We start from the raw sequence: 230,686 nt of genomic DNA, 5'->3' as shown, positions 1-230,686 counted from the left end.
CGAAGACTTCGTCCAGCAGGATCGGCCGGGGTGCCAGGGGCACGGCCTCGTAATGGGCGGCGACGGCGGCAAACAGCGGCAGGTGCAGTGCGATGGCCTTCTCTCCGCCCGAGAGTGCACCGTGCAACTTCTTGGTCAGCGGCTGCCAGCCGGTTCCGTTCGCCCGGTCGAGGCGGACGGTGAAGCGATGCCAGGCGGTGTAGTCGAGCACCTCGCCGAGCTGCTCCTCCCAGCTCGCGGCCGTGTCACTGCCCTTGGCCTCCTCGATACGGGCCCGGAAGAAGGCGTGCAGGGCTTCCCGGTCGGTCGCGTCGACCCGGCCGGGGTCCTTGAGCAGCAGCTGACGGGCGGTGCGGGTGCCGTCCGGGAGATCCGGACGGACGTCCCAGACAAGCTGGACGGCGACATTGGAGGCGGTACGGACCCGCTCCAGGTGCCTGTTCATGCGGTCGACGAGTTCGCCTGCCTGACGGATGCGGGCCGCGAGGTGACGGCGGATGTCACCAGTGAGGATCTGGTCGAAAAGACGCCGCTCGGCGGTGGTGATGTCGTCACGGCTGCGGTCGCGCTCCTGGGTGAGCGTGGTGAGCATGCCCGTCGCCCCCACGCGTACGCCGTCCAGGGTGGCAGTGAAGAGCTGGATGTCGTCGTCGGGCTCCAGGTCCAGGTCGGCACGGGCGCCGAGTCTCTGACGGGCCTCGTGGACCGCTTCGGAGAGACGAGTCGCGGCGTCACCCAGATTGCGAGGGGCGTGCGGGATGCCGGGCCACTTCGCAGCGGTGGCACGGGCGGCCTCCAGGGTGGCTCTGGTGCCGTCACCGGCGTCGAGTTGCGGTGCGATGCCGGCGTCCTCGGCCAGCCCGACCAGGCACAGATGCCGGAACCGGTGGGCCGCGGCGTCCCGGGTTCCGACGGCCTGTTCCCGCCGTTCGGCGTCCTGGCCGCTGGTGGCCCGCAGTCCTCCGATACGGCCTTCCAGGCGCAGCAGAAGATCGGCCGCCCTGCGGGCCTCCTCACGGCAGCGCCGCAGTTCGGCGCGTGCCGCGGCGACACGTGCGACGATCTGCCGGTAGTCCTCACCGACGGTCGCCTCCACCGCCTCCAGACGGGCCTTCAGACCCGCTGCCTCCGCTTCGGTGGCAGCCGCCGCCTCGGCCTGTTCCTCGGCGGTCCGGCGCGATCGGTCTGCCAGCGCGGTCAGTTGGCGGGCCCTGTCGGCGGCGACGGTCGCGGTGAGGCATGCGTCCACCCAGCTGTCGGCGGTATCCCGGAACTTGTCGACGTCGACGGAGAGTTCACGCAACCGGTCCCGGTCGGTGGGCAGTCCGTGTTCCGCAGCCCGGCGGCTGAGCGTGCGCAGGGCGCCCGCCACCTCGGTCTCACACCGGACCAGGTGCGCGGCCGCGTCACGCACGGCGTCGTCCCGGGCAGCCGCCCTCTCCTCGGCTCGGTCCCAGTCGCGCCGACGGGCATCGAGGTCCCTGTGGTCGGGTCGGGCAATACGGTCGGCGTCCAGCAAGGCACGACGGGCAGCGAGGCCCTTCAGCCGGTCGTCGACCATGGCGAGGGAGGCGTTCATCTCGCCGATGTGCTCAGTCAGTTCACTGATCTTGCGCTGCCGGGCCCGCTGCCGCGCCAGGGCACCGATGTAAGCGGGTTCCGGCTTGCTCCAAGTACCGGTGGCCAGCGCGAGACGCCAGGCGCCGTCGGCGGAGACGGCCGCGGAGTGACCACCTGGCAGCGCCGCGCCGTACGCGACACCGGCGAGGATGCGGGTCACGGTGTCGGCCGGGACAGGGATGTCTTCCTCGGGCCTCAGCACCTCCAGCAGACTGGGCCCCTGGACGGTCACGGCCAGGGCGGCCTCGGCGCGGGTGTCATGCCCGGGCAGAGTGATCCCGTCGTACGGGCTGACCCAGGCGTCCAGTAGGCCCGATGCCTCCAGCGCCGCTTCCACTGCGGCCTGAACAGGGAGCGGGACATCCTCACGGAAAGCGACCAGCCGCCACAGCGGTGCTCCCGCCGTCGCCGAGCGGACGGTGGTGCGGGTGGGCGGAGGCGGAGGCGGGAGGTCTGTCTCGCCACTGAGCCGTCGTACCTCCTCCTCAAGTCGGTTCCGCTCGTCCTGCACTCCCTGACGCGCGGCTCGGGCGGTGGCCTCCGCCGTTGCGATCTCCTGTTCCAGCGGGCGTGCGGCGGCTTCGACAAGGGCCCTCACGTCGGCTTCCGCCGCCGCTCTGGCCGCCAGTTCTCCAGGGTCGGCGATGCGCAGTTCCGTGCAGCCCTCGGCCCACGCAAGGAGCCGTTCCGCCTGCGTGGCAAGGGCGTCGTCCCAGGCGCCGGATGCCTCGTCGCGCCGGGCGATCGCTTCCGCGAGTCGGGTACGGGCCTCGTCCAACAGGTCTTCGCCGGCGCCCCGGTCGCGTACCGCGCGATCGTGCGCGTCAATCGCCTCGGTGATCAGGGCGACCTGCTGCCGTCGGGCAGTGACCGCGCCCCGCAGGAGCCGACGGGCCTGTCGGGCCCCGTGCTCGCCCACCGTTCGTCCCACGCCTTCGGAGGGACGACCTCCCCCTTCGCGCGCCATGCCGTCGGGGAGCGTCACCGTGGGATCCGCGTCGAGGAAGACGTTCACCTCGTGGTGGATGGATTCCATGCCCGCCGCCCGGGCCGACCGACGTGTTTCCTCTCCGGCTTCACGCGCGTGCTCGTCGAGTGCCCGGGCCTGCCCCGCCGCCTCGTCCGCGTGCCTCCTGTCCTTCTCCGCCCCGATCTGAGCGGTCTGGGCGGTGGCGCGCTGTCGCCCGGCGGCGGCTACCGCGTCTTCTGCGCGGCGGCGCAGCCGGTCGAGTTCCTCGCCCTGCTTGTACGTGTCGCTCTCACGCAGACCTTCGACGGTCTCTTCCAGAGCGTGTGCTCGCAGTTCCTGTTCTTCGCGCCGGACCTGGGCCGACTCACGCTCCGTCAGCGCCTGTTCGAGTTCCTCGGCGCTCTGCCGGGCGGCACGGGTGAGGTCGTCCATCTCGGTGGTCGCCGAGATCAGCGCGGCCGAGCCGGCCCGCAGAACCCGTCGAGCGTAGGCGCGCTGCCGGGATGCGACGGTCTCGGCTGCCGTCACCTCGTCGTTGAGCCGCTTGAGGTGTTCGCGCTGACGGTCCAGCCGCTCGAACCCCTCGGCGAGTTCGGCAATCTCTCCCTCGCCCAGTGGGGGTAGCGCTCGTGACAGCAAAGTGGACAGCAGGGACGGGTCGAGCCGTTCGGACAGTTTGGGCTGGCGCAGCTGGAGCAGGGCGGACAACAGCGACTCATAGCGCTGCGCACCCATGCCCTCGAAGAGTTCACGCCGGACAGCGGTGCGATGGTCAGTGGCCGAGGCGTGCACATCGCCGCGGTCGCGCAGGGCTTCGACGAGGGCAGCACGGGTCAGGGGCTGCCCCGACTCGTTGACGAGGAGCACACCGTCGGTGTGGGCGATCCTGGAGCCGGTGGTGAAGTAGTCGGCGTGCACCCCGCTGGTGTGCACGCTCGCCTGCAGACGAGCACCGCAGCCGAACCATCGCTTCGTTCCGTCGTCGCCGACGCGGTGGAACTCCATCCACACGTATCCGACGCGGGTCTTGCCGGAGGCGCCTTCGCCGAGCAGGTTCCAGTGCATGGTTCGTTCCGAACCGCCGAACGTGGAGAGGCGGTTGGGCCGGAGGCTGGCGTCGAAGAGGAAGGGAAGCAGAAGCTCCAGGGCCTTGGACTTGCCCGAGCCGTTCTGGCCGCGCAGCAGCAGGCGCCCCTGGTGGAAGGTGAAGGTCTCGTCGTAGTAGCGCCAGACGTTGAGGATGCCCGCGCGGTGCGGCTGCCACCGGTTGCGGGCGGCGTCCTCCCCTTGCCTCGGCGGCCCGGCCGGTTCGGCCGCCTCCTCCGGCCGTCGCGCGAGGGGAAGCTCTGTCACGCTCACTGCTTGTCTCCTTCTGCGACACGGTCGCCGGAAGCCATGGTGCTCGCTGTCTCGTGCGAGCTCACGCCCGATTCCGGTCCGGACCGATCCTCCGGATCCGAACTCGTCGTCTCTGTCAGGCGGTAGCGGTACGCAGCCGGGCACGCGACGACACGGTCCCCTGCTCGGCGGGCGAGGCCGACGTCGCGCAGTACGCGTACGGCGTCCTCGGACAGCCGGGCCGCGCCGTCCTCGGACTGGTACGCCTTGGCCCAGCGCGGGAAGCGGCGCAGCAGGTCCGCTCCGGCCTCGGTGAGCTGTTCGGGCAGCATTCCGGCAGGCGCTGCGCAGAGCGGCTCCAGAAGGAGTAGCGCGGCAACTCGGGCAGTGGACGTGTCGTCGGGAAAGCGGACATCGGTGGCGAGCTCGTCCGGGTCCACGAGCAGGAAGCCTTCGGCTCGTTCCTCCAGGAGGAAGCCTGCCTGCTCGACCGAACGGCGCAGGATCTGGCGTCCGGTCAGGGAGGTGAGGTATGCCAACTCGTCGTCGGCGAGGTCCGCCCGGTACAGCACGGGGTCGTCGAACAGGCGACGCAGGACCGAGTGACGCAGCCTCAGGTTGCGTTGTGCGTCCGTGGTGGCGGTTTCGCTGTGTGCCTCGTCGGCCGTCCCGTCGACGACCACGCCGCCGTAGCGTCGCTCCCGCACAAGGCCGGTGAGGAGTTCCTCGAACCGCGCGGGCACCTCGTCCGGTGGTACGGCGAGTCGGGAGGCGCCGACGGGCGTGGCGGGCAGCCGCATCAGCAGGGTGGTGTCCACGCGGTAGAGGACCTTTGCCTCTGCGGACTCGACGTACGCCTCGGTCGTGCCGTCCACGGCGCGCAGTACGTCGTACGACTCCAGCAGCTTCAGGACGTCGACGAATGCCGTCCGCTCCGGCTTGTGTACCGGGTCGAACGCGGCCAGCGCCCGATCGGCCGCCGTGGCCTGCACGACACGGGCGGCGAGCATGCCGATGGTTGTCATCGGCATCGACAGCAACTCGGCCGCGGTCACGCACAGCAGAACGTAGCGTCGGCGGTCGAACGGGGCCCGGCCGGAGCGCGACCTGCGGGCCGGTCGGGAGCCGTCCGGGTTCGCACGGACTTTGGTGAGGCGGGCGTACCCGCGGCGGGGCTCCACGACCAGGTTCCAGCCGCACGTGTAGTCGAACCACTGAGCCAGCGGCTCGCGACGGCGTCGTACCAGTTCGAAGCCGGCCGGCTCGGCAGCCACGGTCAGTAGGGGGCGGGCCAGGAGGAGTCGGACGGCACGCGCAACCTCCTCCCGTTCCGCAGCGGCCAGTTGGTTGGCCAGCGTGCTCATCCCGCCGCCTCCTTCCGCGCGGCGCGGGCGGCCGGGAAGGCGTTCGCTCCGCCTGCCGCCATGATGTGGAGGACGTAGTCCGGACCGGTCAGTGAACCCTTCGCGGTGTGCAGAACGGCGGTGCGCTCATCGGGAGGCGGCGAGAGCACGATCTCCACCCGGCCGTCTCCCGTCGTGGCACGCCGCAGACCGGCCGTGTCCGGCCGGGTGGACAGAGCCCGGCCCAGCAGGTCGAGCAGACGGTCGAAGACAGCGGGATCCAGCGCGCCGAAGGAGGACAGGCGCACGGGTCCGTCCGTCTCCAGTTCCTGCCAGGCGCGCGCGAGTTCCGCTCGCTCCGCTCGGGCCCGCTCGGCGCGCTCCGCCCTGACGGTCGCGACATCTCGCACCTTGGCCGTACGGGTGAAGCGCTCCGTCCGTCCGCTGGTCCGCAGCAGCGCCGACACCTCCACCGGCGGGGCTTCGGACCAGGAGAGGGACGACGGGATCAACTCCGGGTCGGGGTGGGCGAGGTGAGCGTGGCGGGCCGGGCCGAGGCCGAAGGAGGTCGACCACAGCCGGTGCAGGTCCTCTTCCGCGGGGGCCGCCGCGAACCAGCGCGCCAGTTCCCGGAAGTCCTGCACAGCGCTGGAGGAGCGGCGCCGCGACTCGTTGATCCGTTCCAGAACCTGCAGGAGGGAGACGATGGCCCGTCGGGCGATGTCGTGCAGTTGCTCGATCCGGGGCCGCGCCCCGTCGTCCGGAAGGAACCATGCCCGCAGGCCCGCCCAGCGAGCCCGTCTGCTCTCCAGCCAGCCGGCCGCAGGATCCTCACTCGCCACCGGCGGCAGCTCGGCGCCGCGCAGGGCTCGCTCTCGCAGCACGGCCGTCCCCCGCTCCTCCACCCGGGCCACGGCGGCGGCGACCATCCCCCCACGCCGGTCGAGGTTGACCAGGAACTCCTGTAGATAGGCGACGGTGGCGGCCTTGACCTCATGGAAGACTTCCAGATCCGCGCCCTCTGCGCGCAGGAGCCGCTGCAGTTCGCCGTTGAACGCCTTGGTGTTCTCCACCAGGGCCTCCAGATGCCCCTCCAGCTCCCGCAGCGTGCTGAAGATCCGGCGGTCGGCCGAGGCGGGCTCGTCGGACAGCAGGCACAGCTCGTCCAGCCTGTCGGCGATCGCCTCCAGCACGGCCGTCTGCAGCGCCCCCGTGGAGGCAAGAACCTCAAGCGCGTGCCGAACTCCGGCGAGAGCCGCCTCACCCCGTCGGGTCAGCGAGTACTGAAGGTTGCGCCGCTCGTATTCCTCGGCCGTGCGGTAGTTCTCCGCGTGGTTGTGCACCACGTCCAGGAGCTCCCACTGCACGAGTTTCCTGAGCGCGTCATGCAGTTCCTCATCCTCGACCGCCGCCGCCCAGCCCACCCCGCGTAGCCGCTCGCGCACCGCGTCGAGCCCCAGGGCCGTCTCCAGGTGCTCGCCGGCCACGCCGAAGGCGTCCAGCACCGCCCCGTACAAATCAGACCTCTCCACCGTCGTGAACCGGAACATCTCCGGTGGAACCCTGCGCATGCCTGTCGCCCCCTCCCCCACCGCCTCGGCGGCATCCGGATCTCCACGGTAGAGGGCGGCTCCGACATTCACAGGCGAGTCCCCGAACAGCGGATTCATCCGACGAGAATCGGGCGGTCTCGTGGCCTGGACTGCTAAAGAGTGCGGTCAGACTTGGCGGGCGAGCAGCGTCCGCGAGTGGTTCCGGCGTCGCCTGTCGGAGCGCATGGGCCTGTACCGCACTGTCCTCCACGAGGGTCTGAGCGAGGACTTGCCCCGCTACCTCAATCAGGACCTGCTCGTCCAGATCTGGCCAGTGCTGCGCGCCCTCGTCGGACGCACTGTCCGCCGTATGGGAGGACGCGTTCCCCGAGCTCGCCACCCGTACCCGGGCAGCCGTGTGACGGACATGCCGGAGCTGCACGCACGGCTGCTCGCGGATGTGATCGCGCTCGGTTCCGCGTACCCCTTGGTTCTCACCGGTGGGTACGCCGTACGGGCGCACAACCTCGTCAACCGCCCGAGCCAGGACCTCGATGTCGCCACTGAGAACCCGGCCCCCCATGGCCGACATCGCGACCACGCTCCGTGCCGGTCTGGAAGCTCGTGGGTGGAAGGGGCACGCGCTGGAGACCGCCCACTGTCTGCCCGCTTCACCGTGACCGACCCGGCCACCGGGCAGGAGTGCGAAGTCGACATCCTCAAGGAGATCTGCTGGCGGCCGGTCGCCCAGAGCTCGTACGGGCCTGTCCTCGCCGAGGAGGACGTGACCGGGACCAAGGTCCGCGCCCTCGCCGACCGCGGAGCGCCTCGCGACCTGATCGACGTTTTCGCAGCTTCCCGGCGATGGACCAATGGCGAGCTAATGGGGTCGATGACACCACCATCACTGCTCTACGCGCTTGGGCCGTGGAATGGGCCGACGACCTCGCTGCTCGTCTCCTCGAAGAGGGCGATGATCCGGACCACCACTGATGACGCCCAGATGAGAGACAGGGGCGAGGGCCCGGCGCGACATCACCTCGCGGATCCGGACGACCGTCCCGGCGGACATCACCGGGCGGTCAGCCGGAGTGCTGGTCGAGTCGGGCTGTTCAGGCGCGAACCGGAACGGGCGCCGGCTTCACCCGGGCGACGGTCATGACGTACAGGAGCAGACCCGTGGTGGTGAGGACGAAGCCGGCCCACACGGTGGACAGGGTTCCCCAGCCGGCGTCGAGGGCGACCGCGCCGCCGATCGCGCCAAGACAGTTGGCCAGGTTGAGGGCGGCCAGGTTGAGCGTTCCCATCAGGGTCGGGGCGTCCGGTGCGAACGCGGTCAACCGGACCTGGATGGTGGGGATGGCGAACATCATGGTCGCGCCGACGCCGAACAGGCAGGGCAGCAGAACCACCAGGTCGCCGCCTGCCACACCGATCAGCACCAGGAACGCCAGGGCACCGCCGTAGCCCAGGATCAGACCCCGGTTCTCGTACCGGTCGGCGACACGTCCGCCGACGTGGTTGCCGAGCGCCATGCCGAGGCCGAAGACGGCGAGCGCGATCGGGATGAGCGAGGCGTCCCGCAGCGCCGCGTCGGTGACGAACGGGCCGATGAACGTGTAGACGGCGAAGATGCTGGAGATGCCGAGCGCAGCGACGGTGACCATCAGCCAGACGCCCCGCCGCCGGAGGGCGCCCAGTTCGCCCGCCAGGGAGCTGCCGCGCAGGTCGTCGGTGCGCGGCAGCCAGGCCATCAGGGCAGCTCCGGCGAGCAGGCCGACGGCGACCACGGTCCCGTACAGAGCGCGCCATCCGGCGTGCTGGCCGATGAAGGTGCCGAGCGGCGACCCGGCGATGGTGGCGACGGTGAGTCCTCCCATCACGGTGGCGAACGCCTTGCCGCCCCTGCCCGGCCCGTACACGTACGCGGCGACGACGGCCCCGGCGCCGAAGAACGCGCCCTGCACGCTGCCCGCGACGAACCTGAAGACGACGAACAGTGTGATGTCCGGCGCCAGGGCGGAGAGCCCGTTGCCGACCAGGAACAGCCCGATCAGGCCGAGCAGCAGAGTGCGCCGGTTGACCCGGGCGGCGAGCAGGGTGATCGCCGGAGAGCCGATCATCACCCCGAGGGCATACGCGGTGATCGCGTAGGTCGCGAAGGGGACGGAGACCTCCAGATCGGCCGCGAACAGCTGGATGATGCCGTTGCTGCCGAACTCGCCGGCGCCGATCGCGAAGGTGCCCAACGCCAGTGCGAACAACGTCAGTTTCGGATGCTTGATGGGCGACTTCGCGTGGGTGTGCCGCTGCTCCTCGGCAGTGCACTGGCTGTCGTAGGCGCGCTGATGCATCGTCTCGTCTCTCGTCCTTGGCAGGAGGGTCAGTTGGTCGGCGTACGGGCCGGTGCGGGACGGAGATCAGGCGTGGGGGGTCGGTCGTCGCCTCCCCGGAGGCCGTCGTCGCCCTCCCGGAGGCCGTGGCGGGCGTAGAAGCGCCGCAGGGGCGCCGGTGCCCACCAGTTCGCGTCTGCGAGCAGGCGCATCGTGGCCGGTACCAGCGGTGCGCGGACGATCGTCGCGTCCACCAGGACGGCGATGAGCATCGCCACCCCGATCAGTTTGATGCTCGCCGCGACCACACTGCCGATGACGACGACCAGGTTCACGAGCAGCACCGGTACGGAGATCGTCTCGGCGAAGGCGATGTCCGCCGCGACCCGCTCGCGGATGTCGCGGTCGACCGTGGTGGCGCCGCCGACCTGAGTCCGCAGGCCGGGCGCGGCCGGTTCGTCCTCGATCTCGTCCAGTCCTTCGCCGCGCTGCGCCTCGTCGTCGGCCAGGGTCAGCACCGCGTAGGTGGCGTGCCGGTCGTGGCTGACCAGGGCCGGGCTGCCGGCGCTCCAATAGGTGACGGGCCGGGTCACCACGTCGTGGGGAAGCGCTTGGAGCGTCTCCGTGCCGGCTCGCCGGAACGCCGGATCGTCAACTGTCGCGCTGGGGCTGGTGTACAGGACCACCGCGTCGTCGCCGGTCCGGCCCGGCGTCACCTCGGCACGTGCGGCCGCGCGCGAGCTCTGGCCGGCCGGGTCGTCGAACCCTCCGGTGGTCAGCGAGCCGAAGACCCCCGTGCCCCAGATGCCGCCGAGCGCCAGGAAGGCCGCGGCCAGGCCGATCACCCACCACCGTCGGCTGACCATCGTCCGCCCCACCTCTCGAACATCGCCGTCCCCTCCTGGCTTCGTCGGCTCGGTGGTGTCAGCGCGCGGCGCGCTTGATGAGGGCGGCCGTCGCCGAGGGCCGCGCGATCATCGCGACATGCGAGGTGTCGGCCTCGAAGGTGTGTGCGCCGGCCCGGCGCGCCATGAACCGCTGCGCCGCCGGGGGCAGCACCTGGTCGTCGCGGCCCACGAGGTACCAGGACGGAACGGTCTTCCAGGCCGGGGCTCCGGACGGCTCCCCGAGGGTGCGCACGTCCGCCGGCCGCTGGCCGGCCCACATCAGCTCGGTGGTCGCCTTCGGCAGATCCCCGGCGAACACGTCGTGGAAGAACTCCTTCTTGATGTAGCCGTCCACGAAGCCCTCACCGTAGGGACGGAAGTCCAGCGCCTCCTCGCTGAGCCTGCTTCCCGGGTACTTCGTCTGCAGGCCCAGCAACGTCTCACCCTGATCGGGCACGAACGCGGCCACGTAGACCAGCGCCTTCACGTTCGGGTTGCCGGTCGCGGCGTTCGTGACGACGATCCCGCCATAGGAGTGCGCGACGAGGACGATCGGGCCGCTGAGGGTCGCGAGGATGCCGGCCAGATAGGCGGAGTCGGAGGCCACGCCGCGCAGCGGGTTGGGCGGTGCGATGACCGGATAGCCGTCGCGGATGAGCCGGGAGGCGACCCCGTTCCAGCCGGAGGCGTCGGCGAACGCGCCGTGCACGAGTACCACGGTGGGCTTCTGGCCGCTGCCACTGCCGCTTCCGGTGTGGGCCTGCGCGGCGGGCGCGTCGAGCGCGGCGCCCACCACGACCGCGGCGGATCCGGCCAACAGCCCCCGGCGAGTTGTCGTCATCGATATGTGCCCTTCGGTATCCGGTGTTCTCCGTGGTGATCGCGGATCAGCGTAAAACCGGACACTTGACGAGCGCTGAACAGAAATCTGACGCCCTCCCGGGGCTGCTTCACCATCAATTCCGTTGTTGTCAAGCAGATCGAACCCCGCGCAGTCGGAATACGCGTCGGTGGAATATCCGTCGGCGAAATCAGGCGGCTGCGGAAGGAATTCCGCGAACAGCTTCAGGCCCCTGCGAGACCTTCACCCCACTGCTTTGTCCTGGGCGACGGTTCGCGGCGCCGCAGTGTGGGCGTGCTCGTCCAGGGTGTACCGGCGTTGCAGCGCGATGGCGAGCGTCATGAGCACGGCCGGCAGCAGGGTGAAGCCGTAGCGAACGGCCGCCAGCGCGCCTGAGGACTGCGTGGTGTGCTCGCCCGCGCTACTGGCCACGAACCCGCCCGCAGCCAGGCAGGCCGAGTACACGTACGGCCCCAACGCGCCGCCGGTGGCCTCGGCGGCGGTCCACACGCCGGTGTAACTGCCCGCGCTGGCGGTACCGGCCGACCCGGCGGCGGCTATGACGTCGGGCACCATCGACAGCGGCAGCAGTTGCATCGCGGCGAACGCGACGCCCAGCGTCGCCACGGCCGCCAGCAGCAGGGGCAGGCCGGCCGCGGCGCCCAGGGCCAGCACCAACGAGCCGGCCACGAACGCGACTTGGGCGACGAGCAGGCTGCGCTGCTTGCCGAGACGCCGGGCCACCAGTACCCACAGGGGCGTGGTCAGGACCGCCGGCGCCATGAACGCCGCGATGAGCACGGTTGTGAGCGCGGAGCGGCCCAGCTCGTACTCGGCGAAGTACGGCATGGCGGCCAGTACCAGGTTCATCGTGATCGCGACGGTCAGATACGACGCGGTCAGCGCACGGAACTGCCGGTCGCGCAGCGCCACCAGCAACCCGCCCCGGTGCCCCGGCTCGGCCGGGGTGCCGGGCGCGGCCCGGTTGAGACGGGCGACGCCGGTGATGCCGACCAGCATCGCCGCAAGCATGACCGCGCCGAGCAGCAGGGCCATTCTCGTGTAATCGCCGACGCCCGGATCGTCGCCGGCGACCAGCGGCGCGGCCACGCCTGCGAGCAGGACACTCACGATGATCACGACACTGCGGTAGCCCATGAGGCGGGTCCGCTCGTGGTAGCCGATGCCCAGGTCAGCCGGTGTGGCGAGGTAGGAAACCTGGTAGCACGAGTAGAGCAGGTTGCCGGCGGCCAGCGCCACCGCGACCCAGATCGCGGCGCTTGTCCCGTGCAGGTCCTTCGGCACGGCGAACAGGGCCACGAAGGCGAGCACCACGACGCAGCCGGCCAGCATCAGTCTCCGGCGGTGGCCGGTGCCGGCCAGGTTGGCATCGGAGAGCCGGCCCACCCACGGGTGCGTCACGATGTCGGCGACATTCGGCAGCAGGAGCGCGAGACCGGCCGTGTACGGCGGCACGGCCAGGACGTCGGTCAGGAAGTACAGCAGGAAGATGCCCGGCACGGTGACCCAGATGCCCATGCCGACCGAACCGGCGGCGAACGGGACGAGTGCGCGCAGGGGGAGCCGAACGTTGGTCATGAGCCGCCTTCCGGAAAATCCACCACAGGGGACTGTCGTTGCTCGCGTGCGTCCTCAGAAGGCCAGGGCCAGCCGGCGTACGGCCTCCCGCAGTTCCTCCGGAGTGCGGTCGCTGTAGGACAACCGCAGGTGCCGGGCCGAAGACCGCCCCCGGGGGTCCGCCGCGTCCGCCGCGAAGAACTCGCCCGGCTGGTAGACCACGCCGTGGGCGGCCGCCCGCCGGAACAGCGCCGCGGGGTCCACGGCGTCGTCGGTGAGCCGCGGCCAGAGGAACAGCCCGCCTTCGGGGGCCACGATGTCGAGGGCGCCCGGGAGTTGTTCCCGCAGGGCGTCGATCAGCACGCCGGCGCGTTCCTGGTAGAGCGCGGTGGCGCTGCGCACGACCCCGTCGAACCATTGGGCGTCGTCGGTGAGCAGCCGTTCGATGATCGCCTGGGTCACCGAGGATGTGTGTACGTCGAGGCGGTTGCGCAGCCGGGTCACCGGGTCCACGAGGTGGTCCGGCAGCACCAGCCAGCCCACGCGCCAGCCGGGGCCGAGGGTCTTGGTGAAGGAGTTGACGTGGATCACCCGGTCCGACTGGTTGAAGACCGCGACGCCCTGGTCCTGGCCGCCGAAGCGCAGTTCGCGGTACGGATTGTCGACGATCACGTAGAAGCCGTACCGCTCGGCGAGCTCGATCAGTGCCTGCCGCTTCGGCGCCGAGAGACTGACCTGGGCGGGGTTGTGGAAGTCGGGCACGGTGTAGGCCGCGGCGATCCGGGCGCCGGTGGCGAGCCGACGGGCGAGGTGTTCGACGTCGAAGCCGTCGGCCACGACCGGTACCGGCAGGATCCGTGTCGTCGACACCTCCAGGGCCCACAGGAAACCCGGGAACACCGGATCGTCCACCGCGACGGTGGCACCGCGCTCGACGACGGTCAGCACCGCCAGTGCGAGGCCGTGCATGCCACCGTTCGTCACCACGATCCGGCTCGGGTCGACGCCCTCCCGTTGCGCGATCCAGTCGCACAGAGCGGCGGATCCGCGCGCCGGCGCATACTGCAGGCTCGCCATCGCCGCGTCGGGGGTCTGCCACAGCTGCGCCGATGCCTTGCCGATCGCCTCGACCGGCAGGGCCGCGGGCGCGGGGATGCCACCCAGCAGGCGAATCGTTCCGGGGGCGGGGGCGGCAAGGCTGGCGTCGACGAAGCCCTTCGGCGCCGAGAGCCCACGGGCCAGGGCCGTCAGCCCGCCCTGTTCCTCATCAGGGCCTGCGGTCATGCATTGCCTCCAAGTCCTGAGAGAGTTGTTCGGCGCGTCGCGCGAACAGGTGCGCCTCGCATTTGGTGGATTGCGTGCAGGCGCGTTCGGCGGCGGCCCGGACAGCGGTAAGCGGTGCACCGCGGGCCTGCAGCAGGCGCGCCCTCAGCAGCAGCAGGAGCCCTTCGGCGTAACGCTGGCCGAAGTCCCATATGGCCCGGTCGGCTCGGTCGAGAGCGGCTTCGGCCCGATCGGGCGATCCGGCTGCCAGCCACATCTCGGCGATCAGTGCGTAGTGGTAGGCGATGCCCCATTGCGGCGGATCGAGCATGTGGGCGGCCAGGAGTTCCTCGGCCTCGGTCGCGGCGCCGGCCGGATCCTCACCGGTGAGGGCGCGTGCCCAGCACCAGAACTGCCGGATGTAGAGGTCGATGTTGGCGCGGAGACGCACGAAGCCGGCGGCGGCCCACCGCTCGCCGGCTCGCCGTGCCGCTTCGGCGTCCCCGGCCATGGAAGTGATCATGGTCGTGTAGTAGACCCAGACCGAGGCCGCGTACGGGTCCCCCGGGGTGTCCCAGGTGTCGACGAAAGCCAGCGCCGCGTCGACATCACCGTGCAGCGCGGTCATGACCGCCCGCCAGCCGGGCCCTTCCCCGGGAATGCTGCCGTCCCGTCGGAGCGGCGTCTCCTCGTCCGGGGCGACGGTGCCGCCGACAGCGGCGACATCCTCCTTGACGAAGGACCGGTACGCCTCGCCGATGTTGCCGATGTCCCACTGATGCAGGCCCCAGGCGCTCCGGCCGTAGCGTCGGACGGCCGGATCGGAGGACACCTGAGCGAGCTCGTGCAGTCGGCGGGCCAACTCCCCGCGGCACTTCTCGATGGATGTGTAGGCACCCATCATGCGGATGAAGAGGAAGTCTGCGGCTTCCGCCTCCCGGCCGAGGGTGCTGGCCAGGTATTCGGCCCGCTCCAGCAGATCGAATGTCGAGGCGTCGTACCCCGCCTGTCGTCTGACGACGATGGCGAGCAGCGTGAGGGCGGAGAACTCCAGCTCCATGAGTCCGGAAGCCCGGGTGACCTGTATCGCGGAGCGCAGCTGTCGATTGGCGGACTCGAAGGCGAGTTTGGCTGCCGCGCGGCGCCCGGCGCGGATCAGCGCCTCCGCGACGCGCACGGGCTCGGCGAGGGGGCCGGCGGCCCACAGGTGGTACGCGAGGCGTTCGGCGACGTCCTCGTCGTCGGCATGGATCTGTTCGAGCGCGTCCGCGACGCGCAGATGCAGCTGGGTGACCTGCCCTTTCGTCGCGGTCTCGGAGACCGACTCACGCACCAGGTCGTGCGCGAAGCGGAGCGAGGACGGGTCCTGCGGCCCGGGTTCGAGCAGCCCGAGAGTATGCAGCGGTTCCAGGCGGTGGAGGCAGTCCGCGACGTCCACACCGGTGGCGCGGGACAGCAGTCTGAGGTCGACGTCGCGGCCGATGAGCGCGGCCACGTGCAGCAGATCGCGGGCGCGGTCGTCGAGCCCGGCCATCCGGTCGCGGACCACGTCATGGACGGTGGACGGGACCCTGGCCGAGGCGGACGTGTCGCCGTCACCGATCGCGCCGTTCCCGCTGAGGAGCCGGGACAGTTCGCGGACGAAGAACGGATTGCCGGAGGTACGGGCGTGGATGGCGCGGGCGACGGCGTCGCCGGGATCCTGGCCGGCCTCGTGGCGGACGAGTTCGGCCACGTCGGCCGGACCGAGCGGACCGAGCCGGAACCTCCGGTGACCGGGCAGTCGGCTGACAGCGGCCAGCACCCGGGAGAGGTCCGGGCTGAGTGTGGGTGCGCGGTCACGTAACGCGCCGATGATCGCGGCGCCCTGGGGCAGCCGTCCCGTCACGTGCTGCAACAACTGCAGGGAGGTGACGTCGGCCCATTGGAGATCGTCGAGTATCAGGAGTGTCGGCCGCCGTGCCGAGGCTTGTCCGACGAGGGCGACGACCTGTTCGAACAGTCGGAACTGGGCGTTGCCGTCAGGAAGTTCCCGGGTTGCGTCGTCCCGCGCCGCAAGGAGGCTTCCCAGCCCTCCGGTGAGCCACTGCTCGCTCGCCGGAGCGGGCAGACTGTGGACGACCTGGCTCAGCGCCTGCTCCCATGGCCACATCGCCGGTGTCCCGTCGCCCTCCAGGCAGGAGCCCCAGACGGTGAGGGCACCCAGTCGGCCCGCCACGGCGGCGGCCTCCTCCAGCAGCCGGGTCTTGCCTGCGCCCGGTTCGCCTTCGACCACACCGATCGCTGTGTCGCCGGCGAGTGCGCGCTCCACGATGCGCCGCAGCGTGGCGAGTTCCTCGGTCCGGCCGATCAAGGCGGCCGCCGTGGTCCGCCCGACCTCCTCGTCCGCCTCCCGCACCGGCGGCGGCGCCGGGGACTGCGTGAGAATCCGCCGCTGTGCGTCCTCCAACGCCGGACCCGGGTCGATGCCGAGTTCCTCGGAGAGCCGGTCTCGGACCTGACGAAACACCTTCAGCGCCTCCGCCTGGCGGCCGGCAGCGCCGAGAACGCCGACGAGACCGGCCAGCACGGGTTCGTTGAACGGTGCCATCGATGCGGCCAGTCGCAGAGCCGCGAGCACCCGCTCCGGCTGGCCCATCGACACGGCGAGCTCCGCCGCCGCCGTGCACGCGTCGTAGAACTCGTTGTCGAGTGCGGCGAAGACAGTCGTGATGTTCGTCCCGTCGGCGATGCCGTCGCCCGCCGGGCCGTGCCAGAGCCCGAGCGCTCCGACGTAGTGATCGAGGGCCGCCTCGTGATCGTGCCGAGTCAGCGCGGCCCTGGCGGCATCGACGAGTTCACGGAAGACGACGAGGTCCAGGGTGGCGGGTCCGACGGCGAACAGGTACGAATTGCCGCGACGGTGGAGGAACGAGCCGGCTTCGCGGGCGGGCAGCAGAGGTTCGAGCAGCCGTCGCAACGCGCCGACGTACTTCTGGAGAATGTTCACAGCCGACGCGGGGACGTCCTCGGCCCAGATCAGGTCGACCAACTCGCTCGTACTGATCGGCTTGCCCGCGCGGGCGAGCAGGATCGCGAGCAGGTACGACTGCTGCCGAGGCCCGGGGTCCAGTTCGACACCGTCCCGCCAGATCCGCAACGGACCCAGAATCTGCAGACGCAGTTGTCCGCCGGAGGAAGCCATGCCCACCCCTACCCCTACTCACGGCCCGACCACGTTCGACTGCGGCATATTCATTTTACGGTCGCTCTGCGGCCTGGGTCCATGCGCCGAGGCGACCGGTGAGCGGTGCTGTCGTGGCGGCACGAGGTTCCCGATCGGCCGGCTGGCGGCCTCGCTCACCGGCGGCCGACGCATGAACGCGGATTACCGGCTCGCCGCCCGCCCGTCCTACTGACCGATCACCAAGTCCCCGGTGGGCAGTGTCTGGCAGGCCAGCCGCCAGCCCGCCGCCAACTCGTCGGTGGAGAACATCCCCCGGTCGTCGGTCTCGTAGACGCCGGAGACCACCCGCACCCGACAGGTACCGCAAGCGCCTTCGCCGCACGACTGGGGCAACGCGACGCCGACGGCGTTGGCGGCGTCGAGGACCGACTGTCCGGGGCTGCACGGGAACGCCGGAGTGCCGTCCACCGTGCCGATCACGAACTCGGTGACACCGGCCGCCACGGCGGCGACGGCGATGGCGTGCGCCTTCTCCCGGCGGGTCTCCTCGCTCCGGCCGGACACGAACGCCTCGCTGTGGACGGCCTCTCGCGGCACCCCGAGTTCTGCCAGGCGGCCGATCAGATCCTGCATCATGGGCGCCGGCCCGCACAGGTGCACGCGGGTCGTCGGGCCCGCGTGGGGCAGTAACTCGTCGAAGCCTATCCGCCGTTGCCGGTCGGTCGCGAAGACCGATACCTCCAGCCCCGGCAGCCGGAACCGCAGCGCTTCGATCTCCGGCCCGAACAACGCCTCGTCCTCGGTCCGGTAGCTCGCCAGCAGGACGATCCGTCCCGTGTGGCCGGCGTCGGCGGCCGCGAGCAGGACGCTCATCAGCGGGGTGATCCCGACGCCCCCGGCGATGAGCAGGAGGGCGTCCGCCTCCGTGCCCGGCTCCCAGGTGAACGCCCCGTGCGGGCCGCTCACCCGCAACGCCGACCCCACCTCCACCTCCTCATGCAGGAACCCCGAGCCCAGCCCGTCCGGCTCGTGCTTCACGGCGATCTCGACGAACCCGCTCTCCCCGGGACTGCTGCAGATCGAGTACGACCGTTCGATCGGCTCGACGGCGACGGGCAGCTCGACCTTCATGTACTGCCCGGCGGCGAACGAGAACGGCATCGCGCCCCCGTCCAGGGGCTCGAAGCGGAACCGCCGGACCGTCGGGGTCAGCACCTCGATGCCGGCCACGCGCAGATACCCCTCCCAGGGCGTGGCCGGATCCCGGGTCACCCCGCCGGCGCGGATGGCCCGCCACATCGTCCCGAGCTGCCGCGGCTTCAGGACCGCGTTCGCCGCCATCAGCCCGCCCGCCAGCGCCCCCACCACACCGGACCCCCAGGCGTCCTGCCCGGCGACGAACAGCCCCTTGACCGGCGTACGGCATCCCGCCCTCGCTGAACGCAACCGCTGCGGGGTCGCCGCGAGTCCGTAGAAGGATCCCCGCACGCTGTGCTGATAGGTCTCGAACGACAGCGGCGTCGCCAGTTCGGCGAAAGCGATCGTCTCCCGGAACCCGGGCCAGCGTTCCTCCAGGCGGGCGATCAGCCGACCGGTCAGCTCGTCCTTGAACTTCCGGTAGCTGTCCGGCCGTTCGTTCTCGGGGATCCCGCGCCACTGGTCGACCACCTTCGGATCGACGAGTTCCAGCAGCTCCACCGTGTGGAACCGGGCGGCGGGGTTGTTGAGCGAGGCGAACGAGACGTACAGCGTGCCTTCCCCCGGAGGGCGATGGATGCTGCCGTTCTCGTCGAGGTCCGGCATGAACCAGTGGTTCTCGCCGCGCAGCCCGAACTCGGCCGGTGACCGGTCCAGTCCGAGAAACAGCATGACCGCCGACCGTTCCTCGGGCAGATCCGCCAGTTCGTGACTCTTCCCGATCAGGGCGTACGTGTTACGCACCCCGGCCGCCGAAACGACGGTGTCCGTCCGCACCCGGTACCGGCGGCCGGTGGCGGTGTCCTCGATGTCGACACCGACCACCCTGCCCCTCTCGACAACGACCTCATGAACCCTCTGCCGGGAGCGCAGCACCACGCCGTACCGCGCGAGGATCTCCAGAACGACCCGGTTGAGCTCTTGCGGGCCGCCCACGGGATGTGCGGTGCCGTCCATGAAGAAGGTCAGCGGGACCGCAGCGTGATAGCCGAAGGCGCTCGATTCCGGCGGAGTGCCGTAGAGCCCCCAGCGCGCGGCCAGCACGGCCCGCAGCTGCGGATCACGGAAACCGCGGGCGACCTGGTCCCGCAACGACCGGTACACCGAGGGGAAGAGCCGCTCGACGACGGGCGCACCCGCCTTTCGCAGCCCTGCGGGAAACGACGCGAAGACATTGCGCACGGTCAGCCCGGCCATGGCCCAGCGCGTGGTGCGGAAGAACCGGTCGATCGCGTCGGACTCGGCAGGGAACCGTTCCTTCAGACGCGCACGGAACCGTTCCTTCGTGGCGGGGACGGCGAAGTCGAACCCCGGGAAGTGCAGTGCGTCGTACTCGTCCGGCAGCGGCGAGAGCTGCGCCCGCCCCTCCGTCATGAACCCGAGGAACGGGCCGGCGCTCGCGCTCATGTAGTGCAGCCCGGTGCCGAACCGGTATCGCCCGGCGCGGGAGAACTCGTGCGTCATCCCGCCGAGCGTGTAGTGCTGTTCGAGGACGAGAACACGCTTCCCGCCGAACTGCGCGATCGTGCGCGCCGCCGCGAGACCGCCCATACCCGACCCGATCACCACCACATCGGCTTCCTCGTCCCACACCATCGGCAACCCCCCGGTCATCTGTCCCCCTCTGTTCTCCGAGGCGCTCAGATTGGCCGAACCGGCTTGACGTCGACTGAATGATCAGTGAAGCCCACCCGGAACCAGGTCCCGGTCTCATTCAATTCCCGTCCAGTGCGACGCCATAGCTTTGCGTCGAGCGTGAGGGTCCGGAGAACAAGTGGCCGTCATCCGAAGGAGAGGTTGGTCCATGGTGAGCGGGAAACCGACGATCGTGCTCGTACACGGAGCCTTTGCCGACAGCAGCGGCTTCAACGCCGTCACCAAACGGCTTGTCGCAGACGGCTATTCAGTGATCGCCGCGCCGAATCCCCTTCGAGGGCTCGCCTTTGACGCGGCCGGCGTCAAGGCGCTGCTGGACAGCATCGAGGGACCGATCGTGCTGGTCGGGCACTCCTACGGCGGTGCGGTCATCTCCACCGCCGCCGAGGGAAACGCGAACGTGAAGGCGCTGGTCTACCTGGCGGCGTTCGTGCCGGAGACGGGCGAGAGCGCGCAGGCGCTGGTCGAGAAGTTCCCGGGCAGCACCGTGGGAGAGTCCCTCAAGCCTGTGCCGCTGCCCGACGGACAGGTCGACCTCTACATCGACCCCAAGGTCTTCCATCCTCACTTCGCGGCCGACGTGTCGGCGGCGGAAGCCGCCCTCTACTCGATCACGCAACGTCCGGCCACCGGCGCCGCCCTGGGCGAGCCCGCCACCGGTCCGCAGGCCTGGCACACGATCCCGGCCTACAACCTGATCAGCGGCGCCGACCGGATCATTCCTCCGGCGACACAAGAGTTCATGGCCCAGCGCTCCGGCGCGAAAACCCAGGTGGTCGAGGGTGCTTCGCACATGGTGTTCGTCTCCCGGCCGGGTGCGACGGTGGCCCTCATCGAGACAGCCGTGCAGGACACACAGGAGGCGTGATGCACAAAAACGAAAAGGCCATGAGGTGGGGCCTGCGGATCCACCTGTTCTGGTACGTCATCGCCAATGTGGCCCAAGTGGTGCTGTGGGGAATTCTCACACCCGATCATTTCTTCTGGCCCTTGTGGTCGATTCTGGGGTGGGGCATCGGGCTAGTGATCCACTTCTGGGTGATTCGTGCAAAATCCCGACCGCTCGTCCGGCCGTGAAACAGAGGAGATCCATGTCCGAGAAAGTAGTTCCGGGCCGTCAGACCTCCGCCGCCGAAGGCGATGTCGTCGTCTTCCACATAGGGCTACGGATCAACCGCCTGCGAGCACTCTCCAGCTGGCTGCCGGCATTCATGTCGATGCCGCGCATGCTGCGCGAGCTGTCACAGGAAAAGAGCAGCGGGCTTCTCGGCTACAAGGTGCTTTACGGCAGCCTCCGGGACTTCTACGTCGTCCAGTACTGGACGGACAAGGAGCGGCTCCTCGCCTACGCCCACCAACAGGACAAGGAACACCGGCCCGCATGGACGGAGTTCAACCGACGAGCACGCGCCGGGAAGGGCCATGTGGGCATCTGGCACGAGACGTTCATCGTCCCGGCGGGCTCCTACGAATCGGTGTACGTCGACATGCCCGCCTACGGCCTCGGCGCCGCGACAGGTGTCGTACCGGTCGGCCGACGCGGCGACACGGCGGCCCAGCGTCTGCGGGCGGCAGAGAGGTAGGCGCCCGGCCACCGACCGCAGAACCTGAAACGGTCCGCCGACCCCGTCGACGGACCGTCATGCAAGATCGAGGCTGGTCCAGACCCCGCAGGCACCCGACGGAACATCAGCCCGTGCTTCATGGGCCCGATCCTGGGGCGCGGGTTCACCGAGAAGGTCGTGCAGACGGTCAACTCGACCCAGCCGGAGCTGATCGCCGTGGTCGGCGACCTGGTCGATGGGTCGGTGGACGACCTCCGCTCGGCGGCCGAGCCGATCAGCGGGCCGCGGGCGCGTCACGGGGCGTTCTTCGTGGCAACCACGAGTACTTCTCCGGCGCGGAGGAGTGGCTGGAGCATGTGCAGGAACCGGGGCTGAGGCTGCTGGCGAACCAGCGCGTGGAACTCGCGGCGTTCGATCTGGCCTGCGTCAACGACGTGACCAGCGAGGAGCACGACGACGACCCCGACCTCGCGGCCGGTCACACCCACGGCGGCCTGCTCTGGCCGATGAACTACGTGGCCGAGCTGGCCAACCCGACGGTCGCCGGGCTGGAACGGTACGGGGACACTCAGCTGTATGTGCCCCGAGGCGCGGGCGCGTGGGGCCCACCGACCCGGGTCGGGGCCCGTTCGGACGTGACAGTAGTGGAGCTGGCGTCGGGGCGAGCATGAGACGCGGCTCGGGGAAGGAGCGTAGTGCGGTCCTGGTCGGCCAGGAGCCGAGCCAACTCGGCTTCGTCGCCGACGACCAGCCGCAGGCTGCTTCCCGGGAGGTCCAGCCCGACGCAGCTCTGGAGGAAGCTGATGACCTTCCAGAAGCTCTCGTGGACATCTCCGTGGCCGGCGTGTTCGCAGCCTTGGCTTTGCCCTTCTTCCACAGTCTGATCCTGGGCGAAAGGACGCCGTCCTTGTTGATGAGGGTGACGTGGCACAGCGTGGCCACCTGCGGCCGGTCGTCGAGGAGGAATTCGGTGATCAGACGACCTCGGCGGGTGTCGTAGAAGTAGGGAAGTCCGGTGCCGCGGATCTCAAGGTCCGAGAAGTCCTGCCGTGTGACGTCGAACTCCGGGTTCAGCAGACCGATCCGGAGACGCCGAGCGATGGGCGGATCGGGCTCGGCCGTCTGGTTCCTCCAGTCCGGTGGGACGGTCGGCAGGTGCCCTATGTCGCCTTCGGCCACGAGGGACTGAACATCTTCGCACTGGGCCCTGGCGAGCACGGATTCCGGCCGCTGCCAGATCGCGTCGGTGACCGCTGCTGTGAACGCGGGCAGCAACGCGCGGTCCACCTCAGGGCGGTCGCGCGGAGCAGGTCGCGGGCCACCTCCTCGCCGTCGCGGTCAAGGAGGCAAGCGCAGACGCCACCATGTCCGTCAGCCCCAGACAGACATGCAGTCAGGGCGGACGGACCTCCGTCACCACGCGGCTGGCGCTCGACAGAACCGGCGTGCTGCACGCCGTGCTGATCTGGCTGACCTGCGCTCCAGCACGTGCCATTCGCCGGCCAACGCTGGGGGCCAATGAGCGTCACGAGCGTCATTTCAGCGTCAGGATATCGCCCGTAACGCCCACACCGCGCACGCATAAAACCCCAGGTCAGGAGCCCTTACCGACCGGTTCAAGGATCGCCACGCACTCCACATGATGAGTCATCGGAAACAAATCGAACGCCCGAAGCGTCCGCACCCGATACCCGCCCTCCTGGAAATACCCCAAGTCCCGCGCCAAAGCAGCCGGATCGCAAGCCACGTAAGCAATCCGCCGTGCCCCCAGCGTCGCCAGATGCTGGACCGTCTTCTTCCCGGCCCCCGCCCGCGGCGGATCCAGGACGATGAGGTCCACCTCGGTGATCCCGGTGCGCGGGAGCACGGACTCGACCTTGCCCTGTTCGATGCGGACGCGGTCGAAGCCGGCCAGGTTGTGCCGCGCGTCCTCGACCGCCCGCTTGCCGGACTCGATGCCGAGGACCGCGCCCTTGTCGCCGAGGCGGTCGGCGAGGGCGCCGGCGAAGAGGCCGACGCCGCAGTACAGGTCGAGCGCCATCTCGCCCTTGCGCGGGAGCAGCCCCTGCATGACCGCCTTCATCAGCGTGTCGGCGGCCATCGGGTGGACCTGCCAGAAGCCGCCGCTGCCGACCCGGTAGGTGCGGTCGTCGGCGCGCTCGCGGACGAAGCCGCGGCCGTGGACGCGGTGGATGCCGCCGTCGTGCTCCTCGACCCGCATGACGGAGACGGGCCGGTTCAGCTCGACCAGGGGCAGCCGGGCGCCCGGTTTCGGCTCCAGGATCACCATGCGGTCCTGGGAGCCCGTCGCCGCGATCGCCTCGACGGAGGCCATGCCGGACCAGTCGCGCTCCTCGATACCCAGCTCGCTGACGCCCGGTGCCGCGATCATGCAGTGCTCGATGGGCTCGACCTCGTGCGAGCGGTGGCGGCGCAGACCGGCGTTGCCATCGGCGTCCACCGCGTACTGCACCCTCGTACGCCACTGCGGCACCTCGCCGGAGGGCAGCTTGTCGCCCTCGGCGGGCATCACCGTGCCGTCCCAGCCGGCCTCCTCCGGGGTCAGCCCGGCGAGCCGCTTCAGCTGCTCGGCGATCACCTCGCCCTTGAGGCGGCGCTGGGCGCCCGGCTTGGCGTGCTGCCAGTCGCAGCCGCCGCAGCGGCCGGGCCCGGCGTAGGGGCAGGGCGCCTCGACCCGGTCCTTCGACGCCTCCAGGACGGTCACCGCGTCGGCGCGCAGGAACCGCGCCCCCTCCTCGCCCTCCGTCACGCGTGCCACGACCCGCTCACCGGGCAGCGTGTGCCGGACGAACAGCACCTGGCCCTCGGACGTACGGGCGATGCAGTGCCCGCCATGGGCGACGGGGCCGACCTCGACCTCGTACTCCTCCCCCACCAGCGAATTCTTCGGTTCTGCCTGCATGGTGGGGTGACTCCAGGGTCATAGCGCGGAAAGGGTTGGACAACAGCCCACCAGTCTACGTCTGCTTCGACGACTCCTTCGCCCGCTCCTGGGCCGGACCACGCCGCACCGCACCCGGCGCGTTCCAGTCCTGCCGCTTGCGGGCACGGATCTTGGCCGCCTCCGAGGACTGCAGCTGGTACGGCACCGAGGTCACCATCACGCCCGGCGTGAACAGCAGCCGGCCCTTGAGCCGCAACGCGCTCTGGTTGTGCAGCAGGTGCTCGTACCAGTGGCCGACCACGTACTCGGGGATGATCACGGACACCGCGTCCCGCGGCGACTCCTTCCGCAGCCCCTTCACATAGTCGATGATCGGCCGCGTGATCTCGCGGTAGGGCGAGTCGAGCACCTTCAGCGGTACGTCGATACCGCGCCGCTCCCACTCGGCGCGCAGCGCCTTGGTCTCGGCGGGGTCGACGTTGACGCTCAGAGCCTCCAAGGTGTCCGAGCGCATCAGCTTCGCGTAGGCGAGGGCCCGCAGCGCCGGGCGGTGGATCTTGGAGATCAGGACGACCGAGTGGACACGGGACGGCCGGATGCTGTCGTCACTGGGCCCCTCGGGGGCCGCGAGCTCCTCGGACACCCGGTCGTAGTGCTTACGGATCGCGGTCATCGTCGCGTAGAAGATCACCATGCCGAGCAGCGCGACCCAGGCGCCGTGCGTGAACTTGGTGACGAGGACCACGACCAGGACGAGCCCGGTGAAGAAGGCGCCGAAGGCGTTGATGGCGCGGGAGCGCATCATGTGGCGGCGCTTGGCCGGGTCCTTCTCCGTGGCCAGATGGCGGTTCCAGTGCCGGACCATGCCGGTCTGGCTGAGCGTGAAGGACACGAACACGCCGACGATGTACAGCTGGATGAGACGCGTCGAGTCGGCGCCGTAGATCCAGACGAGGAGTCCGGCCGCGCCGGCGAGCAGCACGATGCCGTTGGAGAAGGCGAGCCGGTCGCCGCGGGTGTGCAACTGGCGGGGCAGATAGCGGTCCTGGGCGAGGATCGAGCCGAGCAGCGGGAAGCCGTTGTACGCGGTGTTCGCGGCGAGGAACAGCACCAGCGCGGTGGCCGCGGCGAGCACGATGAACATGAAGCTGCCGTCACCGAACACGGCCTCGGCGACCTGGGAGATCACCGGGTTCTGGACGTAGCCGGAACCGACCTCGACCCCGTTCTTCAGCAGGTCCTGCGCCGGGTTCTCGGCCATGCGGACGTCCGTCGCCATGGCCAGGCCGATGATGCCGCAGAACATGGTGACGGCGAGCAGGCCCATCGCCGCGAGCGTGGTCGCCGCGTTCTTCGACTTGGGCTTGCGGAAGGCCGGCACGCCGTTGGAGATCGCCTCGACACCGGTGAGTGCGGCACAGCCGGAGGAGAAGGCCCGCAGCATCAGGAAGACGAGCGCGAAGCCCGCCAGCCCCTGGTGTTCGGCCTTGATCTCGTACGACGCCGTCGGCGCCCGCATGGTGTCGTCGAGGACGAATCCGCGGAACGCGCCCCACGCGATCATGATGAAGACGCCCGCGACGAACACGTACGTCGGAATCGCGAAGAGCGAGCCGGACTCCTTGACCCCGCGCAGGTTCATCAGGGTGAGCAGCACGATCACGGCGATCGCGCAGAGCACCTTGTTCTCGACCACGAAGGGGACGGCGGAGCCGAGGTTCTCGATGCCGGAGGCGATCGACACGGCGACGGTGAGGACGTAGTCGACGAGCAGCGCGCTCGCCACCGTCAACCCCGCCTTCGGGCCGAGGTTGGTGTTGGCCACCTCGTAGTCGCCGCCGCCACTCGGGTAGGCATGGACGTTCTGTCGGTAGGAGGCGACCACCGTGAACATCAGCACGACGACCGCGACCGCGATCCAGGGGCTGAAGTGGTAGGCCGACACGCCCGCGATGGAGAGGACCAGCAGTACCTCGCCGGGCGCGTAGGCGACGGAGGACAGCGGGTCGGAGGCGAAGACGGGGAGTGCGATGCGCTTCGGCAGGAGCGTTTCTCCGAGCCGGTCACTACGCAGCGCCCGCCCGATCAGAATCCGTTTGGGCACGTCGGTCAGTTTGGACACAACAGAGGATCGTAGGGCTTCGAACTGGCAGCCGCCCACCGGGCTTGCGGCATCTGCCTCCCGAGTGAAATCACGAGTGAAATCGGAGGCGGGCGCGCTGCGGATTCCGTGGCGGCGGCGGTCGACGTGTCTATATGACAAATCCCGTCTGTCGCCGCCCTTCGGAGGTCCCATGCACGCGACCGCAGAGCTGATCGGCGCCGCCGCCGCACTCGTCGGCCTCGGAATCCTGACCGTCCTGAGTGTCTGGAGCATCACCCGACGCTGATCACGCTCACCCGTGCACAGGGGTCCCCCCGCGGACCGCGCGTGTGTAGCTTGGGCGACGGTCTGAGACCCTGTTCAGGCCAAGTCGGCAACTCTCGACACCACTCGGCAAAGAATCTTCACACCGGAAGGACGGTCGTGCACATCGTCATCATGGGCTGCGGCAGAGTGGGCTCCGCTCTCGCCCAGACCCTGGAGCAACAGGGGCACACGGTCGCCGTGATCGACCAGGACCCCACCGCCTTCCGACGACTGGGCTCCGGGTTCGGCGGCCGTCGTGTCACCGGGGTCGGCTTCGATCAGGACACCCTGCGCGAGGCGGGCATCGAGGAGGCCGGCGCCTTCGCCGCCGTCTCCAGCGGTGACAACTCGAACATCATCGCGGCCCGCGTGGCCCGCGAGATGTTCGGGATCGAGAACGTCGCGGCCCGTATCTACGACCCCCGCCGCGCCGAGGTCTACCAGCGCCTGGGCATCCCGACGGTCGCCACGGTCCGCTGGACCGCCGACCAGATGCTGCGCCGGCTGCTGCCCTCCGGCTCCGAGCCCCTGTGGCGCGACCCCACCGGTGGGGTCCAGCTGGCCGAGGTGCACGCCTCCTCGGCCTGGGTCGGCCAGAAGATCAGCCGGCTCCAGGAGGACACCGGGGTGCGTGTCGCGTTCCTCACCCGCCTGGGCGAGGCGATGCTGCCCACCTCCCAGACGGTGTTGCAGGAAGGCGACCTGGTCCACGTGATGATGCGCACGGACGAGGTCGAGAAGGTCGAGGCGTCCTTCGCCGAAGGCCCCGAGAAGGAGGCCGGTCACTGATGAGGGTCGCCATTGCCGGTGCCGGTGCCGTAGGTCGCTCGATCGCGGGCGAACTGCTGGAGAACGGCCACGAGATCCTGCTGATCGACAAGGCGCCGACCGCCATCTCGGTCGAGCGCGTCCCGCAGGCGGAGTGGCTCCTCGCCGACGCCTGCGAGATCACGTCCCTGGACGAGGCCGCGCTCCAGCGCTGCAACGTCGTGATCGCCGCGACGGGCGACGACAAGGTCAACCTGGTCGTCTCCCTCCTCGCAAAGACGGAGTACGGCGTCCCGCGCGTCGTCGCCCGCGTGAACAACCCCAAGAACGAGTGGCTCTTCAACGAGTCCTGGGGCGTGGACGTGGCCGTGTCCACCCCGCGCCTGATGTCGGCCCTCGTCGAGGAGGCGGTGAGCGTCGGCGACCTGGTCCGCCTCCTCCGCTTCAGCCACGGCGACGCCAACCTCGTAGAACTGACCCTGCCCGAGGAGTCGGCCCTGGCCGGCACCCGGGTCGGCGACGTCGAATGGCCCGAGGACACGTCCCTGGTCACCATCATCCGCGGCAACCGCGTCCTCACCCCGTCCCGCGACGACTCCCTGGAGGCCGGCGACGAACTCCTGTTCGTGGCGGCCCCGGCGCGCGAGGAACAGCTGGAGGACCTGCTGTCGGTGCGGCGTGAGGAGACGGCGGGCTGATCCCTTCGGGGGTTACGACGGCGGAGGGCGCCCTGAGTTCTCAGGGCGCCCTCCGCCGTCGTAGGACTGGCTGCTACATCTCGCGGCGGTGACGACCGGCCGTGGCCTCGCCGTGCTCGCCCGCGAGGGCGGCCTTCCGCTCCTCCTCGGCCTTTTCCGCCGCCTCCATCTCCGCGAAGACGTCGATCGGGGCCGGGGCCTTCGCCAGGAAGACCCAGGTCAGCCAGACCGCGAGCAGGAACGGCGGGATCTTCAGGGCGACCAGGACCCAGCCGAACTGGGCGGTGTCGGCCCACCAGTACAGCGGGAAGAGGATCGCGCACTTGGCGAGCAGGATCAGACCCCAGGCCCAACTGGCCTTGGCGTACGCCTTCTTGCGCCCCGGGTTGCGCTTGCGCCAGGAGAGGTTCTCCTTGAAGACCGGCCCGAGAATCAGCCCCAGCAGCGGGACACCGGCCAGCGTCGTGATGATGTAAGCGAGCGCCAGGCCCAGTGTGTAGAGCATGCCGGGCAGGTAGAAATCCTTGGCGTTGCCCGTCATCATCGCGAAGACCACACCGAAGGCGACGCCGAAGACACCGCTGAAGGCGTGCTTGACGGTGTCCTTCGTCACCAGCCGGACCACGACCAGCACCACGGACACGACGAGGGCTGCGATGGCCGACAGGTGCAGGTCTTTGTTGATCGTGTAGATGGTGACGAAGAGCAGACCGGGCAGCACCGTCTCGACCATGCCGCGCACGCCGCCGAACGCCTCGAACAGGGCAGCCTCGGTCACCGCCCGGGCATCCTGCGCGGCGGCTGCACTGGCTGCACTGTCTTCGGTGGCTTCGGTCTCCGCGGTCGGCTTGTCGAGCGACGTCACCGGCTACTCCCGTCCGAGGGGTCTGAGTTCGTATTTCGGGTTGAACAGCACCCGGCGGCCCCGGCTCATCGAGATCCGGCCCGATGCGATCAGCTTGCGTCCGGGCTCGATCCCGACGATGGAGCGCCGGCCGAGCCACACCACGTCCAGGGCGGCCGAGCCGTCGAAGAGCTCGGCCTCCAGGGCCGGGACTCCCGCCCGCGGCCGCAGAGTGACCGTGCGCAAGGTACCAGTAACCGTCACTATCTGTCGGTCCTGGCAGTCACCGATGGGCATACAGCCCGTGATGTCGGTGTCCTCGCGCAGCTCCTCGGACTCGAGCTCCTCCTGGGACGAGGAGAGCCGGTCGAAGAGGCGCCGGAACCGGCCCGCCGACTTGTCGGATCGAGGAACAGCACTCATGTCCAAAGCGTACCGGGGCACGCTGACAGCTACGTACCCGTGGTACCCGTGCTCCTACCGTTCGAACCGGTACCCCATCCCCGGCTCCGTGACGAAGTGCCGCGGATGCGACGGATCGGCCTCCAGCTTCCGGCGCAGCTGGGCCATGTACACCCGCAGGTAGTTCGTCTCCGTCCCGTACGAGGGCCCCCACACCTCCTGAAGCAGCTGCTTCTGGCTGACGAGACGGCCCGTGTTACGCACCAGCACCTCCAGCAGATGCCACTCCGTGGGGGTCAGACGTACGTCCTTCCCCTCGCGGTTGACCTTCTTGGCGGCCAGGTCGACGGTGAAGTCGTCGGTCTCCACCATCACGTCGTCCTCGCCGCCCCCGGTGGGCTCGGCGCGCCGGACGGCGGCCCGGAGCCTGGCCAGCAGTTCGTCCATGCCGAAGGGCTTGGTGACGTAGTCGTCGGCGCCCGCGTCGAGCGCCTCGACCTTCTCGTCGGAGGAGTGGCGGGCGGACAGCACCAGGATCGGCACCCGGGTCCAGCCGCGCAGCCCGCGGATCACGTCGACGCCGTCCATGTCGGGCAGGCCCAGGTCCAGGACCACCACGTCCGGGTGGCGGGCGGCGGCGAGCTGAAGGGCGGTGGTGCCGTCGTGCGCGGCGTCGACCTCGTACTTGCGCGCCTTGAGGTTGATCACGAGGGCGCGCACGATCTGCGGCTCGTCGTCGATCACGAGCACCCGGGTCATGAGGCCTGCCTTTCTGGCTGTGCGGGGGTGTTCTCGGGCTGGGCGGCGGGTGCCGACCGCGCGGTCCACGCCTCCTCGACCTCGGGTCGCCGGCCCGCCGCGCGGAGGGTGAGGACCATGGTGAGCCCGCCGCCGGGAGTGTCCTCGGCGTTGAGGGTGCCGCCCATCGCCTCGACGAAGCCCCGGGCGACCGCGAGGCCGAGGCCGACGCCCGCTCCGCGCGGGGCGTCACCGTAGCGCTGGAAGGGCTCGAAGATGCGGTCCCTGGCCTCCTCCGGGACGCCCGGCCCGCGGTCGACCACCCGCACCTCCACCCGGTCGGCCATGGCGCTGGCGGCCACCAGCGCGGGCTCGTCGGGCGGGCTGTACTTCACGGCGTTCTCGACGAGGTTGGCCACCGAGCGCTCCAGCAGCCCGGGGTCGACGGCGACCATGGGCAGCGTCTCCGGAATGTCGAGCTCCACGCTGTCCTCGGGCACCCCGCCGAGCGCCATCGGCACGACCTCGTCCAGGTCGATCTCCCTGATCAGCGGGGTGACCGTGCCGGTCTGGAGGCGGGACATGTCGAGGAGGTTCCCGACGAGGTGGTCGAGCCGGTCGGCGCCGTCCTCGATGCCCTCAAGGAGCTCGGCCTGGTCCTCCTCGGACCACTCGACGTCGTCGGACCGCAGGGAGGTGACGGCGGCCTTGATGCCGGCCAGTGGGGTACGGAGGTCATGGCTGACGGCGGCCAGCAGCGCGGTCCGGATCCGGTTGCCCTCGGCCAGCTCCTTGGCCTGGTCGGCCTCGTGCTGCAGGCGCTGGCGGTCGAGCACGACAGCGGCCTGAGCGGCGAAGGCCGCCAGCACCCGCTGGTCGGAGGCGGGCAGCACCCGTCCGGTCAGCGCGAGGGCCATGTGGTCGCCGACCGGCATGTCGACGTCCGCGTCCTCGGGCCGGTCCACCGGGCGTCCCAGCCCCACCCGCCCGGCGCAGGTCCACGGCTCCACGTCGCTCTCCCGCTCCAGCAGCGCCACCGACTCCATGCCGAAGGTCTCCCGCACCCGCTCCAGCAACGCCTCCAGACTGGTCTCACCCCGCAGCACGCTGCCCGCCAGGACGGACAGGATCTCCGACTCGGCCCGCAGCCGCGCCGCCTGCTGGGTGCGCCGGGCGGCCAGATCGACCACGGACGCCACCGACACGGCCACCCCCACGAAGATCACGATGGCGACGATGTTCTTCGGGTCGGCGATCGTGAGCCGGTGCAGCGGGGGCGTGTAGTAGTAGTTCAGCAGCAGCGAACCGAAGGCCGCCGAGGCGAGCGCCGGGAGCAGTCCGCCCAGCAGGGCCGCCGCCACCGTCACCGTCAGGAACAGCAGCATGTCGTTGGCGAGGCCGAGGTCGACGGTGTTCAGCAGCACCGCCAGGAGGGCGGGGCCGAGCACACCGACCAGCCAGCCCGAGACGATCCGGGCCCGCCCGAGCCTCGCTCCCCGGGACACCGGCAGCCCGCGCCCCTTGGCGACCTCGTCGTGCGTGACGATGTGCACGTCCAGGTCGGACCCGGACTCGCGGGCGACCGTCGCGCCGACGCCGGGCCCGAACATGTACTGCCAGGCCTTGCGGCGCGAGGAGCCGAGGACGATCTGGGTGGCGTTGACGCCGCGCGCGAAGTCCAGCAGCGCGGCGGGGATGTCGTCGCCGACGACGTGGTGGAAGGTGCCGCCCAGATCCTCGACGAGGGTGCGCTGCACCGCCAGTTCCTTGGGAGAGGCGGAGGTCAGGCCGTCACTGCGGGAGATGTAGACGGCGAGCACCTCACCGCCGGCGCCCTTCTCCGCGAGGCGCGCGGCCCGCCGGATCAGCGTCCGGCCTTCCGGACCGCCGGTCAGCCCGACCACGATCCGCTCGCGCGAGCCCCAGATCTTCGAGACGCGGTGCTCGTTGCGGTACTCGGTCAGGTATTCGTCGACCCGGTCCGCCACCCACAGCAGGGCGAGCTCCCGCAGCGCGGTCAGGTTGCCCGGCCGGAAGTAGTTCGACAGGGCCGCGTCGACCTTGTCGGACTTGTAGACGTTGCCGTGCGCCATCCGCCGCCGCAGCGCCTGCGGCGACATGTCGACAAGCTCTATCTGGTCGGCTCGCCGCACGACCTCGTCCGGCACGGTCTCCCGCTGCCGCACACCCGTGATGGACTCCACCACGTCACCCAGCGACTCCAGGTGCTGGATGTTGACGGTCGAGGTCACGTCGATCCCGGCGGCGAGCAGCTCCTCCACGTCCTGCCAGCGCTTCTCGTTGCGCGAGCCGGGCACATTGGTGTGCGCCAGCTCGTCCACCAGGGCCACCTGAGGCTTGCGCACGAGTACGGCGTCGACGTCCATCTCGGTGAAGACACTGCCCCGGTAAGTCAGCTCACGGCGCCGCACCTGCTCCAGACCATGAAGCATCACCTCGGTCCGCGCCCGGTCGTGATGCTCCACGAAGGCCACGACACAGTCGGTGCCCCGCTCCACACGCCGGTGCGCCTCGGACAGCATCGCGTACGTCTTGCCGACGCCCGGTGCCGCACCGAGATAGATCCGAAGCTTGCCGCGTCCCATGGCCCCCATTGTCTTCCACGTCACTGCTGCGTACGCAGCGTCGACATTACGGCCCAGGATGTCGACAAATCGGACGAAGAACGGGGCAGCGGACCTCTTTGACACAACCCTGACGCGCCGCCACACGCCAGACGAGCCGGGCACCGGCATCCGCCACCGGCGCCCGGCTCTACGACGGCTCAGCCGGCGTTGTCCCCGTGGGTGAGCGTCTCCCAGGCGACGAAGAGGTTGTTGGTGCCGGCCGGCCGGTTCTGCTGGGTCAGGTTCTGGGTGTTGGTCATGGCGATGCCCAGCCGGTTGTGCAGGGCGTTGTAGCCGACCTCGGTGATGGGCCCGAGCCCCAGGTTCAGCGACCCGCCGCACAGCCAGCTGGGCACAGCCGTACCGAGCTGGTATTTGGCCTGGAACCCGAGCGCCTGCCGCAGCCGCTCGCCGACGTCGGTGCCGTACAGGTCCGTCCCCTGGATCCGGCTGGTCTCGGCGACATGCGATATCGCGGAGATGCCGTACCCGGTGTGGGTGAAGTCGCGGCAGGTCTCCTGGGTGAGCCCGGTGACGAAGGTGGACTGGCCCTGCCAGTAGGCGACGATCTTGGCCGTGGTGTCGAGGTTCTGGCTGGGCACGGTCTTCGGCACGGAGCCGTCGGAGGACAGGTAGACGAAGGCGGCGGTACGGGTGCGGAACTTCGCCATGGCCTTGTCGTACGACGTCTTGTCCTCCAGGAAGACGGAGATACCGACGGCGGCCTCCATCATCGACAGCTCCCAGTTCCCGTTGGAGTTGGAGCCGTTGATGATCTCGGGCAGATAGACGTCCCGGAGCATGGTCGCGAAGCGGCCGGAGTTCGCCCAGATGCCGGTGTACGTGTACTTGATGATCTCGGCGGCCTTGGGCCAGGAGGAGCCCGCCCAGCCGGTCTGCAGGGGCGCGTTGCTGTTGGTGTGGTCCTTGATGGTCGCCGACCAGGCGTCCATCAACTCGATGGCCTTCTTGGCGTACCGCTCGTCACGGGTGACGTACCAGGCCAGGGCGTCGGTGTACGCGGCGATCGCGTCCTCGCGCTCGTCGGTGCAGCCGTAGTTGGGATTGGAGTAGGACCCGCACTCGACGGTCGCGCGGGGTGCCGGGGTGCGGCTCAGGCTGGCGTACTTGCTCGCCATCATCTGGTCGTAGGCGCCCTTCCAGGGCTGGGCGCCGGCGAGGACCTTGGTGCGGGCGAAGTCCAACTGCCCCTGGGAGACGGTGACTCCGGGATGGACGAAGGTGGCGGGTGCGGCGTCGGCGCGCTGTGCGGCCGGCTGCGCGACGAGACCGCCCAGGACAAGGGCGGTGACGATCGCGAGGAGGGGGGTACGACGCATGGCAGCTCCGTTCTCATACATGAACACGGGGCGCCCTCATGAATTAGGCGTTGAGCCGAGACCGTAGGTACAGACCAATGTGCCGTCAAGGGCCTACGTAAGAAACGGGCATGAAAAAGGGCCGCATCCCCACAGGGATACGGCCCTTCTCGCGTCTGACTACCCGGCTAGCGGACCTCGGTGATCTCCGGTCCGCGCTGCAGCTGACCCATGCCGCCGGAGAAGCGGGAGCCCTCCTGGTCCTCCTGCTGAACGCCCTCGGGGACCATCTGCGCGTCGTTCGGCAGCTTCAGGACGATCGGGTCACGGGGGGCCATCGGGCCCTCGCCGCGGACCACGACCGTGTCCCGGAAGATCTGCTCCAGCAGACCGGCCGCCTGCGGCTGCACCGCACCCTGCCCGGAGATCACCCCGCGCAGGAACCAGCGCGGGCCGTCCACACCGACGAACCGCACGACCTGGAAACCGCCCGTGCCGTCCGGCAGCTGCACTGGCACCTGCGCCCGCAGCTCCCAGCCCAGCGGCCCCTCGACCTCGTCGACGATGCCGCCCTGCTGGGTGATGCCGCTGGCGATCTCCTCGCGGACCTCGCCCCAGATGCCCTCGCGCTTGGGGGCGGCGAAGGCCTGGAGCTGGATGGCGCTGTCCTTGAGGACCACGGTCGCGGCGACGATCGCGTCGCCCGCGACCTCGACCCGCAGCTCCATGCCGTCGACTCCCGGCACGAACACACCGCCCAGGTCCACCCGGCCCTCGGCCGGGTCATGGACCTCCGTGCTGTCCCAGGGCCCGTCGGGACGCGGCTCGGGTTCGAGCTTCACCCGCTCGACCTCGCCCGCCTCAGTGTCGACACCGTCGACGACCTGCTCGGCCTCGCTCGCCGCGTCCTCGGCGGCAGTGCCCTTCTTGCGACGTCCGAACACGTCACTGTCCTTCCCGGTCGGATACGACCGAAGCGTATCGATTCCCACCCGCTGTGCCGCCCACGGCGGCATGACCGCCGGTGGACCCGAAGCCCCCCGCGGCCCGCGCCGAGTCGGGAAGCTCCGCGACCTCCTGGAAGCGGACCTTCTCGACCTGCTGGACGACCAGTTGGGCGATCCGGTCGAAGCGCTCGAACCGCACACACTCGCGCGGGTCGAGATTCACCACGATCACCTTGATCTCCCCACGGTACCCGGCATCAACCGTCCCCGGGGCATTCACGAGAGCGACACCGCAGCGGGCTGCGAGACCAGATCGGGGGTGCACGAAGGCCGCGTACCCCTCCGGGAGCGCGACAGACACCCCCGTGGGCAGCACGGCCCGCTCACCCGGCTTCAGCTCGCACCCCTCGGTGGTCCGCAGATCGGCTCCCGCGTCACCGGGTTGCGCGTACGACGGAAGCGGTACGTCGGGGTCGACGCGCCGGATCAGCACGTTCAGGGGCTCACGGCTCACGGGTTCACCTCGAAGGCGCGGGTGCGCCGCACCTGGTCCGGGTCGCTCATGGCCGCCTGGATCTCCTCCGGGCGGCCGTTGTCGATGAAGTGGTCGACCTTCACCTGGATGAAGAGGGCGTCGGCGCGGACGGCGACGGGCCCGTCGGGGCCGCCGATGCGTCCGGTGGCGGTCGAGTAGATCTTCCGCCCGGCCACCGCCGTCACCTCCGCCTCCAGGTACAGCACGGTGCCGACGGGCACGGGCCGTACGAAGTCGGTCTCCAGGCGTCCGGTCACGGCGACGGTGCGCAGCAGCCAGTTCAGCGAGCCGAGGGACTCGTCCAGCGCGGTCGCGAGCACACCGCCGTGCGCGAGGCCGGGAGCACCCTGGTGGGCGGGCTGCACGGTGAATTCGGCGGTGATGGTGACCCCCTGGCCGGCCCGCGCCTCCAGGTGCAGCCCGTGGGGCTGCTCGCCGCCGCAGCCGAAACACTGGTCATAATGGGCACCGAGAAGCTCACCCGGCGCGGGAGCGTCAGGGTGCCGCACAGGTTTCACCGCGTCGGCGGGAGGCTCAAGAGCTGCGGAAGTACCACTCACAGCCGCAGACCTTACCCGCGCGTCCGCACCATCCGGACACCGTGCCAAGCTTGGCTCCATGCAGCTCTCCGCCTCCCCCTACGAAGAACGCCTCACCGCCCCCCGCTCCTGGTGGCTGATCAGCTTCCTCGTCGGGGTCTCCATGGCCCTGGTCCTGCTGCCGTTCGGCACGCTGCCGATGCTCGGCGGCCTGGCCGGCGGCACCGCGGCCGCGGCGGTCGTCGCCAGTTCCTACGGCTCGATCCGCATCCGGGTCGTGGGCGACTCGCTGATCGCGGGCGAGGCGAAGATCCCGCTGTCGGCGCTGGGCGAGTCGGAGATCCTCGACCCCGAGGAGGCGCGCGCCTGGCGCACGTACAAGGCCGACACCCGCGCCTTCCTGCTGCTGCGCGCCTACATCCCCAGGGCCCTGCGCGTGGAGGTCACGGACCCGTCCGACCCGACGCCGTACCTGTATCTGTCGACACGGGACCCGGAAGGCCTGGCCCAGGCACTGAAGACGGCCCGGTCGGCCGACTAGCGGCCGAGTTCCTTGGGGATCTCCCCCATCCGCAGCGGGTCCGGCGGAGTCTCCAGGGGCGGGAGTTCGGGCAGCGCGTCCCACGGGACCTGCGTCTTTCTCAGGTCCTTGCGGATGCGCTCGGCGAGCTTCCTGGTGTCTCTGCGGTTCATGACCGCCCCGACCGCGGCTCCCACCATGAACGGCATCAGGTTCGGCAGGTCGCGGACCATCCGCTTCATGATCTGCTGGCGCAGCTCGCGCTTCATGGGCCCGTTCAGCGCCGTAGTCATCGTCGACGGCTTCGACACGTCGATTCCGCGCTCCCCCGACCAGGAGTTCAGATACGCGGTGCTGCGCTGCTTGAGGCTGCCCGGCGGCCGTACGCCGTAGACCTCGTGGAGCTCGGCGATCAGCTTCAGCTCGATCGCCGCGACGCCGGTGATCTCGGCGGCCAGTTCCGTCGGCATCGCGGGCGGCACCGGCAGCATCGCCGCCGCGCCGATCCCGGCACCGACCGTGGACGTCGCGTTCGCGGCGCCCGTCACAAGTTTGTCGGCGAGCTCCTCGGGCCCAAGGCCCGGGAACTGCCTGCGAAGCGCCTCGAGGTCCCGTACGGGGATTCTCGGGGCGATCTCGATGATCCGGTCGGCAAGGTACGCGAGGCCCGCCCTGGCCCGGCTGCCGCCCTTACGGACGCCTTCCCTGGCCTTGTCCCGGATCACCGCGGCCCGACGCCGCGCGACGGGCGTGGGAACCTCCGCCGGAACCGGGAGGTCAGCCCGGTCGGCCGCCGGTTCGAGCGAGGCTGATCCTGCTTCGGATGAGCCCCGCCCGTCGTCACGCGCGACGTGAGAGCCGTCGGACGGCCCTTCGTCCGCTCCCCCGGCTGGGGAGCGGCGCTTCCAAGGTGGGGTCGAGCCAGTCACGGCCGACCCGTCCTCAGTCGCAGTCGCGGCAGATCGGCTGACCGTTCTTCTCGCGGGCCAGCTGGCTGCGGTGGTGCACCAGGAAGCAGCTCATGCAGGTGAACTCGTCCTGCTGCTTGGGCAGCACCCGGACGGCCAGCTCCTCGTTCGAGAGGTCCGCTCCGGGCAGTTCGAGGCCTTCCGCGGCCTCGAACTCGTCGACGTCCACTGCGGAGGTCGACTTGTCGTTCCTACGCGCCTTGAGCTCTTCAAGGCTGTCCGAGTCGACGTCGTCGTCGGTCTTGCGTGGGGTGTCGTAATCCGTTGCCATGTCGCGCTCTCCCCCTCTGGGTGTCTGCGGTGTCTCCAGCGCACGTAACGCGTGAGAGGCCGGACTTGTGCCCGACCCGAGGCGGAGATTTTGCCTCACATCAAGGTCTGTTACTCAATCGACACCCAACCGGACTCCTCAAGAGTGATCGGCTTGGATGGCGATGGGGACCGTACACGGTCCGAAGGCCGCACCTCAAAGGCGTCTCACCCTGTACTTCCCGTGATCAAGACCCCTGAAAACCCGGATTATCCCGACTTTCCAACAGCAGTCTTGATCACAGAGAGTAGATGGACCGAAAATCGCCCCTGTGATCGATCACACACGAGTCCGTCCGACTGGCGGCCCGAAAATTCCGCGCAAAGCGAACATCCCTGTGTGTCGCCGACATGGTCTCAGACAGGCAGGGTGACACGCATCACGAGCCCACCCCCCTCACGCGGCTGGGCCGAAATATGTCCGCCGTGCGCGCGAGCCACGGACCGGGCGATCGAAAGCCCCAGACCGACGCCCTTGTCACTGCCCGTCCGCTCGGTGCGCAGTCGCCTGAAGGGCTCGAAAAGATTGTCGATCTCGTACGCCGGGACGACCGGGCCCGTGTTCGAGACGACCAGGATCGCCTGGCCGTGCAGGACCTCGGTGGTGACCTCGACCCAGCCGTGCTCCGGCACGTTGTAGCGCACCGCGTTCTGCACCAGGTTGAGCGCGATGCGCTCCAGGAGGACGCCGTTGCCCTGGACGACCGCGAGCTTCTGCTCGCCGCGGATCTTCACGCCCTTGGCCTCCGCCTCGGCATGTACCTGGTCGACGGCCTGCGAGGCGACCTCGGCGAGGTCCACGGGCTTGCGCTCGATGATCTGGTTGTCGCTGCGGGCGAGCAGCAGCAGGCCCTCGACGAGCTGCTCGCTGCGCTCGTTGGTGGCCAGCAGCGTCTTGCCGAGCTGCTGGAGCTCCATGGGCGCGCCCGGATCGGACAGGTGCACTTCGAGCAGTGTGCGGTTGATCGCGAGCGGTGTGCGCAGCTCGTGCGAGGCATTGCCTACGAAGCGCTGCTGGGCCGTATAGGCGCGCTGGAGCCGCTCCAGCATGTCGTCGAAGGTGTCGGCGAGCTCCTTGAGCTCGTCGTCCGGGCCGTCCAGCTCGACCCGGCGGGACAGGTCCGAGCCCGCCACCGCGCGCGCGGTGCGGGTGATCCGGCCCAGCGGCGACAGGACGCGGCCCGCCATGGCGTAGCCGAAGGCGAACGCGATGATCGCGAGGCCGAGCAGGGCCAGCAGGGAACGGCTGAGCAGGTTGTCCAGGGCCGCCTGGCGCTGGCTGTCGATGCACTTGCTGATCGCGGCGTTGAACGTTTCGAGCGGGATGTCGCTCGCGTTGTTGACGAGGGCGCAGTTGTCACTGGCGACCTTGATTTTGTCGCCGCTCACGTCCACGATCTTGAACAGCGGCTGGTTGCCCGTGGTCAACGCCTGCGCGGCGAGCAGGTAGATGATCGACAGCAGCAGGATGCCGGCGATCAGGAACATGCCGCCGTACAGCAGCGTCAGCCTTATGCGGATGGTCGGGCGCAGCCATGGCGGCGCCGGGGCCGGCCTCCTGGGGTCCCAGGTCGGCTTCGGGGGCGCCTGGGCGGGCGCGGGGGTCGATGCCATGGGTTATCAGATCCGGTAGCCCGAGCCGGGGACGGTGACGATCACCGGGGGCTCGCCCAGCTTGCGGCGCAGCGTCATGACGGTCACGCGCACGACGTTGGTGAACGGGTCGGTGTTCTCGTCCCAGGCCTTCTCCAGCAGCTGTTCCGCGGAGACGACCGCGCCCTCGCTGCGCAGCAGCACCTCCAGGACGGCGAACTCCTTCGGCGCGAGCTGGACCTCCTTGCCGTCCCGGAATACCTCGCGGCGGTTGGGGTCGAGCTTGATGCCGGCCCGCTCCAGAACCGGCGGCAGCGGCACGCTCGTACGCCGGCCCAGGGCACGCACGCGTGCCGTCAGCTCGCTGAACGCGAAGGGCTTGGGGAGGTAGTCGTCCGCCCCGATCTCCAGACCCTCCACACGGTCGCTGACGTCGCCGGACGCCGTGAGCATGAGCACGCGCGTGGGCATACCGAGCTCGACGATCTTGCGGCAGACGTCGTCGCCGTGCACGAGCGGGAGGTCGCGGTCGAGGACGACCACGTCGTAGTCGTTGACGCCGATGCGCTCCAGGGCGGCCGCACCGTCGTACACGACGTCGACGGCCATGGCCTCCCGGCGCAGTCCGGTGGCCACCGCATCGGCGAGCAGTTGCTCGTCCTCGACGACGAGTACGCGCACGTCGCTTGTCCTTCCTGTGTCCACCCGCGTAGCGCCGTTTCGGGCGCGCTCGGGCAGGGTCTTCGTGGGTGTGTGACCTCCATCCTGCCCTTTTCAGCCATAAGTCGGCTGTAAGACGGGGGCATCGGCCGTGGAGGACGGGTGCGGGGTCCGGGAATGCCAGATTTTCTCGACGGGTTGAGGTTTCCACGGAAGAGAGCGGGGGGAGGACGGCTTTACACCCCGCGATCACGCTCTGCTTGTGCCGCACCACCATGCGGTACGCCGCGATCCGCTTCCGCAGAGTGGGCGTGGGTGTCCGGCGCCGTCGCCGCCCAGCAGCAGAGGGCAGCGCTGGGCACCTATTGGAGACGTGATCGCCCCTTCCGAACGGCACACCCCCGTGCCATCGACCCACGACCCAGGACGAGGGGGCGCAGCATGGACGCATTCACCGCAGGACTTCTGCAGCGCATAAGGGCGACCGAGACCGACCTGACGCGGGCTCGCGACGAGGGCGACGACTTCCTCGTCGAGGTGGAACAGGCCGAACTCGACGACCTGCGCCGCCTCGCCGCCGAACACGGTGTGGAGGTCGGCGCGACGAGCGTCTGATCAGCAGCACGAATGCACGACAGCGGTCCCCGGCGAATCCAGCGCCGGGGACCGCTGGTTTTGGGGAACACACCTACGGCAAGGGCCCACCAACTTCACTGTCCCAACGCGTCGGCCGCGAGGGGGCCGCAGGGGGCGCACACCGGCACAAAGCGCCCCCGAAGGCGACCGAGCAAATGTTCAGTCATGCCATGCGCCGAAGTCCTCCAAGAGGCGCTGGAGGGGCTCGAAGACTCCCGGAGTACCCGCGACCGTCAGAGCGTGTGCGGGGCGCTCTCCGGGGCGTCCACCGGTCAGGGCGCCCGCTTCCCTGGCGATCAGGTCGCCCGCGGCCAGATCCCAGGGGTGCAGTCCGCGTTCGTAGTAGCCGTCCAGGCGGCCGGAGGCCACGTCGCACAGGTCCACCGCCGCCGAGCCGCTGCGCCGGATGTCACGCAGGAGCGGGATCAGCTTCCGGGCGACGTCGGCCTGGTGGGCGCGGACCTCGGTGACGTAGTTGAAGCCGGTCGAGACCAGGGCCTGGTCCAGGGGCGGGGCCGGGCGGCAGGCGAGCCCGCGCTCCCCCGCCCAGGCGCCGGTGGCCCAGGCTCCGCCGCCGAGGGTCGCGTGGTACGTCTCGCCACGCATCGGGGCCGCCACCACCCCGACGACGGTCTCGCCGTCCTGCTCCGCCGCGATGGACACAGCCCAGGTGGGCAGCCCGTACAGATAGTTGACCGTGCCGTCGAGCGGGTCGATCACCCAGCGGATCCCGCTGGTGCCCTCGGTGGAGGCGCCCTCCTCGCCGAGGAAGCCGTCGTCGGGGCGGTGGCCGGCGATCAGGTCCGTGATCAGCTTCTCCGCCGCGATGTCCATCTCGGTGACGACGTCGATCGGGCTCGACTTGGTGGCCGCGACCGCGAGATCGGCCGGGCGGCCGTCCCGCAGCAGCTCGCCGGCGCGGCGAGCGGCCTCGTGGGCGAGTTTGAGCAGTTCCGAATGCAGGGGGTCGGTCACGGGGCTCCTCACGCGTACGGGCTGTCGGCGCCCGCGGCGGCGGGGCGGGGGGCTCGGGCCGGGCAGCAGCCCACGGGGCAGAGGTCGTGGCTCGCACCGAGCGCGCCCAGGGCGCACGGGGTGATCTGCTCTCCGCTCTCGACGGCGGCCCGCTCCAGGACGAGCTCGCGGATCGCGGCGGCGAACCGCGGGTCGGCGCCCACGGTGGCCGAGCGGCGCAGCGGCAGGCCCAGCTCCTCGCCCTTGGCCTTGGCCTCCGTGTCGAGGTCGTAGAGAACCTCCATGTGGTCGGAGACGAAGCCGATGGGCGCCATGACGACGGCCGGGACGCCGACGCCGTGGAGCTCTTCGAGGTGGTCGCAGATGTCCGGCTCCAGCCAGGGGATGTGCGGGGCCCCGGAGCGGGACTGGTAGACGAGCTGCCAGGGGTGTTCGACCCCCGTCCGCTCGCGTACCGCGTCGGCGATCAGCCGCGCCACGTCCAGGTGCTGTTCGACGTACGCCCCGCCGTCGCCGTGGTCCTCGACCGGGCCTGAGGTGTCCGCGGCGGCGGTCGGGATCGAGTGGGTCGTGAACGCGAGGTGTGCGCCGTCGCGTACGTCCTCGGGCAGGTCGGCGAGCGACCGGAGCACGCCTTCGACCATGGGTTCGACGAAGCCCGGGTGGTTGAAGTAGTGCCGCAGCTTGTCGACCTTGGGCAACGGGAGGCCCTCGGCCTCCAGGGCGGCGAGGGAGTCGGCGAGGTTCTCGCGGTACTGACGGCAGCCCGAGTACGAGGCGTAGGCGCTGGTGGCGAGGACGAGGATGCGGCGGCGGCCGTCCTGGACCATCTCGCGCAGGGTGTCGGTCAGGTACGGCGCCCAGTTGCGGTTGCCCCAGTAGACGGGCAGATCCAGGCCGTGGTCCGCGAAGTCCTTGCGGAGGGCGTCGAGCAGGGCGCGGTTCTGGTCGTTGATCGGGCTGACCCCGCCGAACAGGAAGTAGTGCTGCCCGACTTCCTTGAGGCGTTCCTTGGGGATGCCTCGCCCCCGCGTCACGTTCTCCAGGAACGGGACCACGTCGTCCGGGCCTTCCGGGCCGCCGAACGAGAGCAGGAGCAGGGCGTCGTAGGGGGTGGCATCGAGCACGTCTGGCATGGGTCGATCCTGCCACCCGCCTCTGACAGCCGGGAAACGGCGGGGTGACGAGCACGGGCCCGGGGCGCTGCGGCCGCGGTGCGTTAGGGTGACCTAACTCGTAAGCCGTATGAGCCGCATTCACGCCTTACTGAGCCGCCGCGCGCTTCCCGCGCCCGCACCCGAGCCGTTAACGCCGTACCGGAGACCCCTGTGCCGAGCCCCTACCGCGCCCTGTTCGCCGCCCCCGGCACCAAGGGCTTCTCCGCCGCGGGGTTCCTCGGCCGTATGCCGTTGTCGATGATGGGCATCGGCGTGGTGACGATGGTCTCCCAGCTCACCGGGCGGTACGGGCTCGCGGGCGCGCTGTCGGCCACCATCGCGCTGGCCGCTGCCGCCGCCGGCCCGCAGGTCTCGCGTCTGGTGGACCAGTACGGGCAACGGCGGGTGCTGCGCCCGGCCACGCTCTTCGCGCTCGCCGCGGCGGCCGGGCTGCTCCTCGCCGCGCACTACGGGTGGCCCGACTGGACGCTGTTCGTGTTCAGCGCCGGCATCGGCTGCGTACCGAGCCTCGGCGCGATGATCCGGGCCCGCTGGGCGGCGCTGTACCGGGACACCCCGCAGTTGCACACCGCGTACTCCTTCGAGTCCGTGGTGGACGAGGTGTGCTTCATCTTCGGGCCGATCATCTCCATCGGGCTGTCCACGGCCTGGTTCTCGGAGGCCGGGCCGCTGCTCGCCGCCTGCTTCCTCGCGGTCGGCGTCTTCTGGCTGACCGCGCAGCGCGCCACCGAGCCCGTGCCGCACCCGCGCGCGCAGCAGGGCGGCGGCTCGGCGCTGCGCGCGCCCGGGCTCCAGGTGCTGGTGGCCACGTTCGTGGCGACCGGGGCGATCTTCGGGGCGGTCGACGTGGTCACCGTGGCCTTCGCCGACGAGCAGGGTCACAAGGGCGCCGCGAGCGTCGTGCTCGCGCTCTACGCGGCGGGTTCCTGTGTGGCGGGAGCCGCGTTCGGGCTGTTGCGCTTCCAGGGAGCGCCCGAACGTCGCTGGCTGCTGGGCATATTCATGATGGCGGTGAGTATGATCCCCCTCCTACTGGTCGGAAACTTGCCGTTTCTGGCCGTGGCGCTGTTCGCTGCGGGCCTGTTCATCGCTCCCACGATGATCACGACGATGTCCCTCATCGAAGAGCACGTACCACGCGCGCAACTGACCGAGGGCATGACCTGGGTGAGCACTGGGCTCGCCGTCGGGGTCGCACTCGGTTCCTCCGTGGCCGGCTGGGTGATCGACGCTGCCGGTGCGCGCGCGGGGTACGGGGTTCCGGCGGTGTCCGGAGCCGTCGCGGTCGCGGTCGGTTTCCTCGGGTACCGCCGGCTCAGCAGGCCGGCTCCGGGTCGGGGAGGCTCTGTTGAGCAGCACAACGAGCACGAAGAACGGCACGTGGCGTAACTGGGGCGGCACCGTCGCCGCCCGGCCCGTACGGGAGGTCACGCCCGCCTCCATTGACGAACTGTCCGCGGCCGTACGGCAGGCGGCCGACGACGGTCTGAAGGTGAAGGCGGTCGGCTCCGGGCACTCCTTCACGTCCATCGCCGCCACCGACGGTGTGTTGATCCGCCCTCAACTGTTGACCGGGATCCGCAACATTGATCGTGAGGCCGGCACGGTCACGGTCGAGGCGGGCACCCCGCTCAAGAGACTCAACATGGCTCTCGCGCGCGAGGGCCTGTCGCTCACCAACATGGGCGACATCATGGAGCAGACGGTCTCCGGCGCCACCAGCACCGGCACGCACGGCACGGGCCGCGAGTCGGCCTCGATAGCCGCCCAGATCAAGGGTCTTGAGCTGGTCACCGCCGACGGGTCGGTCCTCAGCTGCTCCGAGAAGGAGAATCCGGAGGTCTTCGCGGCCGCCCGGATCGGACTGGGCGCCCTGGGGATCGTCACGGCGATCACCTTCGCCGTGGAGCCGGTCTTCCTGCTCTCGGCCCGCGAGGAGCCGATGACCTTCGACGAGGTCACCGGCCGCTTCGACGAACTCTGGGCCGAGAACGAGCACTTCGAGTTCTACTGGTTCCCGCACACCGGCAACACCAACACCAAGCGCAACAACCGCAGTGCGGGGCCGGAGCAGCCGGTCGGGCAGTTCAGCGGCTGGTTCGAGGACGAGTTCCTCTCCAACGGCGTCTTCCAGGCCGCCCAGTTGGTCGGCCGGGCGTTGCCCGGCACGGTCCCGACGATCGCCCGGGTCTCCAGCAAGGCTCTGTCCGCGCGGACCTACACCGACATTCCCTACAAGGTCTTCACTTCTCCGCGCCGGGTGCGCTTCGTGGAGATGGAGTACGCCGTCCCGCGCGAGGCCCTGGTCGAGACCCTGCTCGAACTGAAGGCGATGGTCGACCGCTCGGACCTCCGGATCAGTTTCCCGGTCGAGGTCCGCACGGCCCCCGCCGACGACATCACCCTCTCCACGGCCTCCGACCGCGACAGCGCGTACATCGCCGTCCACATGTTCAAGGGCACGCCCTATCAGGCGTACTTCACCGCCGCCGAGCGCATCTTCACCGCGCACGAGGGGCGGCCGCACTGGGGCAAGGTGCACACGCGGGACGCCGAGTACTTCGCCGGGGTCTACCCGCGATTCGGCGAGTTCACCGCGCTGCGGGACCGGCTCGACCCGGACCGGCTGTTCCAGAACGACTACCTGCGGCGGGTGTTGGGGGCGTAGCGGACTCGCCGGGGTGACGGCCGACGGCTTTGGTTCCGCTTCTCACAATTGCGTGAAATGCGCCACTTCCAAGATCCCGAAATGTGGGCGGCCGAAGGCCAAGTCCCACCCATTGCCCGAAGTTGGGTGGCGTGCCAATCCACGCACGTGGCCCAAATGGAGTACTGTTGCGAGCCCTGGGTGCCGGTCTCCCGCCTGGGCGTCCGTGGCCTTCAAGGACCGCCGGGAGGGGGCTAGTTGCACAGGGTGACGGAGTTGGTCACTTAGCGTTGCGAATAGGTAACCGTGCCATAACGGCGTTCGAGGGCCCATGCCCGACACGCCGGGCAACTCGGCAAGGTTGTGGCAGGCTGCACCCGGGCAGGCCACACTCGACTAGCGGAAGCAGCGACGCACGTGACGTCGGCAGGCACCACCCGGGAGGTCCCCATGCCCGAACTGCGTGTCGTGGCCGTCTCCAATGACGGCACACGGCTGGTGCTGAAGGCTGCGGACAGCACGGAGTACACGCTTCCGATTGACGAGCGTCTGCGCGCCGCTGTTCGCGGCGACCGTCCCCGCCTCGGCCAGATCGAGATCGAGGTGGAGAGCCATCTCCGCCCTCGAGACATCCAGGCGCGGATACGCGCGGGTGCGACCGCGGAAGAGGTCGCACAGCTCGCAGGCATCCCCGTCGACCGTGTACGCCGCTTCGAGGGCCCCGTCCTCGCAGAGCGCGCGTTCATGGCCGAGCGGGCTCGGAAGACTCCAGTCCGCCGCCCCGGAGAGAACGCGGGACCGCAGCTGGGCGAGGCCGTCTCCGAACGGCTCACCCTGCGCGGTGCCGACAAGGACACCGTCCAATGGGACTCGTGGCGCCGCGACGACGGCACCTGGGAAGTCCTGCTCGTCTATCTGGTCGCGGGTGAACCGCACTCCGCGAGCTGGACGTACGACCCGCCCCGGCGGCTCGTACAGGCCGTCGACGAGGAGGCGCGCTCGCTGATCGGCGAGTCCGACGACCTCGCCGCGCCCGAGCCCAGCTTCCCCTTCGTCCCCCGCATCGCCCGGCTGCCGCGCGACCGCCCGCTGGACCGAGCCCTGGACCGCCAGGAACGTCCGGTACTGCCGTCGCCGTCTCCCGAGCCCGAGGTGGAGAGCGTCAGCGCGAGCGAGCGCGACTCCCTGACCAGCCTGCTGGAGGCGGTACCGAGTTTCCGGGGCGACATGGTGGTCCCGGAGCGCCCGGCACCGGACCCCGTGGAGGAGCCCGCGCCGGAACCCGAGGCGGAGGAGCCCCCGGCTCCCGCGGCCTCGGCCGGTTCGGCCTACGCGGACGTCCTCATGCCACGCACCGTCGCCAGCCACCGCGACCGCCTCGTCGGCTCCACCGACCGCCAGGCCGAAGCGGACGGCGTCCGCCCCGGCCGAAGAGCGGCGGTCCCGAGCTGGGACGAGATCGTCTTCGGGACACGCAGGAAGAAGCAGGAGTAGTCGGCCGTACGACAGTTGTACGAGGGTGAGGGCCGCGTCACTTGGACGCGGCCCTCTCCGTATGCCCGGGGCTACTGAGGGTCGGGCCCCACGGCGACCGGCCGCTCCGGGTCCGAGGACCACTCCGACCAGGAGCCGACGTAGAGCGCCGCCGGAATTCCCGCGACCGCCAGCGCCAGCACCTCGTGCGCGCCCGACACCCCCGAGCCGCAGTACACGCCGACCTCGACGGAGTCGGCCGCGCCGAGCCTCTTGAAGTGCGCGCTCAGCTCCTCGGCGGGCAGGAACCGTCCGTCGGCACCCACGTTCGCCGTCGTGGGCGCAGACACCGCGCCCGGAATGTGGCCGCCCACCCGGTCGATCGGCTCCACGTCTCCCCGGTACCGCTCCCCCGCCCGCGCGTCGAACAGCACCCCGGACCGGGCCAGCGCCGCGGCCCCGTCCGCGTCGAGAAGTCCCGCGGACCCGGGCACCGGCTCGAAGTCCCCCGCCGTCTGCGCGGGCACCGACGTCTCCAGCGGCCCCTCCCAGGACGGCAACCCGCCGTCGAGGACCCGCACGTCCGGGTGACCCGTCCAGCGCAGCATCCACCACGCACGAGCCGCCGCCCACCCCTGTCCGCCGTCGTACACGACGACCGGCGTCCCGCCCGAGACACCCGCCCGGCGCATCGCGGCGCCGAACTCCGCCGTGTCGGGCAGCGGGTGCCGGCCACGCTTCCCCGACGCACCGGCCAGCTCCCGGTCCAGGTCGACGAAGACCGCGCCGGGAATGTGGCCGGCCTCGTACTCGGCGCGGCCGTCGAAGGGCGGCTCCCCGGCCGCCTTGGCGACGCTGAGCTGCCAGCGGACATCGAGCAGTACGGGCGGGTTCGGGCCCGCGGACTCGCTCGCCAGTTCGGATGCGGTGATGATGGCATTCATGGCCACCATCCTTGCGCACGGGGTGGCCGCATCGCCCAGGTCCGACTACTGTGCTCGCCCGGGCAGGTCCGATCACGAGGCGTACGGGTTCGGGCACATGCTGTACAGCCGATCGACACCCCTCGGCAATCGCACAGAAACGGACGAGAAACCGCACAGCGGGCATCCTCCGGGCATGGGCCGACCCGCGGCGGCGCGCCCGGAGCGCGCGGCATCACGGGTGGTGCGAGCATCGGCACGGGGGTCCGGAGAGCGGAACCGACACGGCCACCGCGAGGGGCCGAGAAGAGAGTGACGATGACCGAGGCACGGGGGTCGGCCGGCCGGAACGGCGAGACGCACGTTCCGCACACGCCCGGCACACCCTGCTGGGTGAGTCTGATGGTGCACGGGTTGGCCGCGACCCAGGAGTTCTACGGTGAGCTGTTCGGTTGGGAATTCCAACCCGGTCCCCAGCAGCTCGGCCCCTACGTCCGGGCACTGCTCGACGGCCAGGAGGTGGCGGGCATCGGCCAACTCCCGCCGGACCGGCACCTGCCCATCGCCTGGACGCCCTACCTCGCTTCCAACGACGTGGACCTGACCGCCGAAACGGTACGGCTGTGCGGCGGCACGGTCGGGGTGGGTCCCCTGGACGCCGCCGAGGCCGGACGCCTCGCGATCTGCTCCGACCCCTCCGGCGCCGTCTTCGGCATCTGGCAGGCCGCGGCCCACCTCGGCACAGCCATCACCGGCGTCCACGGCACCCCCGCCTGGAACGAACTCCTCACCTTCGAAACCACGAGCGTGACCAAGTTCTACGAGACGCTCTTCGGCTACGAGGAGGAGCCGGTGGTCTCCGCCGACTTCGACTACGTCACCCTCCACATCGAAGGCTCCCCGGTCGCCGGCATCCACGGCGTCGGCAACTCGCTGCCCCGCGACCGGGGCCCGCACTGGATGACGTACTTCGAGGTAGCCAACACCGACAACTCCCTCACCGCGGTAACCGACCTGGGCGGCCACGTCCTCACCCCGGCCCAGGACAGCGCCCACGGCCGCGTGGCAACGGTCGCGGACCCGGAGGGCGCGAGGTTCGCCCTGATCGAGAGCCCGCACTGAGCCCTCGGCTCGCCGAGGACGCCGTACGGGCGGACGATGGAGTCATCAGCTGCTCCGAGCCACCAGGAGGAGCGATGCGTGGTCGTACCGCACCGTTGTTGACTTGTCTGCTGGCGGTCCCGGCACTGGCTCTGGCACCTGTGTCGTCCAGCGGGACGGTCGGGGACACACTGAGTCTCACAGGCATTCAAGGCGGGGAAGAGCTGGACGTCACCGTGACGAAGATCGTCAATCGCGCACACGCGGAGGACTCGTCCTTCACCCCGGACCCGGGGAACCATCTCACCGCCGTCCAGTTCCGCTTGGTGAACACGGGCACGGCCGGCTATGCGGACTCTCCATGGACCGGCGCGGCGGTGATCGACCAGCAGGGGCAGCACTTCAGCGCGTCGCTCCTTCACACCACGACAGCTGGTGCGGAGTTCCCCGTCATCGTCACGATCCGTCCCGGTGGCACAGCCCTTGGCTTCATGTCGTTCGAAGTGCCGGACGGCTCCCGCGTCGTCGCCGTCCAGTTCACCATGAACAGCGGCCTCTCCGACGACGTCGGCGAATGGAAGGTCCCCTAGACCGACGTAACCGGCAACACATCCGGCGACAGCGCAGCCGCCCGTGCCGTCGCCGACGTCATTTGGCGTCGGTGATGGCGGCGGCACAGGACTTCATAGCCGATCGCCTCTGCCTGGTTGACGTCGCCGACGACCACTTGGGCACCCTCGACGACCATTTCGCCGCCCACCGTGCGGGCGTTGTGCGTGGCGCGGGCGCCGCACCAGCACAGGGCCTCGACCTGGAGGACCTCTACTCGGTCGGCCAGTTCGACCAGGCGTTGGGAGCCGGGGAAGAGTTTGGAGCGGAAGTCGGTGGTGATGCCGAAGGCGTAGACGTCGAGGCCCAGGTCGTCGACCACGCGGGCGAGTTGGTCGATCTGTTCCGGCGTCAGGAACTGGGCCTCGTCCGCGATGACGTAGTCCGCGCGGCCGCCCTGGGAGAGGTGGTCGACGAGGTAGGCGTAGAGGTCCTGGCCGTCCTCCACCTCCACCGCGTCCGTCACCAGGCCGAGTCGGGAGGACAGCTTGCCCTCGCCCGCGCGGTCGTCGCGAGTGAAGATCACGCCCGCCAGGCCGCGCGCCGAGCGGTTGTGCTCGATCTGGAGGGCCAGCGTCGACTTCCCGCAGTCCATCGTTCCGGAGAAGAACACCAGCTCGGGCATGGGAAGTTGAGCACCTTTCGGCAAGAAACGGGGAAGGGCGGGGCAGGAGACCGTCAGGAGCGTACTTCGAGGAGCGGGACCAGCTGCTCGGCAGGGGTCATCGAACCGTGGTTTCCGACCATCGCCGACTCCTTCGGCTCCCGCTCGGAGGCGACGATCAGGACGTCGTCCCGCGCGGCCGCGACCACGTCACCGATACGCCCGTACACCCGCTCGTCGATGTGCGGGCCGAACCACCCGGCCGCGATCGCCTCGTCCCGCGAAGCCACCCAGAACTGCTCGCCGAGCACCTCGCGCCAGCACGTCAGCACGGAGTTCTCCGCGCCCGACACCGCGTAGACATGGCGGGCGCGCCCCTCGCCGCCCAGCAGGGCGACCCCGGCGCGCAGCTCCCAGTCCTCGTCGAAGTCGATGCGGTGCTGCTCGTCGAAGGGCACGTCGATCATGCCGTGGTCGGCGGTGACATACAGCGCGGTACGCGGCGGCAGCTGCTCCGCGAGGCGCTGGACGAGTCGGTCGACGTACATGAGCTGACCGCGCCAGGTGTCCGAGTCGACGCCGAAACGGTGGCCGGCTCCGTCGAGCTCGGCGTAGTACGTGTAGACCAGGGAGCGGTCACCGGCGGCCAGTTGCTTGGCCGCGAGGTCCATGCGGTCCTCGCCGGTCAGCCGCCCGTGGAACGTTCCTCCACTGAGCGCGACCTTGGTCAGCGGGGTGTTCTCGAAGGCGGGCGACGACACCTGGGCCGCGTGCACGCCCGCGTCGTGGGCCAGCTGGAAGACGGTGGGGTACGGCTGCCAGGGCTTCGGCGCGGTCCACGGCTGCCAGCGCAGCTGGTTCATCAGCTCGCCGGTGGCCGGGTTGCGCACGGTGTAGCCGGGCAGGCCGTGCGCGCCGGGCGGCAGGCCGGTGCCGATGGAGGCGAGGGACGTCGCCGTGGTCGCCGGATAGCCGGCGGTGATCGGCCGGCCCGTGCCCCCGCGCGAGCTGCTGAGCAGCGAGCTCATGAAGGGGGCTTCCTCGGGGTGCGCCCTCAGCTGCTCCCAGCCGAGACCGTCGATCAGGAACACGCAGTTCCGGTCGGCGGGGGTCAGCTCCGAGATGGCGGCGGTCATGCCCGGTACGTCCATGCCGGCGGCCAGCGTGGGCAGCAGATCGGCGAGTGAGCCGATGCCGTACTCGGGGACGGGCGCGGAGCCGATGGCGAGAGGTTCTGGATGATCCCAGGCGGTGGGCTGAACCATCAGCGCGCGACGTCCGCTGTCGCCTCGGAGAGCGACTGGGCGAAGGCGAGAGCCTGGCGCACCGTCTCCGGTCCGTCCCCGGCCTCACTCACGCGCAGACTGAGGTCGTCCGCCGTCGAGTTGCCCGTGTAGCCGTGGTCCGCCTCGCAGTTGGGGTCGCCGCAGGCGGCGGGCTCCAGGTCGATGCGGGAGACGGCGCCCCAGCCGATGGTCAGCACGACCTCGCGGGGCAGCGTGCCCGTGGTGTAGGACTCCGGGTTGGCGACCACCCGGCTCACCACGACCGACGAGATCCGGCCGAGCTTCACGGACTCCGTGGACGTCGTGGCGTACGGCGTCGGGGACGTGTCGTCCGCGGCCTGCTCGTCGGTGTGGCTGACGATGAAGCGGTTGCCGGTGAGGACGAGCACGGTCACGTGCCGCCGCACCTCGTTCTGGTCGAACGTAGTCTCCTGGTGGACCAGGTACGACCGAATGGAGTCGCCGCCCACAGCGGCCTCCACCGCCTCGGCAACGAGGGTCGGGTAGTAACCGCTGCGCTCGATCGCCGCTCGCAGCCCCTGGGTCGACGTACTGGTCTTGGCCATGACGTCCATCCTACGGGGGCCCACTGACTGCGAGGCACCGCTCGCCGCCTGTCAGTAAACCGGCAGCGTCCTCGGCCCGAGGTCGTCGCGGGCGGGCGGGGGCGCAAGCCGCACGGAGGCGCCGAGAACGCTCAGGCCGTGCGGGGCCACGACCACCGGCTCCAGGGTGACCGCGACGACCTCGGGGTGGTCGTCGACCAGCCGGGACAGGCGCAGCAGCAGCTCTTCCAGCGCAGGCGTGTCGACGGGCGTCGAGCCGCGCCAGCCGAAAAGGAGGGGTGCCGTCCGGATCGACCGGATCAGCGAGGTCGCCTCCCGGTCGGTGACCGGAACCAGCCGGTGCGCCGTGTCCCCGAGCAGCTGCGAGGCGGCACCCGCGAGTCCGAAGGAGAGCACGGCCCCCGCCGCCGGGTCGATGACCGCCCGCACGACGGTGTCGACCCCACGCGGCGCCATCCGCTGTACCACCGGACGCAGCTCCTCCGGCTTCCCGAAGAGCTCGGTCAACTCGGCGTACGCCCGCCGCAGTTGCTCCTCGTCCGCCAGATCCAGGCGTACGCCGCCCAGGTCGGCGCGGTGCCTCAGATGCGGGGCGGTGGCCTTGAGGGCCACGGGATAGCCGAGGGTGCGGGCGGCGGCGACGGCGTCATCGGGGGTGGGGGCGGGCAGAGCGCGATGGACGTCGATGCCGTACTTCCCGAGCAGCTCGCACGTCTCCTCCGTGCCGAGCGTCAGCCCCTGCCCGCGCGCGAGCAGGCCGTCGATCAGCTCGGCGGCCCCCTTCTCGTCGATGTCCTCGTACTCGGGCACCTTCCCGGGCTCGGCGGCCTCCCGCCGCCACTGCGCGTACTTGACGGCTTCGCCGAGGGCCCTGACGGCACGCTCGGCGGCGGGGTAGGCGGGGATGAGGCGGGAGCCGGTTCGGGGAGTGTCGGCTGGGGTTGCCGGTCGCTCCGGCACCGCGGTGGGCAGACGATCCGTGGGACGGAACGCCTGTGGTGCGGTACTGGCCGCTGCCGACAACGCCTCCGCGAGCCCCCCAAGCTCCACATGCACAACCAGCACCGGCTTCCCGGGAACCTCCGCCGCGGCCGACCTCAACGCTTCCGCCAACACCCCGTCCCCGGCGGACATGTCCCCGATCGCCGGTATCGCCGTCACCACGACCGCGTCGCACGCGTCATCCGCCAACGCCCGCGACAGCGCAGCCCGGAAGTCCTCCGCGGACGCCCCCGTAGTCAGGTCCAGCGGCGGCAATGGCTGCAAACCCTCGGAGAGACACGCGTCGTACGTCAGCAGCCCCAGCGACTCGGAGTTGCCCAGGATCGCCACCCGCGGCCCCGCCGGAAGCGGCTGCCGCGCGAGCAGCAGGCCCGCGTCCACCAGCTCGGTGATGGTGTCGACCCGGATCACCCCGGCCTGGCGCAGCAGCTCGGAGACGGTGGAGTGCGGCAGCCGGGTCGCCCGCACCGCGTGTCCCTGCGGCGCCGCGCCTCCATGGCGCGCGCCCTGCACCACGACCAGCGGTTTCGCCGCCGCCGTCCGCCGCGCGAGGCGGGTGAACTTGCGCGGGTTGCCGATGGACTCCAGGTACATCAGCACGACGTCCGTGTCGGGATCGTCGTACCAGTACTGGAGTACGTCGTTGCCGGAGACGTCCGCCCGGTTGCCGGACGAGACGAAGGTCGACACGCCCGTGACCCCGGTGACGCCGCCTCCGCGCCGGTGCAGCCGGGACAGCAGGGCGATCCCGATCGCCCCGGACTGGGCGAACAGCCCGATCCGCCCGGGCCGCGGCATCTCGGGGGCGAGTGACGCGTTCAGCCGTACGTCCTCGGCGGTGTTGATGATCCCGAACGCGTTCGGCCCGATGATGCGCATGCCGTACGCGCGCGCGTGGCGCACGAGTTCGCGCTGGCGCTCGCGTCCCTCGGGGCCGCTCTCGGCGTATCCGGCGGAGACCACGACGAGTCCCTGCACGCCGTGCTCCCCGCACTCGGCGACGACCTCGGGGACGTGGTCGGCGGGGACGGCAACGACGGCCAGGTCGACGGTGCCCTCGATGTCCCGCACCGAGCGGTACGCCGGCACCCCGTCGAGCTCCTTCTGTCCTTCCGGGAAGGACTTGTTCACGGCGTACAGGTGGCCGGTGAAGCCCGCGTCCCTGATGTTGTCGAGCACGCCGCGCCCCACGCCGCCGGGCGTGCGTCCGACGCCGACGACCGCGACGGATCCCGGGACGAGCAGCCGTCGTACCGACCGCCCCTCGGCGCGCTGCTCCCGCGCGCGCTGCACGGCGAGCGACCGATCTGTGGGTTCGAGGTCAAACTCCAGGCGTACGACGCCGTCCTCGAAGCTGCGCTTCTGGGTGTACCCGGCGTCCATGAACACCTTGATCATCTTGGTGTTGGCGGGCAGCACCTCGGCGGCGAAGCGGCGGATGCCGCGCTCGCGGGCGACGGCGGCGATGTGTTCCATGAGGGCGGAGGCGACGCCGCGTCCCTGGTGCGCGTCCTGGACGAGGAAGGCGACCTCGGCCTCGTCGGCGGGCGCGGAGGCGGGCATGCCGTCGGCGCCAATCCGGTCATAGCGTACGGTTGCGATGAACTCGCCGCCGATGGTGGCCGCGAGTCCCACCCGGTCCACGAAGTCGTGGTGCGTGAAGCGGTGGACATCCTTGGCGGACAGGCGGGGATACGGCGCGAAGAAGCGGTAGTACTTCGACTCGTCGGAGACCTGCTCGTAGAAGCTGACCAGGCGCTCGGCGTCATCAACGGTGATGGGCCGGATGCGTGCGGTACCACCGTCGCGCAGCACCACGTCGGCTTCCCAGTGGGCGGGGTACTCGTGCCGGTCCGACGAGGTCTGCATGGGCCCCAGAGTACGGCTCGCGTACGACAACGGCGCGAGGCAGTCTGTGGGGAAAGCAAGTCGGGGATGTGGGGCCGAGGCCGCGGTCCTACGTCACTCCCGGGCGGGACGAAGGACCGCTCCGGGCATGCTTCACGATGTGGGAAACTGGTCTAGACAACCCTGAATACCCGAAGGGCAGCATCACATGGCTGAGCGCCGCGTCAACGTCGGCTGGGCCGAGGGCCTCCACGCCCGCCCCGCCTCCATCTTCGTCCGGGCCGCCACGGCCTCCGGTGTCCCCGTGACGATCGCCAAGGCCGACGGCAACCCCGTCAACGCGGCCTCCATGCTGGCCGTTCTGGGCCTCGGCGCCACGGGTGGCGAGGAGATCGTCCTCGCCTCCGACGCCGAGGGCGCGGACGCGGCCCTCGATCGTCTGGCGAAGCTGGTCGCCGAGGGGCTCGAAGAGCTCCCCGAGACCGTCTGAGCGACAACCGCACCGCACGGCGGAGCCGCGTCACCCTTTCCGGGTGGCGCGGCTTTGTTGTTTTTCCAGAATTTACCGCGGGCATACTCGGGAAAATCGCCGCGGGCATGACTTTGACGCGCGACCGGAAATTCCCGGCGCGCGAGAAAAGGGCAGCGGAAATACGCCTCCACCGAATATCCCTTCTTTGTATACGGTGCCCGTGTTAATGCCGCAGGCCAGACATGTTTACGGGATGTTGCGAAGTCCTCACGCGATCCGGGCGATCTCCATTGCCGGGAACCCGCATCCGGTGCACGGTGGCCGCGCGCTCGGCGTGCAGGGCCGTGATCGCCCGCGCGCGGTCGCTGTCGCCGCGCGCGACGGCGTCCACGATCGCCCCGTGCTCCGCCCAGGACTCCACGGGGTTGGCCGGCGCCTCCACCGCGTACATCCAGGCGATCTTGTGCCGCAGCTGGGTCAGCATGGAGGTCAGCGCGGGGCTTCCGGAGGCCTGGGCGAGCGTCTCGTGGAACCAGCCGCCCAGGGAACGCAGATCCTCGCTGTTGCCCCTCCTGGCACGCTCCTGGCCCAGCCTGACCAGACCGCGCAGCACCTTCAGATGGGCCTCGGTGCGCCGCTGGGCGGCCCGGGCGGCGCCGAGCGGCTCCAGGAGCATGCGCATCTCCAGCAGGTCGGAGGCCTCCTGCTCGGTCGGCTCCGCGACGCACGCGCCCGCGTGCCGCCGGGTCACCACGAAGCCCTCGGCCTCCAGCGTGCGGAGGGCTTCCCGGACGGGGACGCGCGAGACGCCGTAGCGGCGCGCGAGGAGTTCCTCGGTGAGCCGGCTGCCGCGCTCGTAGACACCGGCGACGATGTCGTCCCGGATCGCCGTGCATACCGAGTGCGCCGGAATACGCATGACCGACCTCCGCTTTAATCCCCGTGAAACGTCGACGATTGACGTGTGTTCAGTGACTCTATTGCAATGAGCGGGAATTTCCGATGGCGGGCCGGAATCCATGGATATTTTTTGGACAGCGGGGCCCCTGAAACGCCGAAAGCCCCGGCGGGGGGCCGGGGCTTCAGGGGGCGGAGCGGTCGGTCGTCAGACGTTCACGCCGTGCGAGCGGAGGTAGGCGACCGGGTTGATGTCCGAGCCGTACTCCGCGGTCGTACGGGCCTCGAAGTGGAGGTGCGCTCCGGTGACGTTGCCGGTGGCGCCGGAGAGGCCTATCTGCTGGCCCGTGGTCACCTGCTGGCCGACCGAGACGCCGATGGACGACAGGTGCCCGTACTGGGTGTACGTCCCGTCATTCATCTTGATCACGATGTTGTTGCCGTAGGAGCCGCCCCAGCCGGCCTCGACGACGGTGCCGTAGCCGACCGCGCGGACGCTGGTGCCGGTCGCGGCGTGGAAGTCGATGCCGGTGTGGCTGCCGGAGGACCACAGGGAGCCGCCGGCCTGGTAGCCCGTCGAGACGTAGGAGTTCGCGACCGGGGTGACGAAGGTGTTGAGGCGCTTGCGCTCAGCCGCACGGGCGGCGCGCTCTTTGGCCTCGCGCTCTTCCTTGGCCCTGGCGGCGGCCTTCTTGCGCGCGGCCTTCTCGGCCTTCTCGCGCGCGGCAGCGTCCTCGGCGGCCTGCTTCTGGGCGGCGGCCTGGTCGTCGATCTTCTCGGCGACCGAGTCGCCCATGGTGACGACCGGGATCAGACCGGTCTGCTCGACGGTGTTCTCCGCGGCGAGCGCCGGGGCGGCGAGGGTGCCGATGACGCCGGTGGTGGTGAGGGCCGCGATGCCCGCCGCGCGGGCGGTGGTGCGCTTCATCCGGCTGGGAGCGCGATGCTTCCCGGTGGCGCAGGTGAACGCCATGTAGTGGCTGGTCCTTTCCTTCCTTCTCGCCTACCGGGTTAGCTGACGGGTTCGGAGCAGGAAGGTCTCCTACGGACCCCCTCGCTGCACGCGCGGGCGTCCGATTCACCCCAGGGACTGCACAGAGTGGGTCCCCGGCTCCCCTGGCTCGCGCCGTACGGGGACTCGGCGATGGCTGTCCGGTGCCGCGGACGCGGCGCAGTGCCTGACGGACAGCCCGGACGACGCTAAACGGGACATCTTTCAATCCCCAAACGGATCAAGCGATTTGTAGCGCATGCCACAGGGCAGACAGGCAACCTCTCCCTCAATTCGGACATAAAGGGGCCCTGGTGACTCTTCAGTCACCAGGGCCCCTGTACGCGTGTCGGTACGCGCGTGCCGCTGGTCGGCTCTCTACTCGGCCGGAACGACGGTGACTTCGCCGATTCCGAGCGCCTCGACCGGCTCCGCGATCTGCGCCGCGTCACCGACGAGGATCGTCACCAGGCGGTTCACCGGGAAGGCGCTCACGGCCGCCGCCGTGGCCTCCACGGTGCCGGTGGCGGCGAGCTGCCGGTACAGCGTCGCCTGGTAGTCGTCGGGCAGGTACTGCTCGACCTGGTCGGCCAGCGTGCTCGCGACGGCCGCGGCGGTCTCGTACTTGAGCGGCGCCACGCCGACGAGGTTCTGGACGGCGATGTCGCGCTCGGCGTCGGTGAGTCCCTCGGCGGCGAGCGTGCGCAGCACCGTCCAGAGGTCGTCCAGGGCCGGGCCGGTGTTCGGGGTGTCGACGGAGCCGCTGATGGCGAGCATCGCGGCTCCTGTGCCGTCCGGGGCGGCCCTGAGGACCTGCCCGAACGCCCGTACGCCGTAGGTGTAGCCCTTCTCCTCGCGCAGGACGCGGTCCAGGCGGGAGGTGAGGGTGCCGCCCAGGCAGTACGTGCCGAGCACCTGGGCGGGCCACACGCGGTCGTGCCGGTCGGCGCCGACGCGGCCGATGAGCAGCTGCGTCTGGACGGCACCGGGGCGGTCCACGATGACGACGCGGCCGGTGTCGTCGGCGGTCACCGGCGGCACGGGCAGCGGCTCGGCGCTGGAGCCCGTCCAGGAGCCGATCGTGTCGCCGAGCAGCTCGTCGAGGTCGATCCCGGTGAGGTCGCCGACGACCACGGCGGTGGCCGTGGCGGGCCGGACGTGCTTCTCGTAGAAGGCGCGTACCGCCGCCGAGTCGATGTTCCGGACCGTCTCCTCGGTGCCCTGACGCGCGCGTGACATGCGCGCGGTGGCCGGGAACAGCTCCTTGTAGAGCTCCTTGGCCGCGCGGCGGGAGGGGTTGGCCAGCTCGTGCGGGATCTCGTCGAGACGGTTGTCGACGAGCCGCTCGACCTCGCTGTCCGCGAACGCGGGCGCCCTGAGGGCGTCGGCGAGCAGCCCGAGCGCCTTGGCGAGGCGCGAGGCCGGCACTTCGAGGCTCAGCCGTACGCCGGGGTGGTCGGCGTGCGCGTCAAGCGTGGCCCCGCAGCGCTCCAGCTCGGCGGCGAACTCCTCCGCGGTGTGCTTGTCCGTGCCCTCGGAGAAGGCACGCGCCATGATCGTGCCAACGCCGTCCAGACCGGCCGGCTCGGCGTCCAGGGGCGCGTCCAGGAGGACCTCAACGGCGACGACCTGCTGACCGGGGCGGTGGCAGCGCAGCACGGTCAGGCCGTTGTCGAGCGTCCCGCGCTCCGGCGCCGGGAACGCCCACGGCCTTGCCTCGCCGGCCTGCGGCTGGGAGTGGAACTCCATCGTGGCGAGCTCGGTCACTTGGCCGCCTCCTCGTTCTTGTCGCCGGCCTCGACCGTGGCCTCGGCCTCGGGGTCTTCGGGGGGATCCGCGTCCTCGGCCGCCTCTCCGGCGACCGGCTCGTAGACGAGCACCGCGCGGTTGTCCGGGCGCAGGCGCGCCTTGGCGACCTGCTGGACCTCCTCGGCCGTCACGTCGAGGACGCGCTGGACGGCGGTCAGCGCGAGCTGCGGGTCGCCGAACAGGACGGCGAAGCGGCACAGTTCGTCGGCGCGGCCCGCGACCGTGCCGAGCCGGTCCAGCCACTCGCGCTCCAACTGGGCCTGGGCGCGCTCCATTTCCTCGTCCGTGGGGCCCTCCGCGGCGAACCGGGCGAGCTCCTCGTCGATGGCGGTCTCGATGACGGGCACCTCGACGTCACCGGACGTCTTCACGTCCAGCCAGCCCAGGGAGGGCGCCCCGGCCAGCCGCAGCAGGCCGAAGCCGGCGGCAACGGCCGTACGGTCCCGTCGTACGAGCCGGTTGTAGAGGCGGGAGGACTCGCCGCCGCCGAGGACGGTGAGCGCCAGGTCGGCGGCGTCCGCCTCGCGCGTGCCGTCGTTCGGCAGCCGGTAGGCCGCCATCAGGGCGCGCGCGGGGACCTCCTCCTCGATGACCTCGCGGAGCTGCCCGCCCATGACCTCGGGCAGCGAGCCGTCGCGGGGCACGGGCTTGCCGTCGTGCGAGGCGATGGAGCCGAAGTACTTCTCGATCCAGGCGAGCGTCTGCTGCGGGTCGATGTCGCCTACGACCGACAGCACGGCGTTGTTGGGCGCGTAGTACGTGCGGAAGAACGCGCGCGCGTCCTCCAGGGTCGCCGCGTCCAGGTCGGCCATCGAGCCGATCGGGGTGTGGTGGTACGGGTGCCCCTCCGGGTAGGCGAGGGCGGTCAGCCTCTCGAACGCCGTGCCGTAGGGGACGTTGTCGTAGCGCTGGCGGCGTTCGTTCTTGACGACGTCCCGCTGGTTCTCCATGGACTCGTCGTCGAGAGCCGTGAGCAACGAGCCCATGCGGTCGGCCTCCAGCCAGAGGGCGAGCTCCAGCTGATGGGTCGGCATGGTCTCGAAGTAGTTGGTGCGCTCGAAGCTGGTGGTGCCGTTGAGCGAACCACCGGCGCCCTGGACGAGCTCGAAGTGACCGTTGCCCTTCACCTGGCCCGAGCCCTGGAACATCAGGTGCTCGAAGAGGTGAGCAAGTCCTGTACGCCCCTTGACCTCGTGGCGCGAGCCGACGTCGTACCAGAGGCACACCGCGGCGACCGGGGTCAGGTGGTCCTCGGAGAGCACCACGCGCAGCCCGTTGTCCAAGCGGTGCTCGGTCGCTGTGAGGCCGCCGGAGTCTGCCTCGGCTGTGGCCGTGTGACCCATGGGCATGTACGTCCCTTCGCTCGCGAACGCGGTTGGGGAAACCGCGGGTTTTCCTGCCGTCCTGCCACTGTATGCAAGCGCGCGGACCGGCGGCGAAGTTCCCGGACCGCGTACGCCGAGAGCGAGATCGCGTAGCCTGCGGGCAGCCGTGCCGCAGGAGGGCACGGGTGGGCGCGGGCGGCACCTCGCGGCGCCGGACCGAGCGGCCAACGCCGGGCCCTGGTCCTCGTTGTCAGTGCGCCGGTCCACAATGGTCCGGGTCAGATCCCGTTCACGCATCAGCAAGAGTGCGCCCCTAGCAGGCGAACGACCAGAAACAGGAGGAGCCGGCAGCGATGGCCCGCCGCACCACGAAGACCCCGCCGCCCGACGACTCGTTCGAGGAGAGAATCCTCGACATCGACGTCGTCGACGAGATGCAGGGCTCCTTCCTCGAGTACGCGTACTCGGTCATCTACTCCCGCGCGCTGCCGGACGCCCGGGACGGCCTCAAGCCCGTGCACCGCCGCATCGTGTACCAGATGAACGAGATGGGCCTGCGCCCCGACCGCGGCTATGTGAAGTGCGCGCGCGTCGTCGGCGAGGTCATGGGTAAGTTGCACCCGCACGGTGACGCGTCGATCTACGACGCCCTGGTGCGCCTCGCCCAGCCCTTCTCGATGCGCCTGCCCCTGGTCGACGGCCACGGCAACTTCGGCTCACTGGGCAACGACGACCCGCCGGCCGCCATGCGGTACACCGAGTGCCGGATGGCCGACGCGACGAGCCTGATGACGGAGTCGATCGACGAGGACACCGTCGACTTCTCCCCCAACTACGACGGCCAGGAGCAGGAGCCGGCGGCGCTGCCCGCCGCCTTCCCGAACCTGCTGGTGAACGGCGCGTCGGGCATCGCCGTCGGCATGGCCACCAACATGCCGCCGCACAACCTCGGCGAGGTCATCGCCGCCGCCCGCCATCTGATCCGCTACCCGAGCGCGGATCTCGACACCCTGATGCGGCACGTCCCGGGCCCCGACCTGCCCACCGGCGGCCGGATCGTCGGCCTCACCGGGATCCGCGACGCGTACGAGACGGGCCGCGGCACGTTCAAGATCCGGGCCACGGTGTCCGTGGAGGACGTGACCGCCCGCCGCAAGGGCCTGGTCGTCACGGAACTGCCCTTCACGGTCGGTCCGGAGAAGGTGATCGCCAAGATCAAGGATCTGGTCGGCGCGAAGAAGCTCCAGGGCATCGCCGACGTCAAGGACCTCACCGACCGCAACCACGGCCTGCGCCTGGTCATCGAGGTCAAGAACGGCTTCGTGCCGGAAGCGGTCCTGGAGCAGCTCTACAAGCTGACGCCGATGGAGGAGTCCTTCGGCATCAACAACGTGGCGCTGGTGGACGGCCAGCCCCTCACGCTGGGCCTCAAGGAGCTCCTGGAGGTCTATCTCGACCACCGCTTCGAGGTCGTACGGCGGCGCTCGGAGTTCCGCCGCGGCAAGCGGCGCGACCGTCTGCACCTGGTCGAAGGCCTGCTCACGGCGCTGCTGGACATCGACGAGGTCATCCGTCTGATCCGCTCCAGCGACAACTCCGCCCAGGCGAAGGAGCGCCTGATCGAGCGCTTCTCGCTGTCGGAGATCCAGACGCAGTACATCCTGGACACCCCCCTGCGCCGTCTCACCCGGTTCGACCGGATCGAGCTGGAGTCGGAGAAGGAGCGGCTCAACGCGGAGATCGCGGAGCTGACGCGCATCCTGGAGTCGGACTCCGAGCTGCGCAAGCTGGTCTCCTCCGAACTGGCCGCGGTGGCCAAGAAGTTCGGCACCGAGCGGCGTACGGTCCTGCTGGAGTCGGCCGGCGCCCCGGTGACGGCCGTGCCGCTCCAGGTGGCGGACGACCCGTGCCGCGTCCTGCTCTCCTCGACCGGCCTGCTGGCCCGCACGGCGAACGGCGAGCCCTTCCCGGAGGACGCCGACGCCAGGCGCACCAAGCACGACGTGATCGTCTCGGCGGTCCCGGCGACGGCCCGCGGCGAGGTCGGCGCGGTCACCTCGACCGGCCGCCTGCTGCGGATGAACGTCATCGACCTCCCGCAGCTCCCGGACACGGTGTCGGCGCCGAACCTGTCCGGCGGCGTGCCCCTGTCGGAGTTCCTCTCCCTGGAGGACGGCGAGACGTTGATCTGCCTGACGACGCTCGACGAGTCGTCCCCGGGCCTCGCGATCGGCACGGCACAGGGCATCGTCAAGCGTGTGGTCCCCGACTACCCGTCCAACAAGGACGAGTTGGAGGTCATCACCCTCAAGGAGGGTGACCGGATCGTCGGCGCGGTCGAGCTGCGCACGGGCGAGGAGGACCTGGTCTTCATCACCGACGACGCCCAACTGCTGCGCTACCAGGCCTCGCAGGTCCGTCCCCAGGGCCGCCCGGCAGGCGGTATGGCGGGCATCAAGCTGACGGAGGGCGCGAAGGTCATCTCCTTCACCGCGGTCGACCCGGCGGCCGACGCGATCGTCTTCACGGTCGCGGGCTCGCGCGGCACGTTGGACGACTCGGTCCAGACGACAGCGAAGCTGACGCCCTTCGACCAGTACCCGCGCAAGGGCCGCGCCACCGGCGGTGTCCGCTGCCAGCGCTTCCTGAAGGGCGAGGACTGCCTGTCCCTGGCCTGGGCTGGCCCCGTGCCGGCCAAGGCCGCGCAGAAGAACGGCACCCCGGCCGAACTCCCGGAACCCGACCCGCGCCGCGACGGCTCGGGCGTGTCACTGGCGAAGACGGTGTCGGTGGTGGCGGGCCCGGTGTAACCGGTCAGGCCTCCGGGTCCTGTCCCGGTTCCGTACCCGGTTCCTGTACGTAGCGAAGGACGCCCCACATGCCATGCTCGTCGGCGTGTGGGGCGTCGGCCTTGCACGCCTCCAGTTCCTTGCCGAGCGCGGGCGCGTCGACGCCGGAGCCGATGAGGACGAGCTGGGTGAGGCGGGGCTCTCCGCTCACCCAGGGCTCGGGGTAGAAGCGCAGAAACCGGCCGACGGCGTGCACGCCGTAGCGGTTCAGGGCGTCATGGGCGCCGAAATCGACGTAACCCTTGATCCGGTAGAGCCCCTCGGGCCGGCTGTCGAGGAACTCCATCAACCGGCGCGGGGCGAGGGGCACTTCGGAGACGAAGGACAGGGTGTCGTACGCCGAGTGCAGATGACCGGCGTGATCGGGCTCGTGCTCGTCGTGCTCGTCGTCGTGATCGTGCAGGTCGTCGAAGGTCAACTGCCCGATGCGTTCCTCGGACGGCCGGCAGTCGAAGAGGAACTCGGGGTCGATGCGGCCGTAGGAGGCCGGGACAACGGCGGCGCGGTCGACGAGGGAGCGGACGAGAGCGAGCACGCGCTGGGGATCCGGCGCTCTGTCGAGCTTGTTGACCACGACGAGGTCGGCGAGGCCGAGATGCCGGTCGATCTCGGGGTGCTTCGCGCGTGTGTCGTCGAACTCGGCGGCGTCGACGACCTCGACCAGTCCGCCGTACACGATCCCCGGATGCTCGCTGGCGAGCAGCATCCGCACGAGTTCCTCGGGTTCGGCGAGTCCGCTGGCCTCGATGACGATCACGTCGATGCCGGCGGAGGGCTTCGCGAGCCGTTCCAGGTAGAGGTCGAGTTCGCCGGCGTCGACAGCGCAGCACAGACACCCGTTGCCGAGCGAGACGGTCGAGTCGCCGAGTGCGCCCGCGACGGCCATGGCGTCGATCTCGATGGCACCGAAGTCGTTGACGATGGCCCCGATACGGCTGCCTCCGCTGCGGTGGAGGAGGTGGTTGAGCAGGGTGGTTTTGCCGGAGCCCAGGAATCCGGCGAGTACGACGACCGGGATCTGCCGGGGATGCGGGCTCGGCTGACTCACTGTGCGACCTCTCTCACACCGACGCGTGCACCGGCTCACGCACCGGCGTATTTACGGGAAATGAATGCCGCCCCAGGATACGAGCCAGGAGAAACGCCTCTGAGTGAACGATTGTTAGCACCGCCCACTGGGCAAACGTTGGGCATGGCGCCGGATCGCGCGACCCGTGCATACCTCCGTGCGCCTCCTCTCCGCCTCCCTGCCGATCAGAGCCGCTCGGCAACACTGGGAGACGGCAAGCGCCGCCCATCGCTCGCCGGTCCCCTTCAGTCGACCCACAACCGACGACCGGCGGACGGCCGCCTGATTCGGGGGTTGACATGGTCACACAGATTGTTGCTTGGGGGAGGGTGAGGTCCGCAGCCGTCGCGGGCCTCGCGGTCGCGGTCGGCACCGCGACCGCGCTGACCAACCACCTTCGTCGATATGACGAGTTGCGCCGTCGGCTCGACCGCATCGAGCAGGCCGGAGAGTGGCAGCGCCACGCGGATCTGTCCCAGCAGCAGCAGTTGCTGATCGGGCTTCTGATGAAGGCCATGGACGACCCGGACCTGGCCGCCGTACTGGACACCTACGAGACCGAGGTACCGGCGCGGACCCAGCGCCAGTTTCTCTTCGCCAACGCGCTCTACACCAACGCTCTACACGCGTATCGCATCGGGCTCGTCAACATGGAGGAGCTTCGCGGGCACCTCAGGATGATCTGCCGCAACGCGGTCTTCCGGCAGTACTGGGAGGCCACCCAGCATCACCGGGCCAGCCTGGAGGAGGCTTCGGAGGAGGCGCAGATGGGCCGGATGGTGGATCAGCTCGTCCAGGATCTGGACGACGCCGAGGAGTGGTGGGTGGCCGGCGACATCCCGAGCGACGATCAGTAGTCGCCCAGCGGTCGCCGGGAGCCTTCTTCCGCCCCATCCGAAACACAGATTTCACTCTTGGGGTTCGGCCTCTGCCCAAAATCACGCCTCGAAAACCGCTAGGTTTGGGCTGCCCCTCGTCTGGGCACTCCGGGTGCCACCCGCACCTGGAGGACCACTTCGCGCGCCCAGGCGTACCCCTGCCCGATCGGCGCCGATCGCTCCGAGGGACCCCTGTGCTCGGAGCGCTCATCCACTCCGAGTTTCAAGGATTCGTGATCCCCCGGTGAAAATCGTGCGTCGAGTTGGGGCGTCTCCGCGTGAGCGGGGAAGCCTGAGCGGCCAGTCCTGTCCAGACATCTTTGAACTGAGTGACGGCAACTTCGCCGTCATCGGGACAGAGGCCACGAAGGTGCTCGATGACGAGCTGCCGCACGACGCCTCGCGTGCGGACTACGAGCGCATCGTCGTCATCACCCGGGAGACGCTCATCCGGGCCAAGGCGGAGATCCCGGACGCCTAGCCGCACCCCACGCGCCTGCACGGCCTGCCCGCGCCTCACGGTGCGGGCAGGCCGTCGCCGTTTCAGGCCGCCCCCTCCACCGGCACCTCCACCGGCGCCCCCGGCCCCACATACCGCGCCGCAGGCCTGATGATCTTCGGGTCCTCCGCCTGCTCCAGGATGTTGGCACTCCAGCCCACCACCCGCCCGGCCGCGAACGTCGGCGTGAACATCTCGCGTGGCAGTCCGCAGAGCTCCATGACCACGCCCGCGTAGAACTCGACGTTGGTGTGGAGTTCGCGGCCGGGCTTCAACTCGGCCAGGATCGCCTCGACGTGGCGTTCGACCTCGACGGCGAAGTCGACGCGCGGGCCGCCGAAGCGCTGGGCGACCTCGCGGAGCATCCGGGAGCGCGGGTCCTCGGTGCGGTAGACGGCGTGCCCGAAGCCCATGATCCGGTCGCCGGCGAGGACGCGTTCACGGATCCAGGGGTCGATGCGGTCCGAGGTGCCGATCGCATCCAGGGTGTCCAGGGCCCGGCTCGGCGCACCGCCGTGCAGCGGGCCCGACAGCGCCCCCACGGCGCCGACGAGACAGGCCGCCACGTCCGCGCCCGTCGACGTGATGACGCGTGCCGTGAAGGTTGACGCATTGAATCCGTGGTCAATGGTTGAGATCAAGTATTGCTCGATGGCCCGGGCCTGCTGTGGATCCGGCTCCGAACCCGTCAGCATGTAGAGGTAGTTCGCCGCGTACGAGAGATCCTCACGCGGCTCCACCGGGTCGAGCCCCTGCCCCAGCCGGTGCAACGCGGTGAGCAGCGTGGGTACGGCCGCGGCCGCGACGAGGGCGTCCTCGCGGCGCCGGTCCGTGTCGATGTCGTACACGGGGCGGAAGCCCTTAGCCGCTCCCAGCAGCGACAGCGCGGTGCGCATCCCGGCGAGCGGGCCGGAGGGCCCACTGGCCGCCGCGATGGCGGGCAGGGCCGCGCGTACCTCGTCGGGCAGCCGGCGCAGTGCGGCGGTCTCGGCGGCGAAGGCCTCCTGCTGTCGGGCGTCCGGCAGTTCGCCGTGGACCAGGAGATGCCAGACGTCCTCGAAGCTGCGGGTCCGCGCGAGTTCGACGGCGGAGTACTGGCGGTAGTGGTAGAAGCCTTCGAGTCCTCGGACATCACCGATTCGGGTGTCGGTGACGACGACGCCCGCGAGTCCCCGCGGTACGTCGACAAGAGTGGCTGCGGCCCTGTTGATGGACATGTTTCCTCCCTGGACTTGATTCGACTGTCCATGCTTGACTCAACCTCTGTCAATATTGATTGAATCAATATGTTGTCCATACGGATACGGTGACCCTCATGCGCGACCAAGAACCCGCCGAACCCGCCCCCGATCACACCGAGCGCCGGCTGAGCACCAAGGAAGCCGCCGAACTGCTCGGCGTGAAGCCCGAGACCGTGTACGCGTACGTGAGCCGCGGTCAGCTGGGCAGCCGACGTGTGCCCGGTGGCCGGGCCAGCACCTTCGACGCCCAGGAAGTGGAGGCGCTCGCCCGGCGCAACAGGCGGGAGAGCGGCGGGAGTTCGGGCTCCGACGGCGAGCTGTCCGTTCGGACCCGCATCACACTCATCGACCACGACCGGTACTACTTCCGGGGCGTCGACGCGACGGAACTGGCCGCACGGCACTCCTACGAGGAGATCGCCGAGTGGCTGTGGACCGGCGGGCTGCGCCCCGGAATCACGTTCGCCGCGCCCAGGGCGTCCGTCGCCGTCGCCCGCCGCGCCGTCAACGCCCTGCCAGAACACGCCGGGCCCACCGACCGGTTGCGGGTCGCGACGATCGCCGCCGCGGTCGCGGACCCGCTGCGATTCGACCTCTCCGAGGACGCCGTGCTCGGCACCGCGCGCATCCTCATCCCCACGCTCGTCGCCGCCCTCCCGCCGGTGCGGCGCGAGCACACCGATGAGGGCCCGCTGGCCCACCGGCTGTGGGCACGGCTGAGCGGACGCCCCGCCGACGAGGCGTCACTTCATGCGTTGGACACGGCACTCGGGCTGCTCGTCGACCACGACCTGGCCGCCTCGACGCTCGCCGTGCGCGTCGCCGCTTCGGCCCGTGCGCACGCCTACGCGGCCGTCTCCGCCGGGCTCGGCGTGATCGAGGGCCCCCTGCACGGCGCCGCCAGCGGACTCGCCCACCGGCTGCTGCTCGACGTACTCGACCGCGGTACCGCTGGACCCGTGATCGCCGACGAGTTGCGGGCCGGCCGCCGCATTCCGGGACTCGGCCACCGGCTCTACACCGGCGAGGATCCACGCGCGCGTGCGCTGTTCGGCCTCCTGAAGGAGCTCCCCCAAGCCGATCCCGCCCTCGCCGCGGCCCGCGACATCGTGACCACCACCGCCCGGCACGCCCCGCTGCACGCCAACGTCGACCTGGCACTCGCCGTGCTCACCGTGTCCTGCGGCATGCCCTCCACGGCGGGCGAGACCATCTTCGCCGTCGCCCGGACGGCCGGCTGGATCGCCCACGCCCTGGAGGAGTACACGGAACGCCCGCTGCGCATGCGTCCCAGCGGCAACTACGTCGGTGCGCGGCCGCCCCAGCCCCTGCCGGAGTAGGACACAGCCCATCCGGAAGTCGCGCTGCACCAAGTCAGGTTAGGCTCACCTTTGTGAGTACGTGCGCGACCGTATCGCGGGACTTCGACGAGCCCATCTCCGGAACCGCGGCCACGGCGACAACATGGCTGCTGCTGGAACAGCCCGGTCCCTGGGGTGCCAAAGCGCTCACCGCGAGCCACCTGGACCCCGCGCTGGGCCGCGCCCTGGAGGCTGCCGTGCAGGGCACGGGCGTACGTATCGCGCTCATCCGCCGTCCGGGGCGGCACGCCGACCCCCGTACGCCCTCGGTTCGCCATGTGTATGCGGCCCACACCGTTCCCGGAAACGTATGGCTGCAGAGCACCATGACCTCCGACCCGTGGCAGCTGCTCGACCTCGACTTCGCCGCACTGGGCGCGGGTGACCACCACACCTTCGACTCCGCACTCCAGGGCGAGCCCCACACAGGCGAACCGCTCGCACTCGTCTGCACCAACGGTCGACGCGACCGCTGCTGCGCACTCCTCGGCCGCCCCCTCGCGGCCGAGCTCAACGCCTCCGGAGTGGAAGGCGTCTGGGAGGTCACCCATCTGGGTGGTCATCGCTTCTCGCCGACGCTCCTGGTGCTGCCGCACGGATACGCCTACGGCCGCGCCGAGGCCCACGCCGTCAAGGAGATCCTGCTCAGCGTCGAGGAGGGACGGATCGTCGTCGAGGGCTGCCGCGGCCGCTCGGCCTGGGAGCGCCCCGGCCAGGCGGCGGAGCTGGCCGTGCGCACGGCGGCCGGCGAGTACGGGGCGGACGCGCTGCGTGTCGTACGGACGGACGGGGCGGCTCCGCGCTGGGAGGTGACCGTCGCGCACGTCGACGGGCGCCACTGGCGGGTCGTCGTGGCCCAGGGCACGTCCCTGCCGCCCCGCCCGGAGAGCTGCGGAGCCTCGGTGCTGGGCTCGCCCGCGCGGATGGACGTGGTCGCGGTGCGGGAGCTGACGGTCACGAAGCTCGCGAGCTGAGTCTCCGGGCGCCTGGGGCATCCCGACTCTCCCCGGACTTGGTCAGGCGTTTCCCCAAGATCCGGTCAAGAGATCCACGCCACACCCCTACGGCAGCGCCCGCCCGTCCACGTACCGTCGTGGGTATGAGCCCCACTCCCCCCGCACGCCGTCTGCGCCTAGGTCTGCCGCGGCGGGCGTTCTCGCAGGTCCTGCTGATGCAGGTGGCGATCGCCGCGGGAGTCGCGGTGCTCGCGACCGGACTGTTCCTCGCGCCGCTCGGCAAGCAGCTGGACGACCAGGCCATGCGCCGCGCGCTCGCGATCGCGCAGACCACCGCGCAGCAGCCGCAGATCGCCGAGGACATCCTGCACACCGCCCCGGCCACCGACGGTCCCGTGCAGCGGGAGGCGGAGCGGATCCGGAAGGCCACCGGGGCCGAGTACATCGTGGTGATGGACTGGCGGGGAATGCGCTGGTCGCACACGGACACGAAGCAGATCGGCGGATACGTCTCGACCGACCCGGCCGAGGCCCTGGCCGGCAACGAGGTCATGGAGATCGACGAAGGCACCCTGGGCCGCTCCGCGCGCGGAAAGGTGCCGCTGCGCGACGCCGACGGCGAGATCATCGGGGCCGTCTCGGTCGGCATCGCCTACGACAGCGTCCGGGCCCGGCTGATCAACGCGATCCCGGAGCTGCTGGCGTACGCGGGTGGCGCCCTGGCCGTGGGCGCGCTGGCCGCCTGGCTGATCTCCCGCCGGGTCCAGCGGCAGACCCGGGACCTGGCCTTCTCGGACATCTCGGCGCTGCTGGCGGAGCGTGAGGCGATGCTGCACGGCATCCGGGAGGGCGTCGTGGCCCTGGACCGCACCGGCCGCATCCGCCTCCTCAACGACGAGGCACGGCGCCTGCTGGGCATCGGGGACGAGGCCCTCGGCCAGACCCTCGACGAGGCGCTCGGTGAGGGACGTACGGCCGATGTCCTGGCCGGCCGGGTCACCGGCACCGACCTGCTCACGGTCCGCGGACAGCGGGTCCTGGTCGCCAACCGCATGCCCACCGACGACGAGGGCGCCGTCGCCACCCTGCGCGACCGCACCGAGCTGGAGCAGCTCGGCCGCGAGCTCGACTCGACCCGCGGTCTGATCGACGCCCTGCGCGCCCAGGACCATGAGCACGCCAACCGGATGCACACGCTTCTGGGGCTGCTCGAACTGGACATGTACGAGGATGCCGTGGAGTTCGTCGGAGAGGTGGTCGGCGATCACCGGGCCACCGCGGAACAGGTCACCGAGAAGATCCAGGATCCGCTGCTCGCCGCGCTGCTGGTCGGCAAGGCGACCGTCGCCGGCGAGCGCGGAGTGGCCCTGTGGATCTCGGACCGGACCCGGCTCCCGGACCGGCTGGTCGATCCCCGGGGGCTCGTCACGGTCGTCGGCAACCTGGTGGACAACGCGCTCGACGCCGTCGGGGGCACACCGCACGCGCGCGTGGAGGTCGAGTTGCGCGCCGAGGGCCGTACCGCCGTGCTGAGGGTGCGCGACACGGGGCCTGGAATCCCGCCGGAACAGCGTGAGTTGGTCTTCACCGAGGGCTGGTCCACCAAGAAGCCACCGGAGTACGGCAAGCGCGGCATCGGGCTCTCCCTGGTGCGTCGGCTCGCCGAGCGGCAGGGCGGCAGCGCTGCGGTGAGCGAGGCGCTCGGCGGTGGCGCGGAGTTCACGGTCGTCCTGCCCGAGGCGCTGGCCGAGCCGGATCTGGAGCCGGCCGCCACCGTGCCGTCGGGCCCGGTGACCACCGACCCGGGCGCGGAGAACGCTGCGTCAACCCGGGAGAATGCCGTCCCGGCCCCGGTGAACGCCCTCGCGGCCCCGGAGAGCGCCGCCAAGGAGGAGTCGCGATGATCGAGGTCCTGGTCGTGGACGACGACACCCGGGTCGCGCGCGTCAACGCCGCCTACGTCGAGAAGGTGCCGGGCTTCCATGTCGCGGGCGAGGCCCACAACGCGGCCGAGGCGCTACGGCAGCTGGAGTCGCTGCCCCGTCTGGACCTGGTCCTCATGGACCACTACCTGCCCGACGAGACGGGCGTCGCGGTCGTCCAGGAGATGCGCCGGCGCGGCCACCAGACCGACGTGATCATGGTGACGGCGGCCCGGGACGTGGCGACCGTACAGGCGGCGATGCGACAGGGCGCGCTGCAGTACCTGGTCAAGCCGTTCGCCTTCGCGGGCCTGCGCGCCAAGCTGGAGGCGTACGCACAGCTGCGTCGCACGCTCGACGGCGGCGGGGAGGCCGAACAGGCCGAGGTGGACCGCATCTTCGGCGCCCTGTCCACGACGTCGGAGCCCGAGCTGCCCAAAGGGCACTCACCCACCACCGCCGAGCTCGTCCGCCAGTCCCTGATGAACGCCGAAGGCCCCCTGTCGGCCCAGGAGATCGCGGAGCGGACGGGCGTGAGCCGGCAGACCGCCCAGCGCTATCTGAAGCTCCTGGAGCGCACGGGACGGGCCAGGCTGACCCTCAAGTACGGCGACGCGGGCCGCCCGGAACACCGTTACGTGTGGGCGACCCGCGCCTGACAGCTGTAAGCATCCGATCCCTACGGCTGTCAGCCCGCCGCCTTCTCCACGAACTCCGTCGTGTACGTCTTGCTCAGATCCACGTCGGCGTTCTGGATGTTGGGGTTGAACGCCTTGAGCACCTTCTCGACGGTCTCGGGGCCGTTCGCGGGCATCACACCGTCCTCGGTGAACATCGGCAGCGTGCTCTTGATGGCCTCGGTGTAGAGCGCCTTGTCCCCCTGCGAGTAGTCGGCCGGCATCTCGTCGGCGATCTCGGAGGCACTGTGTGTGGACATCCACTTGAGTGTCTTGACGAATGCATTGACCATCTTCTGGACGGTGTCCTTGTGGCCGTTCACCCAGTCCGTCTGCATGTACAGACTGGACGACGGATACGGCCCGCCGAGCGCCTCCTGGGATCCCTCGGGCGTCCTCATGTCGACGAGGATTTGGCCGGCCTTCTTGTCCAGGATCGTCGCGACGGTCGGATCGGTCGTCATGCCGCCGTCGATCGAGCCCTGCTGGAGTGCCGAGATGAAGGTCGGCCCCGCGCCGACGGCGACCGGCGTGAACTCGCTGACCTTCACGCCGTTCTTGACCGCGAGGTACTTGGTGAGGAAGTCGGTCGAGGAGCCTAGGCCGGTGACCCCGAGCTTCTTGCCCTTGAAGTCCTTGGGCGAAGTGATGTCACCCGCCGCCTTGTTGGAGACGATCTCGACCTCGCCGGGCGCGTGCGAGAACTGCACGACGGACTCCACGGCCTTGCCCTTCACCTGGAGGTCGAGGGTGTGGTCGTAGAAGCCGACGGCCCCCTGGACCTGTCCGGAGACGAGCGCCGTCTCGGCCTGGACGCCGGCCGGCTCGCTCAGCATCTCCACGTCGAGGCCCTCGGCGTCGAAGTAACCGAGCCGCTGGGTGAGCATCGCCGGCAGGTAGATGACCTTGTCCAGGCCGCCCACCATGATCTTGACCTTCTCGCCCTTGCCGTCTCCCTTTCCGGAGTCGGCGGAGGCGGTACTGGCCGCGTCATTGGCGCAGGCGGTGAGGGAGGAGAGGGCGAGCAGGCCGGCGGCGGCCAGTGCCGCGTATCTGGCGGTGTTGCGCATGGTGGTTCACGTCCTTGTGAGAGGGCGGTGCGGGGAGGAGGAGGCGGCTGTTCAGCTGTCCGAACCGGACGGCTTCCAGCGGAAGATGCGGCGCTCGGCGAAGGTGAGCAGCCCTTCGGCGACGAGCGCGACGACGGCGAGGATGACCATCGCGGCGTACACACCGGCCGCGTTGAAGGTCCCCTGGGACTGCGCGACGAGCAGGCCGATGCCCTTGGTGGCGCCGATGTACTCGCCGACGATGGCGCCGATGAGGGCGAAGCCGAAGCTGACGTGGAGGCTGGTGAAGATCCACGAGGTGGCGGACGGTATGACGACCTGAAGCGTCACCCTGCGGTCGCTGGCGCCGAGGATCCGGGCGTTGGCGACGAGATTGCGGTCGACCTCCCGGGCGCCCTGGAAGGCGTTGAAGAACACCGGAAAGAAGACGAGCACGACGGCCGACGCGACCTTGGACGCCGGTCCGAGTCCGAACCAGATGACGAAGATCGGGGCAAGGACGATCCTCGGTATCGAGTTGAGCACCTTGATGTATGGACCAAGAACATCGGCGAGATAGGTGATCCGCCCAAGCGCGATCCCGAACACCACACCGCCGGCCACACCGATGACCCAGCCGAGCAGCGCCTCGTACAGCGTGTACCAGATCTGCTCGCCCAAGGATCCGAGCGCGGTCCCGTGAGTCACCCAGGTGTGGATCTGGTCCCAGATCTTCGAGGGCATCGAGAAGTTGAACGGATCGATGACCTCGGCCCTGGACAGCACCTCCCACAGACCGAGGACTGCGACCAGGAGCAGCACGCGCGCGGCCGCGACGACGATCTTGCGTCTGCGGGCGGCCCTGGCCCTGGAGTGGGCGCGGTCGGGGGTCTTGGCCGTGTCGACGACCGGCGTGGTGAGCACCTCAGGCGACATCGGCTGTACCCCTCTCGCGGGTGATACGGACCTCTTCGCCGAGGGACTCCCAGATCTCGCGGTAGATCTCGATGAACCGCGGCTCCAGCCGCACCGATTCGACCTTGCGGGGCCGTGGCAGATCGATGTCGAAGACGTGCTTGACGGTCGCGGGCCCGGCCGTCATCACGACGACCTTGTCGGCCAGCGCGATGGACTCCTCCAGGTCGTGGGTGACGAAGACGACCGAGGCGCCCGTGCCCTCCCACAGCTCCAGCAGCTCGTCCGACATCAGGGCCCTGGTCTGCACGTCGAGCGCCGAGAAGGGCTCGTCCATCAGCAGGATCTCGGGGTCGTTGACGAAGGTCGCGGCGAGCGCCACCCGCTTGCGCTGGCCGCCGGAGAGCTGGTGCGGATAGCGGTCCTCAAAGGCGGTGAGCCCGACCCGGGCCAGCCACTCACGCGCCTTCCGCTTCGCCTCGGCCTTCGGTACGCCGCGGAAGCGCGGGCCCGCCATGACGTTGGACAGGACCGTGCGCCAAGGGAAAGTAGCGTCCTGCTGGAAGACGAACCCGACCTTGTCGCCGACGCCTGCAACCGGCTCCCCGGCGACCAGGACATCGCCTTCGGAGGGCTCCTCCAGACCGCTGACGAGGGTCAGTGTGGTCGACTTGCCGCAGCCAGTCGGACCGACGACGGCCACGAACTCCCCACGCCCTACGGTGAGATCCAGCCCGTTGACGGCCGTGTGCAGGCCCCCCGACGGGGTCCTGAAGATCTTGCTCGCGCCCCGCAGCTCGATGGCGGGGCTGGTGTCTGCGCTCATGGCCGGGGACCGTAGATGTGGCGTGGGCCACTGCGTCAGTCTTCTGGGCGCATGCGGTTCTTTTGCTTGCAAGAGCCTGTTGTGCTCGTTTTGCGCGCGCTACAACAGCTGAGCCGAAACACGGGCTTAACGCTCGCCGTTGAGAGAGAGGCCCGATGATTGACGTCCTGGTCGTGGACGACGACTTCCGTGTCGCCGAAATAAACGCCAAGTACGTGGGCAAGGTTCCCGGATTCCGGGTGGCCGCCCGTGCGCACAGCGCCGCCCAGGCCCTGGCCACCGTGGAACGCGAGACCATCGACCTGGTGCTGCTCGACCACTACCTGCCCGACCGGACAGGCCTCCAACTCGTGCACCACATGCGGGAACAGGGCCACGGCACCGACGTCATCATGATCACCGCCGCCGGCGACGTGACGACCGTACAGGCCGCGATGCGCCTGGGCGCCCTCCACTACCTGGTGAAACCGTTCACCTTCGCGGCCTTGCGCACCCGCCTGGACTCGTACGCCGCCCTGCGCCGCACCGTCGACCGGGTCGGCGGCCTCGGCATCGCCGGCCAGGAGCAGGTCGACCGGATCTTCGGCGCCCTGCGCACCGCACCCGCGCCTTCGTCCCCCGGCCTGCCGAGCGGCCACTCGGAGCCCACCACGGACCTCATCTGCGCGGTCCTGCACGGCGCCGACCACCCGCTGTCGGCCCACGAGGTAGCCGCGGAAACAGGCTTGAGCCGCTCCACGGCCCAGCGCTACCTCCGCCACATGGAACAGGCGGGCCACCTCCGCCTCTCCCTCAAGTACGGCGACACAGGCCGCCCGGAACACCGCTACGCGTGGGTGGCGCCCTAGCGCAGCCCCACCGGGGGGGGAGCCCGGCAGGCCCGTACGGCGTCGAAAGCGCTCCTACGACGATGAAGGCGCCGCTCCTACGCCGCTCCCGCCCCCGTCAGCGACCGCACCTCGGTCTCCGCGTGCTTGGCCTCGTCCGGGATCTCGGCCGAGGTGACCGTGCCCAGCCAGCCCGCGAGGAAGCCCAACGGAATCGACACCAGGCCGGGGTTCTGGAGCGGGAAGTACTGGAAGTCGACGCCCGGGTACAGCGATTCGGGGCTGCCCGACACCACCGGCGACAGCACGACGAGCAACAGCGCGGGAACCAGCCCGCCGTACACGGACCACACGGCACCGCGCGTGGTGAAGCCGCGCCAGAACAGCGAGTAGAGCAGCACCGGCAGATTCGCGGACGCGGCTACGGCGAAGGCGAGACCCACCAGGAAGGCGACATTGAGGTCTCGCGCCAGCAGACCGAGGGCGATCGCCACCACGCCGATACCGACCGCGGCGGCCCGGGCCACGGCCACCTCGCTGCGCGGCTTGGCGTGCCGACGTTTCAGGGACGCGTACAGGTCATGGGCCACGGACGCCGAGGAGGCGAGTGTGATGCCGGCGACCACCGCGAGGATCGTTGCGAAGGCGATGGCGGCGACGATCGCGAACAGAACTGTTCCGCCCGTGGAATCGGCGCCGCCGCCCAGGTTGAGCGCGAGGAGCGGCACGGCCGTGTTCCCGGCCGCGTTCGAACTCCGCACGGCATCCGGCCCGACGAGCGCGGCCGCGCCGAAGCCGAGGACGATCGTCATCAGATAGAAGCCACCAATGAGCCCGATCGACCAGACGACCGAGCGGCGTGCGGCCCGCGCGGTCGGCACGGTGTAGAAGCGGGACAGGATGTGCGGCAGCCCGGCCGTGCCCAGCACCAGTGCCAAGCCCAAGCTGATGAAGTCGAAACGCGCGGTCCAGTCCGCGCCGTACTTCAGCCCGGGCGCCAGAAACGCGTCACCGTGACCGCTGCGCTCGGCCGCTGTGAGCAGCAGTTGGTCGAAGTTGCCGTGAAAACGCACCAGTACGAGCACGGTCAGTGCGATGGTGCCGCTGAGCAGCAGGACCGCCTTGACGATCTGAATCCAGGTGGTGGCCCGCATCCCTCCCAACGAAACGTAGATCACCATGAGTGCGCCGACACCGATGACGGTCCAGGTCTGCGCCGCGTCGCTCGTACCCCCGAGCAGCAGTGCGACCAGGCTGCCTGCACCAACCATCTGTGCCACCAGGTACAGAACGGACACGGTGACCGAGGAAGTTCCCGCCGCGATCCGCACCGGCCGCTCGCTCATGCGCGCCGCGACCACATCGGCGAGCGTGAACCGCCCGCAGTTGCGCACCAGTTCGGCGACGAGGAACAGCACGACCAGCCAGGCCACGAGGAAGCCCACCACATACAGCAGACCGTCGTAGCCGAACAGCGCGATGAGCCCGGTGACGCCCAGGAAGGACGCGGCCGACATGTAGTCCCCCGCGATGGCAAAACCATTCTCCATGGGCGAGAAAAGGCGCCCGCCGGCGTAGAACTCCTCCGCCGAACCGTGCCTCCTGCGGCTCACCCACGTCGTGATCGCCAGCGTGACGGCGACGAACGCGCTGAACAGCAGCAGCGCCAGCGTCTGATGGCTACCGGTCACAGCGCACCGCCTCGGACGCCACGCGTCAGTTCCTGGGTGTCCCAGCGCAGTTCGAGCGCCGCCCGGTCCCTGCGCAGCCGCGCGTGCCGGGAATAGGCCCAGGTGAGCAGGAAGGTGGTGAGGAACTGCCCGAGCCCCGCCAGCATCGCCACGTTCACAGCGCCCGCGACGGGCCGGGCCATCAGCCCGGGCGCGGTCGTGGCGGTCACGATGTAACTCACGTACCAGACGAAGAAGACGGCGACCCCCGGCACCACGAACCTCCGGTACCGGCTGCGCACCTCCTGGAATGCCGCGCTGCGCTGCACTTCGAGATACACGTCGGCCGCGGCCACGGCACCGCCCTCACGCTCCCCCGGTGCGGCCTGTGGGGCGGGAACGGGCACGCCCGCGCCGTCCAACTCGCCCCATCCGGTGGCGAGTGCGTCGTACCAGGGGTCGTCGTACCGCACGTCCCCGGGCACCTCGGCGAGGGCCGGATCATGTACCTCGTGATGCTCGGCCGGACTCTCGTGACCGCCCCCGCCTCCGCGGGGACGACCATTGCTTGACTGCATGCCCAAGGATGGACAGAACGGGAAGATCCCTGACTCTTCTTCCCCGCGCTCTTCACCCCATCAGGTGACTCACCCGGCCGGTGGCCGCACCAGTCCCTTCCCGAACGCGTAACGCACGGCCTGAGCACGGCCCTTGATCCCCACCTTCGAGAACAGGTTGTTGATGTGGGTCTTGACGGTCGCGGTGGAGACATGGAGCTTCTGCGCGATCTCCTGATTGCTGAGTCCCTCGGCGATCAGCACCAGCACCTCGGCCTCCCGCGCGGTGAGTCCGTCCGGCAGCTCGGCGGGCGCCGGTTGTGGCTCGGGCTCCGACAAGCGTTCCAGCAGCCGCCGTTGGATGCCGGGCGACAACCCCGCGTCCCCGGACAGCACACTCTGCACAGCCCGCACGATCTCGTCGCCGCCGGCGTCCTTGGTGAGGTAACCGCGCGCGCCCGCTCTCAGCGCCGGGAACAGCGACTCGTCGTCCCCGAACGTGGTGAGCACCACGACCTGCGTCCCGGGATGTTCCGCGCGGATCCGCCGGGTCGCTTCCACCCCGTCGCACCGGGGCATGCGCAGGTCCATCAGGACGACGTCCGGAGCGAGTTCGGCGACGAGCTCGACGGCCTCGTCCCCGTCCCTCGCGGCCCCGACGACCTCGATCCCGGACAGCAGGCCCAGCAGCATCACGATGCCTTCCCGGACGACCGTCTGATCGTCCGCGACCACCACCCGTGCGGTCCGCTTCCCGGCCTCCTCCGTCATACGGGCACCTTCAACGTCACCACGAACCCTTTCTCGCCCGGTCCGGCCTCCAACGAGCCGCCGAGCAACTCGGCACGCTCCCGCATGCCCAGCAGACCGTATCCGGCCCCCGACCCACTGAGCTCACCCGGTGAACCGCCCGAGTCCCGTACGTCCAGCGTCACTTCGCGCTCTCCGTAGTCCAGGCAGACCTGGACCTTGGCGCCCGGAGCATGCTTGCGGACGTTCGTCAGCGCCTCCTGGGCGACCCTGCGCACGGCCTGCGACGCCTCCGCCGGCAGCGGCCGTCGCTCACCCGTGAAGGTGACATCGGCTCCGTCGGAAGCCCCTACGAGATGGCTCAGGAAGTCCTCCAGCGGGGTCAGTTCGCCGCGCAGCGCGGAGAGTGCCTGCCGGGTCTCGGTGAGCCCGTCGCGGGCCATCCCCCGTGCGGCGACCACCCGTTCCAGGATCTGCTCCCGGTCGGCGCCCCGCTCGATCAGCAGCCGGGCCGCTTCCAGGTGCACGAGCTGGGCCGAGAGGCTGTGCGCCAGCACATCGTGAATCTCTCTCGCGAGCCGGGCCCGCTCCGCCAGAGCCGCCGACTCGGCCTCCGCGGCACGCGCCGCCCGCTCCTGGGCGAGGAGCCGCTGAGTGCTGCCGCGAGCCTCGGCGTCGAGGCGCAGCGTGTAACCGGCCAGTGCGAGGCCCACTCCCGTGACGGTTGTCGTCAGCAGGTTGTCGTCGTTGACGGTCCCGTACCAGCCGAGTGCCATGGCGGCGGCCGGTAGGGCGGCTGCCACAGGAAGCCGCTGCAGGGCCGTGACGGCGCACCCGCACCACACGACGAGGGCAGGCACCCGAAACCCCGCTGCCTGGCCCACGAACGCCATGCCCTGGAGCAGGGTGAGCGACGCCAGCGAGGGCAACAGCCGGTGCTGGAGTGTCGTACGGAAGAACGCCCAGGCGAGCACCGCGGCCACGAGGGTTCCCCCGACGCCCAGGACCACGCCCCAGCCGTGGACGTGGCTGTTCTCGAAGGCGCCCCACAGCAGCAGGCCGAGGACCAGCATCCGCACGGCCCAGGCGAGCAGGCGCCGGGGTGGTGAGATTCCGACGCGCCCGAGTGCCTCACGGGAGGGCCAGCGCGTCCACGCGTTCTCCCTCACACGCGATCCTTCCACGCGGGCCGGGGCATCCCGTCACCGTACGCCGCGGCCGAGCCGACCGTCGGGGCGCAGCGCTGGGCGGCACGCCAAGCCAGGATTCCGGAGCGGACCGACAGAGTGGCGGCGAGGGCGAGCAACAGGGCGGAGCTGTCCTGGCGCACGCCGAGCATCGCACCGAGAGCGAACAGACCGACGCGCAGGGCAATACCGACGCCCCATACCGCCACGCTGGCCTTGGTGCCCTTGCTCCACACGGAGCCGTCCGCTTCCGTCCATATGCGGGTGGTCCATGCCCAGCCGGCTCCGATGGCCAGCCCGACGAGCACTTCGGCGCCGAGGAGCAGCACCGACTCGGTGTGGTGGTGGGGGTCGAGTATTCCGGGCTCGCGCAGTGCCACGACGGTCAGGATCGCGGGCACGAGCCACCAGCGCCTCTCGGTGCCGATCCGGCTTGCGCGGAACTGGCGCACGATCACAAGTGCTACCACGGCCACGATCACCAACGCGTCGACAAGCCCGGACATCAGAGCCTCCGTGAGCGGGAAGGACGATGCCGACAGCGGGTGCTGCCGACGCCTTCGACGCTACGGAAATTCGCAGGTCGGCAGATCGGAGCCAGGGTGGACCCTGGGTGGAACCCCGGCCCCCTCCTGTCTCCACCCGCGGGTGGAGACAGCCAACAACACACGGCACCACCGGCCCCGCTCGCCCCGGCCAGGACCATGCCCAGCCAGGGCGAGCGCAGCGCCTACGCGTCGATGCGCGACCGATCCAGCGTCGCCGCCGAGCTGGCGATGAACTCCTTGCGCGGTGCCACGTCGTTGCCCATCAGCAGGTCGAAGACCTGCTCCGCGGATTCCAGGTCGGAGATGTTGATGCGGCGCAGGGTGCGGTAGCGCGGGTCCATGGTCGTCTCGGCCAGCTGGTCGGCGTCCATCTCGCCCAGACCCTTGTAGCGCTGGATGGAGTCCTTGTACCGGACACCCTTGCTCTGGAACTCCAGGAGCTTCTCGCGAAGCTCACGGTCCGAGTAGGTGTAGACGTACTTGTCCTGGCCCTTCTTCGGCTGGCTCAGCTCGATCCGGTGCAGAGGCGGCACGGCGGCGAAGACCCGGCCCGCCTCGACCATGGGCCGCATGTAGCGCTGGAAGAGCGTCAGCAGCAGGATGCGGATGTGGGCACCGTCGACGTCGGCGTCGACGAGCAGGATGATCTTCCCGTAGCGGGCCGCGTCGATGTCGAAGGTCCGGCCCGAACCCGCTCCTATGACCTGGATGATCGCGCCGCACTCCGCGTTCTTCAGCATGTCCGTCACGGACGCCTTCTGAACATTGAGGATCTTGCCGCGGATCGGCAGCAGCGCCTGGAACTCCGAGTTGCGGGCGAGCTTGGCGGTGCCGAGCGCGGAGTCTCCCTCGACGATGAACAGCTCGCTGCGCTCGACGTCGTCGCTGCGGCAGTCGGCGAGCTTGGCCGGCAGCGACGAGGACTCCAGGGCCGTCTTGCGGCGCTGCGCGTCCTTGTGCTGACGGGCCGCGATGCGCGTCCGGGCGGCGGAGACGGCCTTCTCCATGACGACCCGGGCCTGAGCCGCGGCGTCACGCTTCGTCGAGGTCAGGAACTCCTTGAGCTCCTTGGAGACCACGCTGGTCACAATCCGGCGAGCCGCCGACGTGCCGAGCACCTCCTTGGTCTGCCCCTCGAACTGCGGCTCGGCGAGACGGACGGTGACGACGACGGTGAGGCCTTCGAGGGCGTCGTCCTTGACGATGTCGTCCTCGGCGACGCGCAGCAGCTTCTTGGTGCGCAACACCTCGTTCATCGTTTTCACGACGGCCTGTTCGAAGCCCGAGACATGGGTGCCGCCCTTGGGGGTGGCGATGATGTTCACGAACGACTTGAGGGTCGTGTCGTAGCCGGTGCCCCAGCGCATCGCGACATCGACGCCGAGCTCGCGGGTGACCTCCGTGGGCGTCATCTGACCGTGGTCGTCGAGGACCGGGACCGTCTCCTTGAAGGTGCCCTGGCCGGAGAAGCGGAGGACGTCGCAGACGGGCTTGTCGCTGGCGAGGTACTCGCAGAACTCGCTGATGCCACCGTCGAAGCGGAAGGACTCCTCCCCCTTGCTGCCGCCCTCACCGAGGCCGTACTCGTCGCGGACGACGATGGTCAGGCCTGGTACGAGGAATGCGGTCTGGCGGGCTCGCTGGTGCAGGTGCTCCAGGGAGAGCTTGGCGTCCTTGAGGAAGATCTGACGGTCGGCCCAGTACCGCACGCGCGTGCCGGTGCGGGTCTTGGGGATCCTCTTGGTCTTGCGCAGCCCGCTGTCGGCCTCGAACTTGGCGTCCGGGCCGTTCGCCAGGAAGGCACCCGGCACACCGCGTCGGAAGCTGATCGCGTGCGTGTTGCCGCTGCGGTCCACCTCGACGTCGAGCCGGGCGGACAGGGCGTTCACCACAGAGGCACCGACGCCGTGCAGACCACCGGAGGCGGCATAGGAGCCGCCTCCGAACTTGCCGCCGGCATGCAGCTTGGTCATGACGACCTCGATACCCGAGAGGCCCGTCTTGGGCTCGACGTCGACCGGAATGCCCCGGCCGTTGTCGCGCACCTCCACCGAGGCGTCATCGTGCAGGATGACCTCGATGTGGTCGCAGTAGCCCCCGAGGGCCTCGTCCACGGAGTTGTCGATGATCTCCCAGAGGCAGTGCATCAGACCGCGGCTGTCGGTCGACCCGATGTACATGCCCGGGCGCTTGCGCACGGCTTCGAGCCCCTCAAGGACGAGCAGGTGCCGCGCGGTGTAGTTGGAACCGTCCCGGTCTGCTCCTGCCAGCAGCGCTGTGGACGGCACGGACGTCTCGGCGGTCACGCGGTTCGCTCCTCGCTGAATTTCAGGTGGGACCCTTTTGGGTAAGGGCCCGGCTTCGGTCGCCGCTCAGAGGGTACCGAGGCCTGGTAGAGCCGTTGTAACGCCACCCTCGTCTTGAAGTCACACTAGTCGAGAGTCGTATGGGTGTTCGATCCCTCGATGGAGTGAAGTACATATCACGTTCCCTTCGAGGCATGAACCATTTAGGCTCCGGGCACGTCCTCATGAACAACCGGCAACCCAGCCGGGAGGACCTGACACTGACAGACAGCGCGAACCCGTAAGACACACAGACACGCAATACGGCACATTCGCCGCCAACCGGCAGCAGGCAGCCGCCCGGAAAGATTTTTTTCGAGGAAAAGCCACGAGCGGGAACGTTTTCGGGCTGGTTGGATGTTGACCCTGGTACGACAGCTCGTCGAGCTAGAGAAGAGGCGACGTGACTACTGTTCTGACCCCCGCGAGCCAGCTGACGGCCGCTGATCGCTGCGACCGTTGCGGCGCCCAGGCATACCTGCGCGTCGTCCTGGTCAGCGGCGGAGAACTGCTCTTCTGCGCCCACCACGGCCGCAAGTTCGAGCCGGAACTCAAGAAGATCGCCGCTGAGATACAGGACGAGACGGAGCGGCTGACCTCCGCCCCGGCAACAGCCGCCGCAGAAGAAGAGCGCTGACAACTCGCGTCCACGACGAGCCAGCTCCGGCACAGGCCGGTTCACGGGCGGGTGTCCCTGACCCCAGGGACACCCGCCCGCGCTCGTACCCGACGACCCCGCCCAGGCGCCGCGAGAAGCCTTTCTACGGCCTTCTCGGGCCGCCTGTGCCCCAGTCCAGCGTCCGCATGACGTTGGACACACGCGTGTAGACACCGGGGCTCCCCGGCCGCCCACAGCCACTCCCCCACGACACGAGGCCGATGAGCCGCCCCTGGGCGACCAGCGGTCCGCCACTGTCCCCCTGGCAGGCGTCGGGACCACCCTCGCCCTCTCCGGCACACAGCATGGCGCCGGCGAGGTACGTCCCGTCGGCACCGCCCGGATACGCCTTCTCACAGAGGGCGTCGGAGAGCACATGCACGCGTGCGGCCCGCAAGGCACGCGCGTAGTCGCCGGCGCCGGTGACATCACCCCAGCCGTAGACCATGGCCGGCGTCCCCGGTTCGTACGCCGGGTCGCCCTCGGCGGCCAGCGGGACGACCGACTTCCGGGGCAGTGGCTGAGCGAGGGTGAGCACGGCGAAGTCTCCGGCGTTGCTGGCACCGTCGTAGTCCGGATTGATCCAGGTCTCGCGTACCGGGATCTCCCTGCCCCGGACCGTGAGCAGGTCCGTACGGCCCGAGATGACCTTGAGGTCGTCCGCGCGGTTCGGCGGCACCCCCAGGACGTCCTCGCCAAGACAGTGGGCCGCGGTGAGCACGGTGGTGCGGCCCACGGCCACGCCGCCGCAGAACTGGCCCGCTCGCGTACCCCCGAACCGGTCACGGCTGGACAGCGCCACCGTCCACGGGCTCTCGGACACATCGACCGGGAAACCACCGACGACGATGCTGTCGGCGGCCACAGGGACGGCGGACACCAACGGTATGGCGGCCGCGGCTGCCGCCAGGACCAGCGGCCTGGTCAGCGCCCGGACAAAGGGACGACTCATGCACGCTCCTCACTCAGGGGTGGTCATGGGAAACCCAGAGTGATTCAGCACACCGCGCCCCGCACCCGCGCGCCGTCGCGAAGCCGCGCTCCCCCGGCCTCGCCCGCCAACGCGAAGGCCCGGCTCCCTCGCGGGAGACCGGGCCTTCGATGTCGTACGACTACTGCCTAGTCGAGGTAGTCGCGCAGCACCTGCGAACGGGACGGGTGGCGCAGCTTCGACATCGTCTTGGACTCGATCTGACGGATGCGCTCACGCGTCACGCCGTACACCTTGCCGATCTCGTCGAGGGTCTTCGGCTGACCGTCGGTGAGACCGAAGCGCATCGAGACGACGCCCGCCTCGCGCTCGGACAGGGTGTCGAGGACGGAGTGCAACTGCTCCTGAAGGAGCGTGAAGCTGACCGCGTCGGCCGGGACGACGGCCTCGGAGTCCTCGATGAGGTCACCGAACTCGCTGTCGCCGTCCTCGCCCAGGGGGGTGTGCAGCGAGATGGGCTCGCGGCCGTACTTCTGGACCTCGATGACCTTCTCGGGGGTCATGTCGAGTTCCTTGGCCAGCTCCTCCGGGGTGGGCTCACGGCCCAGGTCCTGGAGCATCTGGCGCTGCACGCGCGCGAGCTTGTTGATGACCTCGACCATGTGCACCGGGATACGGATGGTGCGGGCCTGGTCGGCCATCGCGCGGGTGATCGCCTGACGGATCCACCAGGTGGCGTACGTGGAGAACTTGTAGCCCTTGGTGTAGTCGAACTTCTCGACCGCGCGGATCAGACCGAGGTTGCCCTCCTGGATGAGGTCCAGGAAGAGCATGCCGCGGCCGGTGTAACGCTTGGCCAGGGAGACCACCAGACGGAGGTTGGCCTCCAGAAGGTGGTTCTTGGCGCGGCGCCCGTCCTCGGCGATGATCTCCAGCTCGCGCTTGAGCTTGGGGGCGAGCTTGTCGGCGTTGGCCAGCTTGTCCTCGGCGAACAGGCCCGCCTCGATGCGCTTGGCGAGCTCGACCTCCTGCTCGGCGTTGAGGAGGGGGACCTTGCCGATCTGCTTGAGGTAGTCCTTGACCGGGTCGGCAGTGGCACCGGCCACGGCGACCTGCTGGGCGGGCGCGTCGTCCTCGTCGTCGTCGGAGAGGACGAAGCCCTTGTTCTCGGCCCCCTCCTCTTCCTCATCGCCGGGCTTGACGTCCTCGGTGACCTCGTCCTCGACGGCCTCGGCGTCGTCCTTCTTGGCACTGGTCTTCTTGGCCGGCGCCGCTGTCTTCTTGGCGACGGTCTTCTTCGCGGCCGCCTTCTTGGCGGTCGCCTTCTTGGCAGCGGCCTTCGTGGCGGCGTCGCCCTCGACGGGCGGGTCGGCGACGGGCGCCGCCGGCGTGGCGGTGGCGGTGGCCTTCTTGGCGGTCACCGTCTTCGCCGCGACCGTCTTGGTGGCGGTGCGCTTGGCCGGGCTCTTCGCTGCGACGCTCTTACGGGTGCGCTTGGGCTCCGCGGCACTGACCATCAGCGTCACACCCTCTTCCTCGAGGATCTGGTTGAGGCTGCGCAGTACGTTCTTCCACTGAGTGGCCGGAATCTGGTCAGCTTCGAAGGCCCGACGCACGTCATCGCCGGCGATCTGCCCCTCAGCCTTTCCCCGCTCAATGAGCGCCATGACAGAGACGGACTCGGCGATCTCCGGCGGGAGCGTACGGGATGTGCTGGCCGACACGAACAACCTCTCGGAACGTTGGAAAACGGCTTCCGGCCCCATCCATGATGGACGGGAGCCGACCGCCGGCTCGGGGATGTGGGCCGACGGCGCGGGCGGGGGCCGGGAAGAATCACAGCGCCTTGAACGGCGTCCGTATTCCCTCCGCGGCTGTCACCTCTTAGGTCATCGCGCTGTTCCCACGAGCGTTACGCCCAATCTGCGTGGCCCGAGTCACACCCCGTAAGCGCTCAAAAACGGTCAGACACGGGCAGAGGAGGTCACCCACTGCTCCGACCGGCACCGCTCCAACGGATCCGTCGCCCCGTCACACCGCCGGACCCCGCCGGATCCCGAGGGACCGTGCGGGGTCCGGCGGCGGACGGTCCGCCGGCCGAGCGATGTCGCGAGAAGGGGAGACACCCCCGGCCGCGGCACCCTTGTCGCGGCCTCAGTGCTCGCGCGGCGCGGGCACCACGCGCTCCACCTCAGGGTGGACGACGAGCAGTTGCCGCATGGCCGCCTCGGCCGCCCCTCCGTCGCCCGCGGCGAGCGCGTCGACGACCCGGGCGTGGTGGGCAAGGGACGCCTCGTTCGGCCGGTCGCAGCCCGTGACCGGGCCTCCGGAGACTTGGAAGGCGGCCGACACGATCCCGGAGAGGTGCTCCAGCATGCGGTTGCCCGCGAGCTGGATGAGCAGCGAATGGAACTCCGCGTCGGCGCGGGAGAAGGTGAGCGCGTCCCCCTGTCCCATCGCGTGGCTCATGATCTCGACCATGTCGGACAGCCGCTGCTGGACCTCCTCGCGCCCGTGGCCGGCGGCGAGGCGCGCGGCGAGCGGCTCGATCATCCAGCGCAGCTCGCTCAGCTCGCGCCGCTGGTCGTCACGCTGCGGCCCGAAGGCCCGCCACTCGATGATGTCCGGGTCGAGGAGATTCCAGTCACTGACGGGACGCACGCGCGTGCCGACATTCGGCCGGGCACTGACCAGGCCCTTGGCCTCCAGGACACGGAGCGACTCACGGACGACGGTGCGGGAGACCTCGAATCGCTGGCCGATCTCCTCGGGCACCAACGGGCGGTCGGCGCCCAGGTCGCCCGAGACGATCATCTGACCCAGCTGCTGGACGAGTTGGCCGTGGAGCCCGCGTCCGCGGTTGCCCGCGGCACGTCGGCCCACGCGGCCCAGCTCAGGGTCGGCGCCGTCCCAGGAGGGGATTCCGACACGTTCGGCGACGGGGGCCTCGGTGTAGGGGTAGCGGTCGAGTTCGCCCGGGCCGGCGAGGCCGGAGTCTGCGGAGCGGGCGGCGGTCATCATGGTGTGCGCAAGGGTACTCACGGATCCTTTGTCGGCTCTGTCCTCAACTCCCTTGAGGTCTTTGGTGAAAAGCACACGAAAGGGTGATCGCTCACCCCGTCGCAATTGACGCCTTATCGGAAAGAAATGGGCTTTCTCCGGGGAGTTGTGCGCAGCGCGGAAAGGTAAGGGCTCCGACGGTCGTCATAGGACCCTTCTTCGCAGGGTCGTGAGCAGATACGCACAGAGCAGAGCGGCCAGCGACAACGTCAGTGCACCGCCCACGGGTTGGGCGACCACCCGCGCCGCGGCTGCCAGATAGCGCTCTCCCCCGAACGGCCACTGCATCAGGAACACCTCCCGCGCGCGCTCCGGAAACCCGACCGCAGTCCGCACTGACGGCCCGTCCAGGACCTTGTGCACGAGGGGTACGACGAGGATCGGTACGGCGACCACCGCGGCCAGCCCGGCCGTGGTGGACCGGAAGACACCCGCGGCCAGCACGCCCGCCCAGGAACACCCGACCACGAGGCCGATCCAACTCGCGCTCAGCGACAGCCAGTCCGTGGGAACTTGCGCGAGCTCCCGTCCGTAGACGAGATAGAGCAATTCGGCGTCGCAGCCCACGGTCAGGACGGCCAGGACCAGCGCGGTGGCGCCGGCGACGAGGAGTTTGGCGACGAGCAGCCCCAGTCTGCGGGGGACGGTGCCGCGGTCGGCCGCCAGGGCGGGGTGGCGGAACTCGTCACCGAAGGCGAAAGCCCCGAGCAGCCCGGCGCCGAGCGCCGCGGGCGGCAGCGGCAGTTCCTGCGGCCACGCGGCCAGCAGGCGCGGCTGTGGGGTGTGGCCGATACGGGCCAGGAGTACGGCGGCGAGGGCGGACACGACGAGCACGGCGGCCCCGGTGAGAAACCCGGTGCCGACTCCGGCGGCACGGCGGATTTCGTAGCGGAGCGGACGGAGTGGGCTGGGGGCCGGGCGGACGGAGACGGGGGGTGGGAGAGCGGGCAGGGCGTCGAGCGTGCGGGCTCGGGCGGGACGCGCGGCGCCTGCCGAGGAGTGTGTGCCGGGTGGCTCGTGGGGGCGGGTCATCGAGGTTCGTGCGGTGTCGGGCGCGTACGGAACGGCCGAGGCCGACGGGCGCGATGCCGTGGAGGGGCCCGAGCCGTCGGCGAGTGCGCGTGGGGAGTCGGTGAGTGCCTGTGGCGTGGCTGCGGCTTCCTGCGAGGCGTCAACGGGCGCATCGGATGCCTGCGGCATGTCCGGCCCGGGGAACTCGTCGGCCGGGGGCTGCGGGGTGGCCAAGTGTTCCGGGGGCGTCGCCTCCGCACCGGGCCCCATGTCCCCGATCTCGTCGGCGAGTTGGTGTACGAGAATGCCGTGACGGAACGCCGTCTCGCCGACGTCGGCGCATGTACTGCCGTAGACGGAGAGCCGGTTGCCGTTCTCCCGTACGACTTCGACGGAGCGATGTGCGGTGCGGGCCTCCTTGGTGAGCAGGGCTTCAAGACGGGCCGCGTGCGGGCTGCGGACGGCGACTCGGGGGCGGAGTCGGGTACGGGAGAAGTCCGCGGCATCCAGGTCGGCGGCGAGTCTGCCCTGTTCCAGAGTGACGATCCGGTCGGCCGTGCGTGCGGCTTCCTTGGGGTCGGTCGTGGTGATCAGGACCGTGCCGCCCTGAGTTGCATGCGTCCGCAGCGTCTCGTGCAGCCAACGGCTTTCACGGGCGGAGAGCCCGTCGGCGGGATCGTCGAGGACGAGAGTGTGCGGGTCGGACAGCAGGGCACAGGCCAGGCCGAGGCGGCGGTCCACGCCGCGCGAGAGGGTGCCGAGGCGTTCGTCGCGGAGACTGACGAGCCCGACGACTTCAAGGACTTCGTCGGCCCGTCGGACCGGGACACCCGCGGCGGCGCACAGCATGCGCAGGTGGCCACGGACCGTACGACCCGGATGACCTGGCACGTCGCCCAGGAGCACGCCGACTTCGCGTGACGGATGAGCGATGCGGTGCAGTGGGCGGCCTCTGAAGTAGGTGAGTCCACGGCCCTGTTGAAGTTCGAGCATGAGTCTGAGCAGCGTCGTCTTGCCTGCGCCCGACGCTCCGAGCAGCGCGGTGACGCGACCCGCGCGCGCCTCGAAGGAGACGTCGTCCACGGCGGGCGGAAGCCGCTTGCGCGGGTTGCTGGTCAGTCCGAAGGCCTGGATCACCCAAAGCAAGATAGCGCGCTATGTCCGGTTTTTCGGGCACCACAAGGGCCGTTCCGGAGGCCGTGATCGGCCCGGTCGGACCCGTGTTCGCTCTTCGGTCCCGAGCCCGGTTCACTGCTGGATTCGTGAGCGCGGTGCTTCACCGAGTCCCCGGCCCGGCGTCATACCTCCGGGCGCAGCATCGGGGGGTTGAGCAGAGTGGCGCCGCCCGCGCGGAAGAGCTGGGCGGGCCGGCCGCCCTGGCGTGTGGTCGTACCGCCGGTGGGGACGAGGAAGCCCGGTGTCCCGGTCACCTTGCGGTGGAAGTTGCGCGGGTCGAGCGCCACGCCCCACACCGCCTCATAGACCCGGCGCAGCTCGCCGACGGTGAACTCGGTGGGACAGAACGCCGTGGCGAGCGAAGAGTACTCGATCTTGGAGCGGGCGCGCTCGACCCCGTCCGCCACGATCTGGGCGTGATCGAAGGCCAGTGGCGCCACCGGTTCGCCGTCACGGCCGTATCCACCCTGCTGCAACAACTCCTCCACGGGCGCCCAGCGCGCGTTGCTGGCATCGCCGCCCGCCCGGGGTGCCGGCAGGTCGGGAGCGAGGGCAAGGTGGGCGACGCTGACCACGCGCATCCGAGGGTCGCGCTTGGGGTCGCCGTAGGTCGCGAGCTGTTCCAGATGGGCACCGTTGTCGTGCACGGGGACGGAAGGGTCGTGCGCTTGCAGCCCGGTCTCCTCGGCCAGCTCGCGTGCCGCGGCCTGTGACAGATCCTCGTCGGCCCGTACGAAGCCGCCGGGGAGCGCCCATCGCCCCTGGAACGGTGCCTCGCCCCTGCGGACCGCCAGCGCGCACAGGGCATGGCGGCGCACGGTCAGCACGACCAGGTCCACGGTGACGGCGAAGGGCGGAAAGGCTGACGGGTCGTAGGGCATGCGGCGATCATAGTCGTCTGCCTGACGATAAACACTCCCTTCGTCGGCCGCACAGGTGGCTGATCCAATTCGGTCCGGTATGAGGCTCATGGTCCGTCCCAGGGCATCGCGCGATGCCGTGTCATGAGATCTACCAGCTGGTCCCCCGGCGTCGTCCGGCGCCGCTTCATCCGTGGTCACACTCCCAGTTGCAGTCCGTCGGCCGCCTCCTCGACCATCGCGAGGCCGAGCCGGCTGACCCGGACGGAGAAGGGTGCGCCCGCGACCCGGAGTCCGGTCAGGCCGATCTCACCCAGGGGGGCGCTGCGCATGGGGCGCATTGTGATCGTCCCGGCTGGGGCATCGGGGCGGATTCCCACGATCGTGGTCAGCAGCAGCACCCCCGCCGCCGACGTCGTGGCCGCCGGGCGGCAGGCCGCAGGATGGGGAAGGGGAGCGCTCCCGTCCGTGCGCTGCTCCCCCGCGTACATGTCGGGCAGCCGGTGACCGAAGGTGTCCGCTGCTGCCAGTACTCCTCGCAGCAGCGAGCTCGCCTCTTTCTCGTAGTCGGCGGCGGCCAGGCCCGCCACAGCGACCGCGGTCTCCTGGACCCGTACCGCGCCGCCGCGATGGCCGAACGGGTTGTAGCCCCTTTCCTTCGCGCCCAGCCCACGCAGTCCCCAGCCGGAGTCCATGGCCGCACCGCCGAGCAGCCGGGCGAGTTGCTCGGTCTGCACCTTGTCGAGGAGCCCGGGCGCGTGCTCTCCCCCACCCAGCAGACCGGTGTCGAGGAGATGGACGGCAGCCGAGCCGAGGTGGGGCAGTAGGTGCCCGTCCGGGGCACGGGCAGCCGCCGGCCGACCACCACCCCGGTCCTCGATCCAGAAATCCTCCCGGAACGCGGCCCGCAGTTCCTGCGCCCACTGGCGCAGCCCGCTGCCACCCGGCCTGCCGTAGGTGTCGAGGAGATCGGCGCCGAGCACGGCCGCACGATGGGCATGCGCCTGCGTCTCGCAGCGGACAGGGCCGCCGGGGTGCGGATCGCACAGATATGTACCGTCGCCCGCCGTGGCCCGCAGCCACGCCAGACAGCGCTCGGCCGTCGGCAGCAGCTCCTCCGTCTCGTGTTCCGGAAGGCCCCAGCGGCGGGCCTCTGCCAGGAGCACGGGGAACAGCAGCGTAGCCTCCGCACCCGTGCAACCCGGCGGCAGGTGCGCGCCCGCGTCCCGTCGCGGCCCAGGGATCATGCCGGACTGCGGTCCCGGGCCCGCGAGTTGGGCTCGGGCAAGGGTGCGCAGCGTGCCCGCAGCGAGCCCGGTGCCCAGCGGAAGCGTCATCCTGGCGGCTGCGAGGGCCTCGGCCGGGGCCACGCCACAGCGCCAGGGCACCCCTGCCGCGAGGTGGGTGTCGGTGGGGCGCGCCGGGTCGCGCAGCAGCAGGGCCCTGAGGTCCTCGACGCTTGTCCGCAGGAACGCCTGGACCCGGGGATCGTCGCCCGCCGCCCGTACCGGCGCGAGGGGGCTCGTCGCCGCGCGGCCCGCGGCCCGCAGCGGCCCGGATCCGTCCGGGCACACCCGCAGTTCCACGCTCGTGCTGCTGCCCGGAGCGAGTTCGAACTCCCAGCGCAGGAGTCCCGCCGAGGCCAGCGCGTCGGTGGGCGGCGGTTCGGCCGTGACCGAGGAGTTTCCGGCCGCGCAGGACCAGCGCAGGCCGGAGTCGTGCACGCTGGCCGGCAAGTCGGGTCCGGCATTGCCTGAGGCGATCGCACCCAGTTCGGCCAGGTCCGTGCCGAGAGCCACCTCGACCGGCACACGCAGTGGACGGAGAGCGGCGGAGTGCAGGGTGATCCGCTCCCTGCCGTCCGCGTGACGGATCCGCTCGACGACGACATCCGGATCCGGTCCCGCGCCTGGGGACGCGCGCAGGGTCCCGACGAAGCGCACGCTGTCGGCTGCCGTCATCCTCGCCTGGACGGCAAGCGGTTCGCGCCCGGCCACACGGACCTGGCAGCGGGAGAGCACGCGCCGGCCCGCGCGGTAGAACCCCTCCAGTCCTTGTCCGGTCAGCTGTCCCTGCTCCGTGGAAATCGCAAGGCCCGGGAGCGCGACGCAGATCATGGCGGTGTGCGTGGGAGGCAGGTCGACTGAGCGGCGGAGTGCCGGGGGCGGGCCGAGGGACGCGGAGCTGTGCGGCGGGGCCGGGGAGGAGCGGCGAGTCCCGTCGATCGACGGGGGCGAAGAACAGGCCCGGCCCGTGAGTGGCGACAGGTCGGCTCCCCGGAGGGATGGGGCGGACCGGTTCACGGAAGACGTGTCGGCGGCGGAGGGCGGAGTCGGCTGATGCATGGGCGGCTTCTTCTGCGCCCGGTACGCCGCTGACGTGTGGCGCCGGTTGAGGAGCTCCGGAGGGACAGGGAGGGCGGTGCGGCGGCACGACCCGTCCAGCCGTTCCGCCACTCAGGTGAACGGGGCGGGGTTCCCCCGGGTCACGCCCGGGGCCACGGAAGCCGACCGAATGGCCGCGCTGTGGAGGTAAGGCTCGCCCAGACCGCGCTCCTGACGTCGGTGGCCGTGTGCCCGGCCCCGACCAGAGCCCCCCAGCGGCCACCTGCCGACCACTTAACGCCGACCACAACCCGCCGATCACTGCCCGCCAGCTACCCGACATGAGCCACCGCCCGCCCGTCGCCACCCGCCAACCACCCGATGCCTGCCACAGAAGCGGTGCCGACCGCCGTCGCTCTGCCCACCCCTCATCGCTCACCCGTCCCCCTCCGCGCCCTTGCTCCCCGGGCGCGCGCCTCCCGAGCACGAACCTCGACCGCCCGCGCCTCCCTGCCCCACAGCGTTTCGACGTGTATCGCCGGTCCTCGCTCCACCCGGGCGGGATCCGCGAGGGCGTGTGCCGTCCGCCCCGGGCCGGCGGCCTTCCGCGCCCGAGCGGCGTTTGCGAGCGTCTCCACCCGCTGTGGAACGCACGCGGCGGCGACGGCGGGAGCCGGTGTCCGCAGCCGGGGATGTCGGCTCCGCCTCGGACTGCGGTACAGCGGCGTCCTCTGTGCCGTCGTCCACCGTTTGCTCTCGGCCGTCCCGTTCCGCACGCAGGCACCGGCGGATCGACTCCGGGTCCAGGCCCTCGTTGCAGGCCTGGTGCAGGAGGCGGGCGAAGAGATAGTCGGGGTCCGCACCCAGCGCCATGGCAAGCGCCTCCCGGGCCTCAAGGTCGTCGCCGGTGGACCAGGCGACCCAGCCGACGAGGGTGAGCGGCGCCGCCGCATGTTCGCCGTACGGCCCGACGCAGCGGCGTGACAGGGCCCGCCAGAGACGGAGTGCGGGGCCGGCCGCGTCGCCTTCCATCCACTCGGCGGCACGGTCGCGGGTCGTGCGGTCCTGCAAACCGAGAATCAGCGTGGCCGCCTCGTCGTGTGCGAGCAGTTCGTCGTCGCGGAGATCCGCCGTGAGCGTGCCGGACACGGGCGGTGCCGCGGCGAAGCGGCCCATGATCCGCTCGGCCAGTTCCAGCGTCTGTTCCGCCACGCTCGCGCGGCTCGCGTCGTCGAGAATCCTGGGGACCAGAGCCATACCGGCCGCGTCCAGGGCGACTTCCTGTTGCAGAGCGGCAGCGGTCTCCCAGGGAAGCAACCGGGCCCGCAATTCACGCAGGGTGCCCCGCACTTGGAGGCCGGCGTAGGTGGCAGCGGCGGCGAGCACGGAGGTGCCGGGCAGGCCCATCGGCACTCCTTCGGGCGGACAGCATCCCCCGCCGCCGCAGCAGTACGACCAGAAGCGGCCGTCCGAGATGCACAGCGCCTCGATGACGGGCACGTCGAGCGAACCGCACTCCAGGCGCAGTTTGTGGGCCAGCGGCCGCAGCCGCTCCATGACCTGGCGGCCCGACTCGCCTTTGCCCGGTTCCTGGCAGAGGTAGGCGACCATCTGCTCGGGCTTGCCTCCTCTGCGCTCGCTGCCGGTCACCAGCCCGTGGGCCAACTGCCTGGCCACGGACGCCCAGTCGTCCGCGCCCGCGGGAATGCCCAGCCGGGCCCGGCCGCCGAACCGGCCGTGTCCGTCCCTGTCGTGCAGTGCGACCAGGACGATGCTGTCCTCGGGGCGGTACCCGAGCAGATACGGCAGGGCGTCGGCTAGTTCGGCAGGGGTGCGCAGGGTGACCTGATGTTCGCCGCGGTGACCGTCGTACGCGATGCGGTCGACGTGTTCCGCGGATTCCGTACGCTCGTCGTGCCCACGATGCGCACCAGGTCCGTCATGCCGGTCCCGCTCTCCGGGCCCGCCGCACTCTTCGTACTCGGTGCCGGCGACGTACTCCTCGTGTCCCGTGGGCTCGCCGTACGGACCAGGCCCGTCGTGCGCTTCATGCCCGGCACGCCCTGAGATGTCGCCGTTTTCGAAGGATCCAGTCGTTTCGCTGTGATTCGTCATGCGCTGACGATCTCGCGGATCACGAAATCCCGCTTGCCCCTGTGGATAAGTCCGATCAGGGACACGTCACCCACCCTCGGATCGGAGCGTCACGAACACCGGCCGGGCAACTCTCCCGTCGGGGCGCCCCGTCCGGTGTGACACTTTGGACGCATGGAGCACGCGAGCACAGCCGACCTGCGAGACGCCGCCGACAAGATCCTCGTACGCCTGGTCGGAGATCCCACCGGCCGGGCCAGACTGCGAGAAGACCAGTGGCTGGCGGTGAAGGCGCTGGTGCAGGAGAAGCGTCGTGCTCTGGTCGTCCAGCGCACCGGCTGGGGCAAATCGGCCGTGTACTTCGTCGCCACCGCACTGCTGAGGAACGCGGGCGGCGGGCCAACCGTGATCGTCTCTCCGCTGCTGGCGCTCATGCGCAACCAGGTCGAGGCCGCGGCACGCGCCGGTATCCACGCCCGGACGATCAACTCCGCCAACCCCGAGGAATGGGAGCAGATCCAGGCGGAGGTGGCCGACAGCAAGGTCGATGTGCTGCTGGTCAGCCCCGAGCGCCTCAACAACCCCGACTTCCGCGACAACGTCCTGCCCGCACTCGCCGCCGCCACCGGGCTGTTGGTCGTCGACGAAGCTCACTGCATCTCCGACTGGGGGCACGACTTCCGCCCCGACTACCGCCGGCTGCGCACCATGCTCGCCGACCTGCCGTCGGGCGTGCCCGTCCTGGCGACCACCGCGACGGCCAACGCGCGCGTGACGGCCGACGTGGCCGAACAGCTCGGTACGGGAGGCGAGGGAGACGCGCTGGTCCTGCGCGGCCCGCTGAACCGCGAGAGCCTGAGCCTCGGCGCGCTACAGCTCCCGGACGCCGCGCAGCGGCTCGCCTGGCTCGCGGACCGGCTGCCGGAACTGCCCGGCTCGGGCATCATCTACACCCTCACCGTCGCCGCCGCCCAGGAAGTCACCGCGTTCCTCCAGTCACGCGGATTCGCGGTCACCGCCTACACCGGGCAGACCGAGAACGCGGAGCGCCAGCAGGCCGAGGAGGACCTTCTCGCCAACAAGGTCAAGGCCCTTGTCGCCACGTCGGCTCTGGGCATGGGCTTCGACAAACCCGACCTCGGCTTCGTCGTCCATCTCGGCTCCCCTTCCTCTCCCATCGCCTATTACCAGCAGGTGGGCCGAGCCGGCCGCGGCGTCGAGCATGCCGAAGTCCTGTTGTTGCCTGGCAAGGAAGACCCCGCTATCTGGTCCTACTTCGCCTCACTGGCCTTCCCGCCCGAGGAGTTGGTCCGCCGCACCCTTGATGTCCTGGCCAGGGCGGACCGCCCTCTGTCCGTGCCCGCTCTCGAACCCCTGGTCGAACTTCGCCGCTCCCGGCTCGAGTCGATGCTCAAGGTCCTCGACGTCGACGGCGCGGTCAAGCGGGTCAAGGGCGGCTGGATCTCCACCGGTCGCCCCTGGACGTACGACACCGAGCGTTATGCGTGGGTCGCCCGCCAGCGCGAGCAGGAACAGCAGGCCATGCGCGAGTACGCGGCCACGACCGGCTGCCGGATGGAGTTCCTCCAACGCCAGCTGGACGACGAGACGGCCGCGCCTTGCGGACGCTGCGACAACTGCGCGGGATCCCGCTTCGCCGCCGAGGTCTCCGGTGAGGCGCTCGACGCGGCCCGGGGGGAACTGGGCCGAGCGGGTATCCCGGTCGAGCCGCGCCGGATGTGGCCCACCGGGATGCCCGCCCTGGGCATCGAGCTCAAGGGCCGCATCCCGCAGGGCGAGCAGGCCCTCACGGGGCGCGCACTCGGGCGGCTGTCGGACATCGGCTGGGGAAACCGGCTGCGCCCGCTGCTCGCAGACCAGACAGCGGACGGACCCGCTCCCGACGACGTCGTACAGGCCATGGTCAAGGTGCTCACCGAATGGGCCAGGAGCCGCGACGGCTGGGCTTCCCAGGAGCCGGACGCACCGGCCCGGCCCGTCGGGATCGTGACGCTTCCCTCGCGTCGCAGGCACCGCCTTGTGCAGTCCCTCGCGGAGAGCGTCGCCCGGGTAGGTCGCCTCCCCGTACTCGGCTCGATCGGGTACGCGTCCGCCGACGGCCACAGCCTGCCGCGCTCCAACAGCGCCCAACGGCTCCGCTCGCTGCAGGAGACCCTTGTCGTGCCACCGGACCTGGAGGAGGCGCTGAGCGCCGCGCAGGGTCCCGTACTCCTCGTGGACGACTGGACGGATACCGGCTGGACCCTCGCGGTCGCGACCCGCATGCTCCGCCGCGCAGGTGCACCGGCGGTGTTGCCTCTCGTCCTGGCCGTGCAGGGCTGATCACGCGTGAAGGCACCGAATCGTGCCCCCCACGCGTGCGCGTGCCGCTTCGGACAGCTCGACCGGAACCGTGCCGAGCGGCACCCGGGACCGCGCACCTCTGGACCATTCAGACGTCACAGGAGTACGAACGTGTCGTGCACGGTGACCTCACGCGTCATGGGATGACGCACTGGGTAGGGATATAAGCCACACACCACCAGATATCGGTCGGTGGCCCCAATTGCTCGTTGCCGCATCCCAGTTCGACAGCAAGAATTGAGGTCCGCTCCCCGCACGGCTCGTCCGTGGTCCGGTAGGGCTCCGCTGCGGTGTGCGCTCCCCCGAATCCGACCCCGCCCGCAGTGTGGGCGCGTAGCCGAAGGGAGGACCGTGACCTTCGGATTCGCTCCGTCCCCCGCGGCGTCCACGTCGACGTCTGCCCACCTGTCCGCCGCATCCGCCAACCCCCTGGCCCGCATGCTCGAACCGGCGGAGTGGGCTGCCGCCGGAATCCCTCTGCTGCGCAACCCACGGGAAGTCGTCAGCGGGCTCCACTCCCGGCACCGGCCCGGGCCGGCGACCGCGATCGTGGCCGTTCTCGATCCGGACGAACGACTGTGCGCGAGCGCCTCGTTCATCCGCCGCCCGGCCCTGGCCGACGGCTGGATGTTCCGCAACGCACTGCTCGCCCAACTCCGCCGTGTCATCCCGCACGACCTGCGCCGCCGTAGCCCGGTACGCACCGCCGTGCTGCTCTACTGCCGCGACGGAGACGCCCGTTGGACGGAGGAGGACGGCGCGTGGATGTGGGGCCTGCGTGACGCCTGCACGCTGCACGGGCTGCGCTGCGGGGCCTACATCACGCTGACCCGCGACGGGTGGCAGGTGCTGGGCGAGGGCCGCGGCGGACGCCGCCCCAGCGCGGACTCGTCACCGGAGCCCTTCGCCCTGTCCGAGGCACCGCCTCCGCCGCCACGCACCGGCGGTGCCGCATCAGACGTCCTGCGCCGCGTGGCGGCCCGCTGAGGGACACCATCGGGGCACTCCGGCCCGCCGACGGCCCGACCCTCACATGCGGAAGTTAGGGATACGGCCCACCGGACGAGTCCGTACGACGGCCAGGGCAGCCCTGCGAACGCAGGGACTGCCGCACGGCGCTTCATCCCGGGCGATGTCGGCACACACTCCCGGGCCCGGTAAGCGGACACGGATACAAGGGCACGCGTCCGCCGGATGTCCGGCTCATCGGCGCGCGCCGAACCCGCCACCGTGCAGGTGCCGCCGAAACGGCGCCCTCGTCACCCCCGGGTCGCCCCGGTCGTACCGGAACCGGCTCAGACGCCCGCACCCAGCACCGAGTTGATCTGCTGCGGGTCGCCGCAGACGATCAACAGGGCGCCGGCCCGGCCGAGGGCCAGGGGCAGTGTGGCGGCGGCAACGGCGTCAGGACCGCCGTTGACGGCGACCACGACAACGGGACGGGAGGCGGCTCGGCCCGCGACGGCGGCGTCGGTGTAGAAGACGTCGTCGCCCGAGTCGTGCTGTGCCCAGTAGGAGGCTTCCCCGAAGGACAGCTCGTGGGCGGCCCACGGGTGCGGTTCGCCGGTGGTGATCACCAGCACGTCACCCGGAGCGCGCCCCGACTCGAGGAGCAGGTCGACAGCTTCCTCCGCGGCATCGAGCGCACCCTCGACCGAGGCCGGGATCAACTGGATCTGCGGGGTCGCCGGCGCCGGAGCGGAGGCGGTAGGGGCGGCCGGGCCGGACGGCCCGGGTTTGGCCGGTCCCGCGTCACGCGCGGTGCGTTGCAGCGGCGGCGTCGGCCGAAGGGGGCCGGGCCGACCGGGACGCGACGGAGCCGCGGGGCGGGGGCCGGGTACGGGGCGGGGGGTCGGCGCGATACGGCCGCTGGCCGGAGTGGCGCGGGGACCCTGGGCACTCTCGTGAATCTGAGGCTCCTCGGGAAGGAGAGGCATGAGCTGATGTTTATCAAACGTTGGTACGGCTCGCGCCAGCGGGTGGCACATCAGTGCGAGCGGAACCGTCAGAAGTCGAAGCCGAGCTGACCCTCGATCTCCGGAACGCTTCCATCCGCCCAGCTGCGGGCCTTCTTGAGGTGCCGCCACTGGGGCAGCGCATCAAGATACGCCCACGACAACCGGTGGTACGGGGTGGGGCCCCGCTCCTCCAGTGCGGCCTTGTGCACGGGGGACGGATACCCGGCGTTGGCCGCAAAACCGAAGTCTGCATGGTCGATACCCAGTTCGGCCATCATTTTGTCGCGCTGAACCTTGGCGATCACCGAAGCCGCCGCGACGGCCACGCACGACTGGTCACCCTTGATCACCGTTCGCACTCGCCAGGGCGACCCCAGGTAGTCGTGCTTCCCGTCGAGGATGACCGCGTCCGGGCGAACCGGCAAGGCCTCCAGGGCACGGACCGCCGCAAGGCGCAGCGCCGCGGTCATCCCAAGGTCGTCGATCTCCTCCGGGGAGGCATGCCCGAGGGCGTACGACGTCACCCACTTCCGCAGTATCTCGGCAAGGTCGGTACGCCGCTTGACGCTGAGGAGTTTGGAGTCGGTGAGGCCTTCGGGAGCTCGGCGCAGTCCGGTGACCGCCGCGCAGACGGTGACGGGGCCGGCCCAAGCGCCTCGCCCCACCTCGTCGACACCGGCAATGACCTTCGCTCCGGTCGTGGCGCGGAGGGAGCGCTCGACGGTGTGAGTAGGTGGTTCGTACGGCATGGCGCCCTTAGCCTACGCCGCCCGGAACCCCCTGCGACACCCCGGTTTCCCCGAGCGCCCTCAAGCCCCCCGCGACCCCGCTTCAGGCACCGCTGGGCCGCAGCAGCGGAACCATCAACTGGTCGATCATCTCCTCAAGATCAGGATCAGACCATTCGCTTGCGCACATCTTTGAGCGGTACATCATCATCGCCGGAATGGCGTCGATGACATAGCCGTTCGCCGCGTCCGGTCGCACCTCGCCCCTCTTGATTCCTCGGCCGATGACCTCACGAAGGAGCTTGATGGTTGGCCCCACCACACCCTCGAAGATCACCGCATGGAAGCGCTCCGCCTGGATGTTGTCGCATTCGTGAATGACCGAACGCAGCGCGAAACCGGGACGCGAGAACATCGCCTCCCGTACCTGCCGGCACAGCTCCAGCAGATCCTCGCGCACGCTCCCCAGGTCGGGCGCCTCGTCGAAGCAGGGCAGTCCGGCCTGCAGCGCGTCCGCGACGAGGTCCTCCTTGGACGGCCAGCGCCGGTAGACCGCAGCCTTGCCGGTCTGGGCGCCGGCGGCGACACCTTCCATCGTGAGGCCGTTCCAGCCGACCGTACTGAGCTGTTCCAACGCGGCGTCGAGGATCGCTCGTTCGAGCACGGCGCCGCGCCGACGGAGGGAGGCCGCCTGAGCGGGGGCGGCCGTCCAGCGCGAGGTATCCATCTGAGTGTCTCCAGCGGACAGAGGAAGCGGGGATTCCGGGGAAGGGGAGGCGTCACGCGGCAGCGACGGGGGACACGCCACGCGACGGCGGACTTAAGTGAACGCTTGCGTTCACTGTCTGGGACTCACTACGGTTGACGCGACAGTGAACGCGAGCGTTCACTAACGCACTTGTGGGGGACCCATAGTGACAACCTCTCAGTTGACTCAAGACCAGAAGCCGGGTGCGGCCCGCCGGGAGGGGCATCCCGGCATCGCGCTCACCGTCATCGCGGCCTGCCAACTCATGGTGGTACTCGACGCGACGATTGTGAACATCGCCCTCCCGCACATTCAAGACGCTCTCAAGTTCAGCACCACCGACCTCACGTGGGTCGTCAGCGCCTACACGCTCACCTTCGGCGGCCTGCTCCTTCTCGGCGCCAGGGCAGGTGACATCCTCGGCCGCCGCCGGGTATTCCTGACCGGCATCCTGCTGTTCACCTTCGCCTCGCTGCTCGGCGGGCTCGCCCAGGAACCCTGGCAGTTGCTGGCCGCACGCGCTCTGCAGGGCGTGGGTGGCGCGATCGCGTCGCCCACATCGCTGGCGCTCATCACCACCACGTTCCCCGAAGGCCCGGAACGGAACCGGGCGTTCGGCGTCTTCGCGGCGGTCTCCGCGGGCGGTGGAGCCATCGGTCTGCTGGCCGGCGGCATGCTGACCGAGTGGCTCGACTGGCGCTGGGTGCTCTTTGTGAACGTACCGATCGGTGTACTGATCGCCGTGCTCACCCCGCTCTACATCAGCGAGTCCGAGCGGCACCCCGGGCGCTTCGACATCGCGGGCGCGCTCACTTCCACGGCGGGTATGGCGTCCCTGGTGTACGGCTTCATCCGTGCGGCGGAGGAAGGCTGGAGGGACAGTCTGGCCCTCGGGTCCTTCGGCGCGGCCGTGGTCCTGTTGCTGGCCTTCGTGTTCACCGAGATGCGGGCCAAGGATCCCATCACCCCGCTCAAGATGTTCGCCGACCGCAACCGCTCCGGCACGTACGTGATCATGCTGAGCCTGGCCGCCGCGATGTTCGGGATGTTCTTCTACATCGTGCTGTTCGTGCAGAACGTGCTGGGCTACAGCCCGATCCAGGCCGGTCTCGCCTTCCTGCCGGTGACAGTCGCGATCGCGATCGGCGCGGGTCTGTCGCAACGGTTCCTGCCGGCCCTCGGACCCAGGCCGTTCATGCTCGTCGGCTCCACCTTCGTGGTGATCGGGCTCGTGTGGCAGACCTTCATCAGCCCCGACAGCTCCTACGTCGGCGGGGTACTCGGCCCGATGGTGTTGTTCGCCTTCGGCATGGGCCTGAACTTCGTGACCGTGACGGTCACCGCGGTCTCCGGTGTCGCCCCGCACGAGGCGGGTGCGGCGTCCGGACTGCTCAACGCCACACAGCAGGTCGGCGGTTCGCTCGGTCTGTCCATCCTGACGACGGTGTTCGGAACGGCCAGCAAGGACGAGGCCGAGAAGCAGCTGCCGCAGTTCCTCACCGACGGTTCGGCGGAACAGAAGGCGGAGTTCGCCAAGACACATCAGCTGCCCGCGCCATGGGGGCACGAGGTGCTCGCCCAGGGCATCTCCGCGGCCTTCATCCCGGCGGCCGCGATGGCCGTACTCGCCCTCGCCACCGCCTGGTTCGTGATCCGGGTCCGCAAGAGCGACCTGGAAGCCCTCGCCGGGACGGCGGGTCCAATGGCGTCCGGCTGATCCGGCCGGGCCCGCACAGGGCCGCGGATGACCGGATCCGGTCCGGGGGATCGACGGCGAGGGCCGCGATCCGGTCATCCGCACGGCAGCGGCCAGACAAAGCAGCGCGACCAACATCGCCGGCAACTCCATGACCACCCCCTGTGGCTCTCACGCATCACCTGTGGGCAGGGACCCATACGTCCCGCAGCATTTGCCACCACAACGAGCGTGCGGTCACGCAGAGTTCCCGTCATGCACAGAGAGTTTCGAAACCGGATCCCTGGGCGGGCTACGCCGACGCCGGCACCCACTCCGGCAGCGCCTCGGACTGCTCCGCCCACTCGGTCGGCGGTGTCCCGGCCTTCCCGGAGGCGATCACCCCGCCGACGATGGCGCAGGTCGTGTCGACGTCGCCGCCGACCTGTGCGGTCGCCCAGAACGCCTGCTCGTAATGACCGAGGGAGCGTGCGGCCGACCAGAGCGCGAAGGGCACCGTGTCGTGGGCCGTGGTGCGCCGCCCGGAGCCCAGTACAGCCGCGACGGTGGCCGCGTCGGCGTAGTCGAGCATGTCCCGGGCGCGCCGCAGACCGGCGCCGACCGCACTCTTGGGGACCAGGGCGATGACTCCGTCCAGGAGCCCCTCGGCGCTGGGCGGGCCACCGGGTGCCGCGGCCAGGGAGGCGGCCGCGGCGACGGCCATGGCGCCGACCACGGCCTCACGGTGCTGGTGGGTGGGGTAGGCGGAGATCTCCGCCTGGTGCGTCGCCTGCTCCGGATCGTCCGCGTACCAGGCGCCCAGAGGAGCGATCCGCATCGCGGCGCCGTTTCCCCAGGACCCCTGTCCGTTGAACAGGTTGGCGGCCATCTCACGCCAGTCGCCCCCTTCCCTGACCAGCCGCAGCAGACGGTTGACCGCGGGGCCGTAACCCCGGTCGAAGTCGTGGTGCTCCGCGAAGGAATGGGCCAGCGCGTCCTGGTCGATGCGATGGTGGGCGGCCAGGACAGCGACCACGGAACAGGCCATTTCCGTGTCGTCCGTCCACTGCCATGGTGCGGGCGGGAGCTTGCCCAGTTTGAGGAGCGGATAGTTCTCCGGCACGAAGAACTGGGAGCCCAGCGCGTCCCCCACCGCCAGTCCACGCAGGCTGGCCAGGGCGCGGTCCAGGCGCCCTTCGGGAGAGGAATCAGCGGTCATCGCTCTGCCACTCTAGCCGGTGATCCCGAACGGTTCCGGATCTCGCCATCGGTCGAACGGCCGGTCAAGCGAGTACTTGCCGTCGTCTCCGAGAACGAGCATCCGCATCTCGGCGTTCCCCGGATTCGACAGCGACTCGAATTCCGCGACGGTCCAGTGGAACCAGCGCATACAGAACAGCCGCATGGCCAGGCCGTGGGTCACCAGGAGCACATTGGGCGGGTGGTCGGGCGCCTCGAAGCTGCGGTACAGGCTCTCCAGGAAGCCGCCGACCCGGTCGTACACATCGGCGCCGGACTCACCCTGCGCGAAGCGGTAGAAGAAGTGCCCGTACGCGTCCCGGTACGCCTTCTGGAGTCGTACGTCGTCGCGGTCCTGCCAATTGCCCCAGTCCTGTTCGCGCAGCCGGGGCTCCTCACGTACCCGCACGAGGTCGGGGTCGAGGTGAAAGGCGCGGAACGTCTCGTGCGTACGGCGATATGGAGAGACGTACACACTGATGCGCTCCCGGCCGAACACCTCCCGCAACTGCTTACCCCGCTCCTCCGCCTGCCGCCAGCCACGTTCGGTCAGCGGCAGTGCGTGGTCGGGTTCACGCTCGTACACGGTGTCATCAACATTGCCGGTTGACTCGCCGTGCCGGACAAGGACGATGCGCCGTGGTCGTGCCATGCCAAAACCCTAGATCGGGTGAGGCCAGATCGAGCACTCGTACGGGCTCCATACGGCGTAGGTCACACAGATCCTGCACCATGAGCCACACCAGACCCACTACTCACGCGTCCAGAAATCAAACCGTCCACGTCGGTTCCAGCTGGACGATGTCTCCCGAGAGAGCCGCCACGTCCGTCTCCGTCTGGGCACGCAGGGCGAGCCGCTCCACGCGCTCGGTGCGGTACTTGCCGTGCTCGGCGGCCGAGTGCCACATCGACAGGATCAGGAACTCGTGTCCCGGTGCCTCGCCCAACAGACCGCGGATCATGCCGGGGGATCCGGCCATCGCGGGGTTCCAGACCTTCTCCTGCATGAGCGTGAAGTGCTCCGCGCGCTCCTCATGGACGCGGCAGAGTGCCACGCGCAGCAAGTCGGCGTCGGTGAAACGCGGTTCGAATCCCGTCTTCACGTCGAAGCGGTAGTCGAACAGTTTGACCTGGGGATCCTTGAAAGTCCCCGCCTGGGCCGTCGCCAGCCGGTCGTGGGAACGGGCCATGAAGGAGTCGTAGAAGGCGCGGCTCTCCCAGAAGGCGAAAATGTGTGCCACTGAAGTACGCCCCCGGCTCCACCCTCCACCCTGTCCCCGAAATCCAGGCTCCCCCAGAAGCCCCGCCCACTTTCGCTGCCCCCGCTCGAAACCGCGGCGGTCCACCACGGTGCAGCGAATCCACTTGACCAGCACCGCGCCATCGTAAGGCCACGGAGCGTGGCCCCGGTCACGCTCCGGCGGAGACAACCCGCGCAAGCGCCCCCGCTCGCGTGGCACGATGGACAACCAGCCTCGACTGTCGGGCAGTTGAGGCACGGGGCACACGGGGAAGGGGAGCCTGGTGAACGGCATCAACAAGGGGATCCGCAAAGTCGAGGTCGCACTGAAGTGGGACCCGAGCCCTACGGGGCAACCGCCCGTCGACCTGGACATCGTCGCCGCGACATACACCGCTGCCGATCCGCACGGCGCTCCCGCCTACGTCGTGTACTTCGACAGCCGCTCCCCCGACGGCACCATCTATCTGAACCGGGACAGCAAGGACGGCAAGGGCTTCGGCTGGGACGAGGTCATGACGCTCGAACTCGACCGGCTCGACAATCGGTACGCGCGCGTGATGGTCGGCGTCGTCATCCAGCAGCGTACGGCCCAGCGGACCTTCGTCAGCGTCCTCAACCCGGGGATCCGCATCCGCGAGGGCTACACCGTTCTGGCCGAGGACGATTTCGGGGGCGTGCTCGGCTCCACGGCGGCCACCGTCGCGGAGTTCACCCGTGACCCGTCCGGCGGGTGGAACTTCCAACCCGCCTTCCAGGGGTTCGAGGACGACCCAGCGACCTTCACAAGGACCATGGGCGCAGCGCACCAGTCCTGACCGCTCATGAACGCGTAAGGGGCGCCGACCCATGGTCGGCGCCCCTTAAATCAGGCTCTGCCTGTCAGGCGGGGACGCAGCCCCCGCCCGGCGTCAGCTGCAGCCGCTGGTCGAGCCGCAGCCCTCACAGATGTAGCAGGAGCCGGCCCGCTGCATCTTCGTACCGCAGGAGAAGCACAGCGGGGCGTCGGCCTGGATGCCCAGCTGCATCTCCACCAGTTCGGCGCTGGTGTGGGCCTGCAGCGGGGCGGGCTTGGCCACCTCGACCTCAGCCTTCGGCGTGGCGACGGCCTTCAGGTCGGTCGGGCGCGGCGCCGACTGGGCCAGGCCCTCGACGTCGACCTCGTCCTCGGAAGACTCGTACGAGCCCGTCTCCAGGTGGCGCTGGCGCTCTTCCGCGGAGTGGATGCCGAGCGCGGAACGCGTCTCGAAGGGCAGGAAGTCCAGCGCCAGGCGGCGGAAGATGTAGTCGACGATCGACTGCGCCATCCGCACATCCGGGTCGTCCGTCATGCCGGCCGGCTCGAAGCGCATGTTGGTGAACTTCGAGACGTACGTCTCCAGCGGCACGCCGTACTGCAGACCCACCGAGACGGCGATGGAGAAGGCGTCCATCATGCCCGCGAGGGTCGAGCCCTGCTTGGACATCTTCAGGAAGACCTCGCCGAGACCGTCGTCCGGGTAGGAGTTGGCGGTCATGTAGCCCTCGGCGCCGCCCACCGTGAAGGAGGTGGTGATGCCGGGACGCCCCTTGGGGAGGCGCTTGCGGACCGGGCGGTACTCGACGACCTTCTCGACCGCGGTACGGATGGTCTCCTCGGCCTTGGCGGTGACCTCGGCCTTCTCCTTCTCCTTGGTCTTCGCGGAGAGGGGCTGGCCGACCTTGCAGTTGTCGCGGTAGATGGCGAGCGCCTTGACGCCCATCTTCCACGCCTCGAAGTAGACCTCTTCGACGTCCTCGACGGTCGCCGTCTCCGGCAGGTTGACCGTCTTGGAGAGCGCGCCGGAGATCCAGGGCTGGATCGCGGCCATCATGCGGACGTGGCCCATCGCGGAGATGGAACGCTCGCCCATGGCGCAGTCGAAGACCTCGTAGTGCTCGTGTTTGAGGCTCGGGGCGTCGATCACATTGCCGTTGTCGGCGATGTGGGCGACGATCGCCTCGATCTGCTCCTCCTGGTAGCCCAGGCGGCGCAGGGCCTGCGGGACCGTGCCGTTGACGATCTGCATGGAGCCGCCGCCGACCAGCTTCTTGAACTTGACCAGAGCGAGGTCGGGCTCAAGGCCTGTGGTGTCGCAGGACATCGCGAGACCGATGGTGCCGGTCGGGGCGATCACGGACGCCTGAGAGTTACGGAAACCGTTCTTCTCACCGAGGCGGAGCACATCCTGCCAGGCCTCCGTGGCGGCGGCCCAGACCGGCGTGTCCAGGTCGTCCACGCGGACGGCCTTCCCGTTCTCGTCGGAGTGCTGCTTCATGACACGCAGGTGCGGCTGCGCGTTGCGGGCGTAGCCGTCGTACGCGCCGACGACCGCGGCGAGTTCGGCGGAGCGCCGGTAGGACGTGCCGGTCATCAGGGAGGTGATGGCGCCGGCGAGGGCGCGGCCGCCGTCCGAGTCGTACGCGTGGCCGGTCGCCATCAGCAGGGCGCCGAGGTTGGCGTAGCCGATGCCGAGCTGGCGGAACGCGCGCGTGTTCTCACCGATCTTCTGCGTCGGGAAGTCCGCGAAGCAGATGGAGATGTCCATCGCGGTGATGACAAGCTCGACGACCTTGGCGAAGCGCTCGACCTCGAAGGACTGGTTGCCCTTGCCGTCGTCCTTGAGGAACTTCATCAGGTTCAGCGAGGCGAGGTTGCAGGACGTGTTGTCCAGGTGCATGTACTCGCTGCACGGGTTCGAGCCGTTGATACGGCCGGACTCCGGGCAGGTGTGCCAGGCGTTGATCGTGTCGTCGTACTGAATGCCGGGGTCGGCACAGGCCCAGGCCGCCTCGGCCATCTTGCGGAAGAGCGACTTGGCGTCGACCTCCTCGATGACCTCGCCGGTCATACGGGACGTCAGGCCGAACTTGCCGCCCTCCTCGACCGCCTTCATGAACGTGTCGTTCACACGGACCGAGTTGTTGGCGTTCTGGTACTGGACGGACGTGATGTCGTCGCCGCCCAGGTCCATGTCGAAGCCCGCGTCACGCAGGGCGCGGATCTTCTCCTCTTCCTTCACCTTGGTCTCGATGAAGCCCTCGATGTCGGGGTGGTCGACGTCGAGGATGACCATCTTGGCGGCGCGGCGCGTGGCGCCACCCGACTTGATCGTTCCTGCGGAGGCGTCGGCACCGCGCATGAAGGAGACCGGACCCGAGGCGTTTCCGCCCGAGGAGAGCAGTTCCTTGGAGGAACGGATCCGGGAGAGGTTCAGGCCGGCGCCGGAGCCGCCCTTGAAGATCATGCCCTCTTCCTTGTACCAGTCGAGGATCGACTCCATGGAGTCGTCGACGGACAGGATGAAGCAGGCGGAGACCTGCTGGGGCTGCGGGGTCCCGACGTTGAACCAGACGGGGCTGTTGAAGCTGAAGATCTGGTGCAGGAGGGCGTACGCCAGCTCGTGCTCGAAGATCTCGGCGTCGGCGGGCGAGGAGAAGTACTTGTAGTCCTCTCCGGCCTTCCGGTACGTCTTCACGATGCGGTCGATCAGCTGCTTGAGGCCGGTCTCGCGCTGCGGGGTGCCGACGGCACCGCGGAAGTACTTGCTGGTGACGATGTTGACCGCGTTCAACGACCAGAAGTCGGGGAACTCGACGCCACGCTGCTCGAAATTGACCGAGCCGTCGCGCCAGTTGGTCATGACGACGTCACGACGCTCCCACGCCACCTCGTCGTACGGGTGCACGCCGGGAGTGGTGTGAATGCGCTCGATACGCAGTCCCTTGGTGACTTTGGTGCCCTTCGCTCGGGAACCTCGTGCCGGACCGCTCGCCGTCTCTGTCATGCCGCCTCCCTGTACAGGCAAAAACGCCCTGAAATGCCACGATGTTCCCGTGGCGCAGTGTTGTGTCTGAATGTCGCGGGCCCCCACATGCCCATGGCCCCGCAACAAGTCCTGGTCCGCCGCCGCCCGGCCGGACCCGGGGTCTCCGCCCGGCTCCGGCCCGCCGGTCAGTCGGCGGCGTGGGCGGGCACGGGGACCTGAACAGTCCCTCCGGACCCGCCGTCGTCTTCCTGGCTCCCCGCTCCCGCGTCTTCGTCGTCCGCGGCGGGGTCTGGCGTCGCTTCCCTCAGTTCCGTGATGGCCGCCTCGAAGTCCTCGAGCGAGTCGAACGCCCGGTAGACGGAGGCGAATCGCAGATAGGCGACGAGGTCGAGTTCCTGCAACGGGCCGAGTATGGCCAGTCCCACGTCGTGGGTGGTCAGTTCGGCGCTTCCGGTGGCCCGCACCGCCTCCTCGACCCGCTGGCCGAGCTGGGCGAGTGCGTCCTCGGTGACAGGCCGCCCCTGGCATGCCTTGCGCACGCCATTGATGACCTTGGTACGACTGAAAGGCTCGGTGACTCCGGACCGCTTCACCACCATGAGCGAGCACGTCTCCACGGTCGTGAAACGACGGGAGCAGTCAGGACACTGGCGGCGCCTGCGGATCGACGTGCCGTCGTCGGTCGTACGACTGTCGACGACACGACTGTCGGGGTGCCTGCAGAAGGGGCAGTGCATGATCTCCAACCCTCCCTCACAGCAGACTCAATAGCCTCGCGGGGCCACTTGAGCCCCTCGAAGCAGCCCCAAGCATAGGCGATGACCGAGGCTCCGAAGACCCGGGGGACCACAACTTCTGGGCTACTACTGCAATCCAACCACTAGATGTGGGGATCGGCTCCATAAACACGCCGTACGCGCGTGTCGCGCACGTATTGGCATGTGCCGCGCGACCGTACCGCCGCACCGGATACGGGGATGCACAGCCGTACCACTGCGCCACATACGGAGATAGCGTGGGCGTCGGACGGAGGGAGCGTGGGGCTCCCGCGCAGATGGGGGCCGGTTCCCGGTTGACGGGATGCCGGATGGCAGACTGGGGCGACAACCCACGAGGTCAGCACCCCGGCGGCGAAGAGTACGACAATGAACCCTTTTGCCCGCCAGGTGACGCGTTAGCCATACACCCAAGCACATGATCGCGACAGGCTATCCGCGATTTTTCACTCGAACGTGTGTTTGGCGCAACCTTTCGAAAGCAACTACCGTTGTCCAGCAGGGAGACCATCGAGAGGGGCCGACGTGACCACCACCGCAGACAGTGCCACCATCACTGCCCAGGACCGCTCCCAGGGCCGACTCGAGCCGGTGCATGCGATGAACGAACCCGCGAATCCCGAGGGGCACAAGCGCTCCCTGCCGGGCCGACCTCCAGGCATCCGGGCGGACAGCTCGGGGCTGACCGACCGGCAGCGCCGGGTGATCGAGGTCATCCGGGACTCCGTGCAGCGACGCGGCTACCCGCCGTCGATGCGCGAGATCGGCCAGGCCGTCGGCCTTTCCAGCACTTCATCCGTCGCACACCAGCTCATGGCCCTGGAGCGCAAGGGATTCCTGCGCCGTGACCCGCACCGCCCCCGCGCGTACGAGGTTCGCGGCTCCGACCAGGCAGCCTCCGTGCAGCCCACCGACACCGCGGGCAAGCCGGCCGCGTCGTACGTCCCACTCGTCGGCCGCATCGCCGCCGGTGGTCCGATCCTCGCCGAGGAGTCGGTCGAGGACGTCTTCCCTCTCCCCCGGCAACTGGTCGGTGACGGTGAGCTGTTCGTCCTGAAGGTCGTCGGCGACTCGATGATCGAGGCCGCCATCTGCGACGGGGACTGGGTCACGGTCCGCCGTCAGCCGGTCGCCGAGAACGGCGACATCGTGGCCGCCATGCTGGACGGCGAGGCCACTGTGAAGCGCTTCAAGCGCGAGGACGGCCACGTCTGGCTGCTCCCGCACAACTCCGCGTACGAGCCGATCCCCGGCGACGACGCGACCATCCTCGGCAAGGTGGTGGCAGTGCTGCGCCGCGTGTGACGGCTGCGGCGGGCGGGTCCCACGAGACCCGCCCCCTGACCGGGCCCCGGGACCCCTGCGCCGGTTCCGGGGCCCTGCGCTGTGCGGGATCGGGGTGACCGATCACTCGGCCTCAGCCTGCTTCGCCTTGGCATCGATCGCGGCCAGCGACTTCCGGACCTGGTTACGGTCCGTGGTGTACCAGAAGTCGGGCAGTGACGCCTTGAGATAGTTGCCGTAGCGGGCCGTGGCCAGTCGCTGATCCAGTACGGCGACTACGCCACGGTCGCCCGATGCGCGTACGAGGCGGCCGGCGCCCTGCGCCATGAGCAGCGCCGCGTGGGTCGCGGCCACCGCCATGAAGCCATTGCCTCCCGCGTCCTCCACCGCCTTCTGCCGGGCGCTCATCAGCGGGTCGTCCGGACGCGGGAACGGGATCTTGTCCATGACCACCAGCTGACAGCTGGCGCCCGGTACGTCGACGCCCTGCCAGAGCGACAGCGTCCCGAAAAGGCATGTACCTGGGTCGGCCGCGAAGTTCTTGATCAGCTCACCGAGGGTCTCCTCGCCCTGGAGGAGGATCGGGAACTCGGGGATACGGGAGCGCAGTTCCTCGGCGGCGAGTTGGGCGGCCCGCATCGAGGAGAAGAGGCCCAGAGTGCGGCCGCCCGCCGCCTGGATCAGCTCGGTGAGTTCGTCGAGCATGTCCCCGCGGTCGCCGTCCCGCGCCGGGCGGGACAGGTGCTTGGCGACGTACAGGATGCCCTGCTTGGGGTAGTCGAAAGGCGAGCCGACGTCGACGCCCTTCCACTGCGGGAGTTCCTCGCCCGTCGTGCCTTCGGGGGCGAGGCCCAGTGAGGCACCGACGCCGTTGAAGTCGCCGCCCAGCTTCAGAGTGGCGGACGTCAGGATCACCGAGCGGTCCGCGAAGAGCTTCTCCCTCAGGAGGCCCGAGACGGACATGGGGGCCACCCGCAGAGAGGCACCGAAACGATCGTGGCGTTCGTACCAGACGACGTCCCACTCGGAGCCGTTCGTGATCCGCTCCGCCACGTCGTGCACCGTCTCCACCGAGGCCAGCGCCTGCTTGCGGACCGCGTCCTCGTCCTGGACGGACTTGTCGCGGGTCGTGCCGATCGCGGAGATGACGGTGCGGGCAGCGTCGCGCAGGGCCATGAGCGCGTAGCCGAGGTCCTCCGGAATCTCCTCAAGGCGGCCCGGCAGAGCCAGCTCCATCAACCGCTCGAAGCCCTCCGCGGCGGTCTGGAGCTGGTCGGCGGCCTTCTCGTTGACGAGCTTCGCGGCCCGGCGGACCGCACGGTTGACCTGGCCGGGCGTGAGCTCGCCGGTGGCGACCCCGGTGACCCGGGAAACCAGCTCGTGCGCCTCGTCGACGATCAGCACCTCGTGCTGGGGAAGGACCGGGGCGCCCTCGATGGCGTCGATGGCCAGGAGCGCGTGATTGGTCACGACGACCTCGGCGAGCTTTGCACGCTCGCGGGACATCTCGGCGAAGCACTCGGCGCCGTACGCGCACTTCGAGGCGCCCAGGCACTCACGGGATGAGACCGACACCTGGGCCCAGGCACGATCGGAGACACCGGGAGTGAGATCGTCACGGTCGCCGGTCTCGGTGTCCTGGGACCAGTCACGCAGCCGCAGCAGGTCCTGGCCCAGCTTGCTGGTGGGCGCGGCCGCCTCGAACTGGTCGAAGAGGCCTTCCTCCTCGTCCTGGGGGACGCCCTCGTGCAGACGATGCAGGCACAGGTAGTTCGACCTGCCCTTCAGCATCGCGAACTCCGGGCGGCGGCGCAGCAGCGGATGAAGCGCGTCCACTGTGCGCGGGAGGTCCCGCTCCACGAGCTGGCGCTGCAGGGCGAGCGTCGCGGTCGCCACGACCACGCGCTCCCCGTGCGCGAGCGCGGGAACGAGGTAGCCGAGCGACTTTCCGGTTCCGGTGCCGGCCTGGACCAGGAGATGGGAACCGTCGTCGATCGCCTCCTCGACGGCTTCGGCCATGGTCACCTGGCCGGGGCGCTCCGTACCGCCGACAGCGGTGACGGCAGCATGCAGGAGTTCGGGGAGTGAGGGCTTCGTCATAGCGCGACTACCCTACGGCCCGCCACTGACAACCGGCCGATCAAGGTGGGAACGAGGGGCGGGATCAAGACCGGGCTCTCCTTGGCCAGGGGCCGGATCCGCTCGGATCTGACCGTCGTCGACCCGTTTGGCAGTCGATCTCTGTTCGGTCGGGGCTCACATCGGGTCGGGTGGGAACCACATCGAGTGATCAGGACCGGATCGGAACGGTTCGGGTGCTGTATGGGTTCGGTTCTGAGCGGGGGTCTCGTGGCTGGGATGTGGCTCAGCCGGAATCGGGACCGGACGACTGGGAACCGGATCGGCTCGACCGGTGTACCAAAAGTGATGACGCTGTGGCACCGCGCTACAGCAGATGCCGCAGGGACCGGTCTCGGACCATGAGGGCGGCCCGCTTGGCGGGCAGGTCGACCTCGGCGGAGAACCGGAAACCGGCGCTCAGGAAGGCGGCGACGGAGGGGGTGTTGCGAAGGTCGGGTTCAGCGACGACGCGTGCACAGGCGGGGCGCTTGTCGAGCGCGAGGTCGGCGACGGCTCTGAGCAGCGTGCTGCCCAGTCCCCGCCCACGGTCGGCGACAGCGCCGATGAGGAGGTGGATTCCGGTGTCGTGAGGTCGGGCGGGATAGTGGCGGGCCAGCGGGTCGAGGTCCGCCCGGTAGATCTCCCAGTAGCTCATCGGCGTGCCCTCCAGCACGCCGAGACAGGGCACGCTGCGTCCGTCGCCGGCGAGTTGGGCGCGCAAGTGGTCCTCGGTCACCTGCTGAGGTCCGGCCAGCTCCCAAAACTCTGCGACAGCGGGGTCGTTCATCCAGCGGCCGATGAGTGGAAGATCCCGGTCTACGTGTACGCGGACGAGGTGGAACACGCCCGCGGGCGTGATGGTCGGCCCCCAGTCGACCACGCGGTCGAGGAGGTCGTCACCGGACGGGGTGACGGAGACAGGCCGAGACATGCCCTCGGCCGGGCTCCACGCCTCGTCGGAATCTGCATCCGCCTCGGGTTTCGCCCCCGCCTCTCCCTCTCCCTCTGCCTCCGCCTCCGAAAGGAGGGCGACGAAGTCGTCAGGCATGCGCAGCTCCAGCGTGTCCTCACTGCTCATGCCTACGCCCACAGCGAGACCGGCGTCGGTTCTGCTCGGACCGCCGTCGGTACCGAAGCCGCCCGTGCCGCGGCTCGTGGCGGTGCCGAGGTCGGTGATGGGGGCGGTTGCGGCATCGGCGCTGGCGTCGTTGGGTCGCACGGCGACGCTCCTCTCAGGAGGCGAGGTGGGGCATGTTCCTCAGGGATGAAGGGGGTTGGCGATGGTGACGTAGACGGACTGGGTGTCGACCGGGCCGACGAGTTCGTCGAGGCCGTGCAGCCGGGTCAGCAGGTTGGCCTTGCAGCGCAGGACGGGTGAGTCGAGGAGGTGGGCCGGCAGGGAGGTGCGCATTCGGGCGGGACCAGTGGCGATGTCGTCCAAGAAGCGGCGGAAGGCGGCGAGCAGCAGTCGCTCGTCGGCGAGGCGTTGGGAGCCGAACGCGCCGATGAGGCCGAGCACGTTGTTGATGGCGAGGTAGTAGGCGAAGCGCTCGTCGGTGACCTCGTCGGAGACGAAGGTGTCGCTGTGCTCGCCGATGCCGGGCAGCCGGGTGTTCAGTTCCGCGCGCCGGGATTCGCGGAAGTAGTAGCCCTGGTTGTCGCGGTAGCGGCCGCCCGCGGGCCAGCCGTCACGGTCCAGCAGGAGCAGCGTGTTCTGCTGGTGGGCTTCCAGGGCGATCCCCGCCTCGCTGTCCAGCCACAGCACCGGACGGACGACCTGCTCCAGGTACCGCAGGAACCACTCGGCGGCCACGGCTCCGCGGGGGCGGCCCGTTCGGCCGGCGAGGCGAGTGACGACGTCCGCCAGACGGGACCGGAAGGGCGGTCTGCCCGACTCCGGCCGGCCCGAGGCGCCGTCCGCCGGGGCGTAGGGCCGGGGTGAGACGAGACCGGCGATGCAGGAGACATCGTCGGACGGGCTGAACGGGTTGTGCCGGATCACCACATCGAGTCCGGCCACAGGGGTGCCTTCCGGGCTGTCGACGGCGAGCCAGGCGGGGTCGCGGATGATGTCGAAGCCGGGGTGCGCGGCCTGCCACTGCTCGGACAGGCCGCCGCGCAGCAGGCGGTGGACCTCGACACCGCGATGGAGTTCCTTGCGGAGGTTCTCGCGGCGGGAGTTGGTGATGCGCAGGCCCAGGGACAGTTTGAGCATGGCGGGGGCACCGTTCCGGTGGACGGTGCGTACCGAGGAGGTGGGGTGCCAGGAGGGGCCATGCGTGCCGCGATCCCGGAGCAGTCCGGCGTCGAGCAGGTCCGCGGTGTCGGGGCGGTGCCGGATCTCGCGAAGCTGCCAGGGATGCAGTGGCAGTGCGGCGTAGCCGTCGGGCAGCGGCAGTCCGGCTCCGGCGAGTCGCGCCGTGAGCTGGGCCGCAGGTACGGGACGGCCGCGTACGGTCCAGGCCGAGTCGGAGGCGAGCACGGAGGGAGCAACAGCGATCCAGTGCAGGGAGAAGGAACCGCGCAACTCGGGTGAGTACAGGCGTGCTTCGGTTTCGGAGAGACCCTCGCGGCTCTTCGGGGTCGGGTGCAGCGGGTGGCCGAGCACGAGGGCCTGTTCGGCCGCGAGGAAGAGGTCGGGGCCGTCGGTGGGGCGTTCCCGGCGTTCGGTGATGAAGGTGACGGTACGGCGGACGGAGTCGGCGACGCGGGCGACAAGGTCGGCACAGTCGACCGCGCCACGCTCACCGGTACCGGCACCAGGGGTCTCCCTGGTGAGAAGGGCCGCGAGGGTGACCGCGTCGGTCGGCCGGGACTGTGCCGGCGCGTCGGCCAGGTACGGAAGGCCGAAGCGGTGCCAGCCCGTTGGGGACCACTGGTGAACCGGGACGAGGAGGGCGGTGCCGCTGGCCGGAAGGGGGATGCGGAGGGTGCCGCCTTCGGGCGCCGGGAGGCCGGTCTCCCGTACCCAACAGCGCAGCAGGTTCTCCACGGCCGCGGCCTGGGCCGCTGTGTGCGGGTCGGGATGGTCCAGGAGGTCGGGGGCCGCCTCGCTCAGTCGTTCAAGGGCGGGGATCTCTGCTTGCTGCCGGGGGACAGTCGCGACCGGTGGCGCGGTCAGGGGCTCGATGTCGGAGGAGCCTCGCTGGCCTGTGTGGGAGCGGTCGTCGGATGCGGGGGTGGTGGTCAAGAGGGTTCCTCATGAGGCGGTTCGGGCTCGTGCGGAGACGAGCCGGGGTGGTGCCGGGCCGTGATGTGGGTCGGGCTCGCGAGGCAGGTGCGGTCGAGAGGTTCGGAGGACTCTGATGGAGATGGGAGATGGAGGCGAACTGCCGTTGCGGGTGAACTCTCAGACGCCCATGAGCACTTGTGCGCCACCTGCCCCGTTACCCCGCCCGCTCGGCGCGTTCGCCGTGCTGGCGGTGGCGGCTCGGGCGGTGTGGTCGGCCGTGCGTCGGGTGTGCGCGGGCCACCGACTCCACCGCGTCGGCCAGTCGGTCGAGCACTGCGGCCGCCTGCTCGTCGGTGATCGTGAGCGGCGGGAGCAGTCGTACGACGCTCGCGTGTCGGCCGCCGAGTTCGACGATCAGGCCGCGCCGCAGGCATTCGCGCTGTACCGCGGCCGCGAGTTCGGGAGCCGCGGGGCGAGGACCGGGAACGGGATCTTGGAGGACCGCACCACTCCCCTGTGTCGACGCCTCCGTATCGGCCCACCCCGTCGCGGAGTTCGCCCTGCCCACCAGTTCCTCCTCCGACTCCGGGTCCACCAGCTCGACGCCGATCATCAGCCCCCGCCCTCGCACATCACCGACGCAGGCGAACTGCTCTGCCAATTGCCGGAGTTGGGACAGCATCCGGGAGCCCAGGAAGGCCGCGCGTTCGGCGAGGTGGTTTTCGCGGACGTAGGCGAGGGTCGCCGTGCCCGCGGCCATGGCGAGTTGGTTGCCGCGGAACGTGCCCGCGTGGGCGCCGGGTTGCCAGACATCGAGGTCGTCGCGGTAGACAACGACGGCCAGCGGAAGGCTGCCGCCGATGGCCTTGGACAGCACCATCACGTCGGGGGTGACACCGCTGTGGTCCACGGCCCAGAAGGCGCCGGTGCGCCCGACGCCCGTCTGGACCTCGTCGGCGATCAGGAGGATGGACCGGGCGGCCGTGACCTGCCGCATGCGCCGCATCCAGTCGTCCGGCGCCGGAATCACCCCGCCCTCGCCCTGGAGGGGTTCGAGGATCATCCCGGCGGGCCGGGTCACGCCCGACTTGGGGTCGTCGAGGACGGACTCGGTCCAGCGAGCGCCGAGTTCGGCGCCGGGCGCGCCGCCGATGCCGAACGGGCAGCGGTAGTCCTGTGGGTAGGGCAGGCGGGTGACCCGTACGTCGCAGGCGCCGCCGGACGCTTCGAGTGCCCCGGCGGTCATCCCGTGGTAGGCGCCGGTGAAGGCGAGCATTCCGGTGCGCCCGGTCGCGGCGCGGACGAGTTTGAAGGCGGCCTCGACCGCGTCCGCGCCGGCCGGTCCGCAGAACTGCACGCGCGCGTGGCCGGCGAGCCCGGGCGGCAGGGTGCGGAACAGCTCGGTGATGAAGGCGTCCTTGACGGGTGTCGCCAGGTCGAGGACGTGCAGGGGCGCACCCGAGTCGAGGACCTTGCGGATCGCCTCCAGTACGACGGGGTGGTTGTGTCCCAGGGCGAGTGTTCCGGCGCCCGAGAGACAGTCCAGGTAGCGGCGGCCGTCCGCGCCCTCGATGGTCAGTCCGCGGGCCCGGACGGGCACGATCGGCAGGGCACGCGCGTAGGTGCGCGCCGCCGACTCGCGCGCCGACTGGCGCCGCAGGATCCCCTCATGCGCGGCGCGCGCCCCCTCGTGCCCCGCGTCACCGCACGTACGCCCCTGCGCGCCGTCCGCGAGCTCCGGCTCCCTCTCCGGCGCCGTCCCCGGGGCAGCCCCCGCGGACACCCCGGTCCCGGACGCCTCCGCCGCTCCGGGCATCACCCCGGACGTTCCTCCGGGCGCAGACTCGGTCACGGCCACGGCTCTCCGTCCTCCCGCTGTACAGGGGCGAGTTGTCCCTCGCGTCCTCACCCGGCACTCGGCGCAGGGGAGCCTGCACAGGCAGCAGACCCCCCACCGCTACCAACCGCGCACCGCCAACCGGGTTACGGGTTGCCTCAAGATCCTTGCCGTGACTGAACTGTTGCGGTTCCGTCGGAAGCCCCCCACAGGGACCGCATAGTGTGAGATGCCGTCGGTACACAACGTGTCTGCACTGAACGTGTCCGTACGCAAGGCGAGAGAACGGGCGGACCGCGTTCAAAGGCCCCAGTCCCGAGCTCAGTTACCAGGGGGAGTCAAACCATGCGATCCATACGGCCGTCCGTCGCCGCTCGCACGGGGAAGAGCGCGCGTCGCAGAACCTCCCCCGTACTGGCCGCAGTTGCCCTCGCCTCCGCTCTGGCGCTCACCGCCACCGCCTGCAACTCCGGTGACTCGCAGGCGGACGCCCAGGCGTCCGCGTCGGCCGCCGCCGACGGCAAGATCACGATCCCGGACGACATCAAGGAGAGGCTCAAGGAGCACGGGATCGACGTCGACAAGTGGAAGAACGGCGCCTGGAAGAACTGGGACAAGGACGACTGGCTGCGCGAGGCCGAGGACTACATCAACCCGATCATCGACGGCCTGTGGGGCACCGACCGGATGCGCGAGGCCGAGGACCCGGACACGGGTGTCGAGGAGAGCGACCTCTCGGGTGACCAGGGCGTGACCGATCCGACTCCGGCGCCGGTGGACGCGAAGGCCGTGCAGCCTAAGTACCACGACAGCGCGCCCGAGGCGGGCAAGGTGTTCTTCGACTCCCCCGAGGGCTCGATGGTCTGCTCGGCGACGGTCGTGGAGGACCCCGCCCACCCGGGCAAGTCCAACCTGGTCTGGACGGCGGGCCATTGCGTGCACGCCGGCAAGGACGGCGGCTGGTACCGAAACATCGCGTTCGTGCCGTCGTACAACGACTCGGGCATGACGGCCAAGGAATTGGAGAGCGCCACCAGGGCGGAGGCCGCTCCCTACGGCGTCTGGTGGGGTGACTGGGCGCAGACCTCCGAGCAGTGGATCGCGCAGGGCGGTGCGACGGGCGGGGACGGTGCCCCGTACGACTTCGCCGTCATCCATGTGACGCCCGAGAAGGGCAGTGACGGCAAATCCCTGGAGGAGACGGTCGGTTCGGCCCTGCCGGTCGACTTCAAGGCGCCGGCCGTGACCAGTGTCGAGAGCATCACGGCGACCGGTTACCCGGCGGCGGCTCCCTTCGACGGGCAGACGCTCTATCAGTGCACGGACGAGCCGGGGCGGCTGTCGATCTCCGCGTCGGATCCGACGATGTACCGGATCGGGTGCACGATGACCGGCGGTTCGTCCGGCGGCGGTTGGGTCGCGACGGGTTCGGACGGCGAGCCGGCGCTGGTGTCCAACACCTCCATCGGCCCGGCGAGTTCGGGCTGGCTGGCGGGTCCGCGGCTGGGTTCTGTGGCCGAGGGCGTGTACGACTCGGTCAGCGAGAAGTTCGCCGGTCAGTGACTCCGGCATGCCGAAGGCCCGCCCCCTGCGGACAGGGAGCGGGCCTTCGAACTGTGCGTCAGAGCGCGGGAGCGGGTACGTACGGCGCGAGCTCCGCCGCCAGCTCCTCGTGCACCCGCACCTTGAGCAGCGTGCCCTCCGCGGTGTGCACCTCGGAGATCACCTCGCCCTCGCTGTGGGCGCGGGCGACCAGGCGGCCGTGCGTGTACGGCACGAGCGCCTCGATCTCGACCGACGGGCGCGGCAGCTCGTTGTCGATGAGTGCCAGCAGCTCGGCCATACCCTGGCCCGTGCGGGCCGAGACCGCGATGGAGTGCTTCTCGATCCGCAACAGCCGCTGGAGCGTCAGCGGGTCGGCCGCGTCCGCCTTGTTGATCACGACGATCTCGCGCACGCCGGTCGCGCCGACGTCCCTGATCACCTCGCGCACGGCGGCCAGCTGCTCCTCCGGCGCCGGGTGCGAACCGTCCACCACGTGCAGGATCAGGTCGGAGTCGCCGACCTCCTCCATGGTGGAGCGGAACGCCTCGACCAGGTGGTGCGGCAGGTGCCGTACAAAACCGACGGTGTCGGCCAGGGTGTACAGCCGTCCGCTCGGGGTCTCGGCCCGGCGCACGGTCGGGTCGAGGGTCGCGAACAGGGCGTTCTCGACCAGCACGCCCGCGCCGGTGAGACGGTTGAGCAGGGAGGACTTGCCGGCGTTGGTGTAGCCCGCGATGGCGACGGACGGCACCTTGTTGCGCCGACGCACCTGACGCTGGATGTCGCGGCCGGTCTTCATCTCCGCGATCTCCCGGCGCATCTTCGCCATCTTCTCGCGGATCCGCCGCCGGTCCGTCTCGATCTTGGTCTCACCGGGACCACGGGTGGCGAGGCCGCCGCCCTTGCCGCCGCCCATCTGACGGGACAGCGACTGACCCCAGCCGCGCAGTCGCGGCAGCATGTACTGCATCTGCGCGAGCGCGACCTGCGCCTTGCCCTCTCGGGACTTGGCGTGCTGGGCGAAGATGTCGAGGATCAGGGCCGTACGGTCGATGACCTTGACCTTGACGACGTCTTCGAGGTGGATCAGCTGCCCGGGGCTGAGCTCACCGTCGCAGATGACGGTGTCCGCGCCTGTTTCGAGCACGATGTCGCGCAGCTCGTTGGCCTTGCCGGAACCGATGTAGGTGGCCGCGTCGGGCTTGTCGCGGCGCTGGGTCACACCGTCGAGCACCAGCGCGCCCGCGGTCTCCGCGAGGGCTGCGAGCTCGGCGAGGGAGTTGTCCGCGTCCTGCACGGTCCCCGAGGTCCAGACTCCTACGAGGACGACCCGCTCCAGGCGGAGCTGGCGGTACTCGACCTCGGTGACGTCCTCGAGCTCGGTGGAGAGGCCTGCCACGCGGCGCAGGGCCGCGCGCTCGGAGCGGTCGAACTGGTCGCCGTCCCGCTCTCCGTCGATCTCGTGGCTCCAGGCGACGTCCTCTTCCATCAGGGCATCGGCCCGAAGACCTTCGGGGTAACCGTGCGCGGGGCGCTGCGTGTCCTGGGAAGGGGATGAAGAGGAGGTCATTGGGTCCTTACGTCGATGGGTTTCCGTTGCTGCGACGGGCCGGAAGCGCGGCTTCGGAGCTGATCCGTCACATCTCTCAACGCACGAGTACCCCGGGAGATTCCCGTCACCCGTGATGGGAGGGGCAGGCCCGGCCGGGCCGCCGACCTGATGATGGTCGCACGGTGCGGCCGGTCGCGTCACGGTGTTATTTCGGGGCCGCCTTAGCGGGCGCCGCCGACTTCCACTCGGGGTGCCCCGGCATCGGCGGGGTCTTCTCGCCGTAGAGCCATGCCTGGAAGAAGGCGCCGAGGTCGCGTCCGGAGATCTCGGCCGCGAGGTCCGTGAAGTCGGCCGTCGTCGCGGTGCCGTCCTTGTGGAGGCCGACCCAGGACCGCTCCAGGTGCTCGAAGGCGGGGCGCCCGATCTCCTCGCGGAGGGCGTAGAGCACCAGGGCGGCGCCGTCGTAGACGTTCGGGCGGAAGATGCTGATCTTCTGTCCGGGGTCGGGTGCCTTCGGCGCGGCCGGTGGTCCGCCCGCCGCGCGCCAGCGGTCGGAGGCGCCGTACGCCGCCTTCATCCGCGCTTCCATCGGCCGGTTCGCCTTCTCCTCCGCGTACAGGGCCTCGTACCAGGTGGCGTGCCCTTCGTTGAGCCACAGGTCGGACCAGGTGCGCGGGCTGACGCTGTCGCCGAACCACTGGTGGGACAGCTCGTGCACCATGATCGAGTCGACGTACCACTCCGGGTAGGCGGGCTCGGTGAACAGGTTTCTCTCGAAGAGAGAAAGGGTCTGCGTCTCCAGCTCGAACCCGGTGGAGGCCTCCGCCGTGAGCAGCCCGTACGTCTCGAAGGGGTACGGTCCGACCTTGCTCTCCATCCAGGCGATCTGGTCGGGCGTCTTCTTCAGCCACGGTTCGAGCCGTTCGCGGTCCTTGGTGGGCACGACATCGCGTACGGGCAGTCCGTGCGGCCCGGTGCGATGCACCACCGTGGAGCGGCCGATGGACACCTGGGCGAGCTCGGTGGCCATGGGGTGCTGGGTCCGGTAGGTCCAGGTGGTCGCCCGGTCCGCCCGGTCGACGTCCGTCGGCAGCCCGTTGGCCACGGCGGTGTAGCCGTTGGGCGCGGTGACGCGGATGGTGAACATCGCCTTGTCGGAGGGGTGGTCGTTGCACGGGAACACCAGGTGCGCGGCGTCGGCCTGGTTGGCCATGGCGAGACCGTCCGCGGTGCGCACCCAGCCGCCGTCCTGGCCCTGGGCGGACACGGGGTCACTGGTGTGCCGCACGGTGATCCGTGTCCAGCTGCCCTCGGCCAGGGGAGCCTCCGGGGTGATGACCAGGTCGTCCCCCGCGCGCGTGAAGGACGCGGACCGGCCGTCGACCTCGACCGAGGAGACCTTGCCGTGGGCGAAGTCGAGGTTGACGCGGTCGAGCGTGCTCGTCGTCCAGGCGTCGATCGTGGTGACGGCCTGGAGCGGCTTGCTGTTGCTGCCGGGATAGGTGAAGGAGAGGTCGTACGACGCCACGTCGTATCCGGGGTTGCCCAGGTACGGGAAGAGGCGGTCGCCGACGCCCAGCGGGGCCGCCGGAGCGCTCGCGGCGACGAGGCAGATGGAGACGGCCGAGGCGAGCAGGGCCGCCTTCAGTCGGCGGGGAGACTTGGTGCGGGGGCGGGGCCCCTGGGAGCGGGGGGTGAGCAGCATGGACCACGGCTACCAGCGCGCGCGTGCCGTGCGGCGGCGACTCGCGCCGGGCCCACTCGAACGGGGTCCTCGGTGGGCGGACCGGGTTGTCAGGGCGCCGTCGTGTGATGCTGCGCCCGGCTCACGTCGTACACGCCGGGCACATTACGCATGGCGCGCATGAGGGTGGGCAGGTGGGCGGCGTCCGGGAGTTGGAGCGTGTACGTGTGGCGCACGCGCTGCTGGCTTGGGGGTTCGACGGTCGCCGAGACGATCGCGACGCCTTCCAGGGCGATGGCCTCGGTGAGGTCGGCGAGGAGATGGGGGCGGCCGAACGATTCGGCGACCAGCGTGACCCGGCACTCGGTGGTGTCGCCCCAGCTCACGCCGACTTCCACGCGCCCCACGCTCTTCATGTGCGCCACCGCGGAGCACTCGACGCGGTGGACGGTGACCGCTCCCCCGCGTACGGAGAAGCCGGTGACCTCGTCGGGCGGTACGGGGGTGCAGCAGCCGGCGAGCCGTACGGAGGCGCCCGGCTGGTCGACGACGGCGTTGGCGGTGCCGGGGCGGGGTGCGGGGCCCTCGGCTGCGGGCCGGGGCGCGGCGGCGGGTTCCTCGGCCTCCTGGGGCTCGCCCGGGGTTCCGTCGGTCCCCGCGGTGGCGCCGGGAGCCGGGTGGGTGGCGATCCAGCGCTGGATGGCGATCCGTGCGGCGGGCGTGTGCGCATGCTCCAGCCACTCCCTGGAGGGCTCCGAGGCCGGGTCCTGGCCCATGAGGAGCTGGACCGTGTCGCCGTCCCTGAGGACCGTGCTCAGGGTCGCCAGCCGGCCGTTGACGCGGGCGCCGATGCAGGCGTGCGCGTCCTCGCCGTACTGCGCGTAGGCGGCGTCCACACAGCTGGCGCCCTCGGGCAGGCCCAGCGTGCCTCCGTCGGGCCTGAAGACGGTGATCTCGCGGTCCTGGGCGAGGTCCTCGCGGAGGGTGGACCAGAAGGTGTCGGGGTCGGGCGCGGCCTCCTGCCAGTCCAGCAGACGGGAGAGCCAGCCGGGCCGGGTGGGGTCGACGCGCTCGTCGTCGCTCGCGGCCTGCTGTTCGCGCTCCTCCTTCGAAGGCGGAGCGTAGGGATTGCCGAGGGCGATGACGCCGGCCTCGGCGACCTTGTGCATCTGGTGGGTGCGGATGAGGACTTCGGCGACCTGGCCGTCCTCGCGGGCGACGGCGGTGTGCAGTGACTGGTACAGGTTGAACTTGGGGACGGCGATGAAGTCCTTGAACTCCGAGACGACGGGCGTCAGACAGGTGTGCAGTTCGCCCAGGACGCCGTAACAGTCCGCGTCCTCGTTCACGAGCACCAGGAGGCGGCCGAAGTCGCAGCCGCGCAGCCGGCCGCGTTTGCGGGACGCCCGGTGCAGGGACACGAAGTGCCGGGGCCGGATGAGGACTTCGGCCTGGATGTCGGAGTCCCGCAGGACCGTGCGTACCTCGTCGGCGATCTCGGCGAGCGGGTCGTCCGCGCGGGCCGCGTTGTCGACGATCAACTCCCGGGTGTGTTCGTACTCCTCGGGGTGCAGGATCGCGAAGACGAGGTCTTCCAGTTCGGTCTTGAGCGCCTGGACACCGAGGCGTTCGGCGAGCGGGATGAGGACGTCCCGGGTCACCTTGGCGATGCGCTCCTGTTTCTCGGGGCGCATCACGCCCAGGGTGCGCATGTTGTGCAGCCGGTCGGCGAGTTTGATCGACATCACGCGGACGTCGCTGCCGGTGGCGACGAGCATCTTGCGGAAGGTCTCGGGCTCGGCGGCGGCGCCGTAGTCGACCTTCTCCAGCTTGGTGACGCCGTCGACGAGATAGCGCACTTCCTCGCCGAACTCGTCACGGACCTGATCGAGCGTCACTTCCGTGTCCTCGACGGTGTCGTGGAGCAGAGACGCCGTCAAAGTCGTGGTCTCCGCGCCGAGTTCGGCGAGGATCAGGGTCACGGCGAGCGGGTGCGTGATGTACGGCTCGCCGCTCTTGCGCATCTGGCCGCGGTGCGAGGACTCGGCCAGGACATAGGCGCGACGCAGTGGTTCGAGGTCGGCGTCGGGGTAGTGGGCCCGGTGTGCCTCGGCCACGTGGCCGATGGCGTCGGGCAGCCGGTCGCGGGCCGTCGACCCGAGCAGCGCGGCTCGGCCGAGGCGGCGCAGGTCGATCCGGGCGCGGGCCTTCCTGCGGGGCACTGTAGGGGCTACAGGACCTGGGGTCGCAGGGTTCGTGGCCTCCGCACTCATGGGCACCTCCGGCTGCGTCGACCGGCGGACGGGGTAGCCCCATGGCGGACGGCGGCTCAGGGGATGGCGTCGTTCCCCCGTCCGGGCCGGTGCTTGATGCTACCGAGCCCACCACGTGCGACTGACCGCCTCTCGCCGAGCGTGAAACGGATCACCCATTCGAGCGAAGGTTTGGACGTTTACGGTTTTGCGCGCGTGACCTGCGATCGGTTGCGGTTTCGAACCGTACCGGACGCCGGAACCCGTGATTCCGAGCGCCCGGGACTCCCGGAAATGTGATCTTGGCCTCTTGGACGCCTCAGCGCGTCGCACCCGCCAGCCACTCCGCGTCGATCTCGCCCTCGGCGACGATCACCGCAGGGCCGGTCATCTCGATCTCGCCGTCGGGCCGCTCGGTGATCACAAGGGTCCCGCCGGGTACGTCGACGGTGTACGTCGCCGGGCTCCCGGTGACAGCCGGGTCGGCGCCGTCCCTGCGGGCGGTGGCCACGGCGACGGCGCACGCGCCCGTGCCGCACGATCTGGTCTCGCCGACGCCGCGCTCGTGCACGCGCATGGCGACGTGCGCGGGGCCGCGGTCGACCACGAACTCGACGTTCACGCCGTCCGGGTAGGCGGCCGCCGGGCTGAACGGCGGCGGCGAGAACAGGTTGCCCGCGTGCGCGAGGTCGGACACGAAGGCGACGGCGTGCGGGTTGCCCATGTTCACGTTCCGCGCGGGCCAACTGCGCTCGCCGACGCTCACCGTGACGTCCCCTTCGGGGAGCAGCGCCTTGCCCATGCCGACGGTGATGTCGCCGTCCTTGGCGAGGTGCACGGTCTTCACGCCCCCGCGCGTGGCGACCGCGATGTCCCCTTCGGCGGCGTGTCCGGCACGCTGGAGGTAGCGCGCGAACACCCGCACGCCGTTGCCGCACATCTCGACGATCGAACCGTCGCCGTTGCGGTAGTCCATGAACCACTCCGCCTCGGCCGCCATCTCCTTGGCCTCGGGGTGCGCGGCGGACCGCACGACGTGCAGCAGGCCGTCACCGCCGATGCCCGCGCGGCGGTCGCACAGGGCGGCGACGGCGGCCGGGGAGAGGTCGATGGTGTTCTCGGGGTCCGGGACGATCACGAAGTCGTTCTCGGTGCCGTGCCCCTTGAGGAAGGCGATCCGCGTGCTCATTCCTCGATCGTACGGGTTGGGTACGACAGGCGGCCGGGGCGGCCAGGGCGAGAGGCCCTAACGGAGCCGGGCCACCCGCCACACGGCGAGTACCACGACGACGGCCACCACAAGGGCGTAGGCGATCGCGACCCGCCAGTCCGGGCGGCGCCCGGAGCCGCGTTGCGGCAGGCCCGGCCAGGTGTGGCCCACCCGGCGCGCGGCCGTCATGCCCCAGCCGGCCGCGCACGAGCAGATGAGCAGCCCCAGCATGGCGATCACGGCCCCGCTGTCGCCGAAGTCGAAGGCCAGCGGGAAGGCGAACATCAGGGAGCCGAGCGCGGCCAGGGCGACGATGGGGGCGAGCTGCCAGATGCGCAGCCGGCGCTGCGGGCGCAGCTCGACCTCGACCTCGGGTCCGCCCGCGAACATCTCGTCGGGCTCGGGCCCGTCGTCGGTCACTCCACCCTGTGTGTCGTCCGGCCCGTCGGGGCTCAGGCGATCATCGTCCCGCTCCGGTTCACCGCTCTCCGCGGTGACGTGCTCGGCACTATGTGCGGTGTCGCGAGGGCCGGCCTCCATCGCCACGCGCCCTCCCAACTCGGACTCCACTTGGTCGATCGAAGCTCGATGATGGCACGGCGCCGGGGGCCGGGACGGCGGCCTGAGCGTCCCGATGCCATGACGTGATCAGGCTGTGACCGGTCGTTCGACCAACGCCATTGCGAGGTGCGGAAGTTCTGTGAGATCGGCCGCAGCCCCACTCAGCCAGTGCACCCGGGGATCGCGTCTGAACCACGAATCCTGGCGGCGCGCGAAGCGCTTGGTCGCGCGCACCGTCTCCCCGCGCGCCTCCTCTTCCGTGCACTCCCCGACGAGCGCCGCGAGCACCTGCTGGTACCCGAGCGCGCGCGAGGCCGTACGCCCCTCTCGCAACCCGTGCGCCTCCAGCGCGCGCACCTCGTCCACGAGCCCCGCGTCCCACATCCGGTCGACCCGGCGCGCGATGCGCTCGTCGAGTTCCGGGCGCGCCACGTCGACGCCGATCTGCACGGTGTCGTACACGGAGTCGTGGCCGGGCAGGTTGGCGGTGAAGGGGCGGCCGGTGATCTCGATGACCTCAAGGGCCCGGACGATACGGCGGCCGTTGCTGGGCAGGATCGCGTGCGCGGCCTCGGGGTCGGCGACGGCGAGCCGGGCGTGCAGCGCGCCCGAACCGCGCAGGGTGAGTTCCTCCTCCAGGCGGGCCCTGACCTCGGGGTCGGTACCGGGGAACTCCAGGTTGTCGACGGCCCCGCGGACGTAGAGGCCGGAGCCGCCGACCAGGATGGGCCAGCGGCCCTCGGCGAGCAGCGCGTCGATCCGCCCCCGCGCGAGTCGCTGGTACTCGGCGACGGACGCCGTGACCGTCACGTCCCAGATGTCCAGGAGATGGTGCGGGATGCCGCCGCGCTCCCCCGGCGTCAGCTTGGCGGTGCCGATGTCCATCCCGCGGTAGAGCTGCATGGAGTCGGCGTTGACGACCTCGCCGCCGAGACGCTGGGCCAGGAAGACGCCCAGATCGGACTTTCCGGCCGCGGTCGGTCCGACGACGGCGATGACTCGGGGGATGGGGGGTGCGCTGGTCACGTTCACAGTCTCGCAAACCTCGGACCCCATCTCGAACGAGCTACGTGACGGCACGGCTGTGGGGTCGTTGCCAGTTGCGAGGTTCCCGCCGCCGGTTTCGAGAGGCGGCGGCCCGGGAGACGCAAACGGACGCACCGGGCAACGCGGAATTTCGTCCACATGAGTAGCATATGGAGTTGATATGGGCGTTTTTGCACGACTTCTCCGGAGGTCGAAGGCGACGGAGGCGGCGGCGACCGCCGAGGGTGGGACCGCAGCACCGGCGGCCGAGCCCGAGGCGGAACAGGCGGCAGAGGCGAAGGGGTCGGCCGAGGCCGAGATCACGGTCGAGGACGCGGTGGACGCGACGGTGACGGAGGCCGTCGAGGGCACCGCCGGCGAGGCGGTCGAGATCCCCAAGCAGCAGTCCGCCGAGGAGGTGGCCGACAACGAGGCCGGTGAAGGCGTCCGCACGTAACTGCCCCGCGCGGGAAGGTGAACCATGGGTCTGTTGGACAATTTGAAAGCCAAACTCGCCCCGGCCAAGGAGAAGGTCTCGGGCCTCGCGCAGCAGCACGGGGGCAAGATCGAGCAGGGCCTCGACAAGGCCGCGAAGGCGGTCGACAAGAAGACCAAGGGCAAGTACAGCGACAAGATCCAGACGGGCACGGGCAAGGCCAAGGGCGCCATGGACCGACTCGCGCACAAGGACGGCACCGGACAGGGCGGCGGCACGACCACGCCGCCGAACTCGACACCGCCGGCTTCCTGAACGGCATTTCGCACGGCGGACGGCCGCGGAGTCCAAGGACTCCCGGCCGTCCGCCGTTTCACCGGCACACCAGCGCCGGGACCCGGCGCTACGACCAGGCCGCGACCACGTATCCCACGCCGTACGGCGCGTCCTCGTAGAGCAGAGCCCCACCGAGGCCCGCACCCTCGGCCGCGCCCGCGAGGACCTGCCAGGGCGCACGCCCCGACACCTTCAGTTCGTACGCCAGCTCGGCGTCGATCGACTTGAGCGCCGCCACGTCCGCCGCCCCCAGCACACGCGCGACCTCCGCGTCGAAGGGCGCGGCCCGCTCGTCGAGATAGCCGGGTGCTTTGAGCGTCCGGCATGCGCTGGCGTCGCCCATCACCAGCAGCGCCACCCTCTCGGCCTGGGCGGCGATTTCCCTTCCGACTTGGATACACCGCTCGGGGGCGAGAGGTTCCCCCACGCCGAGTCCCTCGATCGGGGCGTCCGACCAGCCGGTCCGCCGCAGCAGCCACGCGGCGACGGCGAGCGAGGGCGGAAGCTCACGCTCCACCGCCGCGACCCCCTGCTCGGAGATTGTGCCCCCCTCTGCGCCCAGCCGTACGTCGAGGTCCACGCCGAAACCGCGGAACGACCCCGGTGTGCCCTCGGGGTGCGGTCCGCGCCCGCTCTGCTCGGCGGGGCCGACCACCACGAGCCGGTCGGGGCGAGCGGCGGCGAGCACGCCCAGCGCGTCCATGCACGCGGCGCGCGCGGTGTCCAGCTCGTGGGCGGCACCCGCGGCGACCTCGGGCACGAGGAGCGGTGGGCAGGGGCAGACTGCGGCGGCGACAAGCATGATCGGCAGCGTAACGCCGTAGGGCGCCGGAGCCAGGTCACGCGCCGCACTCCGTAGAGCGCGCGGGGTCAGTCGCAGCCCGTGGCGACCGGCAGTGGCGCTGGCACGCCGATCTTCGGCAGGCCCAGCAGGACGCCGCCCGGCTTTGCGGCGCTTTCGGCGTTGCGCTTCTCCCACGCGTCTCCCGCGCGCGTGCGGCGCACGTCGAGGGTCTGGCCCTCGGCGAGGAGGTGGTGCGGGGCGGCGTACGTGATCTCGACCGTCACCACGTCGCCGGGGCGCACCTCCTGCTGCGGCTTGGTGAAGTGGACCAGGCGGTTGTCGGGGGCGCGGCCGGAGAGGCGGTGGGTGGCGCCGTCCTTGCGGCCCTCGCCCTCGGCGACCATCAGCTCCAGGGTGCGGCCGATCTGCTTCTTGTTCTCCTCCCAGGAGATCTCCTCCTGGAGGGCGACGAGACGCTCGTAACGCGCCTGGACGACCTGCTTGGGGATCTGGTTGTCCATGGTGGCGGCGGGGGTGCCGGGCCTCTTGGAGTACTGGAAGGTGAAGGCCTGTGCGAAGCGCGCCTCGCGCACCGCGTGCATCGTCTGCTCGAAGTCCTCCTCGGTCTCGCCGGGGAAGCCCACGATGATGTCGGTGGTGATGGCCGCGTGCGGGATGGCGGCGCGGACCTTCTCGATGATCCCGAGGTAACGGTCCTGCCGGTAGGACCGGCGCATCGCCTTCAGGACCGTGTCCGAGCCGGACTGCATCGGCATGTGCAGCTGCGGCATGACGTTCGGCGTCTCGGCCATGGCGGCGATGACGTCGTCGGTGAAATCGCGGGGGTGCGGGGAGGTGAAGCGGACGCGCTCCAGGCCCTCGATCGCGCCACACGCGCGTAGCAGCTTGCTGAACGCCTCGCGGTCGCCGATGTCGGAGCCGTACGCGTTGACGTTCTGGCCGAGCAGCGTGATCTCGGAGACGCCCTCACCGACCAGCGCCTCGATCTCGGCGAGGATGTCGCCGGTGCGGCGGTCCTTCTCCTTGCCGCGCAGCGCCGGGACGATGCAGAAGGTGCACGTGTTGTTGCAGCCGACGGAGATCGACACCCAGGCCGCGTACGCGCTCTCGCGCCGCGTCGGCAGCGTCGACGGAAACGCTTCGAGGGACTCGGCGATCTCGACCTGCGCCTCTTCCTGCACGCGCGCGCGTTCCAGCAGGACCGGCAGCTTGCCGATGTTGTGCGTGCCGAAGACGACGTCCACCCAGGGCGCCTTCTTCACGATGGTGTCGCGGTCCTTCTGCGCGAGACAGCCGCCCACGGCGATCTGCATCCCGGGGCGCTTGGTCTTCATCGGCGCGAGGCGGCCGAGGTTGCCGTACAGCCGGTTGTCCGCGTTCTCACGCACGGCACAGGTGTTGAAGACGACGACGTCCGCGTCGCCGTCCGAACCCTCGGGGGCGCGCACATAGCCGGCCTCTTCGAGCAGCCCGGACAATCGCTCGGAATCGTGGACGTTCATCTGGCACCCGTAGGTGCGGATTTCGTAGCTCTTGGCTTCTTGAACGTCCACTGCGAGGCTCCGGTCGCTGCTGCTGGTCATCCCTCAAGGGTAGGCGGTCCCTGGCGAACCCCTGTCCCCATCGCTCTCTCCCAGTGCTCTCCACGGTGCCGCCCATAAATCGGTCGCATATGTCCCGGTGCGGCGGGATGATCCACGCTGTCGGGCCGCGCGCGTCCTGTCGCGCTCGACCGCCGAGCAGAGGAGCCGCCGTCATGGCCTCAGCCGCCTTCGAGACGTCCGGGCACGAGCCCGAAGCGCGCACGGCAGCCGGGGCGCTGCGCGGCTGTCTGGAGGGCGGTGTGGCGGTCTTCCGCGGCATCCCGTTCGCCGAGCCGCCGGTCGGCTCGCTGCGTTTCGCCGCGCCGCGGCCGGCACGCGGTTGGGACGGCGTGCGGACGGCTCGGTCCTACGGGCCGCCGCCCCCGCAGTCGTCCGCGCTCGGCATGGACGCTCTCGCGCGGGACGCGAAGGGCGACGACTGGCTGACGGTCAACGTCTGGACGCCCGAGCCGGACCCGGGTGCGGACCTCGCGGTGATGGTGTGGATCCAGGGCGGCGCCTACACGGTCGGCATGTCCGGCCTCCCCGAATACGACGGCGGCCGCCTCGCGAGGGACGGCGACGTCGTCGTGGTCACCTTCAACTACCGCGTCGGCGTAGAGGGCTTCGCGCAGATCGAGGGGGCACCGGCCAACCGGGGTCTGCTCGACCAGGTCGCCGCTCTGGAGTGGGTGCGCGACAACATCCGCGGCTTCGGCGGCGACCCCGAGCGCGTCACCGTCTTCGGTGAGTCGGCGGGCGGCGGATCCGTCGCCGCGTTGCTGGCGATGCCCCGCGCCGCCGGCCTCTTCCGGCGAGCCGTCGCGCAGAGCGTGCCGGGCGCCTTCTTCACGCCGGCGCTGGCCGCCGACATCGCCGGCGCCTGCGCGTCCGAACTGGGTCTACGACCCACAGCGGCCGACCTGTCGACGGTGGACCCGAATCTCCTGGCCGTCGCCGGTGACGCCGTAGCCGACGGGATCACCGGCCGGGTCGAGCGGTGGGGCCAGGCCGCTTACCGATCGATCCCGTTCGCGCCCGTCGTCGACGGCGACGTCCTGCCGGTCACCCCGTGGCGGGCGCTGGCGGACGGCGCCGGCCGGGGCATCGACCTCCTCGTCGGTCACACGCGCGACGAACAGCGGCTGCTCTCCGCGCTCGACGGCCTGCTCGGCCAGGTGACCGAGGAACAGGCGGAGCAAGCCCTGCGCATGCTCGCGCCCGGCCCGGACGGCGCACGCCGCTACCGCGACGCCTTCCCTGCCGCCGGCCCCGACGAGCTGTACGAACTGGTCCACTCGGACTGGCTGTTCCGCATGCCGTCCCTCCACCTCGCCGAGGCGCAGCACGACGCCGGCGGCCACGCCCATGTCTACGAACTGGCCTGGTCCGCCCCGGGCATGGGCGGTGCCCTCGGCGCCTGCCACGGCCTCGACGTGCCGCTGGTCTTCGGGAATCTGAGCAGCGGCCAGCCCGCCGTACTGCTCGGCGAAGCCCCGTCCCCCGAGGCGGAAGCACTGTCCGCGCACATGCGCTCCGCGTGGACTGGATTCGCCGCCCACGGCGACCCCGGCTGGCCCGCGTACGACACCGAGCAGCGCCTTGTGCAGAGGTTCGACGCCCGATCGACCGTGACGGCCTATCCGGAGGAGACCTCCCGCCTGCTCTGGGAGGACCATGCCTTTCCCGCGCTGCCGTTGACGGCCTGACCGCCCCAAGATCTCCGACAGAGGCTCAGCGGTCCATGTCACTTCGAGATGTGGTCGGAATGGGGAGCTCCGGCGAGGCATGACAACGCGTGCGCCGACGCCGATGGTTCCCTCGCCGTCGCGGCCGCCCCCGTCGGCACCACGACCGCCACCGCACAACCCGACGTGCCGTCATCTCGGCGGAGGGAAGCGGGAGTTCGTCGCCCTCCCCCAGCGCCCCCGCGCCCGGGGCGCCGCACGGGCTGGTCGTCGAGGTCACGAAGGTGATCGGCGAGACCGAGTCGGGCACGGAGGTGCAGACCGTGCTGGCCGCCCCCGCCTCCTTCGACATCGACAAGGCGCCACGGTGCCGCTCGGCAGCCTGCGGCTGGATGTGCGGGCCGAGGTTCCCACGGTCGAGGGCGCGCCCGCCTCGGCCGCCGCGTCGGTGTCCGGCTTCGTCCAGGCCGCGCCCCAGGTCGACTTCACGTACAGCGGTGAGGGCACCGGGACCGCACCCGGCTCCGCGTATCTCGGCGTGTCCGGCGACTGGGCCTCCCAGTGGGCCCTCAAGGGCCGCGCCGCCGCCCCCACCAGCGAGCCGAATGGCAGCTGGCGAGCGGCCGCACACCGTAAGGCCTGTCCGGCGTCAGGCGCCGTCGGGGACCCATCCCTGGCGGCGCAGTACGGCCGCCACGTCCGGTGCCTCGTAGTGGTCGCCCTTGAGGACCTTTCCGTCGGCCCGGCGCGCGACCCTGCCGTCGGGGCCCAGCTTGGTCATGTTGGAGCGATGCACCTCGGCGATCACCGCGTCGAGGTCGATCCCGTGGACGAGGGCGGTGCCGTACGCCACGTACACGACATCGGCCAACTCGTGCGCGAGCAGGTTCAGCGGGCCGTCGACCGCGACCTCGGCCACCTCGGCGGCCTCCTCCGCGAGCAGTTCCCCGCGGTGGGCGGCGAGTTGCGGGGAGACCTCTGTCGGTGTGCTGCGGGCGTCCAGCCCGAACGCGAGGTGGAATTCACGGACCAGGTCGGCGGGAGAGCGGCGCATGCGCCGACTCTAACGGCCGCCTCTGACAGTCCCGTTTCCCTCCCGCCTTCGCCGTGCCCGACGCGGCGGTCCGCCCCCGCTGTGACCCCGGTCCTGGTCAGCACCGCGTACGGGCTGGCAGGATCGCGCGCATGTCCACAGTGTTCCCCCGTATCGGCAGGCGCCGGGCCCTACAGGGCGCGGTCGCCGGCTTCCTGGCCCTCGGGCTGCTGCTGTGGTGGCTGCTGCCCCTGGGCGAGGACCCGCCGAGCGGGACGATCACCTTCAGCACCGGAACGCCCGCGGGCGTCTACCAGGAGTACGGCAAGCTCCTGACCGCCGAGCTCGACAAGGACATGCCGAACCTCAAGGTGAAGCTGCTGACCAGCGACGGGTCGCAGGAGAACGTCGCGCGCGTGGCGAGAGGCGGGGCCGACTTCACCGTCGCCGCGGCCGACGCGGTGGCCTCGTACAAGGGCACCGGTGCGAACCGGCTGCGCGGCATCGCACGCCTGTACGACGACTATGTGCAGCTCATCGTCCCGCGCGAGTCGGACATCGACTCCGTCGCGGACCTCCGGGGCAAGCGGGTGGCCATAGGGCTGCCCGACTCGGGGGTGCGGCTCATCGCCAACCGGGTGCTCAAGGCGGCGGGCATCGACCCGGCGACGGACATCACGCCCGAGGCCGAGGGCATCGACACCGGGCCCGACCGGCTCAAGGACGGCGAGATCGACGCGTTCTTCTGGTCGGGCGGACTGCCGACGAACGGGCTGCGGGAGCTCGCGAGCAACTTCACCTTCAAGTTCGTCCCGATAGAAGCCACTCTCGTCGCCAAGATGCATGAGGAGGGCGCGGACACCCACTACTACCGCGCCACCAACATGCCGGAGTCGGCCTACCCCACCATCCAGAACGGCGCCACGGTGGCGACGATCGCGGTGTCCAACCTGCTGATGACCCGCACGGACATGGACCCCGAGCTCACCGAGTGGCTGACCCGCACCGTGATCAAGAGCCGCGACGGCATCGGCGCCCACGTCCACTCCGCGCAACTGGTCGACGTACGCACCGCGATCTACACCGACCCCCTCCAGCTCCACGAGGGCGCCCGGCGCTACTACCGCTCGGTCAAGCCGTAGAACAGCCGCGTCAGGGTGTCGGCACCGACGCCGAAGCCGACGCCGACCTGGGCACCGACACCGTCACCCGCAACCCGTGCGGCTCGTGATGGTCGTAGGAGATCGAGCCGCCGCCCGCGCCGAGCAGGGCCCGGGAGATGGACAGTCCGAGGCCGGAGCCCTTGATGTTCTGGTGGTGGCCGCTGCGCCAGAAACGGTCGCCGATACGTGTGAGTTCCTCGTCGGTGAGGCCCGGGCCGTCGTCGGTGACCACGACCGTCGAGGTGTCGCCGTTGGCGGCGACCGTCACCTCGACCTTCTTGTCCTTGGGCGTGAACTTCACGGCGTTGTCGATCACCGCGTCCAGGGCGCTGGACAGCGTGATCGGGTCGGCCCAGGCGGTGGTCGGCGGACAGTCCCCCACCAGCCGAACGCCCTTGGCGGCGGCGGTCGGCGTCCAGGCCGCGACGCGCTCGGCGGTCAGCTGGCCGATGTCGGTGAGGCGCAGGTCCGCCTCGGCGTGCTCGGCCAGCGCCAGGTCGAGCAGGTCGTCCAGGACCTGCGCCAGGCGTTTGCCCTCGGTCTGGACCGAGGCGATCTCCTCGTTTCCCTCCGGTAGTTCGAACGCGAGCAGTTCGATGCGCAGCAGCAGCGCCGCGAGCGGGTTGCGCAGCTGGTGCGAGGCGTCGGCGACGAAGGCGCGCTGCTGCTCCAGGACGTCCTCGACGTTGTCCGCCATTTCATTGAACGACCGGGCCAGGCGTCTGAGTTCCGGTGGTCCGCCGGCGGCCGCGACCCGGGACTTGAGCCGTCCGGTGGCGATGTCGTGTGTGGTGGCGTCCAGGACGCGTACGGGCCTGAGCACCCAGCCGGTCAGCCGTAGCGCCGCGCCCACGGCCAGCAGCATCGCGCCGATCTCGCCCGCGCCGATGATCAGCCAGCCGCGCAGGATCCGCGAACGCATGGGCCCGGTGGGCGAGTCGGTGATGACGACCGCGACGACGTCGCCGTCCCGGATGACCGGGGACGCGACGACGAGGTGATCGCGCTGCCAGGGCCAGACCTGCCGCGGGTCGTGGCTGCGGCGGCTGAGGAGCGCCTCCTCGAAGGCGTCGCGCACCTCCCCCGTTCGAGGGAGGAACCAGTCCTTCGGCGCACGAGCCATGGGGATGTCGCTGCTGTAGAAGACACCCACCCGAATGTCGTAGACCTCGTAGTAGCTGACGAGTTCACGGGTCAGCGTCTCCAGCCGCTCGTCCACGGGCGTGCCGGAGTCTCCGGTGGGCGTGTCGGTGACGAACTGGGCGAGGGCCGCGAAGCGCGCCGTGTCGTCGATCCTGTCGACGACCACCTTCTGCTGCTGGGCCGCGGCGACGCTGCCCGCCAGCGGGACGCCGAGCGCGAGCAGCACGGCCGCCATCAGGACGATGAGCAGCGGGAGAAGACGTGTGCGCACCCGTGCCCGCTAGCCGGCCGGTGCGACGAGCCGGTAGCCGACGCCCCGTACGGTCTCGATCAGCGCCGGCATGCGCAGCTTGGCGCGCAGAGACGCGACATGCACCTCAAGGGTGCGTCCGGTGCCCTCCCAGCTGGTGCGCCACACCTCGCTGATGATCTGTTCCCGGCGGAAGACCACACCCGGGCGCTGGGCGAGCAGCGCGAGGAGGTCGAACTCCTTGCGGGTCAGTTGGACAATCGAACCGTCCACGCTGACCTGTCGGGTGGGCAGCTCGATGCACACCGGGCCCAGACGCAGCGCGGTCTCCCCGCCGGCGGCCGCGTCCTCGGTGACGGTGCGCCGGCTGACGGCGTGGATACGGGCGAGCAGCTCTCCGGTGTCGTAGGGCTTCACCACGTAGTCGTCGGCCCCGAGGTTGAGGCCGTGGATGCGGGAGCGGACGTCGGAGCGGGCGGTGACCATGATGACCGGGGTGCTGGTGCGCTTGCGGATCTTGCCGCAGACCTCGTAGCCGTCCTGGTCGGGCAGGCCGAGGTCGAGGAGGACGACGCCGAAGCCGTCGCTCTCCGGGACGAGCGCCTGGAGGGCCTCCTCGCCGTTGCGCGCGTGGGTGACGTCGAAACCGTGCCGCTTCAGGACCGCCGAAAGAGCCGCGGCCACATGATTGTCGTCCTCGACCAGCAGCAGTCTCATCCCAGCTCCCTCCGGTTCATCGGACGTACGATCTCTGTAGGTACACAAACACGGGCACACGCGCGCGTGCACGATGGCAGTCACGCTGATTGATGAGGACGGCGTCAAGCGGGTTCCGGTTGCGCACCCCTACCGTTACCCGCCTGATACGCAGCCAAGGTCACAACTGCTACGACACGTGTCCGATTGCTATCGGATCGTGATGCTCAGATTCCCCTCAGATGTAATGACGCTGGTCGCATGGGGTTACTACTGTCCTCCGAAACCGAGTGAGGACGGAGCCAGAGAGCGATGACCGAAGTATCGGTGGCCAAGGAAGACATGGCCGCAACCGGCGAACTGGTCGTCCTGAAGAGCGTCAACAAGCACTTCGGCGCGTTGCACGTACTCCAGGACATCGACCTGACGATCGCCCGCGGCGAGGTCGTCGTGGTCATCGGGCCCTCCGGGTCCGGCAAGTCCACCCTGTGTCGCACCATCAACCGCCTGGAGACGATCGACTCGGGCGCCATCGCGATCGACGGCAAGCCGTTGCCTCACGAGGGCAAGGAGCTGGCCCGCCTGCGGGCGGACGTCGGGATGGTCTTCCAGTCCTTCAACCTCTTCGCGCACAAGACCGTGCTCCAGAACGTGATGCTCGGCCAGATCAAGGTCCGCAAAGCGGACAAGAAGAAGGCCGAGCAGAAGGCCCGCGCACTGCTCGACCGGGTCGGCGTGGGATCGCAGGCGGACAAGTACCCCGCCCAGCTCTCCGGCGGCCAGCAGCAGCGGGTCGCCATCGCGCGCGCCCTGGCCATGGACCCCAAGGTCATGCTCTTCGACGAGCCGACGTCGGCTCTCGACCCGGAGATGATCAACGAGGTCCTGGAGGTCATGCAGCAGCTCGCCCGCGACGGCATGACCATGATCGTCGTCACCCATGAGATGGGCTTCGCCCGTTCGGCTGCGAACCGTGTGGTGTTCATGGCGGACGGCCGCATCGTCGAAGAGGCTGTGCCGGACCAGTTCTTCAGCAACCCGCGCAGCGACCGCGCCAAGGACTTCCTTTCGAAGATCCTTCACCACTGACGGAATCCGTCCTCCGGACGGATTCCGAATCACCGACGAACTGCGTCACCGCCCATGACGGCTCGCACCTCTTCACCACAAAGGATGTTCACCATGAAGCTTCGCAAGGTCACCGCCGCGGCCGCGGCTGTGTTCGTCCTCTCCCTGACCGCGACGGCCTGTGGCGGAGACGACGACGACAGCAGCAGTGACACCGGATCCAGCTCCAGCGGCGGCGGCACGATCAAGATCGGTATCAAGTACGACCAGCCCGGCCTCGGCCTGAAGGAGTCGGACGGGTCCTTCTCCGGCTTCGACGTGGACGTCGCGACGTACGTGGCCAAGGAGCTCGGCTACGACGCCGACAAGATCGAGTTCGTCGAGACCAAGAGCGCCGACCGCGAGAACGCGCTCGCCCGCGGCGACGTCAAGTTCATCGCGGCCACCTACTCGATCAACGACGAGCGCAAGCAGAAGGTCGACTTCGCCGGCCCCTACCTGCTCGCCCACCAGGACCTGCTGACCAAGACGGGCTCGGACATCACCGAGGGCACGGACCTCAACGGCAAGAAGCTGTGCTCGGTGACCGGCTCCACCTCGGCGCAGAACGTCACGGAGTCGATCGCCCCGAAGGCCCAGCTCAAGGAGTACGGCACGTACTCGGAGTGCATCGCCGGTCTGCAGAGCGGCGCCGTGGACGCGGTGACCACCGACGACTCGATCCTCGCGGGCTTCGCCGCCCAGGAGCAGTACAAGGGCCAGTTCAAGCTGACAGGCCTAAAGCTCAGCAACGAGAACTACGGCATCGGCGTCAAGAAGGGCGACACCGCGACCCTGAACAAGATCAACACCGCGCTGGAGAAGATGGTCAGCGACGGCGCCTGGGACACCGCCGTCAAGAACAACTTCGGCCCGGCCAACTACAAGAACGAGCCCGCCCCGAAGATCGGCGTCATCGTCTCGTAACGCCAGGTTCCACAGGCGCGCCGCCGCCCACCGCGATCAGGGCGGCGGCGCACTGTGTCCGCCACGCATGCCACGTTCGCCACACACCCGGAAGCGCGGGAGATCGTGTTCGACTTTCTTGAAGGTTACGACGTCCTAGGGGCGTTCTGGATGACGGTGAAACTCACCGCCATCTCCGCCCTCGGCTCCCTGGTCTGGGGCACTCTGCTGGCCGCCATGCGCGTCAGCCCGGTCCCGCTGATGCGCGGGTTCGGCACCGCCTACGTCAACATCGTCCGGAACATCCCCCTGACGGTCATCATCGTCTTCACCTCGCTCGGTCTCGCCGACATCTTCCGTATGACGCTGGGCGCGGCAGACGACTTCGACACACTGGGCTTCCGGCTGGCGATCCTCGGCCTCATCGCCTACACCGCGGCCTTCGTCTGCGAGGCGATCCGCTCGGGCATCAACACGGTGCCCGTGGGACAGGCCGAAGCCGCCCGCGCCATCGGGCTGAGCTTCACCCAGGTCCTCTGGTCCATCGTGCTGCCGCAGGCGTTCCGTTCGGTCATCGGCCCGCTGGCCAACGTACTGATCGCGCTGACCAAGAACACGACCGTGGCGGCGGCGATCGGTGTGGCGGAGGCCGCGGCCCTGATGAAGAAAATGATCGAGAACGAGGCGCAGACCCTGCTCATCGGCGCGGTGTTCGCCTTCGGATTCGTGGTTCTGACACTTCCCACAGGCCTCGCCCTCGGCTGGCTGAGCAAGCGACTGGCGGTGAAGCGATGACCTCGGTCCTCTACGACGCCCCCGGCCCACGGGCCAAGCGGCGCAACGTTCTCCTCTCGGTGGTCTTCTTCGTCCTGCTCGCCCTGGTCCTGTGGTGGGTCTGGCGGACGATGGACGACAAGGGCCAGCTGAAGTGGGCCCTGTGGGAGCCGTTCACCGAGGCCGACGCCTGGACGACGTATCTGCTGCCCGGCCTGGCCAACACCCTGAAGGCCGCAGGGCTCGCCATGCTCATCGGCCTTCCGCTGGGCGCGGTCTTCGGCATCGCCCGCCTGTCCGACCACCGGTGGGTCCGGATTCCGGCCGGTGCGGTGGTCGAGTTCTTCCGGTCGATCCCGGTGCTGCTGCTGATGCTCTTCGCCAACGAGTTCTACGCCCGCTCCACGGACGTCAGCACCGAGAGCCGGCCCCTGTACGCGGTCGTCACGGGCCTGGTGCTCTACAACGCCTCGGTCCTCGCGGAGATCGTCCGGGCGGGCATCCTGGCCCTGCCCAGGGGCCAGACGGAGGCCGCCCAGGCGGTCGGGCTGCGCAAGGGCCAGACGATGACCAGCATCCTGCTCCCGCAGGCCGTCACCGTGATGCTGCCGGCCATCGTCAGCCAGCTGGTCGTCATCGTGAAGGACACCGCGCTCGGCGGTGTGATGATCGGGTTCACCGAGCTGCTCAACTCGCGTGGCACACTCGCGGCGTTCTACGCCACCGTCATCCCCAGTTTCATCGTGGTGGCGCTCATCTACATCGTCCTGAACTTCATCCTGACCAGCTTCGCGAGCTGGCTGGAGGGCAGGCTGCGGCGCAGCAAGCGGGGCACCGGTGTGGTGCTCGGCGCCGAGGACGTCGACGAGCTCAACGCGGCCGAGGTCGGGGGCTCCTTCGGGACCGGCGCCGGCGGCGGTGGAATCTGATGAGCAGTCAAGTGGCATGAGCTGCACGGGGGCAGTGGCGATCACGCCACTGCCCCCGTCACTTGACGCAAGCACCGGCAATGGGTTGCATACGTTCTGTGATCGTGCACCCTGCTCCAACTTCCTGTTCACATACGTCCCTCAGGACACCTCCGCGGGCAGGGGGCGCCACGCCGTGGACCCGGTGATCATCGTCGGGGCGGGGCCCGTCGGGCTCACGCTCGCCCTTGCGCTGGCGCGACAGGAAGTGCCGTCCGTCGTCCTCGACGAGGGGCCGGGCAAGGACGAACCGCGCCCCGCGCGGACCGTCGTCCTGCGCGAGGACACCGCCGCGCTCATGGAACGGCTGACCGGGGTGGCGCTGTCCGAGGCCGGTTCCCGCTGGGCCGGATGGCGGTCGATGCGGCGCAAGCAGGTGACTCGCGAGATCACGTTCGGGGACGCCGACCCGGCTCCCGTGCACATCGCCCAGCACGTCCTGACCGGCGCCCTGCGCGCGGCTCTCGTGGGCGAGCGGCTCGTCAAGGTCGCCGTGGAGAGCCGCCTCGACTCCATCGAGCAGGAGCCGTCCGGCGTCACGGCACACACGCGTGGCCCCAAGGGAACCTGGTGGCGCGGCAGTTACCTGGTCGGCTGCGACGGTCCGCGCTCGACCGTGCGCAAGCTCCAGGACATCCGCTTCCCCGGCCGTACGTCCGTCGAGCGACACGCCGTCGCCGCACTGCGCACGGAACTTCCGTGGGCCGACGAGGCGTTGTTGCATCGAGTACTCCCGTGGCGGACGTCCGGCCCGTCCGCCGGGGAGGTCAGCGGGCGCCCCCTGCCCGACGGTGTGTGGCGCCTGGACTGGCTGCTGCCGCCGGGCAAGGACCTGGTCACACCCGAGCTCCTCGTGGCCCGTGTCCGCGAGACCCTGGGGGGTTGGAGCGGCGGCACCACACCGCCGTACGAACTCCTCGACACCGGCGTGCACACCGTCCACCACCGGCTGGCCCGTCGGTGGCGGGCCAGGCGGGTCTTTCTCGCCGGGGACGCCGCCCACCTGCTCGGCGCGCTCGGTACGCACGGTCTTGACGAGGGGCTGCGGGACGCCGACAACCTCGCCTGGAAGCTGGCGCTGGCCTGGCACCACGGGCCGCACGAGGCGCTGCTCGACAGCTACCAGGCCGAGCGGCGCGCGGTCGTCGCCGCACGGCTGCGCGCCGCCGACCAGGCGCTGCCGCTGCTGCGCGGCGGCGGAGGGCTGCGCGCGTACGTCCCCGGGTCGGCCCGGGGACACGACGTGCTGCTCATGGACGGCCACCTGGGGCGCGGGGCGCTGGGTGCGCCGGGGGCGTACGCCGACTCACCGCTTGCGCCCCGGCACATCGAGGCGGAGGTGCCGGTCGACACCTCGCCGGGCGCGCCGGTCGCCGATGTGCGGGTCACGGCCGAGGACGGCTCCTTCGTGCGGCTGCGGGACCGGCTCGGCCGCGGCGCGCTGCTCGTCGTGCTGATCGCGCCGGGCACGGGCGTGTGGGAGCGCAAGCACTGGGTGACCGCCGGGATCATGCCTCGGCTGGCGGCCGCGGTGACCGCGCTGCCGCACCCCGCCGAGCTGCTCGTCGCCGAGAGCTACCCGGGCGCCGCCGCCCACACCGTGCTCCTCGTCCGCCCCGACGGACACCTGGTCACGGCGTTGAACGGGGTGCGTCCGGCCGACCTGTACGCGGCGGCCGAGGCGACCCTGGGCGGCCCGGCGAAGACGGAGGCCGAGGCCACGGCCGGCTCGCGCTGAGGCCTCCGTACCCCTGCCCATGCTGTCCACATTGTGACGGTGAGTTGACCGGCACACACCGTCATGCTGTACTCCGGATCGTGACTGACACCTCTGTGCGCCTGTGGCGGAAGGTCCATCTGGACCTCGTCCGCTATGTGGGCTGCGTGTGTCAGACCCCCTGCTGAATTCGCATCTCCCTCATCCGCGCGCACCACTGTCGTGTTCTCGCGCGCGTCTTCGCGAACCCTCATCAGGACGGTGTACGTGTCTGTCTCCCACTCTGTCTCCACCCCTGCGCCCGTCCAGGCGCCCACTCAGGCAGACCTCCTCGACTTCGTACGACGCACAGCCGCCGACGCCGAGTTGATCGCCTCGCTCCCGCTCGACCCCGAGGGCCGCACCTGGGTGCGCCTGGAGGGGCCGTGCGGCAGTGAGGCCTGGCTGATCGGCTGGCCGCCCGGCACAGGCACCGGCTGGCACGACCACGCGGAGTCGGTCGGCGCCTTCCTCACCGCGTCCGGCGAGCTCAAGGAGAACTCGCTCGCCGCGCGGCTGCCCACCGACGGCTGGCAGACCCTGGAACTGACGGAGGGCGTCGACCGGGAGCGACAGCTGCCGGCCGGCCGGGGCCGCGCCTTCGGCCAACACCATGTCCACGAGGTCCTCAACGAGTCCACCGACCAGCACGCGATCTCCGTCCACGCCTACTACCCGCCGCTGCCGCAGATCCGCCGCTACAGCCGGGTGGGGCAGGTGCTGCGCCTGGAGCAGACCGAGCGGCCGGAGGACTGGCAGTGAGCGGTGCGGGCAGCCCGGGTGGCACGGACGAACACCCGGTCGGCATCGACGAATTGCTGGCACGCGTGCGTGCGGGCTACGAGCGGACCGAGCCGGGAGAGGCGTACGACGCCGCCCGGGCCGGCGAGACGCTCCTGGTCGACATCCGCTACGCCGCTCTGCGCGAGCGGGACGGCCTGATTCCCGGCGCGCTGGTCGTCGAGCGCAACGAGCTGGAGTGGCGCCTCGATCCGCGGGGCAGCCACCGTGCCCCCGAGGCCACGCACCACGATCTGCGCGTCGTGGTGATCTGCAACGAGGGCTACGCGTCGAGCCTGGCGGTCGCGTCCCTACGGCAGTTGGGGCTGTGCCGGGCGACCGATCTGGTCGGTGGGTTCCAGGCGTGGAAGGCCGCGGGGTTGCCGGTGGCTTCGTAGGTAGGCGGTGTGGCCTCAGTTCTCGTCGGGGCAGTACAGCGGGGCCGTGTCCGCGTTGCTCCTGGTGATGAGGCGAACCGGTGTCTGGGCGATCTTGTCGGCCTTTCTGCCGCGCAGCAGGTCGATGGTGTTGGTGACCGCCAGTTCGGCGGTTTCCATCGCCGAGTTGGAGACCGTGGCCGCGAAACGGCCGTCCTTGAGGGCGGCCAGTGCCTCGTCGGTGCCGTTGACCGTCACGATCTTGACGTCCTTGCCGCCGGCCGCGTCGAACGACTTGCGGGCGGCGAAGGCCATTTCCTCGTTGGCGACGAACGCGTACTGCAGGTCCGTGTGCGCCTGGATCATGTCCTCGGCGACCGCACGCGCCTTGTCCGCGTTGAACATGCCGGGCTGGTTCGCCACCACCTCGGCATTGTCGGGCAGCGCCTTGGTGAAGCCGGCCACCAGCAGGTCGGAGGCGGCTCCCGGGGCACCTGCGACGATCCCGACCCGAACACCCTTGCCGCCGGCGTCCTCGGCGATCCAGTCGGCGTCGAGCTGTCCGACCTTCTTGAGGTCGACGACGACGGCTCCGAGGATGTGCTCCGGATCGTCGGGGACCACCGAGGTCAGGAAGATGGGTATGTCCGCGCTCCTGGCCTTGGCGATGTCGTTCTCCAGCGCGTCGACGTTCACGGTCTGCACGATGATCGCGTCGACCCTGCGGGCGATCATGTCCTCGATGTTGGACAGCTCGGTACCGGCGTCCTGATGGGAGTTGGCCGACACCAGCTCGGCGAAGTTGTTCCTGGCCGTCTCCTCGACGGCCCTTTGCAGGCAGGTGTGGAACTGGCTGTCGCCCCCGTTGACGAACCCCAGCCGGAGGGGTCCGTCGTTGGAGACCTCGGCACCTGCCTGGAGTCCGCAACCGCTCATCACGAGGCTCACCCCGAGGATCGATGCGGTCAGCGTTCTTCGGCGGCGTGCCACAAAGTGCATGGGCATGGGCATGGAAGAGCCGCCTTTCAAGGCATGCGGGAAGATCTGCCCAGGGACCCGGTGAGGCAGCGGCGGCGCGGGTCGGGTGAGCTCGACGGCGCAGACGGTACAGCGGGGCGAAACATGCTCACCCTTCCGGGAGCGCAACCTAATGCTGCACGCCTCGGGCCTCTCATTCGCCCCAACTGCCTCTAGTCTCGGGCGGCTTGACGCCGTTGAGCGGCCTGGGCGGACACGCCCTACTCCGACGGCGGTGGCGGTGTCGGTGGCGAGGAGCAGTACCGACAGGGCCTCGGTGCGCAGCATGCGGAGCACCTGTCGGCGGGTCGCCCCCGCGAGGCGCAGCAGCGCGAACTTGAGGAGTTGGATGTTCGGGCCCTGAACGCGATCGGCGCCCCCGCGCGTCCACCGTGTCCAGGGCCCGCGATCGGACCGGCGCAGCGAGCCACCGGTTCACGATCGAGTCGATGCCTCCGTGATCGCTCAACTGCCCCGTGGGCCCCGGCTCTTACTTGTGTCCGGGGATTCGGCGTTCGGAGGGATCTGGATGTCCTGCGGGCTTACGAATTTCTTCGGGGCCTACGAATTTCTGGCCGGAGTCGGCCCGCCCGCGCCAAGCCAGGACAAGCTGGGATCCCTGCCCTCTGTCTGCGCCTGCTCACCTGCGTCGTGGGCAGGCGGGTGGTAGCAACAGCCCTCGCCCCGTCAGAAGCCCTCGTCCGCGAGGAACTCCGTGTCCTCACCCTCTTCCTCCAACGCCCGCCGGACCACCCGCAGGGCCATGCCCTCGGGGTAGCCCTTGCGGGCGAGCATGCCCGCGAGACGGCGCAACCGCTTGTCCCGGTCGAGGCCGCGGGTGGAGCGCAACTTGCGGGCGACCAGTTCGCGCGCGGTCTCCTCTTCCTGCTCGGAGTCGAGCTGTGCGACCGCCTCGTCGATCAGCGTGGAGTCGACGCCCTTGGTGCGCAGCTCCTGGACGAGTGCGCGCCGGGCCAGCCCTCGCCCGTGGTGCCGGGACTCCACCCAGGCTTCCGCGAACGCGCTGTCGTTGATCAGGCCGACCTCCTCGAACCGCGACAGCACCTCCTCCGCCACGTCGTCCGGGATCTCCCGCTTGCGCAGGGCGTCCGCGAGTTGCTTTCGCGTGCGCGGGGTCCCGGTGAGCAGGCGCAGACAGATCGCCCGCGCCTGCTCGGCCGGGTCCTTCGAGGACTCCTCCTTCTCGGCCTTCGACGAGGAAAGGGAGCCTCCGTCCCCATCGGACGCCTCTCCGAAGCCACGCCGGGCGCGGCCGCGCCCACGCCCGCCACGTGAGCCGCCCCCGCCACGCGTCCCGCGCTCACCGCGCCGACCGCCGGCAGGCGTGCCTTCACCGTGATGCGAGCCGCCGTCCGGCCAACCGTCGCCGTCCCCCGCGAAGCTCCCGTCGCCCTCGCGCCCCCGCTCCTGCGGGACTTCGGGGTAGGAGGCGTACTCGGCCCAGTCGGTTCGTCGTGTCACGGGTCAGCTCTTGGCTACCGCGGCCTTGGACTTGGTGGCCTTGGCCGCAGCCGGAGCGGGCACCGTCTTGGCGGCGTCGTCCGTGGCGGTGGAGACCGCCGCGTCCACGCCCGGTTCGGCGGTCGGCTCCTGCGGCCGGACACCCACGCCCAGCTTCTCCAGGATCTTCTTCTCGATCTCGTTGGCCAGGTCGGGGTTGTCCTTCAGGAAGTTGCGCGCGTTCTCCTTGCCCTGGCCGAGCTGGTCGCCCTCGTACGTGTACCAGGCGCCGGCCTTGCGGACGAAGCCGTTCTCCACGCCCATGTCGATCAGGCCGCCCTCGCGGCTGATGCCGTGGCCGTAGAGGATGTCGAACTCGGCCTGCTTGAAGGGCGGTGCGACCTTGTTCTTGACGACCTTGACGCGGGTGCGGTTGCCGACCGCGTCGGTGCCGTCCTTCAGCGTCTCGATGCGGCGGATGTCGAGTCGCACCGAGGCGTAGAACTTCAGCGCCCGGCCACCGGTGGTGGTCTCCGGGGAGCCGAACATCACGCCGATCTTCTCGCGGAGCTGGTTGATGAAGATCGCGGTGGTCTTCGACTGGTTGAGCGCGCTGGTGATCTTCCGCAGGGCCTGGCTCATCAGACGGGCCTGGAGACCGACGTGGCTGTCGCCCATCTCGCCCTCGATCTCCGCGCGCGGGACGAGCGCGGCGACGGAGTCGATGACGATGAGGTCGAGGGCGCCGGAGCGGACCAGCATGTCCACGATCTCCAGGGCCTGCTCACCGTTGTCCGGCTGGGACAGGATCAGGTTGTCGATGTCGACGCCGAGCTTCTTCGCGTACTCGGGGTCAAGGGCGTGCTCCGCGTCAACGAAGGCCACCTGGCCGCCGGCCCGCTGCGCGTTCGCCACCGCGTGCAGGGTCAGGGTCGTCTTGCCGGAGGACTCCGGGCCGTACACCTCCACCACTCGGCCGCGCGGCAGGCCGCCGACACCGAGGGCGACGTCGAGTGCGGTCGACCCGGTGGGGATGACCTCGATGGGCTCGTTCGGCCGCTCGCCCAGGCGCATCACCGCGCCCTTGCCGAATTGCCGTTCAATCTGTGCGAGCGCGGCGTCGAGCGCCTTCTCGCGGTCGGTTCCTGCCATGGGTTCCACCCGATTTGCTTGAGTCGATCGCTTCACGTCAAAGACGCTAACGCCTGCCACTGACAATGCGTCCCGACACCCGTCCGGCCTGTGGATAACTCGGACACATCTCCATCAAAACCCTGCCGAAATACCCACCGACAGCTTCGCCGGAACTCCCATAAGAATGGATGTTCGATTTTCGTGTCAAGCGCACCATGCGACACCTCCGAGACTACGTTCACGGTCCGACAACGGCCGGGATCCCGGGCCTCTCGCCGGGATACTCCCTGCGGCGTAGGGCGGGTGCCTTCGGTCGGACGACGACTGTGCGGGGACTTCTGACGAAGCTCAGTCCATGGAAAACGAGAAGACCGGCCGAGACGGCCGCGGGACCCCGGCGCTGGCATCCGGCGCGCGCCCCGTCGAGCGTCTGTGCCACGCGACCGGTCTGCTGCTGGTCCTCTCCGGCCTCGTGCACCTGGTGGTGTTCGCCGTCGACGGCGGCCCCTGGGAGGGGCCCGTCTCCTGGCGCAAGCCCGTGACGTTCGGGCTGTCCTTCGGGGTGACGTTGATCGCGGTCGCCTGGGTGACGTCGTATCTGCGTGTCGGGCCGCGCCTGCGTTCCGCACTGCTCGTCGTGTTCGCCGCCGACTGTGTCGTCGAGGTCGGCGGCATCACCCTCCAGGCATGGCGCCGGGTGCCCTCTCACCTCGACATGGAGACGCCCTTCGACACGACGGTGTCCATGACGCTCGCGGTGGGTGGGGGCGTCCTCGTGGCGCTGCTCACCGTGTTCGCTCTCGCGTCGTTCCGCCACCGGCCCTCGGGCCCCACGGGGATGCCGCTCGCGGTGCGCTCGGGGTTCGCCGTCCTGCTCGTGGCGCTGGCCTCGGGTGCCGCGATGATCGCACGCGGCGTGGTGCTCGCCCGCACCGGCAACCAGGAGGCGGCGTACCACTCGACGGCCCCGCTCAAGCCGCTGCACGGGGTCAGCCTGCACGCCGTCCTGGTGCTGCCCGCGCTCGCCTGGCTGCTGTCCCGCACGCCTTGGAGCGAGGCGGTCCGGTGGCGGATCGTGGCCACGGCGGTCGGGTGCTACGCGGCTGCCGTGACCGCGGCCGGGGCGTGGGCCGTCGTCACGTACTGACCCGGCCGCCGCTCAGCCGGAGCCCTCGTCGGACTCCCCGGGTTCCTCCACCCGAGGTCGCTCCCACAGCCGCCGCGCGCGCGTGAGCAGGCCGCCCCCCGATCCGCGTCCCCGGTGGCCGTGGACGCGAGGGTCGTCCGTGACGTCGTACCGCTTCACGTACGCCCCCAGGAAGGCCTGCAGCGTGGCGACCGCCGGGATGGCGATCAGAGCGCCGACGGCGCCGAGGAGCGCGGTGCCGGCGACGACCGACCCGAAGGCGACCGCAGGATGGATGTCGACCGTCTTCGATGTCAGCTTGGGCTGCAGCACGTAGTTCTCGAACTGCTGGTAGATCACGACGAAGATCAGCACCCACAGCGCGTACCAGGGATCGACCGTGAAGGCGATCAGCATCGGCAGGGCGCCCGCGAGATAGGTGCCGATGGTGGGGATGAACTGCGAGACGAGACCCACCCAGACGGCGAGCACGGGCGCGTACGGGATGCCCAGGGACTCCAACAGGATGTAGTGCGCTATGCCGGAGATCAGCGCCATCAGTCCGCGCGAGTAGATGTAGCCGCCGGTCTTGTCGACGGCGATCTCCCACGCGCGCAGCACCTCGGCCTGCTTGGCGGGCGGCAGCACGGAGCACAGGGCACGCCGCAGTCGCGGCCCGTCGGCGGCGAAGTAGAACGAGAACAACGCGATCGTCAGCAGCTGGAAGAGGCCCCCGAGCACCTGGGCGGAGACGTCCAGGACGCCGGTCGCGCTGTTCTGCACGTAGTTGCGCAGCCAGTCGGAGCGGAGCAGGCCCTCCTGGACGTCCACCCGCTTCAGGTCGGTGTGGAAGTGCGCGTTGACCCAGTTGATGACGGAGTCGAGATAGTTCGGGAAATCCTCGACGATCTTGATGATCTGGCCCGCGAGCATCGAGCCGAGCAGCGTGACGAATCCGGCGCTCACGATCAGCAGGCCGAGGAAGACCAGAAAGGTGGCGAACCCCCTGCGCATACCGCGGGACGCCATCCGGCTCACCGCGGGCTCGATGGCGAGCGCCAGGAAGAACGCGATGAGGATGTTGATCAGCAGGCCGGTGAGCTGGTGAAAAGCCCAACTGCCCAGCTGGAACACGGCGATGAGGGCAAGCGCCAGCACCATGGCGCGCGGCAGCCAGCGCGGCATGCGTGCGCCCGGCACGACGGTGCCTTCCGCCGGGGGCCGGGCGGGCGGCGTCGTGCCGAACGGGGATGCCTGCTGGGCGACCTGTCCGGTCTCATCTGTGGGTGCCACGGAGCAAGTCTCGCCCACGCCACCGACAATCGGCTGCCGTCCCGCGATCTTCGTGCCCGATCAGCGCTTCTCCTGCGGAACGTTCACGGCCGTACAGACGGCTCGCCACACGTCCTTCGCCTCCCAGCCCGCGTTCAGCGCCTCGTGCACCGTGCGCCCGCCGAGCTCCGACATCACATGATCACGCGCGAAGGTGTCGGCGTACCCCGTACCGAAGTGCTCCGCCATTCGCTCCCAGAAGACCGTCAACCGCATGACACCAGTATCCCGCCCCTGAGAGTGGGCCCGAGCCGGGACCACTTGCCGAGAACGCTTTCCGTCCTACGGTCTGGCTCATGGCCGAAACCGGAGCTTCCCCACTCCCCCCGACGCCCCCGGCGCACTCCCCGCTGTTCCGCGCCGAGCACTTCGTGTGGCTCAACGCGCGCGTGCTGGAGCAGCGCCTCTTCGCGTACCACTTCCTGAACGGAAGCGCCGAGCCGGTGGAGACCGCGCTGGACGCCTACCGCAACGACGACGGCGGGTACGGCCACGCGCTGGAGCCCGATCTGCGCGGCCCGGTGAGCCAGCCGCTGCACACCGGCCACGCCCTGCGCGTCCTGGACTCCATCGGGCGCTGCGGCGGACAGCGGGTAGAGCGCGTGTGCCGCTACCTGACCTCGGTCTCCACGGCGGACGGTGCCCTGCCGGCGATTCATCCCAGCCAGCGCGGCTATCCGACGGCCCCCTTCGTGCCGATCGTGGACGACCCGCCCAGCGAACTCCTCGCCACAGGGCCGGTGGTGGGCCTCCTGCACCGCAACGAGGTGTGGCACGCCTGGCTGTTCCGGGCGACTGACTTCTGCTGGCAGCGGGTCGATTCCCTGGAGAAGTCCCACCCGTACGAGATCGAGGCCGCCGTGGCCTTCCTGGACTCGGCCCCCGACCGCCCGCGCGCGGAGGCGACCGCCGACCGCCTCGGCCGACTGGTGCGCGAACACCGCCTGGCGGCACTGGACCCGGACCACCTCGACGCGTACCCGGTCGCTCCCGGCTACGCGCGCGGTGAACACCACTTCCCGCACGACTACGCCAGGACGCCACACTCCCTCGCGCGCGCGTGGTTCACGGACGAGGAGATGACGCGCTCCCTGGACTTCCTCGCGGGCGAGCAGCAGGAGGACGGCGGCTGGCCGATCCGCTGGCGGCAGTGGGCACCGGGGCCGGCCCTGGAGGCCCGCCCCATGGTGACGATCGAGGCCCTGCGCACCCTCAGGGCGTACGGCCGACCCATCGGCTGAACCCCGCCCTCCTCACCCGCCCATGGCCCGGACCCCCGCCGTCACGATCACCGCGGCCGCGACGACGAGCAGGAACGGGGCACGCAGAACCAGCGCCACGGCGGCCGCCGCGAGCCCCGCGGCCCTCGCGTCCAGCACGAGCGCGTGCCCGTCCGCGAAGGTCTGCTGAGCCGTGAGGGCGGCGAGAAGGGCAACGGGCAGCAGGGCGGCGAGACGCTTGACGAGAGGCCGCTCGAGAACGCCCGCGGGCACGAGCAGTCCGGCGAGCTTGACGGCGTAGCAGCCGAGGGCGGTCGCACCGATCGCGATCCAGACGTTCAACGTGCCTCCCCTTGTGCGTCGTTGTCGCGGTCTTCCGCGTCGTTGCGATGGCCGCCCCTACGACGGCCTTCCGCCCACAGGACGACCGGCGCCGCGAGCGCGGCCACCAGGACCGGCACACCTGCGGGCAGCAGGGGCAGCGCACCGAGCCCCAGCAGAACCGCGAGCACGGCGACGACGCGTTCGGTCGTCGTCTTGAGCATGGGCGCGAGCAGCGCCAGGAACACGGCGGGCCCGGCCGCGTCGAGACCCCACGCCTCGGTGTCCCCCATGGCCTTGGCACCCAGTGCGCCGAGCAGGGTGGTGAGGTTCCACAGCACGTACAGGCTGATTCCCGTGACCGCGAACCCGATCCGCGCACTGCGCCGGGTGGGCTGAGCGAGCGTGACGGCCGCCGTCTCGTCGATGACCCAATGGGCGGCGAACGGCCGCACCGCGCGCGGGAGTGCCAGCAACTGCGACAGCCGCAGCCCGTAGAAGGCGTTGCGCACACCGAGGAAGAAGGCACCCGCGGCCGCGGTGAAGGGACTGCCCCCTGCGGCGAGCGCCCCCACGAGCGCGAACTGGGAGGCCCCCGTGAACACCAGGAGGCTGAGCGCGCACGTCTGCAACAACGTGAGCCCGCTGCCGGCCGAGGTCACCCCGAAGGCGAACCCGGACAGTCCTACGGCGACCCCGACTCCGAGGGCGTCCCGGACGACGGCGGTATCGGGCTTTCCTCCGCTTTGCGTGCGTATGTCTGCGAGAGCTGTCTGTTCTGCCACACGTCGGACGGTAGGAGCAGGTGCCGCGGCTCGTCTTGTACGTTCTTGCGCTCACGCTGGTACGCCCCTGGAGGCACGCCCACGATCCGCGCGAAGTGGCGGTTGAGGTGCGGCTGATCGGTGAACCCCACAGCGAGTGCCGCCTCCGCCGGCGCGGTCCCCGCGTCCAGCAGCCGTCGTGCCCGACGCACGCGGGCATCGGTCAGCCAGGTGTGCGGCGGCATCCCGTAGGCGTCCCGGAACGCCCGCAGCAGGGCGAACGGACTGGTGCCAAGCTCGGCAGCGAGCCTCTCCAGACTCGGCGGCTCGACCATCCGCTCCTCCAGCGCGGCACGCGCGCGTGCCGCGACGCTCGCCCCCGCACTCCGCACGGCCCGCCGCGGAAGCGACCCCCCGTTCAGCCGGAGCAGCCGGGTCACCGCGACCCGCAACAGGGTGTCGGCGGCAAGCGCGTTGCCCTCGTCGGCGGCCCGCAACAGCTGATGCACGAGCCCCACGGTGTACGGATCGTCGAACACGGGATGGACGAACCCGGGCGTGCCGCGAATCGACGTGGTCTCCGCGGCGATCTCGGCCACCACGTCCGGCGAGGGATAGACGGCCCCGTACCGCCACCCCTCGGGAACCCCGGCCCGCCCGGTGTGCGGGGTGTCCGGATTGATCAGCGCGAGCGTTCCCGCGCCCGCGTACTGATCGGCTCCGCGATGATGAAAGACCTCCACGCCGTCGGCGATGGCGGCGATGACGAAGTTCTCGTGCGTATGCCGGACGAACGTCTTCCGGATGTACCGGGCCCGCAGCAGATCGACACCGGGCAGCTCCGCGTACCGCCAGTGCCGTGCCAGTTCCTTCCCGGGCCCCGCCATGCCCCCATTCTCCGGGACAGGACCGCGAAGCCCCCCCACCCGCAGCCGTCCGACCCGGGTCGGCGCAGCATCGTCGCAGGCCAGCAGCATTGTCAGTGCCGGGGTGCAGGATGGACGCATGGTCAGCTCCGCACACCGAGCCCTCGACGGCTTCTCCCCCGCGACCCGCGCCTGGTTCACGGGGGCCTTCTCCGCGCCCACCGCGGCCCAGGCGGGCGCGTGGCAGGCCATCGGAGCGGGCTCGGACGTGCTGGTGGTCGCCCCGACCGGCTCCGGCAAGACCCTGGCCGCCTTTCTCGCCGCCCTGGACCAGCTGGCCTCGACGCCCGCGCCGGCCGACCCGAGGAAACGCTGTCGCGTTCTCTACGTCTCGCCGCTCAAGGCCCTCGCCGTCGACGTCGAGCGCAACCTCCGCAGCCCGCTCACCGGCATCCGCCAGGAGTCCGTGCGCCTTGGCCTCCCCGAGCCCGAGGTGAAGGTCGGCATCCGCTCCGGCGACACCCCGCCCGCCGAGCGCCGCGCGCTCTCCACCCGCCCGCCGGACATCCTGATCACCACCCCGGAGTCCCTGTTCCTGATGCTGACGTCGGCCACGCGCGACGCGTTGACCGGCATCGAGACGGTGATCCTGGACGAGGTGCACGCGGTGGCGGGCACCAAGCGCGGCGCACACCTCGCGCTCTCCCTCGAGCGCCTCGACGAGATCCTCCCGAGGCCCGCCCGCCGCATCGGCCTCTCGGCCACCGTCCGCCCGGTCGACGAGGTCGCCCGCTATCTCTCCCCGCGCCGCAAGGTGGAGATCGTCCAGCCGAAGTCCGGCAAGGAGTTCGACCTCTCGGTGGTCGTCCCGGTCGAGGACCTGGGCGAACTGGGCGGCTCCCCGGTGGCCGACGGCAGCGAGGGCACGGAGCGCCCGTCGATCTGGCCGCACGTGGAGGAGCGGATCGCCGACCTGGTCCAGTCCCACCGCTCGACGATCGTGTTCGCCAACTCCCGCCGCCTCGCGGAGCGTCTGTGCAACCGGCTCAACGAGATCGCGTACGAGCGGGCCACCGGCGAGCCCCTGGACGAACACCACGCCCCCGCGGAACTGATGGGCGGTTCGGGGGCGGCCCAGGGCGCCCCGCCCGTCATCGCCCGCGCCCACCACGGTTCGGTCTCCAAGGAGCAACGCGCCCTGGTCGAGGAGGACCTCAAGGCCGGCCGGCTGCCCGCCGTGGTCGCCACCTCCAGCCTTGAGCTGGGCATCGACATGGGCGCGGTCGACCTCGTCGTCCAGGTGGAGTCCCCGCCCTCCGTGGCCTCCGGCCTCCAGCGCGTCGGCCGCGCGGGACACCAGGTGGGCGCTGTCTCGACCGGCGTGGTCTTCCCGAAGTACCGCGGCGACCTCGTCCAGGCGGCCGTGGTCACCGAGCGCATGCGCACCGGCTCCATCGAGTCGCTCCGGGTCCCCGCGAACCCCCTGGACGTCCTCGCCCAACAGCTCGTCGCGATGACGGCGTTGGACACCTGGCAGGTCGACGACCTGCTCGCCACGATCCGCCGCGCCGCGCCGTTCGCCGCGCTGCCGGAGTCGGCGTTCACGGCCGTCCTGGACATGCTCGCGGGCCGCTATCCGTCGGACGCGTTCGCGGAGCTGCGCCCGCGCGTGGTGTGGGACCGGGTCGCCGGCACGATCACCGGCCGCCCGGGCGCCCAGCGCCTCGCCGTCACCTCGGGTGGCACGATCCCCGACCGCGGTCTCTTCGGCGTCTTCCTCGCCGGCGCCGACCCCAAGAAGGGCGGCGGCCGGGTCGGCGAACTCGACGAGGAGATGGTCTACGAGTCCCGCGTCGGCGACGTCTTCACGCTCGGCACCAGCTCCTGGCGCATCGAGGACATCACGCGCGACCGCGTCCTGGTCTCCCCCGCGCCGGGCGTGCCGGGCCGGCTGCCCTTCTGGAAGGGCGACCAGCTGGGCCGCCCGCTCGAACTGGGCCGTGCGGTGGGCGCGTTCCTGCGCGAGGTCGGCTCACTGCCCAAGGACGACGCCCGCCTGCGCCTCCTCGCCGCGGGCCTCGACGCCTGGGCCGCGGACAACGTGCTGTCCTACCTGGACGAGCAGCGCGAGGCCTGCGGCCACATCCCGGACGACCGCACGATCGTCGTGGAGCGTTTCCGGGACGAGCTCGGCGACTGGCGGGTCGTCGTCCACTCCCCCTTCGGCGCCCAGGTCCACGCCCCGTGGGCCCTCGCACTCGGCGCCAAGCTCTCCGAGCGCTACGGCATGGACGCCCAGGTCATGCACGCCGACGACGGCATCGTCCTGCGCCTCCCGGACGCCGACCTGATGGGCCTGGACCTCCTCGACCAGGAGCCCATGAAGGCCGGCACGGAGTGGGACGCCGAGCAGGCCCCGGTCGGCGCGGCGGACGTGACCTTCGACAAGGGCGAGGTCGACCAGATCGTCACCGACCAGGTCGGCGGCTCGGCGCTGTTCGCGGCCCGCTTCCGCGAGTGCGCCACCCGGGCGCTGCTGCTGCCGCGCCGCAACCCCGGCAAGCGCACCCCGCTGTGGCAGCAGCGTCAGCGCGCCGCCCAACTGCTGCAGGTGGCCAGCGAGTTCGGCTCATTCCCGATCGTCCTCGAAGCCGTCCGCGAATGCCTCCAGGACGTCTTCGACGTACCGGGTCTCACCGAGCTGATGGGCGACATCGAGTCCCGCAAGGTGCGCCTCGTAGAGGTCACCACTCCCGAGCCGTCCCCCTTCGCCCGCTCCCTCCTCTTCGGGTACGTCGCCCAGTTCCTCTACGAGGGAGACTCACCGCTGGCCGAGCGCCGCGCCGCCGCCCTCTCGCTGGACTCGCGCCTGCTGGCCGAGCTGCTCGGCCAGGCCGAACTGCGCGAACTGCTCGACGCCGAGGTACTGACCGAGCTGGAGCGGGAGCTCCAGTGGCTCACTGAAGACCGTCGCGCGAAGGACGCCGAGAGCGTCGCCGACCTGTTGCGCCTCCTCGGCCCGCTCACGGACGCCGAGTTGGCCGAGCGGGGTGCCGAGCCGCAGTGGGCGCAGGAGCTGACCGCCGCCCGCCGCGCGATCCGGGTCCGCATCGCGGGGACGGACCACTGGGCGGCGATCGAGGACGCCGGCCGCCTGCGCGACGCGCTCGGCACAGCCCTCCCCGTGGGCGTGCCAGAAGCCTTCACCGAACCGGTCAAGGATCCGCTCGGCGATCTCCTCGCGCGCTACGCCCGCACACACGGCCCGTTCACATCGGCCACGGCAGCGGCCCGCTTCGGTCTGGGCGTCGCGGTCACCGACGGCGCGTTGCAACGCCTCTCGGCGAACGGCCGGGTCGTACAAGGGGAGTTCCACCCGGCCGGCATCGGCCAGGAGTGGTGTGACGCGACGGTCCTGCGCCGTCTGCGGCGCCGCTCCCTGGCCGCCCTGCGGCACGAGCTGGAACCGGTGCCGCCGCCGGCGCTCGCCCAGTTCCTGCCGCAGTGGCAGCACATCGGCAAGGGGCACGGCCTGCGCGGCATCGACGGACTGGTGCGCGCGGTCGAGCAGTTGCAGGGCGCCTCCGTACCCGCCTCCGCCCTGGAGAAACTCGTCCTGCCGTCCCGAGTCGCGAACTACACGCCCGCGATGCTCGACGAACTCACCGCCGCAGGCGAGGTGGTGTGGGCCGGAGCAGGCTCCCTGCCCGGCAAGGACGGCTGGGTCTCCCTGTATCTGGCGGACGCGGCCCCGCTGCTCCTCCCGCCCCCGCACCCGCTGGAGCTGACCGCGCTGCACCAGTCCGTCCTGGACGCCCTCACCGGCGGCTACGGCCTGTTCTTCCGCCAGATCACCGACCAGGTCCGCGCCACCACCCACCCCGACATCACCGATCCCCAACTGGCCGACGCCGTCTGGGATCTGGCCTGGTCGGGCCGGCTGACGAACGACACCCTCACACCGATGCGCTCCCTGCTGGGCTCGGGCCGCACCGCGGGCTCCACAGCCCACCGCGCCAAGCGCACGGTCCCGCGCGGGCGCTACGGCTCCCTGACGGCCGCCGCACGCCCCGCGTCCCGCAGCGGCCCGCCGACCGTCGCAGGCCGCTGGTCGCTCCTCCCCGAGCCCGAGCCGGACCCCACCGTCCGTGCTCACGCGCTGGCCCGCACACTCCTCGACCGGCACGGCGTGGTGACCCGGGGAGCAGTCTCCGCCGAGGGCGTCGAGGGCGGCTTCTCGGCGACGTACCGCATCCTGTCCGTTTTCGAGGAGAGCGGCCAGGCAAGGCGCGGCTACGTGGTGGAGGGGCTCGGCGCCGCGCAGTTCGCGATGGACGGCGCGGTGGACCGCCTCCGTGCGGTGGCCAACGCCCGAGAGCGCGGCGAAACCCTGCCAGGACCGGCCGTCACGGACGGCGGGTCACAGAGCCAGGGCGCCCCCAACGGCCACACCCCCGGCTCCCTCACCGGCCTCGATCCCGCCGACGACTTCGACCCGTCCGTCTTCGAAGCCCTCGGTCCTTTCCCGAGCGACTTCGATTCACCGGACGAAGCCTCCTCCCCCTTCGCCCCGCGGGCCACCCCCACCTGGCAGCGCGACGCAAGCCCCCCATACAACTCCGGCTTCCCCACCCCCCGTACCCGGCCGACCCCCGCGTCCCGAGCGGTCGTCCTGGCCGCCGCCGACCCCGCGAACGCGTACGGCGCCGCGCTCCCCTGGCCCGAGCCCCCAACCGGCGCCGGGCACAAGCCGGGCCGTAAGGCGGGCTCTCTCGTGGTGCTCGTCGACGGCGAGCTGGCGCTCTACATGGAGCGGGGCGGCAAGACGCTGCTGGCCTGGCCATCAGACCCGGACGGCACGGCCACCGAGGATCCACGCCTGCAAGCGGCCGCGGAAGCCCTGGCAGGGGCAGCCCGAGCGGGTTCCCTCGGCACGGTCACGGTGGAGCGCGTCAACGGCGCCTCGGCCCTCACCTCCCCCATCGGCGCCCTCCTGGAAGGAGCAGGCTTCATCGCGACCCCACGCGGGCTGCGACTGCGAGCGTGACCAACCGCCGCCGCCCCAGTCACCGACTGCACACCACCACAACCCGCCCTGTCCCACCCCGTGCCACCCTTGACCCATGCCCGAAGGAGACACGGTCTGGCAGACCGCGAGCCGGCTCCACGCCGCCCTCGCGGGCCACGTGCTGATCCGCAGCGACCTCCGGGTGCCCAGGTACGCCACGGCCGACCTCACCGGCCGCACCGTCCTCGACGTCACCCCGCGCGGCAAGCACCTGCTCACCCGCATCGAAGGCGGCCTGACGCTGCACTCACACCTGCGGATGTACGGTTCCTGGAAGATCTACGCGGCCGGCCTGCGCTGGAGCGGCGGCCCGGCCCACCAGATCCGCGCGATCCTCGGCACGGCCGACCACACGGCCGTCGGCTACCGCCTCCCCGTCCTGGAACTCCTGCGCACCACCGAAGAACCCCGCGCCGTAGGCCACCTGGGCCCCGACCTCCTGGGCCCGGACTGGAACCCCGACCAGGCCCTGGCCAACCTCCTCGCCGATCCCGCCCGTCCCCTCGGCGAAGCCCTGCTCGACCAGCGCAACCTCGCCGGCATCGGCAACATCTACAAGAGCGAACTCTGCTTCCTCCTCGGCGCAACCCCCTGGCTCCCCGTCGGCGCACTCCCCGCCGACCGCGCCACGAAGCTGCCCACCCTCGCCAAGAGGCTCCTGGAAGCCAACCGCGACCGCCCGATCCGCTCCACGACGGGCCGCCGCGGCCAGGACCTGTTCGTGTACGGCCGCGCACCCCGCCCCTGTCTGCGCTGCCACACCCCGATCCGCGCAGCCGACCAGGGCGACGGCTCCCGCGAGCGCCCCACGTACTGGTGCCCGACCTGCCAGACGGGCCCGGCCCCGACCCCGGGCTCCCGCCAAACACCCCGCGCCCGCCCCCGTACAACCAACTGACGACACCGGCCGCCGGCAGACAACCGACGCCGAGCAATTGACGACCCGTCAGAAACCTTCGTACCGTCCCTTCATGCCCGTCAACGCGTACGACCTCACCGGACGCACCGCATTCGTCACCGGCGCCGCCAGCGGCATCGGCCGGGCCTCGGCAGTCCTGTTGGCCGAGGCGGGCGCGAGTGTGCACTGCGCGGACCGCGACGCGCAGGGCCTGCACGAGACGGAAACCCTCATCAAGGACGGGGGTGACACCGCCCGCACGCACCACCTCGATGTCACCGACCGCGCCCAGGTCAGAGGGGCCGTCGAGTCCTGCGAGCGGCTGGACGTGATGGCGGCGGTCGCCGGGATCATGCACAGCAGCCCGGTTCTGGAGACGCGGGACGAGGACCTCGACCGGGTGCTGAGCGTCAACTTCAAGGGTGTGCTGTACGCCTGCCAGGAGGCGGCCCGTCTGATGCTCGCCCGGAACATCCGGGGCAGCATCATCACCATGGCCTCCGGCGCGATCGACACCGGCGGTGCGGGGCTGCTCTGCTACAGCGCGGCCAAGGCGGCCGTGGTCCAGCTGACGAAGACACTGGCGACCGAGGTCGGCCCGCACGGCATCCGCGTCAACGCGGTCGCACCGGGCTGGATCCGCACCCCCATGACCGACCGCCACGACGACGAGGCACAGGCGCACACCGAGGCGTTCATGGCCCGGCTCTCTCCCCTGGGGCGGGTCGGCGCACCGGAGGACATCGCCCACGCCGTGCTGCACCTGGCCTCGGACGCGTCGTCGTTCACGACGGGTCAGATCCTCCGCCCCAACGGCGGCGTGGCGATGCCTTGGTAGCAGCCTGCGAACCACGGTCGGAACCGGGCGAAGCGTGAGCAGAGCCCGGCGGCACAGACAGAGCCCCCGCCTCCATTGACGCCTCGGTGGGCGCAGCCACCACCCGCCACGCCCCCGTCCATCGCCCCGCGGCCAGAGCCCCAGCCGCCCGCGCCTTCGGCACACAGTGCACCGGCAACAGGCTCAGCCCCCATCCCCCGGCGGCCACCGCCCCCTCCAGCACCCCGGCCCCGGGCGCCAGCGCGAGCCGCAGCACAGCCCACCACCACAGCACCCCGAGCCCGAGAACGGCCCCCAAGCGCGCTATCCGTCCCGCCATGGCCCAACCTCCAGCCCAACGCTAGAACGCCACGCTCACTCGCAGGGAGGGCGCACCACAGGCACACAGGCGCACCGTGCACCTCTCTCGGCACTGCCCGGCACTGTCCACCATGACCGCCCCACCCCCGCGCGGCAAACGGACCCCACACCCCGGGACACCCGCGACCTCCATGGACCCCCGACAACGCGAAAACCCCGGCCGCACTCCCCCGGGTCTCCCCGGAGAAGCCCCGGCCGGGGCCTCGCACACTTCGTCAGCGCATCATCAGCTCATGCGCGCATACGCGTGGGTGTCACGCGGCGACCACGTCGACCGCCTCGGCGGGTGCCTTGATGGTCACCCGTTCCGGTGGCACGCCGGTCACCGACACGGAACCCAGCATCGGGCGAACCGGCGTGGGTACAGGATCGGTGGCCGCGGCAGACTGGGCCAGCTCGGCGAGGGCGAGCTCGTCGCTCACTTCTCGCATGAGCTCGGACATCCGTACGTCCAGCGCGTCGCAGATGGCGGAGAGCAGTTCGGAGGAAGCCTCCTTCTGCCCCCGCTCCACCTCGGAGAGATAACCGAGTGAGACTCGGGCGGAGGAGGAGACTTCGCGCAGAGTACGGCCCTGGCGCTGGCGCTGCCGACGCAGCACGTCACCCAGCAGGCGACGGAGCAGAATCATCGGTGGCTCCCTCCTCGGACCGTGTAACCGCATCCTTCACGCCCCACCGTACCGCCTTGCGCCGCGGCCGTGCGGGGAGCGATGTCGTGTTCACTCAGGGCTGCAAACATCAAAACCCCCCGTTCTGTTCCGTATCCTGTGCCCGCTCATTCCCGGTCTGTTCGCCCGCAAGCTCCTCGATGAGCAGTGCGAGCACGCTCCGTACACTCTCCATACGAATGTCCGCCCGGTGGCCGTTCAACCGCAGCGAGGCCACTTTCCCGCCACCTGTGCTTCCGGAACCGGCCTCAAAGGGCCCGTCCACGGCGACGAAAACCGTCCCGACCGGCTTCCCGTCCTGGGGTTCAGGACCTGCGACCCCGGTGGTCGCGATGCCCCAGTCGGCGCCCAGAGCCTTCCGCACGCCGGCCGCCATCTGGGCCGCGACCTGCGCATCCACCGCCCCGCGCTGCGCCAGCAGGGTGGCGTCGACGCCGAGCAGCTCATGCTTCAGTTCGGTGGCGTAGGCGGTCACCGAGCCCCGGAAGGCCTTGGACGCCCCGGGAACCGCTGTGATCTCCGCCGCAACGAGGCCACCGGTCAGCGACTCGGCGACGGCGAGCGTCTCACCCTTCACGGTGAGTAGTCTCACGACTTCAGCGGCCGCGGAACTCAAGCTTCCGTCTCCTCCAACGCGGCCTTGCGCTCGGCGATTCCCTGCCTGCGCAGCACAATGGCCTGTCTCACATAGTCGAGCCCGGACACCACGGTCAGGACGACCGCCGCAGCCATCACCCAGAACCTCAGGGTGGCCAGCCACCCCGTCAGCGCCAGCACATACATGCCGACGGCCACGCCCTGCGTGAGCGTCTTGAGCTTGCCGCCACGGCTCGCCGGGATGACGCCGTACCGGATGACAAGAAAACGCAGCAGCGTGATCCCGAGTTCCCGCCCGAGGATGACGCACGTCACCCACCACGGCAGATCGCCCAGCGAGGAGAGACAGATCAGCGCAGCCCCCATGATCGCCTTGTCGGCGATAGGGTCGGCGATCTTCCCGAAGTCGGTGACGAGGTCGTAGGTGCGCGCCAGATGGCCGTCGAAGAGGTCGGTGATCATCGCGATGGCGAACGCCGCCCAGGCGAGCGAACGCCACGCCGGGTCGTACCCGCCGTCGGCCAGCATCAGGGCCACGAAGCCGGGCACGAGGACCAGCCGGAGCATGGTCAGGAGGTTGGCGATGTTCCAGACGCTGGCCTGGTTGACCGCGGCCGCGGCGATCTTCCCGCCGCGCGCCGACTTGGCGCCCTCGGCACTCCCCGCGCCCCCCGCGCCCTCCCGTGCGCCGGAGGCATCCGGAGTCCCGGACGCACCCGCCCCACCGGACGAAGTGACGGACGCGGCACCCGACGGGCCGACGGAGGAGGCACCGGACGGCGCGAGGGGCGAAGCACTCGTGGCCGCGCCGTTCGCGCTGGAGGAGCCGCCCGCAGCGGATGCCGGTACTCCGGTCATCTGCCCGCCTCCTCACTACACCCGAGCGAGCCCTGAAGCGGCTCGGCCACCAGGTCGACACCTTCCGTACCGACCACCTTCGCCTCGACCATACGGCCGACGCTCAGACCTTCGCCGCTCGTGAGCAGCACCTGTCCGTCCGTCTCGGGGGCTTGGTGCGCGCCACGGCCGTAGACACCCTCGGCCGGGTCCACCGACTCGACGAGCACGTGGACGGTCTCGCCGACCCGGTCCTCGGCCCGCTGCGAGACCAGTTCCTCCGCGAGCCGGGAAATGTGCGCCAGCCGCTCGGCGACGACGTCCTCGTCCAGCTTGTTCTCGTACGTCGCCGCCTCGGTGCCCTCCTCGTCGGAGTAGCCGAAGACACCGATGGCGTCCAGCCGTGCGCCGTTCAGGAAGCGCTCCAGCTCCGCCAGGTCGGCCTCGGTCTCGCCGGGGAAGCCCACGATGAAGTTGGAGCGCACGCCTGCCTGCGGGGCCTTGCTCCGGATGGTGTCGAGCAGCTCCAGGAAGCGGTCGGTGTCACCGAAGCGCCGCATCGAGCGCAGCACGTCCGGAGCGGAGTGCTGGAAGGACAGGTCGAAGTAGGGCGCGATGTTCGGCGTCGAGGTCAGTACGTCGATCAGTCCGGGCCGCATCTCGGCCGGCTGGAGGTAGCTGACGCGCACGCGCTCGATGCCGTCGACCTCGGCGAGTTCGGGCAGCAGGGACTCCAGCAGGCGGATGTCGCCCAGGTCCTTGCCGTACGACGTGTTGTTCTCGGAGACCAGCATGACCTCCTTGACGCCCTGCTCGGCCAGCCAGCGCGTCTCGTTCAGGACGTCGCTGGGGCGGCGCGAGATGAAGGAGCCGCGGAAGGACGGGATGGCGCAGAAGGAGCAGCGCCGGTCGCAGCCGGAGGCGAGCTTCACCGAGGCGACCGGGGCGCCGTCCAGGCGGCGGCGCAGGGGCGCGCGGGGGCCGGACGCGGGCGCGAGTCCGTCCGGCAGGTCGGCCGCGGCGGGCTCGGGAAGCTCCACCGCGCCATGCCCCGGCAGCGCGACCTCGGCGGCCGACTCCTGCCGTGCGGCGGGGCTGATCGGCAGCAGCTTGCGCCGGTCGCGCGGGGTGTGCGAGGCGTGGATGCCGCCGTTCAGGATGGTCTGAAGCCGGTCGGAGATGTCCGTGTAGTCGTCGAAGCCGAGCACGCCGTCGGCCTCGGGGAGGGCCTCGGCGAGCTCCTTGCCGTACCGCTCGGCCATGCAGCCCACCGCCACGACGGCCTGAGTTCTCCCGTGCCCCTTGAGATCGTTGGCTTCCAGGAGGGCGTCGACGGAGTCCTTCTTGGCGGCTTCGACGAAGCCACAGGTGTTGACGACAGCGACATCCGCGTCTTCGGCGTCCTCGACGAGTTCCCAGCCGTCCGCCTCCAAGCGGCCTGCGAGCTCCTCCGAGTCCACCTCGTTACGGGCGCAGCCAAGGGTGACGAGTGCGACGGTACGGCGTTCAGGCATGGGCTCAAGACTACTTCGTCCCACTGACACCCCACGTCGACGGGGCCAGGGCCTGGTCAACCCCGTGAATGCAAACCCGATCAGACCGCTTATCCGACCTGCGGGTCGCCCTTCGTATACGTCAGGCGTTCGACGGCCCCCGGCTGGAAGTCGTCGTCGATCTTCTTGCCGTTGACGTAGAGCTGGATCGCTCCGGCGTCACCGAGGACGAGGTTGATCTTCTCGCTGTCCTGGAACGTCTTGGACTCGCCCTGCTTGAGGAGTCCGTCGAACAGGAGCCGGCCGTTGTGGTCCTTGGCGGAGATCCAGCTGCGTCCGTCGCTGGCGCTGACCTGGACGGTCACCTTGTCCTGGGGCGCGGCCGCGATGGCACTGTCCGAGGGGTCGGGCTTCGGGTCCGCGGGCTTGGTGCCCGTGGGCGTGGGCGAGGCGGTCTTGCTGGTCATGGGTGTGGAACCCTCGGCGACCTGCGTCTTGGAGCCGTCGTCGCCACCCTTGAACGCGGTGAAGCCGACGAAGCCGACCACCGCGACGATCGCGGCGACCATGGCGGCGGTCCAGTTGGGCCCACGCCGCTCGGGGCGGATGCGTTCCGCCTCGAACAGGGGTGCGGCCGGGGTCGGGGCCGGGCGGCCGCCGTGCTCGGCGTCGTACTGCGCGAGCAGCGGCGCCGGATCGAGGTGGACGGCCCTGGCCAGCGTTTTGAGGTGACCGCGCGCGTAGACGTCACCACCGCAGGGGGCGAAGTCGTCCGCCTCGATGGCGTGCACGATGCCGATACGAACCCTGGTGGCGCCGCTGACGTCGTCGACGGTCAGCCCGGCAGCGATGCGCGCCTGCTGCAGGGCACGACCGATGGAGGGGCGGACTTCCTCGCGGCCGTCACGATCGTCTTCGAACGGACGCTCGTCTTCAGGGGAGTTGCCGATGGACACGGGGGCGCCTTTCGAGCGTATAGCCGCCTGTGCTGGAGGTTCAGTCTATGGGGGGTGCGAAAGGGTGGGGCAACCGGGCGGTGGGACTTTGTACGCCATCGGAATGGCCGGGCATCCCGACGGCGGCCACGCACGGACCCCGTGGTGGGACCCGTACCTGTCCTCCCGCTCAACTTGACGTACGTCAAGGGGAAACGGTTGCCCGGCGATCTCTAACGGGTGAGTCACGGTCGACAACCCATCCGCCGGACGGCCCGCGTCCCTACCCCTCAGCCTCCCCGCGGATCACCGCGAGCACTCCATCCAACTCATCAGGTTTCACAAGAACATCACGTGCTTTGGACCCTTCGCTGGGTCCGACGACGCCCCGGGACTCCATGAGGTCCATGAGCCGCCCGGCCTTGGCGAAGCCGACGCGCAGCTTCCGCTGGAGCATCGAGGTCGACCCGAACTGGGTGGAGACGACCAGCTCGGCCGCCTGGCACAGCAGGTCGAGGTCGTCGCCGATGTCCTCGTCGATCTCCTTCTTCTGCTTGGTACCCACGGTGACGTCGTCCCGGAAGACGGGCGCCATCTGGTCCTTGCAGTGCTGGACGATCGCCGCGACCTCGTCCTCGGTCACGAATGCGCCCTGCATACGGGTCGGTTTGTTGGCCCCCATCGGCAGGAACAGCCCGTCGCCCTTGCCGATCAGCTTCTCGGCGCCGGGCTGGTCAAGGATGACGCGCGAGTCGGCGAGCGAGGAGGTGGCGAAGGCGAGCCTTGACGGCACGTTCGCCTTGATCAACCCGGTCACGACATCAACAGACGGCCGCTGTGTGGCGAGCACCAGGTGGATGCCGGCCGCGCGCGCGAGCTGCGTGATACGCACGATCGAGTCCTCGACGTCCCGTGGCGCGACCATCATCAGGTCGGCGAGCTCATCGACGATGACCAGCAGATACGGATAGGTCCTGAGCTCCCGCTCGCTGCCTTCCGGCGTCTTGAGCTTGCCGTCGCGGATGGCCTGGTTGAAGTCGTCGATGTGCCGGTACCCGAACGCCGCCAGGTCGTCGTAGCGCAGATCCATCTCCCGTACGACCCACTGGAGCGCCTCGGCGGCCCGCTTCGGGTTGGTGATGATCGGCGTGATCAGGTGCGGGATGCCCTCGTACGCGGTCAGCTCGACGCGCTTGGGGTCGACGAGGACCATACGGACGTCCTCGGGAGTCGCACGGACCATGACGGACGTAATCAGGCAGTTAATGCACGACGATTTACCGGAACCGGTGGCTCCGGCCACCAGGACGTGCGGCATCTTGGCGAGGTTGGCCATGACGTAGCCGCCCTCGACGTCCTTGCCGAGCGCCACCAGCATGGGGTGGTCGTCCTCGGCGGCGTCGGCCAGCCGCAGGACGTCGCCCAGGTTGACCATCTCGCGGTCGGTGTTGGGGATCTCGATGCCGACCGCCGACTTGCCGGGGATCGGGCTGATGATTCGCACGTCCGGGCTGGCGACGGCGTAGGCGATGTTCTTCGTCAGGGCGGTGATCCGCTCGACCTTCACGGCGGGGCCGAGCTCGACCTCGTAGCGCGTGACTGTCGGCCCGCGCGTGAAGCCGGTGACGGCGGCGTCGACCTTGAACTCCATGAAGACGTTCTGCAGGGAGGCGACGACGGCGTCGTTCGCGGCGCTGCGCGTCTTGCCGGGGCCGCCACGCTCCAGGAGGTCGAGCGAGGGCAGCGAGTAGGTGATGTCACCGGAGAGCTGGAGTTGCTCGGCACGCGGCGGCAGGTCGCGCACTTCCTCGGGCGGCGACTTGGTGAGGTCGGGGACCTCGGTCTTCAGCTTCTCCTGCCGGGGGCGTGCCGCCGGTACGGGCGTCGGCTTCGGCGCCGGAGTCGGTGTGGCCTCCTCGCGGTCCCCCACGCTCACCCCTTGGGTGAGGTCGGCGACGATCGGCGAGGGCGGCATGCCGTGCAGGACGGCACCGTCGAGGGCGGCAGCCGCGGCCGCCGCGACGTCCACGGCGTCCATCTGCCGGTCCATGTCGGGCTGCGGCACCGCGGAGCGCCGGGGGCGGCTCCTGCGCCTTGTGAGGGCCTCCTGCTCGGCGCTGTCGGGGTCGTACGTCTGGGGGGCTCCCCCGCGCCTGCGGGAGCGCGCGGGCAGCGCCTCGCGCCACTGCTCGTCGTAGCGCTCGTCGTCCTCGCCGAGATCGTCCTCCTCGGGGTCGTGGACGATGCCGAGCTTCACGCCGAGCAGGCGCAGCCGCTGCGGGATGGCGTTGACCGGGGTGGCCGTGACGACGAGCAGGCCGAAGATCGTGAGCAGCACGAGCAGCGGTACGGCGAGCACCTGGCCCATGGCGTACGTCAGCGGGGTCGCCGCGCCCCAGCCGATGAGGCCACCGGCGTCCCTTATGGCCTGCATGCCGTCGCTGCGGGCGGGCGCTCCGCACGCGATGTGGACCTCGCCGAGCACGCCGATGACGAGCGCGGACAGGCCGATCACGATCCGGCCGTTGGCGTCGGGTTTCTCGGGGTGCCGCATGAAGCGCACGGCGATGGCCGCGAGCAGGAGCGGCACGAGCAGGTCGAGGCGGCCGAAGGCGCCGGTCACCAGGATCTCGACGAGGTCGCCGACGGGGCCGCGCAGGTCCGCCCAGGTGCCCGCGGCGACGATCAGCGCGATACCGAAGAGCAGCAGTGCGATGCCGTCCTTGCGGTGTGCCGGGTCCAGGTTCTTGGCTCCTTGCCCTATACCGCGGAAGACGGCGCCGACGGCGTGCGCGGCGCCGAGCCAGATCGCGCGTACGAGCCAGAAGATGCCGCCGGTGGGATTCGGCGCCGGCTTGGGCGCGGGTTTCGCCGCGCTCTTCCTGGCTGCCGTCTTCTTCGCGGGGGCTTTTTTCGCGGCGACCTTCTTCGCCGGCCCCTTCGCGGGAGCGACAGCCTTCTTGGCGGGCTGCTTCTTGGCTGCGGAGGGACGTGAGGCCATAGGTGTGAGGTTACCGGTGGAGACGACAGCGGACACGTGTGCTCACTGCTTCACCCGTTCGTGTCGCTCTTGCGGAGGCGGAGAACTGACGCGCGCTCAACCACAACACCCGCGCACCACCGCCCCCGACGCGCGCCTCAGTTCTGCGACGGCACCGTGGGCGTACTCCCCGTGCCCGGTTCCAGGGCGTCCAGCGCCCGGCGGAGCCCGGTGAGTTTGCGTTCGAGATGGGCCGCCGTGGCCACCGCCGCCGCGTCCGCCGACTCGTCGTCGAGCTGCTTGGAGAGCGCCTCGGCCTGTTCCTCGACGGCCGCGAGCCGCGCGGACAGTTCGGCGAGCAGCCCGGCCGGCTCCTTGTCGCCGACAGCGGCCTTGCCGCCACCGCCGCCCTCCAACTGGAGCCGCAGCAGCGCCGCCTGCTCCCGCAGCTGGCAGTTCTTCATGTACAGCTCGACGAACACCGAGACCTTGGCGCGCAGCACCCACGGGTCGAACGGCTTGGAGATGTAGTCGACCGCGCCCGCCGCATACCCGCGGAAGGTGTGGTGCGGGCCGTGGTTGATCGCGGTGAGGAAGATGATCGGGATGTCCCGGGTCCGTTCTCGCCGCTTGATGTGCGCCGCGGTTTCGAAACCGTCCATTCCAGGCATCTGGACGTCCAGCAGAATGACCGCGAAGTCGTCCGTGAGCAGTGCTTTGAGCGCTTCCTCCCCGGACGATGCCCGCACCAGCGTCTGATCGAGCGCAGAGAGGATGGCCTCAAGCGCCAGCAGATTCTCCGGCCGGTCATCGACCAGGAGGATCTTGGCCTTCTGCACCATGGCCCGCCCTCCTCGCCCCGGCAGTGCACCGGGCGCCGCCCCAGAGGACGACTCCCTTGCGTCGCCCGTCCTTGTGCCGGTCATGGTAGCCGCACCCCGCCTGTCGCCACACCCTGTCACCGCGATGTCACTGTGCACGAAGCAGAAACGTAGCGGGAGACCAGAAGGTTCCCCGAATCCCGTACTTCTACACGGCTTCGGCCACACTGAGTCAGCAACTCCGTGTGAACACCGAAGGTTCCCACACGTTTCCCGTCACTCCGCCCGCATCCACTGGTCCATCACCGACAGCAGATGGTCGGGGTCGACCGGCTTCGTCACATAGTCGGACGCACCCGACTCGATCGCCTTCTCCCGGTCGCCCTTCATGGCCTTGGCCGTCAGCGCGATGATCGGAAGACCGGCGAACTGCGGCATCCTGCGGATCGCAGTCGTCGTGGCGTAACCGTCCATCTCGGGCATCATGATGTCCATCAGGACGACCGCCACGTCGTCGTGCTGTTCCAGGACCTCGATGCCCTCGCGGCCGTTCTCCGCGTACAGCACGGACAGTCCGTGCTGTTCCAGGACGCTGGTGAGAGCGAAGACGTTGCGGATGTCGTCGTCGACGATCAGCACCTTCTCGCCGCCGAACCGGATCCCGCGCCGCGGCTGCGGAGCCCCGGACTCCTCCGCGGCCCAGTGCTCCTGCACCGTCTGCGCCTGCGGCAGGGCCCCCTGCCCGGCGCCGGACACGCCCCTGCGACGACGCCTGAAGAGCGCGGCGGCACCGTTCTGGGTCTCGTGGTACGACTTCACCTCGGCCGGCGTCTCGACCTCCACGTCGACCAGGTCGGTCAACTGCGAAGCCGCCGCCAACAGCTCGCCGACCGCCTCGGAGGGGGGCGCGAGCTGCTGGTAGCCCTGCGGCGGCAGTTCGCTGGGGTGCAGCGGCAAATAGAGCGTGAACGTCGATCCACGCCCCGGTTCGCTCTGCGCGTGGATCTCACCGCCGAGCAGCTGGGCGATCTCCCGCGAGATGGACAACCCGAGCCCCGTACCGCCGTACTTGCGGCTGGTCGTGCCGTCCGCCTGCTTGAACGCCTCGAAGATGACCCGCATCTTGCTGGCCGCGATCCCGATACCGGTGTCGGTCACGGAGAACGCGATCAGATCGGCGTCCGCGTCGCGCAGCGAACCGGCCTCCAGAAGCTGCTCCCTGATGGCCATCGGGACGTCGGCTCCCGCCGGCCGGATCACCAGCTCGACCGCTCCGGAGTCGGTGAACTTCACTGCGTTGGACAGCAGGTTGCGCAGCACCTGGAGCAGCCGCTGCTCGTCGGTGTGCAGCGTGGCGGGCAACTCCGGCGACACCCGAACCGACAGGTCGAGGCCCTTCTCCGCGGTCAGCGGGCGGAAGGTGGCCTCCACGTAGTCGACGAGCTGCACGAGCGCGATGCGCGTCGGGGAGACGTCCATCTTGCCCGCCTCGACCTTCGACAGGTCGAGGATGTCGTTGATGAGCTGGAGGAGGTCGGAGCCGGCCCCGTGGATCGTCTCGGCGAACTCGACCTGCTTCGGGGAGAGGTTCCCCTCCGCGTTGTCGGCGAGCAACTTGGCCAGGATCAGCAGCGAGTTGAGCGGCGTACGCAGCTCGTGCGACATGTTCGCGAGGAACTCGCTCTTGTAGCGCATGGACACCGCGAGCTGCTCGGCGCGCTCCTCCAGGACCTGCCGCGCCTCCTCGATCTCGGTGTTCTTGACCTCGATGTCGCGGTTCTGCTGGGCCAGCAGTTCGGCCTTCTCCTCCAGTTCGGCGTTGGACGACTGAAGGGCCTTCTGCCGGTTCTCCAACTCGGCCGAGCGCTCCCGGAGTTGCTCGGTCAGCTCCTGCGACTGCTTCAGCAGCACCTCGGTCTTGGTGTTGACGGAGATGGTGTTGACGCTGGTCGCGATCATCTCGGCGATCTGGTTGAGGAAGTCCTTCTGGATCTGGGTGAACGGAGTGAAGGAGGCCAGCTCGATGACTCCGAGCACCTTCCCCTCGAACAGCACCGGGAGGACGATCACTTGTGCGGGCGGCGCCTCCCCGAGCCCGGAGGAGATCTTCAGATATCCGCTCGGCGCGTTCTCCACGAGGATCGTGCGCCGCTCCTGGGCAGCCGTCCCGATCAGCGCCTCACCGGGACGGAACGACGTCGGCATGGACCCCATCGAGTAGCCGTACGACCCCAACATGCGCAGCTCGTACGCGTCCTCGCCCTCGGCGTCGGCCAGCGGCAGGGCCAGGAAGAACGCGCCGTGCTGCGCGGAGACGACCGGCGTCAGCTCGCTCATGATCAGCGAGGCGACGTCGTCGAGGTCGCGGCGCCCCTGCATCAGGGCGGAGATGCGGGCGAGGTTGCCCTTGAGCCAGTCCTGCTCCTTGTTGGCGATCGTGGTGTCGCGCAGGTTGGCGATCATCTTGTTGATGTAGTCCTGGAGTTCCTGGATCTCGCCGGCCGCGTCGACGTCGATCTTCAGGTTCAGGTCGCCGCGGGTCACCGCGGTCGCCACGCGCGCGATGGCACGCACCTGCCGGGTGAGGTTCCCGGCCATCTCGTTCACGGACTCGGTGAGGTCCCGCCAGGTGCCGTCCACGTCACGCACGCGTGCCTGGCCGCCGAGCTGCCCCTCCGTGCCCACCTCACGGGCGACTCGGGTGACCTCCTCGGCGAAACTGGACAGCTGATCAACCATGGTGTTGATCGTCGTCTTGAGTTCGAGGATCTCACCGCGAGCGTCAATGTCGATCTTCTTGGTCAAGTCGCCCTTGGCGATGGCGGTCGTCACCATGGCGATGTTGCGGACCTGGCCGGTCAGGTTGGACGCCATCTGGTTCACGGACTCGGTGAGGTCCTTCCACGTACCGGCCACACCGGGTACGTGCGCCTGTCCGCCGAGGATGCCGTCCGTGCCCACCTCGCGGGCCACCTTGGTGACCTGGTCGGCGAACGAACTCAGCGTCTTCACCATGGTGTTGAAGGTGTCGGCGAGCTGCGCGACCTCACCGCGCGCCTCGATGGTCACCGTCCGGGTCAGGTCGCCGTTGGCGACGGCGGACGCGACCTGGGAGATGTTGCGCACCTGCATGGTCAGGTTGTTGGCCATCAGGTTCACGTTGTTGCTGAGGTCCTTCCAGATGCCCGTGACCCCCGGCACGTGCGCCTGGCCGCCGAGGATGCCCTCGGTGCCCACCTCGCGGGCCACCCGGGTCACCTGCTCGGCGAAGGACGACAGCTGGTCCACCATCGTGTTGACGGTGCTGACGAGTTCGAGGATCTCGCCCTTCGCGTCGACGGTGATCTTCTTCGACAGATCGCCCTTGGCGACCGCGGTCGTGACCTCGGCGATGTTGCGGACCTGGATGGTCAGGTTGTTCGCCATGAAGTTCACGGACTGCGTGAGGTCCTTCCAGGTGCCGGAGACACCCTGCACCTCCGCCTGACCGCCCAGGATGCCCTCGGTGCCCACCTCGCGGGCCACACGCGTGACCTCCTCGGCGAACGAGGACAGCTGGTCCACCATCGTGTTGAGGGTGTTCTTCAGCTCCTGGATCTCACCACGCGCGTCCACAGTGATCTTCTGCGACAGGTCACCCCGGGCCACCGCGGTCGCGACCTGCGCGATGTTGCGGACCTGGCCGGTCAGGTTGGACGCCATGCCGTTCACGGAGTCGGTCAGGTCCCGCCACACACCGGCGACGCCGGGCACCTGCGCCTGACCGCCCAGCCGGCCCTCCGTGCCCACCTCGCGGGCCACCCGCGTCACCTGGTCGGCGAAGGCGGACAGCTGGTCGACCATCGTGTTGATGGTGTTCTTCAGCTCCAGGATCTCGCCGCGCGCGTCGACGTCGATCTTCTGGGACAGGTCACCCCGGGCCACGGCCGTGGTCACCTGGGCGATCTGCCGTACCTGCGAAGTCAGGTTGCCGGCCATGAAGTTGACGGAGTCGGTGAGTTCCTTCCACGTACCGGACACGCCGTCCACGCGGGCCTGACCGCCAAGGCGGCCCTCCGTGCCCACGTCCCGGGCCATCCGCGTCACCTGGTCGGCGAAGCTCGACAGCTGGTCCACCATCGTGTTCACGGTGTTCTTCAGCTGGAGCATCTCGCCGGACACGTCCACGGTGACCTTCTGCGACAGGTCACCGTTGGCCACGGCCGTCGTCACCTGGGCGATGTTGCGCACCTGCCCGGTGAGGTTCCGGAAGGCCGTGTTGACGGAGTCGGTGAGGTCCTTCCACGTACCCGCCGCCCCCGGCACCTGCGCCTGACCGCCGAGTTCACCCTCGACACCGATCTCGCGCGCCACGCGCGTGACCTCGGCGCCGAACGACGACAGCTGGTCGACCATGCCGTTGACGGTGTTCTTGAGCTCCAGCATCTCGCCGGCGACGTTCACGGTGACCTTCTGCGACAGGTCACCGCTCGCCACGGCGGTCGTCACGGCGGCGATGTCCCGCACCTGGATGGTCAGATTCCGGAAGACCGTGTTGACGGAGTCCGTCAGGTCCTTCCACGTACCCGCCGCGCCCGGCACATTGGCCTGACCGCCGAGCTGCCCCTCGGCACCGACCTCGTTGGCCACACGCGTGACCTCGTCGGCGAAGGTGCGCAGCGTCTCGGTCATCTGGTTGATCGTCTCGGCGAGCTGCGCCACCTCGCCGCGCGCCGACACGGTCACCTTCTGCGACAGGTCACCGTTGGCCACGGCCGTCGTCACCTGGGCGATCCCGCGCACCTGCGCGGTCAGGTTGCCGGCCATGATGTTCACCGAATCGGTGAGGTCCTTCCACACCCCGGCCACGCCCGGCACCTGCGCCTGCCCGCCGAGCTCGCCCTCGGTACCCACCTCGCGCGCGACTCGCGTCACCTCGGAGGAGAAGGACGACAGCTGGTCCACCATCGTGTTGACGGTGTTCTTGAGCTCCAGCATCTCGCCGGCCACATGAACCGTGACCTTCCGGGACAAGTCACCCTTCGCGACCGCGGTCGTCACGAGCGCGATGTCCCGCACCTGCGCAGTCAGCCGGTACGCCATGGTGTTGACCGAGTCCGTGAGGTCCTTCCACGAACCGGACATACCGCGCACCTGAGCCTGCCCGCCCAGCTTGCCCTCGGTACCGACCTCACTGGCCACACGTGTGACCTCGTCGGTGAACGTCGACAGCTGGTCGACAAGGTTGTTGACCGTCCGCCCGACCTTCAGGAACTCACCGCGCAGCGGATGCCCGGCCCCCTCCGACGCCTGCGTCCGCAGCTCCATGCGCGGCGACAGATCACCCTCGGCCACGGCCGACAGCACCCGGCTGACCTCGGAGACAGGCCGTACGAGGTCGTCCACGAGCGCGTTGGAGGCGTCGATGGCGGCCGCCCAGGAGCCCTCGGAGGCCCCCGTCTCCAGCCGTTCCGTGAGCTTTCCCTCACGCCCCACCATGCGCCGCACACGCGACAACTCGCCCGTCAGATGCAGATTGCGGTCGGCCACCTCGTTGAAAACCGCAGCGATCTCCGACATCACGCCGTCACCGGACACCGTGAGCCTCTTGCGGAAGTTTCCGTCACGCATCGAAACCAGGGCCACCAACAGCCTGTTCAGAGACGCTGTGTCCACCTCGGTGGTCCCATTGCGCGGTTTGCCCTGGTTGTTCAGGGACTGTCCGCCCTTCGCGCGCGTCTTCGTGCCCCGCGTCGCTGCGCCAGACTCCACTGTGTCCCTCCCGCAGGGGTCGACCGTTACTGCTGTGCTCGGGTACTGCTAGTCGGCATGCCAGTCACTACTGCGTATTACTGCCCGATTCCGCAGGCCGCACCAGAGGCTGCTGCCCGCTGTACGCAGATGACACCTGGCCTGCCCGGACCTTCACAAGAAGCTTGCCCAGTGTTTCACCCTCGCCGAACCAGGCCATAACAGTTCGGCAGCTTCGCACAACGTCGGCACACCCTCCCGACGTAAACACTGGCGACCGGCATCCGCATGGAGGGCGAAGGTAAGTAACCTGGCATGCGGCTGTCCAGCCACACCGGTTCCGTCCGGCCTGGGCGGTGGCACACGAACGAGCGGGCAGGCATCGGAGGGGCAACCGCACCATGACCACCGGACTGCATCCTGGGGGAACGCCGCAGGATCCCCGGCAGACGGGGAACCAGCCTGTGCCCCGGCAGGCGCCGATCGGCCATGGAGTCCTGCACGCCGACAACAGGTCGAGGAGTTCCGTGATCACCGCGCGCGCGGCCGCCAGCTTCGAGCCCGTAGGACGATCGGTCGCGATCGCGCGGTCCTTCGTCCGGGACACCCTCCAGGGCTGGGGCTTCGCCGACATCGTCGACGACGCCGTGGTCCTCACGAGCGAACTGGTCACCAACGCGGTCATCCACGCGGGCACCGCCGCGGACGTCCTGTGTCTACGCAGTGAAGATGGCGTACGGATCGAGGTGGCCGACCGCTACCCGGAGCGCGAGATCCCCCTCCAGGGCTCACCCGCCAACATGGGCAGCCCCGACCGCGAAGGCGGCCGCGGCCTCCAGCTGTGCGCGGCCCTGGCCGGCCGCTGGGGCGTCGAGTACACACCCACGCAGAAGCAGGTCTGGTTCCAACTCGACCTCCCCGAGCGCCCGGTGGGTGCCCGCACCGCGGGCCCGTCACTCCCGGCCGACCTCCTCCCGCTGGCCGACGGCCGCGTGCGCGTGGCGGTCGTCCAGATCGACCGCAGCGGCACCATCGCCGCGTGGAACGAGGACGCCGAGGAACTCTTCGGCTACGCCGCCGAGCAGGTCACCGGCAAACCGCTCACCGACCTGGCCGCCTGGCCGCACACGCCCGGCACCAGCACGGGCATCGCGGAGGCACTCCAACTCTCCCGCTGGGAAGGCAGTTACGGCATCCGCGGCGCCAACGGCCGGGTGACCCCGGTCTACGCCTCCCACCTCCGCGTCCGCGACACCGGCGGCGAACCCTCGACCGTCTGCCTCCTGGTCCGCAACCACGAACGCGCGGTCCTGCAGACGCCGTTGCGCGGCCCGGCCCCGGACGCCGCCAGCAACCCGGACGGTCAGGCCGCCGACCCCTTCGAGGTCTTCATCGGCTCCCCGGCCCCCGACGACCTCGACGGCCTCCTCCAGCGCACGGTGGAGCGCGCCCGCGACATGCTCGACGGCGACTCCGCGTTCCTGCTCCTGGCCACCGACGACGAAACGGAGTTGGAGGTCCGCGCCTCCACCGGCCTCCCCTCGGCCCGCCAGCGCTTCGCCCGCGTCCCGGTGGAGGCGGGCCCCGGCCGCTACGGCTCGGCCCGAATGCCGGCCGTCCACGAGGACCTCACGGCCGTCCCCGGCGCGGTCCCCCTGCTGAACGGCACGGGCATGCGCTCGGTGGTCACGGTCCCGCTGAAGGTGGAAGGCCGCCTTACGGGTTCCCTGGGCGTCGCAGCCGAGTCCCCCGGCAGATACTCGAACGAAGAGGCCCTGCGCCTCCAATTCGCCGCCGACCGGATCGCGTTGGCCGTCGAGTCTGCCCGTCTGGGCGAGCTGGAGCGCCTGCGCCGAGGCTCGCTCAGCTTCCTGGTCGAGGCCTCCGACCTCCTCGCGGGCACCCTGGACCGTGACCAGACCCTGGCGCTGATGGCCCAGATGACGGTCCCGACCCTGGCGACCTGGTGCGCGGTCTACACGATCGCCGACCAGGCCTCGGAGCCGTATCTGTCGTATGTCCTGCACGAGGACGAGGAACTCATCGACGGCATCAAGTCGTTGCTCTCGAAGATCTCTCCTCCGGACCCGGTACCGACGCCCGGCGCCCGCGTCTGGTCGGCCCCGGCCGCGGCGGCCCACCAGGCGGCCCTGCGCACCTCCATGCGCAGCCTGGGCCTGGGCGAGCCGGCCCGCAGGGTCAGCTCGGGCATCGGCCCGACCCTCGCCACCGCGTCCGCCGTGGGCGGCGAGACGGTGGTCCTCCCTCTGGTCGCCCGCAACCGAGTCATCGGCATGCTGACGCTCGGCAAGCCGACGGACGAACACTTCCGCCAGGAAATCCTGGAGTTGGCCGAGGACCTGTCCCGCAGGGCGGCCCTGGCCCTGGACAACGCCCGCCTGTACTCGGAGCGGACGGCCATCAGCCAGTCCCTCCAGCGCAGCCTCCTGCCCCCGGAACTGCCCGAGATCGACGGCGTCGAGGTCGAGGTCATCTACCGCGCGGCCGGCGAGGGCAACGAGGTCGGTGGCGACTTCTACGACCTCTTCCCGATCCGCGACGGCGCATACGGCTTCGCCATCGGCGACGTCTGCGGTACGGGCCCGGAGGCGGCGGCGGTGACCGGCCTCGCCCGCCACGCCCTCCGCCTGCTGGCCCGGGAGGGCTTCGGCGGCCCCGCGGTCCTGGAGCGCCTGAACTCCGCCATCCTCGACGAGGGCGCCCGCAGCCGCTTCCTGACCCTCCTCTACGGCGAGTTGTGGCCCCAGGAGGACGGCAGCGCCCTGCTGAAGGTGGTCTGCGCCGGCCACCCGCTCCCCTTGCGCCTGCGCCAGGACGGCACAGTCGAACCGGCGGCCGAGCCCCAGCCGCTCCTCGGCGTCATGGAGGACCTGGAGCTGTACGAGCAGATGGTCACCCTCGACCCGGGCGACGTCCTCCTGTGCGTCACGGACGGCGTGACGGAACGCCGCGAGGGCACCCGCATGTTGGGCGACGACGGCCTCACCGACGTCCTCACGACCTGCACGGGCCTCACGGCGGGCGCGGTCGCCGCCCGCATCATGCGCGCGGTGGAACGCTTCGCGTCGGACGCCCCGTCCGACGACATGGCGATCCTGGCGATGCGCGTGCCGGGTATCCAGAAGGACTGAGGGGACTGACGGAGAACACGAAAAAGGCCCCGCCCGAATGGGCGGGGCCTTTTGGCTGGAGCCCCCTAACGGAATCGAACCGTTGACCTTCTCCTTACCATGGAGACGCTCTGCCGACTGAGCTAAGGGGGCCTGTCACCGTTTTCGAGGTTTCCCTCGCGGCAACGGAATAGATCATACCCCGAACAGGCCCGTGTTCCCAACCACGCCTGCTCGCCGACCGATCGGTCAGAAGGCGGCCTGCAACAGTCCCCCGAGGGCATTGCACGCCGACACGATCCGCTGCATGTCCCGCCTCGTCAATGCCGCGTCCACAGGCAGCGCGAGCGTCTCGTCGGCAGCCCGCTCGGTCTCCGGCAAGGACACACACCGACGGAATTCCGGCAGCCGGTGCACGGGCGTCTTCACCGGCACCCGACACTCAACTCCCCTGGCCCGCACGGCCCGCGCGAAGGCATCCCGGTCGGGCCGCCCGTTCCCGGGCACACGCACGATGTACTGCTGGTAGGTGTGCCCGTCGCCCCCATCGGGCGTACGCACGCCCCGCAGCCGCCCATCAAGGTAGGCCGCCCGCTGCCGACGCTGAGCAATCTCGTCGTACGGCGCCACGGACTCCCCCTGCTCCAGCACCAGCAACCCGTACCGCTGCCCGACACCATGCAGCCGAGCGATGTCAGCCGGCCGACCGAAGCGGTGTACGACAACCACGGCCGCCGTCCGCGGAGTTACGGCCGCTTCCACCGCCGACGCGTCAAGGCAGTAAGTCACCGGATGTATGTCGGCGAACACCGGAAGCGCACCAGCCAGGGTCACGGCCTCGGCGACTTCCACGTTCCCGAACGCCGGCACGATGACCTCGTCACCGACTCCGACGCCCGCGGCCCTGAGCATTGCAGCAGTACCCATGTCTCGGATGCTTGTTCCGCAACGTGAACGTCAAGTGACGCCAAACAAAAAAGAGCTGGTCCCTGAACCGAAGTTCGGGGACCAGCTCTTTGAATAATCGTTCGGCGGTGTCCTACTCTCCCACAGGGTCCCCCCTGCAGTACCATCGGCGCTGTAAGGCTTAGCTTCCGGGTTCGGAATGTAACCGGGCGTTTCCCTCACGCTATGACCACCGAAACACTATGAAACTGTGAATACCGCACCGCTGCCGTGACCGTGACAACGGGGTTGTTCGTGGTTTCAGAACCAACACAGTGGACGCGAGCAACTGAGGACAAGCCCTCGGCCTATTAGTACCAGTCACCTCCACCCGTTACCGGGCTTCCAGATCTGGCCTATCAACCCAGTCGTCTACTGGGAGCCTTAACCCCTCATGGGGGTGGGAATACTCATCTCGAAGCAGGCTTCCCGCTTAGATGCTTTCAGCGGTTATCCCTCCCGAACGTAGCCAACCAGCCATGCCCTTGGCAGAACAACTGGCACACCAGAGGTTCGTCCGTCCCGGTCCTCTCGTACTAGGGACAGCCCTTCTCAATATTCCTGCGCGCGCAGCGGATAGGGACCGAACTGTCTCACGACGTTCTAAACCCAGCTCGCGTACCGCTTTAATGGGCGAACAGCCCAACCCTTGGGACCGACTCCAGCCCCAGGATGCGACGAGCCGACATCGAGGTGCCAAACCATCCCGTCGATATGGACTCTTGGGGAAGATCAGCCTGTTATCCCCGGGGTACCTTTTATCCGTTGAGCGACGGCGCTTCCACAAGCCACCGCCGGATCACTAGTCCCGACTTTCGTCCCTGCTCGACCCGTCGGTCTCACAGTCAAGCTCCCTTGTGCACTTACACTCAACACCTGATTGCCAACCAGGCTGAGGGAACCTTTGGGCGCCTCCGTTACTCTTTAGGAGGCAACCGCCCCAGTTAAACTACCCATCAGACACTGTCCCTGATCCGGATCACGGACCCAGGTTAGACATCCAGCACGACCAGACTGGTATTTCAACGACGACTCCCCCTGAACTGGCGTCCAGAGCTCAAAGTCTCCCAGCTATCCTACACAAGCCGAACCGAACACCAATATCAAACTGTAGTAAAGGTCCCGGGGTCTTTCCGTCCTGCTGCGCGAAACGAGCATCTTTACTCGTAGTGCAATTTCACCGGGCCTATGGTTGAGACAGTCGAGAAGTCGTTACGCCATTCGTGCAGGTCGGAACTTACCCGACAAGGAATTTCGCTACCTTAGGATGGTTATAGTTACCACCGCCGTTTACTGGCGCTTAAGTTCTCAGCTTCGCCACCCCGAAGAGTGACTAACCGGTCCCCTTAACGTTCCAGCACCGGGCAGGCGTCAGTCCGTATACATCGCCTTACGGCTTCGCACGGACCTGTGTTTTTAGTAAACAGTCGCTTCTCGCTGGTCTCTGCGGCCACCCCCAGCTCGGAGAGCAAGTCCCCTCACCAGTGATGGCCCCCCTTCTCCCGAAGTTACGGGGGCATTTTGCCGAGTTCCTTAACCATAGTTCACCCGAACGCCTCGGTATTCTCTACCTGACCACCTGAGTCGGTTTAGGGTACGGGCCGCCATGAAACTCGCTAGAGGCTTTTCTCGACAGCATAGGATCATCCACTTCACCACAATCGGCTCGGCATCAGGTCTCACCCTTATACGAGTGGCGGATTTGCCTACCACTCGGGCTACACCCTTACCCCGGGACAACCACCGCCCGGGCTGGACTACCTTCCTGCGTCACCCCATCACTCACCTACTACCACCTTGGGCCGGCGGCTCCACCACTCCCCTCAACTCCGAAGAGATCAGGGCGGCTTCACGGCCTTAGCATTAATGGGCTCGATGTTTGACGCTTCACAGCGGGTACCGGAATATCAACCGGTTATCCATCGACTACGCCTGTCGGCCTCGCCTTAGGTCCCGACTTACCCTGGGCAGATCAGCTTGACCCAGGAACCCTTAGTCAATCGGCGCACACGTTTCCCACGTGTGTATCGCTACTCATGCCTGCATTCTCACTCGTGAACCGTCCACCACTAGCTTCCGCTGCGGCTTCACCCGGCACACGACGCTCCCCTACCCATCCCAGCGGGCGTTGGCCCTCATGCTGGAATGACACGACTTCGGCGGTACGCTTGAGCCCCGCTACATTGTCGGCGCGGAATCACTAGACCAGTGAGCTATTACGCACTCTTTCAAGGGTGGCTGCTTCTAAGCCAACCTCCTGGTTGTCTCTGCGACTCCACATCCTTTCCCACTTAGCGTACGCTTAGGGGCCTTAGTCGATGCTCTGGGCTGTTTCCCTCTCGACCATGGAGCTTATCCCCCACAGTCTCACTGCCGCGCTCTCACTTACCGGCATTCGGAGTTTGGCTAAGGTCAGTAACCCGGTAGGGCCCATCGCCTATCCAGTGCTCTACCTCCGGCAAGAAACACACGACGCTGCACCTAAATGCATTTCGGGGAGAACCAGCTATCACGGAGTTTGATTGGCCTTTCACCCCTAACCACAGGTCATCCCCCAGGTTTTCAACCCTGGTGGGTTCGGTCCTCCACGAAGTCTTACCTCCGCTTCAACCTGCCCATGGCTAGATCACTCCGCTTCGGGTCTTGAGCGCGCTACTGTATCGCCCTGTTCGGACTCGCTTTCGCTACGGCTTCCCCACACGGGTTAACCTCGCAACACACCGCAAACTCGCAGGCTCATTCTTCAAAAGGCACGCAGTCACGAGGATGGAGCAAGCTCCATCCCGACGCTCCCACGGCTTGTAGGCACACGGTTTCAGGTACTATTTCACTCCGCTCCCGCGGTACTTTTCACCATTCCCTCACGGTACTATCCGCTATCGGTCACCAGGGAATATTTAGGCTTAACGGGTGGTCCCGCCAGATTCACACGGGATTTCTCGGGCCCCGTGCTACTTGGGTGTCTCTCAAACGAGCCGTACAGATTTCGACTACGGGGGTCTTACCCTCTACGCCGGACCTTTCGCATGTCCTTCGCCTACCTGTACGGTTTCTGACTCGTCCTGTCGCCGGCAGACGACAGAAGAGAGATCCCACAACCCCGCACACGCAACCCCTGCCGGGTCTCACACGTATACGGTTTGGCCTCATCCGGTTTCGCTCGCCACTACTCCCGGAATCACGGTTGTTTTCTCTTCCTGCGGGTACTGAGATGTTTCACTTCCCCGCGTTCCCTCCACATACCCTATGTGTTCAGGTATGGGTGACAGCCCATGACGACTGCCGGGTTTCCCCATTCGGAAACCCCCGGATCAAAGCCTGGTTGACGACTCCCCGGGGACTATCGTGGCCTCCCACGTCCTTCATCGGTTCCTGGTGCCAAGGCATCCACCGTGCGCCCTTAAAAACTTGGCCACAGATGCTCGCGTCCACTGTGCAGTTCTCAAACAACGACCAACCACCCATCACCCCGAACCAGCAGGTTCGAGTGCACTGGGGCCGGCACTGAAGGCAGCCTCATCGGCCGTACCCTCAGACACCCAACAGCGTGCCCGGCCCGGTCCCGCCCGAAGATCATGCTTTCCACGCCCTCCGAAGAGGGCAGTACTCGCAAGCCTCCGACCCGTGAACCAGACCGAATAATCAACGTTCCACCCATGAGCAACCACCGCAGAACGTTTGCCTGCGTAGTGGCCTCTGACCCGGACAAGTCCGAGTGAGAAGTGCTCCTTAGAAAGGAGGTGATCCAGCCGCACCTTCCGGTACGGCTACCTTGTTACGACTTCGTCCCAATCGCCAGTCCCACCTTCGACAGCTCCCTCCCCGCAAGGGGGTTGGGCCACCGGCTTCGGGTGTTACCGACTTTCGTGACGTGACGGGCGGTGTGTACAAGGCCCGGGAACGTATTCACCGCAGCAATGCTGATCTGCGATTACTAGCAACTCCGACTTCATGGGGTCGAGTTGCAGACCCCAATCCGAACTGAGACAGGCTTTTTGAGATTCGCTCCGCCTCACGGCATCGCAGCTCATTGTACCTGCCATTGTAGCACGTGTGCAGCCCAAGACATAAGGGGCATGATGACTTGACGTCGTCCCCACCTTCCTCCGAGTTGACCCCGGCGGTCTCCTGTGAGTCCCCATCACCCCGAAGGACATGCTGGCAACACAGAACAAGGGTTGCGCTCGTTGCGGGACTTAACCCAACATCTCACGACACGAGCTGACGACAGCCATGCACCACCTGTACACCGACCACAAGGGGGGCACCATCTCTGATGCTTTCCGGTGTATGTCAAGCCTTGGTAAGGTTCTTCGCGTTGCGTCGAATTAAGCCACATGCTCCGCTGCTTGTGCGGGCCCCCGTCAATTCCTTTGAGTTTTAGCCTTGCGGCCGTACTCCCCAGGCGGGGAACTTAATGCGTTAGCTGCGGCACCGACGACGTGGAATGTCGCCAACACCTAGTTCCCACCGTTTACGGCGTGGACTACCAGGGTATCTAATCCTGTTCGCTCCCCACGCTTTCGCTCCTCAGCGTCAGTAATGGCCCAGAGATCCGCCTTCGCCACCGGTGTTCCTCCTGATATCTGCGCATTTCACCGCTACACCAGGAATTCCGATCTCCCCTACCACACTCTAGTCTGCCCGTATCGAATGCAGACCCGGGGTTAAGCCCCGGGCTTTCACATCCGACGCGACAGACCGCCTACGAGCTCTTTACGCCCAATAATTCCGGACAACGCTTGCGCCCTACGTATTACCGCGGCTGCTGGCACGTAGTTAGCCGGCGCTTCTTCTGCAGGTACCGTCACTTGCGCTTCTTCCCTGCTGAAAGAGGTTTACAACCCGAAGGCCGTCATCCCTCACGCGGCGTCGCTGCATCAGGCTTTCGCCCATTGTGCAATATTCCCCACTGCTGCCTCCCGTAGGAGTCTGGGCCGTGTCTCAGTCCCAGTGTGGCCGGTCGCCCTCTCAGGCCGGCTACCCGTCGTCGCCTTGGTGAGCCACTACCTCACCAACAAGCTGATAGGCCGCGGGCTCATCCTGCACCGCCGGAGCTTTCAACCATCCCAGATGCCCGAGACGGTGTTATCCGGTATTAGACCCCGTTTCCAGGGCTTGTCCCAGAGTGCAGGGCAGATTGCCCACGTGTTACTCACCCGTTCGCCACTAATCCCCACCGAAGCGGTTCATCGTTCGACTTGCATGTGTTAAGCACGCCGCCAGCGTTCGTCCTGAGCCAGGATCAAACTCTCCGTGAATGTTTACCGGTAATCCGGTGCACACATCACGAGAGCGGAACAGCCAGGCGGAATAAGCCCGGCCGTTCACAGCGTCCTCGCTGTGTTTTCTTCAAAGGAACCTCGCCACCGGAATAATCCGATGGACGGGGTATCAACATATCTGGCGTTGATTTTTGGCACGCTGTTGAGTTCTCAAGGAACGGACGCTTCCTTTGTACTCACCCTCTCGGGCTTTCCTCCGGGCGCTTCCCTTCGGTCTTGCGTTTCCGACTCTATCAGACCGTTTTCCGATCCGATTTCCTCGGTGCTTTCCAGGTTCCCGCTCTCGCGTTTCCCTTTCCGGCGCTTCCGACTTTATCAGAGATTCTGAGTCGGAATTCCCGCCCCGCTCGGGGACTGGTTCCGGTGCGCGAGGCGCCCGGGTTCCCGTTCTGGCGGAGCCGTAAACGTACTGGAGCGGGGCGCCTCGATGCAAATCGAGGCGCCCCGCTCCAGGTTCACACCTACGAGGGTCAGACCTCCACGACGACAGGGAGGATCATCGGCCTGCGCCGATAGGTGTCCGAGACCCACTTGCCCAGCGTGCGGCGGATGAGTTGCTGCAGCTGGTGGGGTTCCACGACGCCGTCCTGGGCCGACCGCTCCAGCACCTCCGTGATCCTCGGAAGCACCTCGCTGAAGGCCGAGTCGTCGATGCCCGAGCCGCGGGCCTGGACATGAGGTCCAGCCGTGATCTTGCCCGTCGACGAGTCCACCACCAGGAAGACCGAGATGATGCCCTCGTCGCCCAGGATCTTGCGGTCCTTGAGCGCGGGCTCACCGACGTCACCGACCGAGAGGCCGTCGACGTACACGTATCCCGCCTGGACCTTGCCCGAGATCTTGGCCTTGCCCTCGACCAGGTCGACGACCACACCGTCCTCGGCGATGACGATCCGATCGTGCGGGACGCCGGTCATCGCGCCGAGCTCGGCGTTGGCCCGCAGGTGGCGCCATTCGCCGTGTACCGGCATCAGGTTCTTGGGCCGACAGATGTTGTAGAAGTACAGGAGCTCACCGGCCGAGGCGTGGCCGGAGACGTGCACCTTGGCGTTGCCCTTGTGGACGACGTTCGCACCCCAGCGGGTCAGGCCGTTGATGACGCGGTAGACCGCGTTCTCGTTGCCGGGAATGAGCGACGACGCCAGGATCACCGTGTCGCCCGCGACGATGCGGATCTGGTGGTCGCGGTTGGCCATGCGCGACAGCGCTGCCATCGGTTCGCCCTGGGAGCCCGTGCAGACCAGGACGACCTCGCTGTCGGGGAGGTCGTCGAGCGTCTTCACGTCCACGACCAGGCCCGGCGGGACCTTCAGGTAGCCCAGGTCACGCGCGATGCCCATGTTGCGGACCATCGAGCGGCCGACGAAGGCGACTCGGCGGCCGTACTCGTGCGCCGCGTCCAGGATCTGCTGGATGCGGTGGATGTGGCTGGCGAAGCTCGCCACGATGATGCGCTTGCCGGCGTTCGCGAAGACCTGCCGCAGGACGTTCGAGATGTCCCGCTCGGGCGGGACGAACCCCGGCACCTCGGCGTTCGTCGAGTCGGAGAGAAGAAGGTCGATGCCTTCCTCGCTCAGCCGTGCGAACGCGTGTAGATCCGTGAGACGACCGTCCAGCGGAAGCTGGTCCATCTTGAAGTCGCCCGTGTGGACCGCCATGCCGGCCGGAGTGCGGATCGCCACCGCAAGCGCGTCCGGGATGGAGTGGTTGACCGCGACGAACTCGCAGTCGAAGGGGCCGATGCGTTCTCGGTTCCCCTCCGCCACCTCAAGGGTGTACGGGCGGATGCGGTGTTCCTGGAGCTTCGCCTCGATGAGCGCGAGGGTCAGCTTGGAGCCGATCAGCGGGATGTCCGGCTTCTCCCTCAGGAGATACGGAACGCCGCCGATGTGGTCCTCGTGGCCATGTGTGAGGACGATGCCCTCGATGTCGTCGAGGCGGTCCCTGATGGACGAGAAGTCCGGCAGGATCAGGTCGATTCCGGGCTGCTCCTCCTCCGGGAAGAGCACGCCGCAGTCGACGATCAGTAGGCGGCCTCCGTACTCGAAGACCGTCATGTTTCGGCCGATTTCCCCGAGGCCGCCGAGTGGAGTGACCCTCAGTCCGCCTTCGGGGAGTTGCGGCGGCGGGCCGAGTTCAGGATGCGGATGACTCAAAAGACTCTCCTCACCACACGCGCCACGTACCGGCAAGGCACGTGGCGCGCGTGACGTTCGTGCAAAAGCAGTTGTCATTGTGGAGTGCAGGCACCAGAGGTCCTGCGTATTCAGTTGTGAAGTCTGTTGTCAGAGCTGTACCCCGCCTGCGGCAAGATCGATCTTGAGCTGGGCGATCTCCTCGGGCGTGAGCTCGACCATCGGCGCGCGCAGCGGTCCGGCGGGCAGGCCCTGGAGGGTGAGCGCGGCCTTGGTGGTCATGACGCCCTGGGTTCGGAACATACCGGTGAACACCGGAAGCAGCTTCTGGTGGATCTCGGTGGCCTTGTGGACGTCACCCGTGGTGTACGCCTCGACCATGGCACGCAGTTCGGGCGTGACCACATGGCCGACGACCGAGACGAAGCCGACCGCGCCCACGGAGAGCAGCGGCAGGTTCAGCATGTCGTCGCCCGAGTACCAGGCGAGGCCGGAGCGCGCGATGGCCCAGCTGGCGCGGCCGAGGTCGCCCTTGGCGTCTTTGTTGGCGACGATCCGCGGGTGCTCGGCCAGGCGGACGAGTGTCTCGGTACTGATCGGGACGCCGCTGCGGCCGGGAATGTCGTAGAGCATGACCGGCAGTTCGGTGGCGTCGGCGATCGTCGTGAAGTGCCGGTACAGGCCCTCCTGTGGGGGCTTGTTGTAGTACGGCGTGACGGTCAGCAGGCCGTGTGCGCCGGCCTTCTCGGCGGCGTGGGCGAGTTCGACGCTGTGGCGGGTGTCGTTCGTGCCGACGCCGGCCACGATGTGGGCGCGGTCGCCGACCGCGGCGAGTACGGCTCGTACGAGGTCCGATTTCTCCGTGTCACTGGTGGTGGGGGACTCACCGGTGGTGCCGTTGATGATCAGGCCGTCGTTGCCTGCGTCCACCAGGTGCGTGGCGAGCCGCTGCGCGCCGTCGAGGTCAAGTGCGCCGTCCGCCGTGAAGGGCGTGACCATGGCGGTGAGGACCCGCCCGAAGGGGGTCTGCGGAGTGGAGGTCGGAGCCATGGGTAACACGCTACTCGCTGCTCAACGCGTGGTCTGCCCTAGGGGTGCGGGAAAAGTCATGACAAAGATGGAGCCCGGCACTGCCTGCTCGGGGGTTCAAGCAGTGCCGGGTCCATTTGATCAGGCTAGATGAATATCGCTAAATGCCGCAATACGGACACTTCCCGAGGCTGACCCGTACATCTGTGCCCGGCGGGGCAACATGCGTGCGTTACGGGGCCACACGGCCGTTCGCATTGAAGGCCGCGTACGTCAGCGGCATGAGCTTGGCCCACTCCGCCTCCATCTTCTCGCCGACCATCTCGATCTCGCGCTGCGGGAAGGACGGGACCTTCGCCAGTTCGTGCTGGGTGCGCAGGCCGAGGAAGTGCATCAGCGAACGGGCGTTGCAGGTGGCGTACATCGAGGAGAACAGGCCGACGGGGAGGACCGCGCGGGCGACCTCGCGGGCGACGCCGGCGGCGAGCATCTCCTGGTACGCGTCGTACGCATGCCGGTACGAGTCCTCCATGACGCGGCCGACCAGCTCCTGCTGGGCCTCGGTGCCCTCGACGAAGACGTACTTGCCGGGGCGGCCCTCCTGGACCAGCTTGCGGGACTCGTCGGGGACGTAGAAGACCGGCTGGAGCTCCCTGTAACGGCCGGATTCCTCGTTGTACGACCAGCCCACGCGGTGGCGCATGAACTCGCGGAAGACGAAGATCGGGGCGCTGATGAAGAACGTCATCGAGTTGTGCTCGAAGGGGCTGCCGTGCCGGTCCCGCATCAGGTAGTTGATCAGGCCCTTGGAGCGCTCGGGGTCCTTGCCCATCTCCTCCAGGGACTGCTCGCCGATGGTCGAGACGCGGGCGGCGAACAGCACGTCCGCGTCGGACGCGGTGTGTTTGACCAGCTCGACGGTGACGTCACCGCGGAAGCTGGGCTTGAGGTCGTCGGCGGGGGTGTCGGTCACGGCTCGGAGGGTCCTTCCATCACGTCTCTCGGGCGGCGACCACTCTACGGCCCGGCACTGACATCGGGGCGTTCGGTGCCGGGACGCGACAACTTCGGAGAACTTCTGCGAATTCGGGGAAACAGGGCACCTTGACCGGACGCTGACCGATTCCATCCGGACCCCCAAGGGTGGTGAGCCGGGACACCGCTCGATAGCCTCACCGGGCACAGCCCATGCATGGATTGAGTGAGGACCAGCCGTGCCCCTGCCCTTCCTGACGGCCGACCGCGCTTACGAGGCGGCGGACGAGCTCGCGCTGCCCTACGACGACCGCGACCACTGGCGGCGGCCCTACCGGCCCGGACCGTGGCGCGTGGGTCTGGCGGCGCTTCTGCTCCTGCTCTCCTCGTTCGTGTTGTTCGCCGCGGTCATCATCGCGCTCACCGGCTCACCGTCGGAGGCCGGAGTGGTCTTCGGCATCTCGCTGGCGGTCATCGTCGTAGCTCTGCGGTGGCTGCGCATGGGCGTGTGGGTCAGCGCCCGTGGCGTACGCCGGGTGGGCTTCCTCTTCACGCGCACGGCGCCCTGGGCGAAGGTCGCCGCCGTGCGGACGGTGCAGCAGCCTGTGCGCTGGCTGGGGCTGCCGCGCACCGTTCAGGGGCAGGCGCTGCTTCTCGTACGGAGTGATCGTGCGGTGGAGGACGTGGCGCCGCTGCTGACCACGCACAACGCCGACTTCCTGGCGCGGGTCGAGGCGTTCGACCGGGCTGCCGACTCGGTGGAGGCCTGGGCCGCGGAGTATCAGCGGGGCTGAGCGGCACACGCTGCGAACAAGAGGGGCCCGGTCCTTGGGGGGACCGGGCCCTATCTCGTTCGCGGCGTTCTGACGCGGGTTTCTCAGGCGGGCTGGACCGGCTTGCCCTCGTTCAGGGCGATCGCCCTTTGCATCGCCTTGCGGGCGCGCGGGGTGTCGCGGGCGTCGTGGTAGGCGACGGCCAGGCGGAACCAGCTGCGCCAGTCGTCGGGGGCGTCCTCCGTCTCGGCCTTTCGTCTGGCGAAGACCTCGTCGGCGGAGTCGCGGTCGATACGGCCGCCAGGGGTGCGCCTCAACTCGTCGACGGGCAGGCCGCCTTCGGCGTCGAGTTGGGCGGCGAGGCGGTTGGCCTTGCGGACGAACTCGGTGTTCTTCCAGAGGAACCACAGGCCGATCACCGGCAGGATCAGGACCGCGACGCCGAAGGTGACGGTCAAGACCGTGCCGGCCTGTATCAGCATGACGCCGCGGCTGCCGACCAGGACGAAGTAGACGACCAGGACGGCAGCCGTGACGGCGTAGGTGAGCTTGGCGCGCATCAGCCCAGGTCCAGGAAGTTTTCCAGGCCGAAGGTGAGGCCCGGAGTGGTCACCACGCGGCGGGCGCCGAGCAGGATGCCCGGCATGAAGCTGCTGTGGTGGAGCGAGTCGTGCCGGATGGTCAGCGTCTCGCCCTCACCGCCCAGCAGGACCTCCTGGTGGGCCAGCAGGCCGCGCAGGCGGATCGCGTGGACCGGGATCCCGTCGACGCTGGCACCGCGTGCGCCGTCCAGGGCCGTCACCGTGGCGTCCGGCGCCGGGGCCGAGCCTGCGTTGGCCCGGGCCTCGGCGATGAGCTGGGCGGTGCGTGTGGCGGTGCCGCTGGGGGCGTCCACCTTGTTCGGGTGGTGCAGCTCGACGACCTCGACGGACTCGAAGTAGGGCGCGGCGATCTGCGCGAACTTCATGGTCAGTACGGCCCCGATGGAGAAGTTGGGCGCGATGAGGACGCCGGTCTCCGGGGACTGGGCCAGCCAGCCCTTGAGCTGCGCGAGGCGGTCCTCGGTCCACCCTGTCGTGCCGACGACCGCGTGGATGCCGTGGCGTACGCAGAAGTCGAGGTTGCCCATGACCGAGGCGGGCGTGGTGAGTTCCACCGCGACCTGGGCGCCCGTCTCGGCCAGCGTCTCCAGCTTGTCGCCCCGGCTGAGGGCGGCGACCAGCTCCATGTCCTCGGCGGCCTCGACGGCTCGTACCGCCTCCGAACCGATACGGCCCTTGGCGCCGAGGACCGCCACGCGCAACTTGCTCATCTTCTTGCTTCCTTACCGGAGTTCCGGAGTGTCGGACTTTCGGAGTTGATTAGGCGACGGCCTCGTGCAGACGGGACGCCTGCTTGTCCTTGAGCGGGCCGATGACCGACAGCGAGGGCCGCTGTCCCAGGATCTCGTGGGCGACCGCGCGGACGTCGTCCGGGGTGACCGACGCTATCCGGGCCAGCATGTCGTCCACGGACATCTGCTCGCCCCAGCACAGCTCACTCTTGCCGATGCGGTTCATGAGCGCACCGGTGTCCTCCAGGCCCAGGACGGTGGAGCCCTGGAGCTGGCCGATGGCGCGGCCGATCTCGTCGTCATCCAGGCCGTTGGCGGCGACGTGGTCGAGCTCGTCGCGGCAGAGCTTCAGCACGTCGTGCACCTGGGAGGGGCGGCAGCCCGCGTACACGCCGAAGAGGCCGCAGTCGGCGAAGCCGGACGTGTACGAGTACACGCTGTACGCCAGGCCGCGCTTCTCCCTGACCTCCTGGAAGAGGCGCGACGACATCCCGCCGCCGAGGGCCGTGTTGAGCACGCCCAGCGCCCAGCGGCGCTCGTCGGTGCGGGGCAGGCCCGGCATGCCGAGGACGACATGGGCCTGCTCGGTCTTGCGGCCGATGAGCTCGACGCGGCCGGCGGTCTTCAGGGCGCGGCGGCCGTCGCGCGGGGCGATCGGTTCCGCCTCGTCGTTCTTGAAGGCGCCTGCCTTCTCGAAGGCTGCGCGGACCTGTCGTACGACCTTGTTGTGGTCGATGTTGCCCGCGGCCGCTACGACGAGGTGCGTGGGGTCGTAGTGCTTCTTGTAGAAGCGGCGGATGCGGTCGGCGGTGAGGGCGTTGACCGTGTCGACCGTGCCGAGGACCGGGCGGCCGAGGGGGTTGTCGCCGAACATCGTGTGCGCGAACAGGTCGTGCACTCCGTCGCCCGGGTCGTCCTCGGTCATCGCGATCTCTTCGAGGATGGCGCCTCGCTCGACGTTGACGTCGTCTTCGAGGATGAGGGAGCCCGTCAGCATGTCGCAGACGACGTCGATCGCGAGGGGGAGGTCGGTGTCGAGCACGCGCGCGTAGTAGCACGTGTACTCCTTCGCGGTGAACGCGTTCATCTCGCCGCCGACCGCGTCGATGGCGGAGGAGATGTCCAGCGCGCTGCGCTTCGACGTGCCCTTGAAGAGCAGGTGCTCCAGGTAGTGCGTGGCGCCGTTCAGGGACGGCGTCTCGTCGCGGGAGCCGACGTGGGCCCAGATGCCGAAGGTCGCAGAGCGGACCGAGGGCAGGGTTTCGGTGACGATGCGCAGGCCGCCCGGGAGGGTGGTCTTGCGGACGACGCCGATGCCGTTCGTGCCCTGGATGAGGGTTTGCGTACGGGCGACGGCCCGCGCCTCCGAAGAGGTGCGGGCCGTCGCCGTGGAGCTGCTCGACGTCACTGGTCGGTGTCGTCCTTCTTGTCTTCGTCGCCTTCACCCTCGATGACCGGGATGAGCGACAGCTTGCCGCGGGAGTCGATCTCGGCGATCTCGACCTGGACCTTCTGGCCCACGCCGACGACGTCCTCGACGTTCTCCACGCGCTTGCCGCCGGCGAGCTTGCGGATCTGCGAGATGTGCAGCAGACCGTCCTTGCCCGGGAGCAGCGACACGAACGCGCCGAAGGTGGTCGTCTTGACGACCGTACCCAGGTAGCGCTCGCCGACCTCCGGCATGGTCGGGTTGGCGATGCCGTTGATCGTGGCGCGGGCGGCCTCGGCCTGCGAGCCGACCTGGGCACCGATGTAGATGGTGCCGTCGTCCTCGATCGTGATCTCGGCGCCGGTGTCCTCCTGGATCTGGTTGATCATCTTGCCCTTCGGGCCGATGACCTCGCCGATCTTGTCCACGGGGATCTTGACGGTGATGATCCGCGGGGCGTTGGGGGACATCTCGTCCGGCGTGTCGATCGCTTCCATCATCACGTCGAGGATGTGGAGGCGGGCGTCACGGGCCTGCTTGAGAGCGGCGGCCAGGACGGAGGCGGGGATGCCGTCCAGCTTGGTGTCGAGCTGGAGGGCGGTCACGAACTCCTTGGTGCCGGCGACCTTGAAGTCCATGTCGCCGAAGGCGTCCTCCGCACCGAGGATGTCGGTGAGGGCGACGTAGTGCGTCTCGCCGTTGATCTCCTGGGAGATCAGGCCCATGGCGATACCGGCGACGGGGGCCTTGAGCGGCACACCGGCGTTCAGCAGCGACATGGTGGAGGCGCAGACCGAGCCCATCGACGTCGAGCCGTTGGAGCCGAGGGCCTCGGACACCTGACGGATCGCGTAGGGGAACTCCTCGCGGGTCGGCAGGACCGGCACGATGGCGCGCTCGGCGAGGGCGCCGTGGCCGATCTCGCGGCGCTTCGGGGAGCCGACGCGGCCGGTCTCGCCGACGGAGTACGGCGGGAAGTTGTAGTTGTGCATGTAGCGCTTGCGGGTCACCGGGGAAAGGGTGTCCAGCTGCTGCTCCATCCGGAGCATGTTCAAGGTGGTGACGCCCAGGATCTGGGTCTCGCCACGCTCGAACAGCGCCGAGCCGTGCACGCGCGGGATGGCCTCGACCTCGGCGGCGAGCGTACGGATGTCCGTGACGCCGCGGCCGTCGATGCGCTTCTTCTCCTTGATGACGCGCTCACGGACCAGGGACTTGGTCAGCGAGCGGTACGCGGCGGAGATCTCCTTCTCGCGGCCCTCGAACTGCGGGAGCAGCTTCTCGGCGGCCAGACCCTTGACGCGGTCCAGCTCGGCCTCGCGGTCCTGCTTGCCGGCGATGGTGAGCGCCTGGGACAGCTCGTCCTTGACGGCGGCGGTGAGCGCCTCCAGGACGTCGTCCTGGTAGTCGAGGAAGACCGGGAACTCGCCGGTGGGCTTGGCGGCCTTGGCGGCGAGGTCGGCCTGGGCCTTGCAGAGCACCTTGATGAAGGGCTTCGCCGCGTCCAGACCGGAGGCGACGACCTCCTCGGTCGGCGCCTCGGCGCCGCCCGCGACCAGCTGGATGGTCTTCTCGGTGGCCTCGGCCTCGACCATCATGATCGCGACGTCGCCGTCCTCCAGGACGCGACCGGCGACGACCATGTCGAAGACGGCGTCCTCGAGCTCGGTGTGCGTCGGGAACGCGACCCACTGGCCGTTGATCAGCGCGACGCGGACGCCGCCGATCGGGCCGGAGAAGGGCAGACCGGCCAGCTGGGTGGACGCGGAGGCGGCGTTGATCGCCACGACGTCGTACAGGTGGTCGGGGTTGAGCGCCATGATCGTGGCGACGACCTGGATCTCGTTGCGAAGGCCCTTTTTGAAGGACGGGCGCAGCGGGCGGTCGATCAGGCGGCAGGTGAGGATGGCGTCCTCGGAGGGACGGCCCTCACGACGGAAGAAGCTGCCGGGGATCTTGCCGGCGGCGTACATCCGCTCCTCGACGTCCACCGTGAGGGGGAAGAAGTCGAGATTGTCCTTGGGGTTCTTGGAGGCGGTGGTGGCCGACAGCACCATGGTGTCGTCGTCCAGGTACGCCACGGCGGAGCCGGCGGCCTGCTTGGCCAGGCGGCCCGTCTCGAAGCGGATGGTGCGGGTGCCGAAGGAACCGTTGTCGATAACGGCCTCGGCGTAGTGGGTCTCGTTCTCCACTAGCGTTTTCTCCGATACTTTTCGTCTTTTGTCCCAGTCTGCCCGTGTGGCAGGGGGACGGTGGGGCGGAGAAGTGCGCCATCTGGTGCGGGCCGGTCTTCGATCGAAGCACCCGGGGTTCACTTTCCCCGGGGGCCACTACCGAGGACCGGCGGCGGCGAGGTGCACTTCTCCTCGTACGTGCTGTGTCGTACGTATTGCGTTGTGCCACCACACTACAAAGGGGTGGTGACACTCCGCACGTTTCCGCACGTACAGCAAAGGGAGCGGCCCCCCATTGAGGTGGGAACCGCTCCCTTCACGGCGTCTTACTTGGCGCCCGCCGCACCGCGGCGGATGCCGAGGCGGTCGACCAGCGCGCGGAAGCGCTGGATGTCCTTCTTCGCCAGGTACTGGAGAAGGCGACGGCGCTGACCGACCAGGATCAGCAGACCACGACGGGAGTGGTGGTCGTGCTTGTGGGTCTTGAGGTGCTCGGTCAGGTCCGAGATACGGCGCGAGAGCATCGCGACCTGGACCTCGGGGGAGCCGGTGTCGCCCTCCTTGGTACCGAACTCGCTGAAAATCTGCTTCTTCGTAGCGGCGTCGAGCGGCACGCGTACTCCTCGTAGTCTTTGGTTGGCCACCGAGTGCCCCCGGTCTTTATCTCGGGGGAGCTTCCGTTACTCGGGAGGCGGGTTCCGCTGCGCGCGGCCTCCGGAGGGATTTACTCCGGGGGCGCGTACACAAACGGCCGTTACACAGCGTACCAGCAGACGGGCGCGCTCTTGACAGGCGGTCCTACGCCGGTCAGACGCCGCCGCGGACCTTGCCGTAGACGTCGAGGACGGCCAGGCAGATCGGGATCAGGGAGAGCAGGACCAGCGAGTCCGCGAGGTCCAGCATGCGGCCCCAGAAGGGCGAGAGCCCCTTGCGCGGCACGATCAGGGCGATCGCGATCAGGACGAGGACGCCGGCGCCCACCGAGGCGGCGAGCCACAGGGTCCGTACGTCGACGGGGTTGGAGTTGCCCTTCAGCAGCTCGATGACGATGTCGGCCGGCGGCGAGATGGCCAGGCCGAGCACCAGCAGCGCGAGGGTGCCGACGCCGGCCACGAACAGGCATGTGACCTGGGCGGTGTAGCGGAACAGGCGCGCCCGCAGCATCGCGGCGAGGCCGGTGCACAGGGCCAGCAGCTGGGCCCAGCCGCCGTCGCTGAAGCCGAGCACCGCGCCACCGGCGCCGACGATGACGGCGGCGCAGCCGCCGACCAGGCCGAGCAGCAGCTCGTGGCCCCGGCTGGTCTGGGCGACGATGCGCTGGACGTCGACGGCTTCGAGGTCGCCCTCCTGGCCCTCGCGACGGGCCCTGGCCAGGTCCTCCGGGTTGCGGAAACCGATAGGCAGCTTGGCGAAGCGGGCCGACCAGCCGGGCAGGAAGCCGACGACCGCCAGCGCGACGACCGAGGTGCCGGCGGCGATCTCCCGCGGCTCCGCCTCGGTGAGGATTCCGCAGAACACGGCGAGCGTGCCGATCCCGGCGGCCAGCGCGGCGGCCACGAACGGGGCGTCTCCCTGCGGCAGCAGCATGATCAGTACGACGGAGAACAGGAGTACGGCGACACAGCCGACGAGGAACTGGATCCGGCCGGGGCCCTCGCCCGCGTCCTGGGGTACGACGCCGGAGCCCGCGATGAGCGCGTGCGGCAGCGCCGAGATACCGAGCGCGACGGCGGAGGCGCGGTCGTCGTAGACCCGGGCCCGGATACCGGCGAGTGCCGTCAGGGCGATGGCGACCACGCCGGCCAGGATGCCCTGCAGGCCGTTCATGTCGTGCCGTATCGGATCCGCGAACCAGAAGACGAAGCCGAGCATGAACAGCAGCAGCGCGCCGGAGACCAGGCCGGCCACCCGCATCAGGTTGTCGTTCCAGCTGCGGATGTCCTGCTTGACGGCGGCGGCGATCGCGTCCACCACGTCGTCGTGAACGGCCGGGGGCAGTGAGTCGGCGAAGGTGCGCACCAGCAGCACCTCGCCGTCCCTGACCCGGTGCTCCAGCAACGAACGGCTCGCGTCGAGGACCTGGCCCTCGCGGCGTACGAGGTGGTAGCCGGCGGGATCGGTGTCCGATCGGCTCAGGCCCGAAAGCCTGATGATCTCGGGAAAGAGGTCCTGGATCGGCAGGTCCTCCGGCAGCGCGACATCGACCCGACTGTCCGGCGCTGCGATCGTGATTCGGCAGAAACCCGTCGATGTCCCCGTGCTCACCTGGTACTTCCCCCTGCTGGCCAAAGCTTCTTCGCATCGTTCATACGACGCGGAGCGCCACTTTATCCATTGCCACGGGGGGCGCGGGGGCCACCTCCCCGGTTTCCTCGCCGTGCCCCCTCGGCATCTCCATGCCCTTGGCGCTCTGGCGCACTCGGCGCATCAGTAGGATCGTCGCTCACACGGATGGCGCCTACGCGAACGAGCACACGTCGCGGTACACGGGGGCGTCGATGCCAGGACGTATCAGACGTATAAGACGTAACAAACGCGAAGGATGAGTGCATCGGTGAGCGTCGTCATCATCAAACGGCCACCGCGGATAGTGCCCCCGGTTGTCCCGGACGGCGAAGTCAGGCTGGAGACACCGCCCGAGATCCCTCGCGAGGGTGATGAGAGCCCGCTGATGAGCCTGCTGCCCATGATGGGCATGCTGGGGTCGGTCGGCTTCTTCTTCATGCCGGGTCTGCCCTCGTACATGCGGGTGGTCGGCGGGCTGATGCTGGCCTCGACCCTGGCCATGGCCATCGCCCAGTTCGCCAAGTCCCGGCAGGGCGGCGGCGCGGGGATGGCGCAGGATCGGCGTGACTACTTCCGGTATCTCGAACAGGTCCGCAAGGACGTGCACAAGACCGCGGAACTGCAGCGGCACAGCCAGCTCTTCCAGCATCCCGACCCGGAGCAGCTGTGGGCCGTGGCGGCCGACGGCAGGCGGTTGTGGGAGCGGCGCCCGACCGACGCGGACTTCGCCTCCGTACGGATCGGCCGCGGCATCCAGCAGCTCAACACCCCGCTGGTCGCCCCGGAGACAGCGCCCAAGGAGGAGCTGGAGCCGCTGACCGCGGCGGCCATGAAGGCGTTCCTCGACGCGCACGGCAGCCTGTCCGACCTGCCCGTCTCCGTCTCGCTGCGCGCCTTCTACCACGTGACGGTGTGCGGAGAGACGGACACGGTCTACGCCAACGCGCGTGCGTCCCTGTGCCAGTTGGCGACGCTGCACTCGCCCGAGGACCTGATGATCGCCGTGGTGGCGCATCCCTCGGCGACGGCGGACTGGGACTGGATCAAGTGGCTGCCGCACAGCCAGCACCCGAAGGCCAAGGACGGGGCGGGCTCCTCCCGGCTCCTCTTCGACGACCTCGGCGAGCTGGAGGAGGCGCTGGCGGACCAGTTGGGCGACCGTCCCCGCTGGAACCGGGACGCGAACCCCGTCTACGACCAGCCCCACCTGATCGTGGTGCTCGACGGCGGCACCGTGCCGCCCGACTCCGAACTCGCCAGCTCCGACGGCCTCCAGGGCGTCACCTTCCTCGAAATCGCACCGGGCGAGCTGGAGGAGGAGCTGCGCGCGGGCCTGACGATCTACGCCAAGCCGGAGCGGATGCGGCTGTTCGTCGGCCACGAGTCGGCGTACACCGGCAAGCCCGATGTGCTGAACATCGCGCAGGCCGAGTCCCTGGCGCGGCAGCTCGCCCCCTTCCGGGTCGGCAGCGCGGAGGACGGCGAACCCCTGCTGTCCAACCTGGACTTCACGGATCTCATGGGCATCGGCGACCCCGGTCTGGTCGACGTCTCCCGCACCTGGCGGCCGCGCACGCTGCACGAGCGGCTGCGGGTGCCGATCGGTGTCGGCGAGACCGGCGAGCCCGTCATGCTCGACCTCAAGGAGGCCTCGCAGGAGGGCATGGGCCCGCACGGCCTGTGCGTCGGCGCGACCGGCTCCGGCAAGTCCGAGGTGCTGCGCACGCTGGTCCTCGGTCTCGCGGTGACGCACTCCTCGGAGACGCTGAACTTCATCCTCGCGGACTTCAAGGGCGGTGCGACCTTCGCCGGTATGGCTGACATGCCGCACACCGCGGCCGTGATCACCAACCTCGCGGACGACCTCACCCTCGTCGACCGTATGCGCGACTCGATCATGGGTGAGACGCAACGCCGCCAGGAGCTGCTGCGCACGGCCGGCAACTACGCCAACCTGCACGACTACGAGAAGGCCCGGGCGGCCGGCGCCGCACTCGAACCGATGGCCTCGCTGGTGATCGTGCTCGACGAGTTCTCCGAACTCCTCACCGCCAAGCCGGACTTCATCGACATGTTCATCCAGATCGGCCGCATCGGCCGTTCGCTGGGCGTGCACCTGCTGCTGGCCTCGCAGCGCCTGGAGGAGGGCAAGCTGCGCGGCCTGGACACGTACCTGTCGTACCGGATCGGTCTGCGCACCTTCTCCGCCGCCGAGTCCCGTACGGCGATCGGCGTCCCGGACGCCTACCACCTGCCGTCGATCCCCGGCTCCGGCTATCTGCGCTACGACACCGACACCATGGTCCGCTTCAAGGCCGCGTACGTGTCGGGGCCGTACCACGGCGAGGGCCCCTCCCGGGTACACCGCTCGACGCAGCTGCGGCCCGCGCTGTTCAAGGCGGAACACGTGGCACTGCCCCCGCAGCCGGTGATCGAGGAGCCGGAGGCCGACAACCGGGTCGACGACGCGCTCGCCGACACCGTCCTGGACGTCATCGTCAGCCGGATGGTCAACCAGGGTCCGCCCGCCCACCAGGTGTGGCTGCCCCCGCTGGAGGAGGCTCCCTCGCTGGAGCAGCTCCTCCCCCAGCTCGCCGTCAGCCCGGAGCGCGGCCTCACCGCGCCCGACTACACGGCGCTCGGCCGGCTCAATGTGCCGGTCGGTCTGGTCGACAAGCCGTTCGAGCAGCGGCGTGACGTGCTGTACCGGGACTTCTCCGGTGGCGCCGGTCACGGTCTGTTCGTCGGTGGCCCGCAGTCCGGCAAGTCGACGCTGCTGCGGACGCTCATCTCGTCGTTCGCGCTCACCCACACACCCTCCGAAGTGCAGTTCTACTGCCTGGACTTCGGCGGTGGCGGTCTGATCTCGATGGAGGAGCTGGCCCACGTCGGCGGCGTCGCCAACCGGCTCGACGCCGAGAAGGTGCGCCGTACGGTCAGTGAGGTCGAGGGGATCCTCAACGCGCGCGAGGAGTACTTCCGCGCGAACAACGTCGACTCGATCCAGACGTACCGCCAGCGCCGGGCCGCCGGGCAGCTGCCCGACCAGATCTGGGGAGACGTCTTCCTCGTCATCGACGGCTGGGCCACCTTCAAGACGGACTACGAGATGCTGGAGGCCACCGTCACCGAGATCGCGACGCGCGGCCTCGGCTTCGGTGTGCACGTGATCCTGGCCGCGAGCCGCTACACCGAAGTGCGGCCCGCGCTCAAGGACATGCTGCAGAACCGCATCGAGCTCAGGCTCGGCGACCCGACCGAGTCGGAGATCGACCGCAAGGTCGCGCAGAACGTCCCGGCGAGCGTGCCGGGCCGTGGTCTGACCCAGGACAAGCTGCACTTCATGACCGCGCTGCCGCGCGTCGACGGCTCCTCGGAGACGGACGACCTGTCGGAGGCGACGTCGATCCTCGTCCGGGGCATCAACGACAACTGGCAGGGCAACCGGGCTCCGGCCGTACGGCTGCTGCCCACGCTCCTGCCGTGGGACCGGCTGCCCAAGGGGTTCGAGCACCCGGAGCGCGGTGTCGCCATCGGCATCGACGAGTCGTCGCTCGCGCCCGTCTTCGTCGACTTCGAGACGGACCCGCACTTCATCGTGTTCGGCGAGAGCGAGTCCGGTAAGTCCGCGGTGCTGAGGCTGCTCATCAAGCAGATCACCGAGCGCTACACACCGCAGCAGGCGAAGATCGTCATGGGTGACTATCGACGTGCCCACCTGGAGGGCGTGCCCGAGTCGCACCTGTCGCGGTACTGCGCCTCGGCGCCCGCTCTGGCGGAGACGCTGGAGGGCCTGGCCGGCTCACTGGGCCGCCGTATGCCGGGCCCGGACGTCACACCGGAACAGCTGCGCAACCGCAGTTGGTACAGCAGCCCGGACGCGTTCGTCATCATCGACGACTACGACCTGGTGGCGACGGGCGTGAACCCGCTGGCCCCGCTGCTCGAATACCTGCCTTTCGCCCGTGACGTCGGCCTGCGCGTCATCATCGCGCGTGCCTCGGGCGGTGCCAGCCGGTCGCTGTACGAGCCGGTGATGCAGCGGCTGCGCGAGCTCGGCGCCCAGGGCATCGTGCTCTCCGGCGAGCGGAGCGAGGGCGCTCTGCTGGGCAACATCACGGCGTCTCAACTGCCGCCCGGGCGGGGGCACTTCCACACGCGTCGGCGCGGTGGGCAGCTGATTCAGACGGGGTGGCTGCCCACTCGGTTCTGAGTGTTCCAGATGGAGGGGCGGTACCCACTGCGGGTGCCGCCCCTCTCGTACGGGGCAGCGCTAAAGTGGCGTTGCGATGGAAAAGGCGAGCCACGGGGGGCAGTTGTGTCGTCGGACTTCATGAACTCCGATCCCAAGGTCCTCAAGGACGAGGGCTACAACATGTTCACCGTCGGCCAGGACTTCGCCAAGGCCGCGAAGGCCCTTCAGGACGGGCTGACCCACCTTGAGGGCGGCAGCGGTGACACCCCGCCGTGGGGTGACGACGACATCGGTGAGAAGTTCGGCGTCGTCTACGAGGGTCTGCGCGACGGCATGTACCAGTCGATGAACAGCCTGGCCGAGCGCATCGCGGGGATCGGGATCGCCTTCACCAGGATGGGCGTGGCGCACGAGCAGAACGAGGCCAACGAGGAAGCCATCTGGCAGCAGACGACCGCCGAGTACGACGGCCAGGTGGAGATCCCGACCGGCGTGCACCATGAGCGTCGTCGGCAGGATGGCGAACTCTGAGTCTGCGGGCTATGAGTCTGCGGGCTATGAGTCCGTGGGCTATCAGTCTGCGGGCTGTGAGTGACCTTCCGCTTCCGCAGCGTGAGCGCCGCCCGCGCAAGTAGGGTGAGCCACACATGTAGTTCGCACGTCCAGTTCAAATGGTTCGCACGTCAGGAAGAGGCTCAGCAGCATGACCGAGGCACGGGACAACGGGGTCGAGACTCAGGCCGAGGACGTCAAGGCGCGCAAGGAGCGGGAGCGGGACGAGCTGTACGCCCTCGACATCTCGGGAGTCGAGTGGCACAGCGCGCCCGGTACCGAGGAGCACGAGGAGCGGGTCGAGATCGCGTACCTGCCGGAGGGCGCGGTGGCGATGCGCTCGTCCCTCGATCCCGACACCGTGCTGCGGTACACCGAGGCGGAGTGGCGGGCGTTCGTACTCGGGGCGCGGGACGGGGAGTTCGACCTGGAGCCCGCGCCGCACAACGGCGGAATGCCGGCCGAGTAGGCCCGATGGATCAGGGCGAAGCGATCAGTACAGCGAGAAGCCGCCGCTGTGCCGTCCTTGGCCCTTCCTCACGGACTGTGAGGCCTCGCCCAACGGGGGCCTCGGCTCGGACGACCCCGAAGCGGGGTTCCCGCCGGTCGGCGTCTCCCCCTCCCTGATCTGCTCGCGCTCCTCGTCGGAGAGCGACTCCCACTGACCGCGCAGGGACGCCATCCCGCCGCCCAGGGCGTGTGCCACGGCGGGGTCGTCCAGGGCGTCACGCAGGGCGAGGCGGCCGGAGAGCAGCCTCTTCGCCGCCTCCTGCATCTCCTTGCCCGCGCTGTCGGTCTCGGACAGCTTGCGCAGGGCGGAGTTCAGGGAACGTATCTGCTCCGGTTCGAGTGCCTCGTCCAGCACACCTCGGTCCGGCGAAGAGCCGTCCGGGTTCGGTGAGTTCTCGCCTTGCCTGGCCATGTCGCGTCTCCTCGCTGCTGCTCACCTCTCGGCACCCGCAGTATCTCCTGTAACGCATCGATGCAATGCTGACTGGCCCCACTGGTCGTAGCGAAGACCGGCCGCCGAGAAGAAGGACCGCATCGACATGGCTCGGACGCAGGGCACAGGAAAAGGCGCGGGCGTCGACCGTTCCCTCGTGGGCCTCGTCGGCAGGGCCTTCGGCCGTCTCGGGCGCGCGGGCGGTCTGGTCTTCCTCCTGGCGGGGCTCGCGCTGAGCGGATGGGGCGCGTACGAAGGGGCGTACGCGGCAGGATGGGCGGGCACGCACGGCACTCTGACGGTGAAGCAGTGCGAGCTGAACTCCTCGCTCAACACCTCACGCAACAGCCGCAAGAAGCGCCTCACTGTCCGTTGTGAGGGCACGTTCGTGTCCGAGGGCGGCAAGAGCACGGACGCCAACGCAGCGGTGCAGGTGAGGTACGAGTACACGCAGGGCACCGAACTGTCGGTACAGCAGGCTGACGCGCCTACGACGGCCACCTCCACGGACGGCGACTACATCCAGACCGACAAGCCCCGGGGCTGGCGCTTCTTCGCCGCCTTCTTCGGCGGCTGGGTCCTCACCGGCCTCGGCGTCTTCTGCCTCGCCACGGGTTACGCGCCGTTCGGACAGAGCCGGATCTCGTACGAGGCCGCATGGGAGGCGTCGGGACGGGGAGTGACGCGGCCGACCGTGATCGGCATGATCGGCGTGGGCCTCGTCGGAGCCGGACTGTCGTTCCTGGTCAGCTACTTCTTCTGACCTGGGTGAGGAATTCGCTAGGCTCGCGCACCATGTTGCCCTCGCACACGCCCACCCCCGCGCCGGATGCCGTGGTCATACCTACCGGCCGTCGCGGTGCCATGACCGGGCTCCCCTGCTCCGTCGTCCTGATCGCGATCGGTGCCGTCGGCATCGCGGGCGCTGTCGTGGTCGCCACCGGGAACCAGAAGGGGGAGTCCAGCGTGGGGGCCTTCGCGGGCCTCGCGTTCTTGCTGGCGCTCGGTGTGCTCGGCGTGTTCCTCTTCATCGGCCACTGGGCGAACCGCCGCGCCAGGATCCTCGTCGACCACACGGGCCTGTGGGTCGACAACGGCAAGCTCCGGAACGTCATCCCGTGGGACACCCTCGCCGGAGTAGGCCTCCACTGGAGCAAGTTGGGCCGAGGCCAGAAGGTCTACTCCCTGGAGCTGTTCCCCACCGGTTCCATCGACCGGGACGACCCGGTCCTGTGGATTCTGGTCCGCGACGAGGAGCCGTTGCACCCTAACCTTCCCCGGCTGCGCTACCGCCTCCCCTTCCCTGCCGCGTGCCGGCAGCAGGTGGCCTCGGCGGTCCAGCAGTACGTCCCGCAGATCTGGCTGGGCGAGTCCGAGCGCGCCATGGGTCACATCGGCAGGCCCGACGTAAAGGGGCATCGACAGCGCGCCCAGGGACGTACGCCCTGATGCGACGGGTAACCGTGCTTACCTGAAACGGATTTGTGACAGCAACCCTCTGAAGGTGCCTGCGGGTGATTCCGTAAGCTGTGCGCACGGCTGTACACCTGTGTGGTTTCCCTTGGCGGGTGAGGGAGTTGTACGGCCGTGTTGGCTGACGGGGGTGCTTTCTGCTGTGGCGATGATGCTGCCGGACGAACTCGAATGGGTTCTCGAAATGCTCGGCTACCGCTGGCCGACGGCGAACGAGGACAAGCTCAGGGAGTCCGCCGCCCTGTGGCGGCAGTTCGGCGAGGACGTCACCGGGCTGCACACCGCGGCGAACGCCAGCGCCCGCACGGTGACCGCCTACAACGCCGGCGACTCGATCGACGCGTTCACCAAGACGTACGCCAAGTTCGATGGCGGGGGCGGCTCCGACGGCTACCTCGCCAATGCCGCGCAGGCCGCCTACACCATCGCGAACGTGATGGAGGCCTGCGCCTACATCGTCGAGTTCGCGAAATGGGCGGTGATCGCCCAGCTGATCGCCCTGGCCATCGAGATCTTCGCCGCGCAGGCCGCCGCGCCCTTCACCTTCGGTCTGTCCGAAGTCGGCGCGCTCGGCGCGACCCAGGTGACCCGGCTGATCGTGCGCCGTCTCCTCGACGAGCTCAAAGAGGCGTTGATGGAGGCGATCGTCGAGGCGATGAAGGAGCCCGCGATCTCCGCGATCGAGGCGATCATCACCGACCTGGTCCGCCAGTCCGTGAACGTCGGCTTCGGCGCCCAGCAGGGCTTCGACCTCGCCACGACCGTCAAGGCCGGCGCCAAGGGCGGCTGGGAGGCCATCAAGCAGACCCCGCAGACCCTCGCCGAGGGGGTGCGCGACGGTCTGGGCTCGAAGGCCGGCAGCCGTGCCCATCACGCCATCGACAGCCGCATCGACGGGTACGACGGCTCGTCGGGGATCGATGGCGGCGGTGACGGTGGTGGCGGTGACGGTGACGGTGGCCGCGATGACGGAGGCAGTGACAGCGGAAGTCGCAACAGCGGTGACGGCAGCGGTGGTTCCGACTCCGGGAGGTCCGACTCCTCCTCGGACTCGACGCGTTCGAGCAACGGCAGCGGCCCGGGTACGAACATCGGCGGCGGGATATCCGCCGACGGCGGGGGTTCCGGCATCGGCGCGGCGGATGTGGGTTCCGCTCCCAACTCCGGTTCGGACTCAGGGGGTTCGGACTCGGGTTCGGGGCAGAGTCCGTCCTCCTCGGACACGCCGTACTCAAGGCCGACGCCGTCCCTGTCGGGGCCGTCGCTGTCGGACTTCGACGACCCCTCGCCGGGCGGGACCTCGCCCAGCACGCCGGACACGAGCGGCTCGTCCGGCCCCTCCCACACCGGCGGCGGCTCCTCCGTGTCCGGCCTCTCGTCACCGACCGCTTCGCAGTCCGCGCCCAGCCACACATCATCCGGCGCTACGTCCTCCTCGCCGGGCGGCGGAACCATCGGCACGTCGATCGACAGCCTGGCCGCTACCGTCCCGACCCAGTCAAACGCGGCGCCTACACCGACGGCGAGCGATCCGTCGCCGGCGAGTACCGGAGGCCGTGCGGACGGCGGCTCGGCCATACCGACTTCGCCCGTGGCGCCTTCTACGGCGGGAGGCGTCGGCGGCTCGCATCACTCCGGGAGTACGTCAGCCGGCACCCCCTCCGCCAGCAGTCCCAGCAGTCCGACCCCCAACTCGGTTGCGGCCAGGCCTACTTCCGCCGGTACGCCCGGGACGGCATCGCCTACGGGGACCGGGCCTGCCTCCACTCCGAGCCCTACGCCTTCGAGCGGGCCCCGGAGTACTCCGGCCGTGACGGCGGACGGTCGGGTTGCCGGTACGGCCGACGGTCGCGTCGCTGGAACGGCGGACGGCCGCAATCCCGGTGCGGCGAACGGTCGTACTCCTGGCACGCAGGACGGCCGAACACCGGGGCAGCGGACCGCCGGTACGACTCCGGGGGACGGTACTTCGACCCGGAATACTCCTGGAACGACTGGTACGACGCCGGGCGACCGTACTTCGCCCCGTAACACCCCGGATCCGACCGGCGGCACCCGTACCAACACCCCTGGCCAGAACCCGAGTTCAACCAGCCCAAACCCGAACCCGGGCCAGTCGACGTCCCCCAGGGCCGCATCGCCGTCCACGAGCACGTCGACACCGAGCGGCAACACCCCGAACTCTTCGACCTCGTCAGCCCCTTCGGCCTCTTCGACCTCTTCAACGCGGCCCGGCCCCGACACCCGCGCGAGCGCCCCGGGCACACCCGGTACCCAGAACCAGCCGGGCCCGGGGACCACTCCCACGCGGCCTCCGCAGCAACCCGCGGGCAGCACGCCCAATACCCCCAACACCCCGCAGCAGCCGGCCGGGCAGGCCAACACGTCGCCGCAGAACACACCGCCCACCTCGCAGCATCAACAGCAGCAGGTGACGGCGGTCCCGATCCCCACCGTCATCCGCACCCCGGCTTCCGCGACGCCGCCGTCGCACATCACCCCCGCCGCGCCGCAAGCGCCGGGCTCGCCGCAGGCCTCCCCCGGGACCCCCGACAACCAGCAACACCCGCAGCAGGAAAGCGTGGAGGACATCCGCGCCGACCTGGACCACCACCCGGGTGGCCTGACCGATCCCGACCCCGCGGATCAACAGGCGCTGGTGGACGCGGTCCCGCACAACGAGGACGGCACCCCGGAACGCTTCCCCGACCCCTTCGGCCCCTGGACCCAACTCCAGAACGACGGCGGCAACACAGTCCCGGGCCGCAGCAACAACTGCGCCGACTGCTCCCGTTCCTTCCTGGAGACCTGGTACGGAGACCCCCAGGTCTCAGCCCCTCGCACCCTCGACACCGACGAACACGGCAACCCCGACCCGTGGTCCCCCGAGGACAACGCGAACGAGAACCAGATCCGCTGGACGGGTGCCGCCCACGCCTACGCCGGCCCCGGCAACGACCCCAACACCGCCAACAACATCGCGTCGGTCCTCCAGCAGGCCGGCCCCGGCTCGGCGGCCATCGTCCAGGTCGACTGGCCGAACAACGGGGGCGGCCACGCCTTCAACGTCGTCAACCACGACGGCAACATCGTCTGGATCGACACCCAGAGCGGAGAGGTCAGCACCGACCCCCTCCACATCGACAACGCGGCGCACGTCTGGCACATCCCGCTGGACGCCAACCGGAACCCCATCGACCTCACCCAGCCCGACACCGAGAACTCCGACGCCCAGAACGACGAGACCCAGCCGGAGAACTCCGAGAACAACGAGAACCCGCAGAGCGACGTCTCGGGCGACACCCCGAAGCAGGGCGACGACACCGGCACGGGAACCGACTCCCCCAAGTCGGCGGATCCGACGAGTCCGGACGTATCAGACAACGCGGACTCCGCGCAGCCGTCGCCCTCCCCCGAGACCCCCTCAGAGCAGAACCGCCCGTCCCCGGCCGAGACCCCGAACACCCCGGACCAGCAGTCACGCCCGGACGAGCAGGCCCACACCCCCGACAAGGATTCCGAGCAACCGACCGCCACGACGGAGACCCCGGCCCGACCCGACTCCGCTTCGGAACACCGTCAGCCGCCCGCCGACACCACGCCCGACAACACCGACAAGGGCACACCGGACAGGGACACGACCCCCACCGCTACGGATCCTCGCACCACGGATCCACGTACGCCCGATCCCCGCACCACGGACCCGCGTACGTCGGACCCGCACCGGGACACCCCCACGCAGAAGCAGCCGGAGCCCAACGAGCGCCCCGACGCTCAGCACCCGAACACTCCGCCGCGGCCGGACCAGACGCGACCCGATCATCTCGACGATCCGCAGTCCGAGACACCGGACAAGGACCACTCCGAGACCCCTGACCAGGCACGTCCCGACAGCCCGAACCAGTCGCCGGCCGACGACCACCGCGACCGCCCGAGCGACATGACGAAGGACTCCGCGGTCCCCAAGCGCGAGAGCCTGCCGGACGGCAAGAACGCCGACGCGGCCGGCTACGTCAAGGACTCCGTCAACGGGAAGAAGCCGCTGTACGGCGACATCGCCGCCGAGAACCCGACGCAGACCTCCCAGACGGCGAGCCCGGAACGCCACTCCGGTCCTGCGGAGCCCACGGGAAGCACCCCCGACGCCAACGACCAGGAAAGCCGTCGGCAGCGTGATCTGGACATGCTCGCGCGCGCCAATTCGGACAACCCGCAGGACAAGGCCTGGTTCGAGAGGTACTACCACCCGAACAGTGGTTACCGCCGGAGCGTGACAGCCCCCGCCGAGGACGGCCGCCCCGTCCCCCAGCTGCATCCCACGAACGATCCCAACGCTCGCTGGATGCTGGCCAACGACACACCGGACGCCGATCCGGAGTCGTACATCGACGAGGGCGCGGACGAGGGCTCGCGGAACACGGAGATCTCCAAGGAGAACCTGGACAGGCTGGACGAGGCCGCCAAGGCCCGCCAGGACGCGATCGACGCGGACAGTCAGCCGCACAAGGACCGGCAGGCGGCCAAGGAAGCCTACGAGGCAAACAAGACTCCCGAGAATCTGGAGAGGTTCCAGGAAGCCGACGCAAGGCACAGTCCCCTTCACGGAACGATGACGCGGGCCAGTGAGGACTACGGCGAGGCGGTCGCCGAGTTCCACGTGATGCCCCGGCACTTCCCGGACTACGACCGCGTCGACGACCGGGCCATGGGCAACAACCGGTTCGACCAGGTCTGGATGGATCCGAGCACCGATCCACCCGAGTTCGTCGTCGTCGAGGCCAAGGGCTCACTGACCGCCGGACTCGGCGAACGGCGAGGGCTTCCGGAGCAAGGCCCGGACCAGGCCGCTGCACCGGGCGACCCCAGCCAGGGACAGGGTGACGGAGCGCAGAACGAGGACCAGGCCGGCCAGGACGCACCGAGTCCTGGGGTGCCGAAGGTCAAGCAGGGCACTCGCGCGTACTTTGAGACGATCCTCCATGAGATGGAGACTCGCGCACACCGGAACAGGCTGGCCGCCGAAACCGACGCCGAGTTGGAGGCAGCCGAGACAGAAAGGCAACAGGCAAAGGACCTCAGGAAAGCCCTGAACGCGAACCCGCCGCGAGTCAAGTACATACTCGTCAAGGGAAACTCCTCCGGAGGCGAGCACCAGGGCTACGAGATGAAACAGTTCGACACCAGAACGGAAGCGGAGAAGGCGCGCGATGCAGATTCCTCGACATGAGTTCCCGACCCGAAATGTCCCAAGGATTCTCGAATCCGATACCAAGGACTTCTGGGACGACGTTGACGACCTGCAGAGAGAACCCTCGTGGTTCTCGAACGTTCTGGCTGACGCCATCATTCTCCTCGGCCTGCGCTCCACCATGGACCCGGATGCCGACAAGCTGGAGACCTGGGAAGCCTGCGTCACCGCCATGCAGGTCGGCTCCGCGCTCTTCGAGTCGGCCCAGGCCACGACAGACACCATCGAGTGCCTCATCGATCACAAGATGCGCACCATCCGTGCCGGCGCACTGCCGCGTGCTCACGCCGGCAACTGGCTCAACGCCTTCTGGCTCGCCTGCGTATGCCGCGAGAAGAAGCGCATGACCAAGCTGTGCCAGTTCCCGGTCTCACAGATGCGGAAAGCCGACGGGGTTTTCGACGAGTACATCTACGACTGGGTGGAAGCGCTGCAGGCGTACTGTCTCAAGCGCCCCGAATTCGGCGACAAACTGGTCGCGGCGGTGGACGGAACAGACCCCGCCGTCCTACGACACGCACCCCGCGACGGCGTCCTCCAAATCATGTATCCGCCCATGAACCTCCTGACCCAACTGGCACGCGGCGACCAGGACAAGTTCAACACCGAACTGGCCAAAGCCGTGGAATGGCACAAGGACTACTGGACCCGCGACGAGGACCGTGCCCTGACCACCCAAGGCCTCATCGCCCTCGGCCCACTGGCCCTCACCTGCCTCGCCGTCCAGGCCGACTTCACCATCACCGTCGAGTCCGAATACCTCCCCAAGCACCTCATCGCCGGCGCGTGGGTCAACGAATTCCCCACGTAGTCCCAGTCGCACACCCCAAACGACGAGAGGCAGCACATGGCTCCGGACGTCCCCGCCCCAGCACCACAAGGTCCACCCACCACCCCGGACCAGGCCATCGAAATCGTCCGGTCCCGCTACGCCCAACCCAAACTCCCCGACGGCACCCCCGCCGAACTCCAAGTCCACGAGTTCGACATCGGCTACCTGGTGTACACGGTCTTCCCGCCCCGCACCGACGCCGCCGGCCGACCGCAGCCCGCCCCGCCCGGCGGAGCCAAGATCGTGGTGTCGAAGGAGACCGGCGAAACCGTCACGGTCCCCAACTACCCGACCGAGCAGGCCATCGCGCTGTACCGGAAGAACCTCACGCGCAACACGTAACGCGCAATACGAAACGGCCGGGCATGCCCACCCCGGGCCACCCCCGCAGCACCGCTCTCTCACCCCCGCCCACCCCAACCAGGACTGGTACCCATGGCCGGCGCACCCGAAGGCTACGCACCGCACCCCTACATAGGTGGACGCGCCGCAGTGCTGCGTGCCCTCGCCGCCTGGCGGGCGGAGCGGCCCGGTACCCCGCGTGTCCTGGTCCTGACGGGAGACCCGGGCAGTGGCCGATCACATCTGATCACCGGGTTCCTGATGCTCTGCGACCCGGAGTACCGCAAGCGACTCCCCCTGGACGACCTCGACCCGTCGACCGTACCGCCGGAGCTGCCCGCGCCACCCGTGCTCGGGGCGGCCGGGATGACCGCGGCCCAGGTCGTCTGGCTTCTCGCCGGTCATCTCGGCCTGGAGGCCGACGCCGTATCGGACGTGTTCCCCGAACTGGCCGCGCTCGCGGGCCCCGTGACGGTGGTCGTGCCGGACGTCGACCGGGCCGGACCGGTACGCACCACGGGCGAACCGGCCCGGCTCACGCGAGAAGTACTCGCCCCTCTCGCCGCCATCGAGACGGTCCGCCTGCTCGCTGAGATGCCCCGCCAACTCGCGGAGGAGTTCGCAGCCGACCTTCCTGTCGGCACCGTGCAGGTCATCGACCTCGATACGCCGGAGTGGGTGGACCCGCAGGGCCTGGTGCGGCAAGCCGAGGCGCTGCTCAACCCCCAACTGGGCGCGCCTGACGTGTCGTTCACCGCCGCCGCTCCGACGAGACGGGCTCTCGCCGAGGCGATCGGACGCCGAGCCGGGACCAATCCGCTCACCGTGGAACTCGCCGTGCAGAGCATCCTGACGAGTCCTGACACCGTCGCCCCGCACGACGAGACCCTCCTGCCCTCGTCCATCGGCCAGGCACTCGACCTGCACGCCCACCGCCTCGCAGCGGACCCGCAGACCCTGCGTCACCTCCTGGCACCCTTGGCCCTCGCGGAGGGCGACGGTCTGCCCGTCGACATCTGGGCACGGCTCGTCAACGCCCTTGCGGGAAAGGACATGAGCGGAGTCGTCGCGGGGAGCAGCGCCCTGATCGAACCGTTCGTCGAGTCGCTTCAGGCGGACGACGACGGCACGCCGCGCACACTCCTCCACTTGCTCCACCCAGCCATCGGCGACGAAATCCGCGCCGGCCTGCCGAACATCCGCGCCGCCCAGACCCAGATCGCGATGACGCTGCTGGAGGCGGTACCGGAACAGGACTGGAGCAAGGCCGACCCCTACGTACGCGACCACATCGCGGGCCACACCCTGGAGGCCGGCCTGCTGCCCCAACTCCTCACGGATCCGGGGCTGTTCGTGCACGCCGATCCGGTACCGCTGCGCGCCGCCATCGAGGCGGTCCCGCCCGAGGAACTCGGCCCGCCGGCCCGTACGTACCTCCGTACGGCCCCCCTGCTGACCCGCACCCAGGCACCCGCCGCACAGCGCGCCGCCCTGCTGGAGACCGCGTTCGTCGAGGACGGCCTGCCCGATTACGCCGACGCCCTACGCCGCCGACTCGGCCTCGACCTGCCCTGGCAGACCCTGTGGAGCCTGCCCGTCCCCGGCATCAGCGCCGTGTCCGCCGGCAGCCTGCCCCAGTCCGACGGGCCGGCCCTGCCCGTGGCCGTTCTCGTGGTGCCCGCGGACACGCCTGGCGCGAGCCCGGTGGGCAAGGCGGGCGAGGAGAACGAGGCGACCCGTTCCGCGGTGCTCGTCCACCGCCTCGTACACCCCGACGACCTCGGCAACTCCACCCCCGGCATCAACCATGAGCAGGTCCTGCGCCCGTCGGCGGAGGAGCGGGCCGCCGCCCCACTGGACCTGACCCGCGGCGCCGACTACCTGCGCGTCTGGAACCGAGCGAACGAGAAGGTCGTAGCCACACTGATCTCCGACACCCCGTTCACCGCCGCCGTCCTCTCCCCCGACGGCATCCTCCTCCTCGCCACCGACCGCGGCGCGAAGGCCCTCCGCATCCTTCCCACAGCGCCCTTCACTCGGCCCACTCCGGCTCCGACAACCCCCTCCTGATCTCACTGATAACTTGCTGCTTCTGCCAGTTCACTACACGGGGGAATCAATGAGCCAGCCGCCGTTCCAACCGCCACCGCCGCCGTCCCAGCCACCGCAGCCGGCGCAGAACCCCTATACCCCCTATAACCCGTACGCCCAGCCCGCCCCACCGCAGCAGCAGCAGCAGGGTTTCGGACCGCCGCCGATCCCGGGGCAACCACCGATGCAACCGATGTACCCGATGCAGCCCGCACCGCCGTTCCAGGCACCCCCCTTCGGACAGCAGCCGAACACACCGGGCGGGCATCCTGTCGGCGCGGTCTTCCTCGGGTTCTTCGCCTCGGTCGTCGTCTCGCTGATCTACAGCGTCCTCAACCTGGCCACGTACAAGGACCAGTCGGAAACCACGGCCCACATCCTCTACGTCGCCCACGCGCTCCTCAACGGAGTGGTCGTCGGCGTTTTGGTCAGCCTGGTGGGCCGCCGTAGCACCGGCGCCCGGATCGGCGCCGCCATCATCGCCCCGCTCGGGGCGTTCTTCGGCTACACGAATTCCATCCCGCTCATCATCGCCGACAGCCAAGGGACGCCTGCCATCGGGGACATGATGGAGGAGGTCCCCTTCCTTCCCGCCAAGACGTGGTGGGGCAGCGAGCCGGACACCGCGCTGATCTCCCTGCTGGGCCTCGTGGTGGCGGCGGCTGCCGCATTGGCGCTCGCCTACGTCGTCGGCAAGCGCCGTCAGGTATGACGGCGGCGAACCCGTCGATCATGCCGATCTGGATGATCTTGTACGTTGCCGCACATGTTGATGAATGACATGGGTGACAACAGCTAGGAGCGACTGGCATCTCGCACTCGGTGGAACGCGGCGATGCTCGTCGGCATCCTCAGCACGATGGCGGCACTGGGGGGCGCCGCGGTGGCGACCATGCCGGGCGTCGGCGGCGCCACGCGTGGGGTGAGCGGGGCTCTGGCTGTCGTCGGCACGGCCGGAGTATGGGCGGCCGTACGCGGTCACCGCAGCCGCAGCCGCAAACTCCTGGTGCTCGCCCTGGTGTGTGCTCTGGGGAGCATCGCGGCACTGGTGGTACTCCGCAGCGCAACCTGAACAGGGCGCGTCACAAGCCGATCGCCCTACGACCCCTCAAGGGACGCCAGCACGAACGTCAACGGCAGTGTGGCGACGGCCAGGGCGAGACCCGTCGCCGCCAGCCCCGTACGGATCTCCCGATGGCCCCGGATCCCTAGGTAGGCGGCGACCAACGGCAGGACGCAGCACAGAAGAAGGCTGAAGCGCCAGCCCTCTTCCTTGATGAAGAAGACCATGGCGGCCAGGCAGACCGGTACCGACCCGACGGTCATGACGCGGGCGCGCGAAAGGAAGAGGTCGAGGCCGTTGACCCCGCCGCCGATGAAACTCATGAAGTGAACCGCCTTCTACCGCTCATACCGCGGCATGGTCGTAGCCGCCGGTGCCCACCTGGGGAAACCCGTCCGCCGCCGAGAACCCGTTGACGGTCGCGGAGATGACCGCGCCGAGCGCGCCCATCGCCGACGCGAACGTGTCGAAGGCCTTGGACGCCTCGGCCCACATCTCCATGAGCCGGATGGCCTCGGCCGCGGCCAGCGCGAACATGGCCGCCGAGGCGATCTGCCCGCCGACGGGGATCGCGTTGACGGCCTGCGCGGCAAGCAGGTTGACCAGCCAGATGACGAGCAGGTCGCAGAACAACACCAGGAACGACTTCAGGAACTCGGCGAACTGGAACGCCATCTGCGCCGCCTGCGCGTAACAGCTCTGCAGGGACTTGAAGGTCTCCTTGATCTCGTCGAGTTTCTTGCTGAACTCGTCGAAGTACACGGTGGCGGCGTTCGCGGCGTTGCCGTCCCAGCTGAGGGAGACGTTCTGGTTGCCCTTGCGCACGTTGGCGGCGACCGCGTCGCAGAACGACGCGAGACTCCCCCATGCGTCGGAGCAGTCGTTGTACGAGTTCCAGTCGCCGAGCACCCAGTTCGTCACGACGGCGAAGGGGTCGAAGTCGAAGAGCAACTTGCACGCCTCGACCGCCATCGCCGAGGGACTGCCCAGGTCGAGGATGGTGCCGAGGGTCTTCTGCACCGGACTCATCTGATACTCGTCCGCGTGGCCCGACGCGTACTTGACGAGGGGGTTGCCGCTGTCCCCGGCCGGCGGCTTCAGCGCATCCGACGCGTCACTGGCGTCGGAGAAGTCCTGCGCATCGCCCTCGGAACCGCCGGCCAGCGCCTTGGAACACGGATAGGTGGCGTCGAGTTTCGCCGCCTCGCCCCGGTCGGTCTCCCGGTAGTACCTGGCCGTGCCCGTCAGTTCCTTCTCGGACGACTCCAGAACGCTCTTGACCTTCTCCAGAGCCTTCTTGGCCTCGCTCACGTACTGGTCGTGATCACCCGCGACGAGATCCCAGGCGTCTCCGCCCAGCGACTTCTCGATCTGCGTATGGCTGCCTGCGTACGCGACGGCCTGCGCGCCGCCGTCCACGGCACGCCCCACCAGCTTCGAGAAGCCGTCGATCGCACCGGGCTCTACCCGAAAGTTCACGTCTCCCCCATTACTCGCATCAGCTACGGCAACTCAGCACAGGTCAGTACAGGGACCAGCCGCGACCGTCGTGACGCGACTTCGTACCGGAACGGTTCTCGGACTCCGTACGCCGCTCGTCATCGAGCTGCCGCCGCTCCTCCGCAAGCCGGCGCTCGCCCTCCGCGGCGAGCGCCTCACGCTCGCTGTCGGACATGGAGGCCCATTTCTCGGCGAGCGGAGCCGCCTGCTCCACGGCCTGCTCGGCATACGCCGACACATCGGCCGCCTCCCGCAACCCCATACGCCCGGAGAGGACCTCCTGAGCCATCTCCTTGAGCGCGTCGCCGCCAAGCCCCGAGGCGAGATGCTCCAGGGACTGCCGCAGGATCCTGGCCTGGACGGCGTCCTGCTGGGTCATCTCCAGGAACTCGGAGTCGTCCACGCGCTTGCCGGAACGGTCGGGGCTGTCTGGACTATCGGAGGCGCTGTCCAAGGGGTACCTCATCGGGAGGGAGGGTCGGCGGTCTCGACCGGCGTGAACATACCAACGCAACTGCGAACACTTCAACACACGGCCACCGCAGAAGCCTCGCCTGCTCAGCCGAAGTCGTTCGTGCCGGGTGTGGGGCGGGTGCCGACTGTATCGGCGTACGTCGGCATATTGGTGCCGTACGAAGTGCGCGGGTCCGGTGATCCGGCGCCGGAGGAGCGGCCGCCGGGGTCGAAGCCCGGGGCGGCGCTCGGGCGCAGCACCGCGGGCATCTTGCCGGGCGTGGCCTGCGTCGCCGTATCAGCACCGGTCTTCTCGAAGTCCTGGGAGACCCGCTCGTCGTTCCACTCATGGCCGTCCGCGGACGACCTCAGGTTGTCGCCGCCTGCCTGGACGCGGGCGTGCAGACCGTCGAGCGCGGGCTTCCAGCTGGTGGCGATCTCCGTCAGGGCTGGGCCGATCGACCAGCCGGTGAGCGAGCCGGCCGCGGTCCCGGACTCCTTGACGGCCTTGTCGGCGGGGCCCTTCATGGTGCGGGCGATGTCGTCGCAGGCTCCGGCGGAGGCGCGGAGTTCGGCCGGGTCGACGTCGGTGCGCTGGGACACGTCCGGTTCCTCTCGGGGGTTCAGGCGCTCAGAACTGCTGCTGCTCGACGCCGGGCGGGAGCATGCAGGGGGTGCGGATGGCGAAGGAGAGGCGCTGGGGCTTGGTCTTGCCGGAACCGACGGTGTCGGCCTCCACGCTGTAGTTGTTCTTCTTGTTGCGGGCGCTGAAGATGGCTGACGCATAGGCGTTCTTGAACTCCCGGTACGAGGTCACCTCGTAGCCCTGCTTGGGGAGTTCGCTGCGGAGCTCGCGCACGATGCGGGTGTGCTCCGTGACGGGGGCCGGAGAGTAGACGTAGTAGAAGAGGCTGTACCGGCCGTCCTCGGCGACCTCGTCGTTCTCCCCGACGCAGGCCTCGAAGTTCACCTTGGCCGTCGAGGGGATGAGCTCGACATCGGTGAGCCGGGCCATGTACGCGGTGTAGTCCTCGGCCCATTTCACCGCGGCGTCCTTGTCCATGCGGGGCAACGGGGCGTTCGGGTCGGCGCTCTGGGACATACAGCCTCCAGTCGAGAGCAGGGCTGCCGAGACAGCAAGTACCGTGCGGAGAAGGGGCCTACAGGCCGGGGACGATGTAACCCTCCGGCGGCAGGTCGCCGCCCTCCTTCGGAGCCTCGCTGGGCTGCTTGCCCGCGATGACCGCTCCCTGGTTCTTGAGGGAATCGCTGCCCGTGTCCCAATAGCCGCTGTGGCCATGGGTGTCGACCTCGAAGTTGTTGCCACCAAAGCCTCCAAGCGTCGGGTCAGCGCCAAGGGTGTAACCGGAGGTGTTGTTGGCGACGCCGTCGTCCTCCGCGGTGCCGATCCACACGTGCTCCGGATCCATCTGCAGATCCTGCGCTCTGTCCACGGTCATCCCCGGACTGCCGACCACCACGACGTCGTCCGCCCCCAGGCCGGGGCCTCCTGAGGCGGCGGCACCGACCACCGTCGAGCCGTAGCTGTGGCCCATGACGGTGGTGTGGCTCGGCGACCCGTCGTGCGAGGCGTGCGTGCCCGCCACGAACTGACGCAGGTCCGGTGCGGCGTCCTCGGCCCGGCCGGTCCCGCCGACGCTGTTGAAGTCTGTCGTGGAAGCCTCGGGAGCGTCGTAGCCGAGCCAGGTGACCATCGCCACGCTTTCGCCGTCGGACTGCCGCTCCGCCGCCGACTGCAATCTGTCGATGCGTTCGAGCTGTCCGGGTACGGCGTCCATGTTCGTGTTGGTGCCCGGCACCAGGATCCCGGTGTGCGCGGCGGTGTCCGGGTTGCCCATGGCGATGATGGCCCGCCCGTCGTCCTTGGAGTCGTAGCCGAGGAGGTACAGCTCCTTGCCCTTGGGCGCACTGTCCGCCGCTTCGAGCCGGTCGTTGAGCAACTGGGCGTTGTTCAGGCGCCTGTTGACCGTCTCGTCGCTCTCGCCCGGGAACCCTTCGTCGTAGTTGCCCTCCTGGAGCAGATTGAGCTCCTGGGCGAGGGCCGTGCGATTGGCGTCGTCGCGTACGTCCGTGGGCAGACCGTCGGTCGCGCCGATCTCCTTCGGATAGAGCGTCGTGTAGGACTGACGCTCCTCGGGGCTGAGCGCCTTCCACCACTCGGCGGCGGCCTGGGGGTCGTCCTCGGGGATCTGCGGAGCCTGGACGCCCACGGCCTTCATCGCGTTCGTGACGTCCTGGGCGGACTCCGCCGCCGCGTCATGGCTGAACGGGTCGGTGAGGATGTCGCCGTTCAGCTCCGCGAGGGCTTTCGATCCGTCACCGCTTGCCTTGTGGGCTGCGGTCAGGGCCGCGTCGATGGCCGCGCGGTGCTCCGCGCGCAGGGTGCCGCGCTCCTCGGCCACCACCTGGTTGGCGCGGGGAAGGTCCGCGAGCACCGGGTCGCTGATCGAGCCGTCGCCGTCGACCTCAAGGCCGTCCTCCTCCGCACGCCGTACCGCGTTGCGGAGGTCTGTCTGGGCTTGCTCCATCCAGAACTTGGTGGTGTCCAGAACCTCGGCGACGGCCATGGCCTCGGTCTCGACCACACCGATCCGCGACTCGACGTCCTCCAGGTAGAAGAGGGCCGCGTCGGCGTCGTCGCCCTTCCAGGACGCGTGCAACGGCCCGGTGACCTGCCGACGGTGACGGTCCGTCAAGGTGTCCATGATGGTGGACAGTTCACGCCATGTCTTGGCCGCGGCTTCCAGGTCGGAGAAGTCCTGCTTCATCAGCCGGGAGAAGTCAGAAGCCATGTCGGCTCCCACGCCCGCGTCGGCTCCTGCTCGACCGGCCCAACTGCCCTTCAGTGCATGGCGAGTCCACCCAAGTGGACATAAGGCAACCCCCGTTGCTCCTGCTCACTCATGATTCCGAGGCGTTCACCCTAACCGACGTGTCCCTGCCAGAAACAAGCCCCAACGGGTCCCCAGGCCTCAGCGCTGAGCCGGCCGCTCTCCCCGCCCGGAACCATGCACCGGCGCGTCCCGTTCGGCACGTTCACGGTCCAACTCGGCCTGCTGCCGCGCGTCCCACTCCGTGAACGGGGCCTTGGACTGCTGGCGTTCCGCGTACGTCTGCTCGTCGGCCGCCCGGCGGATCTCGTGCATCCGCTGGAACACGGCCTCAGTGTAACGAGGGTCCTGGAAGGCGTCCTTGACGTCGACGCGCCCGCTCAGCACCGAACTCGCCATGTCACGCAGGCTCGGGTCGAGCGATGTCGCGTCGGCGATGGTGCGCAGGGAGCGGCGCAGCCGTAGGGCCTGTTCGGGGTCCTGGGCGATCCCCATGAGTTCCTCGTCCTGGATCTCCCGGTCCGCGGTCATGGGTGCGGTACGTCCTTCCTGTCGGCGGTGAGGGTGATGGTGACGTCGGAGCGGTATAGGAGGACGGGGAGGTCGGCGGAACGGAGCGGTGATGTCACCCGAACTCGCTTCGCGCCCAGTCCTGCGCGGCCCCGGTGCTGTCCGAGGCGCCGGAGTTCGCCGAGGAGGAGGAAGTGGCCGTCGCCGTGGCCCTGTTGGCGGCCTGCGTGGTACCCGAGGAGCCGCCGGCGCTCCCCGCGGCGGTGGTGTCCCTAGCCCCGTCGTCCGCCTGCGTGGCGTGGGAACCCTGCCCGGACAACGCGTCGACGCCCTGCTGCACGCGGTCCCCGACCGCCCCGGTCGCCTTGTCCGTCGCGGCGCCCACGGCGTTGTCCACGTGCCCCTGTACGTCCGTGTAGCCGGCGAGGGTCGAACCCTCGCCCCCGGTGACCTCGTTCTTGAGGCCGTCCACGTACTCGCCGGCCGCCGTCTTGGCGACGTCCGCCGTCTCCCCGAGGTCGATGCCGGACCGCGCGTCGAAGTAGGTCTCGATGCCTTGCTGGCCGAGGTTCTGCGCCATGCCTACGGCGGCCTCGGTGGCCTTCTCCTTGGCGGCGTCGACCACCTTCTCCTGGACGAACTGCTTGGCCTCGTCCTTGATCTTGTCCTTGGCGTACTGCTTGACCTTCTCCTTGGTGACCTTTTCGAGCTGCTCCTTGGCGATCTTCTTGATCGCGTCCATGGTGGCGTGCTCCATGCCCTTGGTGACCGCCTCCATGACCTCCTTCTCGAGCCTGTCAAGGAGCTCCCGGACGATCAGCCGCGTGGCCTGTGTCGCACCCAGCCCGCCGATCTCGGACAGTCCGAAGGTGAAGGGAGCCGCCGCCTGCGCGGCGATGATCTCGATGGCCAGGGCGATGAGTTGGGCGATCACGGCCAGCTTCGCCGTGAGGACTGCCACCGCGGCCGCATCGAAGGCGAAGGCGATCACCTCGCACGCGGTCTTCGCGTCCGGGAGGTAACTGTCCTCGCCGTTCGCGCCGGTGTAGGCACCCCAGGCCTTGCTGAAGCCGTCGACGGCCTCGCCGGTGTTGTACGAGACGACGGCGCCGGCGAGGCGTTCGCCCATCACCTGGATCTCTTCGAGTTCCGCACCGAAACTCCGCCAGGCTTCGGCGACCTCGTGCAGTGCTTCTTCGTCGACCTCGGGCCAGGTGTAGCCGAGAAGGTCGAGCACCCAGACCAGTTCACTGGGCAGTGTGAGCGACATACCAATAGCCCCGTATTTGATTAAAGGTGACCCGTGAGTCCGTTCATCAGACCGCTGTTCGACGCGTCCGACGCGTCGTAGTTACCCGCCATGTCCTGCAGGTTGTGCCCGATCTGCTGGAGCCGTTCCGCGAGGCTGTCCATCGACGTGAAGATTCCGTCGCGAATCGGTGTGTAGACCTGCCCGAAGATCTCCCCGAAATCCGCCTCGGCCCACGGCTCCCCCAACCCTTCGAGGGTGCTCTGAAGCCGCTTGGCGGCGCTTGAGAAGTCGCCCCCGAGGTCAGCGAAGTTCTGCCCCTGTTGCCGGAGTACAGCCGTCTCCACATTAAAGATGTCGTACGTCATCGCGCTCCCCCGAACTCCCTTTGCTGCCGCTCATATTGGACGACAGATCGATACCTTAGACTCCTCGCGCAAGACCCAGCGAGCCCGAAAGTCAAGAGATCGTCAAGTAGCGGGGGGATAGTCAACAGTGGTGACAACACAACCGAGTTACCGCAGTACAGGGACCCTGTGGATGGGAAGGCTCGTCGGACTGGGACTACTCCTGGTCGCCGCAGTCGTGGCCGTGGTGACCATTCCCGAACTGCGCAGCGAACTGGCCGGAGAAGGCACGGACGGAACCCTCACCGTTTCTTCATGCGAAACGCACACGAAGACCCACTACGGCACGCGGAAACGTTCCACAGAACTCAAGTTCAGCTGCACCGGAAGCTGGACCGCACAAGACGACGGGACGACTTACCAAGACGTGGTGGTGGCCACGTCATCGCGTTTCGAAACAGGATCCAAAATCCCGGTTGTGCAAGTGGACGACACCTTCGAACAACCGCAGGACCGGGACCCCGGCGACGACGCCGCGATTCTCGCGATCTGCCTCGCCCTACTGGCATTCGGCACCTACTGCCTACTCACCGGCTTCGGCAGCCGCAACGGCCCCGGCTTCACAGCCTCCTGGCAGACCCTGCCGGCCCGAACCATCACCGGCCCCTTGCTGGGCGGCCTTTGCGCCCTGGGTGTCCTGGCAGCACTCGTCTGCGCGCTGGTCCTGTGACGTCCGTATCCCCATTCTGAGGAACCCCCAATGACCCAAGTACAAGGGAACGCCGCGCCGAACACCGCGACACCGGGTGAGCGGGCAAACCTCGGCCGCCTCATCGGCGCGGGCCTGATCCTCGTAGGCCTCGTCCTCCTGGCCCTCGGCGCCTACCTGGGCCCCTACACGTACTCCACATCCACACCGGGCAAGCTCACGGTCGACACCTGCACCGTCGACTACAAATACCGGTCGAACTCGTCGAGCGGCTCACGAAAGAAGACCAAGACCAGGTACTGCTACGGCACCTTCACCTCCAACGACGGCACTGTGAAGGACCTCAACGCGGAGCTGAGGAGCGATGCGCTGCATGCGCGGGGGTATGTCATGGAGGCTCGGAAGACCGGCGATACCTCCTACGCGCAGGATGACGGCTGGGTCGGGGCCATCGCGCTCGGCTTCGCGTGGTGGTTCGGCGCGCTGATCCCCCTCGCCATCGGCTTCTTCGGGGTCGCGACTGGCTTCTCCTCCGGACGGGCGCCGAGCACGCGGTTGTTCCGGACGTGCCTCGTGCTGGTCTTGGTGGGGGTGGTCGGGCTTGTGATCAGCTTGTTGGTGGGGTTCTTCGCTTGAGGGTGGCCTCGGCGTGCCCTCGGGGAAACGGGGCCGCCGGGGCCGCGGTGTTCGCCAACTCTTTGCCTGGCCGAGTGCTTTCACAGGACGATCTGTCCGAGGCTTGGTCCGCGCGCGACTCATTCCCGGGGGCCCTGGGGAGGAACTCCAGGCGGAGATGGCCGAGTTGAAGCTCCCAGTTCTCGAACCCCGGCAACCGGTCCTCCCGCAGGCAAGCGGATGTGGTCCCGCCAGCCTCACAGCTTGCCTAAGACCAGGCTGCGCCCGGTCCAGCCCGACTTGAGGACGGCGTTCTGCAGGGGGTTGCGCAGCCCTGAGCTGTCGAATGCGCATTCGATTGCGGATGACGTACGGAGCATGGGGCCGATTGACGCCGAGCAGGGCTGTCAGCACCTCCTCGGCCGAGCGCGGCACGACACCATCGTCGGGGCGCTGGTTCTGGTCAGCTTGTCGAGGAGTCCCATGAAGTCAACCTCCGAGGGGCGGGTTGTCGCCACCAGAAACGCCAAGCCATGCCGCCCGCGAACTGCAGTTACTCCTCATGATCTGGACGGCGTCTGCCCCATCTGTCACCTCAACAGGGTCAGAACCGATATCAGTCCGACCAAGCCCTACTGGGAAGTGATCGACTCCACGAGGTTGGCGACCCAGCCCAGGACGCCCACAACGACGCAGACGAAGACACCGACGCCCACCCACCCGGCCACCTTCTCGCGCCGCGAAGGCTCCCGGCTTCGCTTCGGCTTGTCCGACTCGGGCGGCCTGATTACCAGGTACGCGAGCCAGCCGAGGCCGGCCACAGCAAACCCGACCTGCCACAACTCACCCACGACGCCCCGGATCCCGGCCCGCTGAACCGTCTGCGACTCGAGCCCCTGCCGCGCGTCGAACTCGGTGCCGTTCGGGTAGTCGTGCCCGGTGTCCTCGAGGTGCACATAGACGGCGTCGGCGTCGGTCCCACCGTCCGGAGTGAAGTCTCCGTAGCAGGAAATATCGGAGCCCTTACGGGTGTCCCTGAAGTCGTAGCAGCTCTCCACCTTGTACGTGCCCGGGGTGCCGTAGGCGCCTGCGGAAAGGGCGAGGTCGACCGTCGCGGTGACGGCCCAGAAGGCGGCGACGAACGCGGCGAGGCCGCCGCAGATCCAGAGGATCACCCGGGTCACGGGGCCTTGGGTGCGAGAGTCGGTGCGGGAGTCGGCCATGCGGAGCTAGATGATCCTTTGTGTGAGGCCAGCGGCCTGAGCCCGGTTGACGCGGTCGGGGCCAGTTCGGCTGGCGAAGCTCCTCTCTCCGATGGCTCGGCCTCAACCCGCCGCCGCCCAGGGGAGCTTCACCGTCGCCCATGGGCTCCCAACAACCCACCACCGAAATCAGGTCTGGAAATAACCTGGCGGTGGTGCCATGACCGTCTCGCCGGCACTGGCACCGGCCCTGCGACGGCCCATCAGCACCAGAAGCAGCCCGCCGATCACCATCAGCAACCCCACGCCGACGGCGCCCAAGCCGGTCAGCCACAGCTCCGGCTCCATGGCAGGGTGCTTGGTCTTCGAGGTGCCCACGGGGGAAGCGAAGTGCTCCTTGCCCTCGTATTTCACCGGCACTGTCTTGTCGTCCGGCGGCGAGGTCGCGGCCTTGACGGCTGCCGCTGCGTCGATCTGCCCGTACCCGAGGAAAGCGTTCCACCCACCCTGCGGATGGCGAGCGGTGCCGGTGAGGATCGCGCGCGTCTGGGCAGGGGTGAGCTTGGGGTTGTGGGAGAGCATCAGCGCCACGACGCCTGACGCGAGCGCCGTCGCCGGAGACGTACCCTGCACCGCCTCGAAGCCACCCGTGTTCTTCGCGCTGGTGATGCCCACGCCGGGGGCGGCCACTTCGTTGTACGTGTGAACGGTCGAGAAATCGGCGCGCCCCCCGCTCTGCTTCGTCGCGGCCACTGCAATGGCGCCGGCGTAACCAGGTGGGAAAGCGGTCTCGTTGAGCTCGTCCCCACTGTTGCCGGCCGCCGCGAGTACCGTCACCCCGTGACTCAGGGCATAGCCGATGGCGGCAACGTCCTCCTCGTTCGCGAAGTTACCGACCGCGCCGGTTCCGAGTGACATCGAGATCACATCGGCACCGTGATCCACCGCGTAGTAGATACCGTTCGGGACCGAACCCACGCCGCTCTGCCGTTCGACGCTTCCGTCGTCAGACTGATGCTCGTCGTCAATGACCCTCACCGAAAGGATCTTGGCCTTGGGTGCGACCTTGAGTACGTCCGACGCCATGGCGGTGCCGTGCCCACCCCACTCGGGGCTCTGCGAGTCAAGTCCGTCCTGGAGATAGTCAGGACCGGTGGTCACTCGTCCCTTGACCGCGGGGTGGTCCGGCACCACTCCACTGTCCAGAACGGCCACGGTGACACCTTCACCCTGGCTGAGCTGTTGCGCTGACGAAAGGCCGAGGGCATTGCCCTCCCACCCCACGGGAGTGGAGGTGGCGGCGTGTGCGGGGGCCATCGGCAGTACACAGATGAGACCGGTCAGCGCAGCACCCACGACGGCCGTCCGCCTACGTCGGTTGGTCACCACTGCGAACCCCCGAGCTGGAGGTCACCCATGTGCAGTTCGAACATCCTGACCAGGATTTCCGCCTCGGCGAACCGGGACTCCCGGTCAGCCATGATCTCAGCGTAGTCTTCCGCCCATTCACCCGGCAGATTGCCCGCGAGCCGCCCATCGACCGCACCCGTGGTGGCAGCGACGGCATACGGGAGATGCTCGCCGCTGGTTGATGTCAGCGCCGACCCGTTACGGTCGAGCTTCTTCCACTCGGCGGCCAGAGTGCCCGGCACTTCCAAGGGGGCCACTGCTCCCTCGTTCTCCATGCCCTCGTAGGCCTCAGCAAGTTCCTGCTTCTTCGATACATCTCCAGGCAGCACAATGAGTGCGACCGTTGCGACCATGTCCCCGGTAGGGTCGACGTAGGTGGCGCGCAGCACGGCCTTGCACCCGACTTTCTCTGCCTGCGCCAGCGTCTTCGCCGTCAGTCCCTTGTTGCAGGCGGTCTCAGGGGAGATCCCGAGCCGACGCCAGTACGCGTACTTGGGATTGGCGAGATCCCCGAGCCGACCGTCACGGCCGCCGATGGTGTCCGGAAAGATGCTGTCCGCGGCTTCGTCGGACCAGATCGCCTCTCCGTACTCGGGGTTGGCGATCGTCTGCCGGCTATTGCTGTAAGCGTGCGCAGCGAGCGCCCCTCCTCCCAGGAGTGCGAGGGCACCGAAGAGGCCAAGGATCGAACCGATCACGGTACGAGCAGTGCGCCCACCCCCGCCTGGCGCACCGGGAGGAACAGGGGGAACCATCGGCTGCGCCCCCGGAGGCGCCGACGGCCATTGGCCCGACCCCTGCCACTGTTGTTGCTGCCATCCACCTTGCTGGGGCGGTTGCCCATACGGGTTGGCGCTGCCCGGGCCTCCAGGCGGCGTCGGATAGGACATGGGTTCCTCACACACATTTCTGCTGGTGAGGGGGCATGATGCGCGGCTTGATCACGTGCAACAAAGGTCCGTCATCTCGGCTGACCTGCAACCGAGTTACGCGTGCTGGCTCAGCAGAGTGCAACTGCAGCATCGCGAGTACATCTTCCCCCGTAAGTCACAGGCCACTTTACGACGTTCACTGACTCGGTGGCGCACACTTCTCGTGGGGCTTCTATGCACAATCTGTGATCAACGCGGGCAGCCGTACTCCGCTCCGAGCTGCGCGTGGTGCAAACGGATGGGCAGCCAGGAGATCAACACACGGTCACCTTCACAACAAATCCACCCGCATCTGGAACGGGTCCTGGGCCCGCGCATGCAACACCCGGCCGTGCTCAGACTGCTGGACCTGTTCGGTTCGCCGACCCAGATCCGCAAAGCCGGACGCAACCGACGGCTCACCGCACTGATCCGTCCGAAGGCCCCCAGGATGGCTGAGCGGCTGATCAACGACCTCTTTCAAATCGGTTCATGTCGACTTGAGAGAGCGTCACATATGGACGCATGCCGCTGGGGCGTACGAGGGCACACAGTATGCAATCGAACAGCGACATCACCCGTCATGACCACTCCCCGTGATCTACAACAGATCCTGTCGGACTGAGTCAGTCGGCGACCCGCGCACCGATGGCCCGGGCGCGACGGCGGGCTTCGGGGCTGATGCCTTTACGGCGGGGTGAGGTATTGAGGTTGTAGGCGGTGGGCTGGGCCACGTAACTCAGCGTCTGCGGGCCCGGCTTGGCGACTACACAGGCGAAGCGAGGGTCGCCCGCATACCAGAGCTCGTCGTGGAACCCCTTGCGCGCGGCACGGTCCCAGATCCTGAAAAAGCCGCCATGCTCTTCAGGTGATTCTGTCTTCTCCGGCCGGTCCGGATTCGGCAGTACGAACACAGCCCTCGCACCCTTGGGCCATCGCTGGACAGCCCGGACACCCTCGGGCTGCTGCCGCCAGGGATAGACCTTGAGGATGCGGTACATACGCCAGAGTTTGAACAGTCCGTACAACTGAGCACACACAAGGTACGCGAGCACTGCCAACGGCAGAGCGGCCAGGACTGCCACAGCTCCCCAGGAAAGCTGGATCACCACCCCGTACAACCAAGCCAGCCACACCACGATCCAGCCGAGCATCTTGCCCAGGAGCCGTGCCATCCAACGACACAGAGCAGCGGGGGTGCCGGGGGTTTCCCATGCGACAGGGCCGTCGAAGCCCCCTGGGTTCTTACTCAGACTCATATGGATCATCCAAAGTCGGCGGCAATGTCGTCCTTGATGGTGCTGGCGCCGTGGGCCCCTTCACGTTGTGCGGCGCGTTCGATCTCCGCCAGAGGATCGTGGAACGACACGGTGTACGCGATGCATTCCATCAAGTCGCGGTAGTGCTTGCGCGAACTCACGGCCACGGTGCTCATCGTCAGGACGGCTAGCTGAACGCCCGACGGAGCCGGAATGTACAGGTTGCACTGGTAGAGCTCCTGCCCAGCCATGCCAGCTACGGCGGGCACGGTGACGAGAGTGTCGGACACCGAAGCGGGCTGGCCGCCCGGCAACGTCAAGAGACCCACGTTCTGCGGGGATTCGAGCAGCGAGACGGCCCGGACAGCCGTGAGCTTGGGCGGGGCCCATTCGATGTTCCGCAGCGCCACCGTGACGACCGAGCCTGCGGAAGAGCCATCATCGGCGTAGTGCATACCGAGCGCGCAGCCGATGATGCCCTCGCTGTGCATATGCCGCACCATGTACCGCACATCACGGACCGTACCGGCGAAGCGGTCGTGTTCCGCTTCTGGGGCGCAGTCGGCGACAAGAACCATGAGGTGTTCGAGACGTGCCTCGTGCTCCGATCCGGGTTCGGCATCGAGGGCGTCCAGCGGGACGTCGAAGTAGCCGCCGGGCAGCGCGTACCAGATCTTGGAACTCGGGTCGCGGGCCGAATCGTCGATGAGCAGCCGCAGCGGAGGCACGGCGGACTCCTGCTCGGTCATGTCACCACCCGCAAGGTACCCACGATGGTCGAGATGGCCCCGGGGCCATCGAACAGGCCTGCACGAGCACCGTCGACCGATGTGCTCGTGTTGCCGCCCGCATCGCCGTCCAGAGCGTCGATGTTGTCGGCGGCGAGTCCGAACCCGGAGGTGATAACACCGGCCACGGGCGAGATGTAGTCCATCCCCGCCCTGACCGCCTGACTGCCTCCGGCGGCGTGAGCCACCCAGTCACCGACGGGATTGTAAGCACCCGCAGTCGAGATCCGAGTGGCGGCGGTGACCGTGTTGTCACCGAACTGCTTGAAGAACTGCATCGCTCCGGCCGCGGCTTCGCCCCCGTGGAAGGCCGACCTGATGGCCCCGTTGGCTCCGCGTGTCACAGCCCCGAGTCCCGGCACCGCCCCCGCCGCGTCGCCGACGAGGCCCACGGAGTTCTCCCAGAAGTCCGCGTCGAACTCGCCCTTCGAAATGCCGTCCCAGAGTGAGGCCCTGACCTGCGGATCGGCGACACGGGTGGCCGCAGTCGCAAGACTGGCACCAGCGGCGACCAGCAGCATCGCAATCCCGAACGGCCCCGTGCACAACAGCGCGAGCAACCCCGCCACAGCCGCCAACACACTAAGAATGTTGGTGAGGTTGTCCTCAATCCAGCCGAGCGCCTTGCTCAGCCACCCCGGTTCCTCGGGCGCCAGATCCTTCGTGGCGTCCTTCAGCTTCCTCGCAAGGTCCCGCGCCTCCGCCTCGTGCGTGCCCTCCAGCTCCCGCGCCTTCCGCATCACGTCGTCGAGGGCGCCCTGCGCCTTGTTGACGGCGGTGACAGCGTCGTTGAGCCGGGCGTTGGCCGCGTTCAGGCGAGTTTGGGCGGCCTGCAGCTCGGGACCCTCGGCGAACGTCTTGCCCGCAAGCTTCAGATCGGGGTTCTGCTTGGCCGTCTCGTACCGTGAGTCAGCCGTCTTCAGGTCGCCCTTGTGGTCGCCGGCTTCGACGTCGTACTTGTGCGCCAGCTCCATGCGGCTGGTCAGACCGCCGTGCCACGTACCGAGGTGACCGGCGGCCAGCGTCAGCGACTTGTGGGCGTCCTTCATGTACTTCGGCAGGTCGCCGTCGAGGGCCTCGCGGAAGCCCACGGCGGCGTCGCCCTCCCAGAAGCTGGACTCGCCGAGCAGTTTGTCGATCTTCTGGTACGCGGTCTGCAGCGCGTTCGCCGAATTGACCAGCTGGGTACGGAGCTTCTCGACTTCACCCGGCTGTCCCGGCACGGGATTCCAGCCGAGGTACACATACGGATTCTGTGCCACCGCAATCACTTCCCCGCAGCCGCGGCGCGCTTGAAACTCTCCTCCAGGGAGGTCTCCACTTCGCGGTAGTTGTCCGTATTCTTCTGGAGGCCCTCGGTGAGCTTGCCGATACGCTCCCGGATCTGCTCACTGCCGTACTTCCAGCGCTCCTGGAACTCGTCGCACGCCTCGTCCAGCTCCGGCGTCCCGATCTGGTCGGCCCGTACGTGCTGCAGGGCGGTCCGCACCTGCTCAAGGCAGTCATTGACTTCCTTGAGGTCCCTGGTGAAAGTGGCGAGCTGATCAATGTCGGTCTTGAAGTGGTCCCCCACTCAGGCCTCCCCGTTCGCGTATCGACGGTCGCAGCGGCAAACGACAACCGGCGGTCGAATGGGCCGATTGTGCCATGGAGCGGTAAGTACACAGCGCGGGGGTCGCGGACTTCACTTGGACCGGCCTCGGCCGACCCGCCGGTCCAGCCTCGCAGGAATTGATCTTGGGCGGGCATGCGCCACGACCGACAGCGCGATCAAGACCAGGCCGAGAGTGATACGTCCCGTGACCTGCCTCGCTCGTGCGCGCCTGTCGTGCTTCAGCACCTGTTCGGCATCGACATCGGGTACCACCGTTGGGCCTATCACCGGTTGTCCGTGCTCGTTACTGGTCTCGGTACGGAGGTTGCTGGGCATAAGGGTTGACGGGCTGCGGAGGCTGTGCAGGAGGAGCGGGGTACCCGTATTCCTGGTCGGGAGTTGCGGTGGGGTACGGCTGTTGGGCGGTCGGGTACACCGCCTGCTGGGGGGGATAGCCCACGTTCTGCGGGTAAGTTCCGCTGACTGGGCCACCGTTCCCGGAGTCGCGGCGACTACGGGTTACGACAAAGACAGTGGCGGCGACAATTACGGCTCCGATGCCGATCACGCCGACGATAAGGACGATGGCGCCCATTGAGGAGGTCCCTTCTCGGTCTCGGGCTGATTCGCTGCGGTGTCGTTGTTTCCGGGTGCCTTGGTGGCCAGCTGGATCCGACCGATCAGGTCCAGCGCCGTCAGCCACAGAAATTTCCAGACGAGATCGACGTTACGAAGAGCAGGCAGGGGGCGACAACTGCGCTCCCGAGCAAGAAGGCGGCCGAGCGGTTCACGGTACGCGACGGCTCTCATGGGCAACTGGTTGGGAATTCAGGCCCGGTAGTCCCGAGTCCACAGCATCCCCGAGGGGAACTACGCCGCCTACTGCCCTTGGTTCGGGGGTTGCTGCGCATAAGGGTTGGGGTGCTGCGGGGACTGGCCCGGAGGAGTGGGGTATCCCTGATTGGGGTACGAGTGGTGGCCCGTCGGAGGTTGGGGCGGGTAGCCCGCATCGTAAGAGGGGGTTCCGCCTCCGGAGCCGGGACCACCGTTGCCGCCGTTGCGACGGCTGCGGATTACCGCGATGACGATACCGACGACAACTACGACGGCTGCGATCCCGCCAGCGATGACGAGGATGTTGCTTGAAGAGGACTTCCCTTCATCAGCCTGGGTCGAGGTGTCCGGTTCCTCGGACGCGCCGCCGGACGCGGAGTCGGATGACTGGAGCTGGCCGAGAGGGTTCTTCTTGGAACCAGCGGGGATGTCCATCGTGAGCGCCGAGTAGGGCCGGACGATCCCGTAGCCGTATCCTTCGTCGGGCGCTTTCAAACCCTCGTGGTGCGCGAAGGTGGCCGACTTGATCAGACGGTTAATTACCTGGCCTGCAGTGAGGGCAGGGTACTTTGCGCGGACCAAGGCCGCAGTAGCCGACACGTAGGCTGTAGCGTCCGAGGTGCCGCTCGCAAGACTGTATCCCTGTGATCGGTTCTTATTCGCAGCGAGAATGTCTACACCGGGAGCTGTAAGAGCCAATTCCTTCCCAGTGTTGGAGTTCTCCCAGAGGTTGGCGTCTTTATCAACTGCGCCAACGGCCACTACACCGGGCAGTGCAGCCGGATAACCGACATCTCCGCCATTGTTTCCCGAGCCAGCAACTACAACGACATCGTGCGCTTGCGCGTACGCAATTGCCTCTCGGCCGACACTACCAGTCGTGCTGTACTCATCAGCAAAGGACAGATTGATGACCTTTGCGCCCTGGTCCACAGCATAACGAACTGCAGCGGCCCACGTCTCATCCAGATTCTTATCATCCCTCTTCTGGAGGGTGCGCAGTGGTAGAATCTTCGCCTTCGGCGCGAGGCCGATCATACCGGATGCATTTCCTGCACCATGACCATGCGCGGCGATAATACTCGCCATTCTGGTCCCGTGCCCGACTACATCCTCCTGAGCATTTCCTCCACCGGTGAAGTCCTTGCCCTTAAGGACCTGACCTGTCAAATCGGGATGGGTGGCGTCAACTCCGGTGTCGACGACAGCAACGGTAACGCCCTCCCCTTGCGACTCGGCCCAAACGTCTTCTACTGAGAAGACATCCAAGGCCCACTGTTGGTCCCTCACGTAGTCAGCCGAGGCAGTCGGGGCTGATGTGAGGAGCAAGGCTCCCGTCAAAGCCGCGACCCCTGCCATTGACGAGACTCGTTTCAAACGCAATTCCCTGCTCCTCACTCAGCTCTGGCTGGGTGCGCCAGCCTTCATACAGGGGCAGACGACGACTTCCAGTCTGGCCCGCGTCCGTACTTACTCGATGGTCCGCGGTACGTTCCGGTTACGGTCCTCTTCCGAGATCCAGGTCTCTTCGTCCTCGACCAAATAGTCGGGACGGTCACCCTGGCTGTTCTCTTCCTCAGACCGCCGGCCGCGACCACCCGCACCGCCAGCTCCGCCAGCCATGGCGCCGCGCTGAGATCCGCCGCGGCTGCCGTGCAAGCCCGCACCGCCACCGGCGCCCTTGCCGGTGACCCCCTTGGCTGCCCCGACCACACCACCACGGGACCTCGCGAGGGCTCCCCGGCCACCAGCGCCAGCACTGCCTCGACCAGCCGCACCGGCGCCCCCGCCCATGCCACCCATACCGGATCGGCCTCCGGCACCGCGACCCGCCGCGCCGCCACCGGCCATGCCACTGCGACCGCCTGCGGCTCCGATGCCGCCGCGTCCGGCAGCACCGCGCCCGAGGCCGGACGTTCCACCAGTAGGGACGACACTCGGGCCCTGAGCCCCGCCGCTGCTGGCGCCGCCACCGCTGATGCCTCCGCCGGTCCCCGTGCTGGGGCCACTCCCCGTCAGGCCAGGGGAAATGCTATCCACCTTTGTCTTGGCTGTCGGGAGCTGCGAACCCCCAGTAATGCCAGAGTCACGGGGCACCGTAGGGGCTGGCTTGACGCTGGCTGTCGAGCCTGCGCTCCACGGCTTCGGGACTGAGCCCGCTGCTCCTGGCCGAGATGCACTCCCGCCACCGCCGGTGACTGGCGGCGGGTACTCCACCTGACCGTTGGGCTCCTTAATGTTGCCCTCACCGTCGTCGATGATTTTGTTGTTCTTCAAGTTCCGCGTGACTCGCATGTACTGAGCCCCGAGGTTCTCCATGACGGCAACACCGTTGAGCTGGGCTTCACGGCTCGCGCCAATCTTGCCCTCGTTGATTTCGGCTACTTCCTTGGCGGTGAGCTTGCGGTCCTGGAGGTCCTTGGCCGTTGATTCGCCGTTATCCCAGGACCAGTCACTCAGGGCGTCACCAACCTTAGCCCAGCCACTGGGTTCGTTGATTTCGTCCAGCTGCGCCTTGTAGTTGCGCAACTGAGAGGCC

The 230,686-nt window shown here is 69.3% G+C and carries 181 protein-coding genes, 1 tRNA gene, 3 rRNA genes, 3 pseudogenes and 1 riboswitch (2 of these 189 only partly in view); of the genes and pseudogenes, 63 read left to right on the top strand and 125 right to left on the bottom strand.

Translation table 11 applies throughout. The annotated features are described in order from the left end of the window. The 3 genes in view from AC5DRG_RS39140 to AC5DRG_RS39130 are tightly spaced (each overlapping or abutting the next) and all read right to left on the bottom strand, a layout consistent with a single transcriptional unit that may run on beyond the window. Positions 1 to 3,949: the 5' portion of a TIGR02680 family protein gene (locus AC5DRG_RS39140; RefSeq protein ID WP_491804574.1), read on the bottom strand. Its footprint begins 206 nt before the window's first position; only the first 3,949 of its 4,155 coding nucleotides appear in the window; it begins with the start codon at positions 3,947 to 3,949; its stop codon lies beyond the left edge, outside the window. Then, positions 3,946 to 5,292, bottom strand: coding sequence for a TIGR02678 family protein (locus AC5DRG_RS39135; RefSeq protein WP_491804572.1), 1,347 nt, complete (start codon positions 5,290 to 5,292; stop codon positions 3,946 to 3,948). The genes AC5DRG_RS39140 and AC5DRG_RS39135 overlap by 4 nt, the downstream gene beginning before the upstream one ends. Further along, a complete protein-coding gene (locus AC5DRG_RS39130; protein ID WP_491804570.1) occupies positions 5,289 to 6,842 on the bottom strand; it encodes a TIGR02677 family protein in 1,554 nt (517 codons plus the stop codon). Before AC5DRG_RS39130 ends, AC5DRG_RS39135 begins: the two co-directional genes overlap by 4 nt. Positions 6,843 to 7,041: 199 nt before the next feature. Between AC5DRG_RS39130 and AC5DRG_RS39125 the strand changes: the two are divergent. Beyond that, positions 7,042 to 7,225, top strand: a pseudogene (locus AC5DRG_RS39125) (hypothetical protein); the annotation flags it as partial. Further along, complete coding sequence (locus tag AC5DRG_RS39120; protein WP_491804569.1) at positions 7,174 to 7,965, top strand: nucleotidyl transferase AbiEii/AbiGii toxin family protein; 792 nt, start codon at positions 7,174 to 7,176, stop codon at positions 7,963 to 7,965. The pseudogene AC5DRG_RS39125 and the gene AC5DRG_RS39120, both read left to right, overlap by 52 nt. Here AC5DRG_RS39120 and AC5DRG_RS39115 read toward each other — a convergent pair. The 7 genes from AC5DRG_RS39115 to AC5DRG_RS39085 form a co-directional block, all read right to left on the bottom strand. Then, positions 7,916 to 9,157, bottom strand: a complete 1,242-nt coding sequence (locus tag AC5DRG_RS39115) for an MFS transporter (protein WP_491804567.1) — start codon at positions 9,155 to 9,157, stop codon at positions 7,916 to 7,918. The two genes, AC5DRG_RS39120 and AC5DRG_RS39115, sit on opposite strands and share 50 nt — an antisense overlap. Before the next feature lie 29 nt (positions 9,158 to 9,186). Next, positions 9,187 to 10,002 carry an MMPL family transporter gene (locus tag AC5DRG_RS39110; RefSeq protein ID WP_491804565.1) on the bottom strand — a complete coding sequence of 272 codons (816 nt, stop codon included), beginning with the start codon at positions 10,000 to 10,002 and terminating at the stop codon, positions 9,187 to 9,189. A 58-nt stretch (positions 10,003 to 10,060) separates the two neighbouring features. Beyond that, positions 10,061 to 10,864 (bottom strand): alpha/beta fold hydrolase, encoded by an 804-nt coding sequence (locus AC5DRG_RS39105; RefSeq protein ID WP_491804564.1) that lies wholly within the window; start codon positions 10,862 to 10,864, stop codon positions 10,061 to 10,063. A 243-nt stretch (positions 10,865 to 11,107) separates the two neighbouring features. Then, positions 11,108 to 12,463, bottom strand: a complete 1,356-nt coding sequence (locus AC5DRG_RS39100) for an MFS transporter (RefSeq protein ID WP_491804562.1) — start codon at positions 12,461 to 12,463, stop codon at positions 11,108 to 11,110. Between the two features lie 54 nt (positions 12,464 to 12,517). Then, a complete protein-coding gene (locus AC5DRG_RS39095) occupies positions 12,518 to 13,726 on the bottom strand; it encodes an aminotransferase-like domain-containing protein (RefSeq protein ID WP_491804561.1) in 1,209 nt (402 codons plus the stop codon). Beyond that, complete coding sequence (locus AC5DRG_RS39090) at positions 13,710 to 16,889, bottom strand: ATP-binding protein (RefSeq protein ID WP_491804559.1); 3,180 nt, start codon at positions 16,887 to 16,889, stop codon at positions 13,710 to 13,712. The genes AC5DRG_RS39095 and AC5DRG_RS39090 overlap by 17 nt, the downstream gene beginning before the upstream one ends. Before the next feature lie 207 nt (positions 16,890 to 17,096). Further along, a complete protein-coding gene (locus AC5DRG_RS39085; RefSeq protein ID WP_491804557.1) occupies positions 17,097 to 19,682 on the bottom strand; it encodes an FAD-dependent oxidoreductase in 2,586 nt (861 codons plus the stop codon). A 190-nt stretch (positions 19,683 to 19,872) separates the two neighbouring features. Here AC5DRG_RS39085 and AC5DRG_RS39080 point away from each other — a divergent pair, with 190 nt between their 5' ends. From AC5DRG_RS39080 to AC5DRG_RS39065, 4 genes and pseudogenes are all read left to right on the top strand, one after another. After that, complete coding sequence (locus AC5DRG_RS39080) at positions 19,873 to 20,592, top strand: alpha/beta fold hydrolase (protein ID WP_491804555.1); 720 nt, start codon at positions 19,873 to 19,875, stop codon at positions 20,590 to 20,592. Further along, a complete protein-coding gene (locus tag AC5DRG_RS39075; protein ID WP_491804554.1) occupies positions 20,592 to 20,801 on the top strand; it encodes a 2TM domain-containing protein in 210 nt (69 codons plus the stop codon). Before AC5DRG_RS39080 ends, AC5DRG_RS39075 begins: the two co-directional genes overlap by 1 nt. 14 nt (positions 20,802 to 20,815) lie before the next feature. Next, the gene (locus AC5DRG_RS39070) at positions 20,816 to 21,307 is read left to right on the top strand and encodes a DUF4188 domain-containing protein (RefSeq protein ID WP_491804552.1); all 492 of its coding nucleotides are present in this window, start codon (positions 20,816 to 20,818) and stop codon (positions 21,305 to 21,307) included. 105 nt (positions 21,308 to 21,412) lie between these two features. Further along, positions 21,413 to 21,960: pseudogene (locus AC5DRG_RS39065) on the top strand (metallophosphoesterase); the annotation flags it as partial. Between the two features lie 923 nt (positions 21,961 to 22,883). Here the strand turns inward: AC5DRG_RS39065 and AC5DRG_RS39060 are convergent. Continuing rightward, on the bottom strand, positions 22,884 to 24,212 hold the full coding sequence (locus tag AC5DRG_RS39060; protein ID WP_491804550.1) for a class I SAM-dependent RNA methyltransferase: 1,329 nt from the start codon (positions 24,210 to 24,212) through the stop codon (positions 22,884 to 22,886). A gap of 55 nt (positions 24,213 to 24,267) precedes the next feature. Further along, positions 24,268 to 26,316 (bottom strand): APC family permease, encoded by a 2,049-nt coding sequence (locus AC5DRG_RS39055; RefSeq protein WP_491804548.1) that lies wholly within the window; start codon positions 26,314 to 26,316, stop codon positions 24,268 to 24,270. A 405-nt stretch (positions 26,317 to 26,721) separates the two neighbouring features. Here AC5DRG_RS39055 and AC5DRG_RS39050 point away from each other — a divergent pair, with 405 nt between their 5' ends. Both AC5DRG_RS39050 and AC5DRG_RS39045 read left to right on the top strand, forming a co-directional pair. After that, positions 26,722 to 27,393 carry a potassium channel family protein gene (locus AC5DRG_RS39050; protein ID WP_491804546.1) on the top strand — a complete coding sequence of 224 codons (672 nt, stop codon included), beginning with the start codon at positions 26,722 to 26,724 and terminating at the stop codon, positions 27,391 to 27,393. Continuing rightward, complete coding sequence (locus AC5DRG_RS39045; protein WP_491804544.1) at positions 27,393 to 28,070, top strand: potassium channel family protein; 678 nt, start codon at positions 27,393 to 27,395, stop codon at positions 28,068 to 28,070. Before AC5DRG_RS39050 ends, AC5DRG_RS39045 begins: the two co-directional genes overlap by 1 nt. 73 nt (positions 28,071 to 28,143) lie before the next feature. Here the strand turns inward: AC5DRG_RS39045 and AC5DRG_RS39040 are convergent, their stop codons facing one another. The 8 genes from AC5DRG_RS39040 to AC5DRG_RS39005 all read right to left on the bottom strand — a co-directional run bounded on the left by AC5DRG_RS39040 (position 28,144) and on the right by AC5DRG_RS39005 (position 36,042). After that, complete coding sequence (locus AC5DRG_RS39040; RefSeq protein ID WP_491804542.1) at positions 28,144 to 28,935, bottom strand: DUF3159 domain-containing protein; 792 nt, start codon at positions 28,933 to 28,935, stop codon at positions 28,144 to 28,146. Between the two features lie 3 nt (positions 28,936 to 28,938). After that, positions 28,939 to 29,337: an OB-fold nucleic acid binding domain-containing protein gene (locus AC5DRG_RS39035; RefSeq protein WP_491804541.1), complete on the bottom strand. Its 399-nt coding sequence runs from the start codon at positions 29,335 to 29,337 to the stop codon at positions 28,939 to 28,941. A 54-nt stretch (positions 29,338 to 29,391) separates the two neighbouring features. Beyond that, the gene (locus AC5DRG_RS39030) at positions 29,392 to 30,075 is read right to left on the bottom strand and encodes a response regulator (RefSeq protein ID WP_491804539.1); all 684 of its coding nucleotides are present in this window, start codon (positions 30,073 to 30,075) and stop codon (positions 29,392 to 29,394) included. Next, positions 30,072 to 32,660, bottom strand: coding sequence for an ATP-binding protein (locus AC5DRG_RS39025; protein WP_491804537.1), 2,589 nt, complete (start codon positions 32,658 to 32,660; stop codon positions 30,072 to 30,074). Before AC5DRG_RS39025 ends, AC5DRG_RS39030 begins: the two co-directional genes overlap by 4 nt. 179 nt (positions 32,661 to 32,839) lie before the next feature. After that, positions 32,840 to 34,021 carry an alginate lyase family protein gene (locus AC5DRG_RS39020; protein ID WP_491804535.1) on the bottom strand — a complete coding sequence of 394 codons (1,182 nt, stop codon included), beginning with the start codon at positions 34,019 to 34,021 and terminating at the stop codon, positions 32,840 to 32,842. Positions 34,022 to 34,188: 167 nt separating this feature from the next. Then, positions 34,189 to 34,944 carry a DUF3710 domain-containing protein gene (locus AC5DRG_RS39015; protein WP_491804534.1) on the bottom strand — a complete coding sequence of 252 codons (756 nt, stop codon included), beginning with the start codon at positions 34,942 to 34,944 and terminating at the stop codon, positions 34,189 to 34,191. A 1-nt stretch (position 34,945) separates the two neighbouring features. After that, positions 34,946 to 35,461, bottom strand: a complete 516-nt coding sequence (dut, locus tag AC5DRG_RS39010; protein ID WP_491804533.1) for a dUTP diphosphatase — start codon at positions 35,459 to 35,461, stop codon at positions 34,946 to 34,948. After that, positions 35,458 to 36,042 carry a PaaI family thioesterase gene (locus tag AC5DRG_RS39005; protein ID WP_491804531.1) on the bottom strand — a complete coding sequence of 195 codons (585 nt, stop codon included), beginning with the start codon at positions 36,040 to 36,042 and terminating at the stop codon, positions 35,458 to 35,460. Before AC5DRG_RS39005 ends, dut begins: the two co-directional genes overlap by 4 nt. A 58-nt stretch (positions 36,043 to 36,100) precedes the next feature. On the opposite strand from AC5DRG_RS39005, the gene AC5DRG_RS39000 reads away from it, so the two are divergent. Beyond that, on the top strand, positions 36,101 to 36,562 hold the full coding sequence (locus AC5DRG_RS39000) for a DUF3093 domain-containing protein (protein ID WP_491804529.1): 462 nt from the start codon (positions 36,101 to 36,103) through the stop codon (positions 36,560 to 36,562). On the opposite strand, the gene AC5DRG_RS38995 is transcribed toward AC5DRG_RS39000, so the two are convergent. The 4 genes from AC5DRG_RS38995 to AC5DRG_RS38980 all read right to left on the bottom strand — a co-directional run bounded on the left by AC5DRG_RS38995 (position 36,559) and on the right by AC5DRG_RS38980 (position 40,092). After that, complete coding sequence (locus AC5DRG_RS38995) at positions 36,559 to 37,470, bottom strand: hypothetical protein (protein ID WP_491804527.1); 912 nt, start codon at positions 37,468 to 37,470, stop codon at positions 36,559 to 36,561. The two genes, AC5DRG_RS39000 and AC5DRG_RS38995, sit on opposite strands and share 4 nt — an antisense overlap. A gap of 13 nt (positions 37,471 to 37,483) precedes the next feature. Further along, the gene (locus AC5DRG_RS38990; RefSeq protein ID WP_005481602.1) at positions 37,484 to 37,780 is read right to left on the bottom strand and encodes a DUF4193 domain-containing protein; all 297 of its coding nucleotides are present in this window, start codon (positions 37,778 to 37,780) and stop codon (positions 37,484 to 37,486) included. Between the two features lie 395 nt (positions 37,781 to 38,175). Further along, complete coding sequence (locus tag AC5DRG_RS38985) at positions 38,176 to 39,432, bottom strand: sensor histidine kinase (protein WP_491804525.1); 1,257 nt, start codon at positions 39,430 to 39,432, stop codon at positions 38,176 to 38,178. A 6-nt stretch (positions 39,433 to 39,438) separates the two neighbouring features. After that, on the bottom strand, positions 39,439 to 40,092 hold the full coding sequence (locus tag AC5DRG_RS38980; RefSeq protein ID WP_010983842.1) for a response regulator transcription factor: 654 nt from the start codon (positions 40,090 to 40,092) through the stop codon (positions 39,439 to 39,441). 420 nt (positions 40,093 to 40,512) lie between these two features. Here AC5DRG_RS38980 and AC5DRG_RS38975 point away from each other — a divergent pair, with 420 nt between their 5' ends. Next, positions 40,513 to 40,686: a hypothetical protein gene (locus AC5DRG_RS38975; protein WP_167467697.1), complete on the top strand. Its 174-nt coding sequence runs from the start codon at positions 40,513 to 40,515 to the stop codon at positions 40,684 to 40,686. A 180-nt stretch (positions 40,687 to 40,866) separates the two neighbouring features. Here AC5DRG_RS38975 and AC5DRG_RS38970 read toward each other — a convergent pair whose 3' ends face one another. Continuing rightward, positions 40,867 to 41,682 carry an inositol monophosphatase family protein gene (locus AC5DRG_RS38970; protein WP_491804523.1) on the bottom strand — a complete coding sequence of 272 codons (816 nt, stop codon included), beginning with the start codon at positions 41,680 to 41,682 and terminating at the stop codon, positions 40,867 to 40,869. An 8-nt stretch (positions 41,683 to 41,690) separates the two neighbouring features. Next, the gene (locus AC5DRG_RS38965; protein WP_491804521.1) at positions 41,691 to 42,818 is read right to left on the bottom strand and encodes a ferrochelatase; all 1,128 of its coding nucleotides are present in this window, start codon (positions 42,816 to 42,818) and stop codon (positions 41,691 to 41,693) included. Positions 42,819 to 43,010: 192 nt separating this feature from the next. Here AC5DRG_RS38965 and AC5DRG_RS38960 point away from each other — a divergent pair, with 192 nt between their 5' ends. The 3 genes from AC5DRG_RS38960 to sepH all read left to right on the top strand — a co-directional run bounded on the left by AC5DRG_RS38960 (position 43,011) and on the right by sepH (position 47,001). Continuing rightward, entirely contained in the window at positions 43,011 to 44,249 is a 1,239-nt protein-coding gene (locus tag AC5DRG_RS38960) for an MFS transporter (protein WP_491804519.1), read from the top strand. Further along, the gene (locus AC5DRG_RS38955; RefSeq protein WP_491804517.1) at positions 44,209 to 45,528 is read left to right on the top strand and encodes a D-arabinono-1,4-lactone oxidase; all 1,320 of its coding nucleotides are present in this window, start codon (positions 44,209 to 44,211) and stop codon (positions 45,526 to 45,528) included. Before AC5DRG_RS38960 ends, AC5DRG_RS38955 begins: the two co-directional genes overlap by 41 nt. A 429-nt stretch (positions 45,529 to 45,957) precedes the next feature. Further along, positions 45,958 to 47,001, top strand: a complete 1,044-nt coding sequence (gene sepH / locus AC5DRG_RS38950) for a septation protein SepH (protein ID WP_491804515.1) — start codon at positions 45,958 to 45,960, stop codon at positions 46,999 to 47,001. Positions 47,002 to 47,072: 71 nt separating this feature from the next. On the opposite strand, the gene AC5DRG_RS38945 is transcribed toward sepH, so the two are convergent. After that, positions 47,073 to 47,924, bottom strand: a complete 852-nt coding sequence (locus AC5DRG_RS38945) for a sulfurtransferase (protein ID WP_491804513.1) — start codon at positions 47,922 to 47,924, stop codon at positions 47,073 to 47,075. A 297-nt stretch (positions 47,925 to 48,221) separates the two neighbouring features. Here AC5DRG_RS38945 and AC5DRG_RS38940 point away from each other — a divergent pair, with 297 nt between their 5' ends. Next, positions 48,222 to 49,025: a VOC family protein gene (locus tag AC5DRG_RS38940; protein WP_491804512.1), complete on the top strand. Its 804-nt coding sequence runs from the start codon at positions 48,222 to 48,224 to the stop codon at positions 49,023 to 49,025. 74 nt (positions 49,026 to 49,099) lie between these two features. Next, the gene (locus AC5DRG_RS38935; protein ID WP_491804510.1) at positions 49,100 to 49,594 is read left to right on the top strand and encodes a DUF4352 domain-containing protein; all 495 of its coding nucleotides are present in this window, start codon (positions 49,100 to 49,102) and stop codon (positions 49,592 to 49,594) included. On the opposite strand, the gene AC5DRG_RS38930 is transcribed toward AC5DRG_RS38935, so the two are convergent. From AC5DRG_RS38930 to AC5DRG_RS38915, 4 genes are read right to left on the bottom strand one after another with little or no spacing between them, the layout of a single operon-like run. After that, the gene (locus AC5DRG_RS38930; RefSeq protein ID WP_491804508.1) at positions 49,591 to 50,238 is read right to left on the bottom strand and encodes a thymidine kinase; all 648 of its coding nucleotides are present in this window, start codon (positions 50,236 to 50,238) and stop codon (positions 49,591 to 49,593) included. The two genes, AC5DRG_RS38935 and AC5DRG_RS38930, sit on opposite strands and share 4 nt — an antisense overlap. 53 nt (positions 50,239 to 50,291) lie before the next feature. Then, the gene (locus tag AC5DRG_RS38925; RefSeq protein WP_491804506.1) at positions 50,292 to 51,482 is read right to left on the bottom strand and encodes an alkaline phosphatase family protein; all 1,191 of its coding nucleotides are present in this window, start codon (positions 51,480 to 51,482) and stop codon (positions 50,292 to 50,294) included. Beyond that, positions 51,482 to 52,069 carry a DUF5998 family protein gene (locus AC5DRG_RS38920; protein WP_491804504.1) on the bottom strand — a complete coding sequence of 196 codons (588 nt, stop codon included), beginning with the start codon at positions 52,067 to 52,069 and terminating at the stop codon, positions 51,482 to 51,484. The genes AC5DRG_RS38925 and AC5DRG_RS38920 overlap by 1 nt, the downstream gene beginning before the upstream one ends. Positions 52,070 to 52,120: 51 nt before the next feature. Then, positions 52,121 to 54,940 carry a bifunctional acetate--CoA ligase family protein/GNAT family N-acetyltransferase gene (locus AC5DRG_RS38915; protein ID WP_491804503.1) on the bottom strand — a complete coding sequence of 940 codons (2,820 nt, stop codon included), beginning with the start codon at positions 54,938 to 54,940 and terminating at the stop codon, positions 52,121 to 52,123. A gap of 187 nt (positions 54,941 to 55,127) precedes the next feature. Here AC5DRG_RS38915 and AC5DRG_RS38910 point away from each other — a divergent pair, with 187 nt between their 5' ends. After that, on the top strand, positions 55,128 to 55,409 hold the full coding sequence (locus tag AC5DRG_RS38910) for an HPr family phosphocarrier protein (RefSeq protein ID WP_491804501.1): 282 nt from the start codon (positions 55,128 to 55,130) through the stop codon (positions 55,407 to 55,409). 205 nt (positions 55,410 to 55,614) lie between these two features. On the opposite strand, the gene AC5DRG_RS38905 is transcribed toward AC5DRG_RS38910, so the two are convergent. The 4 genes from AC5DRG_RS38905 to AC5DRG_RS38890 form a co-directional block, all read right to left on the bottom strand. Then, positions 55,615 to 56,310 carry a GntR family transcriptional regulator gene (locus tag AC5DRG_RS38905; RefSeq protein WP_491804499.1) on the bottom strand — a complete coding sequence of 232 codons (696 nt, stop codon included), beginning with the start codon at positions 56,308 to 56,310 and terminating at the stop codon, positions 55,615 to 55,617. A 186-nt stretch (positions 56,311 to 56,496) separates the two neighbouring features. Continuing rightward, a complete protein-coding gene (locus tag AC5DRG_RS38900) occupies positions 56,497 to 57,261 on the bottom strand; it encodes a M23 family metallopeptidase (protein ID WP_491804497.1) in 765 nt (254 codons plus the stop codon). A 13-nt stretch (positions 57,262 to 57,274) separates the two neighbouring features. Beyond that, positions 57,275 to 57,442: riboswitch (cyclic di-AMP (ydaO/yuaA leader) on the bottom strand. 215 nt (positions 57,443 to 57,657) lie between these two features. Further along, positions 57,658 to 59,046, bottom strand: coding sequence for a M16 family metallopeptidase (locus AC5DRG_RS38895; RefSeq protein WP_491804495.1), 1,389 nt, complete (start codon positions 59,044 to 59,046; stop codon positions 57,658 to 57,660). Then, on the bottom strand, positions 59,043 to 60,437 hold the full coding sequence (locus tag AC5DRG_RS38890) for a M16 family metallopeptidase (RefSeq protein WP_491804493.1): 1,395 nt from the start codon (positions 60,435 to 60,437) through the stop codon (positions 59,043 to 59,045). Before AC5DRG_RS38890 ends, AC5DRG_RS38895 begins: the two co-directional genes overlap by 4 nt. A 329-nt stretch (positions 60,438 to 60,766) precedes the next feature. Between AC5DRG_RS38890 and AC5DRG_RS38885 the strand changes: the two genes are divergently transcribed. After that, entirely contained in the window at positions 60,767 to 63,223 is a 2,457-nt protein-coding gene (locus AC5DRG_RS38885; protein ID WP_491804491.1) for a DNA gyrase/topoisomerase IV subunit A, read from the top strand. 4 nt (positions 63,224 to 63,227) lie between these two features. Here the strand turns inward: AC5DRG_RS38885 and AC5DRG_RS38880 are convergent, their stop codons facing one another. After that, on the bottom strand, positions 63,228 to 64,310 hold the full coding sequence (locus AC5DRG_RS38880; RefSeq protein WP_491804489.1) for a CobW family GTP-binding protein: 1,083 nt from the start codon (positions 64,308 to 64,310) through the stop codon (positions 63,228 to 63,230). A gap of 350 nt (positions 64,311 to 64,660) precedes the next feature. On the opposite strand from AC5DRG_RS38880, the gene AC5DRG_RS38875 reads away from it, so the two are divergent. Together AC5DRG_RS38875 and AC5DRG_RS38870 are read left to right on the top strand one after the other, a co-directional pair. Beyond that, positions 64,661 to 65,188 (top strand): DUF6082 family protein, encoded by a 528-nt coding sequence (locus AC5DRG_RS38875; RefSeq protein WP_491804487.1) that lies wholly within the window; start codon positions 64,661 to 64,663, stop codon positions 65,186 to 65,188. 265 nt (positions 65,189 to 65,453) lie between these two features. After that, the gene (locus tag AC5DRG_RS38870; protein ID WP_491804485.1) at positions 65,454 to 65,690 is read left to right on the top strand and encodes a hypothetical protein; all 237 of its coding nucleotides are present in this window, start codon (positions 65,454 to 65,456) and stop codon (positions 65,688 to 65,690) included. 62 nt (positions 65,691 to 65,752) lie between these two features. On the opposite strand, the gene AC5DRG_RS38865 is transcribed toward AC5DRG_RS38870, so the two are convergent. Next, on the bottom strand, positions 65,753 to 66,925 hold the full coding sequence (locus AC5DRG_RS38865; RefSeq protein ID WP_491804483.1) for a citrate synthase/methylcitrate synthase: 1,173 nt from the start codon (positions 66,923 to 66,925) through the stop codon (positions 65,753 to 65,755). A 98-nt stretch (positions 66,926 to 67,023) separates the two neighbouring features. On the opposite strand from AC5DRG_RS38865, the gene AC5DRG_RS38860 reads away from it, so the two are divergent. The 4 genes from AC5DRG_RS38860 (at position 67,024) to AC5DRG_RS38845 (ending at position 71,847) form a co-directional block, all read left to right on the top strand. Further along, positions 67,024 to 68,289, top strand: a complete 1,266-nt coding sequence (locus AC5DRG_RS38860; RefSeq protein ID WP_491804481.1) for a citrate synthase — start codon at positions 67,024 to 67,026, stop codon at positions 68,287 to 68,289. Between the two features lie 53 nt (positions 68,290 to 68,342). Next, complete coding sequence (locus tag AC5DRG_RS38855) at positions 68,343 to 69,284, top strand: ferredoxin family protein (protein ID WP_491804479.1); 942 nt, start codon at positions 68,343 to 68,345, stop codon at positions 69,282 to 69,284. A gap of 125 nt (positions 69,285 to 69,409) precedes the next feature. Further along, positions 69,410 to 71,170, top strand: a complete 1,761-nt coding sequence (locus tag AC5DRG_RS38850) for an ATP-binding protein (protein ID WP_491804477.1) — start codon at positions 69,410 to 69,412, stop codon at positions 71,168 to 71,170. Beyond that, positions 71,167 to 71,847: a response regulator gene (locus AC5DRG_RS38845; RefSeq protein WP_491804475.1), complete on the top strand. Its 681-nt coding sequence runs from the start codon at positions 71,167 to 71,169 to the stop codon at positions 71,845 to 71,847. The genes AC5DRG_RS38850 and AC5DRG_RS38845 overlap by 4 nt, the downstream gene beginning before the upstream one ends. Positions 71,848 to 71,876: 29 nt before the next feature. Here AC5DRG_RS38845 and AC5DRG_RS38840 read toward each other — a convergent pair whose 3' ends face one another. From AC5DRG_RS38840 to AC5DRG_RS38830, 3 genes are read right to left on the bottom strand one after another with little or no spacing between them, the layout of a single operon-like run. Beyond that, on the bottom strand, positions 71,877 to 72,935 hold the full coding sequence (locus tag AC5DRG_RS38840; RefSeq protein WP_491804474.1) for an ABC transporter substrate-binding protein: 1,059 nt from the start codon (positions 72,933 to 72,935) through the stop codon (positions 71,877 to 71,879). Between the two features lie 51 nt (positions 72,936 to 72,986). Next, complete coding sequence (locus tag AC5DRG_RS38835; RefSeq protein ID WP_491804473.1) at positions 72,987 to 73,850, bottom strand: ABC transporter permease; 864 nt, start codon at positions 73,848 to 73,850, stop codon at positions 72,987 to 72,989. Then, complete coding sequence (locus tag AC5DRG_RS38830) at positions 73,840 to 74,655, bottom strand: ABC transporter ATP-binding protein (RefSeq protein ID WP_491804471.1); 816 nt, start codon at positions 74,653 to 74,655, stop codon at positions 73,840 to 73,842. Before AC5DRG_RS38830 ends, AC5DRG_RS38835 begins: the two co-directional genes overlap by 11 nt. Before the next feature lie 155 nt (positions 74,656 to 74,810). Here AC5DRG_RS38830 and AC5DRG_RS38825 point away from each other — a divergent pair, with 155 nt between their 5' ends. Beyond that, entirely contained in the window at positions 74,811 to 75,503 is a 693-nt protein-coding gene (locus AC5DRG_RS38825) for a response regulator (protein WP_491804470.1), read from the top strand. A 77-nt stretch (positions 75,504 to 75,580) separates the two neighbouring features. Here the strand turns inward: AC5DRG_RS38825 and AC5DRG_RS38820 are convergent, their stop codons facing one another. From AC5DRG_RS38820 to AC5DRG_RS38795, 6 genes are all read right to left on the bottom strand, one after another. After that, complete coding sequence (locus AC5DRG_RS38820) at positions 75,581 to 77,173, bottom strand: monocarboxylic acid transporter (protein ID WP_491804468.1); 1,593 nt, start codon at positions 77,171 to 77,173, stop codon at positions 75,581 to 75,583. Beyond that, entirely contained in the window at positions 77,170 to 77,730 is a 561-nt protein-coding gene (locus AC5DRG_RS38815) for a DUF485 domain-containing protein (protein ID WP_491804466.1), read from the bottom strand. Before AC5DRG_RS38815 ends, AC5DRG_RS38820 begins: the two co-directional genes overlap by 4 nt. Positions 77,731 to 77,799: 69 nt before the next feature. Next, a complete protein-coding gene (locus AC5DRG_RS38810; RefSeq protein WP_491804464.1) occupies positions 77,800 to 78,480 on the bottom strand; it encodes a response regulator transcription factor in 681 nt (226 codons plus the stop codon). Then, the gene (locus AC5DRG_RS38805; protein WP_491804462.1) at positions 78,477 to 79,628 is read right to left on the bottom strand and encodes a sensor histidine kinase; all 1,152 of its coding nucleotides are present in this window, start codon (positions 79,626 to 79,628) and stop codon (positions 78,477 to 78,479) included. Before AC5DRG_RS38805 ends, AC5DRG_RS38810 begins: the two co-directional genes overlap by 4 nt. Continuing rightward, entirely contained in the window at positions 79,625 to 80,152 is a 528-nt protein-coding gene (locus AC5DRG_RS38800; RefSeq protein ID WP_491804461.1) for a DUF1453 domain-containing protein, read from the bottom strand. The genes AC5DRG_RS38805 and AC5DRG_RS38800 overlap by 4 nt, the downstream gene beginning before the upstream one ends. Before the next feature lie 224 nt (positions 80,153 to 80,376). Beyond that, positions 80,377 to 82,500: a DNA gyrase/topoisomerase IV subunit B gene (locus AC5DRG_RS38795; protein ID WP_491804459.1), complete on the bottom strand. Its 2,124-nt coding sequence runs from the start codon at positions 82,498 to 82,500 to the stop codon at positions 80,377 to 80,379. A 442-nt stretch (positions 82,501 to 82,942) separates the two neighbouring features. Here AC5DRG_RS38795 and AC5DRG_RS38790 point away from each other — a divergent pair, with 442 nt between their 5' ends. Further along, entirely contained in the window at positions 82,943 to 83,176 is a 234-nt protein-coding gene (locus AC5DRG_RS38790; RefSeq protein WP_491804458.1) for a DUF7455 domain-containing protein, read from the top strand. A 124-nt stretch (positions 83,177 to 83,300) separates the two neighbouring features. On the opposite strand, the gene AC5DRG_RS38785 is transcribed toward AC5DRG_RS38790, so the two are convergent. The 7 genes from AC5DRG_RS38785 to AC5DRG_RS38755 all read right to left on the bottom strand — a co-directional run bounded on the left by AC5DRG_RS38785 (position 83,301) and on the right by AC5DRG_RS38755 (position 94,674). Beyond that, positions 83,301 to 84,149 (bottom strand): S1 family peptidase, encoded by an 849-nt coding sequence (locus AC5DRG_RS38785; protein WP_491804456.1) that lies wholly within the window; start codon positions 84,147 to 84,149, stop codon positions 83,301 to 83,303. Between the two features lie 167 nt (positions 84,150 to 84,316). After that, positions 84,317 to 85,852: an RNA polymerase sigma factor gene (locus AC5DRG_RS38780; protein WP_491804455.1), complete on the bottom strand. Its 1,536-nt coding sequence runs from the start codon at positions 85,850 to 85,852 to the stop codon at positions 84,317 to 84,319. A gap of 430 nt (positions 85,853 to 86,282) precedes the next feature. Continuing rightward, a complete protein-coding gene (locus AC5DRG_RS38775; RefSeq protein ID WP_491804453.1) occupies positions 86,283 to 87,170 on the bottom strand; it encodes a FadR/GntR family transcriptional regulator in 888 nt (295 codons plus the stop codon). A gap of 162 nt (positions 87,171 to 87,332) precedes the next feature. Then, positions 87,333 to 89,336, bottom strand: a complete 2,004-nt coding sequence (locus tag AC5DRG_RS38770) for an ABC transporter ATP-binding protein (protein WP_491804451.1) — start codon at positions 89,334 to 89,336, stop codon at positions 87,333 to 87,335. Positions 89,337 to 89,497: 161 nt separating this feature from the next. After that, entirely contained in the window at positions 89,498 to 90,256 is a 759-nt protein-coding gene (locus AC5DRG_RS38765; RefSeq protein WP_491804449.1) for an NUDIX hydrolase, read from the bottom strand. Between the two features lie 176 nt (positions 90,257 to 90,432). Continuing rightward, on the bottom strand, positions 90,433 to 92,352 hold the full coding sequence (locus tag AC5DRG_RS38760) for a glycogen debranching N-terminal domain-containing protein (RefSeq protein ID WP_491804448.1): 1,920 nt from the start codon (positions 92,350 to 92,352) through the stop codon (positions 90,433 to 90,435). A 642-nt stretch (positions 92,353 to 92,994) separates the two neighbouring features. Beyond that, complete coding sequence (locus tag AC5DRG_RS38755) at positions 92,995 to 94,674, bottom strand: DUF4192 domain-containing protein (protein WP_491804447.1); 1,680 nt, start codon at positions 94,672 to 94,674, stop codon at positions 92,995 to 92,997. A 153-nt stretch (positions 94,675 to 94,827) separates the two neighbouring features. Here AC5DRG_RS38755 and AC5DRG_RS38750 point away from each other — a divergent pair, with 153 nt between their 5' ends. Next, on the top strand, positions 94,828 to 96,996 hold the full coding sequence (locus AC5DRG_RS38750; RefSeq protein WP_491804445.1) for a RecQ family ATP-dependent DNA helicase: 2,169 nt from the start codon (positions 94,828 to 94,830) through the stop codon (positions 96,994 to 96,996). Between the two features lie 372 nt (positions 96,997 to 97,368). Beyond that, positions 97,369 to 98,004 (top strand): hypothetical protein, encoded by a 636-nt coding sequence (locus AC5DRG_RS38745; RefSeq protein WP_491804444.1) that lies wholly within the window; start codon positions 97,369 to 97,371, stop codon positions 98,002 to 98,004. A gap of 308 nt (positions 98,005 to 98,312) precedes the next feature. On the opposite strand, the gene AC5DRG_RS38740 is transcribed toward AC5DRG_RS38745, so the two are convergent. From AC5DRG_RS38740 to AC5DRG_RS38730, 3 genes are all read right to left on the bottom strand, one after another. Further along, positions 98,313 to 98,954: a hypothetical protein gene (locus AC5DRG_RS38740; protein WP_491804443.1), complete on the bottom strand. Its 642-nt coding sequence runs from the start codon at positions 98,952 to 98,954 to the stop codon at positions 98,313 to 98,315. A 68-nt stretch (positions 98,955 to 99,022) separates the two neighbouring features. Next, entirely contained in the window at positions 99,023 to 99,724 is a 702-nt protein-coding gene (gene rnhB / locus AC5DRG_RS38735) for a ribonuclease HII (RefSeq protein WP_491804441.1), read from the bottom strand. Between the two features lie 82 nt (positions 99,725 to 99,806). After that, complete coding sequence (locus AC5DRG_RS38730) at positions 99,807 to 100,430, bottom strand: TetR/AcrR family transcriptional regulator (RefSeq protein WP_491804440.1); 624 nt, start codon at positions 100,428 to 100,430, stop codon at positions 99,807 to 99,809. A 187-nt stretch (positions 100,431 to 100,617) separates the two neighbouring features. Here AC5DRG_RS38730 and AC5DRG_RS38725 point away from each other — a divergent pair, with 187 nt between their 5' ends. Continuing rightward, complete coding sequence (locus tag AC5DRG_RS38725; protein WP_491804439.1) at positions 100,618 to 102,168, top strand: MFS transporter; 1,551 nt, start codon at positions 100,618 to 100,620, stop codon at positions 102,166 to 102,168. Positions 102,169 to 102,439: 271 nt separating this feature from the next. On the opposite strand, the gene AC5DRG_RS38720 is transcribed toward AC5DRG_RS38725, so the two are convergent. The 3 genes from AC5DRG_RS38720 to AC5DRG_RS38710 all read right to left on the bottom strand — a co-directional run bounded on the left by AC5DRG_RS38720 (position 102,440) and on the right by AC5DRG_RS38710 (position 104,741). Next, positions 102,440 to 103,345 carry an ADP-ribosylglycohydrolase family protein gene (locus AC5DRG_RS38720; protein ID WP_491804437.1) on the bottom strand — a complete coding sequence of 302 codons (906 nt, stop codon included), beginning with the start codon at positions 103,343 to 103,345 and terminating at the stop codon, positions 102,440 to 102,442. A 12-nt stretch (positions 103,346 to 103,357) separates the two neighbouring features. After that, positions 103,358 to 104,017 (bottom strand): histidine phosphatase family protein, encoded by a 660-nt coding sequence (locus tag AC5DRG_RS38715; protein ID WP_491804436.1) that lies wholly within the window; start codon positions 104,015 to 104,017, stop codon positions 103,358 to 103,360. 118 nt (positions 104,018 to 104,135) lie between these two features. Then, entirely contained in the window at positions 104,136 to 104,741 is a 606-nt protein-coding gene (locus tag AC5DRG_RS38710) for a YdbC family protein (RefSeq protein ID WP_491804435.1), read from the bottom strand. A gap of 148 nt (positions 104,742 to 104,889) precedes the next feature. On the opposite strand from AC5DRG_RS38710, the gene AC5DRG_RS38705 reads away from it, so the two are divergent. After that, the gene (locus AC5DRG_RS38705; RefSeq protein WP_491804434.1) at positions 104,890 to 105,423 is read left to right on the top strand and encodes a TerD family protein; all 534 of its coding nucleotides are present in this window, start codon (positions 104,890 to 104,892) and stop codon (positions 105,421 to 105,423) included. A 93-nt stretch (positions 105,424 to 105,516) separates the two neighbouring features. Here AC5DRG_RS38705 and AC5DRG_RS38700 read toward each other — a convergent pair whose 3' ends face one another. Continuing rightward, the gene (locus AC5DRG_RS38700) at positions 105,517 to 108,411 is read right to left on the bottom strand and encodes a vitamin B12-dependent ribonucleotide reductase (protein WP_491804433.1); all 2,895 of its coding nucleotides are present in this window, start codon (positions 108,409 to 108,411) and stop codon (positions 105,517 to 105,519) included. A gap of 167 nt (positions 108,412 to 108,578) precedes the next feature. Next, positions 108,579 to 109,130, bottom strand: a complete 552-nt coding sequence (nrdR, locus tag AC5DRG_RS38695; RefSeq protein ID WP_491804432.1) for a transcriptional regulator NrdR — start codon at positions 109,128 to 109,130, stop codon at positions 108,579 to 108,581. A gap of 564 nt (positions 109,131 to 109,694) precedes the next feature. Here nrdR and lexA point away from each other — a divergent pair. After that, entirely contained in the window at positions 109,695 to 110,474 is a 780-nt protein-coding gene (lexA, locus tag AC5DRG_RS38690; RefSeq protein WP_491804430.1) for a transcriptional repressor LexA, read from the top strand. A gap of 102 nt (positions 110,475 to 110,576) precedes the next feature. On the opposite strand, the gene AC5DRG_RS38685 is transcribed toward lexA, so the two are convergent. From AC5DRG_RS38685 to AC5DRG_RS38670, 4 genes are all read right to left on the bottom strand, one after another. After that, entirely contained in the window at positions 110,577 to 112,553 is a 1,977-nt protein-coding gene (locus tag AC5DRG_RS38685) for an ATP-dependent DNA helicase (RefSeq protein WP_491804428.1), read from the bottom strand. A 346-nt stretch (positions 112,554 to 112,899) separates the two neighbouring features. After that, positions 112,900 to 113,793 (bottom strand): GNAT family N-acetyltransferase, encoded by an 894-nt coding sequence (locus AC5DRG_RS38680; RefSeq protein WP_491804426.1) that lies wholly within the window; start codon positions 113,791 to 113,793, stop codon positions 112,900 to 112,902. A gap of 39 nt (positions 113,794 to 113,832) precedes the next feature. After that, entirely contained in the window at positions 113,833 to 115,764 is a 1,932-nt protein-coding gene (locus tag AC5DRG_RS38675) for an IucA/IucC family protein (RefSeq protein WP_491804424.1), read from the bottom strand. Between the two features lie 196 nt (positions 115,765 to 115,960). Further along, complete coding sequence (locus tag AC5DRG_RS38670) at positions 115,961 to 117,562, bottom strand: diaminobutyrate--2-oxoglutarate transaminase family protein (RefSeq protein WP_491813272.1); 1,602 nt, start codon at positions 117,560 to 117,562, stop codon at positions 115,961 to 115,963. Between the two features lie 366 nt (positions 117,563 to 117,928). Here AC5DRG_RS38670 and AC5DRG_RS38665 point away from each other — a divergent pair, with 366 nt between their 5' ends. After that, positions 117,929 to 119,146, top strand: a complete 1,218-nt coding sequence (locus tag AC5DRG_RS38665; RefSeq protein ID WP_491804423.1) for a trypsin-like serine peptidase — start codon at positions 117,929 to 117,931, stop codon at positions 119,144 to 119,146. A gap of 58 nt (positions 119,147 to 119,204) precedes the next feature. Here AC5DRG_RS38665 and hflX read toward each other — a convergent pair whose 3' ends face one another. The 6 genes from hflX to miaA form a co-directional block, all read right to left on the bottom strand. Then, a complete protein-coding gene (gene hflX, locus AC5DRG_RS38660) occupies positions 119,205 to 120,698 on the bottom strand; it encodes a GTPase HflX (protein WP_491804421.1) in 1,494 nt (497 codons plus the stop codon). 187 nt (positions 120,699 to 120,885) lie between these two features. Next, positions 120,886 to 122,385 carry a M1 family metallopeptidase gene (locus AC5DRG_RS38655; RefSeq protein ID WP_491804420.1) on the bottom strand — a complete coding sequence of 500 codons (1,500 nt, stop codon included), beginning with the start codon at positions 122,383 to 122,385 and terminating at the stop codon, positions 120,886 to 120,888. 89 nt (positions 122,386 to 122,474) lie between these two features. Beyond that, positions 122,475 to 124,637, bottom strand: coding sequence for a RelA/SpoT family protein (locus AC5DRG_RS38650; protein WP_491804418.1), 2,163 nt, complete (start codon positions 124,635 to 124,637; stop codon positions 122,475 to 122,477). A 298-nt stretch (positions 124,638 to 124,935) separates the two neighbouring features. Next, positions 124,936 to 125,805 carry a diaminopimelate epimerase gene (gene dapF, locus AC5DRG_RS38645; RefSeq protein WP_491804417.1) on the bottom strand — a complete coding sequence of 290 codons (870 nt, stop codon included), beginning with the start codon at positions 125,803 to 125,805 and terminating at the stop codon, positions 124,936 to 124,938. 57 nt (positions 125,806 to 125,862) lie between these two features. After that, positions 125,863 to 126,366, bottom strand: coding sequence for a hypothetical protein (locus AC5DRG_RS38640; RefSeq protein WP_491813271.1), 504 nt, complete (start codon positions 126,364 to 126,366; stop codon positions 125,863 to 125,865). Positions 126,367 to 126,474: 108 nt separating this feature from the next. Continuing rightward, entirely contained in the window at positions 126,475 to 127,413 is a 939-nt protein-coding gene (miaA, locus tag AC5DRG_RS38635) for a tRNA (adenosine(37)-N6)-dimethylallyltransferase MiaA (protein WP_491804416.1), read from the bottom strand. A 181-nt stretch (positions 127,414 to 127,594) separates the two neighbouring features. On the opposite strand from miaA, the gene AC5DRG_RS38630 reads away from it, so the two are divergent. Next, complete coding sequence (locus AC5DRG_RS38630) at positions 127,595 to 127,870, top strand: hypothetical protein (RefSeq protein WP_491804415.1); 276 nt, start codon at positions 127,595 to 127,597, stop codon at positions 127,868 to 127,870. 24 nt (positions 127,871 to 127,894) lie between these two features. After that, the gene (locus AC5DRG_RS38625) at positions 127,895 to 128,164 is read left to right on the top strand and encodes an antitoxin (RefSeq protein ID WP_491804414.1); all 270 of its coding nucleotides are present in this window, start codon (positions 127,895 to 127,897) and stop codon (positions 128,162 to 128,164) included. Between the two features lie 88 nt (positions 128,165 to 128,252). On the opposite strand, the gene AC5DRG_RS38620 is transcribed toward AC5DRG_RS38625, so the two are convergent. Together AC5DRG_RS38620 and miaB are read right to left on the bottom strand one after the other, a co-directional pair. Beyond that, positions 128,253 to 128,987 (bottom strand): class III extradiol dioxygenase subunit B-like domain-containing protein, encoded by a 735-nt coding sequence (locus AC5DRG_RS38620; RefSeq protein WP_491804413.1) that lies wholly within the window; start codon positions 128,985 to 128,987, stop codon positions 128,253 to 128,255. A gap of 68 nt (positions 128,988 to 129,055) precedes the next feature. Next, entirely contained in the window at positions 129,056 to 130,573 is a 1,518-nt protein-coding gene (gene miaB / locus AC5DRG_RS38615) for a tRNA (N6-isopentenyl adenosine(37)-C2)-methylthiotransferase MiaB (protein ID WP_491804411.1), read from the bottom strand. A gap of 173 nt (positions 130,574 to 130,746) precedes the next feature. Between miaB and AC5DRG_RS38610 the strand changes: the two genes are divergently transcribed. Next, a complete protein-coding gene (locus AC5DRG_RS38610) occupies positions 130,747 to 132,282 on the top strand; it encodes a carboxylesterase/lipase family protein (protein WP_491804410.1) in 1,536 nt (511 codons plus the stop codon). Between the two features lie 628 nt (positions 132,283 to 132,910). On the opposite strand, the gene AC5DRG_RS38605 is transcribed toward AC5DRG_RS38610, so the two are convergent. After that, entirely contained in the window at positions 132,911 to 133,315 is a 405-nt protein-coding gene (locus tag AC5DRG_RS38605; protein WP_491804408.1) for a pyrophosphohydrolase domain-containing protein, read from the bottom strand. A gap of 131 nt (positions 133,316 to 133,446) precedes the next feature. On the opposite strand from AC5DRG_RS38605, the gene AC5DRG_RS38600 reads away from it, so the two are divergent. Continuing rightward, a complete protein-coding gene (locus AC5DRG_RS38600; RefSeq protein WP_491804406.1) occupies positions 133,447 to 134,436 on the top strand; it encodes a TAXI family TRAP transporter solute-binding subunit in 990 nt (329 codons plus the stop codon). A gap of 10 nt (positions 134,437 to 134,446) precedes the next feature. Here the strand turns inward: AC5DRG_RS38600 and AC5DRG_RS38595 are convergent, their stop codons facing one another. Continuing rightward, the gene (locus AC5DRG_RS38595) at positions 134,447 to 135,871 is read right to left on the bottom strand and encodes a sensor histidine kinase (RefSeq protein WP_491804404.1); all 1,425 of its coding nucleotides are present in this window, start codon (positions 135,869 to 135,871) and stop codon (positions 134,447 to 134,449) included. Between the two features lie 9 nt (positions 135,872 to 135,880). Then, positions 135,881 to 136,567 carry a response regulator transcription factor gene (locus AC5DRG_RS38590; protein ID WP_491804402.1) on the bottom strand — a complete coding sequence of 229 codons (687 nt, stop codon included), beginning with the start codon at positions 136,565 to 136,567 and terminating at the stop codon, positions 135,881 to 135,883. 291 nt (positions 136,568 to 136,858) lie between these two features. On the opposite strand from AC5DRG_RS38590, the gene AC5DRG_RS38585 reads away from it, so the two are divergent. The 7 genes from AC5DRG_RS38585 (at position 136,859) to AC5DRG_RS38555 (ending at position 143,235) form a co-directional block, all read left to right on the top strand. Beyond that, positions 136,859 to 137,635: an amino acid ABC transporter ATP-binding protein gene (locus tag AC5DRG_RS38585; protein ID WP_491804401.1), complete on the top strand. Its 777-nt coding sequence runs from the start codon at positions 136,859 to 136,861 to the stop codon at positions 137,633 to 137,635. A 93-nt stretch (positions 137,636 to 137,728) separates the two neighbouring features. Beyond that, entirely contained in the window at positions 137,729 to 138,580 is an 852-nt protein-coding gene (locus tag AC5DRG_RS38580; protein WP_491804399.1) for a glutamate ABC transporter substrate-binding protein, read from the top strand. A gap of 105 nt (positions 138,581 to 138,685) precedes the next feature. Continuing rightward, on the top strand, positions 138,686 to 139,354 hold the full coding sequence (locus AC5DRG_RS38575; RefSeq protein ID WP_491813270.1) for an amino acid ABC transporter permease: 669 nt from the start codon (positions 138,686 to 138,688) through the stop codon (positions 139,352 to 139,354). Further along, complete coding sequence (locus AC5DRG_RS38570) at positions 139,351 to 140,262, top strand: amino acid ABC transporter permease (protein ID WP_491804397.1); 912 nt, start codon at positions 139,351 to 139,353, stop codon at positions 140,260 to 140,262. Before AC5DRG_RS38575 ends, AC5DRG_RS38570 begins: the two co-directional genes overlap by 4 nt. A gap of 175 nt (positions 140,263 to 140,437) precedes the next feature. Beyond that, positions 140,438 to 142,039 (top strand): FAD-dependent monooxygenase, encoded by a 1,602-nt coding sequence (locus AC5DRG_RS38565; RefSeq protein WP_491804395.1) that lies wholly within the window; start codon positions 140,438 to 140,440, stop codon positions 142,037 to 142,039. Positions 142,040 to 142,285: 246 nt separating this feature from the next. After that, positions 142,286 to 142,819: a cupin domain-containing protein gene (locus tag AC5DRG_RS38560; RefSeq protein ID WP_491804394.1), complete on the top strand. Its 534-nt coding sequence runs from the start codon at positions 142,286 to 142,288 to the stop codon at positions 142,817 to 142,819. After that, on the top strand, positions 142,816 to 143,235 hold the full coding sequence (locus tag AC5DRG_RS38555) for a rhodanese-like domain-containing protein (RefSeq protein ID WP_491804392.1): 420 nt from the start codon (positions 142,816 to 142,818) through the stop codon (positions 143,233 to 143,235). The genes AC5DRG_RS38560 and AC5DRG_RS38555 overlap by 4 nt, the downstream gene beginning before the upstream one ends. A gap of 15 nt (positions 143,236 to 143,250) precedes the next feature. Here AC5DRG_RS38555 and AC5DRG_RS38550 read toward each other — a convergent pair whose 3' ends face one another. The 3 genes from AC5DRG_RS38550 to recA form a co-directional block, all read right to left on the bottom strand. Next, the gene (locus AC5DRG_RS38550) at positions 143,251 to 144,225 is read right to left on the bottom strand and encodes a sugar ABC transporter substrate-binding protein (RefSeq protein ID WP_491804391.1); all 975 of its coding nucleotides are present in this window, start codon (positions 144,223 to 144,225) and stop codon (positions 143,251 to 143,253) included. A gap of 693 nt (positions 144,226 to 144,918) precedes the next feature. Beyond that, the gene (gene recX, locus AC5DRG_RS38545; protein WP_491804389.1) at positions 144,919 to 145,713 is read right to left on the bottom strand and encodes a recombination regulator RecX; all 795 of its coding nucleotides are present in this window, start codon (positions 145,711 to 145,713) and stop codon (positions 144,919 to 144,921) included. A 3-nt stretch (positions 145,714 to 145,716) separates the two neighbouring features. After that, positions 145,717 to 146,844, bottom strand: a complete 1,128-nt coding sequence (gene recA / locus AC5DRG_RS38540) for a recombinase RecA (protein ID WP_491804388.1) — start codon at positions 146,842 to 146,844, stop codon at positions 145,717 to 145,719. 337 nt (positions 146,845 to 147,181) lie between these two features. Here recA and AC5DRG_RS38535 point away from each other — a divergent pair, with 337 nt between their 5' ends. Beyond that, a complete protein-coding gene (locus AC5DRG_RS38535) occupies positions 147,182 to 147,973 on the top strand; it encodes a hypothetical protein (protein ID WP_491804386.1) in 792 nt (263 codons plus the stop codon). A 12-nt stretch (positions 147,974 to 147,985) separates the two neighbouring features. Here the strand turns inward: AC5DRG_RS38535 and AC5DRG_RS38530 are convergent, their stop codons facing one another. Both AC5DRG_RS38530 and AC5DRG_RS38525 read right to left on the bottom strand, forming a co-directional pair. Further along, positions 147,986 to 149,245: an AI-2E family transporter gene (locus AC5DRG_RS38530; protein ID WP_491804385.1), complete on the bottom strand. Its 1,260-nt coding sequence runs from the start codon at positions 149,243 to 149,245 to the stop codon at positions 147,986 to 147,988. A gap of 60 nt (positions 149,246 to 149,305) precedes the next feature. Then, the gene (locus AC5DRG_RS38525) at positions 149,306 to 149,500 is read right to left on the bottom strand and encodes a DUF3046 domain-containing protein (protein ID WP_491804384.1); all 195 of its coding nucleotides are present in this window, start codon (positions 149,498 to 149,500) and stop codon (positions 149,306 to 149,308) included. A gap of 80 nt (positions 149,501 to 149,580) precedes the next feature. On the opposite strand from AC5DRG_RS38525, the gene AC5DRG_RS38520 reads away from it, so the two are divergent. Continuing rightward, positions 149,581 to 150,525 (top strand): hypothetical protein, encoded by a 945-nt coding sequence (locus AC5DRG_RS38520; protein WP_491804383.1) that lies wholly within the window; start codon positions 149,581 to 149,583, stop codon positions 150,523 to 150,525. A 12-nt stretch (positions 150,526 to 150,537) separates the two neighbouring features. On the opposite strand, the gene AC5DRG_RS38515 is transcribed toward AC5DRG_RS38520, so the two are convergent. The 3 genes from AC5DRG_RS38515 to AC5DRG_RS38505 are packed head-to-tail and all read right to left on the bottom strand — an operon-like array spanning position 150,538 to position 152,476. Next, complete coding sequence (locus AC5DRG_RS38515; RefSeq protein WP_491804382.1) at positions 150,538 to 150,846, bottom strand: AzlD domain-containing protein; 309 nt, start codon at positions 150,844 to 150,846, stop codon at positions 150,538 to 150,540. Continuing rightward, positions 150,843 to 151,610 carry an AzlC family ABC transporter permease gene (locus AC5DRG_RS38510; protein ID WP_491804381.1) on the bottom strand — a complete coding sequence of 256 codons (768 nt, stop codon included), beginning with the start codon at positions 151,608 to 151,610 and terminating at the stop codon, positions 150,843 to 150,845. Before AC5DRG_RS38510 ends, AC5DRG_RS38515 begins: the two co-directional genes overlap by 4 nt. Further along, positions 151,511 to 152,476: an AraC family transcriptional regulator gene (locus tag AC5DRG_RS38505; protein WP_491804379.1), complete on the bottom strand. Its 966-nt coding sequence runs from the start codon at positions 152,474 to 152,476 to the stop codon at positions 151,511 to 151,513. Before AC5DRG_RS38505 ends, AC5DRG_RS38510 begins: the two co-directional genes overlap by 100 nt. Before the next feature lie 118 nt (positions 152,477 to 152,594). On the opposite strand from AC5DRG_RS38505, the gene AC5DRG_RS38500 reads away from it, so the two are divergent. The 3 genes from AC5DRG_RS38500 to AC5DRG_RS38490 all read left to right on the top strand — a co-directional run bounded on the left by AC5DRG_RS38500 (position 152,595) and on the right by AC5DRG_RS38490 (position 159,259). After that, on the top strand, positions 152,595 to 157,502 hold the full coding sequence (locus AC5DRG_RS38500) for an ATP-dependent helicase (protein WP_491804378.1): 4,908 nt from the start codon (positions 152,595 to 152,597) through the stop codon (positions 157,500 to 157,502). A gap of 76 nt (positions 157,503 to 157,578) precedes the next feature. Then, positions 157,579 to 158,421, top strand: a complete 843-nt coding sequence (locus AC5DRG_RS38495) for an Fpg/Nei family DNA glycosylase (protein ID WP_491804376.1) — start codon at positions 157,579 to 157,581, stop codon at positions 158,419 to 158,421. Positions 158,422 to 158,494: 73 nt separating this feature from the next. After that, on the top strand, positions 158,495 to 159,259 hold the full coding sequence (locus tag AC5DRG_RS38490; protein ID WP_491804374.1) for an SDR family NAD(P)-dependent oxidoreductase: 765 nt from the start codon (positions 158,495 to 158,497) through the stop codon (positions 159,257 to 159,259). Positions 159,260 to 159,873: 614 nt separating this feature from the next. Here the strand turns inward: AC5DRG_RS38490 and AC5DRG_RS38485 are convergent. The 8 genes from AC5DRG_RS38485 to AC5DRG_RS38450 form a co-directional block, all read right to left on the bottom strand. After that, positions 159,874 to 160,248: a helix-turn-helix domain-containing protein gene (locus AC5DRG_RS38485; protein WP_276112160.1), complete on the bottom strand. Its 375-nt coding sequence runs from the start codon at positions 160,246 to 160,248 to the stop codon at positions 159,874 to 159,876. 109 nt (positions 160,249 to 160,357) lie between these two features. After that, the gene (locus tag AC5DRG_RS38480) at positions 160,358 to 160,903 is read right to left on the bottom strand and encodes a CinA family protein (protein WP_491804372.1); all 546 of its coding nucleotides are present in this window, start codon (positions 160,901 to 160,903) and stop codon (positions 160,358 to 160,360) included. Continuing rightward, positions 160,900 to 161,742: a CDP-diacylglycerol--glycerol-3-phosphate 3-phosphatidyltransferase gene (pgsA, locus tag AC5DRG_RS38475; protein WP_491804371.1), complete on the bottom strand. Its 843-nt coding sequence runs from the start codon at positions 161,740 to 161,742 to the stop codon at positions 160,900 to 160,902. The genes AC5DRG_RS38480 and pgsA overlap by 4 nt, the downstream gene beginning before the upstream one ends. Further along, positions 161,739 to 163,235: a 30S ribosomal protein S12 methylthiotransferase RimO gene (gene rimO / locus AC5DRG_RS38470; RefSeq protein ID WP_491804370.1), complete on the bottom strand. Its 1,497-nt coding sequence runs from the start codon at positions 163,233 to 163,235 to the stop codon at positions 161,739 to 161,741. Before rimO ends, pgsA begins: the two co-directional genes overlap by 4 nt. An 89-nt stretch (positions 163,236 to 163,324) precedes the next feature. After that, positions 163,325 to 164,170: a helix-turn-helix domain-containing protein gene (locus tag AC5DRG_RS38465; protein WP_491804369.1), complete on the bottom strand. Its 846-nt coding sequence runs from the start codon at positions 164,168 to 164,170 to the stop codon at positions 163,325 to 163,327. Positions 164,171 to 164,432: 262 nt separating this feature from the next. Beyond that, positions 164,433 to 167,150 (bottom strand): DNA translocase FtsK, encoded by a 2,718-nt coding sequence (locus tag AC5DRG_RS38460; RefSeq protein ID WP_491804367.1) that lies wholly within the window; start codon positions 167,148 to 167,150, stop codon positions 164,433 to 164,435. A gap of 137 nt (positions 167,151 to 167,287) precedes the next feature. Next, the gene (locus AC5DRG_RS38455; protein ID WP_491804366.1) at positions 167,288 to 167,971 is read right to left on the bottom strand and encodes a response regulator; all 684 of its coding nucleotides are present in this window, start codon (positions 167,969 to 167,971) and stop codon (positions 167,288 to 167,290) included. A 255-nt stretch (positions 167,972 to 168,226) separates the two neighbouring features. Then, complete coding sequence (locus AC5DRG_RS38450; protein WP_491804365.1) at positions 168,227 to 173,701, bottom strand: HAMP domain-containing protein; 5,475 nt, start codon at positions 173,699 to 173,701, stop codon at positions 168,227 to 168,229. 380 nt (positions 173,702 to 174,081) lie between these two features. Between AC5DRG_RS38450 and AC5DRG_RS38445 the strand changes: the two genes are divergently transcribed. Beyond that, entirely contained in the window at positions 174,082 to 176,832 is a 2,751-nt protein-coding gene (locus AC5DRG_RS38445) for a SpoIIE family protein phosphatase (protein WP_491804364.1), read from the top strand. 56 nt (positions 176,833 to 176,888) lie between these two features. On the opposite strand, the gene AC5DRG_RS38440 is transcribed toward AC5DRG_RS38445, so the two are convergent. The 8 genes from AC5DRG_RS38440 to thyX all read right to left on the bottom strand — a co-directional run bounded on the left by AC5DRG_RS38440 (position 176,889) and on the right by thyX (position 187,178). Then, positions 176,889 to 176,964 (bottom strand) — tRNA-Thr (locus AC5DRG_RS38440). A gap of 96 nt (positions 176,965 to 177,060) precedes the next feature. Next, positions 177,061 to 177,723: a DegT/DnrJ/EryC1/StrS family aminotransferase gene (locus AC5DRG_RS38435; protein ID WP_491813269.1), complete on the bottom strand. Its 663-nt coding sequence runs from the start codon at positions 177,721 to 177,723 to the stop codon at positions 177,061 to 177,063. 114 nt (positions 177,724 to 177,837) lie between these two features. Continuing rightward, positions 177,838 to 177,954: ribosomal RNA gene (gene rrf / locus AC5DRG_RS38430) — 5S ribosomal RNA — on the bottom strand. Positions 177,955 to 178,047: 93 nt separating this feature from the next. Next, a 23S ribosomal RNA gene (locus tag AC5DRG_RS38425) occupies positions 178,048 to 181,170 on the bottom strand. A gap of 319 nt (positions 181,171 to 181,489) precedes the next feature. Further along, positions 181,490 to 183,017 (bottom strand): 16S ribosomal RNA (locus AC5DRG_RS38420). Together the 16S, 23S and 5S rRNA genes form the textbook arrangement of a ribosomal RNA operon. A 494-nt stretch (positions 183,018 to 183,511) precedes the next feature. Further along, positions 183,512 to 185,197: a ribonuclease J gene (locus AC5DRG_RS38415; protein WP_491804362.1), complete on the bottom strand. Its 1,686-nt coding sequence runs from the start codon at positions 185,195 to 185,197 to the stop codon at positions 183,512 to 183,514. A gap of 129 nt (positions 185,198 to 185,326) precedes the next feature. Further along, on the bottom strand, positions 185,327 to 186,226 hold the full coding sequence (dapA, locus tag AC5DRG_RS38410) for a 4-hydroxy-tetrahydrodipicolinate synthase (RefSeq protein WP_491804360.1): 900 nt from the start codon (positions 186,224 to 186,226) through the stop codon (positions 185,327 to 185,329). A 211-nt stretch (positions 186,227 to 186,437) separates the two neighbouring features. Then, positions 186,438 to 187,178, bottom strand: coding sequence for an FAD-dependent thymidylate synthase (thyX, locus tag AC5DRG_RS38405; protein WP_491804359.1), 741 nt, complete (start codon positions 187,176 to 187,178; stop codon positions 186,438 to 186,440). Positions 187,179 to 187,419: 241 nt separating this feature from the next. Here thyX and AC5DRG_RS38400 point away from each other — a divergent pair, with 241 nt between their 5' ends. Beyond that, complete coding sequence (locus AC5DRG_RS38400) at positions 187,420 to 187,974, top strand: SCO5741 family PH domain-containing membrane protein (protein ID WP_491804358.1); 555 nt, start codon at positions 187,420 to 187,422, stop codon at positions 187,972 to 187,974. 83 nt (positions 187,975 to 188,057) lie between these two features. Here the strand turns inward: AC5DRG_RS38400 and AC5DRG_RS38395 are convergent, their stop codons facing one another. The 6 genes from AC5DRG_RS38395 to eccD all read right to left on the bottom strand — a co-directional run bounded on the left by AC5DRG_RS38395 (position 188,058) and on the right by eccD (position 195,154). Next, a complete protein-coding gene (locus tag AC5DRG_RS38395) occupies positions 188,058 to 188,513 on the bottom strand; it encodes a hypothetical protein (protein ID WP_491804357.1) in 456 nt (151 codons plus the stop codon). Further along, a complete protein-coding gene (dapB, locus tag AC5DRG_RS38390) occupies positions 188,513 to 189,265 on the bottom strand; it encodes a 4-hydroxy-tetrahydrodipicolinate reductase (protein ID WP_491804355.1) in 753 nt (250 codons plus the stop codon). The genes AC5DRG_RS38395 and dapB overlap by 1 nt, the downstream gene beginning before the upstream one ends. A gap of 49 nt (positions 189,266 to 189,314) precedes the next feature. Beyond that, positions 189,315 to 190,694: a M16 family metallopeptidase gene (locus tag AC5DRG_RS38385; RefSeq protein ID WP_491804354.1), complete on the bottom strand. Its 1,380-nt coding sequence runs from the start codon at positions 190,692 to 190,694 to the stop codon at positions 189,315 to 189,317. Continuing rightward, on the bottom strand, positions 190,691 to 192,907 hold the full coding sequence (locus tag AC5DRG_RS38380; RefSeq protein ID WP_491804352.1) for a polyribonucleotide nucleotidyltransferase: 2,217 nt from the start codon (positions 192,905 to 192,907) through the stop codon (positions 190,691 to 190,693). Before AC5DRG_RS38380 ends, AC5DRG_RS38385 begins: the two co-directional genes overlap by 4 nt. 308 nt (positions 192,908 to 193,215) lie before the next feature. Further along, positions 193,216 to 193,503, bottom strand: coding sequence for a 30S ribosomal protein S15 (rpsO, locus tag AC5DRG_RS38375; protein WP_491804351.1), 288 nt, complete (start codon positions 193,501 to 193,503; stop codon positions 193,216 to 193,218). Between the two features lie 193 nt (positions 193,504 to 193,696). Further along, positions 193,697 to 195,154 carry a type VII secretion integral membrane protein EccD gene (eccD, locus tag AC5DRG_RS38370; protein ID WP_491804349.1) on the bottom strand — a complete coding sequence of 486 codons (1,458 nt, stop codon included), beginning with the start codon at positions 195,152 to 195,154 and terminating at the stop codon, positions 193,697 to 193,699. Between the two features lie 289 nt (positions 195,155 to 195,443). Here eccD and eccCa point away from each other — a divergent pair, with 289 nt between their 5' ends. From eccCa to AC5DRG_RS38355, 3 genes are all read left to right on the top strand, one after another. Then, on the top strand, positions 195,444 to 199,388 hold the full coding sequence (gene eccCa / locus AC5DRG_RS38365) for a type VII secretion protein EccCa (RefSeq protein ID WP_491804348.1): 3,945 nt from the start codon (positions 195,444 to 195,446) through the stop codon (positions 199,386 to 199,388). A 120-nt stretch (positions 199,389 to 199,508) separates the two neighbouring features. Next, positions 199,509 to 199,901, top strand: a complete 393-nt coding sequence (locus AC5DRG_RS38360; protein WP_491804346.1) for a hypothetical protein — start codon at positions 199,509 to 199,511, stop codon at positions 199,899 to 199,901. Positions 199,902 to 200,073: 172 nt separating this feature from the next. Then, complete coding sequence (locus AC5DRG_RS38355; RefSeq protein ID WP_491804345.1) at positions 200,074 to 200,391, top strand: DUF397 domain-containing protein; 318 nt, start codon at positions 200,074 to 200,076, stop codon at positions 200,389 to 200,391. Positions 200,392 to 200,415: 24 nt separating this feature from the next. Here the strand turns inward: AC5DRG_RS38355 and AC5DRG_RS38350 are convergent, their stop codons facing one another. Further along, positions 200,416 to 200,844: a hypothetical protein gene (locus AC5DRG_RS38350; RefSeq protein WP_491804344.1), complete on the bottom strand. Its 429-nt coding sequence runs from the start codon at positions 200,842 to 200,844 to the stop codon at positions 200,416 to 200,418. Between the two features lie 127 nt (positions 200,845 to 200,971). On the opposite strand from AC5DRG_RS38350, the gene AC5DRG_RS38345 reads away from it, so the two are divergent. The 8 genes from AC5DRG_RS38345 to AC5DRG_RS38310 all read left to right on the top strand — a co-directional run bounded on the left by AC5DRG_RS38345 (position 200,972) and on the right by AC5DRG_RS38310 (position 211,923). Further along, the gene (locus AC5DRG_RS38345; RefSeq protein ID WP_491804343.1) at positions 200,972 to 201,628 is read left to right on the top strand and encodes a hypothetical protein; all 657 of its coding nucleotides are present in this window, start codon (positions 200,972 to 200,974) and stop codon (positions 201,626 to 201,628) included. A 101-nt stretch (positions 201,629 to 201,729) separates the two neighbouring features. Beyond that, a complete protein-coding gene (locus AC5DRG_RS38340) occupies positions 201,730 to 202,314 on the top strand; it encodes a hypothetical protein (protein ID WP_491804342.1) in 585 nt (194 codons plus the stop codon). Between the two features lie 154 nt (positions 202,315 to 202,468). Next, positions 202,469 to 207,565 (top strand): toxin glutamine deamidase domain-containing protein, encoded by a 5,097-nt coding sequence (locus tag AC5DRG_RS38335; protein WP_491804340.1) that lies wholly within the window; start codon positions 202,469 to 202,471, stop codon positions 207,563 to 207,565. Between the two features lie 142 nt (positions 207,566 to 207,707). Then, the gene (locus AC5DRG_RS38330; RefSeq protein WP_491804338.1) at positions 207,708 to 208,397 is read left to right on the top strand and encodes an immunity 49 family protein; all 690 of its coding nucleotides are present in this window, start codon (positions 207,708 to 207,710) and stop codon (positions 208,395 to 208,397) included. Positions 208,398 to 208,433: 36 nt separating this feature from the next. Then, positions 208,434 to 208,760: an SUKH-4 family immunity protein gene (locus AC5DRG_RS38325; protein WP_491804337.1), complete on the top strand. Its 327-nt coding sequence runs from the start codon at positions 208,434 to 208,436 to the stop codon at positions 208,758 to 208,760. Between the two features lie 93 nt (positions 208,761 to 208,853). Further along, positions 208,854 to 210,830, top strand: a complete 1,977-nt coding sequence (locus AC5DRG_RS38320; RefSeq protein WP_491804335.1) for an ATP-binding protein — start codon at positions 208,854 to 208,856, stop codon at positions 210,828 to 210,830. 214 nt (positions 210,831 to 211,044) lie between these two features. Continuing rightward, positions 211,045 to 211,563, top strand: coding sequence for a hypothetical protein (locus tag AC5DRG_RS38315; RefSeq protein WP_491804334.1), 519 nt, complete (start codon positions 211,045 to 211,047; stop codon positions 211,561 to 211,563). Positions 211,564 to 211,686: 123 nt separating this feature from the next. After that, positions 211,687 to 211,923, top strand: coding sequence for a hypothetical protein (locus AC5DRG_RS38310; RefSeq protein ID WP_491804333.1), 237 nt, complete (start codon positions 211,687 to 211,689; stop codon positions 211,921 to 211,923). A gap of 26 nt (positions 211,924 to 211,949) precedes the next feature. Here AC5DRG_RS38310 and AC5DRG_RS38305 read toward each other — a convergent pair whose 3' ends face one another. The 9 genes from AC5DRG_RS38305 to AC5DRG_RS38265 form a co-directional block, all read right to left on the bottom strand. Then, positions 211,950 to 212,237 carry a hypothetical protein gene (locus tag AC5DRG_RS38305; protein ID WP_491804332.1) on the bottom strand — a complete coding sequence of 96 codons (288 nt, stop codon included), beginning with the start codon at positions 212,235 to 212,237 and terminating at the stop codon, positions 211,950 to 211,952. A 22-nt stretch (positions 212,238 to 212,259) separates the two neighbouring features. Beyond that, complete coding sequence (locus tag AC5DRG_RS38300; protein WP_491804331.1) at positions 212,260 to 213,393, bottom strand: hypothetical protein; 1,134 nt, start codon at positions 213,391 to 213,393, stop codon at positions 212,260 to 212,262. A gap of 43 nt (positions 213,394 to 213,436) precedes the next feature. Further along, positions 213,437 to 213,880: a hypothetical protein gene (locus tag AC5DRG_RS38295; protein ID WP_491804330.1), complete on the bottom strand. Its 444-nt coding sequence runs from the start codon at positions 213,878 to 213,880 to the stop codon at positions 213,437 to 213,439. Between the two features lie 92 nt (positions 213,881 to 213,972). After that, positions 213,973 to 214,470: a hypothetical protein gene (locus tag AC5DRG_RS38290; RefSeq protein ID WP_491804329.1), complete on the bottom strand. Its 498-nt coding sequence runs from the start codon at positions 214,468 to 214,470 to the stop codon at positions 213,973 to 213,975. 28 nt (positions 214,471 to 214,498) lie between these two features. Next, positions 214,499 to 214,969, bottom strand: a complete 471-nt coding sequence (locus AC5DRG_RS38285; RefSeq protein ID WP_491804328.1) for a hypothetical protein — start codon at positions 214,967 to 214,969, stop codon at positions 214,499 to 214,501. Positions 214,970 to 215,027: 58 nt separating this feature from the next. Continuing rightward, positions 215,028 to 216,680 carry an alpha/beta hydrolase gene (locus AC5DRG_RS38280; RefSeq protein ID WP_491804326.1) on the bottom strand — a complete coding sequence of 551 codons (1,653 nt, stop codon included), beginning with the start codon at positions 216,678 to 216,680 and terminating at the stop codon, positions 215,028 to 215,030. 180 nt (positions 216,681 to 216,860) lie between these two features. Further along, the gene (locus AC5DRG_RS38275) at positions 216,861 to 217,250 is read right to left on the bottom strand and encodes a hypothetical protein (protein WP_491804325.1); all 390 of its coding nucleotides are present in this window, start codon (positions 217,248 to 217,250) and stop codon (positions 216,861 to 216,863) included. A gap of 94 nt (positions 217,251 to 217,344) precedes the next feature. Further along, positions 217,345 to 218,499 (bottom strand): WXG100-like domain-containing protein, encoded by a 1,155-nt coding sequence (locus AC5DRG_RS38270; protein ID WP_491804323.1) that lies wholly within the window; start codon positions 218,497 to 218,499, stop codon positions 217,345 to 217,347. A 20-nt stretch (positions 218,500 to 218,519) separates the two neighbouring features. Beyond that, positions 218,520 to 218,846: a WXG100 family type VII secretion target gene (locus AC5DRG_RS38265; RefSeq protein WP_491804321.1), complete on the bottom strand. Its 327-nt coding sequence runs from the start codon at positions 218,844 to 218,846 to the stop codon at positions 218,520 to 218,522. A gap of 172 nt (positions 218,847 to 219,018) precedes the next feature. On the opposite strand from AC5DRG_RS38265, the gene AC5DRG_RS38260 reads away from it, so the two are divergent. Further along, positions 219,019 to 219,555, top strand: coding sequence for a hypothetical protein (locus AC5DRG_RS38260; protein WP_491804320.1), 537 nt, complete (start codon positions 219,019 to 219,021; stop codon positions 219,553 to 219,555). Between the two features lie 30 nt (positions 219,556 to 219,585). Continuing rightward, on the top strand, positions 219,586 to 220,170 hold the full coding sequence (locus AC5DRG_RS38255; protein ID WP_491804319.1) for a hypothetical protein: 585 nt from the start codon (positions 219,586 to 219,588) through the stop codon (positions 220,168 to 220,170). A 611-nt stretch (positions 220,171 to 220,781) separates the two neighbouring features. Here the strand turns inward: AC5DRG_RS38255 and AC5DRG_RS38250 are convergent. From AC5DRG_RS38250 to AC5DRG_RS38240, 3 genes are all read right to left on the bottom strand, one after another. After that, positions 220,782 to 221,333 (bottom strand): hypothetical protein, encoded by a 552-nt coding sequence (locus AC5DRG_RS38250; protein ID WP_491804318.1) that lies wholly within the window; start codon positions 221,331 to 221,333, stop codon positions 220,782 to 220,784. Positions 221,334 to 221,540: 207 nt separating this feature from the next. Next, complete coding sequence (locus AC5DRG_RS38245) at positions 221,541 to 222,707, bottom strand: S8 family peptidase (protein WP_491804316.1); 1,167 nt, start codon at positions 222,705 to 222,707, stop codon at positions 221,541 to 221,543. 26 nt (positions 222,708 to 222,733) lie between these two features. Continuing rightward, positions 222,734 to 223,459, bottom strand: a complete 726-nt coding sequence (locus AC5DRG_RS38240; RefSeq protein WP_491804314.1) for a hypothetical protein — start codon at positions 223,457 to 223,459, stop codon at positions 222,734 to 222,736. A gap of 511 nt (positions 223,460 to 223,970) precedes the next feature. On the opposite strand from AC5DRG_RS38240, the pseudogene AC5DRG_RS38235 reads away from it, so the two are divergent. Further along, positions 223,971 to 224,153, top strand: a pseudogene (locus tag AC5DRG_RS38235) (IS110 family transposase); the annotation flags it as partial. A gap of 145 nt (positions 224,154 to 224,298) precedes the next feature. On the opposite strand, the gene AC5DRG_RS38230 reads toward AC5DRG_RS38235, so the two are convergent. The 6 genes from AC5DRG_RS38230 to AC5DRG_RS38205 form a co-directional block, all read right to left on the bottom strand. Next, positions 224,299 to 224,847 (bottom strand): hypothetical protein, encoded by a 549-nt coding sequence (locus AC5DRG_RS38230; RefSeq protein ID WP_491804313.1) that lies wholly within the window; start codon positions 224,845 to 224,847, stop codon positions 224,299 to 224,301. 89 nt (positions 224,848 to 224,936) lie between these two features. Next, complete coding sequence (locus AC5DRG_RS38225; RefSeq protein ID WP_491804312.1) at positions 224,937 to 225,680, bottom strand: hypothetical protein; 744 nt, start codon at positions 225,678 to 225,680, stop codon at positions 224,937 to 224,939. Further along, positions 225,677 to 226,981: a hypothetical protein gene (locus AC5DRG_RS38220; protein ID WP_491804311.1), complete on the bottom strand. Its 1,305-nt coding sequence runs from the start codon at positions 226,979 to 226,981 to the stop codon at positions 225,677 to 225,679. Before AC5DRG_RS38220 ends, AC5DRG_RS38225 begins: the two co-directional genes overlap by 4 nt. A gap of 5 nt (positions 226,982 to 226,986) precedes the next feature. Continuing rightward, the gene (locus tag AC5DRG_RS38215; RefSeq protein ID WP_491804310.1) at positions 226,987 to 227,292 is read right to left on the bottom strand and encodes a DUF6317 family protein; all 306 of its coding nucleotides are present in this window, start codon (positions 227,290 to 227,292) and stop codon (positions 226,987 to 226,989) included. 900 nt (positions 227,293 to 228,192) lie between these two features. Further along, positions 228,193 to 229,437: a type VII secretion-associated serine protease mycosin gene (mycP, locus tag AC5DRG_RS38210; protein WP_491804309.1), complete on the bottom strand. Its 1,245-nt coding sequence runs from the start codon at positions 229,435 to 229,437 to the stop codon at positions 228,193 to 228,195. 180 nt (positions 229,438 to 229,617) lie between these two features. Beyond that, positions 229,618 to 230,686: the 3' portion of a hypothetical protein gene (locus AC5DRG_RS38205; RefSeq protein ID WP_491804307.1), read on the bottom strand. It continues 383 nt past the right edge of the window; only the last 1,069 of its 1,452 coding nucleotides appear in the window; its start codon lies off the right edge, out of view; its stop codon occupies positions 229,618 to 229,620.

The sequence above is a fragment of the Streptomyces sp. JLBG701 genome, from assembly GCF_058544905.1.
Note: the sequence above shows the minus strand (reverse complement) of the source record. Positions and strands in the feature narration are given on the sequence as shown.

Excerpts from the sequence above, each read along its gene's own strand:
- AC5DRG_RS39135 (WP_491804572.1), bottom strand. The coding sequence starts at position 5,292 with ATGAGCACGCTGGCCAACCAACTGGCCGCTGCGGAACGGGAGGAGGTT.
- AC5DRG_RS39130 (WP_491804570.1), bottom strand. The coding sequence starts at position 6,842 with ATGCGCAGGGTTCCACCGGAGATGTTCCGGTTCACGACGGTGGAGAGG.
- AC5DRG_RS39120 (WP_491804569.1), top strand. The coding sequence starts at position 7,174 with ATGGGAGGACGCGTTCCCCGAGCTCGCCACCCGTACCCGGGCAGCCGT.
- AC5DRG_RS39115 (WP_491804567.1), bottom strand. The coding sequence starts at position 9,157 with ATGCATCAGCGCGCCTACGACAGCCAGTGCACTGCCGAGGAGCAGCGG.
- AC5DRG_RS39110 (WP_491804565.1), bottom strand. The coding sequence starts at position 10,002 with ATGGTCAGCCGACGGTGGTGGGTGATCGGCCTGGCCGCGGCCTTCCTG.
- AC5DRG_RS39105 (WP_491804564.1), bottom strand. The coding sequence starts at position 10,864 with ATGACGACAACTCGCCGGGGGCTGTTGGCCGGATCCGCCGCGGTCGTG.
- AC5DRG_RS39100 (WP_491804562.1), bottom strand. The coding sequence starts at position 12,463 with ATGACCAACGTTCGGCTCCCCCTGCGCGCACTCGTCCCGTTCGCCGCC.
- AC5DRG_RS39095 (WP_491804561.1), bottom strand. The coding sequence starts at position 13,726 with ATGACCGCAGGCCCTGATGAGGAACAGGGCGGGCTGACGGCCCTGGCC.
- AC5DRG_RS39090 (WP_491804559.1), bottom strand. The coding sequence starts at position 16,889 with ATGGCTTCCTCCGGCGGACAACTGCGTCTGCAGATTCTGGGTCCGTTG.
- AC5DRG_RS39085 (WP_491804557.1), bottom strand. The coding sequence starts at position 19,682 with ATGACCGGGGGGTTGCCGATGGTGTGGGACGAGGAAGCCGATGTGGTG.
- AC5DRG_RS39080 (WP_491804555.1), top strand. The coding sequence starts at position 19,873 with ATGGTGAGCGGGAAACCGACGATCGTGCTCGTACACGGAGCCTTTGCC.
- AC5DRG_RS39075 (WP_491804554.1), top strand. The coding sequence starts at position 20,592 with ATGCACAAAAACGAAAAGGCCATGAGGTGGGGCCTGCGGATCCACCTG.
- AC5DRG_RS39070 (WP_491804552.1), top strand. The coding sequence starts at position 20,816 with ATGTCCGAGAAAGTAGTTCCGGGCCGTCAGACCTCCGCCGCCGAAGGC.
- AC5DRG_RS39060 (WP_491804550.1), bottom strand. The coding sequence starts at position 24,212 with ATGCAGGCAGAACCGAAGAATTCGCTGGTGGGGGAGGAGTACGAGGTC.
- AC5DRG_RS39045 (WP_491804544.1), top strand. The coding sequence starts at position 27,393 with ATGAGGGTCGCCATTGCCGGTGCCGGTGCCGTAGGTCGCTCGATCGCG.
- AC5DRG_RS39035 (WP_491804541.1), bottom strand. The coding sequence starts at position 29,337 with ATGAGTGCTGTTCCTCGATCCGACAAGTCGGCGGGCCGGTTCCGGCGC.
- AC5DRG_RS39030 (WP_491804539.1), bottom strand. The coding sequence starts at position 30,075 with ATGACCCGGGTGCTCGTGATCGACGACGAGCCGCAGATCGTGCGCGCC.
- AC5DRG_RS39025 (WP_491804537.1), bottom strand. The coding sequence starts at position 32,660 with ATGGGACGCGGCAAGCTTCGGATCTATCTCGGTGCGGCACCGGGCGTC.
- AC5DRG_RS39020 (WP_491804535.1), bottom strand. The coding sequence starts at position 34,021 with ATGCGTCGTACCCCCCTCCTCGCGATCGTCACCGCCCTTGTCCTGGGC.
- AC5DRG_RS39000 (WP_491804529.1), top strand. The coding sequence starts at position 36,101 with ATGCAGCTCTCCGCCTCCCCCTACGAAGAACGCCTCACCGCCCCCCGC.
- AC5DRG_RS38990 (WP_005481602.1), bottom strand. The coding sequence starts at position 37,780 with ATGGCAACGGATTACGACACCCCACGCAAGACCGACGACGACGTCGAC.
- AC5DRG_RS38985 (WP_491804525.1), bottom strand. The coding sequence starts at position 39,432 with ATGGCATCGACCCCCGCGCCCGCCCAGGCGCCCCCGAAGCCGACCTGG.
- AC5DRG_RS38975 (WP_167467697.1), top strand. The coding sequence starts at position 40,513 with ATGGACGCATTCACCGCAGGACTTCTGCAGCGCATAAGGGCGACCGAG.
- AC5DRG_RS38965 (WP_491804521.1), bottom strand. The coding sequence starts at position 42,818 with ATGCCAGACGTGCTCGATGCCACCCCCTACGACGCCCTGCTCCTGCTC.
- sepH (WP_491804515.1), top strand. The coding sequence starts at position 45,958 with ATGCCCGAACTGCGTGTCGTGGCCGTCTCCAATGACGGCACACGGCTG.
- AC5DRG_RS38945 (WP_491804513.1), bottom strand. The coding sequence starts at position 47,924 with ATGAATGCCATCATCACCGCATCCGAACTGGCGAGCGAGTCCGCGGGC.
- AC5DRG_RS38940 (WP_491804512.1), top strand. The coding sequence starts at position 48,222 with ATGACCGAGGCACGGGGGTCGGCCGGCCGGAACGGCGAGACGCACGTT.
- AC5DRG_RS38935 (WP_491804510.1), top strand. The coding sequence starts at position 49,100 with ATGCGTGGTCGTACCGCACCGTTGTTGACTTGTCTGCTGGCGGTCCCG.
- AC5DRG_RS38930 (WP_491804508.1), bottom strand. The coding sequence starts at position 50,238 with ATGCCCGAGCTGGTGTTCTTCTCCGGAACGATGGACTGCGGGAAGTCG.
- AC5DRG_RS38925 (WP_491804506.1), bottom strand. The coding sequence starts at position 51,482 with ATGGTTCAGCCCACCGCCTGGGATCATCCAGAACCTCTCGCCATCGGC.
- AC5DRG_RS38920 (WP_491804504.1), bottom strand. The coding sequence starts at position 52,069 with ATGGCCAAGACCAGTACGTCGACCCAGGGGCTGCGAGCGGCGATCGAG.
- AC5DRG_RS38915 (WP_491804503.1), bottom strand. The coding sequence starts at position 54,940 with ATGCAGACCTCGTCGGACCGGCACGAGTACCCCGCCCACTGGGAAGCC.
- AC5DRG_RS38910 (WP_491804501.1), top strand. The coding sequence starts at position 55,128 with ATGGCTGAGCGCCGCGTCAACGTCGGCTGGGCCGAGGGCCTCCACGCC.
- AC5DRG_RS38905 (WP_491804499.1), bottom strand. The coding sequence starts at position 56,310 with ATGCGTATTCCGGCGCACTCGGTATGCACGGCGATCCGGGACGACATC.
- AC5DRG_RS38900 (WP_491804497.1), bottom strand. The coding sequence starts at position 57,261 with ATGGCGTTCACCTGCGCCACCGGGAAGCATCGCGCTCCCAGCCGGATG.
- AC5DRG_RS38890 (WP_491804493.1), bottom strand. The coding sequence starts at position 60,437 with ATGCCCATGGGTCACACGGCCACAGCCGAGGCAGACTCCGGCGGCCTC.
- AC5DRG_RS38885 (WP_491804491.1), top strand. The coding sequence starts at position 60,767 with ATGGCCCGCCGCACCACGAAGACCCCGCCGCCCGACGACTCGTTCGAG.
- AC5DRG_RS38865 (WP_491804483.1), bottom strand. The coding sequence starts at position 66,925 with ATGTCCATCAACAGGGCCGCAGCCACTCTTGTCGACGTACCGCGGGGA.
- AC5DRG_RS38860 (WP_491804481.1), top strand. The coding sequence starts at position 67,024 with ATGCGCGACCAAGAACCCGCCGAACCCGCCCCCGATCACACCGAGCGC.
- AC5DRG_RS38850 (WP_491804477.1), top strand. The coding sequence starts at position 69,410 with ATGAGCCCCACTCCCCCCGCACGCCGTCTGCGCCTAGGTCTGCCGCGG.
- AC5DRG_RS38845 (WP_491804475.1), top strand. The coding sequence starts at position 71,167 with ATGATCGAGGTCCTGGTCGTGGACGACGACACCCGGGTCGCGCGCGTC.
- AC5DRG_RS38840 (WP_491804474.1), bottom strand. The coding sequence starts at position 72,935 with ATGCGCAACACCGCCAGATACGCGGCACTGGCCGCCGCCGGCCTGCTC.
- AC5DRG_RS38835 (WP_491804473.1), bottom strand. The coding sequence starts at position 73,850 with ATGTCGCCTGAGGTGCTCACCACGCCGGTCGTCGACACGGCCAAGACC.
- AC5DRG_RS38830 (WP_491804471.1), bottom strand. The coding sequence starts at position 74,655 with ATGAGCGCAGACACCAGCCCCGCCATCGAGCTGCGGGGCGCGAGCAAG.
- AC5DRG_RS38825 (WP_491804470.1), top strand. The coding sequence starts at position 74,811 with ATGATTGACGTCCTGGTCGTGGACGACGACTTCCGTGTCGCCGAAATA.
- AC5DRG_RS38815 (WP_491804466.1), bottom strand. The coding sequence starts at position 77,730 with ATGCAGTCAAGCAATGGTCGTCCCCGCGGAGGCGGGGGCGGTCACGAG.
- AC5DRG_RS38810 (WP_491804464.1), bottom strand. The coding sequence starts at position 78,480 with ATGACGGAGGAGGCCGGGAAGCGGACCGCACGGGTGGTGGTCGCGGAC.
- AC5DRG_RS38800 (WP_491804461.1), bottom strand. The coding sequence starts at position 80,152 with ATGTCCGGGCTTGTCGACGCGTTGGTGATCGTGGCCGTGGTAGCACTT.
- AC5DRG_RS38785 (WP_491804456.1), bottom strand. The coding sequence starts at position 84,149 with ATGAGTCGTCCCTTTGTCCGGGCGCTGACCAGGCCGCTGGTCCTGGCG.
- AC5DRG_RS38765 (WP_491804449.1), bottom strand. The coding sequence starts at position 90,256 with ATGCCCTACGACCCGTCAGCCTTTCCGCCCTTCGCCGTCACCGTGGAC.
- AC5DRG_RS38760 (WP_491804448.1), bottom strand. The coding sequence starts at position 92,352 with ATGATCTGCGTCGCGCTCCCGGGCCTTGCGATTTCCACGGAGCAGGGA.
- AC5DRG_RS38755 (WP_491804447.1), bottom strand. The coding sequence starts at position 94,674 with ATGACGAATCACAGCGAAACGACTGGATCCTTCGAAAACGGCGACATC.
- AC5DRG_RS38750 (WP_491804445.1), top strand. The coding sequence starts at position 94,828 with ATGGAGCACGCGAGCACAGCCGACCTGCGAGACGCCGCCGACAAGATC.
- AC5DRG_RS38740 (WP_491804443.1), bottom strand. The coding sequence starts at position 98,954 with ATGCCTCTCCTTCCCGAGGAGCCTCAGATTCACGAGAGTGCCCAGGGT.
- rnhB (WP_491804441.1), bottom strand. The coding sequence starts at position 99,724 with ATGCCGTACGAACCACCTACTCACACCGTCGAGCGCTCCCTCCGCGCC.
- AC5DRG_RS38730 (WP_491804440.1), bottom strand. The coding sequence starts at position 100,430 with ATGGATACCTCGCGCTGGACGGCCGCCCCCGCTCAGGCGGCCTCCCTC.
- AC5DRG_RS38720 (WP_491804437.1), bottom strand. The coding sequence starts at position 103,345 with ATGACCGCTGATTCCTCTCCCGAAGGGCGCCTGGACCGCGCCCTGGCC.
- AC5DRG_RS38715 (WP_491804436.1), bottom strand. The coding sequence starts at position 104,017 with ATGGCACGACCACGGCGCATCGTCCTTGTCCGGCACGGCGAGTCAACC.
- AC5DRG_RS38700 (WP_491804433.1), bottom strand. The coding sequence starts at position 108,411 with ATGACAGAGACGGCGAGCGGTCCGGCACGAGGTTCCCGAGCGAAGGGC.
- nrdR (WP_491804432.1), bottom strand. The coding sequence starts at position 109,130 with ATGCACTGCCCCTTCTGCAGGCACCCCGACAGTCGTGTCGTCGACAGT.
- AC5DRG_RS38685 (WP_491804428.1), bottom strand. The coding sequence starts at position 112,553 with ATGACGAAGCCCTCACTCCCCGAACTCCTGCATGCTGCCGTCACCGCT.
- AC5DRG_RS38670 (WP_491813272.1), bottom strand. The coding sequence starts at position 117,562 with ATGCCCGGAGCGGCGGAGGCGTCCGGGACCGGGGTGTCCGCGGGGGCT.
- AC5DRG_RS38665 (WP_491804423.1), top strand. The coding sequence starts at position 117,929 with ATGCGATCCATACGGCCGTCCGTCGCCGCTCGCACGGGGAAGAGCGCG.
- hflX (WP_491804421.1), bottom strand. The coding sequence starts at position 120,698 with ATGACCTCCTCTTCATCCCCTTCCCAGGACACGCAGCGCCCCGCGCAC.
- AC5DRG_RS38655 (WP_491804420.1), bottom strand. The coding sequence starts at position 122,385 with ATGCTGCTCACCCCCCGCTCCCAGGGGCCCCGCCCCCGCACCAAGTCT.
- AC5DRG_RS38650 (WP_491804418.1), bottom strand. The coding sequence starts at position 124,637 with ATGAGTGCGGAGGCCACGAACCCTGCGACCCCAGGTCCTGTAGCCCCT.
- dapF (WP_491804417.1), bottom strand. The coding sequence starts at position 125,805 with ATGAGCACGCGGATCGCCTTCCTCAAGGGGCACGGCACCGAGAACGAC.
- AC5DRG_RS38640 (WP_491813271.1), bottom strand. The coding sequence starts at position 126,366 with ATGGAGGCCGGCCCTCGCGACACCGCACATAGTGCCGAGCACGTCACC.
- AC5DRG_RS38630 (WP_491804415.1), top strand. The coding sequence starts at position 127,595 with ATGGGCGTTTTTGCACGACTTCTCCGGAGGTCGAAGGCGACGGAGGCG.
- AC5DRG_RS38625 (WP_491804414.1), top strand. The coding sequence starts at position 127,895 with ATGGGTCTGTTGGACAATTTGAAAGCCAAACTCGCCCCGGCCAAGGAG.
- AC5DRG_RS38620 (WP_491804413.1), bottom strand. The coding sequence starts at position 128,987 with ATGCTTGTCGCCGCCGCAGTCTGCCCCTGCCCACCGCTCCTCGTGCCC.
- miaB (WP_491804411.1), bottom strand. The coding sequence starts at position 130,573 with ATGACCAGCAGCAGCGACCGGAGCCTCGCAGTGGACGTTCAAGAAGCC.
- AC5DRG_RS38610 (WP_491804410.1), top strand. The coding sequence starts at position 130,747 with ATGGCCTCAGCCGCCTTCGAGACGTCCGGGCACGAGCCCGAAGCGCGC.
- AC5DRG_RS38605 (WP_491804408.1), bottom strand. The coding sequence starts at position 133,315 with ATGCGCCGCTCTCCCGCCGACCTGGTCCGTGAATTCCACCTCGCGTTC.
- AC5DRG_RS38600 (WP_491804406.1), top strand. The coding sequence starts at position 133,447 with ATGTCCACAGTGTTCCCCCGTATCGGCAGGCGCCGGGCCCTACAGGGC.
- AC5DRG_RS38590 (WP_491804402.1), bottom strand. The coding sequence starts at position 136,567 with ATGAGACTGCTGCTGGTCGAGGACGACAATCATGTGGCCGCGGCTCTT.
- AC5DRG_RS38585 (WP_491804401.1), top strand. The coding sequence starts at position 136,859 with ATGACCGAAGTATCGGTGGCCAAGGAAGACATGGCCGCAACCGGCGAA.
- AC5DRG_RS38580 (WP_491804399.1), top strand. The coding sequence starts at position 137,729 with ATGAAGCTTCGCAAGGTCACCGCCGCGGCCGCGGCTGTGTTCGTCCTC.
- AC5DRG_RS38570 (WP_491804397.1), top strand. The coding sequence starts at position 139,351 with ATGACCTCGGTCCTCTACGACGCCCCCGGCCCACGGGCCAAGCGGCGC.
- AC5DRG_RS38550 (WP_491804391.1), bottom strand. The coding sequence starts at position 144,225 with ATGCCCATGCCCATGCACTTTGTGGCACGCCGCCGAAGAACGCTGACC.
- recA (WP_491804388.1), bottom strand. The coding sequence starts at position 146,844 with ATGGCAGGAACCGACCGCGAGAAGGCGCTCGACGCCGCGCTCGCACAG.
- AC5DRG_RS38535 (WP_491804386.1), top strand. The coding sequence starts at position 147,182 with ATGGAAAACGAGAAGACCGGCCGAGACGGCCGCGGGACCCCGGCGCTG.
- AC5DRG_RS38525 (WP_491804384.1), bottom strand. The coding sequence starts at position 149,500 with ATGCGGTTGACGGTCTTCTGGGAGCGAATGGCGGAGCACTTCGGTACG.
- AC5DRG_RS38520 (WP_491804383.1), top strand. The coding sequence starts at position 149,581 with ATGGCCGAAACCGGAGCTTCCCCACTCCCCCCGACGCCCCCGGCGCAC.
- AC5DRG_RS38505 (WP_491804379.1), bottom strand. The coding sequence starts at position 152,476 with ATGGCGGGGCCCGGGAAGGAACTGGCACGGCACTGGCGGTACGCGGAG.
- AC5DRG_RS38500 (WP_491804378.1), top strand. The coding sequence starts at position 152,595 with ATGGTCAGCTCCGCACACCGAGCCCTCGACGGCTTCTCCCCCGCGACC.
- AC5DRG_RS38495 (WP_491804376.1), top strand. The coding sequence starts at position 157,579 with ATGCCCGAAGGAGACACGGTCTGGCAGACCGCGAGCCGGCTCCACGCC.
- AC5DRG_RS38490 (WP_491804374.1), top strand. The coding sequence starts at position 158,495 with ATGCCCGTCAACGCGTACGACCTCACCGGACGCACCGCATTCGTCACC.
- AC5DRG_RS38485 (WP_276112160.1), bottom strand. The coding sequence starts at position 160,248 with ATGATTCTGCTCCGTCGCCTGCTGGGTGACGTGCTGCGTCGGCAGCGC.
- pgsA (WP_491804371.1), bottom strand. The coding sequence starts at position 161,742 with ATGACCGGAGTACCGGCATCCGCTGCGGGCGGCTCCTCCAGCGCGAAC.
- rimO (WP_491804370.1), bottom strand. The coding sequence starts at position 163,235 with ATGCCTGAACGCCGTACCGTCGCACTCGTCACCCTTGGCTGCGCCCGT.
- AC5DRG_RS38460 (WP_491804367.1), bottom strand. The coding sequence starts at position 167,150 with ATGGCCTCACGTCCCTCCGCAGCCAAGAAGCAGCCCGCCAAGAAGGCT.
- AC5DRG_RS38455 (WP_491804366.1), bottom strand. The coding sequence starts at position 167,971 with ATGGTGCAGAAGGCCAAGATCCTCCTGGTCGATGACCGGCCGGAGAAT.
- AC5DRG_RS38445 (WP_491804364.1), top strand. The coding sequence starts at position 174,082 with ATGACCACCGGACTGCATCCTGGGGGAACGCCGCAGGATCCCCGGCAG.
- AC5DRG_RS38435 (WP_491813269.1), bottom strand. The coding sequence starts at position 177,723 with ATGCTCAGGGCCGCGGGCGTCGGAGTCGGTGACGAGGTCATCGTGCCG.
- dapA (WP_491804360.1), bottom strand. The coding sequence starts at position 186,226 with ATGGCTCCGACCTCCACTCCGCAGACCCCCTTCGGGCGGGTCCTCACC.
- AC5DRG_RS38395 (WP_491804357.1), bottom strand. The coding sequence starts at position 188,513 with ATGCGCGCCAAGCTCACCTACGCCGTCACGGCTGCCGTCCTGGTCGTC.
- dapB (WP_491804355.1), bottom strand. The coding sequence starts at position 189,265 with ATGAGCAAGTTGCGCGTGGCGGTCCTCGGCGCCAAGGGCCGTATCGGT.
- AC5DRG_RS38360 (WP_491804346.1), top strand. The coding sequence starts at position 199,509 with ATGAACTCCGATCCCAAGGTCCTCAAGGACGAGGGCTACAACATGTTC.
- AC5DRG_RS38355 (WP_491804345.1), top strand. The coding sequence starts at position 200,074 with ATGACCGAGGCACGGGACAACGGGGTCGAGACTCAGGCCGAGGACGTC.
- AC5DRG_RS38350 (WP_491804344.1), bottom strand. The coding sequence starts at position 200,844 with ATGGCCAGGCAAGGCGAGAACTCACCGAACCCGGACGGCTCTTCGCCG.
- AC5DRG_RS38345 (WP_491804343.1), top strand. The coding sequence starts at position 200,972 with ATGGCTCGGACGCAGGGCACAGGAAAAGGCGCGGGCGTCGACCGTTCC.
- AC5DRG_RS38340 (WP_491804342.1), top strand. The coding sequence starts at position 201,730 with ATGACCGGGCTCCCCTGCTCCGTCGTCCTGATCGCGATCGGTGCCGTC.
- AC5DRG_RS38330 (WP_491804338.1), top strand. The coding sequence starts at position 207,708 with ATGGACCCGGATGCCGACAAGCTGGAGACCTGGGAAGCCTGCGTCACC.
- AC5DRG_RS38325 (WP_491804337.1), top strand. The coding sequence starts at position 208,434 with ATGGCTCCGGACGTCCCCGCCCCAGCACCACAAGGTCCACCCACCACC.
- AC5DRG_RS38320 (WP_491804335.1), top strand. The coding sequence starts at position 208,854 with ATGGCCGGCGCACCCGAAGGCTACGCACCGCACCCCTACATAGGTGGA.
- AC5DRG_RS38315 (WP_491804334.1), top strand. The coding sequence starts at position 211,045 with ATGTACCCGATGCAGCCCGCACCGCCGTTCCAGGCACCCCCCTTCGGA.
- AC5DRG_RS38310 (WP_491804333.1), top strand. The coding sequence starts at position 211,687 with ATGCTCGTCGGCATCCTCAGCACGATGGCGGCACTGGGGGGCGCCGCG.
- AC5DRG_RS38305 (WP_491804332.1), bottom strand. The coding sequence starts at position 212,237 with ATGAGTTTCATCGGCGGCGGGGTCAACGGCCTCGACCTCTTCCTTTCG.
- AC5DRG_RS38295 (WP_491804330.1), bottom strand. The coding sequence starts at position 213,880 with ATGAGGTACCCCTTGGACAGCGCCTCCGATAGTCCAGACAGCCCCGAC.
- AC5DRG_RS38285 (WP_491804328.1), bottom strand. The coding sequence starts at position 214,969 with ATGTCCCAGAGCGCCGACCCGAACGCCCCGTTGCCCCGCATGGACAAG.
- AC5DRG_RS38280 (WP_491804326.1), bottom strand. The coding sequence starts at position 216,680 with ATGGCTTCTGACTTCTCCCGGCTGATGAAGCAGGACTTCTCCGACCTG.
- AC5DRG_RS38275 (WP_491804325.1), bottom strand. The coding sequence starts at position 217,250 with ATGACCGCGGACCGGGAGATCCAGGACGAGGAACTCATGGGGATCGCC.
- AC5DRG_RS38270 (WP_491804323.1), bottom strand. The coding sequence starts at position 218,499 with ATGTCGCTCACACTGCCCAGTGAACTGGTCTGGGTGCTCGACCTTCTC.
- AC5DRG_RS38265 (WP_491804321.1), bottom strand. The coding sequence starts at position 218,846 with ATGACGTACGACATCTTTAATGTGGAGACGGCTGTACTCCGGCAACAG.
- AC5DRG_RS38260 (WP_491804320.1), top strand. The coding sequence starts at position 219,019 with ATGGGAAGGCTCGTCGGACTGGGACTACTCCTGGTCGCCGCAGTCGTG.
- AC5DRG_RS38255 (WP_491804319.1), top strand. The coding sequence starts at position 219,586 with ATGACCCAAGTACAAGGGAACGCCGCGCCGAACACCGCGACACCGGGT.
- AC5DRG_RS38230 (WP_491804313.1), bottom strand. The coding sequence starts at position 224,847 with ATGGCACGGCTCCTGGGCAAGATGCTCGGCTGGATCGTGGTGTGGCTG.
- AC5DRG_RS38225 (WP_491804312.1), bottom strand. The coding sequence starts at position 225,680 with ATGACCGAGCAGGAGTCCGCCGTGCCTCCGCTGCGGCTGCTCATCGAC.